Genomic DNA, 175442 nt, shown 5'->3' on the forward strand with positions numbered 1-175442 from the left:
TCGTCTACCGTTCCCCTCAAACTTGCCTTTAAAGCATATAAAAACGCAATGTGCCTGCAAATCATCCGTTTTACGCTTTTCTCATCCTCATCAACATAATTAATCAATGCCCTTGCAAAAGAGCGGGAATCGTTTACCAAAGCACCCCATATTTTTCGGGCTTCCCACCACCTATCGTAAGCCTGGTTGTTGTTAAAACCGATAAAAAAGGCGATAGCAGTACCTAAAACCGTTGGAATAATGGATGGAATGGAAAAATGATGCGCAATTAAATACTCGCGTACAAAGTAAGCCGCAGTGCAGGAGGCAATCATGATCAGATCAACGTGCCACGTATTTCTTAAAATTCTACTTAACCTGATGTTTTGTATTAAAAGCATATAATCTGAATGGGAAATAAATTCGTTACGGATGAAAATACAAAACTAAAGCCAAAATGTTTGGCAATGTAACAAATTAAATGACAGACAGTACAGGTTGCCGATTGTCATGCAAATGTTTATCTTGGGAAACCAAATATTCTTATTTCTTATGAGCGACACTTTACCCAAGAACAATATTTTTAAAGTAATCGGCGCATCTTCTTTAGGTACGCTGATTGAATGGTACGATTTTTACATTTTTGGTAGCCTTGCAGTTATCATTGGCCATCAATTGTTTCCAGAAGATGCAGGGGCATCTGCCCTGATCAACACTTTGGCAATTTTCGCGGCAGGCTTTATCGTTCGTCCCTTTGGCGCATTGGTTTTTGGCAGGCTTGGCGATTTAATCGGCAGAAAATATACTTTTTTGCTCACGTTGGTGCTGATGGGTGGGTCGACATTTTTTATCGGCTTAATCCCATCCTACAAAAGCATTGGTTATGCCGCACCAATTTTGGTTTTAATACTAAGGCTGATTCAGGGATTAGCCCTTGGCGGAGAGTATGGTGGAGCTGCAACTTACGTTGCAGAACACGCACCTAAAGATAAACGGGGCTTTTTTACCAGCTGGATTCAAACTACAGCAACCTTAGGACTGTTCCTTTCATTAGGGATTATCGTAATCACGAAAAACATTTTAGGTGCCGAAACTTTTGGCGATTGGGGCTGGAGAATTCCTTTCCTGCTATCCATTGTGCTTGTTGTGGTGTCGATTTATATTCGCATGAAAATGCACGAATCGCCAATGTTTTCTAAATTGAAAGCTGAAGGAAATATTTCAAAAAACCCTTTAAAAGAAAGTTTTAACAACAAAGCGAATTTTAAAATGGTACTGCTGGCTTTATTTGGTGCTACCATGGGACAAGGGGTAATCTGGTATACAGGTCAATTTTATGCACAATCATTTTTAGAGAATACCTGTAGATTAGATTTTAACGACTCGAGGTATATTTTACTTTGGGGAATCGCTTTTGCCACGCCATTCTTTGTGGTTTTTGGTGCCTGGAGTGATAAGGTTGGCCGGAAATGGATTATGCTAAGCGGTATGCTTTTGGGTATTCTTTTCTATCGCCCAATCTATCAAATGTTTTTAGATGATACCGACTATACAAAAATTGAACAGACTGATATTTTATCTGCTAGCCCAGCTCCTGTAACATCTGTTTTAATTGCGAATTCAACTGATAGCTTGCGAACGGTTTCTACTAAAATAATGCTTAAAAATGGTGCATCCTTTAATAAGGTGCAAGCCGATACGGTTTCTGCAACCAAAGGGATTCTCTTAGGTAAAGAAGTAATAAAAGATAAAGTTTTGCCTACGCCAATATTCTGGAAATTTGTCGGTTTAATCTTCTTCCAGATTTTGCTGGTAACGATGGTTTATGGGCCAATTGCAGCATTCCTTGTCGAACTATTCCCTACTAAAATCAGGTACACCTCTATGTCGCTGCCTTATCATATCGGCAACGGTGTTTTTGGTGGGCTCGTACCATTTATTGCAACGCTGATTGCAAGCTTTTCTGGTTCTACACCATTATCAGGTCTGTGGTATCCGATAGGTATAGCGGCATTGAGCCTAGTTATTGGCACAATTTATTTATCGAATAAAAGAGACGAAAATATTAACGACTAGATACGAAGAAGATGAATACGTTAAAGAAATTTTTAGGTTTGGTTTGGATGGTTTTAGGGCCATTAACAATGACATTTTTGTTTATCCAGGCAATAGACAAAGTGGGCTTGACCCATTCGGATATCGAACGTACCAATACCATTCTGCAATGGGCAATTATCCTGTTTATTTTCCTCCCGATCAGTTTGGGATTGATGATATTTGGCTTTTATGCCTGGAAGGGAGAGTATGATCGCTTGCCGGAAAGTTCGGAGGAATTGTAATTTATATACGCTGTTCGTTAATATCTTTTCCTTAATTGGTCTTGCGGTTGATGTTTTTTAATTCATTATAAACCAACTGCGCAACTGCTTTGGCTCCTTCTGGCTGGAAGTGCGTATTATCTTTTTGTCCTTTTGGATAAGCCTCATATTTGGCTGAGTCTAAATTCATAAAGTAATGTTTGCTTACAAATTCATTGCCTTTTGTTGTGAAAAAACTCGCTGAAAGTGAGGTTAGATCTATAACGGGTGTATTTAACTCTTTGGCCACATCTTTCACTGCTTGTGGATATTCGCCATGTGCACTACCCAGTTTACCATCTTTCCAGGGGTAATTGCGGGTAACCGGTGTGATCAGGATCGGTAAAGCACCTTTTGCTCTTGTTTCTTTCACGTACATCCTTAAAAAATCTTTATAGCCCGGAATATCAACATAACGTTCAGGTTTATCTTTAGCGGCATCATTATGCCCAAACTGGATCAACACCAGGTCGTTCTTTTCCAGGGTTGATAAAACTTCTTTCCACCTTCCCTCTTCAAAAAAACTTCTGGTACTTCTTCCCCCTTTTGCTTTATCAATAACCAAAGCGCTGTCGCTTTTAATTAGTCTGTTTAATTTTTTTAAACTGTCTTTTTTTAAGAATTGCTGAAAAACCTGCCCCCAGCCTGTAATGGGATACTTTTTCTGCAGATAACCTTCATCTAGGGTATAATCTGCCACGGTAGAATCGCCGATTAAATAAACCTTAACAGGTTTGGGTTTTACAATGAAAGACATTAAGAAAACGGTGCCAAGAGCTGCGATAAGGTATTTATGTTTTTTCATCTTGTTATTTTAATGCTTGTACACGGAACCAATCGTATTCGGCAATTCCTGAATCATTGGTTTGGGTATCTCTGGCGGCAAATATTCCCATTTTTGCGCCGATCCATTGGCCCGCCGTGGCCTGGAACTCATCTCCTACATCCGTAAAACGGGTTCCATCTTCACTGTAACTAAACCGGCATTTTGCACCATTAGTAACTTTAACCCTGAAATATACCAAGCCCGATTTTAGTTTGGTAATTTCCTTTTCATTTTCGGCTTTTCCCTTGTCGGCACTTTGACAAACACCGTATATAAGATATAATCCGTCTTTTTTGCTTTTAATGCTAATCTGCGCATAACTTCTCCCCATTACTACCAAACCTGTTTTTTCGTTTTCCAATTTTGGGTTAGGTTTAAATAAGAGTTTTGTTGTTGCCATAAATTCATCAGCAGGAAATTTCTGCATCAACAGGTTCGGAACATCCCAAAGGTTTTTGGCATCATCAGGAATTTTCGAAGTATATAACTTTAATAAACCACTGCCTGCATCAGTAAATAACCAGGTTGGTTGCGGATTGGCCTGCCATTGCCATTGTAGGCCTAGTTTTGGTGTGGTAAATTCATCACTTTCTTCAGGTGTTTCAACCGGATAAACCTTGCCCACATTTGGTTTTTTATAGGTGATAACCGGTTCGCCTTTGCCGTCGCCATCTGCGTCAAGCCCGATAACAGGCCAGTTATTGATCCATTTCATAGGCTGCAGGTGAACAACGCGACCATAAGCATCTTTATCCTGAAAATGAAGAAACCAATCTTCTCCTGTTTGCGTATTTACCCAGGCGCCCTGATGAGGACCATTTACCGAAGATTTCCCTTGATCTATGGCTACTTTCCTTTCATATGGGCCGAAGATGTTTTTACTTCTCAAAATTAATTGCCAGCCTGTAGAAACGCCCCCTGCTGGTGCGAACAAATAATAATAGCCGTTGCGTTTATAAACTTTTGGACCCTCAATGGTAGGATCGAGTTCGTGGCCATCGTATACAATTCTGCCGGTTTCTGTAGCTGCTGATCCGTCGCTGCTTAATGGCATAATGGCCAAAACACTTTTTATGCCCGCACGGCTGCCTGCGTAGGCGTAAGCGAGGTAGGCCTTGCCATCTTCATCCCAAAACGGACAGGGATCAATCAATCCTTTACCTGCGGCGACCAATTTTGGCACAGACCAGGCGCCGGTTATGGTTTTAGCTTTGGTTAAATAAATCCCAAAGTCAGGATCAGGATAATAAATATAAAATTCGCCATTGCGGTAGCGGATGGAAGGTGCCCAAACACCATTGCCATGCTGTGTTTTTTCGAAATGCTCAAATGGAGGCTGGCGTTTTAAGGCATGGCCGATTATTTTCCAATTCACCAAATCTCTCGAGTGCAGGATCGGCAAGCCCGGGATGGCGTCAAAACTGGAGGCGATCATATAAAAGTCATCTCCCACCCGGATAGCATCGGGATCAGAATAATCGGCGTTGATAACCGGATTTTTATAGGTTCCGTTACCTAGATCAGAAACCCAAACTTTAGATATGTACCCACTTTTTGGAGCAGGTTGGGCAAAGGTATTTATGCTAAAGCTCAAAACAAGGATTAAACTAAATAGATGTTTCATTATACAATGATGTTTTTAATATTTGGTCAGTTATTTATCTAGCGTTACGTCATTCCCGCACAGGCGGGGATCTTAATGCGGCTTGTGATTGGCATTAAGATTCCCAATCAAGTTGGGAATGACGACGAGTCTATTTTATCAAATTAGCCTACTAACAAGGTTAAGTCTTTTTTTATTTTTAGGCAAGTTGTTATTGTGCAATCGTTCCCGACATCGTTTGCAGTGTTTAATCTTGAAAAAACTTCTTTCTGATGAATATTAATGTTTAAAATTGTTCATCATATATTTTAAAAACACGGCTGCGTTACAAAGTTTATACTTTTACGTGGCCGATTTTAATTTAAGTCTAACCAAATTGATATGAAAGCAATCATCCTATTTTTTCTGATAACCGTTTCATCAGTAGTTTATGCTCTAGACATTAAGCCAGATTTTGTGGTAGCTGCCGATGGAAGCGGAAACTTTAAAACGGTACAGGAAGCGATACACGCTGTGCCCGATTTCAGGAACAAAACAACCATAATTTTTATCAAAAAAGGTATTTACAAAGAAAAGCTAATCTTGGCGGCCTCTAAAAAGAATGTGAAATTTATTGGGGAAAGTCTTAACGAAACCATTTTAACGTATGATGATTATGCGCAAAAGAAGAATGCTTTTGGAGAAGAAAAAGGCACTTCAGGTTCTTCCAGCTTTTATATTTATGGCGAAGGCTTTTCTGCAGAAAACATCACCTTCGAAAATTCATCAGGTCCGGTGGGGCAAGCCGTTGCGGTTTGGGCAGGCGGTGATAAATTAATTTTTACCAACTGTAGGTTTTTAGGCTTTCAGGATACACTTTATACTTACGGAGGCAACAACCGCCAGTATTATAAAAACTGTTACATCGAAGGGACGGTCGATTTTATTTTCGGCGCTTCTACAGCGTGGTTTGAAAGCTGCACCATTTTCTGCAAAAAGGCGGGTTATATCACCGCGGCATCAACTGCTGATACTACAAAATTTGGTTATGTAATTAATAAATGCAAAATCAAGGGAGATGCACCGGCCAATAGCTTTTATTTGGGTCGCCCATGGAGGCCTTACGCAAAGGTTGCCTACCTCAACTGCGAACTGCCAGATTTTATCCGCCCTGAGGGTTGGAACAACTGGGGCAAGGAAAGCAACGAGAAAACAGCCTATTACGCTGAATATAAAAGCACTGGAAAAGGAGCCGATCCAAAAAGCCGGGTAAATTGGTCGCATCAATTAACAGACGAAGCGTATAAAAGTTACATTTTGGAAAACGTTTTCCGTGGTTGGAATCCGGAGGCAAAATAAGTTGTTAAATAATTGATATACAGATGTTAATAAGCTGTTTGAAAACTATTTTTTGTGTCGTTTTCCGGTAACGATTGCATAGATTTCTCTTCTATTTTAAGTGCAAACAACGTACACTTGTTATTACAATAACCAAGTATAATTTAACAGCACAAATAATGAAACATATTTCTGGTCGTTTATGCCGTATTAAAATAGCGCTGGCATGCTTAATTTTATCTTCTGCAAGTGCTGCCATAGCGCAACAACAGCAAAGCCTACCCGTTATTCAGCAGGTTAAATTTAAAAAAGATACCACAAGTATTATCAGTTTTGGCGCAAAGGGCGATGGGATTACCTTAAATACGCAAAGCATCAATAAAACCATAGCCAGTGTAAGCCAAAAAGGTGGTGGTGTGGTTTTAATTCCATCAGGCTTGTGGTTAACTGGTCCTATTGAGTTAAAAAGTAATGTAAACCTACACCTTAAACGCGATGCAATTCTTCAGTTTACCGACGACTTTAACCAATACAGATTGGTACAGGGAAATTGGGAAGGCCAGCCAGCGTGGAGAAACCAGAGTCCGATTTCTGGTGTCAACCTCGAAAATATAGCCATTACCGGAACCGGGATTATCGACGGGAACGGTGGAGCCTGGCGTATGGTTAAAAAAGATAAACTGACCGAAACACAGTGGAAAACCTTGGTGGCATCTGGCGGCGTAGTGAGGGCCGATGGAAAAATGTGGTACCCATCTGAGAAAACCGTTAAAGGTTCGAATACCAAAAATGCCGGCGTAATTGAGGCTGGTAAAACAGCAGCCGATTATGAAGATATCAAAGATTTCCTTCGCCCGAATCTGCTGGTGTTAACGGGTTGTAAAAAAATTCTTTTAGAAGGTGTTACCTTTCAAAATTCACCGGCATGGAATTTACACCCTTTGCTTTGCGAGGATTTAACCCTAAGAAACCTACAGGTAAAAAACCCCTGGTTTGCACAAAATGGTGATGGAGTTGACGTAGAATCGTGCAAAAACGTATTGATTGAAGGCAGCACTTTTGATGTGGGTGATGATGGGATCTGTATTAAATCGGGAAGAGACGAAGCGGGCCGCAAACGTGGCGTACCTACAGAAAATGTAATTGTTCGGAATAATGTGGTTTACCATGCCCATGGCGGTTTTGTAATCGGGAGCGAGATGAGTGGTGGTGCGAAAAATATCTGGGTATACGACTGTTCTTTTATTGGCACCGATATTGGCCTGCGTTTTAAAACTACCCGTGGCCGAGGCGGCGTTGTAGAAAATATTTATATCAACAACATCAACATGATCGATATTCCGGGTGAAGCGATTCTGTTCGATATGTATTATGCTGCGGTTGATCCGGTTCCTTTGGCAGGCGAAAAACGCGAAGCCATTAAAACGGTAACGGTTCCGGTAACCGAAGCTACCCCTCAGTTCAGAAACTTTTACATTAAAGATGTGGTAGCCAATGGCGCTGAGAAAGCCATATTTTTCAGGGGATTGCCAGAAATGAACATCAAAGATATCCACCTGGAAAACGTAACCATAAAAGCGAAAAAAGGCATTGAAATTATTGAAGCTTCTGGAATTTTTCTGAAAAACATAAACGTAATTACCAAAGACACCAGTCCGGTTGTAATGATCCAGAACAGTTCGAACATCAATATCAGTAACTTAAAATACCCTGATAACAGCAAGGTTTTGTTTGACGTGTCGGGAGAAAAAACAAAAGGTGTAAAAATTAGCGGAACAGATGTTTCTAAAGCAAAAATGGCTTCACTTTTAGGTATAGAGGTAGATAAAAAAGCACTGGAAATTTCAAAATAACAAACATGAAGAGATCAATTCTATATACAGCAGCTGCGCTCATCGGTTTTTCTATTTTAACACAAAGTGGATTTGCCCAAAAGAAATTGTCAGAACAGTTAACCCTAACAGCGATGGAAAAACTGTTTCAGGATACTACACTGTTAAAAGGTGCCAAAGGCCCTAAATGGACCTACGACATGGGTGTGGTACTGGAAGGTGCTGCAGCGGTTTGGCGGAATACCGGCGATGGGAAATATTTCAAGTACATCCAAAGCTCAATGGATGCCTATTTGGATAAGGAAGGAAATATCAATACGTATAAACCTGATGATTTTAATATCGACAACATTAAAAATGGACGTTCGTTATTATTGTTATACAAAGTTACCGGACAACAGAAATACCTGTTAGCGGCAACCAAATTATACGATCAGCTACAAAAACAGCCGCGTACCCAAGAAGGTGGCTTTTGGCACAAGAAAATTTATCCCAATCAAATGTGGTTGGATGGTTTATACATGGGCGAACCGTTTTACGCGGAGTATGCCAAGCTGATGAAAAAAGATGCCGCTTTCGACGACATTGCAAAGCAGTTTATCCTGATGGAGAAAAATGCCCGAGATGCTAAAACAGGATTACTTTATCACGGATATGATGAGAGCAGAGCAGAGCAATGGGCCGATAAAAAAACAGGTCGCTCAGCAAATTTCTGGGGAAGGGCAATGGGTTGGTACATTATGGCATTGGTAGATGTGCTGGATAATTTTCCGGCCAATCATCCACAACGGAAAGAATTAATCGCCATTTTAAACCGTACAGCAACTGCTACCGTAAAATACCAGGATGCGAAATCGGGTGTTTGGTTCGATATTTTAGATATGCCAACCAGAAAAGGAAATTACCTGGAAAGCTCGGCATCGAGCATGTTTGTATATGGCTTGGCCAAAGGGGTGCGCAAAGGTTGGTTGGCACCATCATTTATGGCTGCTGCAAATAAAGGTTACGCAGGCTTAAAGAAAGAATTTGTTGAACAAGCAGGAGCAGAAAGAATTAATCTGACCAAAACCGTTTCGGTATCGGGATTGGGCGGAAAACCAAAATACCGCGATGGAAGTTTCGACTATTACATTAGCGAAAAAGTAATCACCAACGATCCGAAAGGTGTAGGGGCGTTTATCTGCGCCGCTTCAGAAATGGAAATTGCTGCACTCCCTAAAACAGGTAAAGGTTTAACCGTTACAGTTGATAGTTTTTTCAATAACGAGTATATGACCGGCCCAACCGGAGATAAAATCCCTTTCCATTACATATGGGAAGAAGATGATAATAACGGTTTTTCATTATTTGGTAAAGTATTTAATGATGCAGGCGTTAAAACCGCTACCCTTAAAACTGCACCAACAACAGCAAACTTGAAAGGAAGTAACATTTACATTATTGTAGATCCTGATACGGAAAAAGAAACTGCAAACCCAAATTTTATGAATACCGCACATGCCAAGCAGGTTAGCGAATGGGTTAAAGCGGGTGGCGTATTGGTATTGCTATTAAACGATGCTGGCAATTGTGAAATTTCGAAATTTAACGTATTACCAGAAACATTTGGTATTCATTTTAACGAGGATAGCCGCAACAAGGTTCAAGGTTCGAACTTTGAACAGGGCGCAGTGAAAATCCCCGACGGAAATTCAATTTTTAAAACAGCTAAGAAAGTTTATATCAAAGAGATTTCCACTATTGTGGCAAAAAGCCCTGCCGTTTCGGCTTTAAAAGATAATGGTGATGTGCTTATTGCAACAGCAAAATATGGTAAGGGAACCGTTTTCGCGGTAGGTGATCCGTGGTTTTATAATGAATATATCGATGGCAGAAAATTGCCCGCAGATTTTGAAAACTTTAAGGCAACGAACGATCTAGTAAACTGGTTGATTAAACAGGTGCCGGGTAAAAAGTAGGCATACATAAATTAATGTTAGCCACAGCACGGAAAAGAATTTAACCACAGATAAGCAGGATTAGCACAGATAAATAATATTGGTCACAAAACACAGAGACACAGAAATAGCTAATGGTCTGTGGGGACACAGACCATGGATAAAAGAGAGAAAAATACTTCGTGTTAGTCCGTGCTTCCGTGGCAAAAAATAAGATAATCAGTGTTTGCACTTGCAAAAAACTAACAAACAAAATGATGAAAATAAAAATATTGTTAACCCTGATCTGTACAAGCTTAATACTATCGTGTTATGCGCAGCAGCCTACCGATTCTACCGCAGAAAAAATGCTTGTATATCAACTCGGCAATGGTGGTTGGCCAAAGCAGTTGGAGGATAAAAGTGTGGTTAACTATGGTGCAACCTTAACACCTGAGCTTTTGGCCAGGATAAAAGCCACAAAAGATCTGCATGCTACATTCGATAATAGGGCCACCAGCAGAGAAGTGGTATACCTCGTTCAAGCCTATAAAAAAACGCAGAATAAGGCTTATTTAACTGCAGCTGAAAAAGGATTGGATTATATTTTAGCTGCCCAATATGCAAATGGCGGCTGGCCTCAGTATTATCCGGATAAAACTTTGTACCGTTCGGAAATTACGTATAATGATGATGCAATGATCAATGTGTTAAATATCCTACAAGATATTGTTACACAGAAAAATGATTTTGAGGTCGTGAATCCAGCTTACATCAAAAAAGCCGAAAAAGCCATTATAAAAGGTATCGATTGCATTATTAAAACACAAGTAAAGCAGAACGGAGTGCTAACCATTTGGGCTGCGCAATACGATAAAGACTCGATGTTACCTGCAAAAGCAAGAGCATTTGAGCCGGCTTCGTTAAGCACAAGTGAATCGGCAGGCATTGTCCGTTTCCTGATGAGGCTTAAAAACCCTTCACCAGAAGTGAAAAATGCAGTTGCAGCAGCGGTGAAATGGTTCGATACCTATAAAATTGCCGGCTACCGTTTTGATCGGAACAAAAATATTTCGGCTTTGGTTGCCGATAACACCAGCATGGCTTGGGCCCGTTTTTACGATATAGAGAAAAACACCCCAATTTTCGGCGACCGCGACAATACGATTAAAACAAAATTGGAAGAGTTAAGTCCTGAGCGGCGAAACGGTTATGCCTGGTATGGCAACTGGGGGCAAAAATTAATTGAAAAGGAATACCCGAAGTGGTTAAGCACGAATGGGAAATAAATAAAATATAAATCGTGATTGCTAGGAATAAAGCAATGACGGAAATCGCAAGGATATGATTTTAAACAAAGAAAATTTAGCAAACATTAACGGCGACAAGGTTACTAAACCAAGCGCCGAAATTTTGGCTTTACCGGAAAAAGTAATTCAGTTTGGAACAGGCGTTTTATTACGTGGTCTGCCTGATTATTTTATTGATAAGGCCAACCAGAAAGGTATTTTTAACGGACGTATTTTAGTGGTTAAATCTACTTCAAAAGGCGGGGCAGATGCATTTTCGAAACAGGATAATTTATACACGCTTTGTGTAAAGGGTATCGAAGATGGTGTTAATGTTGAAGAAAATTCAATCAACTCTTCTATTAGCCGAGTGCTGTCGGCTTCGCAAGATTGGGCCGAAATTTTAAAAGCGGCCCACCAGCCAGAAATGCAGGTTGTAATTTCGAATACAACTGAAGTTGGGATTGTTAAAAGCGAAGATAAAATAACTGATAATCCACCACAATCTTATCCAGGAAAATTACTTGCATTCCTGCACGAGAGATACACTGCTTTTAATGGTTCGGCCGAAAGTGGAATGGTGATTGTTCCAACGGAATTAATCAGTGATAATGCTGATAAATTGAAAGAAATTTTATTAGATCTGGCCATCCAGAATAAATTGGGATGGGATTTCGAAAACTGGTTAAAAACGGCCAATCATTTCTGCAAAACTTTGGTTGATCGGATTGTTCCGGGAAAACTTCCAGAGGCCGAACAAAAAGCGATTGAACGTGAACTGGGTTATGAAGATGAACTCATGATTATGGCCGAACCTTTCAGGCTTTGGGCTATCGAATCGTCAAGCGAAAAAGTGAAGGAGGTTTTATCCTTCGAAAAGGCTGATAAAGGGGTTTTTATTGTTCCATCGATCGATAAATTTAAAGAACTGAAACTCCGTTTACTTAACGGTACGCACACCATTAGCTGTGGATTAGCCATTTTAGCAGGCTTTAATACTGTAAAAGAGGCTATGGCGAATGAAGATTTCTCAGCCAATGTGTTAAAACTGATGAAAGATGAAATTGCCCCTGTTGTAGTAAATGAAGATATTACCTATGACGAAGCGATTGCCTTTGCAGAAAGCGTAATCGACCGTTTTAGCAATCCGTCCTTAGAACACCAGTGGCAAGCCATAACGCTAAACTTCACCTCAAAAATGCAGATGCGTAACATGCCGTTAATCAGAAGGTATTACGCTTTAAAAAATGAAGTACCTCAACTTACCGCTTTAGGTGTGGCAGCATATATCCTTTTTATGAATGTGAATAAAGATGGTGATACTTACACGGCCAGCGCAAACGGAAAAACCTTTCCGATACAGGATGAATTTGCAGAAATTTTATACGAATACTGGAAAAACCCTGAAACGGTTGTAGATAATACCCTTGGCGACAGACGTCTTTGGGATAAAAACTTGAATAACTATCCTGGCTTTAACGCGGCCGTAAAATCTTACGTTGATTTATTACAGAACAAGGGTGCAAAAGAAACTTTAAGTAACTTGCATTCAGAAAGAACAATTTAAAATGGTTACTAGAATTTTAAAAATCCATCCCAACGATAACGTACTTGTTGCCCTGCAAAACCTGGCAAAAGGCGAAACCGTTATTTACGATGGACAGGAATATATTTTACAGGATGATATCCAGGCAAAGCATAAGTTTTTTATGCAGGATATGAATGCAGGTGATCACATTATTATGTATGGCGTACTGGTGGGGAAAGCGCAGCATTTCATCCTAAAAGGCGGCTTAATGGATACTGAAAACACTAAACACGCATCAGATCCTTACGAGTTTCGCCCGTATCATTACGAATGGCATGCACCTGATGTTTCTAAATTTGAAGGCAGAACCTTTAATGGTTATATTCGTAGTGATGGCCGCGTGGGAACTGCAAATTATTGGTTGTTTATTCCGACCGTTTTCTGCGAAAACCGCAACCTGGATGTGATCCGTGAAGCCTTGCACAATGAATTGGGTTATGCCGTAACCGATAAATACAAATCTTATGCCCATGAACTGGTTGAGGCTTATAAAAACGGCGAAATCCTGGAAGAAGCTGATCCAAGTTCAATTGGAATTGCAAATCCATCAGCCAACCGTGTTTTTAAAAATGTTGATGGCATTAAATTCTTAAATCACCAGGGTGGTTGCGGTGGTACCCGTCAGGATGCTGCTGTATTAAGTAAATTATTGGCTGCTTATGCCGATCATCCTAACGTTGCGGGCGTTACCGTATTGAGCTTAGGGTGCCAGAACCTACAGGTTAAAGATTTTATGGACGATTTAAAACACCGTAGTCCAAATTTCGATAAACCTTTATTCATTTTTGAACAACAGCAATCGCAAAGCGAAGAACAACTGGTTAAAGAAGCCATTAGAAAAACTTTTATTGGTTTAACTGAAATTAATAAAATCGAACGTCAGCCAGCGCCTTTAAGCAAACTGGTTTTAGGTGTTAAATGTGGCGGTAGCGACGGTTTTAGCGGAATTAGCGCTAATCCGGCAGTAGGTTATACGTCTGATTTGCTGGTGGCTTTAGGTGGCACTGTACTTCTTGCCGAGTTCCCTGAACTTTGCGGCGCAGAACAACAGTTAATCGACCGTACAAAAGATGAAACCGCAGCACGTAAATTCATCCAATTGATGACTGCTTACAATCAATCTGCAGAAAATGTAGGCTCAGGATTTTTCATGAATCCATCGCCTGGAAATATAAAAGATGGTTTGATTACCGATGCGATTAAGAGTACCGGTGCAGCCAAAAAAGGCGGAACATCGCCAGTGGAAGATGTTTTAGATTATACTGAGCCTGCTACAAAACCAGGATTAAATTTAGTTTGTACTCCTGGAAATGATGTGGAGGCTACTACTGGAAAAGCAGCATCTGGAGCAACATTAATCTTGTTTACTACAGGTTTGGGCACACCAACCGGAAACCCGGTTTGTCCAACCATTAAGGTTTCAACCAATAATGCATTAACCAAACGTATGGGCGATATTATCGATATCAACTGCGGCCCGGTAATCGAAGGCGAAAAAACCATCGAACAAATGGGAGAAGATATACTGGAGTATTGCATTAAAGCAGCCAGCGGCGAAGTAATTCCTAAAGCGGTATTGCTTAATCAGGATGATTTTATTCCATGGAAACGGGGAGTTAGTCTTTAGTGAGTCTGGAGTCATAAGTCCCAAGTCGTGAGTCTTGGAACCATATTCCGTGGTCTGTGTCCTCACAGACCACCAAGGGAATAAAACATAAATTGAGTTCTGATCTGTGAGGACACAGACCGGGGATAAATAAAAAATGAATAGATAAGCGGTTTGATCATCTCAAATCTCTTATCTCAAATCACATAGCATGAAACCTTTTTTAGACGAAAATTTTCTTTTGCAAAGCAAAACTGCTGAAAAGCTTTATCACAATTTTGCAAAATCATTGCCGATTATCGACTACCATAATCACCTTATTCCAGAGCAGATTGCCAATAACACTCAGTTTGCCAACATCAGTCAGGTTTGGCTTGCCGGCGATCATTACAAATGGAGAGCCATGCGTGCCAACGGTGTTGATGAAAAATACATTACAGGTGTAGGATCAGATTATGAAAAATTTGAGAAATGGGCAGAAACCGTTCCCTATACTTTACGCAATCCTTTATACCACTGGACACATCTGGAACTTCAACGCTATTTTGGTATAACTGATTTACTTTCTGGTAAAACGGCACAGAAAATTTTCGACGAATGTTCTGCAAAATTACAAACACCTGAATATTCTGTACGCGGTTTGCTGGCCAAAATGAATGTAGAAGCCGTTTGTACTACCGATGATCCTTTGGATAGTTTAAACTACCACCAGCAATTGGCAAGAGAAGGCGCAAACCTTAAAATGTTGCCGGCCTTCCGCCCGGATAAAGCGATGAACAGCGACGATATTGAAGGTTTAAATGAATATATTGACAAACTGGAAAGTGTTGTAGATAAAACAATCAGTAGCTTTCAGGATTATATCGATGCGTTGAAAAGCCGTCACGATTACTTTGCGGCAAATGGCTGTTCAGTTTCTGACCATGGTTTAGAGCAGATTTATGCTGAAGATTATACAGAAGCAGAAATTTCAGCAATCTTTGATAAAATCCGCAGTAAACAACATATTTCTTACGAGGAGAACCTGAAATTTAAATCGGCCATGCTGATTTATTTTGCAGAATGGGATCACGAAAAAGGCTGGGTGCAACAATATCACCTGGGTGCATTGCGAAACAATAATGCCCGGATGTTAAGGCAATTAGGACCTGATACCGGCTGGGATTCTATTGGCGATTTTAGTCAGGCCCGAATGCTTTCTAAATTCTTAAACCGTTTAGATAACCAGGATAAACTGGCAAAAACCATTATTTATAATCTTAATCCAGCTGATAATGAATTAATTGCAACGATGATCGGAAACTTTAACGATGGTTCGGTTGCGGGTAAAGTGCAATTTGGTTCGGCATGGTGGTTTTTGGATCAGAAAGATGGCATGATCAAACAATTAAATGCATTATCAAACATGGGTCTGCTAAGCCGTTTGGTGGGTATGCTTACCGATTCGCGCAGTTTCCTCTCTTTTCCCCGTCACGAATATTTCAGAAGGATCGTTTGTAACCTCTTTGGAGAAGACATTGAGAACGGCGAATTACCTAACGACTTGGAGTGGGTTGGCAAAATTGTTCAGGATATTTCGTACTTTAACGCAAAAAATTACTTTAAATTTTAACCAAAATAGGGCTTTAAAGAGGTATTTCGTTGGAATCAAATCATTTCAATCGTTTTCCTTCCATTTTCATAGCGTTGCAGAAAACAGCATGAAATACGCCGATTAGATACAAAAATGAGCACCCAAATATTCGCTTCATCAAAAAAAGGAGAAAAAGTTTTAAGCTTTGGTGAAATACTTTTGCGCATCTGTCCCGATATGGACGGCCAGTGGTTAAAAGAAAATAAACTACCATTTTATGTGGGCGGTGCGGAGCTCAATGTAGCAACAGCGCTGGCACTTTGGAATGTTCCTTCAACTTACTTATCGGCTGTGCCTGATAATTCGGTAACCAGAGAGATTGTAGATTATCTGGATGCACGGGACATTGATACCACACCAATGGTTTACCATGGCGAACGTTTGGGCTTATACTATCTTCCAAAAGGGAAAGACCTTAAAAATGCAGGTGTAATTTACGACAGGGCAAATTCTGCCTATGCAGATTTAAAAGTTGGCCAGATTAACTGGGATGAAGTTTTTGAAGGTGTTAGCTGGTTTCATTTCAGCGCAATATGTCCGGCGATAAATCAATCTATTGCTGATGTTTGCTTAGAAGCTTTAAAAGCGGCCAGTGGGAAAAATATTACCATTTCACTCGATTTAAACTATCGCGCCAAGCTTTGGAAATATGGTAAAGATCCGATTGATGTGTTACCCGAACTGGCTCAATATTGCACCCTGATTATGGGTAATGTGTGGGCCGCCAATAAAATGTTGGGCACTGCACTTCACGAAGATTTAACAGCAACTGAGGGTTATGCAAAGGAAACGTTACTGCAACAGGCAACAGATACTTCTAAAGAAATATTAAGTTTGTTTCCGGCATGTAAAGCGGTGGCCAATACCTTTAGGTTCGATCATGGCAAAGGCATCAGGTATTATACAGCCATTTATACTGCCAATGAATTAACAGTTTCTGAAGAATATGTTTCTGAAGAAATTTTAGATAAGGTGGGTAGTGGCGATTGTTTTATGGCTGGCCTGATTTATGGCTTTTACAACCAGTTGTCGGCCAAAGAAACCTTGAATTTTGCCACCGCAGCAGCATACGATAAATTATACATTCCAAGCGATGCTACAACCAGTACTGTAGCCGATATAGAAAAAAGAATAATACGCAATGATTAGCAACAAGCACAAAATTTTAGATGCCATTTTAGAGCAGGGCATGTTACCCCTTTTTTACCAGGATAGCGAATCGGGTAGCGTAGAAATATTACGCACTTTGTATAAAGCCGGCGTTCGTGTTTTCGAATATACCAACCGGGGTAAATCCGCCCTGCCGAACTTTAAAAAGTTAAAAGAAATCCGTGATGCCGAAATGCCAGATCTTTATTTGGGTATTGGAACGATTAAAACGCCTGCTGATGCAAATGCATTTATCGAAGCCGGAACAGATTTTATTGTGGCACCAATCGTAAATCCGGCAGTTGCCGAAATTGCAAACAAAATTGGTATGCTTTGGATCCCTGGTTGTATGACACCGACTGAAATCAGTGTCGCTCAAGAGCACAAAGCCATGCTGATCAAAATTTTCCCTGCCAATATTTTAGGCCCTGAATTTATTTCATCGATTAAAGATCTTTTCGCCGGACAGCTGTTTATGCCAACCGGTGGCGTAGAAATTAATGCCGACAACCTAAAAACCTGGTTTAAATCAGGCGTTTGTGCCGTAGGTATGGGCAGCAAATTAATCAGTAAAGATGTGATGAGCAAAGGTCTTTATGAGGAGTTATTCGACAATACAAAATTAGCGCTTGACTTAATTCAGCAGAGTAAATAAATTTAACACACCCTAACCAAATGAACCAATCCAAAACAAGCAAATACAGATGGACCATATGTTTGCTGTTATTTCTAGCTACAACCATAAATTATTTAGACAGGCAGGTACTTTCGTTAACCTGGACAGATTTTATTAAACCAGAATTTCATTGGGATAATAATGATTATGGAAATATAACTGCACTGTTCTCTATTTTCTATGCAATATCGATGCTTTTTGCAGGTCGTTTGGTTGATAAACTGGATACCAAAAAAGGCTTTTTATGGGCAATAGGCGTTTGGTCTGTTGGAGCCTGTTTACATGCCTTCTGTGGCATTGCAACTGCCGGGATCATCAATGGAAACTGGTTTGTAGGATTTGAGGGTGCTAAAGAAGTTATTGCACGTGTTAACGATACCGGATTAATTGTTTCGGTAAGTGTTACCCTGTTTATTTTTGCCCGTTTTGTATTGGCTGTTGGAGAGGCAGGAAATTTTCCTGCTGCGATTAAAGCTACTGCAGAGTACTTTCCTAAAAAAGACAGGGCGTTTGCTACCAGTATTTTTAATGCAGGAGCTACGGTAGGTGCGTTAGCTGCACCGATTACCATCCCTTTTATTGCAAAAGCTTACGGATGGGAAATGTCGTTCATTATTATCGGTGCACTTGGTTTTGTATGGATGGGGCTATGGGTGTTTGTATATAACAAACCAGAGTTGCATAAAAGAGTTAGTCCTGAAGAGTTGGCTTATATTCAGCAGGATGTGATCAATGATCGTAAAATGGCTGATTATGTAGAAGAGACTAAAGAAAAAGTTTCGTTTATCGACTGTTTTAAATATAAACAAACCTGGGCTTTTGCTTTTGGTAAATTTATGACAGATGGGGTGTGGTGGTTCTTTTTATTCTGGACACCTGCCTATTTAAAATCTGTTTATGGAATGGATTCTACGCAAAGTGCACTTCCTTTATTTGTACTTTATATGATTACCTTACTGTCTATTATCGGCGGATGGTTACCAACCTATTTCGTTGATAAAAAAGGCATGAACCCGTATGAAGGTAGAATGAGAGCAATGCTGATTTTTGCATTTTTCCCGCTTTTAGCCTTAGCGGCACAACCTCTTGGGCACATTACCTATTGGATTCCGGTAATCATTATTGGCATTGCAGGTGCGGCTCACCAGGCATGGTCGGCAAATATATTTTCAACCGTAGGCGATATGTTCCCTAAAAAGGCAATTGCCACCATTACGGGTATTGGCGGTATGGCAGGCGGATTAGGCTCTTTCATTATCAATAAAGGCTCTGGTTTATTGTTTGATTATACAGGCAAAAATCAGATTGTTTTTATGGGTTTTAAAGGTGAGGAAGCAGGTTATTTTATTATTTTCTCTATCTGTGCGGTATGTTATCTTATCGGTTGGACTGTAATGAAAACCTTAGTCCCAAAATATAAAGTAATCGAACTAAAATAATTTAAAGGCTGGGGCTTAAGGAGCATAAAGAATCCTGATACCCGGCCTTTTTACAACAATAAATCTATACTTAAACTATAGACTTAACATTAATTTAACCCTAACAGCAACCCAAATTGAGTACATCGCTAAACCTCGAAAGTATTTTCGTTGAAGAGAGCCAGATTCCAGATGAATTTAGGCTCAAGGAAGAAATCAATCAAAAAGAGTTTCTTTCAAATGGAGAGATGAAACCATGGAATGGACCATTTAATGAAGTGTTTTCTCCGGTATGCGTAAAAACCCCCGAAGGCTTAAAACGAAAGCGTATTGGTAGTTTCCCTGTTTGTACAGAAAAAGAGTCGACAGAAGCTTTAGATGCAGCTGTAGCCGCTTATGATAACGGCCGCGGACAATGGCCAACCATGAGCGTTGCCGATCGGATTACTTGCGTAGAAAACTTCACTCATAAGATGATTGAGCAAAAAGAAATTGTTGCGAAATTGATTATGTGGGAGATCGGTAAATCGTATGCCGATTCGGTTAAAGAATTCGACCGCACGGTTGAGTACATCTATGCCACCATTGATGCACTGAAAGATATCGACAGGCAATCGTCACGTTTCGAAATAGAGCAGGGAATTGTGGCACAGGTTCGTCGTTCTCCACTGGGTGTGGTGCTTTGTATGGGGCCGTTCAACTATCCGTTAAACGAGACTTTTACGACGCTTATTCCAGCTTTGATTATGGGCAATACGCTTTTATTCAAACCACCTAAGCATGGGACCTTATTGCACTATCCTTTATTAGAGGCTTTCCGTTCCAGCTTCCCTAAAGGTGTTGTAAATACCATTTATGGCCGTGGCAATACCATTGTGCCAGGACTAATGAAATCTGGAAAAATTAATGTACTTACCTTAATCGGATCGAGTAAAGTAGCCAACGAACTGAAAAAACTGCATCCTAAAGTAAACCGTTTAAGGGCAATTTTAGGTTTGGATGCTAAAAACGCTGCAATCATTACTAAAGATGCCAATCTGGATTTAGCGGTTTCTGAAACGGTTCTGGGTTCGCTTTCTTTTAACGGACAGCGTTGTACCGCGATTAAAATCGTTTATGTTCACCGCAGTTTAGCACAGGAGTTTTTAAAACGTTTATCTGCAGAAGTAGAGAAACTGAAATTTGGTATGCCATGGGAGAAAGGCGTAAACCTCACACCGCTGCCCGAGCTGAACAAACCTGAATACTTAAAAGAATGTATTGATGATGCAGTTTCGCACGGCGCTAAAGTGATCAATAAAAATGGCGGACAAACTTTAGAAACTTTCGTTTATCCAGCTATTATGTATCCGGTAAACAGCAATATGAAACTATACCGCGAAGAGCAGTTTGGTCCGATCGTTCCAGTTGTTCCGTTTGATGATCTGGAAGAACCTATCGAATATTTAATTGGTTCGCCACATGGCCAGCAGGTGAGTATTTTTAGCAACAACGCTGCGGTAATTTCTTCGTTGATCGATCCTTTGGTTAACCAGGTAAGTCGTGTAAATATCAACTGCCAATGTCAACGCGGACCAGATGCTTTCCCTTTTACCGGTCGTAAAGACAGTGCTGAAGGAACGCTTTCTGTAGTGGATGCATTGCGTTCGTTCTCGATCCGTTCTTTGGTAGCAACCAAATTTACAGACGATAATAAAAAGTTGTTGAACGAAATTGTTAAAGGAGATGATTCGAACTTTTTAAGTACGAAGTATATTTTTTAAAGGATAATCGTCATTGCGAAGAGGAACGACTAAGCAATCTTAACACGAAGAATTAATTGTCGATTCTAGAAGATTGCTTCCCCGAAAGGTCTGGTCAGGCTCTCGGCTGAAAAGCCTTTTCGCAATGACATTTTAAATAGTTTTATATAGTCCTCGTTTGTAACGAGGATTTGCGAGATCCGCATTTGTAATGCGGGTAATGCGCTATTTATCGGCGATACAATCGCCTTTCTCATGCATCCTCGTTACAAACGAGGACGATTTTTAAAACACCCAATTCCGTGTGTTCTGTGTTTCCGTGGCAAAAAGCGTGTACAATAAAACATCTGTGTTTATCAGTGTGCATCTGTGGTAAAATTCATTTGAAAACGATTATTTACTTCAAGCTCTTTACCAAACTTAGCTTTAACTCTTTAATCCCTTTCACCACTAAACCGGCAATTTGTTTAGCCCCCTCAGGACTTAAATGTGTATTGTCTTTCTTGCCATTGGGGTAGTTCACATTGCCCGAATCAACATAGTTAAATAATTTAATGGATGGCTCTTCACCTAGGCGGTTTAGTAAACTTTCGGTCTTAACCAGCATATCAATTAAAGGAACACCTAAAGAATCGGCAACCTGGCGGGTTATGCGAGGGTAATCTCCATGAGAATCTAGTAAAACCCCATTCTTGAAACTTCTGCGGGAGATTGGCGTCAATAAAACAGGGAAAGCTTTTTTACTTCTGGTTTCTTTTACATAATTAACCAGATTGATCTTGAAATCTGCTAAGGATACACCGACAGCTGGTTTATCAACTTTCTCATCGTTATGCCCGAATTCGATAAAAACATAATCGCCTGGGTTTAACTCGGCCAATATCGGGTCCCAGCGTTTCTCTGCCCTGAAAGATTTTGTACTCCTTCCGTTTAAAGCCCGGTTATCAACGGTAACATCAGCCTTAAAATAAGACTGTAATGCCATGCCCCAGCCTGTTTCCGGATACGCTTTTTCTTCTTTATTTGCTGCGGTAGAGTCGCCAATGATATAGAGTTTTGTTTTCTTTGGGATGAATGTAAAAGAAAATAAAACGGCTATTGTTCCTGCCGCCAAAATTTTAAAGAAATTCTTGTTCATGTTTTTATCAGTTATTTTATTTAGCTGGATTCCACTGATCCGTTCCACCTAGTATATTTTTTAAAGTGTAGTTTTTTGCCTCTTTATCTGTTAACTGTTTTGTCCAGGCCAACCTCGTTTTAGGTGACGCACCATCGCCCTTACTTTTATATTCTGCATAAAAAACGGTCAATTCCTTGTTAGGGAACATCAGATCACCTTTCCATGGATTCCAACCTTCGGGTAAAATATGTTTCCCCAGATCGCAGCTGATGAATACTGTTTTTGCATAAGGCCTCCATGGTCTGCCGAGATAAGCTTTCGTTACAGTATCATCTGCAATAAGCATACAATTTATAAAAACAAATCCAAACTTTTGCGTCGCTGAAGTTGAAGCTGCGGTAATATAAGAATCGCTTAGATTTTTGATTGTACAATTTTGAAAGACTGCCGTAGCCTTGCCGAAAATAAAATCGGTTGTGCCTTCAATATAACACTCCTGATAGTATTGCCGGCTATTTTCGATCGCGGCATACAGCGTATCCTGATTGCCCAAAAATCTGCAGTTTTTTGCTTTAAAACGATCGCCTTCTACATGTAAGGCTACCGCCTGTCCAACTCTTCCAGATGAATTGATAATGGTTAAATTTTCCAGCTGGGTATCATTTCCCTGAACCAGTACAGTGAATGAGGTATAAGTGCTGAATTTAGCATTGCCAAAAACATCCTTACCTGATGCATTGGATTTCCCTGAATAATCATCAAAGGTGATGATGGTATTTTCAATATCCTCTCCAATTATAGAGATTTTGATCTTCCAGGACGGAATAATCAGCTTCTCCTTATAGGTTCCGTTTTTAACATGAATTTTAACTGCTTTCTCGCCTAAATCCCTCACCGAATTAACAGCCTCCTGAATGGTTTTGTAATTTCCACTGCCGTCCTGCGCAACAATTATTTCTGAAGGATATTTGGGATCCTGGGCATGGAGATAAAGAAAGGGAGCGGTAATTAAAACAAGTATTGCAATAAATTTCTGATAGGCTATTCTTGTCATTCTCTTCGATTAAATCTACAGGATAAAGTTCATTAAAAAAGGGCAGATTAAAACCTGCCCTATAATTTTTATTAGTATGTCCACCTCGGATCGCCGATCGGACCTCCGTTGCTTCCAGCACTTCTTAAAGGCGAACCAACAGCTATAGTAAAATCAGTTGTTGTGGCTGTCCAGCCGGTATTGATAGATTGATTACTTGCTAAAGTTGCTGTTCCAAAGGTTAGTGATGTTCCGCCGGTTAGGGCGCTGAACAGGTTGAAGTAATTACTGTTCGAAATCTTCAATGTACTTCCTGCACCTGTGCCCCTAATGGCAGCAGCGTTAACCGTACCCGATTTTGGTGTATTTGCAAAAATGCTGTTCAAAATGGTAAAATTGATCGGGTTTGCATTTGCATCTAACAGGGCGTACTTGGCATTGCCACCAAAACCATTAAAGGTCGAATTGGTGATCGCAACTGTCGGGATAACATCCCCTGTATAAGTGGTGCTTGCTGTAACCAGGCCAGGGCCTGCATTGTAAAAAGTAGATTTAGATATCGTAAGGGTATTGAACTGCATTTTATTTAGGTGAAAAGTATAATATGCGGATGCACCATTTAAGCCCATGTCGTAAACAATCGAGTTATTAACCGTAATGCCTGTGATTTTAAAATCGCGGGCGGCCGTGCCTCTATCACCTCTTAAAAACGACGTTACAGAGCCATGTGCAATACAGTTATCTACCACTACATTGGTAAAAGTTGCTGCTGCGCCATTGGCTGCCTGTGTACCAATAAAATTAAGGAAATAAAGCGATGCACTTGCTGTTCCATCAAATTCAATACCCGAAAGCGTTACACCTGCCCCAGTACCCTCTAAATCAATTTCCCTATAATTTATCTTTGTATCGGTTGGGTTGCCCGATGTTGATTTTATGGTAATGGTTTTTTGGGTGATGAAAGTGGTTGCCGACAAGGTATAAGTGCCTGGGTTTAAACCAATAATTGCACCATTTGTCGCACTGGCAATCGCAGCAGCCAGGTCATCACCAGGATTTAATTTTACCGTATATGTAGTTGGCGCAAGGGTAGTAAAAGTGGCAATTCCTTTGCTTTTCGTTCCTGCAAATAGTTCGGCGGTATATTTTGTCCCTGCTGTTAATCCTGTTATGGCTTTTAATCCTGCCGAGGCATCAGTGGTACTCAGGGTGATCGTGGTTGCCGTTCCGCTTTCAGGGGTTAAAACGATGGATGTTAAACCAACAGTTGGGGTATAACGCAGTGTAATGTTATTTTCTTTAATTTCATTATCTCTGATGGCTGCAAAAAGTTGAATCCCGGTTAACTGAAAAGCACTGCTACGTATATATTTCGATTCTGGCTGGCTTTCAGTTGCGTTGGCTTTAACCCTTGCATAATACTTGGTTCTTACCGCTAAATTCTCTTCAGTTACCGTTACACCGGCTGTATCAGCTGTCGTGGTGTAATTTACTGTAGCAAATAGCGAATCCGTAGAGAAATCGATACTGTATTTAAAGGTTTTTCCAGTCGACATTAAAGGAACTGTCCAGGTTAATTTAGCCGAGGTTTCGCCAGCGGTAATTTTTACATCGCTTGGCTTGAATATCCGTGCTGGGTCTGTCGGAACATCGTCTTCCTTTTTACAAGAAGAAATTGCCGCAACCATCAATAATAAAATGGCGAATTTAAACCGTAATTGATTTATAAATGTTTTCATAATTAATATCTAATTAATAACCAAAGTTTTGAGCCATACTCGGATTTTCGATCAATGTTGTTTTAGGATATGGGAAAAGTTCCTTTTTATTTGCTTCGAAGTAAAAAGCAATTCCCGTAGAAGTGCTGGTTATGGCGTTTTCTTCTGTAACAGCCTTTCTCCAGTTTTTAGTGGTATATCCGCTCGGGGCTGTTGAAGTGTTTAATCCTGGTGAGGCAAACACATTATTTGGTACACCACCATAGAGATCGAGTGTAGCTACTTCGTTTACGCTTGTTCCCAACAGGTAATTCCCCTCTTTGGCATAAACATAATTCGGTACACTGGTATAATCGCCTGTTCCTGCAATCAAAGCACGTATTTTAGTGCGTGTTTCATCAAATTTACTGCCTAATAAATTCCAACGGATTAAATCATATTTACGGATGCCCTCCCCTCCAAATTCCAACAACCTTTCTTTCACGATAGCAGTAAAAAAGCCGTTTTTATCCATTGGTGTTACCGGGATCTGGCCTTCAAAACCAGCATAGGCACGTTTTTGTACTTCCTGCAAGGCATTAACTGCTGTGGCTGATGGTGCTCCGTTAATTTCATTATCAGCCTCTGCATACATTAACAGTATATCGGCAAAACGTAACATTGGCCAGTTTACCCCGAAAGTTTGAGCAGCAGAAGAGTTGTTAAAAGTTGTCCATGATTTGCGGAATTTTCCATCGGTCATGTTAGACAGGGTATTGATGATTTTTTTTGATGTTGCGGTAATTTCGAAAACGCCGATGGTTACATCCCTGCGGCAGTCTTTTGTTACATCAAATTCGTAAAAGTAAGTAGGGATAGCATTCATCCCGCCGCCGCCTGAACCAAAAGTAGATGCAGAGTTAAAGCGGATACCGTTATAATAACCTAATTTGCTATCGGTAGAAGCATTGCCACCAAAAGCAGCCACTTCAAACATCAGCTCGTGGGCATCATCGTAGCGGGTTGTGGTATGCAAGGTCTTAAACACATTTTCATAAACAGGATTCAGGTTATGCTCCGAACGGTGGTTCATAATGTCCAAACACTCATCAAAAGCAATTTTATAATAAGTTAAATAATCAGCACTGCGTTCCATAGTATGGTTGGCCGATCTTAAAGAATAACCACCTCTGGCTAAGGCGATACGGGCCCTTAAACCTTTAATTGCCCCTTTTGTATAACGGAAACTGCCATATTCGGTAATTCCACTTCTCCATGGCACCAGGTCCTCAGCCATTTTTAAATCCGCGATGATCCGATCATAGGTTTTATTGCGGTCTACATTAGGACCGTACAATGTTTCGGCATCTGCAGAAGGCACGAAAGACGCAGGAACATCACCCCAGTTACGGATCAATTCATAAAGAAACTGTGCTCTTAATGTTAAAGCTTCACCATAATAGCGCTTCATAATCGTTTTGTCGGCCTCAGAACCATTGGTATAAAGACTAGAGGCCGGGATAAATTTGATGCAGATGTTTGCCCGCTCTACGCCTGCATATAATTGTAAAAATGGGTTGATCAGATCGGTATTGTCTGAACTCGCACCATACATGCTAATCCCCCTGCGATCGGAAGAACTGTAACTTCCCGAGGTTTTAAAATCATCGGCGGTTAAACCGAATAGTGTAGATATGCGGCTTCCGTAACCATTATCACCGCAAAGGCGGTTGTAAACCGCAATAATTGCCGCATTGGTGTTTGCTGTACTTTCAAAAACAACATCCGGACTGGAAGTAGATGGCGATTGTACATCTAAATATTTTTTACAGGAAGTAGTTATGCTCAATGCTCCAACAGCAATTACCATTAAAGCCGATTTTATAAATTTATTGTTCATTTTCTTTAATGTTGAGGTTAAAATACCATGTTAATACCAGCAAGGATATATCTGCTGCGCGGATAAGCAGCATAATCTATACCTGGCGTAAGTGGATTCGATCGGCGGGTGTTTGCTTCAGGATCATAACCTGTATAGCCCGTTATCGTATATAAGTTATTAACTGTTCCATATACCCTTAATTTTGAAATGAAACCTGTTTTTCTGATCAAAGCCTGTGGTAAGGAATAACCTAATGTCAGGTTGCTGATTCTTAAAAATGAGCCACTTTCAATAGCGTAAGAGGTTAAGGCATAGTTCCCTCCTGTTGGTGTCCATAAGGAAGTATTGGCATTCATGGCAGTCAATAATGCCGGATCTGTTACCTTTACACCATTGGCATCAAAATTCTGCCAGCGATCGTTCATCACCGCAAGTAAATTGTTGTCTTTTACGTTGTATTGCGAGGTAAACTCTATTTTGTTGGCGTTGTACACCTTGCTTCCGTAGCTAAAGTTTACAAATACGGTCAAATCGAAGTTTTTATAGGCAAACTGGTTGTTAAAACCACCGGTGAATTTCGGCTGCGCTGTACCTAAAACCGTTCTGTCGTCATCCCCGATCATCATACTTGATGAAGACGATAGCTTTTGAACCTTCATGTCGCCTGGCTGAGGATCACGGTTGCCCAATAATACCCTGCTATTTGCAACTGTTGGCTTAAGTGTATAGGTATAGGCACCAGTAGTTGCGTTTTGGACATAGGTGAAATCATCAACAGTATATCGCCCATCCGAAACGAAACCGTAAAACTGGCCAACCGGTTGGCCTACTTCAACTTTAAAATCGCCTAAGCTGTTTACCCAGCCTGATTGTGTGATGTATGAATTTACGCCATTTTGCAATTCGACAATTTTGTTCTTGTTGAATGAAATGTTGAAACTGGTATTGTAGCTGAAGTTTTTGGTTTTAACGGCCTGATAGTTTAATTGCAGTTCGAAACCTCTATTTTGCGTTTTACCCACGTTTTGCTGTTGTGTAGCATACCCCGTAGTTTGTGGCACATTTGCATTTAAAAGTAGGTTTTTTGTTCTATTATCGTAATAATCTAAATTAAGCGATAACTTGTTTTTAAATAAATCGATATCAATACCCAGGTTTTTAGAGATATTGGTTTCCCAGGTGATGTTAGGGTTAGATAAAATATTTCCTGTAGCAGTACCTGAAATTAAACCAGTTGATACTGAGCCATCTGTATCGGCATAACCACCGGTGGTAGAACTTAGGTAAAACAATGTTCTAAATAAATCCTGACCGATGCGGTTGTTCCCTGCTGCACCATAACTAAACCTAACTTTAAAGTTATCTAACCAATCGAGGTTCAGATCTTTTACAAATTTCTCTTCCGTTACCCTCCAGGCTACTTGCGCAGATGGGAAATAACCCCATTGTTTCCCTGCCGCAAATAACGAAGAAGCATCTGTTCTAAAATTTACAGTGGCCAGGTATTTATTTTTAAAACCGTAAGAGGCCCTGCTAAACACCGAAAACTGCCTGGTGCCAGAAATTAGTGAAGTTGGCCTGTCCTGAATGGTATTTGCCGGAGCGCTGCTCACAAAAGCATCATCGGGAGAGATATTTACGGGTAAAAATTTAAGTACCGTTGTTCTCGAATCTATATCGACCATGTTGATTTCCTGGCCAACCAATAAATCTAAACTATGGTCTTTACCCAGATTTGGTTTATAGTTAATGGTGTTGGTATTGATAAAAGATTTTTGGGCTACCGTGTCCAGTTGGATGGCAGGTAAACCCGCATTGTTCCTGGCTACGTTACTTACCGAGCCATTAAAGGTATTAACATGTCTGTTGGTTCGGTTGTAACCAACTGTACTCTTTATCGTTAAGTTTTTAAGAATCGAATATTGTACATAACCGCTCGAAATTAAATCGTTGCGATAATCATATTTCAATTCCTGGTTGGCCAAAGTAATTGGATTGGTTAATCCGGTAGTTAAATAGTCTGCGTCGAATAAATCGCCAGAATCGCCACCACCCGAATAAGGCTGGTAACGTACAGAATTTCTTAAACGGTTCGTACCTTGCGAACCTGTAGAGGTTGTTCCAACCCCATCAATACGCTGACCGCTGTAACGGGCATTTAGGCCAACCCTGAATTTATCAGAAAATTTATGGTCTAAACGCATCGAAGCAAAAGTTCTTCTATAGCCAGAGTTAAGCATAATACCGTCTTCCTTGGTATTGTTTACCGAAACATTGTAAGTGGTTTTAGAAGTACCGCCTGACAGATTTAAAACTTCGGTATTGCTCCATGCCTGACGGCCGAAAACTTTGTCCTGCCAATCGATATTTGGAATATTTTTGTAAATGTCAAGATCTTCGAACGTGCCATACTTTTTGGTAAAAGTATCTTTTACCTCCTGGTTGGTGTTGTTGTTATAGAGTTCATATTGATATTTGATAAACTCATAAGGATTCATTACATCCAGCTCGTTTACAATCTGCCGCGCACCCGCATAAGCATCAAACGAGACAATCGGCCTTCCTTTCTTTCCACTTTTTGTGGTAATGATCACTACTCCATTAGCGCCTCTACTACCATAAATTGATGTTGATGCCACATCTTTTAAAACATCGATAGACTGGATTTCGTTCGGCGATAAAATGGATAATGCATTTTCAACCTGGATTCCATCTACAATGTACAATGGAGAATTATCACCCGTAAGTGAACTGCCACCACGTACTTTAATTACAATTTCGGCGCCCGGGCTTCCTTCTGTTGTGGTAACCGATACACCTGCCAGTTTACCCGCTAAAGCCTGGGCTGCGGTGCTTACCGGGAACTGATCAATATCTTTTCCGGTAATGGAAGATACTGAGCCCGTTAAGGCTTCTTTACGCACAGATCCGTAACCGATGTTTACGGTAACCTCTTGTAAAGTGTTGGCATCTTCTTCAAGTGTTACGTCTATCTTGTTTTGCTCGCCTACAGCAACACTTTTTGTTTTATAACCTACATAGGTAAAAATTAGGGTAGTGCCTTTGGCCGGAATGGAAATTTTGTAAACTCCATTCGCATCAGTACTGGCTCCAATTTTCGAATCCTTTATCGATACACTCACGCCTATTAGTGGCTGCCCATCAGATTTATCCTTTACAGTTCCTGTTAATTGTCTGTTTTGTGCTTGAGCGACAGATAATCCAAAAAAAGAGAGAAGTGCTAAAAAGAGTAAAACTCTGCTCATAGTTATTTATTTATTTATTTGAAGTAATTTGGTTTTTTATGATGCTGCAATCGCTTGCAGATAGAATATAATTCTATTTCGGGATGTTATAGTTAGTTTATATTTGGTTACGTTGATGTAACAATTTTACAAACTAAAAAGCAATTGAAACCAGATTTAACTAAAAAACTGTGCAAACGTTCCCAAAAACGTAGATATGACGTTTATTAATGTTGCTTATCCAATCCCCTTAAAGAGATATTTTTTGTAACTTGTACGCATTACGAAAATGAGATTTGAAACATCTACCATAAAGGATATTGCTAAAGCGTTGGGATTGTCAACTTCAACAGTCTCCAGGGCTTTAAGAGACCGTTACGAAATTAGTGAGGAAACTAAAAAACTGGTTTTGGCTTATGCTGAAAAGGTTAATTACCGCGCTAATCCTATCGCCAGAAGTTTAAAGGAGCGCCGTAGCTATTCTATCGGCATTATTGTGAGCGAAATTGCCAACAACTTTTTTTCTCAGGTGATAAATGGTATTGAATCCATCGCTTATGATAAAGATTATCACGTTATCATCTCTCAAAGTCACGAATCTTATAAGCAGGAGAAACTGAATGTTGAGCACCTTGCGTCACGTTCTATTGATGGCTTGTTGATCGCGCTATCCTCTGAAACGCAGGATATCGATTACCTGCGGAGTTTATATGCCAAGGGCTTACCAATTGTTTTTTTCGACCGTGTGCCTAAAGATTTTGAAACCCATAAGGTAATCGCGAATAATTTTAAAGGTTCTTTTGATGCCACAGAACATCTTATTTTATCTGGAAAAAGAACCATTGCCCATTTAACCAATTCCGAAAACCTTTCGATAACTAAAGAAAGACTCGAAGGTTACAAGGCAGCCTTGGTTAAATACCATATCGAATTTAGACCTGAGCTGGTTAAATATTGCCAGCATGGCGGTATGCACAGTGCAGAGCTGGAACAGGCGGTTAAAGAACTTTTGCCGTTACAGCCAGATGGGATTTTTATTTCGAGCGACCGCTTAACTACCGGCTGCATTATGGCGCTGAAGAAAACCAATCCTGAAGTGGCACATAAAATTGCGATTGCAGGTTTTACTAATTCTAACCTGGTCGAATTATTTTCACCATCTCTAACCTCGGTTAAACAGCCCGCATTCGAAATGGGGCAGGTAGCTACCGAACTGTTAATCTCGATGATCGAAGCCAAAAGGCCCGTAACTGAATTCGAAACAAAGGTTTTGGATACCGAATTGGTGAAGAAGCGGTGAGCGCCAGGCGGTTGGCCAATGTCATTAAGTTGAGCCATTCGACGCAAGCAAAAATAATTTAACCACAGATAGGAAGGATGCACACAGATATAAAAATCTGTATTTATCTGTGCTCATCTGTGGTTAAAAATGCTTAGCTTAATGCCATTGGGCCGTTACCTATTTGTGCAAGGTGTTTAGCGGTATACGGCTGATGCACGGCACGCTAAACTTCCAACCCTCAACTCCAAACTTATCATCCATCGTTAGCGCCAAACGCGCTACACCAAACTCCCTACAAATTATTACCTTTGCAGCATGGTAGAAATCACATTAAAAAAGGGCAAAGAAAAAGCGGCATTACAAAGACATCCATGGGTATTTTCCGGAGCATTGGAAAAAGTTAAGGGAAAACCTGAAGATGGTGATGTAGTAAAAGTTTTTGCTTTCGACAATGAATTTCTAGCTTATGGTTATTACAACAGCAATTCGCGTGTTGCCGTTCGTCTTTTGGAATGGGATGAAACGCAAACCATTGATAACAGCTGGTACCAGAACCGCTTAAGGCAGGCTATTGCTTCACGTCAGTTTATGTTAGGCGAACAGACCAATACCTGCCGACTGGTTTTTAGCGAAGCTGATTTCCTTCCAGGTTTAATTGTTGATCAATATGCTGATTTTCTTTCTCTTCAGATTTTAAGTTCTGGAATCGAAAAAGTGAAAGCAGAAATCGTAGAAATTTTAAAAACTGAATTAAATCCAAAAGGGATCTTTGATAAAAGTGATGCTACTGCCCGTACCCATGAAGGTTTACCTATCGAAAACGGATTGCTCTGGGGTGAAAACCCACCGGAATTTTTGGAGGTAAAAGAAAATGGAATTATTTACCATATCAATATCGCAGAAGGACAAAAATCAGGATTTTATTGTGATCAGCGCGATAACAGAAACATTTTGGCCAGTTATGCCAAAGGCAAAAAAGTTTTAGACTGTTTTAGTTACAGCGGTGGATTTAGCTTAAATAGTTTGGCTAATGGTGCTGCAAGCATTACCAGTGTTGATAGTTCGGCTTTGGCTATAGAAACATTAAAACAAAACGTAGCCTTAAACCAATTCGATACAGATAAAGTAACAGCCATACAATCAGATGTAAATAAACAACTCCGGGCTTTCAAAGAATCGGGAGAATTATTTGATGTAATTGTGCTCGATCCACCTAAATACGCGCCATCGCGTTCGGCATTAGACCGTGCGGCAAGAGCCTATAAAGATTTAAACCGTTTAGGCATGTTGTTGCTTGAAAAAGGGGGCTTATTGGCTACTTTCTCTTGCTCGGGAGCGGTTGATATCGAAACCTTTAAACAGATTATTGCCTGGGCGGCACTTGATGCTGGCAAAGAAGTTCAGGTTATTAAACAATTCTGCCAGCCAGAAGATCATCCGGTCCGGATTTCTTTTCCGGAAGGAGAATACTTAAAGGGATTGTTGTTAAGGGTGTTATAAATTTATTCCTAATCGATCTGCATTAAAGCACAAAGACACAAAAAGCAACGGGTATTTTGAAAATTAACCAAGTGTTATTGTGTCCTTGTGCTAGGCTGAAATCAGCATCTGGTTAGCCAACCATCACTTTAGCGGTAATAGCCAGTCTGTTCCAGGCATTAATGGTAACTATAGCCATAATAATCTGTGCTAATTCCTGCTCATTAAAAAAGCTTGCAGCTTTCTGATAGGTTGCATCAGATACATGGTGGCTAATTAAGGTTACTTCTTCTGTTAAAGCCAAAACAGCTTCTTCTTGTGCCGTAAATAAGGTTGTTTCCCTCCAGGCATTTAATAAATACAAACGTTGTTCGGTTTCTCCTATTTTGCGGGCATCGGTTGAGTGCATATTTAAGCAAAATGCACAGCCGTTAACTTGCGATGCACGCATTTTAATCAGTTCTAAAAGAATTGGATCTAGTTTGCTGGTTGATAAATATTTCTCTAAACCGTACATGGCTTGGTAAGCTGCGGGTTCTACTTTTGGGATATCAATTCTACTTTCCATTTTATTTGTTTTTTGATTACGATGTAAAGTTCTGCAACTTATCGAGCAAAAAACTTAATGTAGTTTAAGAAATGATTAGCTAACGTAAGGGACACATTTTTTTGCCACGGAAGCACGGATTAACACGGAGTGTTTCCAGGGTCTTTGTCCTCACAGATCATATGTTTTCTTTTTCGATACCCGTACTACATTTATCTGTCTTTTCTGTGTCTCCGTGGCCCATGTTAAATGAGGTTAACGCTGTGTGTTCTGCAATTAATAAACGATTATTTCTTAGCCCTGATTTTACTCAAAAATTCGGGGGTAAAGCCGAGGTAAGAAGCCAGCATATATTGAGGTACACGCTGTACAAATTCGGGGAATAATTGATTGAAATGACGGTATCTTTCCTCTGCTGTTTGGCTGTACAGGAATTTTATTCTCCGCTGTGAAGCCTGATGGTTTTTTTGCAAGATCAATCTAAAGTACCTTTCCAGCTTGGGGAGTTTATGGAACATTTCATCATAATGGTGATGTTCGATGGCTATCACCTCGGTGGTTTCTGCTGCCTGGATATAAAATTCAGATTGCTCATGAAATAGAAAGCTGGTTAGATCGGTAATCCACCAGTTTTCGATGGCAAACTGTGTGGTTTGCTCAGCACCCTTTATATCAATGAAATAAAGCCTCAGGCAGCCTTTTACTACGAAATAATTCGCCCTGCAGGTTTGCCCTTCTTCTAGTAAAAAAGCTTTCTTTTTAACGGAAAAAGATTTGAGTAGCGATGCAAGGGTTTCTTGTTCATCGCTATTCAAATCTATAAATCTCTTGATGTGGTTATAAAGTGCACTATACATAGCTATACTAATGATTAGCTAAAATAGGTATAATTATAAAAATGAAATCAATAGCTTAAAGCGAAAAGGCTTTTAGTTCTGACAGCGCTTCAGTACCGTAGTTTTTTAGTGCTGAAGTTATTTTATCCGTTAATCCTTTATTATCGGTTGGTTTTCCTTTGGTTGGTGGGGTTAAGTCTTTTTCAGGAACGTTTACTTCTGTTACTTTAGTGGCAAACCAGGTTATATTTTCGTGGGGTAGGGCTAAACCTAAAATCATTCCAGGCAATCCTGTAAAAGATTCCGGGCCACCCGAAACGGCAATCTGGTTTGAATAATAAGCCACTACGTAAATCGAATCCATAATGATGGCGTTGGCTCTACGGCATTCGTAACCCGCAATTTCCCTTGTTTCGTCGGTAATTTTCCAATTGATCTTACGCAGCGTATCCTTAACAAGATAAGTATCTTCGTAAACCGACTTCTGAGAAATACTTGCCTGGCTATTATAATCAGTAGCTATCGTATTTTTTAGATCAACAAGGGCATCCCTTGCGGCCCAGTTTGAATTTGCCGTTTCTTCTACCGCTGGCCATTTATATAAGCTTTTATCCTTAGTAAAGCTTAAGGTACTTTTAGCAACCTTAAATTGAGGATTGTTCTTTTTATACTGTTCAAAAGCAGGAGTCATATAGCTTTCATTATCCTTATTGATTTTCTTTTTAATCAAAGCATACATATTAGATCTTTTCTCAAATTCGATCATGCCATTTTGTACGAAGTGTATGTTCTGGGCAAAAAGACCATTGCTGATGAAAATAACAGCAAATAGGATGATATATTGTAGTTGAGTTTTCATGATTATTATTTTTGTGTTTTAATACCGCCGCCCATTTTATTGAAATCCCACGATACAGAGAACATTAAATATCTTCTAATGGTTGTATAACTGCTCTGGCTAATCGTGGTATTAGATGCCGAACGATTAAAACCTATATTCTGATTTAGAATATCATTTACAGTTGCTGAGAATCTTAAGTTTTCTGCTTTAAAGAATTTTTTGCTTACCGATGCATTCCAGATCAGACGTTCAAAGCTTTCGGTTAACACCTGGGTTTTTCCATTATACTGGTATTCTGCATCAGTTGATATTTCAAATTTTCCTGGTAATTGCACATTGCCAGATGCATAACCAGTCCATCCCCACCCATCACTATTCCTGCCAATACTTGCCCTTGCCATATTATAGGAGGGACCAAATCGGGTATAAAAACTATAACTTTTATCCTTGTATTTCGAGATATTAATACCACCGCCGTAGCTATAGTTTTTAGTATTATTTAAGGTCCTGCCTAAATCAGTGGTAATAAAATTATAAGAAGAATTTCCATCTGCGTCTACATTTAAACCTACGTTTATTTCGCCAAGAGCATTTATTTTTCTGCTTATCTGCCCGTATAAATAAAAATTGGTCTGCATTTTATCATTGTAATTAATGTAGCGGTAGGTGCTTTTACCAACACTATTGGTGGTTACATCACTAATAATTGGATTTGCCGTAAAGCTGTAGGAACCACTTAACCAAACCGATTGGTTGGTTAAAACTTTGTAAGAATTATAACTAGCGCTGACATTGCTCCTAAACGACGGTCTTAAATCTTGATTTCCCTCCACAACATTAAATGGATCATTATTTATCCTAACTGGCTGGAGTTGATCGAGTGAGGGCTGGTTGGTATTACCATTATAGTTGATCCGTAATGATTTTTGCTGAGAAAAACGATATTGATAAGATGCTTGTGGCATGTAATTAATAAAGTTTCTTACATAGGTTTTATTGTGATAAATATCATCCTGCTTAAAATTTACACCACTAAACTTCGATCCAAAATTGATAACGGTTTTACCTTTTTTATAGTTGAAAATTGCACCAGCCTGATTAATGGTCTGGTTCAGTTCAAAGTTGTTACTGTAAAGGGTATCCAAAATATCATATCTGCCACTTCCGGATTGATTAAAGGATAACCGATCCGATTTTCCATTCATTAAAGTCAGTCCATAGTTAATAATTACGGTCAATGTTTTTGAAAGAGGCTCGGTATATGCGGCATTTAACTTAAAGGCACTATTAGTAATATTGTTGGTCTTTAATTGGTTGGTAAGACTATCTATTGTTCCTGTTCCAGCCTCATTTGACCGCTTGTTAAGCGAGTTTAAGTACCCTTCACTATTGCTTTTGTTGATCGATTGATTTAAGTTTAATGATAATGTACGACCTTTCTTTTTTAATTTTTTAGTGAATAAAACGTTCATGTTAAAACTTTGATCATCAACCTCGTTAGTTAACAATCTGTCGGATGAATTTAGGAATTTATCATTTTCACCATAAGTTGAGGTAATAAAATGGTTTGAGGTATTGCTTTTTTTCAATGCCCCATCAACATTAACTTTCATGGTCAGGGTGGTGTCGATTTTAAGCTCATACATGGCATCCAGTTTTTGTCTGAACATGTCATTATCGAAAGATTCATCAGAGGTGTTATTCTGTACTCCCGATTCTAAATTGTTTTGATTTATTGAATTTTTATCACCCTGAACCCTGATTGATCCAATTTTATAATTTGTGTTTAACGATTCTTTATCTTTATTCCATTTGTTATCGAAATGCAAACCGCCAGTTCTCGCTACGGGTAAACCCTGGCCATTATATCGCCCGTCATAACTATCAAAATCATCGCCCCCACTACTAAAATACATTCCACCGTCATCAGTCATCGTCAGCCCACCTGAAGCGCCGTATTTATCCCGGTCATCCCAGCCTAAACCTACCGTTCCGTTGTTGCCTAAAATGCCATAGGCAGAAAATTTCTTTTTGCCCCAGAATTTATTAAACATTCCCTGCCCCTGATAAAAATCTTTTGTTCCATAACCACCCTGCACTTTGCCAAAGTAGCCGTTCTTTTTATCTTCTTTAAGTTTAATGTTAAGTGTTTTGGTTTTTTCGCCATCATCAATACCTGTAAAGCTAGCCTGATCGCTGGCTTTATCATAAAGTTGAACAGACTCTACCATATCTGCCCTCAGGTTTTTGGTTACCAGTGTTGGGTCGTCGCCAAAAAATTCTTCACCATCTACCAACACCTTCGGTACTGTTTTGCCCTGGGCCGTAATTTTTCCATCTTTATCTACCTGAAAGCCGGGAAACTGTTTAATCAGGTCCTCAACCTTTGAGTTCGGTTCGATATTATATGCTTTGGGATCAAACTCTGTAGTATCGCCTTTAATTTTTATGGCTGTTCTGTTTCCTTTAATAATTACATCGGCAAGAATTTTGGCCATCCCTGTAAGATTAATTTTTCCATAATCCTTAACCTGAGTGGTAGAATCGAGCGTAAAATGATCTACAAAATCTGCATACTTAGGGTAAGAAACCAATAAGATAAACTTCCCGTTTTTAATTCCGCTAAGCTCGAATGAGCCATTTTCTGCTGCACGGGTAAATTTTACCAATGTAGAATCTTTTGCATTTAAAACTGCGATGGAGGTTCCAGATAAAAGCGTTGTCGATGCAGTATCAATCGTTCGGCCTTTAATGGTATGGAGGCTTTGTGCTTTCGAATAAGTGGAGATAAAAACGAAAAGGCACAACGAGAGTAATAGGCGTTTCATAGATAAGATTTGGTTTTGTTTGCCGAATATAAACTAATATGTTAGTTGTGCATAATGCTTTAACCTTTTTTAACATTATTGCCTCATATTCAATTCATTTTAATCTTTCAGGTTTTACAACAAATCGTTTTTCATATAGGTTAATTAGCCGTTCGTCTATAAATACAAGCTCATGGTATAATAGCCGGTAACTCGCTGAAACGTTTTTGATAAACCACAGTCTTAATTACAAAACCACCTGATAGTTAGGTGTTTAAAACCAAAGTATTTATCACAACATAAAAATATTAAAGTCATGAGAACTTCTATTAAAAATTTATTCGCAGCTGCATTAGTAATGGTTACTTTAAGTAGCGCAACAGTAGTAGCAAACGCTACAGAAAACAACGCAAATTATACCGCTATAACTCAGGTTAAAAATATCGGTAAAATTGTAGTATCCGGAAATGTTAAATTGATCCTTGTTCAGGATGCCAAAGAAAGCGTTGAAGTTTATGATCAATATTATACCAAAAATGCTTTGGTACAACAGCAGGGAGATGAACTTAGAATCACCTCTTTTGATAAAAAGACCTTAATTGTAATTGCCCACGTAAATAATTTAACTGTTATTGAAGCATCGAACACAGCAACAGTAAATACAGCAGGGAATTTTAACCTGATAAACTTAAATGTTGTTTTAAACGACAAAGCATCAGCAGATATAACAGCCAATATTGTTAACCTATCTACTACGGTTAAAGATACTGCATCATTAAAGTTAACAGGTTCTTCTGAAATACATTCAGCATTAATTGGATTGGGTTCTGAAATTAAAATGGACGATTTTACTGCCCAGGAAAGCACAATTAAAGTAGCAGATAAACCAATTTTAGCAAACAACAATAAATCACGCTATGATGATCTTCAGGTAGATTTACTAGAAAGACTATTCTAATCCCCATCATATATTTTACCAAAAAGGCGCTGAACTTAAATTCAGCGCCTTTTTTATTTTAAAAGATGGTCTCTACGAGGTCTGCATTTGTAATGCAGGTAAGAAATCTGATTGCGATAAAATCGCTTTTCTCCTGCATCCTCGTTATAAACGGGGACGATTTTACAAATCAAATTTTATCCCCTGCGCTAAAGGCAGCGTGTTCGAATAATTGATGGTATTGGTTTGTCTGCGCATGTAAGCTCTCCAGGCATCAGACCCGCTTTCTCTGCCACCACCTGTTTCTTTTTCGCCGCCAAAAGCACCGCCAATTTCTGCGCCCGAAGTACCAATATTTACATTGGCTATACCACAGTCAGAGCCATTAGCCGATAAGAATTGCTCTGCCTCTCTTAAGTTCAAAGTCATAATGGCCGATGATAATCCTTGCGGAACGGCATTTTGCAAAGCAATGGCCTTATCTAATGTTTTGTATTTAATCAGATATAAAATCGGCGCAAATGTTTCGTGCTGAACAATCTTAAAATCATTCTGAACTTCGGCAATACATGGTTTTACGTAACAGCCGCTTGTATAGGCATCGCCCGATAAAACGCCGCCCTCTACCACAAAATTGCCGCCCTCTTCCTTACATTTTGCAATCGAATCTAGGTATGCTGCAACCGCATCAGTATCAATCAGTGGTCCCACATGGTTATTTTGATCTAAGGGATCTCCAATACGCAACTGTCCGTAAGCTTTAACCAGTTTAGCGGTAAAAGCATCATATACACTTTCGTGGATAATTAGCCTCCTGGTAGAAGTGCAACGCTGGCCCGCGGTACCAACAGCACCGAATACCGCACCGATTAAACTCATATCTAAATCAGCATGTTCTGAAATGATGATGGCATTATTGCCACCAAGTTCAAGCAAGCTTTTTCCTAACCTTGCGCCTACTGCCGCGCCAACCGCTTTGCCCATACGTGTCGATCCGGTGGCAGAAATTAAAGGGATGCGGCCATCATTTGTCATGAGTTCGCCAACTTCCCTGTCACCTAAAACCAGGTTGCAAACCCCTTCGGCTATATCGTTATCTTTAAAAACCTTTGCAATAATATGTTGACAGGCGATTGCGGTTAGCGGTGTTTTTTCTGATGGTTTCCAGATGCAAACATTACCACAAACTAGTGCCAAAGCGGTATTCCAGCTCCAAACCGCTACAGGGAAATTAAATGCAGAAATAATACCTACAATCCCTAACGGATGCCATTGTTCGTACATGCGGTGGTTTGGACGTTCGCTGTGCATGGTTAAACCGTAAAGCTGCCTGGATAAACCTACTGCAAAATCGCAGATATCGATCATTTCCTGCACTTCACCAAAACCCTCCTGCAAACTTTTCCCCATCTCGTAAGAAACCAGGGTGCCTAACGCATCTTTGTTTTCACGTAAGGCATCACCAAACTGGCGCACAATTTCTCCTCTTTTTGGAGCCGGAACCGTACGCCATGCTGTAAATGCTTCCTGCGCTTGATGTACAACAGCATCATAATCAGCAGCACTTGCAACTTTTGCCGAAGCAATCAGTTTGCCATCAACGGGAGAAAAACTTTCTAATGTATTTGTATTAAGTTCACCGCCCCAATTGCTGCCCGTACTATAAGCGGCATTACTTGCATTAATGCCCAGTTTATTTAAAATGGATTGAATATCTGTAGTCATATATCTAACGATTTACACAAAAAAACAAAAAATTAACAGAACGGAGGTCAAATTCTGGTCTTTAAATTATTTCCATAATCAATATCTCCCTTTAAGCATAATCAGGTGTAAATAAGGCTATAAATTGTGCTTTTTGCTTTGCAATATAAATAGCGTAGTTTGCCAAAAGAATAATGATATCAAATTAGACTTCAGTCGTTATAAATAGAAAAATGAAAATAAAATTATTGCTCATTGCTTTTTTAGGGTTCAGTATTTCCCTTTCGGCACAAACAAAAAAGGCAACTAACTCGCTGTTGTGGGAAATTTCTGGTAATGGATTAAAAAAGCCTTCCTATCTATTTGGCACCCATCATTTAATAGGGGCTAAATTTGTAGATACGATGAAGGTTCTGCAGGAAAAGTTTAAATCTACCGATGCAGTAGTGGGCGAGATTGCAATGGACAGTACTACGCAAACTAAAATGGCCCCGTTTTTAGTAATGAAAAATAATACGCTGGATAGTTTATTAACAAAATCAGAATACAAGGAAGTAGAAGATTATTTTAAAAGCAAACAACCAGGTTTTGAATTAAAGCAACTGAACAATTTCAAGCCCGCAATGGTAGCAATAATGATGATGCTTTTTGAAAGCCCAGATATGTTAAAAGATATAGGTGAAGGTATGGATGATAGCTTTCAGAAGTATGCCAAAAAAAATGGAAAATCATTATATGGTTTGGAAACAGCCGAATATCAGGGTGCACTTTTATTTGACAGTGATCTGCAAAAACAAAAGAATGCATTGCTAAAATCGATCCGGGAAGTGGATAAAAGCAAACAAAAAATGGAAGAACTGAAAACTTATTACATCACTCAGGATATGGATAAATTAACTGAACTCTTTAAAAATCAGGACGAAGAATCAAAAGAATTTATGACTGAGCTCTTAAAAAACCGAAATAAAAGATGGTTAGATCAGCTGCCGGCTCTAATGCAGAAGCAATCGTTATTTATTGCGGTTGGAGCGGGGCATTTACTGGGTGCCGAAGGCTTGATAAAAGGGTTGCAGGTAAAAGGATACATTTTAAAGCCCGTAGCAACTAATTAATATTTCAATGTGTTTGTGAAAAACAAAAGAAAGGGAGCTACATTTGCGTTTTTACTTTAGCACTAATAGCTGTGTTTAAAGTAAAACTAATTTGTAAAAACATAAAAATGAATAAAAAAATTATTGCCTGTGGTGTGATGCTGGTTTCTGCTTTTTTGGCTAATCCACTTTTTGCACAGGAACAGCCTGTAGAAAAATCGAACAACTTAAATGTTTACCGTGTAACTGCAACTAAAGTTAACGATCTGGTGCATACCAAACTTGATGTATCTTTTGATTATGCAAAGCGATACCTATACGGTAAAGAATGGGTTACTTTAAAGCCTCATTTTTATCCTACCGATTCTTTAACCCTTGATGCGCAGGGAATGGATATTAAAACCATTGCATTGGTTGGCGCAAAAGGAAATACCCCGCTTAAATATGTTTATAAAGATAATAAGCTTTATATCACCCTGAATAAAAAGTACACCAATAGCGAAAAGTACACGGTGTATATTGCTTACACCGCTAAACCCGATGAATTGAAAGTAAAGGGAAGTGCGGCCATAACCGATGCTAAAGGTTTATATTTTATTAACCCAGATGGTGCCGATAAAAATAAACCAACACAGATCTGGACCCAGGGTGAAACAGAATCGTCTTCGGCATGGTTTCCAACTATCGATAAACCTGATCAGAAAACTACCGAAGAGATTTCGATGACGGTAAAATCGAAATACACAACACTTTCTAACGGAAAATTGATGAGCCAGAAAGCCAATGCAGATGGAACAAGGACCGATACCTGGAAGATGGATCTGCCACATTCGCCATATTTATTTATGATGGCGGTGGGCGAATTCAAAATCACAAAAGATACCTATAAAGGGAAGGAAGTAAGTTATTACCTCGAACCGAAATTTGCGCCCTATGCCAAGCAGATTTTTGGTAAAACACCTAATATGATCCAGTTTTACAGCAATTTGTTAGGGGTAGATTATCCATGGAACAAATATGCGCAGGTGGTAGCCAGAGATTACGTTTCGGGCGCAATGGAAAATACTACGGCTACTTTACATGGCGAGCAGGTACAAAAAACAGATCGTGAGTTATTGGATGAAAATGAAGAAGGAACCATTGCACATGAACTTTTTCACCAATGGTTTGGCGATTATGTAACCGCAGAGTCGTGGTCCAACTTAACCATGAACGAATCTTTTGCCACCTTTGGCGAAGTGATCTGGCATGGACACGATGCCGGGCAGGATGCTGAAGACAAATCACGTTACGATAAATTACAATCTTACTTAGGATCGACCAAAAAAGGAGAAAGCCCTGTTTTAGCCCGCTTTTATTATGGCGACAAAGAAGATATGTTCGATAACATCAGCTATGCTAAAGGATCGATTATTTTATATGCCCTAAAAAATCAAATGGGCGATGCCGCTTTTTACAAATCACTTAACCGTTACCTCACCACCAATGCCTTTAAAAATGGCGAAACACATCAATTGCGTTTGGCTATGGAAGAGATTACCGGAAAAGACTGGAGCCCTTATTTTAATCAGTGGTATTACAATGGTGGCCATCCGGTTTTAAGTATCGATTATGGTTACGAAAACGGCAAGGCAACAATTAAAGTTAAACAAACGCAAGATGCAAGCGTGCAGACCTTTACATTGCCGATCAAGATTGACATTTATGCAGGAGGTAAAAAAATCAGAAAAGAAATCCTGATCAATAGCCGTGAGCAGAACTTTAGTTTCGACGTAAGTACTAAACCCGATTTAATCGATTTTGATGTAGATAAAATTTTAGTTGGAGAAACCAACGACAATAAAACCGCTGAAAACTATTATTTCCAATACAAAAATGCGCCTAGTTATGCCAATAGAATCGAAGCCCTGCAATTTATTATGCAGAGCAAAGCCAAAAGCGGCCAGCTGGTGTTGCTAGAAGGTTTAAAGGATAAATCTGCAGATTTACGCGCTTTAAGCATTGATGGGATTAACTTAGAAGATGCTCAGATTAAAGCAGCAGTTTTACCGGTTTTACTTCAGATTGCCAAAACAGATAAAAATACCGAAGCAAGATCAGCTGCAATTGTGAAATTAGCTGAAACTGGCGATCAGGCTTATAAAACTTTAGTGTTAGAAAGCTTAAAGGATAGGTCGTACAAGGTAATTGCTGCCGGTATTGATGGTTTGGCCAAACTGGCTCCACAAGAAAGTATCACAGCTTTAGCATCGTTAGATGAAGATACGAAAGCACATATAGCACCTTCTATTGCAACATTATATATCAATGAACCAAAAGATGAGTATCAGGCATTTTATGATAACATTATGCTTACAGGCGACAGGAATAGTGTTTTTGCAGTAGTTGGCCAGTATTTTCAGTACCTGAGGGCCAACAATAATCCTGTAGTTACCGAAAAAGGTATTGCGAACATTGGTGGCGCCATTGAAAGATTAAAATTACAGACCTATTTAAACAAGCAACTTGCGGGTGCTTATACTGCAGCTGCGCAGGCTAAAACACAACAGGCTGCCGCAATAAGCGGAGAGGCTAAAACAAAGCTGAGCAAACAGGCCGAATTATTTAAAAAAGGCGCAGCTGATCTGGAAAAAGAATAATAATTAACATAGTTAGGTGTCGATGCGTCATTCCCAATCAAGTTGGGAATGACGATCGTTCTTTTCACAATCTGCCAAAGCTGGCTATTTGTCCTTTAAGGATTACATCCCTCTTTTCTCCTTGTATCGATAATATAAACAATTTGCCAGCCCTTATCTCCTTTTACCAACTGAAAGGAATTAACCCCACAATGACTAAATTTTTCGCCCAGGTAAAATTTATAGTCTGTCCAAACAGAAGCCAAAGGACCATCGATTAATATTTTGGTAAACACAATACGCTCATCATATTTTTCCTGGTGTGGAGTGCCGATAAATTTGATAAAGTCGTTAACAGATTCTGTACGTATACCCGTTTTACCTTCTTTGTTCGTAATGGTTTGCATAATTGCTGCTGGTGCAAACGCAGTTCGGGTTAAAGTGCTGTCTCCAGTCTTCATACCGGTAAAAAGGTTATTTATAGTTTTTTTGATATCACTTTCTTCATCGCTTTGCGCAAAGGTATTTGTAGCAAAACCTAGTAAAAACAGGGCAAAAATGACTAATCCTTTCATGACTTCTTAATTACGTATATGCCATAAATTTATAGTATTTTTGTCAAAGAAGGGAAAAGGAACCGCGATGTTGCAAAAAATCTATCGATTATCCACACATCTTAATCACAGTCAATACGCTTTGTAGTCAGCTATTTACGCTGTTTTAACCGATTGATGTTAATAATTATTTTAAAAACGGATAATTAAAACTTGTAAACTTATAATGTGTTTTTCTGCTAATTGGCACGGTTCTTTAATAGTATAATATATGGAAGAAGAATTCTTTTTTGAATCCAACGAAGATGCACAACGCTCGGTAGAACGTTACGAAGAAATGCTCCGCAACCAGGATCAGTATTTCTTCGATGCAGGGGCATTCGAATACATTGTAGATTTCTACATTGAGAAAAATGATCCGGTCAAAGCTTTGCAGGTTGTTGATTTTGCAATCAGTCAGCACCCTTATGCAACAGTGTTTTTAATCAAACAAGCCCATCTTTACATTTTAACCAACAACAACGAAAAGGCTTTTATTGCCTTGCAAAAAGCCGAGCTTTTAGAACCGTCAGAACCAGATATTTATTTGCTCCGCGGTAATATTTTTCAAAATACCGAACGTTTTGACGAGGCTTTGGAAAATTATGAAAAAGCTTTAGGGTTGGCCGAGAGTACTGATGAGATTTTATTACAAATGGCTTATGTTTATCAGAGCATGAGTGATTATGAAAGCGCCATTACCTATATTAAGCTTAGTTTAGAGCAGAATATGGAGAACCAGGATGGTTTATATGAGCTGGCTTTCTGTTACGATGTGTTAGATAAACAAGAAGAAAGTATCAAGTTTTATCAACAATACATCGATACCGATCCGTATTCTTATGCGGCATGGTATAATTTGGGCAACAGTTTCCATAAGTTGAATCTTTTCGAAAAAGCGATCGATGCTTACGATTACGCGATCCTGATCAAAGAAGATTTTAGCTCTGCCTATTTCAATAAAGGTAATGCGCTGGTTCAGCTCGATAAATATGACGAGGCGATAGATGTTTATAAACAGACTTTCGAATACGAGCAGCCTAATGCCGATACTTATTGTGCCATTGGCGAATGTTACGAGAAACTGGAGAAAATGGACGAAGCCCGTTCTTACTACAAAAAATCGGTAAAAATGGATCCCAAAATGGCAGATGCCTGGTTCGGGATCGGTGTTACGCTGAATTTTGAAGAACGTTATTTCGAATCGCTTCACTTTTACAAAAAAGCAATCGATTTAGAGGCCGAAAACCCTGATTTCTGGTTTGCCATGGCCGATGCTTATTATAAATTAGGCCAGATTGACGAATCAATCGAAGCTTACGAAAAGGTATTGGAGTTTAATCCTTTGGATATCGAAGCCTGGTTAGATTTTAGTACTGTGCTTTACGAGCAGGGGAAATTGCTGGAAGCATCGGAAACGATGGCAGAGGCGATTAAAAATAATCCGGAAGCAGCAGAACTGTATTACCGGATGGTAGCCTATCTTTTTGCCCAGGGGAATTATAGCGATGCACTGGGATATTTGGAAACGGCTTTAACAACTGACCCCGATAAACACTATATTTTATTTGAATATTTGCCACAATTGCAGGATAATAGTGCCATTTTGAACGTTATAAACAGATATATTAGGTAACGACCTTGTGAGAAAAATTTAACAAATAAATCTCAAAATTTTTTTCACTTTTGTACGCATATGAATTATCCATTATTAAACGTTCCCGAACGTCCAGCTAAACCACGCCAAAAAGGCTTAACAATGGTTATGGATAAGGGATTGAGCCTACGCCAGGTTGAAGATTTTATTGAAGTTGCCGGCGTACATACAGATATCGTAAAATTAGGTTGGGCAACATCACACGTAACACCAAACCTTAAAGAAAAATTAGCTTTATATAAAAGTGCAGGCATTCCTACCTATTTCGGAGGAACGTTATTTGAGGCCTTTATCATCCGCGACCAGTTTTCAGATTATCAACGTGTTCTAGATCAGTACGGGATGGAATTTGCAGAAGTTTCTGATGGTTCTATTGAAATTGAGCACGATAAAAAATGTGAGTTTATCCGCGAACTTTCTAAACAGGTAACCGTAATTTCGGAGGTTGGAAGTAAAGATGCCGCTAAAATATTTGCCCCATATAAGTGGATTAAATTAATGCAAGCCGAAATCGAGGCGGGATCGTGGAAGGTAATTGCCGAAGCCCGCGAAGGTGGTAATGTAGGTATTTACCGTGGAAGCGGTGAAGTACGCGAAGGATTGGTTGATGAAATTTTAACCCAGATTCCTGAAGAAACCATTATTTGGGAAGCACCTCAAAAAGAACAGCAAGTTTGGTTTATTAAATTAATTGGTAGCAATGTAAACCTTGGTAATATTGCCCCGGCAGAAGTTATTCCTTTAGAAACCATTCGTTTAGGTTTACGTGGAGATACTTTTGATTATTTCCTGAACCAAACTAAATAACTCAACCCGCTGTTGCGGAGTGCATAGTTAAATAAACCTTGCAGGTTTCAAAAACCTGTAAGGTTTGCTTTTTTATATAAATAATGAAAACATACGGCTTAATCGGATACCCACTTTCTCATTCTTTCTCGAAAAAATATTTCACAGAAAAATTTCAAAATGAGGGCATAGCCGATCATCAATATGAGCTTTTTCCTATTGCCGATATTAAATCACTGCCCGATCTGCTGACTGAAAATCCATCACTTTGTGGGCTTAATGTTACGATTCCGCATAAAGTTAACGTGCTTTGCTATTTAAACGAAGTAGATGAAGCTGCGGAAAAAATTGGGGCCGTAAATTGTATTTCGATCAAAAGTTTTGAAGGTGCGACCTATTTAAAAGGCTATAACACCGATGCATATGGCTTTGAAGAATCGCTAAAACCCTTGTTGGGGCCGCAACACACCAAAGCACTGGTTTTTGGCGATGGTGGGGCGGCGAAAGCGGTAAAGTACGTGTTAGAGAAATTAAATATCCAATATCAGGTTGTGGTGCGAACGGCTGTTCCCGGTGCTGTTCTATATTCGGAAGTTACGCCAGAGATTTTAGCCTCACACCAGTTATTGATCAATACTACACCCCTGGGGATGTCGCCAAATGTGGATACCTTTCCCGAAATTGATTACAGTTTAGTTGGGCCAGGGTATTTAGCTTACGATTTAGTATACAATCCGCTGGAGACAGCATTTTTGGCTAAAGCTGCAGCGCGCGGTGCAGTGATTAAAAACGGTTTGGAAATGCTGTATAAACAAGCAGAAAAGGCTTGGGCAATTTGGAATAAATAATTAATTTATCGTCATAGCAAGGAGGAACGACGACGCAATCTTTGATAAAATGTTATGAAACTAAAACAACTGATCTGCCTTCCCTTTGTACTGCTTTTGTTTCTAACAGCTTGTCAGAACCACGATTATAGCCCAAAGCCGAAAGCTTACTATAGGATCGTATTCCCTAAAAAAGATTATACTGTATTTACCAAGCCTGTACCTTTTACTTTTAAATACCCAACTTATGCTGCGGTAGAACAAGATCAAAGCCGCGATGCCCAAAAAAACTGGTACAATTTACACTTTAAGCAGTTTAACGGCTTTTTGCATTTAACGTATTACGATATTTCGGGTAAAGGCGAGTATGATGAAATGGTAGAAGATGCCCGAAAACTGGCTTTTAAACATACCATAAAAGCCAGTGCGATTGATCAAAAACTCATCAATTATCCCGATCATAAAGTTTACGGTATTTATTACGCCATAGAGGGAAATACCGCATCATCAGTTCAGTTTTTTTTAACCGATAGTGCCAAACATTATTTCAGAGGAGCTTTATATTTTAATGAACGCCCACAATACGACTCTATTGAACCCGTTGTTAAATTTATTAAAAAGGATATCGATACCTTGATTTCTACCTTTAGGTGGAAAAATTGATTTATTATTTTGTCATCCTGCTTTTGGAAACAGGATTTTTTTAAAATTTTTATGATTACAATAAAAACCTTCGCATTTAATGCCTACAGCGAAAATACCTATGTACTTTTTGATGAAACCAAAGAATGTGTCATTATCGATCCGGGCATGTACGAAGGTTTTGAGCAAAATGAATTGGCGGCTTTCATTAAAAATGAAGGGTTAAAACCGGTCTTATTACTCAATACACATTGTCATCTCGATCATGTTTTCGGCAATAAATTTGTGTTCGAAACCTACGGCTTAAAACCGCAGTTTCATGCAGGCGAACTGCCAATTTTAAATGCAGTTCCTAGTTATGCACCATCAATGGGTTTTACCCGTTATGATGTATCTCCTCTGCCCGATACCTTTTTGCCCGAAACAGGGACTATTTCTTTTGGTAACAGTACACTGACCTTAATTTTTGCTCCGGGGCATTCGCCGGCACACCTGTGTTTTTACAGTGCACCCGATCATATTTTAATAGGTGGTGATGTACTTTTTTATGGGAGTATTGGCCGTACCGACCTGCCTGGAGGTAATCATCAGCAATTAATCCAAAACATTTCCGATAAACTTTTTGTCTTACCTGATGAAACCAAAGTTTATCCTGGTCATGGACCAGCCACAAACATTGGTTTTGAAAAACAACATAACCCATTTTTTTAGCAGGATTAAAGGTTCATAATTGTTAAAGGCTTTATAACCTGAAGCCTTTTACCTTAAAACCCTCAACCTTTTATTTATCTTTGCCGCTGTGAATACATCGTTTTATATTGCCAAAAGGTATCTTTTTGCTAAAAAATCTACCAATGCCATTAACCTGATATCGGGTATATCGATGGTTGGTGTAATGGTGGGTAGCGCTGCATTGATTATTATCCTTTCGGTATTTAACGGTTTAGAAACAGTAGTATTGAATATGTTCGATACCATTACCCCACAAATTGCCATTACACCGGCTAAGGGGAAAACTTTTGATCCGAACACAGGCTATTTCAATCAGCTCAGAAAAAATAAAGATGTTGCCGCTTTTACCGAGGTGCTACAAGAAAATGCTTTATTAAAATACAACAACAAACAAGCTGTTGGAATGGTTAAAGGTGTAAGTTTAGATTATTTGAAGAACACTAAATTAGATAGTACCATAAAAGAAGGCCATTTTATACTGCACAACAGAAGCGGTGATAATGCGGTAATTGGTTCTGCCCTGCAGAGTTATTTGGCCGTAAATACTGTCGATCCCTTTACAGAACTGGAAATCTATTCGCCAAAGAAAGATATCGCTGCAAATAGCTTAAACCCTGCCGACGATTTTGTGGTAAAGAACATTCGGGTAAGTGGTGTTTTTGAAGTACAACAAGATTTCGACAATGGCATTATTGTACCATTAAATTTTGCCCGCGAACTTTTAGGCGAAGAGAAAAATGTGTCTGCAATAGAGATCAATCTCCAGCCCGGTGTTGATGTAGACGATTTTCAAAAAGAGGTAATCGAAAAAGCTGGGAAGGATTATGAAGTCAGAAATCAGGCCGAGCAAAATAAATCACTCTACCACATTTTAAATACCGAAAAATGGGCGGTATATATTATTCTTACTTTTATCCTGATTATTGCTATATTTAATATCATAGGGTCGTTAACCATGTTAGTAATCGATAAAGTGAAGGATGTAGCCATTCTGAGCAGTTTAGGCGCAGGCAAGAAATTAATCAAACGTATATTTTTATTTGAAGGAATGATGATCACCATGTCTGGCTGTGTGCTGGGTTTAATTATCGGCCTCATATTTTATTATTTTCAGCACACTTATGGCTTTATCAAAATGGGTGATGAAGTAAATAAAACGCTGGTAAGTTCTTATCCAATCGGATTAAAATGGAAGGATTTTGTTTTAGTTTTTGTTACAGTAGGCATCTTCTCATTTTTGGCATCTGCTTTGTCATCCAATTTAAGTGTTAAAAAGATAGATCAAATTAATCAAACTATATAAAATGAAGTTATTTAAACAAGCAATTGTATTTGTTGTGCTCCTTGGCGTAGCCGCTACAGCTTGTAGAAACGATAAAGCCGAGGGAGAAAAAAGTAACCTGAAAACGGTTAAAGGTTTGTATAGTTTTGGCCCTGAAATGAAGTCTTTTACCTTATGTGAGGATGGGCGTGAGTATTGGGTTAAAGACAGTGTAAAAAATTTAGAGCTCTCTTATAGTAACCTGGGGTTCGAAAAGCCTTACGAGCCAGTATATGTAGAATTAGAAGGTTATTTCGCGAAGTCTGATACCGCTACGGTTTCACCTGATTTCGATTCTACCCTGGTGGTGATGAAAGTGCTTAAAATCAGTAAAGAAATCCCTGACGGGCCTTGTTCACAGTAATTCATCGAAAACCAACAGAGATCGTCATGCTGATCCGGATCTTCGGGATCAAACGCCTTGGTTCGTGTCTCCACGAACTAAACCAATGGTATAGATAAATAGCTTAGACAATTGTTAGATTGAAAGCCTAGCGTTTTAAGATAGTTTTTTTCTTGAAGCGCAATTGCAATGCTAATCGGTTACGGCATTCCTGCTTTCCGTTACAAGTCCTCACCCGATGAAGGATCGGGTTCCGGGCTTTACACTTCAATCAGGGCTAATTTTAAGCGCTTTTACTTGCTATTAACGGTTTAGTAGGATAGGCGCAATTCGCTACGCCCTGCAACCGTAAATAGTTGCACCTTTTCTGTCACCTAAACCTGATCGAAGTGGTTCCGGTTTTTCTCCGGAAGTAACGGAGAGCAGGACTGTCATTAATTGATGCTGCTGCACCTGCTTTCCAGAAAGCTAACAATTTTCCATTTTATGCACACGCTAACCAAACTTGCCTAAACAAAAAAGCTTTCCTGTTTCCAGAAAAGCTTTAGAAATTATAATAAAAGAATATCTCCTACCAGTAGATACTGTAAAGGGCTACCAATAAACCGATAATAATTAGTGAACCAACAGCGAAACCTGTTGTGGTTTTGAACATTTTCGAATCAATTTCCAGTCCTTTTGGATTAACACCGTTTTTGTTCTCAAACAAGCTGATAATTACCATACCGATAATACAGAATACGAATACAATACCCATTCTATCTAAGAAAGGGATTTCATAAATACCTGTTGCATTTTTAACCGAGAAGCCTACTCCCGATAACCAGGAAAGATCGGTCCATGTAGGAAGAACCTTTAACAATAACGATAATCCGAAACCACCAATCGTTGCAAAAAGTGCTGCATTTGAAGTGGCTCTTTTCCAGAAGAAACCGAGAATGAACATGGCAAATATACCTGGCGAAACAAAGCCTGTATACTCCTGGATATATTGGAATCCACCTTTTTTATCGATACCCAAGTGTGGTGCAATAATAACGCCCAATGCCATGGCTACAACTACCGCAATTTTGCCTGTAAAAACAAGGTTTTTTTCAGAAGCATCGGTTTTTAATACTTTTTTGTAAATATCTAATGTGAAAATGGTTGCAATACTGTTTGCTTTACCTGCTAATGAGGCTACAACGGCTGCAGTTAATGCTGCAAACGATAAACCTTTTAATCCCGCAGGTAATAAGTTTAACAATACCGGATAAGCACGGTCTGGATTAACAGTTCCGTCCTGCAGCATTTCCGATTGAAAAGCCCCGTCTTTATACAGTACGTAAGCCGCAATACCTGGCAATACCACAATAATTGGCATTAATAACTTTAAGAATGCAGCAAATAAAATACCTCCACGCGCAGTTTTTAAATCTGCACCTAAAGCACGTTGTGTGATGTATTGATTACAGCCCCAATAGTTAAGGTTTACAATCCACATACCACCTACCAATACGCTTAATCCCGGTAAATCAATGTAATTCTCATTGTCAGGTTTTAAGATCATGTGGAAGTGTTCTGATGCTTTTGAGGTCATAAGGCTATAACCTTCAAAAATGCCTGAGGTTCCGTAATGGGTAGAAACCAGGTTTAATGCCAGGTATGTTGTGGCCAAACCACCCAGAATTAAGAAAAATACCTGGATAACATCGGTATAACCGATTACTTTCATTCCGCCAAGTGTAATTACGATGGCAAAAGCCGCAATGGCGTACATACAGAAAGTTAAATCGAATCCAGAGATACTGCTAACAGCTAAAGCACCTAAATAAAGAATTGATGTTAAGTTTACCACTACGTACAACAATAACCAGAACACAGCCATAATCATGGCAACGGTTCCGTTGTAGCGTTGGTGTAAAAACTGCGGCATTGTGGCGATCTTGTTTTTCAGGTAAACCGGAATAAAAAAAACAGCAACAATAACCAGGGTAAGGGCAGCCATCCACTCGTAAGTTGCAATTGCCAATCCCATCTTAAAGCCCGATCCGCTCATGCCGATAAATTGTTCCGCAGAAATATTCGATGCAATTAATGATGCACCGATTGCCCACCATGTAAGTGAACCTTCAGCTAAGAAATAATCTTTTGAGCCTGTGGATGCGGATTTTTTCTTATTGTAGATGTACAGACCGTAAGCAGCCACAATAACGAAGTACACCGCAAATACAATGTAATCCTTCGTGTCCAATAAATTGTTTTTCATTAATATAATAGTGGTTATTTGGTTTAGAAATCTAAATGTAGTAAAATCATAAATTAATCTCTGCTTTTTTTTGAATTAAAAAGTGTTAAAGTAACGTTTATTAATTTGGGCTGCTAAAAATCAACAGCTATTCTACTTTCCACACGCTACTGGGATGGGTAAATTAATGGAGGTCGTCCCGCTTCTCATCCATGGTCTGTGTCTCCGTAGACCATGCTAATTAAATCAAATGCCCGTGGTCTGTGAAGACACAGACCACGGAGATTATATTTTATATAAAATAAATTAAATATACCTGTTGATTAAGTTTTCCAGGTATTCTTGCTTTCCGCTGCGTACCTCTGGTTCGCCGTTTTCTGCAGCATAATTTCTCAAATCTTCTAAACTTAGCTTACCTTGTTCAAATTCGGCACCCTTTCCACTATCAAATGAAGCGTAGCGGTCGGTTCTTATTTTTTTGTAATCAGATTTTTGAAGAATGGCATCTGCAGTGATTAATGCCCTTGCAAAGATATCCATGCCACCAACGTGTGCATAGAACAGGTCTTTTGGATCTGTAGAGTTACGGCGGATTTTCGCATCGAAGTTTACACCTCCACCCTGCAAGCCACCACCTTCTAAGATGATCAACATGGTTTCCGTTAGTTCATTAATATCGTTCGGGAACTGATCGGTATCCCAGCCATTTTGATAATCTCCACGGTTTGCATCGATAGAACCTAATAAGCCATTATCTACTGCAACTTGTAATTCGTGCTGGAAAGTATGGCCGGCCAAGGTAGCGTGGTTAACTTCTAAATTTAATTTGAAATCGGCCAATAGATCGTATTGTTGTAAAAAGCCTTTTACTGTAGCCGCATCGTAATCATATTGATGTTTAGAAGGCTCACATGGTTTCGGTTCGATGAAGAATGTTCCTTTAAAACCCTGTTTGCGTGCATAATCTTTAGCGGTATGTAAGAATTTTGCCAAGTGTTCCTGCTCACGTTTCATGTTGGTATTCAATAAACTCATATAGCCTTCTCTTCCTCCCCAGAACACATAATTTTCGCCACCAAGCGCAATGGTAGCATCTAAAGCTGCTTTAACCTGTGCAGCTCCGTGTGCCAGCACATGGAAATCGGGATTGGTAGATGCGCCATTCATGTAGCGCTTATGGCTGAATAAATTCGCTGTTCCCCAAAGTAATTTTACCCCGCTATCTGCTTGTTTTTGCTTGGCATACTCAACAAGGGCCTGTAATCTGCGCTCGTTTTCGGCAACATCGTCGCTATAATCTACCACATCCACATCATGGAAACAGTAATAAGGAATCTGCATTTTAGTGATAAATTCAAATGCCGCATCCATTTTATCTTTTGCCCTTTCTACTGCATCTTTTTTTTCATCCCAGGGGAAAATGTGCGTTGCGCCACCAAACGGATCTGCACCATTGCCGTTAAATGAATGCCAATAGGCGCAGGCAAATTTAAAATGCTCGTTCATGGTTTTGCCCGCTACAACTTTGTTGGCATCATACCATCTAAATGCTAATGGATTGTCACTGCCCAGGCCTTCAAACTTGATCTGCTCAATGCCCTTAAAAAATTCTTTTGCTCCTGTTACTACTTTTGTCATGTTATTTTGTTTTTTGGTTGTGGTCTGTTGGTCAATAGTTCATAGTCGGTCTCGCTATGGACTGTCAATCATTAACCAATTGCTAATTGTTTCTCTAATATTTTTTTCCAATCCTGATAAATGGGTTCGTATGTTGCCGAATGTTGTGGGATTAAAGTTTTAATTACTTCGTGGTTGTTAAAAGCTTCTTCTGCGCTTTTAAAAATCCCCGCACCTATCCCGGCACCTAAGGCTGCGCCAACACTACCGTCGTTTTCGTAAAGTTCTACCGGAATGCCTGTAACGTCAACAAAAGTTTGTGCAAATACGTCACTTAAAAAGAGGTTGGCCCTCCCGGCACGGATTACTTTAGGTTTCATGCCGTTTTCTCTCATAATATCCAGTCCATAGCGGAAAGAAAAGGCAATTCCTTCTTGTACTGCCCTAAAAATATCCGATTGATTGTGGAGATTTAAGTCGATACCTAACAGCTGGGCGCCAGTATATTTGTTGTTTAACATCCGCTCGGCACCGTTTCCAAAGGGAAGTACTTTTAAGCCATTGCTACCTATTGGTGCTTTTAACGCCAGGTTATTCAGTTCAGCATATGTAGACTGTGGTGCGAAATTGTATTTTGCCCAACGGTACATGCTGCCAGTGCCATTGATACAAAGTAAAACGCCGGTGTGTTTTTTCTCCTCCGAATAGGTTACGTGGGCAAAGGTATTTACCCTCGATTGTTTATCGTAGGTAAGATCGTTGCTTACCCCGTAAATTACACCTGATGTTCCTGCTGTTGCAGCAACTTCTCCAGGCTTCAATACATTTAAAGAAAGCGCGTTGTTAGGCTGATCGCCGGATTTATAAGCTACAGGGATACCGGCTGACAGGCCTAAAGACGCTGCAACATCAGCTTTTAAATAACCGTGTTCGGAAAATAAAGCTTTCACCTGCGGAATAACGTTGCCTGGGATTCCATAATAATCCATTACATCTTTGGAAATTTCATGATTTTCAAAATCCCAGAAAATGCCTTCAGATAATGCAGAAATACTTGTTGTAATTTCTCCTGTTAATTTCATTGAGATGAAATCGCCCGGCAGCATTATTTTATCGATGTGGTTATAGATCTCTGGCTCATTTGCTTTTACCCAGGCCAGCTTTGAAGCTGTAAAGTTTCCCGGAGAGTTTAGGAGGTGTTTTAACGACTTTTCCTCTCCAATGGCCTCAAAAGCACCATTGCCTAACTCAACTGCCCTGCTGTCGCACCAAATAATACTATCACGCAGTACGTTTTGGTCTTTATCTACTACAACCAGACCATGCATTTGGTACGCAATGCCAATTGCTTTAATTTCTTTAGGATTAAATAAGCCTGTCGAATTTAATTTGAGAATTGCTTGCTGAACATTTTGCCACCAATCATTAGGCGATTGCTCTGCCCAGCCCGATTGCAAAGATTTAATTGCTGTTTCCTCTTCCGGGTATTGTGCTGTCGCAATGTTTTTCTGTGAAGCTACATCAACAACTGCAACTTTTATAGATGAGGTTCCTAAATCAATCCCTAATAAATACATGGTTTTAAATTATTTTAATATTTGGCTATGCAAACGGTTGCATAAAGATAGTGCTTAAAATATAAAACGCAAATTTTTGTAACATTTATTCCATTTTGTGCAATCGGTTGAATTGAACATTCTTCCTAATTTAAACTGCAATCGAATTATTTTAATAATTTATATTTTTGCCGTTACATTAAAATTAAGTTATGGAAGAGATTACCTGGAATGATTTCGAAAAAGTAGAACTGAGGGTAGGCACCATTTTAGAGGCTTTCGAATTTCCTGAAGCCCGGCGGCCTGCCTATAAAGTTAAGGTAGACTTTGGCGAATTCGGCATTAAAATGAGTAGTGCGCAGATTACCAAACATTATTCTTTAGACGAATTACCAGGGAAACAGATTGTAGGGGTAATCAACTTCCCTAAAAAACAGATCGGAAAATTTATGTCCGAATTTTTGGTAACCGGTTTTGCCGACGAAAACGGTGATATCGTATTGACTGCAGTACAAAGTAAAGTTCCTAATGGGAGTAAACTGGTGTAACGCTTGTAGACTTCCGAAGTTTTTCTGGCCCTCTGCCCTTGGGAACTTCTGAAGTCTGCACTTTATTTGCTTACTATTAGCACAGGCTTTTGTTCAATAGCCCTGATTGGAGTGAAAAGACCGGAGTGAGGTACGAATGAGGACTTGTAACGAAAAGCAGGACTGAGGTAACGGATTAGCACTGTAACTGCGCTCCAAAAACCTAATCAGAAAAAGTTTACCTATAGACTTCCAAAGTTTCGCCTGACTGTTACCTTTGGAAACTTAGGAAGTCTTACCCTATATTTGTCACATGAGTTTTTACAACTTCGAAAATACCGACCCTGAAAAAGAGGATATCCATTACATGAAATTGGCTTTGGAAGAAGCAAAAAAAGCTTTAGCTGAAGATGAAATTCCAATCGGCGCAATAGTGGTTAGTAAAAACAGGATTATTGGCCGTGGCTACAATTTAACCGAACGCTTTAATGATGTTACTGCACATGCAGAAATGCAGGCGTTTACCTCTGCAGCGCAAACGATAGGCGGGAAATATTTAAGGGATTGTACCCTATATGTAACCATCGAGCCTTGTGTAATGTGTGCCGGTGCAAGTTATTGGACACAGATTGGCCGCATTGTATATGGTGCCAGAGAAGAAAAAAGAGGCTTTATCTCCAAAAACGCGAATCTGCTCCATCCAAAAACGGTGTTAAAAGGAGGGATAATGGCAGAGGAATGTGCAATATTGATGAGGGACTTTTTTGCAAAGAAAAGATGAGTTAATGGCTCATGGTTTGTAGTTCATAGGGAAACGGGCTATTTTGCTATCGACCATCAACTATCGACTAAAAAGTTAATTTTTCATTAAAACTGTTGGCTATTGTCCTGAAGCTTACAGCTTTTAAACCTTTCCAACTTTACAACAACAGCGCAGAAAACGATTTGATGATAATAACATGAACAAATCTTAACGTTCTAATGTTATATTTGCTACAAGAAACATTTTTAAATCTTTAAACATAAAACATTATGGCTTTTGAATTACCTGCGTTACATTACGCAACCGATGCATTAGAACCGCATATTGATAAAACTACCATGGAAATCCACCATGATAAACACCATCAGGCTTACGTTACCAACCTAAACAAAGCTTTAGAAGGTAAGCCAGAAGCGACTTCTAGTATCGAGGAAATTGTAAAAAACATTTCAAAATTCCCAGCTGCTGTGAGAAACAACGGTGGAGGTCACTATAATCACTCTTTGTTCTGGAACATTTTAGGTCCAAATAAAGGTGGTGAGCCAGCTGGCGATTTAGCTAAAGCAATTAACGAAACTTTTGGTTCGTTTGCTGATCTTAAAACTAAATTACAAGAAGCTGGTGCTACCCGCTTTGGTTCTGGCTGGGCTTGGTTATCAGTTGGTGCTGATAAAAAACTTCAGGTTTCTTCTACGCCAAACCAGGATAACCCTTTAATGGATGTTGCTGAAGTTAAAGGAACACCAATTTTAGGTATCGATGTTTGGGAGCATGCATACTATTTAAAATACCAGAACAAACGCCCTGATTATTTAGCGGCAATTTGGAATGTAATTAACTGGGATGCAGTTGCTGAGCTTTACAAAAAAGCTTTATAAGCTAAACATTCAATAAAATTTAAGAAAGTCCCGATGCAAATCGGGACTTTCTTGTTTTAAGATAATTAAGTAACTTCGCAGATATAAAATGTTCGAAATGAAAAGGCTTGTAATTTTATTTTTAGTTATTGTTGGTGTAAATGGATTGGTGCGTGCACAGCAAAATAAAGTACCTACTCCAGGGGAAATTGCACAGAAGAATGTGGAGGATCTGGATAAGCGATTAAAATTAAATGGAACCCAAAAAAGCGTAATTTACAGCTTTACCTATAACCAAGCGAAAGAACAGGCAGATTTAATCAAAAGGCAACAGGCAGGCAACTCACGTGAAGAGGATGTAGATAAATTTTATAAGCTACAGAACGAAACCTCAAAAAATATCCGCAATGTTTTAAGGCCAGAGCAACAAACGGAATATGATAAAATTATCGAAGAGCGTTTAAGCGGTAAAGGGCTTAAAGCAAAAAACAAGAAAAAGAAAAAAGGCGAAGAGGAAGAAGTGGAGAGCGATATTAAAGGATTGTTATCTGCACCTCCGGCACAAAAACAAGATCTTTAAGCAAGCTAGCACTTTTGCAATCGATTAATTCAATAACAAATGCCAGAGATAATCGTAGGCACTATTGTACTCGGACTACTATTGTCGCCACAGTTACTTGCAGGTTTTTTGGCTAAGCGCACAGGCCGGAATTTCTGGTTCTGGTTTTTTATTTCCTTTTTAATTCCTATCGTTTCATTAATTGTTTTGATCTTTTTGGAGGATAAAAACCCCGCTACATCAGGCTATAAGTTGGCCGATCATGTAGATAAAGACCGTGAGCTAATTCACGAAGTTTAAATGATTCTTCTTTTATTGATTTAGGGCTCTTAATGATTATCATTAAAATACAGCTCTAAAGCCGTCATTGCGAGATACGAAGATAACCGAACGATTGAGTTCATGAATACCTTTAAAAACAGCTGCAAAAATGAATAATCTTAGTGCACACGCTACTAGCGATCGTTGTAAGATTGCTTCGTCGGCTGAAAAAGCCTTCTCGCAATGACGATCACATTTAAAAGCTTTCGAAGCTTTTCCATCGCTTCGCCCTTTTAAACTTCGCAAGAAGAACTAAATCCCAACAATATCTTTTTTCTTCTTTTGCTTCATGGCTTTTGGGATAATTTCTAAAATCTCATCTTTTAAAGCATTAAGCATCCGTTTTTTAATAAAGTTTTTATGGGTTACCAGGCTGATCTCCCGCACAGGTTCGGGCGATTTAAAATGACGGATTTTACTAGTCTGTTTTGCATTTAATTCTGCTATGGCCAGCTCGGGCAATAATGTTGCGCCACCGTTTAAATCGACCATTCTAACCAGCGTTTCTACGCTGCCTGTATTGTATTCCAGTCCCTGTAATCTATTGTTTTTTGTAGAGCGACAAATGTTCAATACCTGATTGCGCATACAATGACCTTCGTTTAAAAGCCAGATGTTTTCATCATTCAAATCTTCGGCATCAACGGCCTTCTTTTTATAAAGCTTGCTATTTTTGCTGATATAGCTCACAAAGTTTTCGTAGTATAACGGGATTTCGGTAATGTTTGGATCGGTAAGTGGCGTGGCTAAAATACCACAATCCAGTACACCTGTTTTGAGGTGGTGAATAATATCTTCGGTGGTATATTCCCAGATTAAAAGTTTTAATTCAGGATATTTATCCAGCATGGCAGAAATTACTTCGGGAAGCAGGTACGGTGCAACAGTTGGGATAACACCTATTCTTAATTCCCCTAGAACATCCTGCTGCTGACTGCTGATCAGTTCTTTTATTTTTCCGCTTTCCTGTAAAATAATCCTGGCCTGGGCAATAATCTGGGCACCAATTTCGGTCGGACTTACTGGTTGTTTGCTCCTGTCGAAAATTTTAACGCTGATCAGTTCCTCCAGCTTTTGTACCTGCATACTTAAGGTAGGCTGCGTTACAAAACATTTATCCGCTGCAGTAACAAAACTTCTGTAAGTATCTACAGCAACAATATATTCTAGCTGAACTAAAGTCATATAGTTAAAATTTATTTATAATTCCAAATATATCAATTTTGACTATAATAAAAAATATTTGAGGCACTGATGGATGGGTAATTGAGTTGTGAATGATTTGGATGAATAAGATTCTCCGTTAAAATGAGACATTTAAACAAAAGGTTGAATAAAATATTTATGTAGGATTGATTTAATTAGCGATAATCCAAATCATCACCGGTTTTCGAGATTAATTAGGTATTTTAGTTTTATGAACAGAATTGCTTTACGCTTTGTCCTTCTTGTTATTTCTCTTCCGCTGGCCTTTGCGGCAAATGCCCAAAACCAATTTTCCGATTGGGCGTTAGGGCCATTTATACGCCCGGAAAATGTTAATCCCATTATTTCGCCAAAAGCTGAAAGTGTTTTCTTCGACCCGATGAGTAAACAAAAAATAGCGTGGGAAGCGGGCGATGTATTTAATCCTGCTGCTACTGTATACAAAAATAAGGTATATCTGCTCTATCGCGGAGAAGATAGGTCAGGTAATGGAATTGGCATGCGTACTTCCAGAATAGGTATTGCTGAAAGTACCAATGGCATTACAATGAAGCGCAATCCAGCGCCTGTGCTCTACCCTGATGAAGATAATCAAAAAGCGTACGAATGGCCGGGTGGCTGCGAAGATCCGCGAATTGCGGTTACCGCAGAGGGTATGTACGTAATGCTGTATACCCAATGGAACAGAAATATATTCCGTCTGGCTGTAGCCACTTCCAAAGATTTAAAACACTGGACCAAACACGGCCCTGCGTTTAGTAGGGCCTACAATGGAAAATTTCAAAATCTCAAATGCAAATCTGGTTCGATTGTAACCAAGGTGGAAAATGGAAAACAAGTGATCGCCAAAATAAATGGCAAATATACGATGTACTGGGGTGAACGTTTCATGAATATTGCTACCTCAGTCGATCTTATCAATTGGGAGCCAGCTTTAAATGCAAAAGGAGATTTAGATTTAATTGTGAAACCCAGGAAAAAATATTTCGATAGTGACCTGACCGAGTGCGGTCCGCCGGCAATTGTAACCGATAAGGGTATTTTAGTTTTATATAATGGTAAAAACAGGAGCGATACAGAAAGAGATACCAATTATGTAGCCAATACCTATTCGGCCGGGCAGGTGTTGTTCGACCTGAAGCATCCTTCAAAAGTGATCGCGCGGCTTGATCAACCTTTTTTCGTACCTACTGCGCCTTTCGAAAAAAGCGGGCAATACCCGTCAGGTACAGTTTTTATCGAGGGGCTGGTTTATTTCAAAGAGAAATGGTTTTTATATTATGGCTGTGCCGACAGCCGGGTAGCAGTAGCCATTTATGATCCTGCCGCTAAAAAATAAGCCATAAATAAAATTGCGCAGAATAACATCCTGCGCACCCTTGTAAAACTCATTTAGTAACGGCTTTCAAAATCCTGATAAGCCAGCGCAATACCTTCGCGAAGTTCTATTTGATGTTTCCAGCCTAAATTATGAAGTTTGCTTACGTCCATCAATTTACGCGGTGTTCCATCGGGTTTGCTTGCATCGAATACCAATTCGCCTTCAAAGCCCAATACGTCTTTGATTAATAAAGCCAGGTCTTTGATGGTTAAGTCGTGCCCGGTACCAACATTGATCAAATGCGGTTCGTTGTAGTTTTGCATCAGGAAATAACAGGCGTCTGCCAGATCATCTGCAAACAAAAATTCGCGCATCGGCGAACCGGATCCCCAAACCACAATCTCTTTTTCGTTATTTGCTTTTGCCTCGTGTACCTTACGGATCAAAGCAGGTAGAACATGTGAATTTTGAGGGTGATAGTTGTCATTAAAGCCATATAAATTTGTTGGCATTACAGAGATGAAATTACAGCCATATTGATCGCGGTAGGCATCGCACATTTTAATCCCTGCAATTTTTGCAATTGCATAAGGCTCATTGGTGTGCTCTAAAGTTCCGGTTAAAAGGTAATCTTCTTTTAAAGGCTGTGGGGCCATTTTAGGGTAGATACAGCTCGACCCCAAAAACATGAGTTTCTTAACGCCATTTACATAAGCATTATGGATCACATTATTTTGTATGGCTAAATTCTCATAGAGAAAATCGGCCCTGTATGTATTGTTAGCTACAATGCCACCTACCTTTGCTGCGGCAAGAAATACGTAATCTGGTTTTTCTGCTGCAAAGAAATCGGTAACCGCCTGTTGGTTGCGTAAATCTAGCTCGCTCGAAGTTTTGGTTATAATATTCTCGTAACCCTCTTTTTGCAGTTTGCGGTAAATGGCCGAACCCACCATACCACGATGACCTGCAACATATATTTTAGCGTTTTTTTCCACGGTATTTTTTATAGGTTACAAAAATACGATTCCTAAATAAGAATGACATTAATCTTTCTGGCAAAAGAAACTTCGATTATTGATTTAATTGTATTTTTGCAGAAAAAAAAACTTTTGGGTAAAGATAAACTTAGGCGTTTTGCAGAAATTGAAACATTTGCAAACGTATATCAATTAGAACAAGGAAAAACTTTAAAGGGAAACTGGGCTTCAGCACATTTTAAAAATACGAATCCCATTGTGCTCGAACTGGCATGTGGAAAAGGCGAATATTCGGTAAACTTAGCCAGGTTGTTTCCTGAAAAAAACTTTATAGGTGTTGATTATAAGGGTAACCGCATTTGGAGAGGCGCAAAAACAGCTATTGAAGATGGAATTAACAACGTTGCTTTTTTAAGAATCCAGATTGAAAATTTATTGGATTATTTCAACGAAGGAGAAATTGACGAGATCTGGATCACCTTTCCCGATCCGCAACTACAAGATAGCCGTGAAAAAAAACGTTTGACTTTCCCCGCATTCCTGAACCGCTATAAACTTGTTTTAAAACCAGGTGGCAATGTTAATTTGAAAACGGATAACGACCAATTGTATGCTTATACGTGCGAAAAGGTTGCAGAATTAGGATTGCCTGTACATAAAAATACCGATCATCTGTATACTTCTGAACTGGTTGATGAAGTATTGTCGATCAAAACCTATTACGAGAAAAAATACTTGTTACACGATAAAAATATTAATTATATTCAATTTTCTTTTGAATAATGGATACTAACTTTTACGAACAGGTTTATGAGATTGCCCGGTTAATTCCGAAAGGGAGGGTTACATCTTATGGAGCTATCGCGAAAAGTTTAGGTGCAGCAAAATCATCAAGAATGGTTGGACATGCCATGCTTTATGCCGGAACAGCCCATCCTGTTGTGCCTGCCCATAGGGTGGTAAACAGTAGTGGTTTGCTAACCGGAAAGTTTCATTTCAAACCGCCCGAACTAATGGAGGAACTGTTAAAGAAAGAAGGCGTTGAAGTGAAGGACGATAAGGTGGTAAACTTTAAAAAAGTATTCTGGAATCCGCTCGAAGAAATTACAGTATAACAGGCAAACTTCGTTTATAATCGGTAAGGGTAAAAATAATCAGAATCAATAAACCTAAGCAGGCATAGAAGATTTCGTCGGTTAAATTTCCTTTAAAAAGCGTAAATGCTAAAATTACTAGAACAATACTAACGAAAAACTCGATAAGGCCGTGGAGTTTAAGATTAATGATTTTAAAAATACCCCCGCTGAAATTGGTGGTTATCGTTAATAAAAAATGAATGACGCCCAATGTGTAAGCCAGTGTTGAAGCGGTTTTAGAAAGGCCAAAAATATCTGGCGAAGCCAACAAAAGCATTACCAATAGGTAATCTAAAACGGCATGAAATTTTGGAGATATCATTTTCATAATCAAATGTTTATATCCCTAACAAATAACAGTTAAAAAAGATTTTAAAATATGGGAAAGCTTGTAGAAGAATTTAATGGCTATCGTGAAAAAATGAACGATAGAATTATGGAGACGGCGAATACAAATATTAAACGATTTTTTGCACTCGATACCACCTCCTATGCTGATGGAGCCTTAGATGTTAAAACGAAAGAGATGTTAGGCCTTGTAGCCTCAATGGTTTTGCGTTGTGATGATTGCATTAAATACCATTTGGGCAAGTGTTTCGATGCTGGTGTAAACCATGATGAGATGAACGAAATTTTCATGATCGCCAATCTTGTGGGTGGCAGTATTGTAATTCCACATTACAGGAGAGCGGTGGAGTATTGGGATGAGCTAAGTTTGGAGTCAGGAGTTTAGAGTTGGGAGTTTCCTTGCATGTCCCAGACTGGGGCTGTTAGATTTTAGAGTAGAGTTCTTAAAAATGCACTAAATAATGCCATTGAATATTTTTATATTTAGTTTATGGGAACAATTAAGGATTTATTGGCTTATCAAAAAGGATTTAAACTTTCAATGGAAATATTCCATATCTCTAAACGGTTTCCATCAGAAGAAAAATATAGTCTAACAGATCAGATCAGAAGATGCTCAAGAAGTGTTTGCGCGAACTTGGCAGAGGCTTATAGAAAAAGAAAATACCCAAACCATTTTGTTAGTAAGCTTTCTGATGCTGATACTGAAAACGGTGAAACTCAAACCTGGCTGGAATTCGCTCTGGCCTGTAGCTACATTTTTGAGGATGAGTTTAATATGTTAAATAATCAAGCAGAAGAAGTTGCAAAGTTATTGGTATACATGATGAAAAACCCGGAAAAGTTCTTAATCAAATTGTTTTAATACGTTGCTTTGGATGACTCCAAGCTCCAATCTTAGCCCTATGCCGACTCAAAACTCCCAACCCCAAACTCCAAACTCAATAACCCGCTGTGCCTGGGCAGGCTCCGATCCACTCTATATCAAATATCACGATGAAGAATGGGGAAAGCCTGTTTATGATGATAAAATTTTATTCGAATTCCTGATCCTCGAAGGTGCGCAGGCTGGCTTAAGCTGGATTACTATTCTCAGAAGACGGGAGAACTACCGTAAAGCTTTCGCCGATTTTGAGGTGAACAAAGTAGCGGCTTTTACTGAAAAAGATGTAGAGCGGCTGATGAACGATGAAGGTATTATCCGCAATCGTTTAAAAGTTAAAGGAGCCATTACCAACGCTAAATTGTTCATCGAAATCCAGAAGGAATTTGGAAGCTTTTCTAAGTACATGTGGAGTTTTGTTCCTGATGGTAAACCGATCCAAAATCAGATCGAAAAAATGAGTGATGTTCCGCCAAGAACCGAACTTTCCGATCAGATTAGTAAAGACATGAAAAAACGTGGCTTCAAATTTTTCGGCACCAACATCTGTTATGCACATATGCAGGCAACCGGCATGGTTAATGACCATTTATTAAACTGTTGTGCAAGATAATGTTTACTTTTTTGCAGCGACCAGGAGCCAGTTTGTTTAAATATTTTATGCAAGAGGATCTTGCAATCCTATAATCAACCCGGAATCCTAGCGCTACTTCTTTGTGGCGTTATATTCCTTAACCCATTCAATTACATCTCTGCTATTAAAATCTGTCCCAGCTTCAACTTTAGCTTTTAAAGTAGGTTGGTCGCCTATTTTTTGCAATAAAATATTTTTAATTTCAGTTTTTTTAGTGTCTTCGGTTATCGCCTTCATAGGTACTTCCTGTAAAGGACCAGCACCTGGTTTTTCAATAAAGTAACGAACAACAGGCGCACCTGCTGGTCTCTCTGGTGCAGCATTACGGCCACTGCCGATGCTAATGCCTCCACCCATACCCATGCCACCATAACCACCGGTTCCTGTTCCAATACCAATTGACGGTCTGAATTTTACTTTTTTCTCTTTTACTGCGGGAACTAAGGTACCTCCGCCAAAAGAATAAAGATTAACTGTACCCATTTCGATTATCTTAACAAAACGGTATTCGAAATTGCGCCCATTTGCAAAACCCTTGCTCAAAAAGCTATCACCGTTCCAAAAGAAGTTCTTAACATCCTTTGCAGGCAAAATCACATCGGCTTCATCATTGGCGCTAATAAAAACCGAAAAATAATCAGTGCCCTTTATCGTTCCACGGATGACATCATCGTTGTTTTTAACAATAAAATCCTGGGCTGAAAGTTGATTTAGCGTAAGTAAGAAAAGAAAAACAGATAATAGAAATTTCATATGCTTAATTGCTTTTCACAAATAACGGAACTTAATTCCAAAACATACTAATTCAGATTAATTTTGATATTTCCAGTCGCTACATCAGGATGTTCTTTTTGAAAATTAATAAATGATTCTTTAGCTCTGGATCAGCTTGAGTATCAGTCATCACTTTACGCAGACTTTCCCGATCAATAAAATTAACCAGTCCGATATTAATGGCAATATAGTTGGCAATCTTATTAATGTTTTCCTGTTCATTGGCAAAAACATCTTTAGCGGCGTTAATATCCTCGATTGATTTTAGCTGTACGGCAATTTCTTTTGCCAAAACTTCTTTGTTAACAACAACCATTCCCTTTGGAATATAAAATGTAGAATCGGTTTTATAGGGATCAACAAAGAGAAATAGCGTATCTTTTGTAGTTGGATTTATCAAAGTATAACGATCTACAATACCTGTATTTGAATGTTGACTATTTCTTTTAGTAAAGTCGATTTTTGATCCATCAGGCCAGCGGTAAGAATTTTCGAGTTTGGCCATTCTTACTCTTAAATTATCCCGATCGGATATGTTTTTAAAGGCACCACTGCCTATTGGCCGATCGATTGACGCGCCATAACCATCATCGGGTCCTTTTAGGTTTTCGAAAGTGATATAGGTAATCAAGGTATCGGATGGGAACTGAGCCTTGGTTAAGCAGGCCGTCATGCAAAAAATTAAGGTAAAGAAAGTTTTCATAAAAGCGTTTTTTTATAAATGATGCTTAAAGTAAGAGATTTCAATAAATAATTTATTTTTTTTGTTGATAAAGCATTTTAGTGATATGACTAACTTTGGTTACTTTTATCATCCGATAAATCTGTTTGTCGGTATAATCATAAAATAGGTGTAATCACATGAATAAAAAACTCTTTCTCCTAGATGGTATGGCGCTGATGTACAGGGCGCATTTTGCATTAAGTAAAAACCCTCGTTTCACCTCAACAGGCATTAATACATCGGCAGTAATGGGCTTTACCAATACTTTGTTAGATGTTTTGAAGAAAGAAAAACCAACACACATTGCAGTTGTTTTCGATACCGAGGCGCCGACTGAAAGGCATACTTCTTTCGAAGCGTATAAAGCACATCGTCAGGCTATGCCGGAAGATCTGGCTGCGGCAATGCCTTATGTGATCAAATTAATTACGGGTTTTAATATTCCAGTAATCACCTCAGATGGTTACGAGGCCGATGATATTATTGGTACACTGGCTAAAAAGGCAGAACAAAAAGGCTATCAGGTTTACTGCATGACGCCAGATAAGGATTTTGCACAATTGGTTTCTGAAAATATTTTTATTTACAAACCTTCCCGTATGGGTAACGATATGGAAATATTGGGCGTAAAGGAAGTATTGGCCAAATGGGAGATCGAAAATGTATTACAGGTAATCGATATTTTAGGTTTATGGGGCGATGCGGTAGATAATATCCCGGGCATCCCAGGCATAGGCGAGAAAACAGCGAAAGCTTTGATCAAACAATATGGCTCTATGGAGAACATTATTGCAAATTCGCACGAACTAAAAGGTAAACAGCGCGAAAACGTAGAAAATTTTGCAGAGCAAGGTTTAATCTCAAAAAAACTGGCTACTATTTTATTGGATGTTCCTGTTGAATTGGATGAAGCAAGTTTGGAACTCTGCGATCCGAGCCGCGATTTATTAGAACCGCTATTTACCGAATTAGAGTTCAGAACTTTAGGTCGCAGGGTATTTGGCGATGAATTTTCCGTTACGACAGCACGCTTTCAGGAAGGTACGCAGACAGATTTATTTGGAAACCAAGCAGGTGAAGCCATTCAATATACCAATACACTTGAAGAGGAACCAGTAGAAAAGCTTCCGGCTAAAACCATAGAAAATACAGAACACGATTACCAGTTGGTTGACACTGCTGAGCAACGTGCAGATCTAATTAAGTCATTGCTTGCCGAAAAACGCATCTCATTTGATACGGAAACTACCGGTACCGATGCAAACATGGCCGATTTAGTTGGTTTATCTTTCTCCATAAAACCAGGCACAGGTTATTACATTCCGGTTCCGGCAGTGAGAGAAGAAGCTCAGGTTATCGTCGACGAATTTAGAGTCGTATTGGAAAATGAAGAAATTGAAAAAATTGGTCAGAATACCAAATACGATATTTTAGTGTTGAAATGGTATGGTGTTCAGGTGAAAGGTAAACTTTTTGATACCATGCTTGCCCACTATTTAATCGACCCTGATACCCGCCATGGTATGGATGTATTATCAGAAAACTACCTTGGTTATTCACCAATTTCTATTACCAAATTGATTGGTGCAAAAGGCAAAAACCAAGGCACCATGCGTGATGTGCCAGTAATAGATGTGGTAGATTACGCTGCCGAAGATGCCGATGTGACCTTACAATTAGCGCACATCTTCGAACCAAAATTAAAAGAACTAAATGCGGCCAAACTAGCCGAAGAAATTGAGAACCCTTTAGTTTATGTTTTGGCAGACATAGAGAAAGAAGGTGTTCGCATTGATATCGAAACCTTAAAAGCTTATTCCAAAGAGCTCGAAACTGAAATTATCAAGTTCGAACAGAATGTTTACGACAAAGCAGGAATTAAATTTAATCTTGCTTCGCCAAAGCAATTGGGAGAGGTTTTATTTGATAAACTTCAGTTAGATCCGAAAGCTAAAAAAACGAAAACCGGTCAGTACCAAACCGGAGAAGACGTTTTAATGGCCTTAGCCAGCAAAAGTGATATTGTACAGGATATTTTAGACTTCCGCCAGTTACAGAAACTTAAATCTACCTATGTTGATGCACTGCCTTTAATGGTTAACCCTAAAACAGGTAGAGTGCATACATCCTACAATCAGGCTGTTGCGGCAACAGGAAGATTAAGCTCCAATAACCCGAATTTACAGAATATTCCGATCCGTACCGAGCGTGGCAGAGAGGTGCGCAAAGCCTTTATTGCAAGGGATGAAAACCACATTTTGTTATCGGCCGATTATTCGCAGATAGAATTGCGCATTATAGCCGAAATCAGCAAGGAAGAGAATATGCTCGATGCGTTTAACAAGGGGATCGATATCCACACGGCAACAGCAGCTAAAGTGTATGGCGTAAGCATCGAAGAAGTAGATGGAACACAGCGCAGAAATGCCAAAGCCGTTAACTTCGGAATTATTTATGGTCAGTCTGCTTTTGGTTTATCACAAAATTTAGGTATTCCACGCAAAGAAGCAGCAGAAATTATAGAACAATATTTTGCGCAATACCCAGGTATTAAACGTTACATGAGCGATACCATGAACTTTGCACGCGAGAACGGATTTGTAGAAACGATAATGGGCAGAAGACGTTATTTAAGAGATATTAACTCTGCCAACCAAACCGTAAGAGGTTTTGCAGAACGAAATGCCATTAATGCACCCATTCAAGGTTCTGCAGCCGATATGATTAAGATTGCCATGATCAATATCCATAAAGAAATGAAAGCACAGAATTTACAGTCAACCATGACCATGCAGGTACATGATGAGTTGGTGTTTGATGTACTGAGATCAGAAAAAGAAACGATGAAAGCAATTATTCAGGATAAAATGGCCAATGCCATTAAACTCACGGTACCCATTGTGGTAGAAATTGGTGAGGGAGATAATTGGCTGGCTGCGCATTAAGGGATAATGAAATACATGTGATGAAAAGAACCTTAATCATCGTTTTCAGTTTTATTTCGCTTAATGTATTTGCACAGAAAAGCGACACCTTAATAACCTATAGCTTTGGTGATTATGCTAAAACGGTAGCCAAAACAGGTGAAACTTATAAAGTTTACAGAAAGGATAGTGTTTGGATCAAAACAACCTTTAATGCCAAACACACTATTGTTAAAACGGAAACTTTCACCGATAAAAAACTTAAAACGCTAAACGGCGAATATGAAGAGTACAACAATGAAAAAGTTTCATTGAAGGGTTTTTATCTCGACAATAAAAAAACAGGTTTGTGGACGAGCTTTGACCTTGATGGTAAGCCAAAAGAATCGAAAGTATATCAAGAAGATAAGCTCAATGGAGCATATACCACCTATTGGAAAAATGGTGCTACAAAAATAAGCGGCAATTATAGCAATGGAAAGAAATTGGGCGAATGGAAGATTCTTTACGAGAACGGCAACCTGGCACTTAAAGAAGCGTACGATAGTAAAAATAAAGTAACCGATAGTGCATATCTAGCTATCGACGGTAAACCTGTAGCCAAAGCCGATGTTAGCACGGAGCCGTTTTTTCCGGGAGGCATGAAGCAATTTTATGTATATCTGAGCAGAAATATCAGGTATCCTGTAGAAGATCATCGGGTTAAAACCCAAGGGAAAGTTTATTTATCATTCACAGTAAATAAAACTGGCACAATAGAAGATATTAAAATTATTTCGTCACCTAGTGCAAGTTTAAGTGAAGAGGCAATCAGGGTTACGCAGCAATCACCAAATTGGATTCCAGGTACATTATTTGGTAATCCCATAGCTGTATCGTACAACATCAATATTAATTTTACTTTAAGGTAGTTGTATTACAAAAAATAAAAATATTCGTTATCTTCATTAAAACTTCATCCCGATTAATCAATTTTATATCAATAAATAAACGAGTAAAACAAAAATCGAAAATTATGAAAAAGTTATTGAGTTTAATCGCAATCGCAGCATTTGGTTTAACAACAGCATTTGCTCAAACGCCGGCTACGGCTCCTGCAGCTAAAGCTAAAACAGTTGCTAAAAAAGAAGTAAAAACAACGACAACACCTGTTAAAGCAGGCGTAAAACAAGAGGCTAAAAAAGTAGAAACTAAAACAACTACTACAGCTGCTAAAGTAAAAGCAGATGGTACGCCAGACATGCGTTTTAAAGAAAATAAAGCAAAAGCGGTAACTAAAGTTGCTGGTCCAACTAAAAAAGACGGAACAGCTGATATGCGTTACAAAGCAAATAAAGCTGCTGCTGCTAAAAAGAATTAGGTTCAGGTTTATAATTTGAAGGGTCTCCAATGAAAATCGGAGGCCCTTTTTTGTTTTATGCGCTCAGTCGTCATCTCGACCGAAGCAAAGCGAAGTGGAGAGATCTTTGAACTGTGTTACCTAAAAGTTTAAAGATTTCTCCATTACGCTACCGATGAAGAATCGGTAAGCTTCAGTCGAAATGACGGTATATTCTCTTAAATTCCCCTGTCATTCATATTGATCTTGTGAAATAAATTATCTCTCGAAATGACGGTTCGCTGAAACTATAAGTTTATCGTCTCACCAATTTCTGGCAACAATAAAGTTTTGTTTTCGCGTTTAAATTTATCTAACGCAGCCTGAGTATCAATTTCGATTACCGGAAAGGTATTGTAGTGTACGCCGATTACATTGTCACAGTCGAAATATTTAGTCGCAACCAAAGCATCATCAACATCCATGGTATAATTTCCGCCGATAGGTAAAATGGCATAATCCAGGTTGTAAATATCAGCCAAAACTTTCATCTCAATGGTTAAACCTGTATCTCCTGCAAAGTAAATCTGTTTGCCATCTACTTCAAGTACAAAGCCTGCCGGGTTTCCTCCATAACTTCCATCTGGCAAACCCGATGAGTGGGTTGCAGGCACCATGCGTACAGTTCCCCAATCGAAATTGAATTTGCCAAAATTCATTCCGTGTACTTTTTCTACGCCTTGTTTACTTGCCCAATCTACTACTTCTGGCATGGCAATAACGGTCGCTTGCGTTTGCTTTGCTAGTGTTATCAGATCAGCCACGTGATCGCTATGCCCATGACTTACCAGGATATAATCAGCCTCAATAGCTTTAATATCTATATTTTTAGCTAACGGATTATGTGATATAAACGGATCGAATAGTAATTTTTTGCCGGCTGCCTCTAATAGGAAGCAAGATTGGCCGTAATAAGTGTATTTCATAATAATAGGATCAAGATTTGAGTCTCAAGTAGCAAGATCGATTCTTCTTAGGATAAACAGTTAAGTTAACTAATGGTTTTATTGCCCAAACATACCGCCTAAGCCCCCAAGCATATCTTGCGCTGACGCCTGCATTTCGGCTGCACTAACCTGTTCAGCACTTGTCATAGCTTTATTAATAGCTGTTAATAGAAGTTCTTCTAATTCTTCCTTATCGGCATTTTTCAAAAACGCCTCATCAATGGAAATTCCGGTGATGGCCTTGTTTGCTGTAGCGGTGATTTTTATGGCACCATTTTCAACTTCGCCAAATACTGAGATCGTATCAAGGCGTTTTTTAATTTCCTCGGCTTTTTGTTGAGCCGCAAATAATTTATCGAACATAACTTGTTGTTTTTATTATAAAATTAAATCCGGCCTAAAATCGTATTGGCTTCATCAAGAAAGCGCTCAATCTTTTTAGTGCCTATAAAGCTTTTAAGGATTAAAGTGGTTGTTTTGTTTTTGGCAGGCAATAAAATCTCTGCCCTAACTTCGGTACCAGAATAAATAAGATTGGTTGTTTTGCGGATAATCTGGAAACGGATCAGGTCATCAAATGGATATTCTTTTAACACACGGCCAGCAAAAGTGGAGCGGATAATTTTCCGTTGGCTTTTATCAAAACGGATGTTGGAGGTTGCTGCAAAAAGAAGTGCTAAACCAATAATCGCTGGAAAATAGGTGAGTAATATTTTTTGAAAAGAACCTTCGTTTGTTAAAAAATCTGGGTTAAGCAATATCGAAACGGTAACTCCTATCAAAATCAATCCAATGATTAAGCTGCCTATCTTATTATCGCGCAATAGGTACACGCCACCCTCTTCTTTAAAAAACTGAAAGTCGTAAATAGTTTGTTTAGGAATTACTGGTGCATTTGCAAAAACAAGTTCATCGATTTTTGGAAGAACTTCCTGTTGAAATTGAATCAGATTCGGATTGGTGGCTTTGCTATAACCGCTGGAGACGATTATACCCTTGCCATGCCGGTTACTTTTTTTAAACAGCCTGTAATTATATCCACTACCCATGATTTCGTAAGCCTGTACCGAAGCAATATCGTCAAAGGGGATTGAACCTGTTGGCAAAAAACCAATCTTCTTATATAGAACCCTGCTGTTGCCATCAAAAATTACTTTTGTTTCAGCAATAAAAATCAGTAGTAACGGAATTAATAACAGGACGCCATAATATCCAAGCGTGAGGCCGGTAGAATAGTCCTTTTCCGATCTCGATAAAAAGAAAATAATGGCCGCAATTAATACAAAAAATATAAGCCCAACTATCCTTAAATTTCTTTTCGGATAGATAATCAACTTGCTTGGCTCAATAATCCATTTAGTTTTTGCCATAAAAATTAATCTTCGTCAGAACCCGGCAAACTTCCGTTGCCATGGTAAGCCCCTTTACGGATAACCGGCATATTGAAGTGTTTATAAAGTTCGTCAAGATGCATCAAACTTCCGTTAGTAAGATTGCCTAAAAATATAATTACAATGTTTTTGTCTAAATCTCGCACATAAATATGACGGAAACCATGCCACCAACCCGTATGATAAACTACTTTGTCCATCTTCTCGCCATCGAATATTCTCCAGCCATAACCATAGTTAAAATGGCCGTTAATAGGTTTATTGCGACCTACATACGCCGAATCCAGGCTCTTTTTGGTTAGTAATCTTCCGTTTTTTAAGTATTTATCAAATAATACCAAATCGTGTACCGTGCTATAAATGCCTTTATCTCCAACAGGACCGTCTAAAAAATTCTGCGCAACAGAATATCTGAAACTATTTCGATCATGACCAACCACATCTACCGGAATTTTTTCATATTCAGTGGTGCTGTACACATGCGTGTGCTTTAATCCTGCTGGTTTAAACACATGTTCCATCATATACTGCGAGTAACGTTGTCCGGTAACCTTTTCTATAATGGCACCCAAAACCATAAAGTTTGAGTTGTTGTAGTGAAAACGGTTATCGGGTTTAGTATAAGGGTTTGGTTTCCGCTCGGCAATAACATTCATTACTTCCTGATTGGTTACGCCTTTTTTCATGTTGCGTTTTTCCTTGCGCCAGATATCGTCAATGAAATAAACATAGTTCATCATGCCGCTGCGGTGAGAAAGCAATAATTTCACCGTTATGCCCTCGTATGGGAAATTAGGATAGAATTTTTTTACATTATCGTTCAATGAAAGTTTTCCAGCTTCTACCAATTGCATGATGGCTGTGCCGGTAAAGGTTTTGGTAATTGAAGCCAGCTCAAACTCTGAGTTGATGGTTAAGCTATCGCGGTGCAGATAGTCGGCCCATCCAACGGCTTTTTCGTAAAGAATTTTTCCATCTTTGGCTACCAGCATATTTCCGTTAAAATTGAATTTCCGGTGTAGGTTATCTACAAAATCAGCTACCCATTTATCACCTTTTTGTGGATTATAAACCAATAGAAGGCTATCAGCTTTGTCGTCGTCTTTGGTGCGGATTTTTTTTTCAGCGGCCTTTTTCTCTTCAGATTTTTTGCTTGAACATGCAGTTAGTAAAGTTACAGAGAGGGCTAATGCTGAACATATATATCGAAAATTCATTTATAATAGGGATAGTGTATTTAAAACCCGAAAATTAAAGAATTTTAGACGGTTAAAACGAAAGAGTTTTACACATTTTCGCAATTTTGATTGTACCAGCATTCAAATAAGTGACCTTTACTTCCATAAACGGGGTCGCTGTCTGGATTTTTCACTTTGGCGATGGTTTCATCTGCCTCGGGCCGTTCTTCGGCTTTGCCATATTTAATATCGTAGTCTGAGCCATTCGGGTATGCACCAACAACAGTGAAGTCGTCGGTTGAGTTCAGTTTTTTATGTGCTACACCTGCAGGAATAATAATTACATCACCTTTATCCAGTTCTATACAAACACCATGATCGCCTCCAAACTGTACATCGGCCTTGCCACAAAATACACCCATTACTTCGTGCGTATTGCTATGGTAGTGGTGGTAATCAAAAATACCATCAACCCAGGCATTGGTATACCCGTTCTGCGCGAAAACTTTCTTGATTACTTCTTCGGTATCATCAGGATGCAACCTGAACGTACCTTTGTAAATCATTAACGGTAAAGTGGGATTGTTCGGGAAATTGCCATTTTCCTCTATTTTATGTGCAACCAGGTAGGCTTCTTGTATCAATTTTTCTTTGTCCATGATTTGGGGGTGTTTTAATAGTTAACAAAGTAATGGGCAAAGGGTTTACAGATCGCGATCTTTTCTCCCGCAGATTTATATAAATGGTCGTCATTGCGAGAAGGCTTTTTTCGTTCCTCCCTGCAATGACAGACTGTTCTACTTCTGGCTTTCTGCCCAGCTATCCATCTTCGCTTCAAAAACAGATAAAGGGAACGATCCATCTTTTAAAACTGCAGTATGGAAAGCTGCCAGTTTAAATTTCGGACCTAATTCTTTTTCATATTTGGTTCTCAACTCTCTTATTTTCATTGCTCCGGTTTTATAGCCTAAAGCTTGTGCAGGTATGCCCATATAACGTTCAATTTCTGCTGTTGCACCTTCAGTGCTGATGGCCTCATTGTCTGTCATGTATTTTATAGCTTCTTCTCTGCTCATGTTTTTGGTATGGATGGCCACATCAACCACTAAACGGATTGCCCTATGCATTTCATCGCCCAAAGCGCCCATATGCTGGTAAGGATCTTGATACAAGCCTAGTTCTTTACCCAACGATTCGCAATACAATGCCCAACCCTCTACATAAGCATTATGTCCACCAAAACGGCGGAAATTAGGAAGTGATTTATTTTCTTGTGTTAAAGAAATCTGGTAATGGTGACCTGGAATTGCCTCGTGAAGAAAAAGAGATTCCATGCCCGAAGTGGTGTTAAATGTTTTAGCGTCCAAAATTGGTACATAAAAGATCCCTGGACGAGACCCGTCAGCCGAACCTGGATTATACTCTGCACTGGCCGATGCTGCTCTGAAAGCCTCTGTTTGGCGGATTTCGAAAGGTGTTTTAGGTTCAACATCAAACATTTTTTTCAGATTGGGTTTCATGCGCTGGTGGATGTTTTCAAAAGCAGCTAAAACTTCTTTTGGTGTTTTATAAGGCATGAATTTTTTGTCTGTTTTCATGTACTCGAAAAAAGCTTTCAAATCGCCCTTAAAGCCAACAAAGTTTTTGATGCTATCCATTTGGCCTTTAATCCTGGCAACTTCTTTTAAGCCCGTTTGATAGATCTCCTCGGGCGTTTTATTGGTGGTAGTTTGTTGTTTAACCAGGTAAGTGTACCAGGCCAAACCACCCGGCATGGCAGAATAGCCTGAGGTAGTTCTTGTTTTTGGTAGATATTCGTTCTGCAGGTAATCGCCCAGTTTTTTATAGGTAGGGATAATTACTTTAGTGATCGAATTGCGGTAAGCTTCTGTTAACTTTTGTTTATCTGCCGCAGAAAAACTTGCAGGCATTAATTTGATTGGCCCGTAAAACAGACTTTCTTCCGGTGTGGCTACAACCATACTCTGCATTTGAGGGATCATTTTAATCACCAATGCTTTTGGCAATACAATGCCGGCGGCAGCACCTTTTTTAAAATTGCCAATGGCAGTATCGGCCCATACCGAAAATGCACCAATACGTTTTAACCAATCTTCATAATTTTTTACTGTTTTAAAAGGCTGGATACCCGTACCAGCGCCAAACTGACCAATGGTTAAAGGCAAAGCAAACATCTGGTTAAACGGCAGGTATTCGAAGTGATATTTAAGTCCTTCGATATTGATATCCAACTGATCTTTTAAATAATCGAAAGATAATTTGTCGTTTGCACTTAGGCTTTCTCTATCGTATTTGCCAAGGCTATCTAAATAGCGTTCGCTATAGCTTTTAAATTCTTTTATATAGGCTTGTGACCCATCGTTGGCTAAAAGGTCGTTATAACGCTCGTCGCCAATATAGGTGGCGTTAATGGGGTTCAGTTTTAATCCTTCCTGGTAGTATTGTTCGCACAGGGCTGCAAAAGCTTTGTTTTCGGTAGTATTGTCTGAACTGCTTTTTTGTTTACAGGCAGTAAACACTGTAATACAGGCAGCAAAAAGAAATATCTTTTTCATCTATTTTGGGTTAAGGTTCTAATCAAAAATAGCAAATTATTAGCCATTTACGAGTGGCTCCCCTTAACGCAAAAAAGCCATCCCTTTTTAAGGATGGCTTTAATATATAATCAGTACTAAACTGAAAACTGCGAATTGCTAATTGATTAGGCTAATAACCTGATTGGCTCTTCTAATAAACCTTTTAATGTTTGTAAGAACTGTGCTCCGGTTGCGCCATCCACCACACGGTGATCGCAACCTAAAGTCAATTTCATTACGTTACCAGGAACAACAGCGCCGTTTTTAACAACAGGAACCTGTTGTATAGCACCTACTGATAAAATTGCACCATCAGGAGAATTGATGATTGAAGTAAACTCATCAATACCAAACATACCTAAGTTAGATACGGTGAAAGTAGAGCCTTCCCAATCTGCTGGTTGTAATTTTTTAGCTTTTGCTTTACCACCAAAATCTTTTACTTCTGCAGAGATGTGTGATAAAGATTTGCCATCAGCAAAACGCACTACTGGCACCAATAAACCATCTTCAACAGCCATCGCTACACCAATGTTGGTATGTTCGTTAAATCTGATTTTATCGCCACCCCATGATGAGTTAACAGCCGGGTGTTTTTTCAATGCAACAGCAACCGCTTTAATTACGATATCGTTGAAAGAAACCTTAACCGGAGCAACAGCGTTGATTGCCGTACGGGCAGCCATTGCATTGTCCATATCAATGCTGATGGTTAAGTAGAAGTGTGGAGCAGTAAATAAACTTTCTGCCAAACGCTTTGCAATTACTTTACGCATCTGCGAAACCGGAGCTTCTGTAAATTTAACTTCACCAACAAATTGAGGAATAACTGGTGCTGGTGCAGCAGCTTTCTCTGCAGCCGGAGCTGATGCAGATTCTGATTTTGCTGGCGCTGCACTTGGTTTAAAGTTTTCGATATCTTTTTTAATGATACGTCCACCTTCTGCACTACCCGCAACCTGTGCTAAATCGATCCCTTTATCTTTAGCAATTTTCTTAGCTAAAGGAGATGCTTTAACGCGGCTATCGGCGTTGTCTGCAGTTGTACCACATGATGAGGTTCTTGGTGTTTCAATTTCTGCAACATTTGCAGATTTTTCTTCTTTAGGTGCTTCAGCACTTTCGGCTTTTGGAGCCGGAGCTGAGCCGCCCGCTAAAATTCCACTCACATCAGTTCCTTCAGGACCAACGATAGCGATAATTCCGTTCACTTTTGCAGCAGCACCTTTCTCTACACCAATGTGTAATAAAGTTCCGGTTGCATAGCCCATTACTTCCATAGTTGCCTTATCGGTTTCTACATCAGCAAGAACATCATCATCTTTTACTTTATCGCCAACTTTTTTATGCCATTCAGCAATAACGCCTTCAGTCATGGTATCGCTTAATAAAGGCATGCGGATAACCGTAACACCTTTTGCGGCTAATTCTTCTTCGCTTAAGCCGCCACCCTGAGCTGGTGCTGCCTCTTCTTTTTTCTCTTCAGCTTTTGGGGCTTCAGTGCTTTCTACTTTTGGGGCTTCTGCACCTTTTTCTGCCTCTAATGCTGCTTTATAATCTTCGCCTTCTTTACCAATAACGGCCATGATTGCATCAACGGGAACAGCTGTTCCTTCTTCTACACCTACGTATAAAAGAGTCCCATCCCAATAAGATTCCATATCCATTGTTGCTTTGTCAGTTTCTACTTCTGCTAAAACATCGCCGCTTTTCACTTTATCGCCCACTTTTTTATGCCACTTCGCCAAAACCCCTTCGGTCATGGTGTCGCTCATTTTGGGCATTTTAATTACATCAGCCATTATATCTAATTAATTGAAATCTTATTAATATTAGTCCATTACGTAAGGGTAGTCCTGTTGCATATATACATCTTTGTATAATTCAGATGCATCAGGCCAAGGAGATTCTTCGGCAAATTTTACTGCCTGATCTACAATTGCCTTTACTTTAGCTTCTACTTCTTCAATCCAGGCTTGGTCTGCATACTTTTCTTTAAGAATCGTTTCTCTTGCATGCTCAACTGGATCTTTTGCTTTATAATCTTCTAATTCTTCTTTGGTACGGTATTTTGCCGGATCTGACATCGAGTGACCACGGTAACGATAAGTTCTCATTTCCAAGAAAGTAGGTCCTTCACCTTTACGTGCACGTTGGATCGCTTCGTCCATTGCATTGTGAACAGCAACCGGATCCATACCATCAACTGGCGCACATGGCATATCAAAACCTAAACCTATTTTATAAATATCGGTCATGTTAGTGGTACGTTGTACTGAGGTACCCATTGCATAACCGTTGTTTTCGCAAACAAAAATAACAGGCAATTTCCAAAGCATGGCCATGTTAAAAGTTTCGTTTAATGCACCCTGGCGCACAGCACCATCGCCCATATAACAAATGTTAACATTGTCAGTTCCTTTGTATTTTTCTGCAAAAGCAACGCCAGCACCTAACGGAATCTGACCGCCAACAATTGCATGACCACCGTAGAAGTTATGCTCTTTACTGAACATGTGCATTGAACCACCTTTACCTTTAGAGCAACCTGTAGCTTTACCGTACATTTCTGCCATAATACTATCAGCACTAACTCCTAAAGCTAAGGCATGAGCATGATCACGGTATGTTGTAATCATTGAATCACCTTTTTGCATTGCAGATATTGCACCTGCAACTACAGCTTCTTGTCCAATGTATAAATGACAAAAGCCACGTATTTTTTGTTGTCCGTATAACTGGCCAGTTTTTTCTTCGAATTTGCGCATAAGCAACATCGACTCAAACCACTTTAACCAGGTATCTTTATTTATTTCTACTGCACTCATTTTAGGGTATTTGTTTTTTGCGACAGCAAATCTAATTTTTTTATTGTAATTTTTGGCACTTTTTAGTGTAAAAACATCATAGTATTAGGGTTGTAATCAGATTTAACAGTTGTTTTACAATTAAATATAAAGCCCGGCCGCCGATATCGATTTAACAGCGATTTCTTATAATTAAATCAACACCCTTTATCATAATATGGAATCAATTTATTCTGAAATTTAATTCTGTATATACGCTTATTCTCGTAATTTAAAATAAAATCGAATTATTCCTGTTTAGCGTACTGATGTAAATCGTTTTTTGAGAAAAGATGAATTTTTTAGGAGGCGTTTATCACAAAAAATGATGAATGGAAAACAAAAATGTTAATAACTTTCGTTTTTTAACGTCTAACATTTGGATAACATTTGTATAATTAATACTTTTGGTAACCAACAATAAGCCCATGTGGTGTACGTTAATGTGTAAGTGAATACCCAAACATAACTGTATAACATGATTAAAAAAATTTTGTTTTCTACTCTAATTGCTATTTGTACGCTCTCAGCCGCATTTGCGCAAACAAAAACAAAAGAATCTGGTAAAGAATTAAATGATCCCGACAACCTTGCATCACAATATTTTTCGCAGGTTATGGGTGTTGCGGTAGATGCAACTTCGAACTTAAAACTGTACAAGTTTATTTACGAATGGATCGGAACACCTTATAGTTATGGTGGAAACACCAAAAGAGGGATCGATTGTTCGGCTTTCACTAAAGCGATTTACGATAAAGTTTTCAACACTACCATCAGAAGAAATTCGCGCGATATTTTTAGTATGGTGGATCCACTGTCTAAAGAAGATTTAAAAGAGGGCGATTTAGTTTTCTTTAAGATTAAAAGCAGAAGTATTTCACATGTTGGTATTTACCTGGGCGATAACAGATTTGCACATGCATCAAGTTCTCGTGGTGTAGTAATCAGCAACCTGAATGAGCCTTATTACAGCCGCTATTTTTACAAAGGCGGTCGCGTTTTAGAATCTTTTAAGAAAGAATTTACAGTAGAATAGTTCAGTTAACAGTTAGCCATTTTCGGTTGACAGTAAAAAGATATACAATCCTCCTAAAGAAATTTTGGAGGATTTTTTTATACCATAAAATCAAGAATGAAGTTTTTCAATACCTTAATCCTTTCTTTCGTAGCAATAGTTATTTTAATTAGCTGCACGAGCAACAATGCACAGATTACAACGCCTGTAGCCAGGCAAGATACGTTAATCAGAAAAATAAAGGATACCATCTCCATTATTGCTGTAGGCGATATTATGCTCGGCTCCGCTTTTCCATCTAAAACCAACCTCCCTCCCGATGATGCTGTAAACAGTTTCCAGGCGGTTGATAGTTTATTAAAAGGAGATATTGTTTTTGGGAACTTGGAGGGCTGTTTTCTCAACTCAGGCAATTCGAACAAATGTAACGGCATTAACCCGAATAACTGCTATGCTTTTAGAATGCCAGAGCGCTATGCCGGGATATACAAGGATGCAGGATTTAATGTTTTAAGCATCGCCAATAACCATGTTGGTGATTTTGATGCCAGGGGAAGAAAAAATACGGCAAGGATTTTAGATTCACTGCAGATCCATTATGCCGGGCAGGTAAACAAACCTTTTGAAGTTTTTGAAAAAGATAGTGTAAAGTATGCATTTTGTGCCTTTGCGCCAAACGAGAATACGGTATCGATTAATAAAATCGACAGTGCCAAGGCTTTGGTTGCCCGTTTAAAATTGATGGCCGATATTGTGATTGTTTCTTTTCATGGTGGCGGTGAAGGCGCAAGGTTTGAACATGTTCCCCGTAAAAACGAAATTTTTTATAAAGAGAACAGAGGTAATGTTTATGCCTTTGCACATGCTGTTATTGATGCCGGTGCCGATGTAGTGCTGGGGCATGGCCCGCATGTAACCCGGGCTGTTGAAGTTTATAAAAATAAATTCATCGCTTACAGTTTAGGTAATTTTTGTACTTATGGTATGTTTAGCTTAAAAGGCAATAATGGTATTTCGCCCTTGCTTCAGCTAAAAATAAATGCGAAGGGCGATTTTCTATATGCAGATATTGTATCAGTTAAACAGGATAAGATTAACCGTTTGACCCTAGATGATAATCATGGTGCCTTTAAACGGATTAAAGAATTGACAGATATTGATTTTATTGGCCATCAGCTAAAATTCGCTGATAACAGGATCAGTTTAAAAGATTAATCTTCTGCGACATCAATCTCAATTTATTTCAGAATATTTGTTGCATTAAACCGCCTTCAGTTTTCAAACCATATGGAAACTATGAGCAATAAATAATAATTATACGATGAAAAAAGGATTAATACTTCACTATATCATAGGTATTGCAGCTGCAATTTTAGTATTGGCGGCAGCCTACTACATCAATCAAAATCCTGATAACCTGTTGTCTGCTGGAATAATTATCCTGGCGGGTTGCCTGGTTGCTTTTAGCCAGTACCAGATCATTAAACACAAAAAGAAGCAATAGCATGGTTGCTGTTATGCAAAACATGCTATTAGGACTAAATGCTGTTAAGACCGAATCTACCTTGGTTAGCCATCTGCGTAACGGTCGTACTATTGTTAAAGTTTAGGATAAAAGCCTGGTTTAGCTTTCGTCCTTTGTATTCTTTACCAGGCCAATTCCCGATACAAAGAATATAAGTCCGATAATGCCATAAACCATTAATCCCCTTGTATTTTCACTGTGGCTTACAAAGCCATAGCCAGCGTATATCAATCCAATTATGCCCAGTACGGTCAATATGGTTCCAAAAGTGCGTTTTACATTCATATGGTTATCTATTAATATGATTAAGACAAAATATTGCAGTTTTTGTTTTAAACAAATAAAGAAGCCCATCTCATGAACTGAAATGGGCTTCTTTTATTAGCTGAAAGGATCGTTTACCACACGCCTAACCGGTTTGTTGGAGCGATATACATTTTTGCTGTTGCAGGAATATTGAATGCCTTGTAAAATGCTTCCATATTATAAACGGGGCCGTTTACACGGAACATCTCCGGGCTATGCGGATCTGTTTTTAACCTTACACGCATACTTTCATCGCGGGTTTTGATTCTCCACACCTGGGCAAAGCTTAAAAAGAAACGTTGATCAGGAGTAAAACCATCAACCTTTTTATCGCCTTTTCCTTGTTCCGTTAATTTAAAGGCATCGTAAGCAATGTTTAAGCCACCAATATCGGCCAGGTTTTCGCCCAGTGTTAAAGAACCGTTTACATGCTGATTATCCAACAGCGAGAAGTTGTTGTAAAATGTTTCTACTTTACCCGCCTTGGCTTTAAATTGATCGGCATCGGCTTTTGTCCACCATTCTTTTAAATTGCCTACTGCATCGTACTGGCGACCTTGATCGTCAAAACCATGCGTCATTTCGTGACCAATTACAGCACCTATTGCACCATAGTTAATGGCATCATCTGCAGCAAAATCAAAGAACGGGAACTGTAAAATTCCGGCAGGGAAAACAATTTCGTTGAAAGACGGATTGTAATAGGCATTAACCGTCGGTGGAGTCATTCCCCACTCAGTTTTATCAACATTTTTGCCGAGTTTATCGATCATTTCTTTGTAGGCATGTTTACTTGCCGATTGAAGGTTTGCATAATAAGTGTTTTTCGAAACCTCAACATCATCGTACTTTTTCCATTTATCAGGGTAGCCGATTTTTTTGATAAATGCGTTTAGTTTTTCTAAAGCTTTCTTTTTGGTTTCAGGTGTCATCCAATCTACCTTCTGAATTCTTTCTGCATATACTTTCTGTAAATTGTTTACCAGGGTTAACATACGCTCTTTAGCCTCAGGCTTAAAATACTTTTCGGCATATAACTGACCTAAAAGCTCGCCTAAATTACGATCGGTAGCATTTACAATGGCTTTCCATCTTTCTGTTGGTGCCTGTTGACCATATAGCGTTTTCGAGAAAAAATCGAATTTAGCATCTCTGAATTTTTTGGTAAAGGCGTTAGCTGATCTGTTTAAAGCATCAAATTTTAATTTCTCTTTCCAGATTTCGATAGGCTGGCTTTTTACCAGGGCAGATAAGGTTTGATAATATTTTGGCTGCCTCACAATAACGGTATCCGTACTTGCCCCCAATTTACTTAAAACAGATTTCCACTCAATGTTTGGCGTCTGTTTTTGAAAGTCGGCCACGGTCATTTTGTTATAATTTTTCTGTGGATCGCGCAGTTGAACAGGAGTAGAATGCGACTGCGCAATCGCCGTTTCCAGTTTTAAAATATTGTCGGCATATTTAGCTGCATTAGCAGAATCGCCTGCCAGGCTAAAAATTTTTGTGATGTATTTGATGTACTCGGCTCTGATTTTTTTTGCCTTATCATCCTGTTCTAAATAATAACTGCGATCAGGCAGGGTAAGGCCGGCCTGCGAAAATGATAAAGCATTTTTAGTGCTTAATTTATCATCTGGTTCTACACCAAAGCCCAATAAATCTCCCTCACCATCTTTATAGCCGTCGGCAACAAAATTGATTAAATCCTTATCATTTTTAATCCCATCTATTTTACTTAAGAGCGGCTTTATTGGTTCGATGCCCAACTTTTCGATGGTAAGGGTATCCATTCCACTGGTATAGAAATCGCCAACTTTTTGTTCGGTGCTTCCTTTGGCTGCATTAGCTTTGGCAGCATTTTCAAGAATACTGTTCAGATTTTTCAGGTTATCGTTATATAGCGTATAAAAAGAACCCCAGCCTGTTTCGGTTTTTGGAATTTCGGTGTTTTTCATCCATTTCCCATTGGCATACAGGAAAAAGTTATCACCAGGTTTTACAGTGGTATCCATGCCGGCTTTATCGAAAAATTCGGTGCGTGCATTCGCCACATCGGCATCTTGATGGCTTTTATTCTGGCAGGCAGCAAAAAGCAATACGCCGGCCGCCGGAAGAATTAATTTAATTTTCATCGTATATAAGTTAGTTAGAAAACTTAAAGCTACAAAATGCCTCATGTAGTTTGTATGAATTTTTTATAACTTCATAAAAAAATCTAATTATGCAATACACCATTTACATTGTAGCCGTCGTAGCATTCATTATCCTACTCAGCTCGTTTGTTACCGTTAAACAGGGAACCATTGCGGTGGTAACCGTTTTCGGCAAGTACCGTCGCCAGTTAAGGCCGGGCTTAAATTTTAAAATTCCATTAATAGAGCAGATTTATTCTCGTATTTCCATTCAAAACCGCTCTGTAGAGCTGTCGTTTCAAGCGGTAACACAAGATCAGGCCAATGTATATTTTAAGGCGATGCTATTGTATTCTGTGGTAAACCAGGATGAAGAAACGATCAAAAATGTAGCTTTTAAGTTTGTAGATGCAACCAACTTAATGCAGGCGCTAATCAGGACCATTGAAGGTTCGATCAGGGCTTACGTGGCTACGCAAAAGCAGGCAAACGTATTGGCCCAACGCAATGAAATTGTGCTTCATGTTAAAGAACAGATCGATCAGGTTTTAGATGGATGGGGTTATCATCTTCAGGATCTTCAATTGAACGATATTACCTTTGATGAGGAAATTATGCGGTCAATGAGTCGGGTAGTAGCGTCAAACAACTTAAAAGCAGCGGCTGAGAATGAGGGGCAGGCATTATTAATTACCAAAACCAAAGCTGCTGAAGCCGATGGTAATGCAATTAAAATTGCAGCTACAGCCGAGCGTGAGGCTGCACAGTTACGCGGGCAGGGTATCGCTTTATTCCGTGCAGAAGTGGCCCATGGTATGAGTAAAGCCGCTCAGGAAATGGAGCAGGCCAATCTGGATATTTCTGTAATCTTATTTACCATGTGGACTGAATCGATTAAACATTTTGCAGAAAACGGAGACGGAAACGTTATTTTCCTTGATGGCAGTGCCGATGGCATGAATAAAACTATGAAAGAGATGATGGCGATGCAGTTGAATAAACAAACTGAGCCAACAGCGAAGAAAGGGTAGCGATTTATAGTGCTGTCAGATGTTACCGTCTGACAGTTAATAGATTAAAGATAAATATTGTTTAGTGTCGGATAGGAATATCCGACACCATAAATTCCAAATCTCTATTATACCTTTAGAGTTGTCAACTTTCTTGCGAATTGGTTATTAAAGTTGACAACTCTGAAATCCAATTACAAAAAAGGCCACTTTAGCAAAACTAAAGTGGCCTTTTCCATTGAAATATATTTCTTGTTAGTTATTCTTTGGCATCACGCCTAAGTTCATCACGTAGTTGCCAGATTGTTGCATAAAATCGCCCATTACTTTTAACGATTCATCTTCAATAAAATCGAAAGCATCTTGCTTGGTAATTTTATCTCCTTTTTTAATGGCAGGTAATCCTCTTAATGCCCTTAATTCATTCTGTCTGGCAAGTGTTTTAGCTTCTTGTGCATCGCGCTCAGCTTTAAGTTTAGCCTCATTTAAGGTTACAGAAACTTCATTGTCGCGTTTTTTAAGATCGGCAATATCTTGTTTCAGGTATTTAAAATCCAATGAGTTTGCGATACGCTGCTCGCTGTTTTTAACCAACTGTGCTTTTACAGGGGTCAGATTCGCAACTGCTTTAAAGCTAGAGCTTGGAATAACGTCCCATGGTAAGGCAGATGATTCAGTATCTTCTCCAATTTTATCCATCGGATAAACTGAAGGGAAAACAACATCAGGTGTTACGCCTTTATGCTGCGTGCTGCTTCCTGCTACACGGTAAAATTTAGCCATGGTTAGGTTAATCTGACCTAAGTTAATATCAGCCGGGCTTGCTCCGCTTGGCGATGTGCCAACGGTTTTATCTTTAGAAATTAATCCCGCTACCCTTTGCAACATACTTGGGTTTACCAATTTGTTTAAATCGATAGAAGATTGAACGGTACCTTTACCATAAGTTTGGCTACCCATAATAATACCACGGCCGTAATCCTGTATTGCACCAGCGAAAATTTCTGATGCAGATGCGCTTAAACGGTCTACGATTACACCAAAAGGCCCATCCCAGGTTACACCGCTATTTTCATCCTCATCCACTTCAATTTTACCGCGTAAATCTTTCACCTGAACTACAGGGCCTCTATCTATAAATAAACCGGTTAATGAGATGGCTTCAACTAATGAGCCTCCACCGTTTCCACGTAAATCCATTACGATTGCATTTACCTTATCATATGTTTTTAACGAATCGATTAGTTTTCTAACATCGCGGGTAGTACTTTTGTAGTTTTTATCACCTGCATTTGCTGCTTTAAAATCAGCATAGAACGCTGGTAGGGTAATAATCCCGATTTTATAATCTTTACCATTACTGTTAATGGTTTTAACTTTTTTCTTGGCAGATGTTTCTTCCAAAACAATTTTATCGCGAACCAATTCGATAATAACCGGTTTAGAAGACATTTCTTTTCCAACAGGTATAACTTTTAAACGCACCTTGGTTCCTTTCGGACCTTTAATTTTCGATACGGTGTTGTCCAATCTCCAACCCACTACGTCAACAAATTCTCCATCACCCTGTGCTACAGCAATAATACGATCGCCAGCACTTAGTTGTTTCCCTTTAAATGCAGGTCCGCCAGCAATAATTTCGGAGATTTTAACTACCTCGTTTTCTAATTGTAAACGGGCGCCAATACCTTCGAAAGAACGGGACATATCTTCGTTAAATGCTGCTGCGTTGGTTGGATTAAAATAATTGGTATGTGGATCAATAGATTCGGTAAAAGCATCCATCAAAATCTGGAATACATCCTGGTTATTGGTTTTTGAAGTCTGAGACTGTAGGTTCTGATAACGTTTAGTTAATGTTTCTACATTTTTTGCTTCAGCTGTTCCAGCTAAATTTAAATTGATCAGTTCGTATTTAACACGTTTTTTCCAGGTATCGTTTAATGCTGCAGAAGAAGTTGCCCAAGGTTGCTTCTCCCTGTCGTATACATAACTGTCGGTTTGGTTAAAATCGTATTTGGTTTTAATCTGTGCTAAAGAATAGGTAAAATATTCGTTCAACCTTTTGGCATAAACGTTATAGATGAAAAATGGGCCGCTTAGATCGCCATTTTTGAAATCATCATCCAAAGTATATCTGTATTTTTCAAATTCCTTAATATCCGAAGCCAAAAAGTAATTTTTGCCCTGATCTAAAGACTTGATATACTTATCTAAAATGATTGAAGATATAGAATCGTTGATCTGAATTTTTTTATAATTATAACTCTCAATCAAATTTACAACCTCTTTTATAACAAGTTGTTGCTGCTCATCAGGTTTTACATTGGTAACACCCTCAACCATTGGCTGAGTTTTAGGTGCAGCATGACAAGCAAGTACTGCCGCAGTAAAAATTACAAAAAATATTCTCTTTAACATCTCTTTAAATGATTTAAAATCCATTTCCAATTCTATATAGCCAATATGATACCATTTTAGCAAAAAAACAAAAAAGAGACAGCATTATTACCGTCTCTTGTTAAAACTTTATCAAATCTAACTAAAAGCTTTTTATTTAACAATTTCTTATGTAGAACGTTGAGCGTTATTTTTTGTTTTGATCGATACTCAAATTTGACCAATTACAGACCTTTAAGGGCTATATTGTTTGTGATGTAGGAAGATTTAAAGAAAAATAAGTATCCAAACTAGCTTGGGTTTACCTTTTTACTGGTGGTTTTGCTGGCGATCATTTCCCTGGCATCTTTGATTTGCGTTTTGTACTGGGTGGTTTTGATCGAGTTGGCAAGCCATTCGGCCGATTTCAGATCTCTCAGTGCAAGCGTAAAATCTTTCTTTTTGATTTTAACCTGAACAATGCCTAAAATAGATTCGATATATGAATTGTTGCTTTTTAGCTGTTTTGCCAATATACCCTGTTGGGTGTAAAACCACATTGATTGGGTATACTTGGTATTTGCCAGATAAACTTTGCCTAAAAGGTTATAGGTGTTCATTACTCCTGCTCTGTTTCCGGTTTTAGAATAATTTTTTAACGCCACATTTAAAAGAATCTGCTCAGCATCAGTGAAACGGCCAAGTTGATAATGCATACTGCTCATCTTGATAACGGCCTGTCCGTACCTGTTGAAGTTTTTTACGGCATTATATTCGAAAGCGGCTTTGCCAAATAAGGTGAGGGCTTCGTTGTAATCGCCTTTTCGCTCTAAATCTTCTGCTTCCTCAAAAAAAGAATTGCCGTCTTCCAGGTCAAATTTAGATACTGCTATATTTATAGCACTACCGTTAGGTTCTTGGATCTCAGATTTATCTATATTTTGAGCTTGTAGTTGTAATGATGCAAAAAGGCCTAATAAAGCCAATACAATCTTGGTCATGCAACAAAAATAATACTTTAAATCTAATTTCAGCTAAATACCTGTAAATTAACATCAAAAGATGCCCAAACCATATATGGATGCGAGTCGCAATGGTACACTTCACCCGCTGCAGAAATGCCTACAACGCCCGCAAAGCCATCAAAAGCTTTAAGTTCGGCAAAAGATTTATCTGATGCTTCCTTTAAAGAAAAACCATCGGTAACACGGGTTACAATTTTTGCGGCTAAGGCACCGCTTACAATATCTTCACCTACTCCGGTACAAGAAATACCTGCATATTGATTGGCATAGTTGCCTGCCACGGTTGCAGAGTCACTCACACGGCAAGGAATTTCGAATCCTTTTCCCCCAGTGGAGGTTGCTGCTGCTAAATTTCCATCTGCATCGAGTGCTACACAGCCTACCGTTCCTTTATTTTCTTTTTGGTTTAGCTTAGCCTCGTATTCTGATTGGCGCTGTGGGGTAATCGGATTGAAATATTCAAATCCATTTGTTCTGGCAAATTGCCGGGCACCATCACCACTAAGTACCCGGTCATCATATGTTAATAGGTTGTGCGCAATCTGTATAGGATTTTTAACATCTTCTACATTAATTACACCACTAAATTTTTCTGTTTTACCATCCATTAGGGCTGCGCTCAACCTCACTTTTCCATCGCTTTGAATCTGCGAACCGATACCAGCGTTAAACAGCTCGTTATCTTCTAATAGTGCAACAGTATAAGCCACGGTTTCTAAAGCAGTATGTGTTTTTAGATATTCGTATCCGAGCGTAACAATCGAGGCCAAAGCATCTTGTTTAGCCTTTTTCGTTTCCTGATTGGTAGACGATTCGCTGAAGAAGCCGCCATGTATGATTAATTTCATTTTTTTGGAGTATTGGAGTATTGAGTAGCAAGTATCAAGATTGGGCAAGTCCTAACTGAAAATCGCCTACTGTTTATTGCCAGCTGAATTACCCTATAGGAACAACCTTTGGATGATGGATCACCAAGCTATGGTCTGTTAAATCATAAACGTCGCCATCGCACATTACATGTACCACCATGTTTTTAATTGAAACCGGCTGGCCCATCTCTACATCTGTTAAATTGGTATCGGCCATATTGCGGCCATCTACTAAAATTACCATGCCAGAGCCGATTGCTTCCATCGTATGACCATCAGAGATGAAAAGCCCCGTATCTTCACCAAGACCAATCCCTAATATACCAGGATTGCTGGCAGCAGCATATAACAAGCGGCCGATTCTTCCGCGTTGAACAAAATGTGTATCAACAATAACATCATCAATAAAGCCTAATCCGCCGGTAATTTTAACCTCTCCCTTAAGTAAAGCATCTTTGCTGCTACCCTGATAAATCATATTTTTAGAGCTTGCGGCCGCCCCTGCAGAAGTACCGGCAATTACTACAGGTTCATTTCTGTATTTCTCCAGTAAGATTTGATGGATTTTTGTTCCACCAAAAATAGATGAAAGACGGAGCTGATCGCCACCGGTAAAAATAATTACCTCCGCTGCTTTGATACGCTCATAATTTTCATCAGAATTGGCTTCTTCACGGTTGGTAATATTAAGCACACCAACATTGTGCACATCTAATTGTGCATAAGCCTTGATATATTCTTCACCAACCTTTTCGGGCATTAATGATGCTGTAGTGATAATCTCGAAGCGAGATTGAGTATCTCTTAATGATTCTGTAGTAATCCGTTTTAAAATTCCACGCTCAAAAAAATTCATATTCTCAGGCAGTCCAAATTGCGTTTCTGCGAAGCTACCTGTGTTTATTGCGCCACCAATGATGATGAGTTTACCTTTCGGAACCATTCTTTGTGTATTATAATTGTATCAAAAAACCCAAATATATAGGCTTATGATAAAAAACACGACTTTTTTTGTCAAGAATATTCAATTTATTAACAAACGTTAAAATATTATAACCTAAAATTAACAGGATTGTGCTTGAAAATAAAACAAATACGCCTTAAAATTGATTTAGCTAATGGAACGTCTAATTTCAAAATAAATGCATAATTTACCATCATCAATTTTATTCTAAAAATTGAGTTAAAAAGGCTGTCCCAAACGCTTGTTTAAATAAAAAACGAACAAAATATTACATGAAGATATCAAACATACAAGTATTAAGAGGGCCGAACATATGGTCAATTAGCCGAAAAAAATTGATCCAGATGCGTTTAGATCTGGAAGATTTAGAGCAAAAACCAACCAACGTAATAGAAGGATTTAGCGAAAGGATTGAGAAACTCTTGCCTAGCATGTTTACACACCGGTGTTCTAAGGGAGTTGAAGGTGGCTTTTTCACCCGGGTAAAAGAAGGGACATGGATGGGGCATGTAATTGAACATATTGCCTTGGAAATTCAAACTTTGGCAGGCATGGAAACCGGTTTCGGCAGAACCCGCCAAACTAAAACTGAAGGCATTTATAATGTGGTATTCAGTTATCTGGAAGAAAAGGTTGGTGTTTACGCGGCTGAAGCTGCAGTTAAAATTGCCGAAGCCCTGATTAATAACGAAGAGTACGATTTGGAGCACGACATCCGTAGGATGAAGGAAATCCGTGAGCTGGAAGCATTAGGACCAAGTACAGGTTCTATTGTAGAAGAGGCGGTGAGCAGAAGTATTCCTTGGATCAGGCTGAATAAAAGTTCGTTGGTGCAGTTGGGCTATGGTAAAAATCAGGTTCGTTTTAGGGCAACCATGACCGAAAAAACCAGTAGCATCGCTGTAGATATTGCCAGCAACAAGGAAGAGACAAAACGTTTGCTTACCGAAGCTGCCATTCCAGTGGCATCGGGGGTAACCATTTCAAATCCTGATGATCTGGAAGCATCTGTTAAAAAGGTTGGGTTTCCACTCGTTTTTAAACCACTTGATGGCAACCATGGCAAGGGCGCAACCATTAATGTGAAAACGATGGAAGATGCGGTTGCCGCTTTCGAATACGCCAAAACGTATTCGCGAAAGGTAATTATAGAGAAATTTATTACTGGTTTCGATTTTAGGGTACTGGTAATCGATCACAAAGTTATTGCTGCCGCACAACGTGATCCGGCACATGTTAAGGGCAATGGAATTCATACGATCCAAGAATTGATCGATAAGGAGAATGAAGATCCACGCCGTGGTTATGGTCACGAAAATGTGCTAACTGAAATTGCTGTTGACCGGGATACTTTGGATCTGCTGGCAAAAAAAGAATATACCTTAGAAACTATTCCCGAAAAGGGAGAAGTGGTTTATTTAAAATCTACTGCAAATTTAAGTACAGGCGGGACATCTATCGATGTAACTGACATTGTACATCCACAGAATATTTTTATATGTGAAAGGATTTCGAGGGTAATCGGATTGGATATCTGCGGTATCGATATTATGGCGCAAGACCTTACCCGGCCATTAAACGAAAACGGAGGTGTGGTTTTGGAAGTTAATGCAGCACCAGGATTCAGGATGCACCTTGCACCAAGTGAAGGCTTGCCTAGAAATGTGGCTGCATCGGTTATTGACATGCTGTATCCACAGGGAAAATTGTCACAGATTCCGATTATTGCTGTAACCGGAACAAACGGAAAAACCACTACTACACGATTAATTGCGCACATTATCAGAAGTAATGGTAAACGTGTAGGTTTTACCACCAGTGACGGTGTGTATGTGCACAACACGATGCTAATGAAAGGTGATACCACCGGACCGGTAAGTGCTGAGTTCATTTTAAAAGATCCAACAGTTGAATTTGCGGTACTAGAAACCGCCCGTGGGGGAATTTTAAGAGCTGGACTGGGATTTAATGCATGTGATATTGGCGTAGTAACCAATATCCAGGAAGATCACCTTGGTATTTCTGATATCCATAATCTTGACGATCTGACACGTGTCAAAGCGGTTGTGATCGGGGCAGTGCGTCGCAAAGGTTGGGCAGTATTAAATGCAGATAATGGTTATTGCGTTCGCATTGGCAAGGATGCGCGCTGTAATGTTGCTTATTTTAGCATGGATGAAAATAATCCGGTGATTAAAGAACATTGTAGAAAAGGTGGAATTGCCGCCATTTATGAAAACGGATACATTACCATTAAAACAGGCGACTGGAAATTAAGGGTAGATAAAGCCACGCACATTCCATTAACTTTTGGTGGTTCCGTGAATTTTATGATCCAGAATGTGCTTGCAGCAACACTGGCAACCTATTTATGGGGCTATAAACCTGAAGATATCCGTTTATCGCTGGAAACATTTATTCCTTCTGCGGCGCATACCCCAGGAAGGATGAATATTTTCAGGTTCAAAGAATTTAAAGTACTGGTCGATTTTGCGCATAATCCTGACGGATTTAACGGCATAAAAGGTTTCTTGCAGGGTGTAGAGGCTACCGAACATGTAGGTATTATTTCGGCAACAGGTGATAGAAGAGATGAGGATATTATCGAAACTGCCCGCATTTCGGCTCAGATGTTTGATAAAATTTATGTTTGTCAGGAGAAATATCTCCGTGGCAGACAACAACAAGAACTGGTTGACCTGCTGGTAAAAGGCATCAAGGAAGTTGATCCAGATAAAGAGATCATCATTAACAATAAAAGCACAGAATGTTTGCAGATCGCGATCGAAACTGCTAAAAAAGGTTCTTATTTAACGATTCTAAGTAACACGATCGACAATACAATCCAACGCGTTACCGAACATTTAGATCGGGAATTAGAGTCGTAATTCTTAACTGATTTAGTTCCTAAAAGATCGTCGCCCTGAATTTATTTCAGGGTCTTTAAAAAAAGGTGCTGACCACGTAGTAGCTACAAGACAATTAAAAATGCTAATCTATTTGTAAAACAAGTTCAGCATGACGGAAAGTTAAAAAAAAACCTCCTCCGATAATAAATCGAAGGAGGTTTTTCTATTTTATCTCTGTCACTTATGCCTGAGCATCACGTAATCTTTTAATTTCATCATGCGATACTCTTAACGATGCTTTTTGGTCAGAGATTAAATCTCTGATATTTGATGGAAGATCTTCTTCTTCTAATGCCATTTTATATGCATTTTGTGCTGCATCCTCTCCAAACTCACAATTGTTTAAAACAGTTTTACGGTCGTGGCCGGTAAATAATGCCTTAACATCCATCCATGCCCTGTAAATTTTTCCTGAGTTTGTTGTTCCGGTTTCGATATCCTCACCCAATGCAGCTACTTCTGCAGCCAAAGCCATTTTATATTTTTGACTTTCGGCAATCATATTTAAAAATAGCGTTTTCAGATCGGCATCTCCATCCTTTAATTCCTGACGTGCTTTTTCATAGCCTTCAATACGATCGTTATTAATTTGAACCAGATCGTTTAATACCTCTGCTGTTGCTGTTGTCGTTTTCATATCTTTTATTTTTATAGTTTCGATGTATAAAAGCAACATGAACAATTAAAAAAAGGTTTGTCATTTTTTTTAATTGTCTACAACAGTGAGCTATATCAGTTTAATTATTTCTTTGAAAAGTATTGTGCCAGCTTTTCTTTAACAAAACGCCTAACACGAGTTACCATATTGCCTTTCCGTTTAATCAAAAAGCTTTTGATGGCTTTGTATGCGATGGGGTCTTCGGCTATTGTGGTCGGAAACTCAACAATGGGCTTAGGGTTGATAATAACGTTATAAATATCGTTTATTCCTGAGTGCACGCCAGTGCCATCATGGCCAATATTGTTAACAAGTGATTGCGATGGGTTAAGTGTGATGCCTCCTTTTAAAAAGATTGAAGCATACCATCTAATGGCCCAGCTGTTGTTTTTTCCTTTTTTAAACTCCAACATCTGTTTCCAGAAGTTCATTTTATTGTCGATGGAAAATGCAGCTCTTTTCTTTTTATCAAACTGTTTTATAAGGATGTTAATATCTGGTTCGAAGTTTTTCCATGCCCTTCCCCATGTGGCCCAACCCCAACTTGTGGCCGCCCTGTAGAAAAACGATTGCGAAAGTTGATCTGATTTTAAGGGATACATATAGGCTCCTATATGCATTACTCTTTCCTCTTCGCGGTAATGGTTTAAAGCATTGTTGAAATAGGCTAAAGTATGGGGAGAGGTAACCAGGTCATCTTCAAAAACAATTACCTGATCGTATTCTACTATTAATTGAGTTACACCTGCAATTACCGAATTGGCTAAACCTGCATTTACCTTGCTTTCGATTACTTTAACCGATTTAAAACCTTCTGCTTTTTTGATGATTTTTCTTACTTCAGCAACTTTTTCTTTATCCTGATCTGTTTTGGCACCATCGGAAAAGATATACAAATGGCTTTGTGCTGCCAATTCATTTTGTTGCAGGAATTGTAACGTACGCTCGGTGTGCTGCGGGCGATTGTATACGAAAAGCGCTATTGGGGCAAGGTTTTGCATTTTTGTTTTTTATCAATTACCGATTTTCAATTGAAGGGTCCGTCATCTCGACTGAAACGCAGTGGAATGGAGAGATCTATCGAAATAGATTTCTCGGCTTCGTTGCACTTCGCTCGAATGACGATCGCCCGACCCCTAAAATATATGTAGATTATTGTCAGACTTTTTGGTTAACACTGTATAGGCATTGGCAAACTGTTCTTGCTTTTTCTTCCCGAACAAGTTACCTAATGTTTTTTTGATTCGGTATTCTAACTCGATTTTTAAGTTTTTAGAAAAAGTTTTAGGTGCTTTTCTATTGATAAACTCATTAAACTTTACCGTTTCTGGTGCAGTCATAGAAACTTTATCTTCTAGAATTTCTAAACCTTCGCTCTGCAGCAAGAACCTCAAGGAAGTTGGGGTGTACATGTTAATGTGCCCATAATCCAGAAAATGTTTCATTCTTTGGTCTACACCAAAGCGATAATCTTTAGGTACTTCAACTACAATATATTTTGCTACCCTTTTCAATTCACGGATCAGGATCCTTTCGTGTTCTACGTGTTCTAAAACGTGCGCAAGAATAATCAGATCAAATGCATCATCTTCGTAAGGGATTTTATACCCATCAAAAGTTTGTGCTTCTTTTAAACTAGCGAGGTTACGGTCTTTTATAATGTCGACACCACTTTGTGCAATTTCTAAAGCATACAGTTCTGGTGCGAAGTTCCATTCATTTAAAAAATGTAAAATACTACCATCTCCGGCGCCAACTTCGAGCACTTTTTTAGGCTTTAACCCTTTGCAAACATCAACAATGTTCTGTGCTTTATATTTTGCGCCAAGCATTCTCCATGCTACATCGCTATTGGTATAAAAATTATCGTAGGCCGTTTTTACTTCTTCGCTTAACATGATGCTTACTGCTTTAAATACCTAAACAATTATCCTGTTTATAAAAAACTGAGGTTGCTTTTTCGTAAAAAAGGCCTGGTGAAATCCCACTGAAGCTGATTTCTTTGAACCCCCAGGCCTTTAAAAGCACACGGGCAGGATGATATACTTCACGTTCACTGTCATCCAAAACTAATACTCCGCTTTCTGATAGTGCATCAACGCTATACTTACAACAGTTTACACGGTCGCGACCATCAACTATAATAATGTCGAATTTTTTATCGAGCAAGGTTGCTTTTTTGGCATACTCCCCGTCTTTTTCCAAATGGCAGAATATCATCTCAGCATTGGCCGGACTTGTATTTTTTACTTTATCAAACCAGCCTTTATCATGCTCCACAGAAGTTACCGAGCCAGCTCTTTCGGCATAAAAAATAGTAGAGCTGCCAGAGCCATATTCGAAAATATGCTGTGTTTTGTTTATGCGTTCTTTAATAAAATCGATAAACGAATAGGTTACCCATGGCAATGCTTTTCCTTGCCCGTCTACGGCCTGTTTTTTATCAAAAGCCGTAAACCAGCCAATGCTATTCAGGTAGCCTTTATGTCCGTATGATAATAATGCCTTAAGCCTGCTTGGCTTTGCAATTAATGTGGTTAATGCTTTAAGAGTACTCAACGTTTAAATATTTTTTGAAATGCGGTGACCAAAAATAATGATTTTAACATCATTATACCTTGTTGACGAAGTTTAGGGATAAATAGTATAAAAAAGGCTGAAACAAAGTATGCTATTACTGTAGCTATTGCTGTACCCATCATTCCCATTCTTGGGATAAGGATAATGTTTAAAATGATGTTTACAACCGCCCCTATTCCTGTTCGGATAAAAGTTAGGCGGCCAAAATTTTCTGCTATTAAATACTGTCCGCTTGCTACACCAAGAAATATGAAAGCAGAACCCCAAACATGGACAGACAAAACAGGTGCGGCATCTGCAAATTCTGGGTTAAAATAACTATAAATGAGCGGGGAGGCAAAAGTTATAAAAATGGCAAAACTTAAGCTTAACCAAACCATTAAATCATATAAATTCTGAAGTCTCTTCTGATAACGTTCCTTATCATCTCTCCTCGCATTTAAAATTGCAGGAAAGAGTGATGAAACGATAGCAACAGGGACGAAGTTTAAGGCCTCGCTAAAGTTGACCACGGTTGCATAAGCACCTGCTTCGGCTGTCCCTTTGGTGCCTAAAATCTGTTTAAGCATAATCTGATCAATTTTCATATAAACTGAAACCATTATGCCGGAAATGATCAGTGGCCATGAAAGCGAGAAGAGTTTTTTAGCCAATGTTTTTTCAAATCTCCACTTCAGGATACTTCTATTTTTTCTGCTATAAGTAATAATATAGCCAATGGAAAGTAAAATGGTATCAAAAAGAAAAGCAAAAAAGAAATAGCTGATTGGCGAATGAGTATAGATTAAAATAATTTTTATTGCAGCAGAAACTAGATTCCCAATAATCTGCACCTGCATAATGTATTTGGATTTTACTTCTGATTGGAAATAAGAATCAATTACAGTAAAAGACTGAAATACACCGACAAACGAAAGCAATAATATGAATTGATATTGGATGTCCTCAAGTGGATAAATGAGCCATGCAAGTGAAATTAAAGGAATGCACATAAAACCTGCAAAAGCTTTCAACCCAAATGCTGTGCCTAAGATCTGATCCCTTTTCTGCGGAAACTGGTGAAGTTCTTTTACAATAAACTGATCTAAGCCGAGGCCCGCCAATGCTGCGAATAAAAAAACATAAGCGATTGATGTAGTGAGAATACCATTACCATACGACAGCAAATAGTTTGCAACCGCGATATTTGTTAGCATTTTTATTCCTAAACTGCCAACTTTCCCGATCAAAAGCATTCCTGTATTTTTAAAATACTTTATTAGTGCTTCTTGGTCAAAACCTTTTATGGCGGGTAATTTCATTAACGCAAAGATGTAAAAAAATGTGCGTTAAGTTAGGTGCTGAAAATTCAAAATATTAAGTACACCATATATCTACTATTATTTCCCTTCACTTTTTGTCTCCAGCGCCTTTGTTTCGGTTGTTTTGGTTTCAGGTGTTGATACAGGAACACTATTTGCCACCGGGGCAGGTTTGCTGTTTAAAGGTGCACCTACAGCAATATCGCAGCGATGGTTGGGCTGGCCGTGAGGTGGGTTCAAACCCTTTCCTGTTTTTATTGCTACAGTTTGTTTCACTACAGCAGGCTGTGTGGTGACTACTTGTGTTGGTTTACTATCCAGCGGTGCCCCAATAGCTATGTCACATCTATGACCAGGCTCTCCGTGTTTAGGATTAAGTTTTTTACCTGATGTATTTACTATAGGTGGCACCGGAACAGTTACCGGTTGTGGAGTAGCGCTTTTTTGTGGTTGAACGGCGGCTGTTTGGTGTAATGGTGCGCCAACTGCTAAAGCACAGGTATGGCCGGCATCGCCATGTGGCGGATTGAAAATTAGGTTAGTTTTGGCACTTTGCGCTGCGGGCTGCGCAGTATTGCTTTTTTGAAGTCCTTGTATTCCCGTAGGTGTTGGGATAACTGCTTGAGTAGTTTCTTTCTTTTCGCTATTGCATGCACAAAGAACAGCAATGGCTAACAGGTAAAAAGCGTTTTTCATGGGACTGAGATTAATTTACTCAAATATGGCGAAATTAATTTACGTCTAAAAGCTCTTTTCTATTCTTTCTAGCTGCTTGAGGTGATGTTTTAAATGAATTTCGATAAACCTTAGCCATTGTTTGGCATTTAGATAACCTAATCGTGGGTGTTTTGTTTTACAATTGGCTTTTGCATGGGCAATTACAGGATAATTATCATCAAGACCTTTTTCAAACTCTAAAATAAAATCGAGGGCTTCTGTTTTGCTGATTTTTTTAACACGCTCGGCCAGTCTTTTCGGAACTTTATACTGCTTTGCCGGTGGTAAAGTGCCTAAAACCAAAATCAGTTTTACAATAAAATGTGTGGGTTTGTTTTCGCCTTTACCACTTGCTGCACGTTCGAGCGCAATTAACGAGAGCAGGCTTGAATCGAAAATATGCGAATATACTTCGCTGTAACTCCATCCGGAAATGGGTGGCGTGGTTTGAAAAATATCCTCAGAATAGTGAGATAATTTCGATTTATAGGCATCGACAATTTTATTTATCGATGCCTTTATTTTTGCAGCCGTCATTTAATAAAGATAAGCTGAATTACTGTTTCTCCAAATATTTTAAGAAGTCGTCCTTGTTAGATGGGAAAACAAAAATATCGGATAAGGTAAAATAGTTCTGCGGATCGGCAACGTTTTTGTAAAGGTTCCGGGCTACCTTCAAACGCTCATCATCAAAGGAGAAAGATTTTAAGAGTACCCTTACCTGAGCACTCAGTAAGGACGAATTTTTGCTCACCACATTTATCATCCTCAACCTGCCATCATCAAAACTTTCCCTTCTATATTGTGTTAAAAAAGCCTGAAAAGCTTCATCAGATAACAATCTATAGTTCAACTCGGGCAATGCCGGTGGAGGTGGAATAATGCCAGTATCGTAATCTCTCGTATAACCATCAAAATCGTTTAGCGCGTACTGGCTATTCCGATAGATCGTTAGCTGTTTTAAGGTAATTAGTCGCTTATCCTCCAAACTTAAAACAAGCCGTTGTTGTGGGATAACCCTTATTCTCTGTTTCAGGATTACAGTATTGCCCTGAATAATGGATAGCATTGGTGTGGTATTGTATACATCGTAAAAACGGAACCTGCCATTGGCCGATCCAACTAGTTCTTCATCTAAATATACATTATACTTGCCTGGGCTAACGATTTGTAAGAATACTTCGGCTGCACTGTGGTAGTTTTGAGCGAAACTTAGGGTAGCAAAAAGCATTGCCAATCCTAAAAAGATGGTTCTCTTCATTTAAATTAAGGTTTTCATTTGTGTGTGTTTAAGCTAATGCCAAACGAATGCCAAAACCAAACAAAAAAGAGGTAAAACTAAAAAAGTTTCAATAATTCTTCGAGATGCGCAATTTCTTTCTGCACATCACCAGGTTTTTCTTTCTGTAAAGGGTTGAAAAATATAGCCTCCATACCAAAATTCAAAGCCCCATAAATATCAGCTTCCAGACTATCGCCAATCATGATACTTTCTTCTTTTAAAGCCTTTGCTTTATCCAATGCATATTCGAAAATAATAGGGTTAGGTTTGTTTACGCCCACATCTTCTGAGATAATTACGTTTTCGAAATAAGGATTAAGATTAGAGAGGTTCATTTTGGTTAAGGTTGTTTCCTTAAAGCCATTAGAAATAATATGTAGGGTATATTTTTGCTGTAGGTAGCCCAAAACATTTTCTGCCCCATCGAACAAATTGGTTTTGGTGGGTGAGATACTTACATAATCGTCCTCAAATTGATGAGGTACCGCATCAGGGTGAATACCTAATTGAATGAATGTTTTGTTAAACCTTTCCGATCTTAAAAAATCTTTGGTAATTTTTCCCAAATGGTAATCGGCCCAGAGCTGATGGTTGTTTTCGGTATATGTTGTAATAAAGTCGGCACACGATTTTAAGCCAAGCTCCTCTAGTTTATAGGTTTGGAAGAGCTCATTTAATGTTTCTTCGGCATTACGGTCAAAATCCCAAATGGTGTGGTCAAGGTCGAAGAAAATGTGCTTTTTCATGAGTATATATATTAGCTGCAACGGTGATGAAGCTATCAGATTTTTCTAATCCCTACGTGATTTGAAAAATCATGATGGTTTCATGAGTAATGATTTTCACAAAGGTAGCCTAATGATTTTTGATTTATAAATAATCCGCAACTTTTGCATCTAGCTCTTCAATAAGTTCTTCATCCATATACTGATAATCATCTGGGATATGAAGCGTAATAATTTCCTTATCGTAGGTTTCTTCAGGGAAACGTTCAGTAATTCTTTGCTTATGCTTTTTCTCCATCACAAAGATGAGATCGGCCCAGATGATTAGTTTTTCATTAACTTTAATCCTGGCGGATGGCGCTGTTCCTGCTGATCTTACCTGATGATCGGGATGGCTTTTATAGATATTTTCGGCAGTGGCACTACGCCATTTATTTCTGCTACATATAAAAAGGATGTTCACTGGCTCTGGACTTAAGACTAAGGACTTTGGACTAAAAACTAAACCTTCTCTCCGTAGGCCAGATCGCCTGCATCCCCAAGTCCGGGAACGATATAAGATTTACTGGTCATTTCTTCGTCGATTGCCCCCAGCCAAAGTTTTGCTTTGGGCAGATTAGCGCGTACATGTGCAATACCTTCTGTACTGGCAATTGCGGCAACGATATGGAGTTCTGCAATTTTGTAGCGGTTAATCAGTTCTTTACAGCACATCACCATGCTTTGTCCGGTTGCCAACATCGGATCGGCCATAATCAAAACTTTTCCTTCTAAATCCGGGGTAGAAATATAATCCATCTGGATTACAAAATCGCCGCTCTTCTTTACTTTTCGGTAAGCAGAAATAAAACAGCATTCGGCTTTGTCGAAGATGTTGAGCAAACCTTGTTGAAGTGGCAACCCGGCTCGGAGTATAGTAGCTAAAACGGGCTGTTGAGTTAAAACCTCACAGGACGATACACCCAAAGGAGTTACGATTTCTTGAATGGTATATGCTAATGATTTGCTGATTTCGTAGGCAAAAAACTCACCAAGCCTTTCCATGTTTTTGCGGAAACGCATCGAATCTTTCTGAATGTTCTCATCCCGAAGTTCGGCAATAAAGGTATTGGCGATAGATTTTGTCTTGCTTACATCAAAAATCATGGTAATGTTTCCGGTATCTTATAGGTTTATTCCTTGGGACGTTTAATTACTAAAATTAGCAATTTTAAGCCGGATAAGTTAAATTAAAATCAATTTCCGGCATAATCGAGCATTTCTTTAAAGAGCGATTTTAGTTTTTTGTATTTTGCATTTGAAGACAGACTTTTTAGGCTCCAACTGCTATAAAAGGTGCCGTTTACCACCTTTACTGCACCTATATATTGGTGTATTGTTTTAGTGGCTGCCTCATGTGTTAAAAACTGAAGAATATAATCGGTGAGGCAGTAAGAATTAACGATTAAAGGAGTTACTTTTTCGAGTTGAAGATCATACCAGTTAAATGGCGTACAGGTTCCGGCCCTAAAGCCTGGTACATTACTATAACCCATAGAATAATCTGACGTAATACCGGAAGTAAGAATATTTAGATAACAAATAGGGAATTTTAATACTTCTAACTGCTGACTACTTACAGGTGAAGGGTTTGGGTTGATTTTTTTGAGCTTAACAAGTCCTTCTTTAATCTCGAGCATTTTTTGCTTGTCGCTGGCACAAGGTCTTAATAGTCCAACTGATTGATTGCTAAGTATTTTTGAAACGCCATTTATCCTAATGTAATTTATCGGCACGTCAGGAAAATCGACAAAATAAAGAGGATTACTTTTTTTTGAAGAAAATAGCTGGTTTACCTCATCTAAAACCTGCTCATTATTAATCCCTACCCCTGTTAACCTATCAAATTTCGAGCTCAGGTAATTGTTATCTTTTTTAAAGATGGCACTGAAAATAAATTTGGTCCTATTTAATAATCCCTCGGGTAGGTTGGGCAAAATATTGAGGTGAACGGTTGGCTGGTGCTGAAAATTCTTTTCGTGGAACTTAAAATGTGGATGCTTTTTTTTGATCAGACTTTTAATGATCAATGCCCATTCATCAATAATCGGTTTATCTAAAATCTTCCATTTATGCTGATGGCTTTTTGATGGCCTAAATTCTTCTTCATTTTTTTTGGGATAAAAATATTCCTCATACCGGCTTAATATAAAAAATGAGGCAGCAAAAACATCAAATGGCAAGGCAGATTGTGCAACCGGAAAAGGGGCCTGATATTCGCCAAAAGGAATAGTTTTTGGCTTAAATTCTTCTAATTTATTGGAGAAGAGTAAAGTGGTACGCTTAAAAAAAAGTTCCTCACCCAATGGCTCTTCGCCATAACTGATTTTGACATGCTCGCTCTGTAGAAAATATTGGCTATTGCCTGTAAATTCCAATTCTGTTTTAAGAATATCTTTAAAAATAAAGTTAAAGATATATTTTATCCGAGGCGTTAATATATTGGAGAAGATGATTAGATGCATAACTTATTTTAACAACACGGTATTTAAAAAAAGATTACAAGAAATATTTCTCAGCAGATATTAACTTAAATAATACTGCCTTCTAAAATTAACGGTAATTTAACATTGAGCCGTAATTTAATACAAAAATTACAATTAAAAGTTTGCTGTGAACTTTTTTTCAGGGTAAAGGATTTTTGTGCTTTTACGGTTAGGGCCTTTTACAATATGTACAATGCTCATCTGATCATCAAACATATCATATAAAATTGTGTTGCTCACCTCAACCGATTTTACGGACGGAATTTTCTCTACCTCAAGATAAATATTAGTAGCTTCATGATCGATCTCAAATCCGATGTAGTTCATTGAAGCCGCTTTGCCATTGGCTTTTAGCTGTAAATGAGAAAGCAGATATTTTTTCACCAACTCATCCATTGCTTTCTTCATATTCGGATTGCTCAGATCGGTTTTCTGTTTGTATAATCTGGCTAAAATTGCCTCAAAGTCGTCAGAAAAGATTTTACAGCTTACTTCTAAGGTTTTGTCCTTGGCATTAAAGTTTACTTCAGTTGTGCTTACATGCAAAGGGTGTTTTATTCCTGCTCCAACAGAAAAAAAAGCAAAAAATAAAAGCAAAAAACTATATTTTAATTTATGCATCAACATATTAAATCCTTTCTTAGAGGGGCAAAGTTAACACATAATCTTCTACTTGTTAAATGTAATTAAGGTGTTATGCCCACATTGTTCTAAATGTAAGTTCCTGAAATTTAAGCGGGCAAATATTTTACTTAGTTTCTTATGGGATGGATGAACATGTGTAAGCTTAATATTAAAATTTTCATTGAGCCAATAGCTCATTTTAATGGCCAATTTTCTAAAACCCGATTCTTTTGCAAGTTCCTGCTGAAGAAATTTCTCATTGTTAACCACAATAAAACCGTAGCCGTTTTCTCCAATCAAGTTGTAGATACATTTTGCAAAACGGTAATCGTTAATGCAATAATACCAGCATATGCGGTTAAAAATAATATCGAACTTACCATGGGCTTCTTCTAAATAGCCCAATGAAAAATTTACTGTTATGTTTTGGTCGCTAGCTTTTGTTCTTGCTATTGTTAAATAATTCTGGCTGATATCGTGCCAGGTAACTTTCGCGCCCCTTTTGGCAAATTCGATACTATATTGTCCCGGACCGGCCCCCAGATCAAGTAAAGTTTTGTTTTCGAAACTGCCTAAGTGACTTTTTATAATATCTATAATTTTACTGTCTATTTTTTTGTATTCGTTTGCAGCATATTGTTCTGCAAAAGCTTTTGGAACAGGATCGAAACCTTTTCCTGGTTTTTGTAAGTGATATTTAAGCCAAAGCATAATGTTGAATAGAAGACTAATAGTTATAAGTACCAAGGTACCGTATTGGCTATGTATATTAAACAACAGTTTTGTTTACAACTGTAAACCCAGTTGTTTGCGATAAAACTTCGAAAAAAAGCACTAAATCACTTAAAGAATAGTAACAAATTTGGTATTTAGGCTTTTGTTTACAAGATATTTGGGGTTTTTGTAATTAAAAATATAATTTTAGCTATTGTAAACTATTTCATTCTCAATAGTTAGCTTATTATTCATGCCGTTACAAGATTTTATCTTTTATTTTAAATTGGGTTGGGCGCATATCATCAGTGCCGATGCTTTAGACCACCAGCTGTTTATTTTGGCACTGGTTGCTATTTACAGTTATATCAATTTAAAACAGGTGCTCATATTGGTTACGGCTTTTACCATTGGCCATTCCTTTACCTTACTTTTAAGCGTATTGGATATTATCCGGTTTGATAGCAAGTGGGTAGAATTTTTAATTCCCTGTACCATTGTAATTACCGCAATCAGCAATTTGTTTAGAAAGAATTTCTCCTTAAAATCGATTAAGATCAATTATTTTTTGGCACTTGGTTTTGGTCTTATTCATGGAATGGGCTTTGCAAACTCCATCCGGATAATGCTGGCCAAAGATCAGAATATTGGCTGGGGCCTATTTGGTTTTAATGTAGGCTTGGAAGCCGGACAGGTTTTTATGGTGATCATCATTCTTTTAATTACCTTTTTAATTTTTAATTATACCCGCATAAAGCGTATGAACTGGGTTTTATTTATATCAGCAGCCGTATTTAGCCTGGCTTTAAAAATGGCTTTAGAACGAATTCCTTTTTAATAAACCATATCATGAATAAACTATTTACTTTAACCGGCCTGTTATTCTTTTCTGGTAGCCTGGCTATGGCCCAAAATACGCAGAATAACCCAGGGAGTAACCATGGGAATAAGTTTGAGCAGTTGGGCACCATTTTACCAACACCTAATGAACAACGTACAGCCAGCGGAGCGCCTGGTGTTAAATACTGGCAGCAACGTGCCGATTATAACATCAAATGCGAGCTGGATGAAAAAAATCTGTTGTTAACCGGATCTGAAACGATCACTTACACCAATAATTCTCCTGATCCACTAACTTATATCTGGTTGCAGCTTGATGAAAATGAGCATAGCACGGATCGCAATGCGAATTACCAGGATGCGACTAAAATGCCTGCAACAGGAAATACTAAAAATTTAGATCAGTTAAGCGCAACAGGAAACAACGGTTATGGAATAAATATTACCAAATTAACCGATGCAACCGGTAAAAACTTGCCCTATACGGTTAATAAAACCATGATGAGGATAGATTTGCCTGTAGCGTTGAGAAGTGGACAAAAACTTATCTTCAATATTGATTGGAACTATAAAATTTCTGACCGGATGAGTGTTGGCGGCCGTGGAGGGTATGAGTTTTTCCCAACCGATGGAAACTACCTGTTTACCATGACCCAGTGGTACCCACGCTTATGTGTATATAGCGATTTTCAGGGATGGCAGAACCATCAGTTTACAGGCAGAGGTGAGTTTGCCTTAACCTTTGGCGATTTTAAAGTTCAGATGACTGTGCCGGCTGATCACCTGGTAGGTTCAACGGGAGAGTGTATCAATTATAGCGCTGTTTTAAATCCAACTCAATTAAGTAGGTATAATGCTGCTAAAACTGCTGCTGCGCCTGTAGAAATACAAACTTTGGCTGAAGCTAAACTGGCAGAAACCAAAAAATCTACAGCAAAAAAAACTTGGGTTTTTAATGCGAACAATGTCCGCGATTTTGCCTGGACATCTTCACGTAAGTTTATCTGGGATGCCATGCCTCAAAAAATTCAGGCCAATAACAATACCGTAATGTGTATGAGTTTTTATGGGAAAGAAGCATATAACCTATACAGTAAGTTTTCTACCCGTGCAGTAGCACATACCATTAAAACCTATTCAGATTTTACTATCCCTTATCCTTACCCTGTTGCACAAAGTATCGAAGCTGCAAATGGAATGGAATATCCAATGATCTGTTTTAACTATGGCCGTACAGATACTGACGGAACATACAGCGAAAGCACTAAAAATGGGATGTTAGGTGTAATTATTCACGAGGTTGGACACAACTTCTTCCCAATGATTGTAAATAGTGATGAACGCCAATGGACCTGGATGGATGAAGGACTAAATTCTTTTGTTGAATATTTAACAGAAGAGCTTTGGGACAACAAATTTCCAAGTAAAAAAGGACCGGCATATACCATTGTTGATTACATGAAACTACCAAAGGATGAACTGGAGCCAATTATGACCAACTCTGAAAACATTACCCGTTTCGGTCCGAATGCGTATTCGAAACCTGCTACCGGTTTAAATATCCTTCGCGAAACCATCATGGGACGGGAACTTTTCGATTATGCATTTAAAGAATATTCGAGAAGATGGGCTTTTAAACATCCTGAACCTGCAGATCTTTTCCGTACCATGGAAGATGCCAGCGGCGAAGATTTAGATTGGTTTTGGAGAGGTTGGTTTTATGGAACCGATCCATGCGATATATCTTTAGATAGCGTGAAATTTGCAAAAGCCGATTTCCCTAAAGATTTACCAGAAGCCAAATCGAAAATGGTTAAAATTGATAAGCCTGCCGTTAATGCTTTTGAAGATATTTCGAAAACCAGAAACCGTGAGGATAAGAAAATTAATTTTTATATAGATAAAACTCCTGCAGCACAAGATTTCTACTATAAATACGATAGAGGAATGGTTACTATTGATACCACTGTTGCTACTAAAACAGAAACCGCCGCAGCACTAGAAGCTGTTCCTTCAGCAGAGCAGGACAAATATGGTAACAAATTTCTTTACGAACTGAGCTTTAGCAATAAAGGAGGCTTGGTAATGCCTATCATTGTTGAGTTTACTTATAAAGATGGAACAAAAGAAATAGACCGTATTCCAGCTCAGATCTGGAGGCATAATGAATTGAAAACAGCTAAATTTTATGTTAAAAATAAAGAAGTAGCCTCTATTTTAGTGGATCCATTACGCGAAACTGCAGATATTGATACCTCAAACAATACCTGGGGCGGCAGAGCAAAAGAAAGCAAATTTAAAGTATATAAAACCAAAGCTGGCGGAGCAGTAAGAGGCCAATCGGTTGGTAAAAACCCAATGCAGGCCGCAGCGGGTAAATAGTAATACTAACCTTCATGCCGGAAGATCGTCATTCCCAACTTGATTGGGAACCACATAGTGCTCATGAATGCCTTTGAAGAGAAGAAAGCTTATGAATAATCGTACTGCCTTGGTGGGGTTTGTAGGTTGCATTAGATTCCCGCCTGCGCGAGAATGACGACCGCTCTTGGAATCTGTCAATCGTAGCTTTTCGAAAGGATTGTGCACGCGAGAAATCCCTGTTGAATTTTTTCAACAGGGATTTTATTTTCCTGACTTTCGCCTGTTTTACTCTTTAGTCCCGAAATCGTATATTTGATATACTCATGAAATTTAAAATCACCTCAGAATATCAACCCACCGGAGACCAACCGAATGCGATAAAACAATTGGTAGATGGCGTAAATGCCAATGAACATTATCAAACTTTACTAGGCGTTACGGGATCGGGAAAAACATTTACGGTAGCCAATGTGATCGAGCAGACGCAAAAACCTACACTGATTTTGAGTCACAATAAAACTTTGGCAGCGCAGCTTTACGGCGAGTTCAAAAATTTCTTCCCTGAAAACTCGGTGAATTATTTTGTCTCTTACTACGATTACTATCAGCCAGAAGCTTTTATCGCATCAAGCAATACTTATATCGAAAAAGATCTGAGTATAAACGAAGAGATTGAAAAACTCCGGTTACGCACTACCTCTTCGTTAATGAGCGGCAGACGAGATATTATCGTGGTATCATCCATCTCCTGTATTTATGGTATGGGTAATCCCGAAGATTTTTCCCGAATGGTTTTCCGTTTTGGCGTGGGCTTAAGGATTTCGAGGAATGCATTTTTACATAGCTTGGTTGAGATTTTATATTCCAGAACTACAACAGACTTTAAACGCGGAACCTTTAGGGTTAAAGGTGATACCGTTGATATTTTTCCAGCTTATCTTGATCATGCTTACCGCATCTCTTTTTTCGGTGATGATATTGAAGAACTTTCTGCAATTGATCCGGTTTCCGGGAAAACTATAGAGAAATTAGAAGACATGGCCATTTATCCGGCCAATCTTTTCGTTACTCCGAAAGATAGATTCAATTCTTCGATCTGGGGAATTCAGGAGGAGCTCGAAATCCGTAAGAACCAGTTAATTGCAGATCGACATTTGCTGGAAGCAAAACGGTTGGAAGAACGTACCAATTTCGATATCGAAATGATGAAAGAATTGGGTTATTGTTCCGGTATCGAAAACTACTCTCGTTTCTTCGATGGAAGGCAGCCCGGTATGCGTCCTTTCTGTCTGTTGGATTATTTTCCTGAAGATTATTTAATGGTAATTGATGAAAGCCATGTTACCGTTCCGCAGATCAGAGCCATGTACGGTGGCGATAGATCGAGGAAATTATCTTTAGTTGAATATGGTTTCCGTTTGCCAGCTGCACTGGATAACAGACCTTTAAACTTTAACGAATTCGAAGCGCTTGCCCCGCAAACCATTTATGTAAGTGCAACTCCGGCTGAATATGAATTGGAAAAATCAGAAGGTGTGGTAGTAGAGCAGGTAATTCGACCTACAGGTTTGTTAGATCCTGTTATTGAGATTAGACCTGCCATTAACCAGGTCGACGATCTTCTTGATGAAATAGATATTACCATAAAAGAAGGGGGACGTATTTTGGTTACCACATTAACCAAACGTATGGCTGAAGAATTAACTAAATATCTTGATCGCTTAAATATCAAGACCAGGTACATTCATTCTGAAATTAAAACCCTCGAACGTGTAGAGATTCTTCGTGGTTTACGTTTAGGAGAATTTGATGTGTTGGTTGGAATTAACCTTTTGCGTGAAGGTTTGGATTTGCCAGAGGTTACTTTGGTTGCTATTTTAGATGCGGATAAAGAAGGTTTCTTAAGGTCTGAAAAATCACTGATCCAAACCATAGGCCGTGCGGCCCGTAACGATAAGGGCCGTGTAATTATGTATGCTGATAACATTACGGATAGCATGGAGAAAACCATCTCAGAAACGAACAGACGTAGGGATATACAGATTGCTTATAACCTTGAACATGGCATTACGCCTAAAACTGTTGGTAAATCAAGGGAAGCAATTTTAGAGCAAACATCTGTCCTTGATTTCTCTCAGAAAGCAAGCGATAACAAAGCCAGGGCTTATGTAGAAAATGCCGAAATCAGCATTGCCGCCGATCCCATTGTACAATATATGGGTAAAGCAGAACTGCAAAGAGCAATTGATACTACGCGTAAAGATATGCAGAAAGCAGCAAAAGATATGGACTTTTTGCAGGCGGCAAAGCTGCGTGACGAAATGTTTGCCCTAGAAAAAATGTTTAACGAAAAATTCGGTAAGTAACGATTTGGTTTTATAGCATGATTTTTAGATAATTTAGCCTACAATTGCTTTAAACAAGTTATCTAAAAATCATTCAATGAAATCTTTTAAACTAATAACACTGATCGTACTCGGTGTCATGGGGCTAAAAAGTTATGCCCAAAATGCTACAGCAATTTCCCTTCCACTTGGAGGTAATGCCTACAGTTCTTTACACCAGGATTCAGAAAGAACATTATCCAACAGGGGAATCGTAAACTGGTCTAACCCAAAAGAATATTTTACAGCTTATTTTCGGGTTTCTAAACCTGGTACCATAACGGTATCATTAAGCGATAAACCTACTGTAGATGGGCAATCAGTTCTGGAATTCGCCATCAACAATCAATCTAAAAAGGTAGGTTTCGATGAAACCAAATCATTTGACGGCAAGATTGGCGAGTGGACCATTAAAGATACGGGCTACGTTGCCTTAACCATTAAAGGAATAAGCAAAACTGGAACGAAATTTCCTTCAATACAAGCCTTATCCATTAGTGGAACAGCAACTGAAGGCAAAACGGCTTATGTTAAAAACAACGAAGGCAACTTTTTTCATTGGGGCAGACGTGGGCCATCGGTTCACCTCAACTATCAACAACCTGAAAATGTAAATGCAGCGTGGTATTATAACGAAGTAACTGTGCCAAAGGGTGAAGATATTTTAGGCTCTTATTTTATGGCGAACGGATTTGGTGAAGGTTATTTTGGGATGCAGGTAAATAGTCCAACCGAACGGCATATCTTATTTTCAGTATGGAGTCCTTTCAATACCGACGATCCTAAAAGTATCCCGGAATCGCACAAAATAAAAATGCTAAAGAAAGGAGAAAACGTACATACGGGAGAATTTGGTAATGAAGGTGCTGGCGGTCAGAGCTACCTAAACTACATGTGGAAAGCAGGAAATACCTATAAATTTTTGTTGCATGGTGTGCCTGGAAAAGATAGCCTAACTACTTACACTGCTTATTTCTTTGCTCCCGAAATCAATAAATGGCAATTGATAGCCAGTTTTACCAGGCCGCAGACTAAAACCTATTTAAAACGCTTCCATTCCTTTTTAGAAAACTTTTCACCTGTACAGGGCGACTTATCGCGGAAGGTTTTGTTTGATAACCAATGGATCTGCGATGATAAAGGAACATGGACTGAATTAAAATCTGCCCGCTTTACGACTGACAACACAGGAGCAAAAGGATATCGGATGGATTATCAGGGAGGAGTAGATAATGGTGCCTTTTATTTAAAGAACGGGGGCTTTTTTAACGATTACACCACACCAAGAAAAATATTTACCAGAAGCACTACAGGTAAAAAACCTGAAATAGATTTCAGTAAATTACCGTAACACTCAAAATAATTATGGAATTTTGAGGCTTTAATCATGATTATATACAGCACAAATGGACGGGCAAAACAGAAAAGACATTTATCCGGGATTAGAAGTCGGAATTATCTTGAAAAAAGATCAGCGGTCGGGAAATATCACTTACGGCGTGGTGAAAGATCTGCTCACGTCATCGGCATTTCATTCCAGAGGGATAAAAGTGAGGCTCGAAGATGGTCAGGTAGGCCGCGTAGCTGAAATTATTGAAGATTAATGCGGATATTAAAACCTTTATAGGCTTATTTACGTATTATATTTGTAATCAAAATGCAATTAAAGGCACCATAAGTAACAAAATAAATTTTATGACGTCTATATTTGTAACAACAGTAATTTAAAAAATGGCATTAGTAAAATTCATTTTCATCACAATATTGGTACTTTGGCTGATCAGAATGTTGATTAGGTTAATTCTGCCAATGCTGTTTAATAACCTGGCCAGCAAAATGCAGAGTCAGGCTACTGGACAGCAACAACAAAGACGGTCAAAGCCCGAAGGCGCTATTTCGATAGATTATATGCCTCCAAAGCCTGATCAAAGTAAAACAGATAAACTCGGCGACTTCGTAGACTACGAAGAAGTGAAATAAAACTAAACCCTGAACTTGTTTCAGGGTTTTTTGTTTAAAAAGACTGTATTATATTGTAATTCAATCGAATTTGTCATGTTGGCCCAAGGTACTTCTGCGGAGAACCTGTCGAAACGCCTTGTAAAACATTTAAAACGTGCCCTTCGACAAGCTGCCATCGACATTATTCTGCAATTATTATTAGTGAGTGACTTGTGATATTTGTGCATTTCCGCACAGCTAGGCCATAGCACCGTATCTCCGTTCTACTTAAATCCGGCCTAACAAATTTTTCGGGTTTCACTGGCCTAGCCATCACGCTGGCTTCAAAAGAAAAATTTTCAGCCGGCATTTTTTGTTTCTTTTTGATGGCAAAAAGAAAGAGCCCTTCGGCGGCGGCGAGCCGAGGCAAGAACGTGCCGTTGGCCAAGAGAAAACAATTGTACGTCACTCATATTGGTTTTAAACAATTAATTACCGCTCAGGATGACAATTCTATATTTAGGATACAGACTCTTTTTTGTTTCAATTCAAAAAGCAATAATTTAAAGTATATAGTTTAAGTTTATACTTTTAAACCTCAACCCGAAAACCAAAACTATACCAACAACTATGAAATATTTTATTGTTTTTATCTCCTTGTGGATAATAAGTGCGAAATGCTTTAGCCAAACAAAACAGGATAGCTTAGCAATCAAACGTGCAGTCCTTGATTATATAGAATCGCAGCATACCCCAAACCCTAAACAAATGGAGCAGGCTTTACACCCAAGGCTGGTTAAACGCACATTTTGGACGGATAAGGGAACAAATAAGGATTATGTTCGTGAAACCTCTGCAGAATCAATGGTTATCTTAGCTGAAAGTTACAACCGCAAAAAAGATAAATTCCCCGCTGTTCCTAAAAAGGAAGTTAAAATGCTTGATGTTTCAGAGAAAACTGCCTCAGTTAAACTAATTGCAGATGAATGGATCGATTATATGCACCTTGTTAAATTGAATGGGGTCTGGAAGATTATTAATGTGCTCTGGCAATTTAATGATAGTGCGAGGCACAAATAGCGCATATTACCATTCAGCTTGAAATTTAATTACCTCATTTCTTTTCTCAATTAGTTTCAACATATAATTTTTAAGAAATATTTTTTCTACAAGCCGGCCTAATAAGCCAAATGGTGTCTGAAACTCAAAAACATCAGTCATCTCTGTCTGAGAACCCATTATTTTAAACAGGTGTTGGTGGTGGAGTTTTTTAAAGGGGCCTTTAACCATCTCATCGACAAAGAATGTTGGATATTCCATTGTACTAATCTTATTTGTCATTTCGAACGAAATGCCAAAATGCCTGGCTTGCCAGGTAATCGATTCATGTAAACCGATCAATCCACTTTTCTTCCCAGCGATGGCTTTCTCACCAGAACTTTGCATCGACTGTACATGAAGGTCGATACTTATAGCCAGATCGAAACAGCGTTCAATCGGCGCATTAATCAAGGTTTTTAAGATAATTGTGAGCATATACTTAACTTTGGTCGTTTTTTCTATGCTTTCTGCTTAAATCTGTTCGATTAACCCTATTGTTCTTAGTAAAAAATGAAAGTTTTGGATGGGAAATAAGCCGAACTTAAGGGTAAGGCTTTTTAGGGGTTAGGGTTTAGCGCTTGGTGGTTAGCGTTTAGGGTGAATATGTCTTGCTACTCAATACTTACTACTTGATACTTCTCTCATATCTCAAATCTCCTCTTCATATCTATTTAAAAACTTTCAATACCGAGCCCCAGAACCAACTTTCTTCTGCTTTAAGCATTGTTTCTAGAGTTTTATCTACATTGAGGGCAAGTTTGTTAATATCGTTTACCGATTTTTTAAAGGTTTTAAACTCAGGATCTTTTTCATCGCCCACTACCGTTGACAGTTCATTTAAAACTTTTAAAACAGGTTCTAGCTCTCTTTTTTTACGCTCTTTAGCTACCTGACGAGAAATATTCCAAACATCCTTATCGGCAAAAAAGTATTCTTTGCGCTCGCCTGCTTTGTGCTGTTTTTCAATTAAACCCCATCCAATTAAATCGCGCAGGGTCATGTTGGCGTTTCCCCTGGAGATACTCAACGCCTCCATAATTTCTTCAGTGGTAAGCGCTTCAGGAGAAATGAGTAATAGCGCATGTACCTGGGCCATGGTCCGGTTAATTCCCCATTCGGAGCCTAATTTGCCCCAAGCTTCTATAAATTTTAATTTTGCTGCTGCTAATTCCATGCACAAATATAAATTTATTTGTTTTGGAAGCTATTTGCTTTCCCGTTGTAGTTTATCCAATACCATCTGCCAGCTGGTATCGTTGTTATTTACTTTTTTTAACAGATCAGCCTGTGCCCTATCGAAATAAACAGATAGTTTTAATACCGGTAAAGCCAGATCTGGTTTAAACATCGTCCCGGGAGCAAATCCAGGTTCATTGTTCTTTGCACGGTCACGGTCGAATTTAACGGTTGTATTCACATATTCTTCGTGCTGTTTTTCACCATTAATGTATGGGATCATCCATTCTACAGATTTTTTGATCGAAGATCCTTTAGGCGACTCATAAGTATAAAAATTGGTGCCTTTCGCTCTGTCGATCATAATGGCCAACTTTAACATCGGTTCCAGGTCGTAAATGTGGTAATGCATGGCATCGCGCTCTTTAAAATCCAAACTTGTTCCGTCAGCATATAGATTGATATTGATGTGGCTTTTTAAATTGTCGATGGTCCATTTAATAAAATGCTGATTGCTTAGGGTGTAACCGATTTCGCCAACTTCTTTTAGTCGATGAGCATTCCAGTTATTAATGGCGGTAGCTCTGCCCGCTTTCATCCGTTTACTGTTAATTTCTGCTAAAGCCGTTTCAGTAAGCCATTGTTCAATCTGTTTTTTATCAGCTGTTGGGATATTTTTTTTAATCAGGTCGTAAGCTTCAATTGCTTTATCCAGATTGGTATCATCAATAGGATCGCCATTTGGTTTATTGATTTTGGCCCATGCGCCAAGAAATTCTACACATTTGTTTAAATATTTTTGATCACCTGTAATCCGGTATTGGAGAGCTAGTGCAAATATTTTGTTCATATCTGCCAGGGCTAATCTGGTTTTCTCTTTTTTTGGATTTCCCTTTAATAATCCTTCAGTCCTGATGGTATCTATTGGATTCGGGTTTTCGCTTAGATAATTTAATGCCGATTTTTCAAAGCCCAGGTATAGTTTTTTGGTTTCCTCATCATTTTTGATCTGGGTTTTCAGCTTTTTAATTTCATTGTTATTTAAACTTACAATTTGCGAAAACGAAGAAAAAGATAATAAAGCAAGAGCGATTGTAACGGCAAACTTTCTCATAATAAATAGGTTGAATTTTTATTCTTTCCTACAAATCTAATTTTTTATTCTGCATGCATTTAATTTATTACTTTTTTATACCGCCCAATTTTTTATTTTTGACGTTCGTTTAAACTTAAACAAACCTTAATGAATAACTGGTTTAATAAAAATGGCATTCACTTAGCCATTATTGCATTCTTTGTAGTCATCACTTTTGCCTACTTCAGCCCTGTTTTGCAGGGTAAAGCACCACAACAGGGAGATGTTTTGCAGGCTAAGGCCATGCAAAAAGAAATTATGGATATTAAGGCGAAAGATGGTAAAGGCCCACTTTGGACCAACCAGATGTTCGGTGGTATGCCAGCTTACCAAATTTGGGTACAGTATCCCCTCAATATTACAACGTATGGTATTGATGTAATAAAAGGTATTTTCCCAGATCCTGTTGGAACAGTTTTGTTATACCTTTTAGGCGCATACCTATTATTTTGTGTATTAAAAATAAACCCATGGCTTGCTGCTGCCGGGGCAATCGCTTTTGCATTTACCTCGTATAATTTTATCATTATTGCTGCGGGGCATAGCAATAAGGCATTAGCAATTGGCTTTTTTGCTCCTATTTTGGCTGCCATTATTCTCATTCTAAGGGGCAGGTATCTGGTAGGAGGCAGTTTGCTGGCGTTGTTTATGGCGCTAGAGATCCGCTCGAACCACATCCAAATGACCTACTATTTATTTATAGCGTTATTTATTCTAGGCTGTATAGAACTTTACCATGCCTTTAAAGCAAAACAGCTTCCGGCATTTGGTAAAGCTGTTGCTTATATAGCTGCGGGTATTTTCCTGTCGGTTCTGGTAAATGCAGGTACCCTGTGGACAACCTACGAGTATGGCAAAGAAACCATCCGTGGTAAATCGAATTTAACTACCGATAAAGCCGAGCCTGCAAATGGTTTGGATAAAGAATATGCCTACCAATGGAGCCAGGGTGTTGGAGAGAGTTTCTCATTTCTGATTCCGAATATTTATGGTGGTGCAAGCAGTATTGACGAAATTATTAAGCCTGAAAGCAATACTTATAAAGCAGTTGAAAAAAATCTTCAGGGCGTTGATCCAAAGCAGGCCATTGGTTATGTGGCGCAAAATTTGGGCACCAACCAGTATTGGGGCAATAAACCGGGTACTTCCGGGCCGTATTATTTTGGAGCCATTATCTGTTTCTTATTTGTTTTCGGACTGTTTATAGTAAAACACCGCTGGAAATGGTGGATCTTAGGATCAAGTATCTTATTGCTGTTCCTTTCCTTTGGAAATAACTTACCGTTTATTTCAGATATATTCTTCGATTACTTGCCGGGCTATAATAAATTCAGGGCGGTAGAATCGATATTGGCCGTTGTAGGTTTATTGGTACCCTTGCTGGCTATACTGGCCATTAAAGAAGCACAAGAAGGAAAATACGATCAAAAATATTTAGTGCAGAGATTAACCTGGTCAGCAGGTATTACCGGTGGTTTTGCTTTAATTATTGCCGTGATCCCTACGGTGTTCTTCAGCTTTACGCAGGCCAACCAGGCACAGGTTTTAGATGCTTTAACACAAACCTTGCAGAATAACCGAGGTGCTGCAATGGAAATTTTAAATGGCATTGTTGCCGACCGTGTGGCTTTAGCACGTGCTGATGCTTTACGTTCTTTATTGTTCGTAGCCATCGGTTTTGGAATTACCTGGGCCTTCATTACCAAAAAACTGAACATGCAATTGGCTTTTGGTTTATTGGTATTATTTGTTTTAATTGATTTGTGGCAGGTAGACCGCCGTTATTTAAACAACCAGAATTTTGTAAGTAAATCCGATTTAGATAACCATTATCAACCCAGGGATGTAGATAATTTTATAGCGGCTGATAAAGATCCAAACTTTAGGGTTTTCGATTTATCGTTGGGCGATCCGTTTAAAAGTGCCGAAACTTCTTATTTCCATAAAACCGTTGGTGGTTTCCACTCCGCGAGGTTAAAACGTTTTCAGGAGTTGGTGGATAACCAATTAACAAAAAGCGTTAACCAGGATGTGTTGGATATGTTAAATACCAAGTACATTATTACACAAGATCCTCAGAATGGATCGTATAAAATGCAGCGTAACGCAACGGCAGCGGGTAATGCCTGGTTTGTACAAAGTGTTCAGTTTGCCAAAAACGCTGATGAAGAAATGAAGGCCATTAGCAGTTTTGATGCTAAAAAAGAAGCCATTGTTGATGAAAGTTTCAAAAATTCGATTGATACCAAACGTTTAGGAACTGGTCAGGAAGGTTTTATTAAATTAACCAACTATAACCCTGATCATTTAACTTATGAGTACTCAACCGCTAAAGATGTAATTGCAGTGTTTTCAGAGATTTATTATGATAAGGGCTGGAAGATGTATATCGATGGTGTTGAAAAGCCATACTTCAGGGCTGATTATGTTTTACGTGCGGCACAATTAGAAGCAGGCAACCATAAACTTGAGTTTATTTTCCACCCAACATCGTATTATACCGGAGAGAAAATCTCTTTAGCTGGATCTATCTTATTGTTGGCCGGATTAGGTTTTGGGTTTTATTCAGAAGAAAAGAAGAAAAAGAAAGCAGTTAAAGCTTAATATATCTTTAAATACATTTATGCCCCGTAAGATTAAAATCTTGCGGGGTTTTTTGTTGCCAGAATTTTTGCAACGATTTCTTGCCACGGAAACACAGGATACCTCCCTCGGTTTGTCAACGTGAGCATAGTCGAAGGGCATTTAAAATGAATTCATTGCACACCTTGAGATTCTGAGTATTCACACTTGCGATCGTCCTCCTGAACTTAGGATCTATAAAATGCAATCAGCCTTGAGTCTTTATTCAATAATCCAAAGTCGATTTCACACCACGTGTCATCCTGAGCGTATTCGAAGGATCTTTTAATTAGAGAAAATGTAAAATAGGTGATGGTGGATTTTGCTTAACCGCTAGCCGCGGGGCCTTCTTTCTTTTGATAGCAAAAGAAACAAAACTACCAGCTCGCAATTTTTTTATTAAAGCCAGTGAGTAGGCCTGAACTGTGCCTGCCAAAAAATTGACCATGCCGGTTTAAAAGCGAAACGGAAAACAGTGCTTTGGCCTTACGGGATGGCTATGAAGAATGGAAATAGCAACTGTGCTTAAGAAATACCATTTTAGGCCTTTTGCTAACATACACTAATATCTTAATGTATTCCGCTTTGCGGATCATCCCAGCGATGATGACGGTGGGTAATGAACCAACGACTAATGAAATATTGAACCAAACAGCCCCTTCCGATGTCATTTTAACAATCTTTATCAAGTAGAATAATAATTTAACAATGTCGTAACATTTGTTTGATATACAGAGTCTTACCTTTGTAATGTAAATCAGATGATATGTTAGAATCATTCTTTGCCGTATGTTTATTAATTGTTGTACTTTATTTCTTTAGCCCCTTTGAGGTAAAACTCGATGAGGAAGAAGAGTGGTAACACAGCTAATTTATCTCTGAACTGCTTTAATCGAGCGGTAATAACACTCTTCCCCCTAAAATTTCCCGTTTATGGATAAAAGAAATGTCGATGTAGTCGTAATATCCGATGTACATTTAGGTACCTATGGTTGCCATGCAAAAGAACTTCTAAAATATCTTAAGAGCATAAAACCCAAAACACTGATCTTAAATGGCGATATCATCGATATCTGGCAGTTTAGCAAAAGTTATTGGCCCGAATCGCACATGAAGGTAATCCGTAAACTGATGAAATTCGTATCGGAGGGTGTTCAGGTTCACTATCTGACGGGAAATCATGATGAGATGCTCCGCAAATTTGATGGCATGGAAATGGGCACTTTCCATCTCCAGAATAAATTAATTTTAGAGCTGGACGGTAAAAAGGCATGGTTTTTTCATGGTGATGTTTTTGATGTTACCATGCAGCACTCTAAATGGCTGGCTAAACTTGGTGCGGTTGGCTACGATACACTGATCCTCATTAATAGTTTTGTAAACTGGGTACTTACCGCATTTGGGCGGGAGAAGATGAGCTTTTCGAAAAAGATCAAAGCTAAATTTAAAGATGCCGTTAAGTTCATCAATAGTTTTGAGCAAACTGCGGCAGAACTGGCTATCGAAAAAGGTTATCAATATGTAGTTTGTGGTCATATCCACCAGGCCGAGCAACGCGAAATCGCCACAGAAGATGGAAAAGTGCTTTACCTGAACAGTGGCGATTGGGTAGAAAGTTTAACCGCTTTAGAGTATGAAAATAAAAACTGGACGGTTTTTAAGTACGAACATCAACATTTTACGAAGGACGAATTGGATGAAGGAATCCTTTCTGATGCCGAAGATTTAAAAAGTAAACTGGACATAAATATTCTTTTACAGAATATAAAATATGAAATTGCCCAATAATTTTAGATATTCGGGGCATAAATGAAGATACTTTACGCAATACAGGGAACAGGTAACGGTCATATCAGCAGGGCACGGGAAATTATTCCTTTGCTTCAGCAGTATGGCGAATTGGATATTTTAGTAAGTGGAACACAGGCGGATGTAAAACTCAGTCAGCCTGTAAAATATCAATTGCATGGCTTCAGTTTTATCTTTGGGAAAAAAGGTGGTGTAGACCATTTTAAAACATGGCTGAACATGAATCTCTTCCGTTTTAGAAAAGATATGAAGCAGCTGCCACTGAAAGAGTACAACTTAATTGTTAACGATTTTGAACCTGTAAGCGCCTGGGCCTGTAAACTGCAGGGCATAGAATGTGTATCATTGAGCCATCAGGCTGCATTTAAATCTAAAAAAGTACCACGTCCTAGAACTTTAGATTGGGGGAAACTGATTTTGAGCCGTTATGCACCCACCAAATACCACATTGGCTTTCATTTCGACCGTTACGATACTTTTATCCATACCCCTGTAATCAGGGCAGAGATCCGAAATCTGAAAAGTGAAAATTTAGGACATTACACGGTATATCTTCCAGCCATTGACGATAAACGTTTGGTAAAGCTTTTTACACAGCTTCCTGAGGTTACATGGCAGGTTTTTTCTAAACACAGTAAAGTTGCCTATCAGGAAGGGAATGTTTTTGTAGAACCTGTTAACAATGAAAAATTTAATAAAAGCCTGGCCACCTGCGAAGGCTTGTTTACCGGTGGCGGTTTCGAAGGACCTGCTGAAGCACTTTACCTAAAGAAAAAACTGCTGGTGGCGCCTATGCGTTTCCAGTTTGAACAACAATGTAATGCCTACGCCTTAAAACAGTTTGGTTTGCCTGTAATTTGGGGAAGTACCAGAAACTGGTTGCCGATTATCAAAAACTGGATAGAAAACCCTCAACAGCATGAGTTTAATTTCCCAGATGAAACGGCCCAGATCATTGACGATATGGTGAAGAAATACGCGAGGGTTTAATCATAGGATAATTAGCTAAAAATAGAAAGTTATATTAAAGTACCGTAAACTCATACATGTCTGATTCCGAAGTATAACCGTATGAATCCCTAGATACAATTTTCCAATAGTATTTAACCCCAGAACTTACTGTTGCAGGGTAGGTGTTTGATCCGGATTTAGATAGTATAAGCGCTGGGGTAGTCGTAGTGCCCAGATATATATCGTAATTCACTACGTTTCCATCAGGGTCGTCCGTTCTCCAGGATAGCGTAATTTTGCCAGCTGATGAAGCAATAGATTGTTTTTTTGTTGGAGATATTAGTTCTGCAGGATAAGGGGCATACCTTGTTATTCCTTCGCCCGCATTGTAGAATTTCCATACTTCACTCTCGAATACCTCGCCATTATTGTTCTTTGATTTGGTTTGTACAAACCAGGAGTAAGGCGTATTTCTCTCAAGCGACATTTCGGTTTGGTTAGTGATTAATGGTGTTTGAATAAATGAATTGCCGGTGTTTAAATTTTTAACTGTGATTGTATAACTTTCCACGCTCTGTCCTTCAGTCCATTTAAAGGTTACCTTACTGGCAGTAGACGATTGCACAACGCCAGCATAACAAACCTCGTTTTTGGTGGGAAGCAGCAAGGTTGCCTTGGTAGTTGTTCCGTTTGCAGGAGGAGGCACAACAGGAGGAGCAGGTGGTGTTGGTTCTGGAGCAGGGGGGCTCTTCTTTCCGCAGGCCAAAGCCAAAGTCAACAAAGCTATTCCCAATATTATTTTTATTTTCATTATTTCTTTATAATCTTGGTTTTTAAAATATTCTGTCCGTTTAGTGTTCTCAAAACAAATATTCCGGGAGGAAGCGAAGCCAGATTAAGGCGTAAGTAGCTACCTGAATTCGTTACTACTTTTTCGTACACCTTTTTTCCAGCCTGATCGTACACCTGTATCGTAATGTTTGGCACTTTGGGATCTATTGGTAACTCTATGTTTAATTCGGTTTCGAAAGGGTTAGGGTACGCCTTGATGTTTCCTTCGAGTATGATCTTTTTTTCAATTATACCCTGACAAGCAGTTGCCGTTGATATCTTCAGATCATTGCTTCCTGCCGAAAGCGGTAGTGTAATCTCACCAGTGTTGCTTTGATAAGACTTTCCGTTTAACGAAATGAAATATAAATCCGCCCCTGCCATCATAAGGGTTACGCTTTGGTCGGGATTGATAGTAGAAGAGGTAAGCACTACGTCTTTCGGTTCGGTAATGGCAACAGTAAAACATTTGTTGTAGTTGGCATCATCTTCATGGGTTACGCATACAGTATAACTGCCAGAACCAAGGTTATTAAAGTTTGTACTTTGGGTGAATGTAGTTGTTTTAATCAGGTCGCCATTGGAATAAAGCCTAGCCGTATATTTTAGAGCCTGTACTGCGATTACCTCTATCAAGCCGTCATCATTCTTTTTACACGATTCGTTTACTACTTTTATTTTTAGGTTGGTATTGGGTAAGCTGGCAAGGGCAGTGATCATGATCGGATCAGACCAAATGCCAAAATTATTATAGGTGCTGGATACGGTATAATTGCCGCTTTCGCCAGCCTGGATAGTACCACTGGTTGCCCCGGTTATTAAGATCCCATTACGGTACCATTGGTATTTAACATCATTAATGGTATTTATATTTAACATTACACTAGCTCCCGGCGAAAGTGTAGTAGAGCCACCGGGCACAATAACTACTTTTGGTACGTAAAAGTACCCCTCTTTTTTAGCCGTGCCAATTGGTGTGGTTACTTCAACAAGTCCGGAAGCGGCTTTTCCGATGATGCCGTAAATCTCGTTAGCACTCGTAACACTAAATGATTTCGCTGGTACACCTCCAAACTTTACAGCAGTAGTTCCCGTAAAATCACCTCCCCTAATGGTGAAGGAATAGTTTTCTGACGATATCATTGGCTCTACATAACTGATAAGTGGTTGAGGGATATACTCAAAGTCTTCTGCCGAGCCAATTCCACTCGGGGTAGTAACTGCAATTCTTCCTGATCCTCCATCTCCCAAAGTTGCCGTAATGCTGCTAGAAGAGTTAATTACGAATGATTTAGCTTGGAAATCACCGATTTGTACATGTGTGGCTCTCGTAAAATTACTTCCAGAGATCGTGATGGTCTGATCCAAAGTCGCTTTTTTAGGTGTAAATGAGGTGATCTGTGGGATGGGTTTTCCAATCTGATTGGTGTAAATCCGCATTGGATAACCAGAAAGCAAGATGTCGGGCCTATCATCCCCGTCCAGATCACCGATCGTTGATGAACCTGCTTCGGTATTCTGATAAGCTGCTTCTGGTTGAAAGGAAATGGTTCCACTACTACTCGAATTCTTGAAAATACCTACTCCCTCGCCAAGAATATCCATTTTGCCATCACCATCCAGATCTGCAATGGTGAAATCGTACCAACGTTCTGCAGTGTTAAAGCTTAAAGTTGGTGATGTAGCAAGCAATCCACCCGTATTCTTAAAAATATCGAACGTATTTAAAACATGATCCCTGGTAACCAAATCTATATTTCCATCGCCATCCAAATCTTCCGCTCGTAGCTGATGGGTAGTTGATGATATTGCAATTTCCGCTACTTTGGTAAAAGAGATATTGCCCGGAAGTGAAGTATTACGCATCTGGGTCATAAAACCACCACCCGAAGAGATCATCACAAGGTCCATTCTGCCGTCATTATCAAGATCGGTTGTAATAAAGCCTGATGGAGAACCCGGACCATAATAATAAAAGGCTTTTTCAAATTTAATCTCTCCGGGTTTACTGATGTTCCTAAGTACTGCGACCTGCTCGGTACCCCTGATCACGATATCTGGTCTTCCATCAAGGTCTATGTCCGAAGTTAAGAAGTAAATACCGCTGGCATTCACTTCTATTTTATCGGCCAGCGAAACCTGTCCGGTGATACTTGTGTTTCTAAAAATCGTTAAACTATTGCTGGTATTGCTATAAAGGGAGTTGTTTAATAAAAAGTCCGGCTTTCCATCCCCATCAAAATCTGCTATAGCTATTTTCTGCGATGCTTGATCGTGTTTAAATGTCTTTACCTGATCAAAGCTAACCGAACCCTTAACCCCTGCATTTCTTAAAATACTGAAGCTAGCATCCTGCTCGGTTACCACATCGAGTATCCCATCCCCGTCAACATCAGTCAGCGAAGCAATGTTAGCATACTGTGTAAATTTCTGTAACTCTGCATAAGCATTTTTATCGAAGCTTGCAGCGGCTCCGGGGTAGGTATTAATGTAGGGCATAGCCGTATAAGCAGTAAGGTTATTTGATGTAACCGAGATATTGGTCTGTTTGCTACCCTTTGGTGCTTCAACAACCAGGCTCAGTGCAGTAGCACTGATTACCTTTGCAGGCACATCGCCAAAGTAAACGACGTTATTTTCGGCAACCGGGTCAAAGTTAAGCCCTGCGATGCTAACCACAGTGCCCGATGGGCCGCTTTTAGGGTTAAAAGAAGTGATTTTCGGGGCAATGCCAAATGAAAAACCAGGTTTGGAGCCCGTACCGATGGATGTGGTTACACTAATGGTACCCGAAGATCCCTTGGCAACCTTGGCCACTATTTCGGTAGGGCTTTTAAGAGTGAAAGATTGTGCATCAATATCTCCAAAACGAACAGTAGCTACACCGCTGAAATTATAGCCAGTAATGGTTACTTCGGTGCCTTCTACAGCTACTGTTGGCGAGAATGAATTTATAAAAGGAGAGGGTGAAATTAGGTTGCGGAGCGTTTTGTATTTGGTTTGAGCCGATGCTCCTCCAATAATATCACTTTTACCATCGCCATCCAGATCTGCGATGCTCAACCCAATGATATCTGTTGATAACACCTGATCTATCCGGTCAGCCAGGCTAATAGATCCGGCATTAGAAGTATTCTTAAAAACACTGATCGTTTTTTCTCTCGAGTTGACGACAATATCGATTTTCCCATCCCCATCAAGATCGGTAATGCCTATTTCTGTAGGAAAGGAACGAGTAGAGTAATCCCTGGCCTCCCTGTTAAAATTGATCTGTCCGGCAATGGAGTTGTTTTTGTAAAAGATAAGCGCGTTATTATCGGCCAATACCGAGATGATATCTAACTTGCCATCATTATCAATATCCCCGCAGTTCATGGTTCTTATATTTTTTTCTAAAAATTCCTTTTTTGCTTCAAAAGCAATCGTTCCTACTGTACTAATATTGCGTAAAATGGCGAACTTACCAGTAAAGAAACTCACGAAACAAAGATCCATTTTACCATCATTATCAAGATCCGCAACCTTAGTACAGCTGCCCTCTGCTGAAACATTTGTTTTATCAAAAAACGAAATGGCACCCACTGATGATGAATTCTTAATTATGGTATTACCGCTGATAATATCTGGCTTGCCATCACTATCGAGGTCGCTGATGATCAAGGATAATACGCTGATGCCGGATATTTTGATTGGAGCATCAAAGCTTACCCCACCAACGTTCGAAGTATTTCTAAAAACGGATATCTCGCTGTTATCCTGTGCGCCTGCAATCACATCTAGCTTTCCGTCTCCATCCATATCAGCACTCGCCATGTAATGATAAAATCTGCCAATCCCGAAAATTTCGCTGTCCTGAAAATTGATCTGTCCCTGGGTACCATTACCTTTAAGGATGCTAAAGCCCGATTTGCCTAAATTGGTGATATTGGGTATAGCGCAGTCGAGTTTTCCATCGCTGTCAAAATCCCCAATGGCAACGCCATAATTCAGATAAGTTCCATACTCGGTATCGCTTTCTTTAAAGGGAGTGTTTGCAATAACGTTATTTCCTGAAAGTAGAGGAGAAAAGGGTTTAGCCGAATAGGCCGTGAGTTGATGGTAGCTTACTGAAATACTTCCATACCCAGCTCCTACTGGTACGGTTACGCTAAGCTGTGTTGAAGTACTTGAATTAACCACCGCCTTTACCCCTCCAAAGTAGACTATGTTCTCTGCAGGAACCAAACTGAAGTTGTTTCCGTTGATTTTAATCTCTCCTCCAACGGAGGCTAGTTGAGGAGAAAAAGAGGTAATAACGGGTGTAAAATAAAAGGTAAAGCTACCCATTGAAGAAGAACCACCTGCTTTGGATACCATAAGGTTTCCGTTCGCTGATGCTCCGATTACCGCAGTGATTAATGTTGGGGATTTGATTTGAAAGGACTTTACTGGTGTACCGCCTATCGAAACGGCTGTTATTCCCTCAAAGCCGGCACCATTAATGGTAAGCACTTCGTTAATGGTGCCACTCTTTGGAAAGAAAGATGATATTACCGGCTGAAGAATAAACCCCACTAATTCTCCGCTACCACCGGCTGCGGTTACTGATACTTTTCCTGAGGTTCCGGCACCCACTGTTGCAGTAATGCTTGTGGGAGAGTCTACCCTGAAAGCGCTGGCCAATGTACCACCAAACCGAACCTCCTTTACATTCTCAAAATTACTCCCTGTAATAATGATTTCGCTATTTGGAAGAGCTGTAAGTGGATTAAAGGAGGTTATCACTGGTGGGGGTATGAATGTAAAACCGCTTGCCCTGGCTATGCCATCAGCGGTGAATAGCGAGATGTCGCCGGAGGCCCCATTGGATATGGTTATAACTAACTTGGCTGCTGAGCTAATGACAAAGGAGGAACTGACTCCACCTACGGTTACCTTTGTTACGCCAGAAAAGTTTGTTCCTTCTAAGGTGACCTTTTCTCCAATACTAGCAGATTGAGGCAAAAACGAGCTAATATTTGGAAGAGGCGAAAGGGTAATCTCCTGAGTAATACTCTCGCTCCGGTTGCCATTATTAACTTCTAATCTAATGATGTCTTTTGTATTCGATGTTCTTGGATAAGAAGCGTTATAAGTAGTAGCAAAGAGGACATCGTTTTTAAACCATTTATAACTGTAGTCTGTTCTGGAGTAGTTTGTAAGGTTTATCGTGCCAGCGGTTGGCAATTTCGATTTATCTACACTAAAGACTGCTTTAGGTATTGGTGTTCCGCCACCATTAGTGGTAGATTCAAGGAGACCATAGCCGCCACCTACTAAAAATTCGTTGCTGTTCCAAAAGTTAAAGGTATAGTGCTGATAGCCTAGGTAAGTAAAAGCCGTCTCTCTTGGTAGCGCTTCCCAAATTTTCCCTCCATTGGTCGTTTTGTATACGTTGTAGGCGCCTCCCAGTCCAAATCCAATATTATCATCCAAGAATTCCATTTTGCTGAAATTAGTCGGATCATATTGAGGATTGTTCTTGAGGGTCCAATTATTACCCGCATCGCTGGTCGAGAAAATGCTTCCGGCGAAATTTACCCAACACTTTGTTGGACTTAGAAAACTCGAACTCTGAATAGAGTTATTGGCCAGGCCATTAGGCATGTTCATTCGGTCCCAAGTATTGCCCAGATTGGTAGATCTGAGGATTCCGTTCTGTCCTGTAACTGCCAAAAAAGAGGTGCCAGAAGACTGTATCCGCTTAAAATAGCTATCTATTGCTGTATAAACAGTAGTCCAGGTTTGTCCCTTATTTGTTGTCTTTAATATGCGGTCCTTGTCAATGGCATAGCCGGTTGAACCGTTTTCAGGAAAAATCATATCCACGATATAGGAAAACTTGGTATCGGATACTTGAGCATGATAAACAAGTTTAAAGGTTGTTCCCCCATCGCTGGAAGATAATATTGAGGGGACCAATCCGTAGTCGCCATAAACGATCAGGTTGTTTTTATCAAATGCAATGGTGCCAGTAAGTGCGAATCCAAATGTCAGATTAGCCTGAAAACCATTAAAATTTACATTGGATGGACTTATTTCTCTTTTTTGGTAACTGGCCCCGCCATCAGTGGTATAGCCAATCCAGTTCTTGAAGGTAATGTATCCTTCGGATTTACTGTACAGGGAGATTTTACGAAGTTCATTTTCCTCATCAGTATCCTTATATACCTGTTTTAATTGGGAATATGAATTGAATGATAATACTGAAAAAAAAAGAGATAGGATAAAAAGTAATTTGATATTCACGGAGCAATAATTTTAATAAAAATATAAAAAATAATGGATTATTGATATCCATTACCAAGCTGAAGCTGGATTTGGATATAAACCAACATTTTGTTAGACAGTAGAAGTTTTCCCTTTAACCTTTCGTCTCTCCCCTTTTATCTTTCTTCCCCTACTCTTAAATTATTTTCTTTACTTTGCCTACTCTTAAAAAAGGTATGATTAATCAGTTTAGAAAGCTAAATCCTATTAACCTCGTATTCTTGCTGGCATACACATTCTTTTTGCGTATTGCCATTTTTCATGAAACACACGATAAGCTGAATTTTGATTTTTTGGAACCATTTGCCAGGTTATTGATCAATATAGATTTAGACAATGCCTTTACGCCATATACCAATATTTTTATCGCGGCACTTTTGGTTTATGTACAGGCTTTAATTTTCAATCGAGTTGTAAACAATCATAATTTATTGGCCAAACCCAGTTTCCTGCCAGGGCTGATGTTTATAACAGGAACAAGTTTGTTTATGCCTTTTATGATCCTAAGTCCGGCATTGTTATGTAACTTTCTGTTGATTTGGATTATCGATAAGTTTTTAAAACTGGGTAAAAGTGCGAACTCTATTACCACTGTTTTCGATATCGGGATGATTATTGGGGTAGGAACATTGATCTATTTTCCGTTTATGGCCATGTTACTTATGATCTTTTTAGCACTATTGCTTTTTAGATCATTTAATTGGCGCGAATGGGTAGCCGGCTTGATTGGCTTTATTACAGTTTTCTTTTTTCTGGCCGTATTTTATTATTGGAATGATAATTTAAGCTCGTTTTATCAGATCTGGAAACCATTAGGCAATAAGTTTCCTTCGGTTTTTAAAATCAACTATAACGATTACCTGGTGCTAATCCCGGTAACGGTAATTATCATACTGGCATCACTACAGCTCCGGGAAAATTTCTTCAGGAGTTTTATCAGTACACGGAAAAGTTTTCAGCTGTTGTTTTTCATGTTTATTATTTCAGCAGCAAGTTTTTACCTCAAACCGGATTTCAGGACCTGGCATTTTTTGCTTTGTGTACCGCCAGGATCGGTACTGTTGGCGTATTATTTCAGCAATGCTAAAAAACGTTGGTTTTACGAAACATTGTTCGTTTTATTTGTGCTTTCGATACAGTATTTTCTGTTTGTTTAACCTTTTTTAACAAATAACTAGAGCGAAACTTGACAAAGATTAATAGCTTTGTGCATGATTTTAGAATTAAAGCTTTTTAAGTTTTAATCAAGATGGATAAAAAATGGAGTCATTGGAATTTCTAAGAACATGTTATTTGCCGTGGGAGATTTTAAATGCGTAGACTAAGCATTGATATTGGAAATTCTGCAGTTAAGGTTGCTGTTTTTGCAGAGAAGGAAATTATTCACCATCAGCGTTTCAATAAAATTGGGATACTTGACCTGGCTCAATTGATTGAGAAGTTTTCGCCATCGAAATCCATCATCAGTAGTGTTAACCAGGAAGTTGGACCATTAGAAGTATTTTTAAAAAAGCATACCGAGTATATCCGTTTTTCAACCATGTTGACGAACGGCGTGCAAAATAGATATAAAACGCCAGTTACTTTAGGATTAGATAGATGGGCTGCTATTTTGGGTGCAAATGGCTTACATCCAACAAATGCAAGTTTAGTGGTTGATGCGGGTACCTGTATTACTTATGATGTTTTAAGTAGCACGAAGGAATATTTTGGCGGAAGTATAAGCCCAGGTATTAAAATGCGTTTTAAGGCTGTACACGAATTTACTGGCCGTTTGCCTTTGGTGGAGTGGGATGCAAATGAGGCTATTGTGGAAGGTACGGATACACAGTCGGCAATCAAAAATGGCGTTTTACAAGGAATAATAAACGAAATTGAAGGCTTTATTGCCCTAAATAATAAAAAAGAAAGTGCTCTGAAGGTAATTATAACGGGGGGTGATGCTAATTTTTTGTATAAACAATTACAAAACAGCATCTTTGCGCCTCAAATTATAAAAGATCCTTACTTAGTATTAAAAGGATTAAATGAAGCTATTGCAGATTAAAATGTACAAAAGAATAAATTATATTGCAGCCATACTCGTTCTAGTTTGTGGTTTAAGTGCTCAGGCACAGGTTACCACTTCATCACCATATTCAAGATATGGACTTGGAAATATAAAGGGCTCTTTGTTGCCCCAGCTTAGGGCAATGGGTGGGATTTCTACCGCAGTAGGTAAAGTAACAGGGTTCAATTATATTAATATGCAAAACCCTGCATCTTATGCCGGAATAACTTTAACCACCATTGATGTGGGCATGAGTGCTGGTTTAACCAATCTTTCGCGAAACAATTTAAGCGAAACGAGTTTCAATTCTACTTTTAGCCATTTGGCATTTGCTGCTCCGGTTACCAAAAGATCGGCCTTGAGTTTTGGTATTTTGCCTTACTCAGATTTGGGTTATTCTTACAGAAACACAACCAAAGTTGATACAACCACTTTAGACCAGCTTTATGAAGGCGAAGGCGGCTTATCAAAGGCCTATATAGGTTATGGTTATCGTTTTGGCGATCATTTAAGAATTGGTGGTAACTTAGAATATATTTTTGGCAACCTCCAAACTACCAGGGCTACCGAATTCCAATCAGTAGGGGCTTATAATGCTAAACTTCAAAATAAAAATAGTGTTGGTGGTATAAATTACTCTTATGGCATCCAGTACGATTTTAATATCGGTAAGAAAACAATTATGACCCTGGGTTATTCTGGAAGTACTTCTGGAAAAATAAATTCAACGCAAACTTCTTTTGCTACATTCTACACAAGAGATCAAAGTGGTAATGAAAACCCTGCAGCCGATACGTTAAATATCGCAAATAACGGAAAATCTAATCTTACCTTGCCATTAACGCACAATTTTGGGATCTCTATCCAGCAGAATGATAAGTGGATGATCGGTGCCGATTTTAGAATGAGTAAATGGTCTGCAACAAGTATCAATAATGTAAATCAAGGTTTGCAAGATAGCTGGGGTGCTTCTTTGGGTGGCCAGTGGACCCCAGACGCATTTTCTTACAATAGTTATATGAAACGTGTAGATTACCGTCTTGGTTTTAATTACGATAAAACATATATCAAAATCGGTAATCAGGATATCAAACAAATGGGTGCATCGTTGGGTTTTGGCTTCCCGTTGCCTACTGCTAACGGTGGTTCAGCATTTTATAAAATCAACTTTACAACCGAGTTCGGACAAAGGGGAACGTTAAGCGATAATCTTGTTAAAGAGAAGTTTATTAATTTCCACTTAGGCTTTACCTTGAACGATACCTGGTTCCGTAAGTACCGTGTAGACTAATGAATTTAAGGACATTTTTATATGGTCTGTTTCTGGTGTTGCCTTTTTTTCTGGCTTCCTGTGGAGACGACGATCTAAAAAATGCCAATTCAGTCTCACCAAATAAAGTAATCCTGTCCAGGGATCGGACCATTGGTGTCGATATCACTTACAGCGATTCGGCCAGAATTAAGGCTAAAGGTTATGCCCCAATAATGGATAAGGTTACGCCTTCGAACGGAAGCGCTTATCAGGAAATGATTAAGGGTGTAAATATCGATTTTTATAACCCTAACGGAACCATTGATGGAAACCTGGTTTGCGATTACGCCATTAGGAAGGATAATGAGCTTAAAACCGAGTTTAGGAAAAATGTAGTCGTAAAAAACAGTAAGGGCGATACTTTCTCTTCACAGGAACTGATCTGGGATGAGTCGAAAAAGATTTTTTATTCCAATCAACGGGTATATGTGAAAGGAGTAGATGGAAGCATAGGCGAAGGCATCAACTTCAAAGCTCCGCAGGATTTTAGTACCTATGAAATGGATAGTGGAAACGGCGAGCTGAACATGAAGGAAGGCGTAGCGCCTTAGTTGCAATGTACAAATGATAGAATGAGTGAATTATTGAATGTTAATGGATTTATTCAAATTATCCTTCAATAGCTCCATCATTCAATCACTCAAAATTCTGTCATTCAATCATTAAAACAGGGCCTGTATTTGCTTAAAAATTAAACACTTGATAAATAAAATTTTGTGTTTTCTTTTTTGAGGCAAATTTGTATCTTGCGCCCTCTTAAAAAAGAACTAAATAAATTTATAATTACAATATGGGATTAATGACATTTTTGCGTAACCGTGCAGGCTATATTCTAGTTTTTGCCATCGGTTTTGCAATTGTTGCATTTTTAGTAGGTGATGCAATTAACGTGGGTAAACCTTTTTGGGCAGCAGATCAAAAAGTTGTAGGATCAATTGATGGTAAGGATATCAGTATTGATGAATTCGGACCAAAGGTTGATCAGGGTGTAAACCAGATGAAACAACAATATGGCGGCAGTGCAAATGCACAGATGACTGCTATGGCTGTAGATCAGGCATGGAATGCAGAGTTGGCAAAAGTTTTGTTAACTAAAGAGTACGATCGTTTAGGTTTAACAGTTTCTGAAGATGAACTGGTAGATCTATTACAAGGTCAAAACCCTAGCCCCCTAATTAAACAATATTTCTCTAATCCTCAGACAGGACAGTTAGACCGTGCTACCTTGATGAACTTTCTAAAATCGAAAGAACCTCAGGCTTTGCAGCAATCTAATATGTTACAGGAAGAAATTAAAAACCAGGCCCTGCAGACAAAATATTCTAACCTGATCCGTAATTCGGTTTATGTAACTTCTTTAGAAGCTACTGATGAATATACTAACCGCAATAAACTGGCTAATTTTAAATATGTAAGTTTAGATTATACTTCTATTCCCGATGCTGCTGTTAAATTAACAGACAACGACTACTCAGAATATTATGAGCAGAACAAAGCACGTTTCAACAATCCACAAGAAACACGTGCTTTTGAGTACGTCAGTTTCAGTATCAGTCCAACCAAAGCAGATTCATTGGCAATCAAAGCTCAGGTAGACAAAATTGCTGCTGATTTCCAGGTGGCTAAAAACGATTCACTTTTCGCTGCAATCAATTCAGACGTAAAAGTTCCGTTTACTTATATCACAAAAGGTAAATTGGATCCTGCGGTTGATTCAGCAGTATTCGCTTTACCAGCAGGTAGTTTTTACGGCCCAAAATTAACAGGTAACTCATACAAAATTGTAAAGGTAGTATCTACCCGTATTTCTCCTGATTCAGTAAAAGCAAGCCACATCTTAATCGATCCGGCTAAAGTTGGTGGCGAAGATAAAGCACTTAAGTTAGCTGATTCATTAAAAGCATTAATTTTAAAAGGCGCTAATTTTGCAGAACTGGCTAAAAACTATAGTGTAGACGGTTCGAAAGATAAAGGTGGTGAAATGCCAGCTTTTGCCCGTGGCGCTATGGTTCCTGAGTTTGAGAATGCAGCCTTTGATGGAAAGACAGGAGATCTTAAAGTAGTAAAGTCTCAATTTGGCTACCATGTGCTTAAAATCGAAAAACAGATCGGGTCATCTAAAGTAGCTAAATTAGCTTACGTAGAAAAAGCATTAAATGCAAGTAGCAAAACCCAGGCGGCTGCCTACAAAGCAGCAAGCAATTTCTTAACTGAGGTGAAAGGTAACGACTTTAGCAAATTTGCTGCACAAAAAGGATTAAAAGTTACTGTTGCTGATAAGGTTGCATCAACACAAGGATTTGCAGCTGGATTGGATAACCCACGTAAATTAATTCAGGATGCTTACGCAGCAGACAAAGGTGATGTATTACCAGAAATTTATACCATGAGCAATGCTTATGTTGTGGCCCGTTTAACTACAATCAGCCCTAAAGGTATTTTATCATTAGCTGATGTGAAGAAAGAAATTGAGCCAATGGTAATTAATGCAGTCAAAGCAAAACAATTAAAAGAAAAATTGGCCAACGCAGGTAAAGGAAGTATCGACCAGGTTGCAGCTAAAGTTGCACGTCCGGTTAATCCAGTACAGAACGTGGTATTTGCCAATCCGGTAATCCCGGGTGTAGCACAGGAAAATGCTTTAGTAGGAAGCGTTTTTGGTTCACAGCCAGGTAAAGTATCTGCTCCTGTTCAGGGTGAACGTGGTGTTTATGTATTTTCAGTTGATGGATTTACAAATCCTGCACCAATTGCAAATATGTTTAAACAAAAAGAAAGCATGATGTTAAGTTTAGGACAGCGTTCATTAGGATCGGCTTTCCAGGCTTTACAGGAAAATGCCAAGATAAAAGACAATCGTGTGAAATTCTATTAAATAGAAAATACGTAATTTTGTAACCGTTCCGATGATTAGTCGGAACGGTTTTTTTTATTTAAGGCCATGGAAATTCAGGAAAACATTATTAATAAAGTAGCCAATAGCGGTTTAATAACTTTAAATCTCGAAGATTTTTATCATAAAGGTGAAAGAGTGGTTTATGATATTGTAGACAATCTTTTTTCTGGTTTAATACTAAGAGAAAAGGATTTTAGAGAATTTATCAAAAATCACGACTGGGCGCAATATCAGGATAAGAATGTAGCCATTATCTGCTCGGCCGATGCAATTGTACCTACCTGGGCTTATATGCTGCTGGCGAATAGATTAAAACCTTATGCCAATGAAGTAGTATTTGGCGATTTAAATACATTGGAAGCTGTTTTATTTACCAAGGCACTGGCTAAAATTAATCCCCAAGATTATGCCAACGAGCGTGTGGTGGTAAAAGGATGTGGCGATATCGATGTTCCGGTTTCAGCCTATGTTGAGGTAACCAACCTGCTTACGCCAGTAGTTAAAAGCATTATGTTTGGCGAACCCTGCTCTACAGTTCCTGTATATAAAAGAAAAGATTAAATTTTGGTTTGCTTTTTGTATATCTTCATGGGAGAAAGAATTTAACCGCATTTTTTTTAGGAAACAGTTCTTTCCCAACAACACACAAATGAGTACAAAAGCAATGAAGAAATTATTTATAACCGTCACGGCTGGCTTATGCAGTCTTTTGGCAACGGCGCAGCAACTTCCCCTGAAGAAAGAGGCCGTATTTCAGGAAGGTGAAGTTTTGCAATATAAATTAAGGTACGGATTTATAACGGCGGCAGAAGCTACGATTAAGGTAGCCAATTCTGATTTAAAGTTTGATAACAGGCCTACCTATAAACTTACGGTTGATGCGCAGACTTCCGGAACTTTTGATGTGTTTTATAAGATAAGAGATCATTACGATTCGTATATCGATAAAACTGACCTTTTACCTTACTTCTATCAGGAGAATATCCGTGAGGCCAGTTATAGACGCCAGGATAAGGCACGTTTTACGCAGGATGCAAAGAAAGTAGTTTCGAACAGAGGAACTTTTACAACGCCAACTACTCAGACTTTTGATCTGGTTTCGGCTTATTATTTTGCCCGGAGCCTGGATATCAGTAAAATCAAAATTGGTGATAAGTTTAAACTGAACTATTTCTTGGGTGATGAAATCTCAGCCTTAGAGGTTGAATATATAGGAAAAGAAACGATTAAAAGTAAATTGGGGAACATCCGCTGTTTAAAATTTAGCCCATCCATTAAACCGGGAAGGATCTTTAAAAAAGATAGCCGGTTATACCTTTGGGTAACCGATGATGGAAACCGCGTGCCGGTAAAAGCCCAGGTAGAGATATTGGTGGGTGCGGTTACTATGGAATTAAAATCAGCCAGTGGGTTGAAATATGCTTTAGCAAAAGAATAATGATGATAGAAGTTGAACAGGTGCTGGTACACGAGGATGTATTGAAGGAAAATTTTGTTTGTAATTTAAGCAAATGTAAAGGGATCTGCTGTGTGGAAGGTGATTCGGGTGCACCATTGGATAATGACGAAAAAGCCATTTTGGAAGAGATATATCCGAAAATTAAACACCTGTTGAATGAAAAGGGCATTAAAGCCATTGAGGAACAAGGCGTTTATGTAGTTGATGAAGATGGCGATTTAACCACCCCTTGTGTAGATAAAAATAAAGAATGTGCTTACGTGCTTTTTGAGGGTGGTATTACGAAGTGTGCCATTGAAAAAGCGTATGAGCAAGGTATTGTAGATTGGCAGAAGCCGATTTCTTGTCACCTTTACCCTATCCGGATAACGAAATATCCAGAATTCGAAGTGCTAAATTACGATCGCTGGCACATTTGTCATGATGCTTGTACCTTTGGCCGTGAATTAAAGGTTCCAGTTTATAGCTTTTTAAAAGGACCGCTTATCCGTAAATATGGAGAAGAGTGGTATAAAGAATTGGAAAGTTCTGTGGCGGCGATGTAATTCGTCTTCCTTAAATTTTTATGTTTACTGGCGCAACAGTAAAGTCAAATATAAGCGTGATCTATACTTTTCTTGCGCATGTCTATTGCAACTGCAAGCTTATCTATTTATGCAGAAGATGTTCATAGAAATTAAGTAATTGCTTCTGAATTATTTCGTTCGGTTTTCAGCTTATGTCAAAATTAAGTTGTTTTTTGCCGAAATCTATCTTACTTTAGCAGAATTGAAAATCATATAATAACTGTGAAAAAAATCTTAATCACTGGTGGTGCGGGCTTTATTGGCTCTCATGTAGTTCGCCGTTTTGTTAACAACTATCCTCAATACGAGATCGTAAATTTAGATAAACTTACCTATGCAGGTAATCTGGCTAATTTAACCGATATTGAAAATAAGCCAAATTATAGATTTATAAAGGAAGATATTACCGATGCTAACGCGATGTTCGATCTGTTTAAAACAGAAAACTTCGATGCAGTTATTCACTTAGCCGCAGAGAGCCATGTAGATCGTTCTATTTCTGATCCAACAGCTTTCGTCATTACCAATGTAATTGGCACCGTAAATTTATTAAATGCAGCCCGCGAATATTGGAAAGGTGATTATGACAAAAAACGTTTCTATCATGTAAGTACCGATGAGGTTTATGGCGCCTTAGGTGAAACAGGTATGTTTACCGAAACTACGGCATACGACCCTCATAGTCCTTATTCGGCATCAAAAGCGAGTTCAGATCACTTTGTAAGGGCCTATCACGATACTTATGGCATGGACTGTGTAATTTCTAATTGCTCTAACAACTATGGTTCTCATCATTTCCCTGAGAAATTGATCCCACTGGCCATTAATAATATCAAAAATAACAAACCTGTACCGGTATATGGTAAAGGTGAAAATGTACGCGATTGGTTATGGGTAGAAGACCATGCGAGAGCAATTGATGTAATTTTCCACAATTCGAAAACAGGAGATACGTACAACATTGGTGGACATAATGAGTGGAAAAATATTGATCTGATCAATTTGCTTTGTACAATTATGGATCAAAAATTAGGTCGCGAAGCAGGAGAATCGGCTAAACTGATTACCTATGTAACCGACCGCGCAGGGCACGATTTACGTTATGCCATTGATTCGAGTAAATTACAAAATCAATTAGATTGGGTACCAAGCTTACAATTTGAAGAAGGTTTAGCCAAAACGGTAGACTGGTATTTACAAAACGAAGAATGGTTAAACAACGTAACCTCAGGCAATTATCAGTCTTACTACGAACAACAGTACAGCAGTAAATAATGGAAATTGAACAAACGGGATTAAAAGACTGTCTGATTATTAAGCCAAGGGTGTTCGAAGATCCCAGAGGATATTTTTTTGAAAGTTTTAACCAAAATACATTCGAAGAAAAAACGGGTTTATCAGGCAGGTTTGTTCAGGATAACGAATCTTATTCTTCTTACGGTGTAGTTAGAGGTTTACATGCCCAAACCGGAGAATTTGCGCAAGCCAAATTAGTGCGTGTAACCAAGGGAGAAGTATTGGATGTTGCGGTAGATGTACGTCCAAGCTCACCAACCTATGGTAAACATTTTGCCATACGCTTAAGTGCAGAGAATAAATTACAGCTTTATATACCAAGAGGTTTTATACATGGCTTTTCGGTATTGAGCGAAACGGCAGAATTTTTATATAAATGTGATAATTTTTTTAATAAAGCTTCAGAAACTGGGGTAATTTATAATGATGCGGACCTGAATATTGATTGGTTAATTCCGGAGAAAGATCTGGCGGTATCTGATAAAGATCTACTTTTAAAACCATTTTCAGCTTTAAAGCACATATGAGTAAAATACTAGTAATTGGTGCCGGCGGACAGTTAGGCCAGTGTTTGAAGGTGGTTGCGGAGCGAAGAGCAATTACAGAAATTGTTTTTCCAGCCGAGCAGGATGCAAATATCCTGAATGAGTTTGGTTTGAATGATCTGCTAGCTGCAGAGAAACCTGCTTTTGTGATTAATTGTGCCGCTTATACTGCTGTAGATAAAGCAGAGGATGAAGTTGAGCTGGCTAAAGCCATTAATGAAACAGGTGCAGGATACTTAGCCTCAGCTTGTTTTGTAAATGGGGCAACACTAATACATGTTTCTACCGATTTCGTTTTCGAAGGGAATGAAGTAAAATTACTAAAGGAAGACGACGAGGCTAAACCGATCAATGTTTATGGTGTAACCAAATTAGATGGAGAAAAAGCAGTTGTTTCAACACTGCCTGCTCACTTCATTATCCGCACCAGCTGGTTGTATTCTGAGTATGCCAACAACTTTGCAAAAACCATGCTTAAACTCGGTGCCGAGCGTGATGAACTGAATATCATTGCCGATCAGGTGGGTACACCAACCTATGCCATTGATCTGGCAAATGCCATTTTTGATATTATAAGTTCTTCATCCGCCACTTATGGCGTTTACCATTATAGCAATGAGGGCGTAACCTCATGGTTCGATTTTGCAAATGCGATTTTTGATATCAGCCAAACTAAGGTAAAAGTAAATCCTATTCCAGGTTCTGCTTACCCAACTAAAGCAATCCGGCCAGCATTTTCGGTGATGGATAAATCTAAAATCAAAGAAACATTTAATATTGAAATTCCTTACTGGAGAGATAGTTTGGTAGCGTGTATAAAACAAATTAATAAATAGAAGTAATACAGATGTTGAGATAGAGCCATTCGTCTCAAATCTAATGTCTCAAATCTCAAATCTAATCCTAATATGAAAGGTATAATCTTAGCTGGTGGCAGCGGAACCCGTTTGCACCCTTTAACTTTGGCTTGTAGTAAACAGATGATGCCGGTTTACGATAAGCCGATGATCTATTATCCACTATCGACCTTAATGTTGGCTGGTATAAAAGAAATTCTAATTATTTCTACGCCACACGATCTGCCAAATTTTGAGAAATTATTGGGCGATGGTGCTTCTTTGGGCTGTAAGTTTAGCTATGCTGTACAGGCCGAGCCGAATGGTTTAGCACAGGCTTTTGTGATTGGTGAAGACTTTATAGGTAAAGATAAAGTGGCCTTAGTATTGGGCGACAATATCTTCCATGGTGATGGTATGGCCAAACTCTTACAGGCCAGTGCTGATCCCGATGGCGGTGTGGTATTTGCTTATCAGGTTTCAGATCCTGAACGTTACGGTGTGGTAGAATTTGATGAAAATAAAAAGGCTATTTCGATTGAAGAGAAGCCTGTTAGCCCAAAATCTGATTATGCAGTGCCAGGATTGTATTTTTATGATAATGAGGTTGTCGAGATTGCCAAAAATATTAAACCTTCTCCCCGAGGTGAATATGAGATTACCGATGTAAACCGAATCTATCTGGAACGGGGTAAATTAAAAGTAGGCGTATTGAGCCGCGGTACAGCCTGGTTAGATACAGGAACATTCACCTCATTAATGCAGGCCGGACAATTTGTTCAGATCATAGAAGAAAGACAAGGCTTAAAGATAGGCTGCATTGAAGAAATCGCTTACCGTATGAGCTTTATCGATGCAGGACAGCTTAAGGCTATTGCTACGCCATTGGTTAAAAGTGGCTATGGCAGTTACCTGTTGAAGCAAATTAAATAATTTAATTCCTATGTGAGATTATTGTGGTCTATTGATCCAAAAATGAGCTAAACGTACATATTTTTAAGTTTCAAATTTTATTCGATGCTTTTTAATTCCCTGAGCTTTGCAATATTTTTGCCTGTAGTTTTTATTCTACATTGGTTTTTCTGTAAGAAGAAGCAATCCCAAAATATCCTTCTTTTAGTAGCAAGTTATTTTTTTTATGCTTGTTGGGATTGGAGGTTTTTGTTCTTGCTAGTTTTCTCAACATTATTGGATTACTACACAGGAATCAAGATGGCTGAAACAGATAACAAGGTTAGAAAATTCTGGTTTTGGCTTAGTATAGGTATTAACCTAGGGTTTTTAGCTGTATTTAAATACTTTAATTTTTTTGCTGATTCTTTTGCCGAATCAGTATCCCATTTGGGATACCATGTTAATCCATGGGTACTAACTATTATCCTACCCGTTGGAATTTCCTTTTATACTTTTCATGGTCTTTCCTACGTAATAGACATCTATAAAAAAAGAATTCCCGCTGAGCGAAATTTTGTAGACTATTCTCTTTTCGTTAGTTTTTTCCCCTTACTTGTTGCAGGGCCTATTGAAAGAGCAACTCACCTTTTACCGCAGATAAAGAAAAAAAGGGAATTTGACTATGCAAATGCCATAGATGGTTTAAGGCAGATTTTATGGGGACTATTTAAGAAGGTTGTTATTGCAGACCAATGCGCTAATTATGCTAATTTAATATTTAATAATTCTGAAAATTATTCCGGTAGCACCTTATTGCTTGGAGCTTTATTCTTTACCTTTCAAATATATGGTGATTTTTCAGGCTACTCAGATATAGCACTTGGTACTGCAAGATTATTCGGCGTTGATTTGCTCAAAAACTTTAACTTTCCATATTTCTCCAGAGATATAGCTGAATTTTGGAGACGTTGGCATATCTCTTTATCCTCATGGTTTAAGGATTATTTATATATTCCTTTGGGAGGTAGCAAAGGTGGAACGCTTGTTAAAGTAAGAAATACGTTCATAATATTTTTAGTAAGTGGATTTTGGCATGGAGCTAATTGGACATTCATTGCTTGGGGATTTTTAAATGCACTCTATATAATGCCATCAATTGTTTTCAATAAAAATAGAGTGAACATGGATATTGTTGCACATGGCAAGCGTTACCCAACCCTTAAGGAAGTTTTATCTATAAGCCTCACTTTTTTTCTAACCGTTATCGCTTGGATTTTCTTTAGGTCGCCCAGTATACATTCTGCTTTTGAGTATCTTGTAAAGATATTTTCTAGTTCGCTTTTTACTTTGCCCAAATTTGTCGGGATATCATCGGCATTGGGAGTGCTTTTTGTAACCATGTGTTTTTTTATCATAGAATGGATTGGCAGAGAGCAAAATTATGCTATTGAAAAAATTGGATTAAGTTGGTCTAGGCCTTTAAGGTGGAGTGCTTATTATATTTTAGTATTTGCAATTTTATATTCATCTGGTGGCGAACAGCAGTTTATTTACTTTCAATTCTAACAATGAAATCTTTCTTAAAACAATTATTTATTTTTGCACTTTGTGGATTTGGAGTTATGCTAATATTTATACTAAGCTACTGTATAAATGATCCATTCAAAGTTCTTAAAAAGTATAGCGATTATTCTTATCCTTTTGTCATACCTAACAGAGACTTTATCTCGACAGAAATGCTTGTGAAGAATTATCCTAAGTATCACTATAATTCATTTATTTTTGGCAGCTCAAGAACTTTGGCTTATAGACCAAATTCTTGGGTGAAGAAATTAGATGAAAAGGATAAGGTCTTTATGTTTGATGCATCTGCAGAATCTATATATGGCATATACACTAAGTTAAAGTTTCTTGATTCTAGAAATATCAATATAAAAAATGCCTTAATTATTCTGTGTAGAGATGTTTCTTTTTTAAATAAGACTAATCATCAGGGTCATTTATTTATCAAAGATCCTTTAACTTCTGGAGAGAGTGAATTTGATTTTCAGGCAACTTTTTTTAAAGCCTACCTCAATCCAAAATTTCTTTTTAGTTACTATGTTTATTTGAATACAAAAAAATATAAGCCATTTATGGCAGGCTATATAGAAAATAGAAGGATAAGGTTTGATCCTGTTAATAATGCAATAACAATAATTGATCAAGAAGAGGAAATTACAAATCAGACTAAAAGATACTACGAGGTTAGAAATAAACTATTTTATAAAAGGGACAAAGAACAAGTAGACAGCGTTGTTGAAATTAACAAAGAATTCGATTACATGCTAAATGAAATTAAAAGGATTTTGGTTAAACATAAAACTAATTACAAAATAGTATTGAGCCCCCTTTATGAGCAGATTAAGTTTAATCCAAAAGATTTGAAAAAATTACATAATTTATTTGGAGAAAATGTGTATGATTTTTCTGGGAAAAGTATTTTCTCAGAAAAAGTCACAAATTATTATGAAATAAGTCATTATAGGCCAATAGTGGGCGATAGTATCTTAAATATTATTTATAAATAATTTATTTTAATTTGGGATGGGAGCGATAGCTTATTTTAAATTATTAGCTAGGAGATTATCATTTGGAAAGCAAGCTTTTTACTTGAAATAGCGCTTTTGATAATTATATCTTTGCAAAACCACCAGAAAAAATGAATACAGAAAAGCAAATTGCCATTATTGGTTTAGGTTATGTTGGACTACCACTTGCTATCGAATTTGCTAAGAAATATAAAGTAATTGGTTTTGACACGAATGAGGAACGGGTAGCTGAGTTAAATCAATTAAAGGATCGAACAAATGAAGCAAATTTGGAAGATCTGAAAACTGTAATTGCTGCGTCGGAGATGGGATTAACCCTCAGCGCCAATTTAGCCGACCTGGCCACATGCACCGTCTATATCGTTACGGTACCTACTCCTATCGACCAACTCAAACGGCCAGATCTGCAACCTTTACTTGCAGCCAGCAAAATGTTAGGTATCGTATTAAAAGCAGGTGATATCGTCATTTATGAATCGACTGTTTACCCTGGCTGTACCGAAGAAGATTGCGTACCTGTTCTAGAAAAAATTTCAGGGTTAAAATACAATATTGATTTTTTCTGTGGCTATTCTCCAGAACGGATTAATCCTGGAGATAAAATTAATACCCTTACCAAAATTAAAAAGGTAACCTCTGGCTCTACGCCTGCGATTGCTGCTGAAATTGATGAACTTTATGCTTCTATTATTACTGCCGGTACGCATTTGGCACCCAGCATTAAAGTAGCAGAAGCTTCAAAAGCCATAGAAAATGCACAACGTGATGTGAATATTTCTTTTGTAAACGAACTGGCATTAATTTTCGATCGCATGGGAATCGACACAGCTGATGTGCTGGCGGCTGCTGCAACCAAATGGAATTTTCTAAACTATAAACCCGGCCTGGTTGGCGGCCATTGTATTGGCGTAGATCCATATTACCTGGCGCATAAATCGGAGGCTTTGGGCTATAAACCTGAAGTAATCCTCTCCGGCAGAAGGGTAAATGATAATATGGGGATGTTTGTGGCCAATAAAGTGATCAAAATGCTGGTGGCCAAAGAAAAAGTAATTAATGGCGCTAAAGCCCTAATCTTAGGTTTCGCTTTTAAAGAAAATTGCCCTGATATCAGGAATACAAGGGTAATTGATATTTACAAGGAACTGAAAGCTTTTAGTATGGATGTTGATATATATGATCCATGGGCTAATAGGGATGAAGTGAAAGCGGAGTATGGCATCGAAATGATTAATGATGGTCAGTTTAAACATTACGATGCTGTTATCCTTGCTGTGGCGCACCAGCAGTTTTTAGACATTGATTATCGCAGTATTAAAGAAAAAGGGGCACTCATTTTTGATACCAAATCTTTTATCGACAGAAATTTGGTGGATGCCAGGTTATAGGCACTTCGCTTCCAACATGCTGATTAGCATGAGTAGGACCATTAACACCGTGCGTCATTCTCTCGCAGGCGGGAATCTTAATGGCAATAATCCGATGGTTATTGGATGGAAGCCGGAATTGAGCGAGCTAGCCTGTACCCATTTTGTCGGTAAAGTAATCTTCATAGAGAGGTTCATTGATGTTTTTACCACCAAGTCACAAAGATGCGAAGATTGCTTGTGTTAGCCGGTATTTTTAGTGTTATCAAGGGTTTGGAAAGCAGGTTTTGTGTGCATCGGTTCTGCTAGTTCCGCTTTCCTTTTGCCCCGATAGAAAAAATCACGAGCATTCATTCAGGTTTAGTTTCTTAAAGAAGCGCTTAATAAATATTAATAGCTTTGTGTTCTTGTTGCCTTTGTGATTAATGCTGTTTTTTAGGCTATTATTTATACAGTCTTCATTCTCGCGCAGGTGGGAACTAAACGCATGAGCGGCTAATATATTCGGGCTTTTTGTATTTTGCTTTTCCCGCGTTGTCTATCCCCAATACCGACACAGCTGTGACCCAAAATAATCCTAGCTAAGTTTCCCTTCACCTTTTATTTAGCTATTGTTAACCAGCTAACCTAAAGCGACGCAAATCTTTGATATCGCTGATCTTCAACATGGTTCTGTTTCAACCAAAGCAAGTCCGAAGCAGAAGGCAAGTAGGTGTACAGCAAGGCATAGGCAAGCCTGGCCGGAAGTCGGAGTAAACGTGCCGTAAAGGTGGGATTCGGGATATTTTTTTTGGATTTTAATCAGATTTATTGAATTGGGTGATCATCCCTTTTGTTTAACCTAATATACTAAATTATAGTGATCCGGAATGAAATAATCAAAATTAACGGGCAACTTGGCCGCCTTTTTTTACAAATGCGGTAATCAGGATATGGTAAGAAAAAAGCCGCCCACTAATAGGAACCTGTAGGGAAAGTAGTCCGTATTTGGTACAGTCAGTAGAAATGCGGCTTACATCAGAAAAGCATTTGTCATGCCGGTAAACTTTATGCTTATGGCTATTTCCCAATCGTCTAAATAAGCTTGTTATTCGCATCTTTAAAATCGTCCAGCCAGAACATGCAGGTGATAAAAAATTGATTGATAAGGCTATTTTGCTTAAAGGTTTTGAATTTAACACCAGCATACCCTACAGCAGTTATAGCCTGATGTAACGGATTTATGTATCGAGACCAATGGATTAGTAAAACTCCAGTGGAACATTCAAGGTATAGGTCGTTTGTCAACTTCATTTCGAATATGATCGTTGGTTTGATTGCTTATTCATTCTTTCCTAAAAACCGACTATTAATTACCAAAAGCATCCGTAAATCAAATTTTGCATGCTGATTAACGAATCCCGGTTAAAAAGTAAACAAGGTACATTATCATTGCAAGTAAAAGACATAAAATTCGATGAGCGCAAGCTTCAAAAGTACGAACATAAGCAGTCATTTGATCGTGTTTGATAGGGAAATAAGATTAAATTACCATTTAAAAACACTCATCAATCAAATAAATTATTCTGTATGTTTGTAGCCTACAAATTATTGATTGATATGAAAGTTGCTTTAATTACAGGTGTTACAGGACAGGATGGTGCTTATTTAGCAGAATTTTTACTGAAAAAGGATTACTTTGTTCATGGATTAAAGCGACGTTCGTCATCATTTAATACCGATCGTATTGATCACCTTTATCAGGACCAACATGAGCAGAATGTACATTTTAAATTGCATTACGGCGATTTAACTGATTCGACCAACCTGATCCGTATTATTCAGGAAATACAACCTGATGAAATTTATAATCTCGCGGCAATGAGCCATGTGCATGTAAGTTTTGAGATGCCTGAGTATACTGCCAATGCAGATGGTATTGGGACCCTGAGACTTTTAGAGGCCGTACGTATTTTGGGTTTAACGAAGAAAACTAGAGTCTACCAAGCCAGTACTTCAGAGTTATATGGTTTAGTTCAAGCTGTTCCACAAAGTGAAACTACACCCTTTTACCCGCGGTCACCATATGCAGTAGCCAAGATGTATGCCTATTGGATCACCGTAAATTACAGAGAGGCTTATAGTATGTTTGCCTGTAACGGCATTTTGTTTAATCATGAGAGCCCTTTAAGGGGCGAAACTTTCGTTACGCGTAAAATTACCCGTGCTGCAGCTAAAATTGCATTAGGCTTGCAGAAATGCCTTTATTTAGGTAATCTTTCTGCCCAAAGAGATTGGGGCCATGCCAAAGATTACATCGAGGCCATGTGGTTAATTTTGCAGCAAGAAAAACCAGAAGATTTCGTGATTGCTACCGGTATTACGACAACAGTTCGCGATTTTGTACGCATGAGTTTTGCCGAATTGGGCATAGATATCGAGTTTTCGGGGAAAGACGAAAATGAAAAAGGTGTAATTATAGGGTTAGATGTTGAGGTGGTTAGCCGTTTAGGCCTAGATCCTGAAAAACTGTTTTTAGGTAGCACAGTAGTAAAAGTAGATCCTAAATATTTCAGGCCAACGGAAGTAGATTTATTATTGGGAGATCCAACAAAATCTAAAACGCAATTGGGCTGGGAACCTAAATATGACTTAGCGGCTTTAGTTAAAGATATGGTCATTTCTGACCTTCATTTAATGAAAAAGGATGAATACTTAAAATCGGGCGGATTTAAGACACTTAACTATTTTGAATAATGACTCTGTCTTAATTTTGACAGATTTGATGTTTATGTGTTAACTATTTGTTATGAGCACGTTAAAAAATAAAAAAAACATTGCTAATTTATGCCTATCAGGCTTATGAAATTGTTTTTTTGTTAAAAGTTTGCAAAAGTATCTACTTTTTGTCTCATTTCCTCTACTTTTGATCTGTATCTTACGATCTTTATTTGTGATGTAGATAGATTATTGCATATTGCGCAATAAAAACATTAGTTTACGGTTATACTGTAAATTAAATTTGTTGCGCTTAATGGTTTAGCCTTGTTTAAGGGCTGTCAGTTTAAGTTTTTATTTTAACATTTAGTATTATATAAGTTTGTATGTTAAGCTTTTTTAATAGGAAAAATAAAGTTACGGATATCTCTTGGCTCGGAGTGGACATGCATTCGCATATATTACCAGGGATTGATGATGGATCACCTGATGTAGCTACTTCATTGCGCTTTGTAAAAAGTCTTCAAGAATTAGGTTTTGATCAATTAATTTGCACCCCTCATATTTATAGGGAACTTTATCCGAATACCGTTGAAACAATCTCTGCTGCTAAAGCAGCTCTTCAGGAAGCGTTGGACAAGGAAAATATATTATTTAAATTGGGTGCTGGTGCAGAGTACATGATTGATCAGGATTTTAGTTTACAAAATGAGTTATGTCCTTTAGATCAGAAGCATCTATTGATTGAAATGTCTTACTTGAATGAAAGCCCGAGTATAAGCCAAACAATATTTGACATCGAAATAAAAGGATATAAGCCAATTTTAGCTCACCCTGAACGTTATACATTTTATTTCAGAGACATAACCAGGTTAAAGAGATTTAAAGAAAAAGGATGTTTATTACAGTTAAATTTATTATCAGTTTTGGGGTACTATGGAAAAGATGTCAAACAATTAGCCGAAGTTCTATTGAAGGAAAAAATGTATGACCTAGCAGGCACAGATCTTCACCATGATAAGCACTTAAATGTTTTAAAAGAATCTATTCTTTCTGGAAAGCTTTATGATATTATTGGTAGTTATAGTTTCAAAAATCAAGAATTATTCAGCTCAATTTTGGTTTAGTACTTAATCAACTAATCTTTCCCATAAACTAATGTTCAATTTTCCATCAAAATCTGAAATGTTTAAATCTGAAATTAAAGATTTTCAGATATTACAATTAAATGTTTAAGTTTGCAAACTGTTTAAAATGGTCAAATTTCATTTTAAATGGGATCTATACTATGAATAAAAAAATAAATGTGTATAAACGGCTACAAATTACTAGCCTAATATTCGTAATCGCCTTAAGTTCTTCCTGTGTTAGCAATAAGAAAATCGCTTACTTTCAAGACATTCAAACTGTTAATCAGGCCAAATTAGAAAATTCAATTGCCTTTATTGAGCCAATTATACAAACAGATGATATTTTGAGTATCAATATATTTACTTTAAATCCACAAAGTGGTGCTATAGTTAATCAAGCTGCAGCTAATACTGTTTTGGGAGGAGGGGCTAATACGGCACTTGCTTCCCAACAAGTAAATGGCTTTTTGGTAGATCGTAACGGTGAGGTAGAATTGTCACTCATAGGAAAAGTAAAAGTTAGTGGTTTAACAACATACAATGCACGTGAGTTAATTCGCGAAAAGGCTGCTGTAGTATATAAAGAACCAAATGTTCAACTAAGATTTGCTAACTTCAAAGTTAGTGTGCTAGGTGAAGTAAATGCCCCTTCTGCATATACCTTACCAAATGAGAAGGTATCTGTTTTAGATGCTTTAAGTTTGGCTGGAGATTTGACCATTTATGGCAAAAGAGAAAATGTTTTGGTAATTAGAGAGACAAATGGGAAAAAAGAATTCGGCCGTTTAGATCTCAATTCATCGGATATTTTTAATAGTCCATACTACTATTTAAAGCAAAATGATGTAGTATATGTTGAACCAAATAAACGTAAAGTTTCAGCCTCAAATTCAGCTCAAATTCAAACGATTGGTGTAATTGCTTCTGTTATATCTGTTATAGTTTTAGCTATAAGCAATTTTAAATAAACCAAAATATACTAGCGAAATTATAAATGAATACCTATTCTGAGAAAAAAAACCTTCAAAATTTAGAAGGTGATAGCATTGATATAAAACAAATTTTTCTAAAAATCAAAGACAAATGGTCTTGGTTCTTTATCAGTGTCATTTTTTGTTTATTTATATCTTTTTTATACATAAGGTATACTCCCCCAATTTATCAAATTAATGCCAGAGTATTAGTAAACGATGATGAAAAAGGAGGAGGTATTGGCAAACAAGCTGGTGCACTTATGGATTTGGGAGGTATTCTTGGTGGAAAAAATTCTGTTGATAATGAAGCCGAAATTTTAAAAACAAGATCTTTAATGGATCAGGTTGTTAGGCAAATGAAATTGAATATTGTCTACACTAAGAAAGGAAGTTTAACTAATCGGGAGGTATATGAATCACCATTCAAGATTAATTTAATTCAAGAGGTTGATACAATTAGTTTTACGAAATTAAAGATTGATTTAGAAAAAAACAATAAAATAAGTATTTCCGGTAAGGATATTGATTTAGAAGTAAATTGGGGGCAAATCTTTGAAATAAAAGGGATTGGAAAGCTTTCGATATCAAAAGAAGATTTAGTGGGACCAAATAAAGGAATTTACTATGTGTCGATTAGTTCTATTGATGAAAGAGTTGCTACGTTAATGAAGCAACTTAGTGTAGGCGTTTATAATAAACAAGTTACTATTATTGATTTAGGCTTTTCATATCCTGTGCCTAAAAAAGGAGAAGATATCCTGAATGCATTGATAAAACAGTATACTCAATCTAACCTGAATGATAAAAACGTAATTGCTGATAGTACAACTAAATTTATTCAAAAAAGATTGAGTTTAATTGCTAGTGAATTAGGTGATGTTGAGAATAAAGTTCAAAGTTTTAAAACTAATAATAAGCTTGCTGATATGAGCGAGCAGGGAAGATTATTGGTTCAGAGCTCTGGTGAAATTACTTCTGAACTCGCTAAAGCAGAAACACAAGTTTCAATATTAAATGACCTTGAAAAGTATTTGAAAGATACTGGTAAAAATCAAAGGGTTTTCCCTACATCTTTATTGCCACAAGATATGGTTTTTTCTGGCCTAATGAATCAGTATAACACTTTGCTTATCGAAAGAGACAAACAATTATTAAGTGTTACCGAAGAAAGCCCATTTATTAAAAATTTGGACACTCAAATTTCTGAAATGAGGAAAGGGATTTTATCAAATATTCAAAGCACGAAGAATACATTTGTTGTAACGAGAGATAAATTAATGTCTCAATTGAATCAATCGGAAGGTAAGATAAGTAATGTGCCTCAAATTGAAAAAGACTACTTAAAACTTGCTAGAAATCAACAGATAAAGCAAGAATTGTACATATTTTTAATGCAAAAGGCAGAAGAAACAGCAATTTCTAAAACTTCAAATATTTCTATTGCTAAAACAATCGACCCACCCAAAGCTGCCGTCCTGCCGGTTAGTCCCAAAAAAAATATAGTTTACTTAATAGGCTTATTTATCGGTTTAATCGTTCCTATAACAGTTGTTTTTGTTGTTGATATAATGAATACTGGTATTGGAACTAAGGATGATGTAACTAACCGTACTTCTGTGCCAGTTATTGGGGAGATAAGTCATAATGAGTCGGATGATAATTTAATAGTCGCGAATAAGGGAAGATCTGCCATTTCAGAACAGTTCAGAGCTTTGCGAACTAATTTATCGTTTTATTTGAAAAACGAGAACGACAAAGTTATTTTGCTCACTTCAAGCATGAGTGGTGAAGGGAAATCTTTTACTGCAATAAATTTGGGTAATATTTTAGCCTTAGCTGGTAAGAAAGTTTTATTAATGGAATTAGATTTAAGAAAGCCTGGTCTTTCTGTAAAACTAGGTGTCTCCAATGATATAGGTTTTAGTAATTTTACCATTGATTCTTCTTTAAAGCCTGCCAATATTGTTAAGCAACTCACAATTAACAAAAATATGTATATCGTTTCTTCAGGCCCATTACCTCCTAATCCTGCCGAAACAATAATGAGTGAATATACCCCTGGCTTAATTGCTGAACTAAAGAAAGAGTTCGATTATATTATTATGGATGCACCACCAATAGGCATTATTGCAGACGCACAACTTTTAGCGAAATATGCAGATGTTACATTATATCTTGTGAGGCAGAAATTTACCAAAAAGGATCAATTAAATATTGTTGAGGAACTTTACAGCTCTGGCAAAATGAAGAACATGGGGATTGTGGTTAATGATATTAGTAGCAAATATTACGGTTATGGTTACGGTTACGGTAACTATGGTCAGAGTGAAAATCAAAAGTGGTACTCTAGTATTTTTAAAAGAATGAAATAAAATGGGAATTGATAAAGTTAAAATTATACAGCTACCTAAAATACTTGATGAGCGTGGAAATCTTTCTTTTCTTGAAGAAGGAAACCAGTTGCCCTTTGATATTAAGCGTACTTATTGGATTTACGATGTACCTGGAGGTGAAATTCGTGGGGGGCATAGTTATTATAGAAATGAAGAGCTTATAATCGCTTTATCTGGAAGCTTTGATGTTGTAATTAATGATGGAATTGAGGGCAAAACGTTTTCACTAAATCGCTCGTACTATGGGATGTATGTGCCAAGTGGTATATGGCGGCATATGGAAAATTTTTCTACAAACTCTGTAGCGCTGATAGTTTCTTCCACCGATTATGATGAAACTGATTATGAAAGAGATCTTGATAAATTTAAACTGTCCAAAAACAATGCGTAAAATTACAACCTATGACTGTTCTGTTTTTGAACTTCCAAAAATAAAAGATAGGGCTGGCAATATAACGCCTGTTCATAATGATATAGAAATACCCTTTTCTATAAGAAGAATATTTTATTTATATGATATACCAGGTGGCGAATCACGAGGCGCTCACGCCCACAGGGAATGTCATCAATTTTTAGTTGCTGCAAGTGGTAGCTTTGAAGTTTTCTTGGATGATGGAAAGACAAAAAGAATTGTTCAATTAAATAGGCCTAATGTTGGTTTACATATTCCACCAGGAATCTGGGCTTCTGAAATCAATTTCTCATCAGGATCTATATGCTTGGTTTTTGCATCAAGCCATTATAATGAATCGGATTATATTAGAGACTATAATGACTTCTTAATTTATTCAAATGGGAATTAGTGTACATCATTTAGCTGATGTTCAAACCGACTCTATTGGGGAACTGACCTTTATTTGGCAGTTTACCGTAGTATTAGCGGGTGCAGTGATAGGAAAAAATTGTAACATCAATGCGAATTGTTTTATAGAAAATGATGTTGTTATAGGTGATAATGTAACTGTAAAGTCTGGAGTACAAATCTGGGATGGTATTAAAATTGAAAATGACGTTTTTATTGGACCTAATGTAACTTTTACTAATGATTTGTTACCACGCTCAAAACAATATCCAACAGAATTTAAAAAAACAATTCTAAAAAAAGGTTGTTCAATTGGAGCAAATTCTACAATAGTTGCCGGAATCGAAATTGGCGAGTACAGCTTAATTGGCGCTGGAAGTGTGTTAACAAAGAATGTACCACCTCATACTCTTTGGTATGGAAATCCGGCAAAATTAAGGGGATATTTAACAGAAGATCTGAAGATATTGGATCTTCAGTTACAGGATAAAGAAACAGGAGAGCAGTTTGTGCTTGATGGGTTTAAACCAATTAAATTATGATAAAATTTTTAGACTTATATAAGATTAATCAGCTTCATAAAAAGAATCTTCAAGACGCATTTGAACGCGTATTAGAATCAGGATGGTATATTATGGGATCTGAGTTAAGAAATTTTGAACAAAAATTCAGTAAGTATACGGGCGCGAAACACACAATCGGTGTGGCAAATGGATTAGATGCTTTAATCTTAATTATTAGAGCTTATAAAGAATTGGGTATTTTTAAAGATGGTGATGAAATTATTGTTCCATCAAATACTTACATAGCCAGTATATTGGCTATATCCGCTAATAATTTAAAGCCTATTCTTGTTGAACCTATTTTAGAAACATATAATCTTGACTATGGTTTAATAGAATCAAAAATTACGGAAAATACTGTTGCAATCTTACCAGTTCATTTATATGGCCAATTATGCGATATGGACAAGATTTGTGCTATAGGTGCTAAGTACGGACTCAAGGTAATTGAAGATTGTGCTCAATCTCATGGGGCAAAGTCGCCAAATGGGCGTTCTGCAGGAAATTTTGGTGATGCCGCTGGCTTTAGTTTTTACCCAGGAAAAAATTTAGGAGCATTGGGAGATGCTGGCGCTATTACTACGAATGATGACAATTTAGCAGAAACTATTCGCGCATTACTGAATTATGGCTCTCAGGTAAAATATGAGAATATATATAAAGGTGTAAACAGCAGGCTTGATGAACTCCAAGCAAGTTTACTTGAGGTAAAACTGGCAAGCCTTGATGATGAAACAGAATTAAGAAGAAAAGTGGCAAATCGGTATTTAACAGAAATTAAGAATCCGAAGATTAATCTTCCTGTTGTTGATTTTCAAGAAAGCCATGTTTGGCACTTATTTGTAATAAGAACGGAAAATCGCACCGAATTGCAACAATATCTGACTAGCCAAGGTATACAAACAGTGATACATTATCCTATTCCTCCTCACAAACAGAAGGCGTACGAAGAGCTTAATGATGTATCTTTACCTATTTCGGAAAAAATTCACCGGGAGGTGCTAAGCTTGCCAATAAGTCAGGTTATGTTAGATGAGGAAATTAGCCGTGTTATTGAGGTTGTAAATAACTACTAATATCTTGAAGCTATTAAAAACAACAATTTTTTCAGGAATTATAACTTTTGTCAAGATTGCTTCAACCTTTGTTGCAAGTAAAATCGTGGCAATAAGTGCTGGACCTGCTGGGGTTGCTGTTGTAGGAGCCTTTACGAATTTTATAACAATATCGCAGACTTTTGCGAATGGGGCAATAAATAATGGGGTTATAAAGTATGCATCAGAGTACAACAATGATTCAATAAAATTAAAGAGCCTAATTAGTACCTCCCTTAAGATAACAATTTATAGCTCAATAATAAGTGGAATATTTCTGATCCTTTTTAGTGGATTTATATCTTCCATAGTATTTATGAATGAGTTGTATGTAAATCCAATCAGATTATTAGGGCTAACTATAGTTTTAACTTCGATTAATACATTAATTCTTTCTGTATTAAATGGCTTAGGCGAAATTAAACTATATACTTTTGTGAATGCATCAGGAAGTATAATAAGTCTGATTTTTACTATTATTCTTGTGTTTTTTTATAATGTGATTGGAGCATTATATGCTTTGGTTTTTTCACAATCACTTATACTACTTGTTACTGTATTCCTTCTTAGAAAGAAAAATATTTTTAGGCTTTTTTTTAATATCGAGCCCATAGATAAACAGATTGCAGTTAACTTGAGTAAATTTAGCTTTATGGCAATAATTAGTGCTTTAACAATGCCATTAGCTCAGATTATAATAAGGAATTTTTTAATTTCTAAATTGGGAATTAATGACTCTGGATATTGGCAAGGCATGATGAGAATATCAGATGGATATTTGATGCTAATAACAACATCTTTAAGTACATATTATTTGCCCAAACTTTCTTCACTAAAAACAAATAGAGAGCTCAAGACTGAAATTTATAACGGTTATAAAGTAATAATACCGGCTGTAATAACTAGCTGTTTGTTAATTTTTTTGTTGCGATTTTTTATTATAAATATTCTTTATACATCCGATTTCATTTCAATGGAAAAATTGTTCATTTGGCAATTATTGGGTGATATATTTAAAATCTTAGCTTGGGTTTTAGCTTATTTGATGTTAGCAAAAGCAATGACTAAGTTATTCGTAATTACAGAAATTATTTTTGGGTTATCTTATATTATAATAACCTATTTTTGTGTTATTAAATGGGGGATATTGGGTACGAGTATCGCATTTGCAATAAATTATTTTTTATACCTATTAGCTATGGTAATCATTTTCAGAAAAAAACTCTCGAAAAATGAATAATGTAGGTGTATTTTGCTTTTACTTTCCTAGCCGTGGAGTTAGTGGTGTACCAGTTCTTTTCTCAAGAATAGCTTTAGCTTTATCCAGAAGGGCATCAGTTAAAAAAGTATATGTAGTTGATTTTGTTGATGGGTACATTGCCGAAAGTATTAAGGGGCAAAGTAAAATAGAATTGATCCCATTTAATTTCGGAAAATCAGTGTATATACCCGATGATGTGACCTTCATTACTCAGGCTATGCTTCCTTACAGATTCCCATCTGAATTGGTAATTCCGGCAACGTCTAAAATTGTGTTTTGGAATCTTCATCCCGATAATCTGGTGCCCGTATTAATTCCATTTCCAGGTTTAAGGAATATCCAATTTTCATCATTCAATTTATATGAAAAAATTGGGAAGATGTTCTTTAAAAGAACCATTGGGCAAGTGAAAACCTTTGCTTCAATTTGTTTGCAAAAAAATGCGCTATTATTTATGGACAGCGTTAATAGGAATAAAACAGCTCAATATCTTTTTTTGGATATTTTAAATAACGATTTTTTACCTGTACCTGCTTTAAATTCGGATAAAAGAATTAATCATAAAGATAATAGCGACCTTACATTTTGCTGGGTTGGTAGACTTTGTGATTTTAAAATCCACATATTATTATACACAATTGATAAGCTCACAATAATATCCAAAGAGTTAAAAATCAAAATCAAGTATAAGATAATTGGCGATGGTCCTTTCCGATTTGAAATAGATAAATTGGATTTGAATAACGAGTTTTTTGAATTGGAGATGCTTGGAGCTGTCAGTAGTGAAAAATTAGATGATATTTTGATAAATGAAGTGGATATTCTAACTGCGATGGGGACATCAGCTTTAGAAGGAGCTAAATTCGCACTACCTACTATTGTTTTAGACTTTTCATATGCTAAAATCGTTGATAATTATAAATATCGGTGGCTTTATAATACAGAAGATTTTGATCTAGGACATAATATATCATCGAAAGACTTTGATCGTGATGGGAATAGCCTAAAACAGATTATTTTAGAATCGTTTCATAATTATAGTGATATTTCCAACAAAACATTAGATTATTTTCTAGATAACCACTCTATTGATGGGGTTGTCGAGAAATTGATTCTTGCAACAGAGGAATCAAATTTGAAGATCACAGACTTCCCAAAGTCAATTTTTAAAAAAAGTTTAATAAGGAACTTATATGAGGTTTTCAAGAAAAAATAATTCTCGTTAATATGAACACAAAAATAATTACATTATTCAAGCCAATATTAATTTTTATAGTGGTTTGGTTATTAGTGTTTTTCCTATATAGCATGAGATTGAGCGAGCTGATTTGGTTTGAAGCCTCTGCTGGATTTAAGTTCTTTTTTATAGCAACTTTTTCATTTTGTTTAGGTTATTTCTTTGTCTTTTTATTAAGAGGGCGTGTCGTGGAAAAACCATTTGTTTATACAGATTCAACTATTAAAAATATAGAAAAACGGATTATTCCGTTTTTTAAGTTTTGGATTTTTTTTACAATTATTGAGGTTATTTTCTCGAAAGGGGTTCCTTTACTTTGGATTATTCAAGGAAGTGAAAAGACGTACTTCGACTTTGGTTTACCGTCATTACACGGGTTGTTAAATGCCTTGCAGACTTCGCTTGGGATTATTAGTTTTTTTTTATACATCAAAACTGGTAAAAAGAAATATTTATATATATGTTTATTTACGTTTATATGGCAGATTGTTGTAATCTCCAGACAGCTAATCGTTACACAAATCATAGAGATATTCTATATTTACTTTATTTTTAGTAAATCTCAGTTAAAGTTAGTTCGAAATCTTTCTTTTTTTGGTTTGTTCTTTATTATACTTTTCGGTGTGGTTGGCGATTTAAGGACAGGTCAGGATAAATTTTACGAATTGGCTATGCCATCGCAAAATTGGATATCTTGGTTGCCATCAGGGTTTTTATGGGTGTATATTTATCTTGCTACTCCATTTAACAATTTACTATTTAATTTTAGTGTTCCAATTACAAATTACGACCCATCATTTCCTAATACTACAAGTCTTTTACTTCCTAGTTTAATTAGGAATTTTTTCTATGGAGATAATACAGTTTCTAATACCTCTGGAGCATTAATTAGCGAAGCTTTTAATGTGAGTTCTGCATTTACCTCACCTTATTTAGATATGGGATACTATGGTATTGCTATATTCTCATTCACTATTGGTATTATTAGTTTTTTAGCATGGTGGTCAAAAGGAAATAAACGAGTACTCTTTCGTGCTGTAATTGCGCAATGTTTAATATTGAGCATATTTTATAATCACTTTTTCTACCTGCCTATAATTTTTCAGTTATTTTGGATATCGCTAATAGTTAAAGATGAAAAATTATAGAACGCTTTTGAAGCTAAGGTCGCAATCAGGGCTGAGCAGAGATGAACGGATCGCAGTGTGTGTGCGGGTAAAAAATGAAGCTAGTGAACTTCCTCGATTTATTGATTCATTAAAAAAACAGAAAATGTTTGAATCTATTCATTTAATATTCTTGGATAGCGGAAGTAGCGATGACACTGTATCAATACTACAAAATTTAAACTGCGATTTATATTCTATACATTCAAGCGAGTTTTCATTCGGTGATTCTTGCAACCTTATGATGAGTCTGTCTGATTCAGAGTTAAATGTTTTTTTTTCAGGACATGTTATACTAGAAGAGGATTGCTTTTTTCAAAGGATTTTTAAATTATTTGAACAAATCGGCGAATTTTCTGGCTACTTCAGACAAATTGTTAATGAATATTTAGGATATTCAATCTATGACAGTACATTTTTAAAGTATTATTTTCCGAGGTATAATGGACAGTCTCCTGTTTTGCTAAAGAAAGGATTTCATTTTTCCAATGCAGGGTCTGTAATTTCTAGAAAACAATGGAAAGAAATTGGTTTTGAAGATGTTGTGGCTAGTGAAGATCAAATATTTGCGGAAGAAGTAAGTGCAAAGTTTGATGGAATTTATTATTTCCCTGATTTAAATGTTAAACATAGTCATAATGAAAGCCCTGAAAGTATAACAAAGAGGGTAAAAATTAATGTTTTAGCCAAAAATCCTAATGGCGTTCCCGCTTATAAGTATTATTTCTCTTTTTTGAAATTGTTTTTAAGCCTCTTTATCAATTCTTTTGAATTTAAGGATTCTCTTAAATTTGCTAAAGCACATTCAGAGGGCTATATTATTAAATAAATATGTTTAGAACATCATTATTAATTCCAACTTACAACGCTGGACCTGAGTTTGAAAATGTTTTGAAAAGTATATCTATTCAGAGCTTAACTGTAGATCGAAAAATTATAATGGATTCAGAATCATCTGATGAGACAGTGTGCCTTGCTAAAAAATATGGTTTTGAAACATTAACCATAAAGCAAGTTGATTTTGATCATGGCTATGTTAGACAATTGCTTTCAGAAGCAGCTAGTGACTGTGATATTTTTATTTATCTTACTCAAGATTGTATTCTCAAGAATGAAGCTTCGATTAAGCATCTAGTTGATGCTTTTGCACAACAGAAAGTCGGTATTGCTTATGGCAGACAATTGCCTCATATAGGCGCTAAAACACTTGAATCTCATGCGCGCTTGTTTAATTATCCATCTACTTCTGTCGTTAAAAAACTTTCAGATAAAGATAAATTTGGAATAAAAACAGCATCATGTTCAAACTCTTTTGCCGCATATAGAAATACAGCATTACGTGATGTTGGCGGATTCCCAAGCCATACAATTTTCGCTGAAGATGTAATTGTTGGTGGGCAAATTTTAATTAAAGGCTGGCAAATTGCATATGTAGCAGATTCTGAGGCTTATCACTCACATGACTATACTATAAAAGAGGAGTTTAAAAGGTATTTCGATATCGGAGTTTTTCATTCAACAAACATTTGGTTGTTAAATGAATTTGGATCCGCAGGTGGAGAGGGTTTTAAATATTTAAAATCAGAACTAAAGTACGTAATTAAAAATAATCCTCTAGTTTTGCCTAAAATGGCTATGTCTATAGCAGCTAAATTTTTAGGTTATAAATTAGGTATGCTACACGAAAAATTGTCGCTAAAGCAAAAGAAAATATTCTCAATGCATAGTAAATACTGGGATAAATTAGAAAAAAATAAATGAATCATTTAATATTCGGAGGTTCTGGGTTTATAGGGACCCATCTAAAAGATTATATTTCCAAAACGCTATCTCTTGCTGATCCTGTCTACAGCTATGATATTAAGAAAAAGGTTAGCGAAGATTTTACAATACTAGATATTAGACAACGTATAAATTTGAAATTAGATGGTGTTAATAATAGTGTAATTTACAATCTAGCTGCCGTGCATACCACGCCAGGTCATCCTGACCATGAATATTTTGAGACCAATATATTTGGAGCACAGAATGTATGTGATTTCGCTAGAAAGAATAATATTAATACCATTGTTTTTACCAGTTCAATTGCTCCCTATGGCGCTTCTGAAGATTATAAGACAGAAGAAACTTTACCAATGCCCAATACGCCATATGGCATCTCTAAACTAACGGCAGAATATATTCATAAACTTTGGCAATCAGAAGACCCTGAAAACCGAAAACTTATAATCGTTAGACCTGGAGTGGTTTTCGGTAAGGAAGAAGGTGGTAATTTTACCAGATTATATAATTCACTTAAGAAGGGCTTTTTCTTTTACCCGGGGAGAAAGGATACGATCAAAGCATGTGTTTATGTAAAGGATGTTGCAAGGATATTATATGAAGCAGGACAAAAGGAAAAACCGGGGCACATTACTTTTAATTTAACATATTTTCCTGCGCCTACAATTGAGGAAATCTGTATCACCATGGCAAAGGCTACTCATATTAAAGCACCGAAAATATTGGTGCCAGGCTGGGCATTAAAGACCGCGGCAGGCTCGGCTTATTTTGGCGCCAGGGTATTAGGTAAAAATATTAGTGGTATTCATCCTGATCGAGTAAAGAAGTTAATGATATCGACAAATATTTCAGGAGAAAAGCTTAGTCAATCACCCTATAAATTGCAATTTTCATTAATGGCAGCATTAACTGATTGGTACAATGATTGTGAAAGTGTAGGATTGTACTAGCAGAGTATTTTTATTTCTTTAGATACAAAAAAAGCTTACAGCTGTTGTAGGCTTTTTTTGTATCTACCTAATTAAGGCATTTATCTACTATTTTAGGTTTCATAGATACTCGTTTTCATAGAAAGTTATATTACCTATATATTGCGTCATTATTATCGATTTTTATTTTGATAATGATTTTTTAACTTTGAATTCAGAATTTGGGCATCAATTTTGTTCATTATGATTCATTCAAAACAAAAACAAGAAATAAATGTTTAAGTTTTCCCTTTAAGCCTATGCAAACACGTTACTTATTTATACTTAAATACATACTACCCATAACTGACCTAATCATGGTCAATATTGTGTACTTTTTTGCATACGAATTTACCGCTTATATGGGTAAGGCGGTGAGTTCTGAATTGCAGTGGCATTACATTGTAGTTTGTAATCTGATCTGGATTGTGAGCACTACAAGCTTTGGACTTTATAGTGAATATGGGTCGCGTAGGATTGAGCGAATCTATCGTGGGACCTGGAAAAGTGTGGTTTTACATGCTGTGTTGTTTTCAATTTACCTTTTCTTCTCTAAACAAAATGATTTCTCCAGATCTTTTCTGGTGATTTTTTATGGCATGTTGGCCATTTTGTTTTTGGTGAACCGCTTTATTGGTACCTCTTTTCAGTTTTTATTATTTAATCATTTACGAGGCGTTAAATCAGTTGCTATTATGGGTAACAACGCAACTGGTTTACAATTGGCCAGTTATTTTGAAAAGCAGCGTTATATTGAATTTCATGGTTTTATAGGCGATGTACCTGAGGATTATTTGGATCGCAATGGTCAGATTTCCGATATGGTTGGCCGCCAGTTTAAAATGGCTGTTGACAAAGGGATTAAAGATATTTATGTTACCATTGCACCAGAGCGGATGGCAGATATGACCTTGCTTACAGAAGAGGCAGAACGTCAATGTGTGCGTTTGAAATTTATCCCCGATATTAGCGGGGCCTTATTGTCCCCTTATACAGTGAGTTATCTGGGAAACGAATTCCCTGTGATTTCTTTACGTTCTGAACCACTGGAGAAGATACATAATCGCTTTAAAAAACGCGCTATTGACGTTGTATTTAGTGGTTTAGTAATTCTTTTCGTATTAAGCTGGTTGTATCCAATTATTGCGCTATTAATAAAAATGCAGAGTAAAGGTCCTGTCCTGTTCAAGCAATTAAGGAGTGGACGTGATGACGAAGCTTTCTGGTGTTTTAAATTTAGAAGCATGCGCATGAATGCCGATAGTGATAAAAGACAAGCGAGCAAAAATGATGACCGGGTTACACCGATAGGTAAATTTCTTAGAAGGTCAAGCTTAGATGAGTTGCCTCAGTTTTTTAATGTGTTCATGGGGCACATGAGTGTAGTCGGTCCCCGTCCGCATATGTTAAGCCATACCGAACAATATAAAGGTATCGTAGATCAGTTTATGGTTCGCCATTTTTTAAAACCGGGAATAACTGGCTGGGCACAGGTAAACGGCTACCGTGGCGAAACTAAAGAAGATTATAAAATGGTAAAACGAGTGGAACACGATATCTGGTATTTAGAGAATTGGAGTGCCATGCTGGATGTGAAGATTATCTTTATGACCGTAATTAATATGGCTAAAGGTGAGGAGAATGCTTTTTAATTTGGTAATTAATGAATAACAATAAGAAACCTACCTTAATTATCCTTGCGGCTGGAATGGCCAGCCGATATGGGGGGAACAAACAAACAGAATCGTTCGGTCCTAGTGGTGAAACCATCATGGAGTACTCTATTTTTGATGCCCTCAGAGCAGGATTTGGTAAGGTGATTTTTATTATCCGTGAAGAATTTGCTGAAGCATTTGCTGCGCAAATTGAACCTAAATTAAGCGGTAAAATTGAAATTGACTATGCTTATCAATCGCTGGAAAGTTTTAGCAAGGATATTGAATTTTCGAAAGAAAGAACAAAACCTTTTGGTACTGCACATGCACTACTTTGTTGCAAAGGTAAGGTGGGTGAGCCTTTTGCTGTAATTAATGCCGATGACTTTTATGGTTTAGATGCCTTTAATAAAGCCTATACATTTTTAACCCAGGATATTCAGGATGATTTATTCGCCTGCCTAGGATATGAATTAAAGAATACGGTAAGTGAGTTTGGCGCAGTTACCAGGGGAGAAATCAAAACCAATGCAGCAGATGAAATTGTTTCGATTAATGAACGAAGAGAGATTATTTTAAAAGATGGGCAAATTGTTAGCTTTGAAAAAGACCAACAGCAGATCTTGGCTGTGGATACGCAGGTGAGCATGAACTTTTTTTGTTTTACACCTGCTTTTATTGATTGGATGGAGGATAAGTATTATGCATTCTTATCTGCAAATAAGGGCGAGCTTAAGGCGGAGTTTCTTATACCGGAAGTTGCCGATCAATTGATCAAAAGTGGTGAAGCCCGTATCAAAGTTATTGCTACGGATGCCAAGTGGTTTGGGGTTACCTTTAAGGAAGATGCAGCCATGGTAAAAGAAGAACTTTTAAAACTTTCTAACGCACAAACCTATCCTGTTGATATTTGGGATGTAAGTACTCCGATAACACAATTATAGTTTTTGGAGCCCGTAAGGGCTTTTCTTTTATTGAACTTTGGTGAAGGCGTTAAATTGATAATTAATAACGTTCTTTGCCGTTTGAATTAAAATTTATCAGATGAAGAAAATCTTAGTCCTCCTATTTTTAGTCGTTTCCATTTACGAGGTTAAAGCCCAGGCTGTTTATCAACCTTACTCTTATCAATTTTACCAGAAACTGAGTAGTGAGATTTATAATCCAAATACACGGATTCACAGCTCTTTAAAGCCTTTTTTTATTGATGATAGTTTGCTGCGCGATAAGAGTAGCATATTGTTAAGTATTGGCGCAGATTCAACGAGAAAATCATGGGCGGCCAGAAAGTTGTTTCAAGAGCATTTATTTGATATTCAAAAAGAAGATTTTACGGTTTATGCCGATTTTTTGCCTGACTTCCAGATCGGGAGAGATTTTTCAGGAAAAAAAAATACTTATTTAAATACCCGTGGTTACCAGGTTGGCGGTACAATAGGAAAGAAATTTTCTTTTTATACCAGTGGGTTCGAAAATCAGGGCCGCTTTGCAGATTATTATAGAAATTATATCGATCAAACTGGAGTTGTTCCTGGCCAATCTTATAACCGTGTTGGTGGTAAATACGGTCAGGGTTATAATCCCGACATTAATCCTTTAACTGCAGATTGGTCTTATGTAACCGCTACCGTATCATATACGCCCATAAAATATTTGAATGTTACTGCTGGGTATGATAAAAACTTTGTGGGAGATGGTTACCGGTCCTTATTATTATCTGATTATGCATCTCCTTATCCATTCTTAAAATTAACAGGGAACTTAGGTAATGTACAATATATGGTGATGTGGGCAGCGATGCAGGATCCAAGTGCACCACGGTTGTCTTATGAAGCTGGTTTTAGAAAAAAGGGTGGGATATTCCACTATTTAGATTGGAACGTGAATAATAGGTTGTCGATCGGATTCTTTGATTCAATTGTATGGGCGCAAACAGATGACGCAGGGAACAGAAGAGGTTTTGACTGGGGTTATGCGAATCCAATTATTTTCTTAAGACCAATTGAAGCTTCAAGCGGCTCTCCAGACAACGCCTTAATAGGGTTTACAGGAAAATATAAATTTGCAAAGGAACTGGTTGCATACGGCCAGTTTTCTTTAGATGAATTTCAGGCAAAGGAGTTTTTCTCTTCAGAAGGTAGTTCAAGAAATAAATATGCATGGCAACTGGGATTTAGAGGTGCGGATGTTTTTAAAGTTGAAGGCCTAAATTATTTATTAGAATACAACACGGCTAAACCTTATACTTTTTCTTCGCGTAAACCTATACTAAATTATGCGCAATATGGGGAGCCTTTGGCACATCCGCTGGGTGCAAACTTTAGAGAGTTGATTGGTTTGTTAAACTATTCTTATAAACGTTTTGATTTTAGCGGCGAACTGATGTATGCTAAGTACGGCCTTGATATCTCTGGACAGAACTATGGTAAGAACATTTTCGAGCCTTATACTGATGCGGTGCAAACTACAGGGAATTATACTACACAAGGGATCCGTACCAATCTTTTTTACGCTGAAGGAAAAGTTGCATACGTGGTTAACCCGAAATACAACCTGCGCTTAGAACTAGGCGGTGTGGTTAGGAGAGAAAGTAACAATTTAGGTAAAAATACAACCGGATTAATTACTTTCGGCTTACGGAGTTCGTTTAGAAATTTATACTCTGATTTTTAGTTAAGCTTATGATATGATAAAGCCTCAGTTATTTATATAGCTGAGGCTTTATGTTTTATTAATTATCCGTCATCCTGACGATAGGAAGGATCTTTACTTGCAAAATTGAGACTCTTCGCTGCGCTTAGAATGACAATCATTACAAGAATGATGGTAGCCTACCCTGCCATGCTATTTGTTGTTCTTTTTACAGCCACTTTTCTTACTGCCGCTATAATTGCATTTTTATCATAACCGCATTCGGCCCAAAGCTCGGCCTGTTCTCCATGTTCGATAAACTGATCTGGAATACCTAAACGGATCACATTGGCACTATAACCATGATCGGCCATAAACTCCAGTACTGCTGAACCCACTCCACCTGGCAAAGAGCCATCTTCTACGGTGATTACATATTTATATTTAGCAAATACTTCATGTAGTAGCTGCTCATCCAATGGCTTCACAAAACGTAAATCGTAATGTGCTGGATAAAAACCTTCGCTGTTTAATTCGGCTCGTGCCTCAACGGCAAAGTTACCTACGTGGCCAATAGTTAATAAGGCTACATCCTCTCCATCACAGATCTTACGTCCTTTGCCAATTTCTAATGCTTTGAATGGTCGCTTCCAATCGGGCATAACACCATTACCACGTGGGTAACGGATTACAAATGGCCCCACATTTTCTTGTTGAGCAGTAAACATCAGGTTACGCAATTCTTCTTCGTTCATTGGCGAAGAGATCACTAAATTCGGGATACAGCGCATGTAAGCAATATCATATGCACCATGGTGTGTTGCACCATCAGCACCTGCTAAGCCCGCCCTATCCAAACAAAACACTACGTTTAGCTTTTGAATGGCTACATCATGGATCACCTGATCGTATGCCCTTTGCATAAAGCTTGAATAGATGTTACAAAAGGGAACTAATCCTTGTGTCGCTAAACCAGCCGAGAAAGTCACGGCATGTTGCTCTGCAATACCCACATCGAATGCACGTTTTGGCATCGCTTTCATCATAATATTCAACGATGATCCTGATGGCATAGCAGGTGTAATACCTACAATTTTATCATTCGCCTCTGCCAGCTCAACCATGGTATGCCCGAAAACATCCTGGTATTTTGGCGGTTGCGGCTTATCGGGAGTGCTTTTTTTGATTTCACCGGTAATCTTATCGAAAAGACCTGGTGCATGCCACTTGGTCTGATCTTTTTCTGCCAATGCAAAACCTTTACCTTTTACAGTAACGCAGTGTAAAAGTTTAGGACCGGGAATAGCAGATAAATCTTTTATGGTCTGTGCTAAACGTTTTACATCGTGCCCGTCAACGGGGCCGAAGTATCTAAAATTTAAGGCTTCGAATAAATTACTTTGTTTAAGTAAGGTTCCTTTAATGCTTTTCTCAATTTTCTTAACATACTTATGTGCATTAGGGCCTAGTTTAGAAAGCCCTGTGAGTACATGAGAAATATCATCACGGAAACGGTTGTACGATTTTGAAATGGTGATGCTGGTTAAATATTCCTTAAGTGCACCCACATTCGGATCGATAGACATGCAGTTATCGTTCAGGATCACAAGTACATTACTGTTTTCGATCCCGGCATGGTTTAATCCCTCAAATGCTAAACCAGCTGTCATGGCGCCATCGCCGATAACGGCAACGTGTTGCCGATCGGTTTCACCTTTTAACTGCGAAGCCACCGCCATCCCTAAAGCGGCCGAAATTGAAGTAGAAGAATGGCCTACACCAAAGGTATCATATTCACTTTCTGAAATCTTCGGGAAACCGCTAATACCACCGTATACACGGTTGGTATGGAATAAATCCCTACGCCCGGTTAATATTTTATGTCCGTATGCCTGATGGCCTACGTCCCAAACCAACTTGTCGTAAGGGGTACTTAATGCATAGTGTAAGGCCACTGTTAATTCAACAACACCTAAACTGGCTCCAAAATGGCCACCGTTAACACTAACTACATCAATGATATACTGTCGTAATTCCTGGCTTATTTGTTCTAAGTCAGATTCGCTATATTGCTTTAAATCAGCGGGATAGTTGATTTTAGATAATAGGGGGCCAGCTTTTACTTGCATTCGAAATTTATGGTAAAAAACAAGATACAAAGTAAGGCAAATTTGTTTTAATATAGAAGAGAAAAATAGTGGTTTATTATTGAGCGTTAAGCGGTTGGCGTTGAGGGCTTAGCGGGTGCAGATTAAGGGTTTAGGTTTAAGTCAAAAGGAATATTAACCACAGATAAAATGGATACACACAGATAAACCTCAGTTCTATTTGTATTTGTGGTAAAATGGCTTTAGTTATTGACAATTGGGTTATGGGCGTTTAGTTGTGTTTATGAGATAGCGGATAAGGTTAAGGAAAACCGTTTTGGGTTTAAAAACAAAATTAACCGTAGATAAACACAGCTATAAATATAGATCTGTGTTTATCTGTGGTAAAAATCTAAAATTAATGACATTAACTTTAGGGTTTAGTGGTTAATAGGCTAGGGTTTATATTATTAAGGGCTAAAATTTTTCGTTATGTTTGTCTCTTCACATGCAGGCAGAGAATTTTGAAATAAAACTTCCGGTATTCGAAGGCCCCTTCGATTTGTTGCTGTTCTTTATAGAGCGGGATGAACTCAATATCCAGGATGTGGAGATTGCCAAAATCACCAACGACTTTTTGGCCTACATCCATCAGCTCCTTGCTTTAAATGTAGAAGTTGCCAGCGAATTTATCTTAGTGGCCGCAACCTTGATGCGCATTAAATCTAAAATGCTTTTGCCAAGGATTGAGGTTGATGAAGCCGGAAATGAAATTAATGCTGAACAAGACCTGATCGCAAGGCTTATCGCCTATAAGCAGTTTAAATCTGCAGCAGAAGAAATGAAAGTTTTTGAAGAGGAACGGCTTAAACAAGATCAACGGGGTAATATTGCATATGATTTAACCCTGGCCGCCGCATCTTCCAGTCACCAGGATGAACTTTTATCATTGGATCTCTATAAACTTTTAACCGTTTACCACCGAACGATGCAGAAGTATGAGCTGCGCAGCGAAGAGGTTAAACACACCGTGGTACAATATCCTTACACTATCGAGCAACAAAAACACTTTATTGCGAATCTGCTCGATATCAATAAACAGATCGATTTTGCCTTAGTGCTTAAAAATTCGGAGAATAAAGTGCATTTCGTTTATAATTTCCTGGCTATTTTAGAAATGTTGCAGCAACAAATCGTAGAGATAACCATTGGGAGCGGCTTTAACAACTTTAATGTGAAAGCATTATCCTAATACGGCCTAAATTAAATTTGAATTTCTTACTTTTGCCAAAAAAATACAAACCTCATATAATGATGACACGCGACAACCAAATTTTTGAACTTATTGATAAGGAGTTAAACCGCCAAGAGCATGGTTTAGAGCTTATTGCATCAGAAAACTTTGTAAGCAAGCAAGTGATGGAAGCTGCCGGATCGGTACTAACCAACAAATATGCTGAAGGCTTACCAGGAAAACGTTACTATGGCGGTTGCCAGGTAGTGGATGTAGTAGAGCAGATTGCTATCGATAGGGCAAAAGAGTTGTTCGGCGCAGCATGGGTAAACGTTCAGCCACACTCTGGCGCACAAGCTAACGCAGCAGTAATGCTTGCCGTTTTGCAGCCAGGCGATAAAATATTAGGATTTGATCTTTCTCATGGAGGCCACTTAACCCATGGCTCGCCTGTTAACTTTTCGGGTAAACTATACCAGCCTTTATTTTATGGCGTTGTAAAAGAAACAGGATTAATTGACTATAAAAAATTAGAAGAAGTTGCTTTAGCCGAAAAACCTAAATTAATTATCTGCGGTGCATCTGCTTATTCCCGCGAGTGGGATTACGCTTTTATCCGTGCAGTAGCTGATAAAATCGGTGCTTTGGTTTTAGCTGATATTTCTCACCCTGCAGGTTTAATCGCAAAAGGATTATTGGCCAATCCGCTTCCACATTGCCATATTGTAACCACTACCACCCACAAAACTTTACGTGGTCCACGTGGAGGTATGATTATGATGGGGCAGGATTTCGAAAATCCATGGGGATTAAAAACACCTAAAGGCGAAATCCGTTTAATGAGTAACCTGCTCGATATGGCGGTTTTCCCTGGTACACAAGGTGGTCCGTTAGAGCATATTATTGCAGCTAAAGCAATTGCTTTTGGCGAAGCTTTAAGCGAGGAGTACGGAACATATATTAAACAAGTTGCCGCTAATGCACAGGCAATGGCCAAAGCATTTGTAGCTAAAGGATATGGCATTATTTCTGGAGGTACAGATAACCACTTGATGCTGATCGATCTTCGAAATAAAAATATTACTGGTAAAGTAGCTGAAAATGCTTTAGAGAAAGCTGAAATTACAGTGAACAAAAACATGGTTCCTTTCGATGATAAATCGCCGTTTGTAACTTCAGGTATCCGTGTAGGTACTGCCGCAATTACTACACGCGGTTTAAAAGAGACTGAAATGCAGAAGATTGTAGATTTAATCGACCAGGTTTTAACCAATCCGGAAGATGAAGCTAACCTGAATAGTGTAAAAGCTGAGGTGATTAAGTTGGTAAGTGCCTTCCCACTATATAAATAAGATTATACACTCACTCGGCTAGAGTGACAATGACACAAGCAGTTACATTAATTTGTAACTGCTTTTTTTTTGTGAAGTAAGTTTTTCGCCTTAATGATGTAAAACAAACGTTTGTTTTATATATTTGACCAATAAAATGATGTAACTTATGTGTGGAATAGTAGGCTATATTGGCTACAGAGAAGCCTGGCCGATTGTATTGAAAGGTCTTAAAAGATTAGAATACCGGGGTTATGATAGTGCTGGTATTGCACTGATGAACGATAGTGGTCAGCATATTTATAAAAAGGCTGGAAAAGTAGCTGTTTTAGAAGAATATGCCGAAGACAAAGATAAGTCTGGTACAATTGGTATGGGACATACGCGATGGGCAACTCATGGCGTGCCTTCCGATAGAAACTCTCATCCCCACACATCAAATGGCGGTAAGCTGTCTATTATCCATAATGGAATTATCGAAAACTACGCCACCTTAAAAGAAGAATTGACTAGTCGTGGCCACGAGTTTAAAAGCGACACCGATACAGAGGTATTGATCCACCTGATTGAAGAAATCCAGGAAATTGAAAATATTGATCTTTTAGAAGCAGTTCGTTTGGCTTTGCAGGAAGTGAACGGTGCCTACGCCATCGTGATTATGGATAAAGAACACCCTGATCGTTTAATTGTGGCGAGGAAAGGAAGTCCGATGGTAATTGGTGTTGGAGCAGGAGAATATTTTATTGCCTCTGATGCGACCCCGATTATTGAGTATACTAAAACCGTAATTTATTTAAAGGATGGCGAAATCGCCCTGATTACCAAAAATGACCTTTTAGTTAAACAATTGGATAACGTAGTGCAAACCCCCTTAATTCAAGAGTTACAGTTAAAACTTGAGATGCTGGAGAAAGGTGGCTTTGATCACTTTATGCTTAAAGAAATTTATGAGCAGCCACGTTCAATTAAAGATTGTATGCGTGGACGGATTTATCCTGAAGAAGGAAAAGTTCAGCTTGGCGGGATCAAAGAATTCGCAGAGAAATTAAAAAATATAGACCGGATCATTATTGTGGCCTGCGGAACATCGTGGCATGCAGGTTTGGTTGGCGAATACCTGATCGAAGAATATGCCCGTATACCTGTAGAGGTAGAGTATGCTTCAGAGTTCAGATACAGAAATCCGATAATTACCGAAAAAGATGTAGTAATTGCCATTTCACAATCCGGCGAAACTGCCGATACCATGGCGGCCATCGAGATGGCTAAAGAACGTGGAGCAACTATTTTTGGGATCTGTAATGTTGCTGGGGCTTCCATCCCGCGTTTAACCCATGCCGGGGTTTACACCCATGCGGGTCCAGAAATTGGCGTAGCCTCAACAAAAGCATTTACTGCCCAGGTAACGGTTCTAACCTTGATGGCCTTTTATATGGCGCAACAAAAAGGGACCATTACCACCTCAAAATTAATCGAGCTTTTAACCGAACTGGATCATATCCCAGAAAAGATCCAGGTTGCTTTAGAATCGAACGATCTGATCAAAGAAGTTGCAGAAAAGATCAAAGATTCTACCAACTGTTTGTTCTTGGGAAGAGGTAGTGGTTTTCCTGTGGCCTTAGAAGGTGCCTTAAAACTTAAGGAAATTTCTTATATCCACGCAGAGGGTTATCCTGCAGCGGAAATGAAACATGGGCCTATCGCTTTAATTGATGAAGAAATGCCGGTGGTTTTTATTGCTACGCAGAATTCATCATACGAAAAAGTAATCAGCAATATACAAGAAGTAAAAGCAAGAAAAGGTAAAGTGATTGCGATTGTAACCCAGGGAGACTCGGAGGTGAAGAAAATGGCCGATTACTGTATCGAAATTCCTGATGCCAATGAAGCCTTTTTACCACTTATAGCAACTATTCCGCTTCAGTTATTGTCGTATCATATTGCAGTGATGCGTGGTTGTAATGTAGATCAGCCTAGAAACTTAGCTAAATCTGTAACAGTAGAATAATTTTATAACAAAACAAATAAATAGGACTTTGCATTAATTTGTAGCTGCTTTTTTGTTAGGGGAGTATTTAAATACTGACTTTGTTAACTAAGCCAGATTGAACGGATGCCGTTTTAATCTATATATTTTGATATTGATGAATTAAAACGGCAGGAGGAAAAGCGGGCTGCCATAGGCACAAATGCTAAATTCTAAAGAAATAAATCTTGTTGGAGATTGAAGCGGTATTAAAAAATAGCCTGAAAATGGAGTGGCAATCCTAATCTTAATCTTGTAAAAAGTAAAGGGCCGATATTCTTTAGAAGAAATATCGACCCTTACCATCTAAATTAACGCTCTCGAATATATAAACGGAAATTATCGCCATTTTGTTTTGAGAAAATGAAAAAAATAAGTTATTTCTCGTAACTACCTAAGGTTGAGGGAGAAATTCTTGCATTTCCTTTAGCATCCTGATTAAGGTAATTAAAGAAATACGGATCAGTATTTAAATCAGTTCCCTTTTTTCTGACGATGCTACCGGGAGATACCCGAAAATCTCCTAGATCTTGATTAATGAAAAGAGGATCGGTATTTAAAATGTTGCCATTGTTACTGTAAGCGCTGTTGGTAGATCGGATTAAATTGCTCCATAAATTGAACTGCACTATTGCAGACGTTTTCTTTTGGATATCCAGTTCATTCGTTAAATTCCCCCATATGATATTATTGGTTAAATCTACCTGAAGTTTGTTATAAGCATTTGCCGATAAATAATCCGAAAAACTCAGAGCGGCAGTTTTACGTGGGAAATTTGAGTTGTAACCAGCAAAAGTATTCTGTTTTAAGTTGTAATTCCCTCCCCCTACTGCATATATTAAGTAATTGCCGCAGTTATACATTACATTATTAAATGCAAGCAGTTCCGAGTGGTAGCCAATGTAAGCCGCCACCTGCATATTTTTAATAGTACTATTGCTTAAAATTAATTTGGGGTTGTTGTTCACGGACAAAGAATCGGAGGTAATGCCAACAGATGCATTTTTAATAATCGCATTTTTAATAAGCCCACATCCGGTTCGTTTTAAGAAAATCCCTTTCCATTGTCCGGGCTCATCGCTATATATGTATTCCAGCCTGTCGCTACAAAATAGTACAGGTTCAGTAAGGCTGCCATTAACCACTAGATTCCCTTCTATATTTAAATTTGCATCCTTGTGAAAATAAATTTTAGTTCCAGGCTGGATGGTTAGTGACCCTCCGTTCTTAACGGTTAACGATCCATTAATAATGTAGGGTAAAGCTTTTGTCCAGATGGTATTGGCATTAATCGTCGATTCGTTAACAAATACAGCATTCTGCCCATAAGCTAAAAGCTGAATCACCTGTTTATTCCCATTTGTATTTAATATGATAGAATCTTGAACAAGAAAGGGCAGGTTAGTTGAATTTGGGTTGATCGAAACTTTGACAAAAAGGTTTATAGAATCCCTGCCGTTTATAATGAGATCATTTTTGCTCTGCGTTTGCTCCCCGTTAATGTTAATGCTAAAAGCCGAAGTATTGCCACCTGATAATCTGATTTCGGAAACTTTAACCGCATCATTGTTCCAGTTAACGATCTTTATTCTTTTGGTTATTGATCCTACTGAAGTAAAAATGGTATCAAATAATACTTCTTTATTAGAGATGTTTAGTTTGGCGTTCGGATCTGTGGTTATACGCTCCCCTTTCCGGCAAGCTGAACCAAAGAATAAAATTAAAAGCACTAAACCAATATTTAAACGCATAAATCAAACTTAGAAAAATGTTTGGCCACTTACAATAGCGCTTAAACCGTGTAACCGTAATTATTCTGCAAAGGCAAGGGCTGCAATGCTCACTTTTGCCGCCCCAATAGTTAAGAGTGTATTGGCACAGGCTTCAAGTGTTGCCCCGGTGGTTATTACATCGTCAACCAGTAAAATATGTTTACCGATGATTTCTTCAGCAGAATTTACCTGAAAAACATCTTTCATGTTTTCATACCGGTTATACCTGCTTTTTTTAGTTTGACTCTCCGTTGAAGTAGTCCGGATAAGGTGATCTTCACTAATATCTATTCCCATTTGTGATGCAATTCCTTCTGCAATAAAGCTACTTTGGTTATAACCCCTAATCTTATATTTTTTACGATGCAAAGGAACTGGGATAACCATGTTGATATCTTGGTAAAGAATTCCGCTTTTTAGCCGCTCGCCTAGCATATTGCCTAATAATACCCCAACATCGGTTCTGCCATTATATTTTAAGTTGTGGATTAAGTTTTGAACCTTCGCTCCTTTTCTAAAATACAACATGGCCATTGCAGCATTAAGTGGTAAGCGGCCCCATAACTGCTTGGCAACCCTATTATCTGCATGTTGGTGATAATCGGTAAAAGGGAGATCGTATAAGCATTTTAAACAAATCAACTGTTCGTGGCGAAACAAAGAATTGCCGCATGCATTGCATAAATTTGGGAATAGCAATCCAAATAAGTCCGAAGTCCATTGTTTTACCAGATGCATTTAACTAATTTATAAAATATTTTTGACTTCCGAAGTTTAAAAGGCAGAGAGGTTGGAAAACTTCGGAAGTTTGCCTAGTGATATATTCTTTATGATTTTTAGGAAAGCTGGTTCAGTGTTACTATGTAGGTGTTGTCCCGCCATCCGTTACAAAGCCTTGGTTCGTTCCTCACCATCGGGTTTTCCACTTCTGTCGGGTTTATTCTGCAGGGTCTTCCTAAGTTTTAAACGGCTGTGTGCAGGGGAAAACTTCGGAAGTCTCTTCAGGCCACGCTGGGTTTAATGCTACACTATATATTAAGAGTGCCTTTGTTTTTTTAGCAAAGCAGGTTCTGTGCTACTATACAGGTATGTTCCCGCCATACGCTGTAGCCCTGGTAGAAAAACCGGGGGCTGCCGCTGCTGTCGGGTTTAGCTGGCAGGGTCTTCCGGAGTTTTAAACGGCCGGGCGGAGGAGAAAACCCGGTAAGTCTGAAGAGACTAGACAGCTACAAACAGCTGTTCCCCTAAAAAGTTTTGCCCTGCGGTGTATTTTTTCTGTCTGAAAACCATGTTGTTATCCCAAACCTTCAGATAATCGGGGTAAAAGCTTTGCAGAAGCGTTAATTTTTTCTACTTTTGCATCCCGCTTCGGAGGAAGGGTTTGATTGAAAAGATGGCAGAGCGAGATGGAGGGCATGATTTATTTTAAAATAAATATTGCGGGAGCGGAAAAGATTGCTACCTTTGCAGCCCGGAT

At 38.3% G+C, this 175442-nt stretch carries 147 protein-coding genes (1 of these 147 only partly in view); 89 read left to right on the forward strand and 58 right to left on the reverse strand.

Annotated elements, in window-relative coordinates:
• Nucleotides 1-380, reverse strand: the start of a protein-coding gene (locus LQ227_RS22140; RefSeq protein ID WP_230143261.1) for a bestrophin family protein. Its footprint begins 511 nt before the window's first position; only the first 380 of its 891 coding nucleotides appear in the window; its start codon is at nucleotides 378-380; the stop codon falls past the left edge of the window.
• A gap of 151 nt (nucleotides 381-531) precedes the next feature.
• Between LQ227_RS22140 and LQ227_RS22145 the strand changes: the two genes are divergently transcribed.
• Together LQ227_RS22145 and LQ227_RS22150 are read left to right on the forward strand one after the other, a co-directional pair.
• Nucleotides 532-2055, forward strand: a complete 1524-nt coding sequence (locus LQ227_RS22145) for an MFS transporter (RefSeq protein WP_230151148.1) — start codon at nucleotides 532-534, stop codon at nucleotides 2053-2055.
• 11 nt (nucleotides 2056-2066) lie between these two features.
• Nucleotides 2067-2318: a DUF6814 family protein gene (locus LQ227_RS22150; RefSeq protein WP_215165650.1), complete on the forward strand. Its 252-nt coding sequence runs from the start codon at nucleotides 2067-2069 to the stop codon at nucleotides 2316-2318.
• A 31-nt stretch (nucleotides 2319-2349) separates the two neighbouring features.
• On the opposite strand, the gene LQ227_RS22155 is transcribed toward LQ227_RS22150, so the two are convergent.
• Both LQ227_RS22155 and LQ227_RS22160 read right to left on the reverse strand, forming a co-directional pair.
• Nucleotides 2350-3141 (reverse strand): rhamnogalacturonan acetylesterase, encoded by a 792-nt coding sequence (locus tag LQ227_RS22155; RefSeq protein WP_230151150.1) that lies wholly within the window; start codon nucleotides 3139-3141, stop codon nucleotides 2350-2352.
• Between the two features lie 4 nt (nucleotides 3142-3145).
• Nucleotides 3146-4786 carry a glycoside hydrolase 43 family protein gene (locus LQ227_RS22160; protein ID WP_230143267.1) on the reverse strand — a complete coding sequence of 547 codons (1641 nt, stop codon included), beginning with the start codon at nucleotides 4784-4786 and terminating at the stop codon, nucleotides 3146-3148.
• Nucleotides 4787-5146: 360 nt separating this feature from the next.
• On the opposite strand from LQ227_RS22160, the gene LQ227_RS22165 reads away from it, so the two are divergent.
• The 11 genes from LQ227_RS22165 (at nucleotide 5147) to LQ227_RS22215 (ending at nucleotide 20952) form a co-directional block, all read left to right on the forward strand.
• A complete protein-coding gene (locus LQ227_RS22165; RefSeq protein ID WP_230143268.1) occupies nucleotides 5147-6103 on the forward strand; it encodes a pectinesterase family protein in 957 nt (318 codons plus the stop codon).
• Nucleotides 6104-6261: 158 nt separating this feature from the next.
• Nucleotides 6262-7935: a glycoside hydrolase family 28 protein gene (locus tag LQ227_RS22170; protein WP_230143271.1), complete on the forward strand. Its 1674-nt coding sequence runs from the start codon at nucleotides 6262-6264 to the stop codon at nucleotides 7933-7935.
• 5 nt (nucleotides 7936-7940) lie between these two features.
• Entirely contained in the window at nucleotides 7941-9872 is a 1932-nt protein-coding gene (locus tag LQ227_RS22175) for a glycoside hydrolase family 88 protein (protein ID WP_230151161.1), read from the forward strand.
• 233 nt (nucleotides 9873-10105) lie between these two features.
• Nucleotides 10106-11119, forward strand: a complete 1014-nt coding sequence (gene pelA / locus LQ227_RS22180; protein ID WP_230143273.1) for a pectate lyase — start codon at nucleotides 10106-10108, stop codon at nucleotides 11117-11119.
• Nucleotides 11120-11174: 55 nt separating this feature from the next.
• Nucleotides 11175-12686, forward strand: coding sequence for a tagaturonate reductase (locus LQ227_RS22185; RefSeq protein ID WP_230151163.1), 1512 nt, complete (start codon nucleotides 11175-11177; stop codon nucleotides 12684-12686).
• 1 nt (nucleotide 12687) lies between these two features.
• On the forward strand, nucleotides 12688-14334 hold the full coding sequence (locus LQ227_RS22190) for a UxaA family hydrolase (RefSeq protein ID WP_230143275.1): 1647 nt from the start codon (nucleotides 12688-12690) through the stop codon (nucleotides 14332-14334).
• 190 nt (nucleotides 14335-14524) lie between these two features.
• Nucleotides 14525-15925, forward strand: coding sequence for a glucuronate isomerase (uxaC, locus tag LQ227_RS22195; protein WP_230143276.1), 1401 nt, complete (start codon nucleotides 14525-14527; stop codon nucleotides 15923-15925).
• Between the two features lie 114 nt (nucleotides 15926-16039).
• A complete protein-coding gene (locus LQ227_RS22200) occupies nucleotides 16040-17095 on the forward strand; it encodes a sugar kinase (RefSeq protein WP_230151165.1) in 1056 nt (351 codons plus the stop codon).
• Nucleotides 17088-17750 (forward strand): bifunctional 4-hydroxy-2-oxoglutarate aldolase/2-dehydro-3-deoxy-phosphogluconate aldolase, encoded by a 663-nt coding sequence (locus LQ227_RS22205; RefSeq protein WP_193419254.1) that lies wholly within the window; start codon nucleotides 17088-17090, stop codon nucleotides 17748-17750. The genes LQ227_RS22200 and LQ227_RS22205 overlap by 8 nt, the downstream gene beginning before the upstream one ends.
• A gap of 20 nt (nucleotides 17751-17770) precedes the next feature.
• A complete protein-coding gene (locus tag LQ227_RS22210; protein ID WP_230143280.1) occupies nucleotides 17771-19210 on the forward strand; it encodes an MFS transporter in 1440 nt (479 codons plus the stop codon).
• A 116-nt stretch (nucleotides 19211-19326) separates the two neighbouring features.
• Nucleotides 19327-20952: an NADP-dependent glyceraldehyde-3-phosphate dehydrogenase gene (locus LQ227_RS22215; RefSeq protein WP_230151167.1), complete on the forward strand. Its 1626-nt coding sequence runs from the start codon at nucleotides 19327-19329 to the stop codon at nucleotides 20950-20952.
• Between the two features lie 376 nt (nucleotides 20953-21328).
• Here LQ227_RS22215 and LQ227_RS22220 read toward each other — a convergent pair whose 3' ends face one another.
• The 5 genes from LQ227_RS22220 to LQ227_RS22240 all read right to left on the reverse strand — a co-directional run bounded on the left by LQ227_RS22220 (nucleotide 21329) and on the right by LQ227_RS22240 (nucleotide 29929).
• Nucleotides 21329-22069 carry a rhamnogalacturonan acetylesterase gene (locus tag LQ227_RS22220; protein ID WP_230143282.1) on the reverse strand — a complete coding sequence of 247 codons (741 nt, stop codon included), beginning with the start codon at nucleotides 22067-22069 and terminating at the stop codon, nucleotides 21329-21331.
• 16 nt (nucleotides 22070-22085) lie between these two features.
• The gene (locus tag LQ227_RS22225) at nucleotides 22086-23105 is read right to left on the reverse strand and encodes a pectinesterase family protein (protein ID WP_230143284.1); all 1020 of its coding nucleotides are present in this window, start codon (nucleotides 23103-23105) and stop codon (nucleotides 22086-22088) included.
• A 71-nt stretch (nucleotides 23106-23176) separates the two neighbouring features.
• Nucleotides 23177-24823 (reverse strand): DUF4957 domain-containing protein, encoded by a 1647-nt coding sequence (locus LQ227_RS22230; RefSeq protein ID WP_230143285.1) that lies wholly within the window; start codon nucleotides 24821-24823, stop codon nucleotides 23177-23179.
• A gap of 13 nt (nucleotides 24824-24836) precedes the next feature.
• The gene (locus tag LQ227_RS22235) at nucleotides 24837-26681 is read right to left on the reverse strand and encodes a RagB/SusD family nutrient uptake outer membrane protein (RefSeq protein ID WP_230143286.1); all 1845 of its coding nucleotides are present in this window, start codon (nucleotides 26679-26681) and stop codon (nucleotides 24837-24839) included.
• A 17-nt stretch (nucleotides 26682-26698) separates the two neighbouring features.
• The gene (locus tag LQ227_RS22240) at nucleotides 26699-29929 is read right to left on the reverse strand and encodes a TonB-dependent receptor (RefSeq protein WP_230151169.1); all 3231 of its coding nucleotides are present in this window, start codon (nucleotides 29927-29929) and stop codon (nucleotides 26699-26701) included.
• Nucleotides 29930-30197: 268 nt separating this feature from the next.
• Between LQ227_RS22240 and LQ227_RS22245 the strand changes: the two genes are divergently transcribed.
• Together LQ227_RS22245 and LQ227_RS22250 are read left to right on the forward strand one after the other, a co-directional pair.
• A complete protein-coding gene (locus LQ227_RS22245; protein ID WP_230143288.1) occupies nucleotides 30198-31208 on the forward strand; it encodes a LacI family DNA-binding transcriptional regulator in 1011 nt (336 codons plus the stop codon).
• Between the two features lie 297 nt (nucleotides 31209-31505).
• Nucleotides 31506-32690 carry a class I SAM-dependent rRNA methyltransferase gene (locus tag LQ227_RS22250; protein WP_230151173.1) on the forward strand — a complete coding sequence of 395 codons (1185 nt, stop codon included), beginning with the start codon at nucleotides 31506-31508 and terminating at the stop codon, nucleotides 32688-32690.
• 112 nt (nucleotides 32691-32802) lie between these two features.
• Here the strand turns inward: LQ227_RS22250 and LQ227_RS22255 are convergent, their stop codons facing one another.
• From LQ227_RS22255 to LQ227_RS22270, 4 genes are all read right to left on the reverse strand, one after another.
• On the reverse strand, nucleotides 32803-33237 hold the full coding sequence (locus tag LQ227_RS22255) for a carboxymuconolactone decarboxylase family protein (RefSeq protein ID WP_230151175.1): 435 nt from the start codon (nucleotides 33235-33237) through the stop codon (nucleotides 32803-32805).
• Nucleotides 33238-33503: 266 nt separating this feature from the next.
• Nucleotides 33504-34073: a Crp/Fnr family transcriptional regulator gene (locus LQ227_RS22260; protein ID WP_230151177.1), complete on the reverse strand. Its 570-nt coding sequence runs from the start codon at nucleotides 34071-34073 to the stop codon at nucleotides 33504-33506.
• Between the two features lie 55 nt (nucleotides 34074-34128).
• Nucleotides 34129-34911, reverse strand: coding sequence for a GLPGLI family protein (locus tag LQ227_RS22265; protein WP_230143291.1), 783 nt, complete (start codon nucleotides 34909-34911; stop codon nucleotides 34129-34131).
• Nucleotides 34912-34916: 5 nt separating this feature from the next.
• Nucleotides 34917-37721 (reverse strand): outer membrane beta-barrel family protein, encoded by a 2805-nt coding sequence (locus tag LQ227_RS22270; protein ID WP_230151179.1) that lies wholly within the window; start codon nucleotides 37719-37721, stop codon nucleotides 34917-34919.
• Nucleotides 37722-38016: 295 nt separating this feature from the next.
• Between LQ227_RS22270 and LQ227_RS22275 the strand changes: the two genes are divergently transcribed.
• Complete coding sequence (locus LQ227_RS22275; RefSeq protein WP_230151181.1) at nucleotides 38017-38658, forward strand: GIN domain-containing protein; 642 nt, start codon at nucleotides 38017-38019, stop codon at nucleotides 38656-38658.
• Between the two features lie 162 nt (nucleotides 38659-38820).
• Here LQ227_RS22275 and LQ227_RS22280 read toward each other — a convergent pair whose 3' ends face one another.
• On the reverse strand, nucleotides 38821-40362 hold the full coding sequence (locus LQ227_RS22280; protein WP_230151183.1) for an aldehyde dehydrogenase family protein: 1542 nt from the start codon (nucleotides 40360-40362) through the stop codon (nucleotides 38821-38823).
• Between the two features lie 212 nt (nucleotides 40363-40574).
• Between LQ227_RS22280 and LQ227_RS22285 the strand changes: the two genes are divergently transcribed.
• Together LQ227_RS22285 and LQ227_RS22290 are read left to right on the forward strand one after the other, a co-directional pair.
• On the forward strand, nucleotides 40575-41453 hold the full coding sequence (locus LQ227_RS22285) for a TraB/GumN family protein (RefSeq protein WP_230151186.1): 879 nt from the start codon (nucleotides 40575-40577) through the stop codon (nucleotides 41451-41453).
• Nucleotides 41454-41560: 107 nt separating this feature from the next.
• Nucleotides 41561-44071, forward strand: a complete 2511-nt coding sequence (locus LQ227_RS22290) for a M1 family metallopeptidase (protein WP_230143296.1) — start codon at nucleotides 41561-41563, stop codon at nucleotides 44069-44071.
• A 95-nt stretch (nucleotides 44072-44166) separates the two neighbouring features.
• Here LQ227_RS22290 and LQ227_RS22295 read toward each other — a convergent pair whose 3' ends face one another.
• Nucleotides 44167-44625: a nuclear transport factor 2 family protein gene (locus tag LQ227_RS22295; RefSeq protein ID WP_230143297.1), complete on the reverse strand. Its 459-nt coding sequence runs from the start codon at nucleotides 44623-44625 to the stop codon at nucleotides 44167-44169.
• A gap of 250 nt (nucleotides 44626-44875) precedes the next feature.
• On the opposite strand from LQ227_RS22295, the gene LQ227_RS22300 reads away from it, so the two are divergent.
• The 7 genes from LQ227_RS22300 (at nucleotide 44876) to LQ227_RS22330 (ending at nucleotide 50972) form a co-directional block, all read left to right on the forward strand.
• Nucleotides 44876-46279: a tetratricopeptide repeat protein gene (locus LQ227_RS22300; RefSeq protein WP_116252178.1), complete on the forward strand. Its 1404-nt coding sequence runs from the start codon at nucleotides 44876-44878 to the stop codon at nucleotides 46277-46279.
• Between the two features lie 60 nt (nucleotides 46280-46339).
• Nucleotides 46340-47107 carry a phosphosulfolactate synthase gene (locus LQ227_RS22305; RefSeq protein WP_230143298.1) on the forward strand — a complete coding sequence of 256 codons (768 nt, stop codon included), beginning with the start codon at nucleotides 46340-46342 and terminating at the stop codon, nucleotides 47105-47107.
• Nucleotides 47108-47190: 83 nt separating this feature from the next.
• Nucleotides 47191-47934: a shikimate dehydrogenase gene (locus tag LQ227_RS22310; RefSeq protein WP_230151188.1), complete on the forward strand. Its 744-nt coding sequence runs from the start codon at nucleotides 47191-47193 to the stop codon at nucleotides 47932-47934.
• Between the two features lie 54 nt (nucleotides 47935-47988).
• Complete coding sequence (locus tag LQ227_RS22315) at nucleotides 47989-48576, forward strand: gliding motility lipoprotein GldD (RefSeq protein WP_230143300.1); 588 nt, start codon at nucleotides 47989-47991, stop codon at nucleotides 48574-48576.
• Nucleotides 48577-48627: 51 nt separating this feature from the next.
• Nucleotides 48628-49266, forward strand: a complete 639-nt coding sequence (locus tag LQ227_RS22320) for an MBL fold metallo-hydrolase (RefSeq protein ID WP_230143301.1) — start codon at nucleotides 48628-48630, stop codon at nucleotides 49264-49266.
• 88 nt (nucleotides 49267-49354) lie between these two features.
• The gene (locus LQ227_RS22325; protein WP_230143302.1) at nucleotides 49355-50590 is read left to right on the forward strand and encodes an ABC transporter permease; all 1236 of its coding nucleotides are present in this window, start codon (nucleotides 49355-49357) and stop codon (nucleotides 50588-50590) included.
• A 1-nt stretch (nucleotide 50591) separates the two neighbouring features.
• A complete protein-coding gene (locus LQ227_RS22330; protein ID WP_131029427.1) occupies nucleotides 50592-50972 on the forward strand; it encodes a hypothetical protein in 381 nt (126 codons plus the stop codon).
• A 550-nt stretch (nucleotides 50973-51522) separates the two neighbouring features.
• Here LQ227_RS22330 and LQ227_RS22335 read toward each other — a convergent pair.
• The 3 genes from LQ227_RS22335 to LQ227_RS22345 all read right to left on the reverse strand — a co-directional run bounded on the left by LQ227_RS22335 (nucleotide 51523) and on the right by LQ227_RS22345 (nucleotide 56372).
• On the reverse strand, nucleotides 51523-53199 hold the full coding sequence (locus LQ227_RS22335; protein WP_230143303.1) for a sodium/sugar symporter: 1677 nt from the start codon (nucleotides 53197-53199) through the stop codon (nucleotides 51523-51525).
• 285 nt (nucleotides 53200-53484) lie between these two features.
• Entirely contained in the window at nucleotides 53485-54816 is a 1332-nt protein-coding gene (gene xylA, locus LQ227_RS22340) for a xylose isomerase (RefSeq protein ID WP_230143305.1), read from the reverse strand.
• A 71-nt stretch (nucleotides 54817-54887) separates the two neighbouring features.
• Entirely contained in the window at nucleotides 54888-56372 is a 1485-nt protein-coding gene (locus tag LQ227_RS22345) for a xylulokinase (RefSeq protein ID WP_230143307.1), read from the reverse strand.
• 191 nt (nucleotides 56373-56563) lie between these two features.
• Between LQ227_RS22345 and LQ227_RS22350 the strand changes: the two genes are divergently transcribed.
• The 5 genes from LQ227_RS22350 to LQ227_RS22370 all read left to right on the forward strand — a co-directional run bounded on the left by LQ227_RS22350 (nucleotide 56564) and on the right by LQ227_RS22370 (nucleotide 59357).
• Nucleotides 56564-56899, forward strand: a complete 336-nt coding sequence (locus LQ227_RS22350; RefSeq protein WP_057930747.1) for a tRNA-binding protein — start codon at nucleotides 56564-56566, stop codon at nucleotides 56897-56899.
• 292 nt (nucleotides 56900-57191) lie between these two features.
• A complete protein-coding gene (locus LQ227_RS22355; protein ID WP_230143308.1) occupies nucleotides 57192-57659 on the forward strand; it encodes a nucleoside deaminase in 468 nt (155 codons plus the stop codon).
• 251 nt (nucleotides 57660-57910) lie between these two features.
• Entirely contained in the window at nucleotides 57911-58519 is a 609-nt protein-coding gene (locus LQ227_RS22360) for a superoxide dismutase (protein ID WP_230151191.1), read from the forward strand.
• A gap of 97 nt (nucleotides 58520-58616) precedes the next feature.
• Complete coding sequence (locus LQ227_RS22365; protein ID WP_230143310.1) at nucleotides 58617-59078, forward strand: hypothetical protein; 462 nt, start codon at nucleotides 58617-58619, stop codon at nucleotides 59076-59078.
• 39 nt (nucleotides 59079-59117) lie between these two features.
• A complete protein-coding gene (locus LQ227_RS22370; protein ID WP_230143312.1) occupies nucleotides 59118-59357 on the forward strand; it encodes a hypothetical protein in 240 nt (79 codons plus the stop codon).
• Nucleotides 59358-59630: 273 nt separating this feature from the next.
• Here LQ227_RS22370 and LQ227_RS22375 read toward each other — a convergent pair whose 3' ends face one another.
• Complete coding sequence (locus tag LQ227_RS22375; protein WP_230143314.1) at nucleotides 59631-60563, reverse strand: hydrogen peroxide-inducible genes activator; 933 nt, start codon at nucleotides 60561-60563, stop codon at nucleotides 59631-59633.
• A gap of 232 nt (nucleotides 60564-60795) precedes the next feature.
• Here LQ227_RS22375 and LQ227_RS22380 point away from each other — a divergent pair, with 232 nt between their 5' ends.
• Nucleotides 60796-61923 carry a glycoside hydrolase family 130 protein gene (locus LQ227_RS22380; RefSeq protein ID WP_230143316.1) on the forward strand — a complete coding sequence of 376 codons (1128 nt, stop codon included), beginning with the start codon at nucleotides 60796-60798 and terminating at the stop codon, nucleotides 61921-61923.
• 53 nt (nucleotides 61924-61976) lie between these two features.
• On the opposite strand, the gene LQ227_RS22385 is transcribed toward LQ227_RS22380, so the two are convergent.
• Nucleotides 61977-62903 (reverse strand): GDP-L-fucose synthase, encoded by a 927-nt coding sequence (locus LQ227_RS22385; protein WP_256449200.1) that lies wholly within the window; start codon nucleotides 62901-62903, stop codon nucleotides 61977-61979.
• Nucleotides 62904-63017: 114 nt separating this feature from the next.
• Here LQ227_RS22385 and trmB point away from each other — a divergent pair, with 114 nt between their 5' ends.
• Both trmB and LQ227_RS22395 read left to right on the forward strand, forming a co-directional pair.
• Entirely contained in the window at nucleotides 63018-63668 is a 651-nt protein-coding gene (gene trmB, locus LQ227_RS22390) for a tRNA (guanosine(46)-N7)-methyltransferase TrmB (RefSeq protein ID WP_230143459.1), read from the forward strand.
• Nucleotides 63668-64000, forward strand: a complete 333-nt coding sequence (locus LQ227_RS22395) for an MGMT family protein (protein WP_230143318.1) — start codon at nucleotides 63668-63670, stop codon at nucleotides 63998-64000. Before trmB ends, LQ227_RS22395 begins: the two co-directional genes overlap by 1 nt.
• Here the strand turns inward: LQ227_RS22395 and LQ227_RS22400 are convergent.
• The gene (locus LQ227_RS22400) at nucleotides 63990-64349 is read right to left on the reverse strand and encodes a hypothetical protein (RefSeq protein ID WP_230143319.1); all 360 of its coding nucleotides are present in this window, start codon (nucleotides 64347-64349) and stop codon (nucleotides 63990-63992) included. The genes LQ227_RS22395 and LQ227_RS22400 overlap by 11 nt on opposite strands.
• A gap of 51 nt (nucleotides 64350-64400) precedes the next feature.
• On the opposite strand from LQ227_RS22400, the gene LQ227_RS22405 reads away from it, so the two are divergent.
• From LQ227_RS22405 to LQ227_RS22415, 3 genes are all read left to right on the forward strand, one after another.
• Entirely contained in the window at nucleotides 64401-64754 is a 354-nt protein-coding gene (locus LQ227_RS22405) for a carboxymuconolactone decarboxylase family protein (protein WP_230143321.1), read from the forward strand.
• 105 nt (nucleotides 64755-64859) lie between these two features.
• On the forward strand, nucleotides 64860-65234 hold the full coding sequence (locus tag LQ227_RS22410) for a four helix bundle protein (RefSeq protein WP_230143324.1): 375 nt from the start codon (nucleotides 64860-64862) through the stop codon (nucleotides 65232-65234).
• 40 nt (nucleotides 65235-65274) lie between these two features.
• Complete coding sequence (locus tag LQ227_RS22415; protein ID WP_230143325.1) at nucleotides 65275-65865, forward strand: DNA-3-methyladenine glycosylase I; 591 nt, start codon at nucleotides 65275-65277, stop codon at nucleotides 65863-65865.
• A 93-nt stretch (nucleotides 65866-65958) separates the two neighbouring features.
• Here LQ227_RS22415 and LQ227_RS22420 read toward each other — a convergent pair whose 3' ends face one another.
• Nucleotides 65959-66639 carry a hypothetical protein gene (locus LQ227_RS22420; protein ID WP_230151194.1) on the reverse strand — a complete coding sequence of 227 codons (681 nt, stop codon included), beginning with the start codon at nucleotides 66637-66639 and terminating at the stop codon, nucleotides 65959-65961.
• 79 nt (nucleotides 66640-66718) lie between these two features.
• Nucleotides 66719-67363 carry a hypothetical protein gene (locus LQ227_RS22425; protein ID WP_230151196.1) on the reverse strand — a complete coding sequence of 215 codons (645 nt, stop codon included), beginning with the start codon at nucleotides 67361-67363 and terminating at the stop codon, nucleotides 66719-66721.
• Between the two features lie 158 nt (nucleotides 67364-67521).
• On the opposite strand from LQ227_RS22425, the gene polA reads away from it, so the two are divergent.
• The 3 genes from polA (at nucleotide 67522) to LQ227_RS22440 (ending at nucleotide 71668) form a co-directional block, all read left to right on the forward strand.
• Complete coding sequence (polA, locus tag LQ227_RS22430; protein ID WP_230143330.1) at nucleotides 67522-70329, forward strand: DNA polymerase I; 2808 nt, start codon at nucleotides 67522-67524, stop codon at nucleotides 70327-70329.
• 20 nt (nucleotides 70330-70349) lie between these two features.
• Nucleotides 70350-71219, forward strand: coding sequence for an energy transducer TonB (locus LQ227_RS22435; protein ID WP_230143332.1), 870 nt, complete (start codon nucleotides 70350-70352; stop codon nucleotides 71217-71219).
• A gap of 104 nt (nucleotides 71220-71323) precedes the next feature.
• Complete coding sequence (locus LQ227_RS22440) at nucleotides 71324-71668, forward strand: hypothetical protein (protein ID WP_230151198.1); 345 nt, start codon at nucleotides 71324-71326, stop codon at nucleotides 71666-71668.
• Nucleotides 71669-71934: 266 nt separating this feature from the next.
• On the opposite strand, the gene LQ227_RS22445 is transcribed toward LQ227_RS22440, so the two are convergent.
• From LQ227_RS22445 to pdhA, 8 genes are all read right to left on the reverse strand, one after another.
• Entirely contained in the window at nucleotides 71935-72612 is a 678-nt protein-coding gene (locus tag LQ227_RS22445) for a metal-dependent hydrolase (RefSeq protein ID WP_230151200.1), read from the reverse strand.
• A gap of 78 nt (nucleotides 72613-72690) precedes the next feature.
• Entirely contained in the window at nucleotides 72691-72996 is a 306-nt protein-coding gene (locus tag LQ227_RS22450; protein ID WP_230151202.1) for a YbaB/EbfC family nucleoid-associated protein, read from the reverse strand.
• 23 nt (nucleotides 72997-73019) lie between these two features.
• A complete protein-coding gene (locus LQ227_RS22455; RefSeq protein WP_230151204.1) occupies nucleotides 73020-74003 on the reverse strand; it encodes a hypothetical protein in 984 nt (327 codons plus the stop codon).
• Between the two features lie 5 nt (nucleotides 74004-74008).
• Nucleotides 74009-75241, reverse strand: coding sequence for a serine hydrolase (locus LQ227_RS22460; protein WP_230143341.1), 1233 nt, complete (start codon nucleotides 75239-75241; stop codon nucleotides 74009-74011).
• Nucleotides 75242-75309: 68 nt separating this feature from the next.
• On the reverse strand, nucleotides 75310-75861 hold the full coding sequence (locus tag LQ227_RS22465; RefSeq protein ID WP_029274968.1) for a cupin domain-containing protein: 552 nt from the start codon (nucleotides 75859-75861) through the stop codon (nucleotides 75310-75312).
• A 138-nt stretch (nucleotides 75862-75999) separates the two neighbouring features.
• Nucleotides 76000-77778, reverse strand: coding sequence for a DUF885 family protein (locus LQ227_RS22470; protein WP_230143343.1), 1779 nt, complete (start codon nucleotides 77776-77778; stop codon nucleotides 76000-76002).
• Nucleotides 77779-77924: 146 nt separating this feature from the next.
• A complete protein-coding gene (locus LQ227_RS22475; protein WP_230143344.1) occupies nucleotides 77925-79601 on the reverse strand; it encodes a dihydrolipoamide acetyltransferase family protein in 1677 nt (558 codons plus the stop codon).
• A gap of 30 nt (nucleotides 79602-79631) precedes the next feature.
• Nucleotides 79632-80627 carry a pyruvate dehydrogenase (acetyl-transferring) E1 component subunit alpha gene (gene pdhA / locus LQ227_RS22480; protein WP_029274973.1) on the reverse strand — a complete coding sequence of 332 codons (996 nt, stop codon included), beginning with the start codon at nucleotides 80625-80627 and terminating at the stop codon, nucleotides 79632-79634.
• 496 nt (nucleotides 80628-81123) lie between these two features.
• Between pdhA and LQ227_RS22485 the strand changes: the two genes are divergently transcribed.
• From LQ227_RS22485 to LQ227_RS22495, 3 genes are all read left to right on the forward strand, one after another.
• Nucleotides 81124-81681, forward strand: a complete 558-nt coding sequence (locus LQ227_RS22485; protein WP_131029491.1) for a C40 family peptidase — start codon at nucleotides 81124-81126, stop codon at nucleotides 81679-81681.
• Between the two features lie 96 nt (nucleotides 81682-81777).
• Nucleotides 81778-82875, forward strand: coding sequence for a CapA family protein (locus LQ227_RS22490; RefSeq protein ID WP_230143345.1), 1098 nt, complete (start codon nucleotides 81778-81780; stop codon nucleotides 82873-82875).
• 106 nt (nucleotides 82876-82981) lie between these two features.
• Entirely contained in the window at nucleotides 82982-83164 is a 183-nt protein-coding gene (locus LQ227_RS22495; protein WP_086548182.1) for a hypothetical protein, read from the forward strand.
• Nucleotides 83165-83284: 120 nt separating this feature from the next.
• Here LQ227_RS22495 and LQ227_RS22500 read toward each other — a convergent pair whose 3' ends face one another.
• Nucleotides 83285-83470, reverse strand: coding sequence for a hypothetical protein (locus LQ227_RS22500; RefSeq protein WP_029274977.1), 186 nt, complete (start codon nucleotides 83468-83470; stop codon nucleotides 83285-83287).
• A gap of 113 nt (nucleotides 83471-83583) precedes the next feature.
• Nucleotides 83584-85626, reverse strand: coding sequence for a M13 family metallopeptidase (locus tag LQ227_RS22505; RefSeq protein ID WP_230151207.1), 2043 nt, complete (start codon nucleotides 85624-85626; stop codon nucleotides 83584-83586).
• Between the two features lie 89 nt (nucleotides 85627-85715).
• Here LQ227_RS22505 and LQ227_RS22510 point away from each other — a divergent pair, with 89 nt between their 5' ends.
• Complete coding sequence (locus LQ227_RS22510) at nucleotides 85716-86657, forward strand: SPFH domain-containing protein (RefSeq protein WP_116252141.1); 942 nt, start codon at nucleotides 85716-85718, stop codon at nucleotides 86655-86657.
• A gap of 234 nt (nucleotides 86658-86891) precedes the next feature.
• On the opposite strand, the gene LQ227_RS22515 is transcribed toward LQ227_RS22510, so the two are convergent.
• The 4 genes from LQ227_RS22515 to LQ227_RS22530 form a co-directional block, all read right to left on the reverse strand.
• Nucleotides 86892-89057 carry a carboxy terminal-processing peptidase gene (locus LQ227_RS22515; protein WP_230143347.1) on the reverse strand — a complete coding sequence of 722 codons (2166 nt, stop codon included), beginning with the start codon at nucleotides 89055-89057 and terminating at the stop codon, nucleotides 86892-86894.
• Nucleotides 89058-89326: 269 nt separating this feature from the next.
• The gene (locus LQ227_RS22520) at nucleotides 89327-90016 is read right to left on the reverse strand and encodes a hypothetical protein (RefSeq protein ID WP_230143348.1); all 690 of its coding nucleotides are present in this window, start codon (nucleotides 90014-90016) and stop codon (nucleotides 89327-89329) included.
• A 29-nt stretch (nucleotides 90017-90045) separates the two neighbouring features.
• On the reverse strand, nucleotides 90046-90888 hold the full coding sequence (locus LQ227_RS22525; protein WP_230143349.1) for an isoaspartyl peptidase/L-asparaginase: 843 nt from the start codon (nucleotides 90886-90888) through the stop codon (nucleotides 90046-90048).
• An 88-nt stretch (nucleotides 90889-90976) separates the two neighbouring features.
• Nucleotides 90977-91852 (reverse strand): cyanophycinase, encoded by an 876-nt coding sequence (locus tag LQ227_RS22530; protein WP_131029499.1) that lies wholly within the window; start codon nucleotides 91850-91852, stop codon nucleotides 90977-90979.
• A gap of 293 nt (nucleotides 91853-92145) precedes the next feature.
• Here LQ227_RS22530 and cphA point away from each other — a divergent pair, with 293 nt between their 5' ends.
• On the forward strand, nucleotides 92146-94761 hold the full coding sequence (cphA, locus tag LQ227_RS22535; protein ID WP_230143350.1) for a cyanophycin synthetase: 2616 nt from the start codon (nucleotides 92146-92148) through the stop codon (nucleotides 94759-94761).
• 202 nt (nucleotides 94762-94963) lie between these two features.
• Here the strand turns inward: cphA and LQ227_RS22540 are convergent, their stop codons facing one another.
• The 14 genes from LQ227_RS22540 to LQ227_RS22605 all read right to left on the reverse strand — a co-directional run bounded on the left by LQ227_RS22540 (nucleotide 94964) and on the right by LQ227_RS22605 (nucleotide 105905).
• Nucleotides 94964-95419: a PA2169 family four-helix-bundle protein gene (locus LQ227_RS22540; RefSeq protein ID WP_131029501.1), complete on the reverse strand. Its 456-nt coding sequence runs from the start codon at nucleotides 95417-95419 to the stop codon at nucleotides 94964-94966.
• Nucleotides 95420-95523: 104 nt separating this feature from the next.
• Nucleotides 95524-96441, reverse strand: a complete 918-nt coding sequence (locus LQ227_RS22545; protein WP_230143351.1) for a glycosyltransferase — start codon at nucleotides 96439-96441, stop codon at nucleotides 95524-95526.
• Between the two features lie 135 nt (nucleotides 96442-96576).
• Nucleotides 96577-97338, reverse strand: coding sequence for a class I SAM-dependent methyltransferase (locus tag LQ227_RS22550; RefSeq protein WP_230151211.1), 762 nt, complete (start codon nucleotides 97336-97338; stop codon nucleotides 96577-96579).
• Nucleotides 97339-97351: 13 nt separating this feature from the next.
• The gene (locus LQ227_RS22555) at nucleotides 97352-97999 is read right to left on the reverse strand and encodes a class I SAM-dependent methyltransferase (RefSeq protein ID WP_230143355.1); all 648 of its coding nucleotides are present in this window, start codon (nucleotides 97997-97999) and stop codon (nucleotides 97352-97354) included.
• Nucleotides 97996-99321 (reverse strand): flippase, encoded by a 1326-nt coding sequence (locus LQ227_RS22560; protein WP_230143356.1) that lies wholly within the window; start codon nucleotides 99319-99321, stop codon nucleotides 97996-97998. Before LQ227_RS22560 ends, LQ227_RS22555 begins: the two co-directional genes overlap by 4 nt.
• Nucleotides 99322-99399: 78 nt before the next feature.
• Nucleotides 99400-100017, reverse strand: coding sequence for a hypothetical protein (locus tag LQ227_RS22565; RefSeq protein WP_230143357.1), 618 nt, complete (start codon nucleotides 100015-100017; stop codon nucleotides 99400-99402).
• Between the two features lie 45 nt (nucleotides 100018-100062).
• A complete protein-coding gene (locus LQ227_RS22570) occupies nucleotides 100063-100575 on the reverse strand; it encodes a DUF1569 domain-containing protein (RefSeq protein WP_230143359.1) in 513 nt (170 codons plus the stop codon).
• Between the two features lie 19 nt (nucleotides 100576-100594).
• Nucleotides 100595-101299 carry a DUF4476 domain-containing protein gene (locus tag LQ227_RS22575; RefSeq protein ID WP_230143361.1) on the reverse strand — a complete coding sequence of 235 codons (705 nt, stop codon included), beginning with the start codon at nucleotides 101297-101299 and terminating at the stop codon, nucleotides 100595-100597.
• Between the two features lie 77 nt (nucleotides 101300-101376).
• A complete protein-coding gene (locus LQ227_RS22580) occupies nucleotides 101377-102066 on the reverse strand; it encodes a YjjG family noncanonical pyrimidine nucleotidase (RefSeq protein ID WP_230143363.1) in 690 nt (229 codons plus the stop codon).
• Nucleotides 102067-102190: 124 nt separating this feature from the next.
• Complete coding sequence (locus tag LQ227_RS22585; RefSeq protein ID WP_230151212.1) at nucleotides 102191-102508, reverse strand: low molecular weight protein tyrosine phosphatase family protein; 318 nt, start codon at nucleotides 102506-102508, stop codon at nucleotides 102191-102193.
• Nucleotides 102509-102546: 38 nt separating this feature from the next.
• The gene (gene upp / locus LQ227_RS22590; protein ID WP_230151214.1) at nucleotides 102547-103191 is read right to left on the reverse strand and encodes a uracil phosphoribosyltransferase; all 645 of its coding nucleotides are present in this window, start codon (nucleotides 103189-103191) and stop codon (nucleotides 102547-102549) included.
• 89 nt (nucleotides 103192-103280) lie between these two features.
• Nucleotides 103281-104549 carry a hypothetical protein gene (locus tag LQ227_RS22595; protein ID WP_230151217.1) on the reverse strand — a complete coding sequence of 423 codons (1269 nt, stop codon included), beginning with the start codon at nucleotides 104547-104549 and terminating at the stop codon, nucleotides 103281-103283.
• Between the two features lie 135 nt (nucleotides 104550-104684).
• Nucleotides 104685-105167 carry a DUF6702 family protein gene (locus LQ227_RS22600; RefSeq protein WP_230146646.1) on the reverse strand — a complete coding sequence of 161 codons (483 nt, stop codon included), beginning with the start codon at nucleotides 105165-105167 and terminating at the stop codon, nucleotides 104685-104687.
• A 72-nt stretch (nucleotides 105168-105239) separates the two neighbouring features.
• On the reverse strand, nucleotides 105240-105905 hold the full coding sequence (locus LQ227_RS22605; RefSeq protein WP_230143371.1) for a class I SAM-dependent methyltransferase: 666 nt from the start codon (nucleotides 105903-105905) through the stop codon (nucleotides 105240-105242).
• A gap of 256 nt (nucleotides 105906-106161) precedes the next feature.
• Here LQ227_RS22605 and LQ227_RS22610 point away from each other — a divergent pair, with 256 nt between their 5' ends.
• From LQ227_RS22610 to LQ227_RS22640, 7 genes are all read left to right on the forward strand, one after another.
• Nucleotides 106162-106746 (forward strand): HupE/UreJ family protein, encoded by a 585-nt coding sequence (locus tag LQ227_RS22610; RefSeq protein ID WP_230143373.1) that lies wholly within the window; start codon nucleotides 106162-106164, stop codon nucleotides 106744-106746.
• Between the two features lie 11 nt (nucleotides 106747-106757).
• The gene (locus LQ227_RS22615) at nucleotides 106758-109130 is read left to right on the forward strand and encodes a M1 family metallopeptidase (protein WP_230143375.1); all 2373 of its coding nucleotides are present in this window, start codon (nucleotides 106758-106760) and stop codon (nucleotides 109128-109130) included.
• A 305-nt stretch (nucleotides 109131-109435) separates the two neighbouring features.
• Nucleotides 109436-111478 carry an excinuclease ABC subunit UvrB gene (gene uvrB, locus LQ227_RS22620; protein WP_305800048.1) on the forward strand — a complete coding sequence of 681 codons (2043 nt, stop codon included), beginning with the start codon at nucleotides 109436-109438 and terminating at the stop codon, nucleotides 111476-111478.
• A gap of 76 nt (nucleotides 111479-111554) precedes the next feature.
• Nucleotides 111555-112847, forward strand: a complete 1293-nt coding sequence (locus LQ227_RS22625) for a DUF3472 domain-containing protein (protein WP_230151219.1) — start codon at nucleotides 111555-111557, stop codon at nucleotides 112845-112847.
• Nucleotides 112848-112902: 55 nt separating this feature from the next.
• Nucleotides 112903-113100 carry a YwbE family protein gene (locus LQ227_RS22630; protein WP_086548157.1) on the forward strand — a complete coding sequence of 66 codons (198 nt, stop codon included), beginning with the start codon at nucleotides 112903-112905 and terminating at the stop codon, nucleotides 113098-113100.
• Between the two features lie 127 nt (nucleotides 113101-113227).
• The gene (locus tag LQ227_RS22635; RefSeq protein WP_230151222.1) at nucleotides 113228-113476 is read left to right on the forward strand and encodes a DUF4834 family protein; all 249 of its coding nucleotides are present in this window, start codon (nucleotides 113228-113230) and stop codon (nucleotides 113474-113476) included.
• Between the two features lie 591 nt (nucleotides 113477-114067).
• Nucleotides 114068-114517, forward strand: a complete 450-nt coding sequence (locus LQ227_RS22640; protein WP_230151225.1) for a nuclear transport factor 2 family protein — start codon at nucleotides 114068-114070, stop codon at nucleotides 114515-114517.
• Nucleotides 114518-114523: 6 nt separating this feature from the next.
• Here LQ227_RS22640 and LQ227_RS22645 read toward each other — a convergent pair whose 3' ends face one another.
• From LQ227_RS22645 to LQ227_RS22655, 3 genes are all read right to left on the reverse strand, one after another.
• Nucleotides 114524-114973, reverse strand: a complete 450-nt coding sequence (locus LQ227_RS22645) for an SRPBCC family protein (RefSeq protein ID WP_230151227.1) — start codon at nucleotides 114971-114973, stop codon at nucleotides 114524-114526.
• Nucleotides 114974-115205: 232 nt separating this feature from the next.
• The gene (locus LQ227_RS22650) at nucleotides 115206-115712 is read right to left on the reverse strand and encodes a GbsR/MarR family transcriptional regulator (RefSeq protein WP_230143381.1); all 507 of its coding nucleotides are present in this window, start codon (nucleotides 115710-115712) and stop codon (nucleotides 115206-115208) included.
• A gap of 30 nt (nucleotides 115713-115742) precedes the next feature.
• Nucleotides 115743-116828, reverse strand: coding sequence for an alginate lyase family protein (locus tag LQ227_RS22655; RefSeq protein ID WP_230151229.1), 1086 nt, complete (start codon nucleotides 116826-116828; stop codon nucleotides 115743-115745).
• Between the two features lie 129 nt (nucleotides 116829-116957).
• Here LQ227_RS22655 and LQ227_RS22660 point away from each other — a divergent pair, with 129 nt between their 5' ends.
• From LQ227_RS22660 to LQ227_RS22670, 3 genes are all read left to right on the forward strand, one after another.
• Entirely contained in the window at nucleotides 116958-119453 is a 2496-nt protein-coding gene (locus LQ227_RS22660; protein ID WP_230151232.1) for a YfhO family protein, read from the forward strand.
• A 951-nt stretch (nucleotides 119454-120404) separates the two neighbouring features.
• Nucleotides 120405-121259 (forward strand): UDP-2,3-diacylglucosamine diphosphatase, encoded by an 855-nt coding sequence (locus LQ227_RS22665; RefSeq protein WP_230143385.1) that lies wholly within the window; start codon nucleotides 120405-120407, stop codon nucleotides 121257-121259.
• 21 nt (nucleotides 121260-121280) lie between these two features.
• Nucleotides 121281-122270 (forward strand): glycosyltransferase family protein, encoded by a 990-nt coding sequence (locus tag LQ227_RS22670; protein ID WP_230143386.1) that lies wholly within the window; start codon nucleotides 121281-121283, stop codon nucleotides 122268-122270.
• A gap of 34 nt (nucleotides 122271-122304) precedes the next feature.
• Here LQ227_RS22670 and LQ227_RS22675 read toward each other — a convergent pair whose 3' ends face one another.
• Entirely contained in the window at nucleotides 122305-123042 is a 738-nt protein-coding gene (locus LQ227_RS22675; RefSeq protein WP_230143387.1) for a hypothetical protein, read from the reverse strand.
• Nucleotides 123042-129329, reverse strand: coding sequence for an IPT/TIG domain-containing protein (locus LQ227_RS22680; protein ID WP_230151240.1), 6288 nt, complete (start codon nucleotides 129327-129329; stop codon nucleotides 123042-123044). The genes LQ227_RS22675 and LQ227_RS22680 overlap by 1 nt, the downstream gene beginning before the upstream one ends.
• 197 nt (nucleotides 129330-129526) lie before the next feature.
• On the opposite strand from LQ227_RS22680, the gene LQ227_RS22685 reads away from it, so the two are divergent.
• The 32 genes from LQ227_RS22685 (at nucleotide 129527) to LQ227_RS22840 (ending at nucleotide 165557) form a co-directional block, all read left to right on the forward strand.
• The gene (locus LQ227_RS22685; RefSeq protein ID WP_230143389.1) at nucleotides 129527-130507 is read left to right on the forward strand and encodes a DUF6427 family protein; all 981 of its coding nucleotides are present in this window, start codon (nucleotides 129527-129529) and stop codon (nucleotides 130505-130507) included.
• Nucleotides 130508-130662: 155 nt separating this feature from the next.
• Nucleotides 130663-131397: a type III pantothenate kinase gene (locus tag LQ227_RS22690; RefSeq protein WP_230151242.1), complete on the forward strand. Its 735-nt coding sequence runs from the start codon at nucleotides 130663-130665 to the stop codon at nucleotides 131395-131397.
• Between the two features lies 1 nt (nucleotide 131398).
• Complete coding sequence (locus tag LQ227_RS22695; RefSeq protein ID WP_230151245.1) at nucleotides 131399-132691, forward strand: OmpP1/FadL family transporter; 1293 nt, start codon at nucleotides 131399-131401, stop codon at nucleotides 132689-132691.
• Nucleotides 132691-133263, forward strand: a complete 573-nt coding sequence (locus tag LQ227_RS22700) for a hypothetical protein (protein WP_230151247.1) — start codon at nucleotides 132691-132693, stop codon at nucleotides 133261-133263. The genes LQ227_RS22695 and LQ227_RS22700 overlap by 1 nt, the downstream gene beginning before the upstream one ends.
• A gap of 239 nt (nucleotides 133264-133502) precedes the next feature.
• The gene (locus LQ227_RS22705; protein WP_230151249.1) at nucleotides 133503-135587 is read left to right on the forward strand and encodes a SurA N-terminal domain-containing protein; all 2085 of its coding nucleotides are present in this window, start codon (nucleotides 133503-133505) and stop codon (nucleotides 135585-135587) included.
• Nucleotides 135588-135653: 66 nt separating this feature from the next.
• Nucleotides 135654-136169, forward strand: a complete 516-nt coding sequence (locus LQ227_RS22710; RefSeq protein WP_230143396.1) for a DUF2480 family protein — start codon at nucleotides 135654-135656, stop codon at nucleotides 136167-136169.
• Between the two features lie 103 nt (nucleotides 136170-136272).
• On the forward strand, nucleotides 136273-137046 hold the full coding sequence (locus LQ227_RS22715) for a DUF3108 domain-containing protein (protein WP_230143465.1): 774 nt from the start codon (nucleotides 136273-136275) through the stop codon (nucleotides 137044-137046).
• Between the two features lie 2 nt (nucleotides 137047-137048).
• Nucleotides 137049-137612, forward strand: coding sequence for a DUF3109 family protein (locus tag LQ227_RS22720; protein WP_131029599.1), 564 nt, complete (start codon nucleotides 137049-137051; stop codon nucleotides 137610-137612).
• A 243-nt stretch (nucleotides 137613-137855) separates the two neighbouring features.
• Nucleotides 137856-138908: a dTDP-glucose 4,6-dehydratase gene (gene rfbB / locus LQ227_RS22725; protein WP_230143397.1), complete on the forward strand. Its 1053-nt coding sequence runs from the start codon at nucleotides 137856-137858 to the stop codon at nucleotides 138906-138908.
• Nucleotides 138908-139456: a dTDP-4-dehydrorhamnose 3,5-epimerase gene (rfbC, locus tag LQ227_RS22730; RefSeq protein WP_230143398.1), complete on the forward strand. Its 549-nt coding sequence runs from the start codon at nucleotides 138908-138910 to the stop codon at nucleotides 139454-139456. The genes rfbB and rfbC overlap by 1 nt, the downstream gene beginning before the upstream one ends.
• Nucleotides 139453-140310 carry a dTDP-4-dehydrorhamnose reductase gene (gene rfbD / locus LQ227_RS22735; protein WP_230143399.1) on the forward strand — a complete coding sequence of 286 codons (858 nt, stop codon included), beginning with the start codon at nucleotides 139453-139455 and terminating at the stop codon, nucleotides 140308-140310. The genes rfbC and rfbD overlap by 4 nt, the downstream gene beginning before the upstream one ends.
• Before the next feature lie 72 nt (nucleotides 140311-140382).
• Nucleotides 140383-141243, forward strand: a complete 861-nt coding sequence (gene rfbA / locus LQ227_RS22740) for a glucose-1-phosphate thymidylyltransferase RfbA (RefSeq protein ID WP_230143400.1) — start codon at nucleotides 140383-140385, stop codon at nucleotides 141241-141243.
• Nucleotides 141244-141327: 84 nt separating this feature from the next.
• A complete protein-coding gene (locus LQ227_RS22745) occupies nucleotides 141328-142770 on the forward strand; it encodes an MBOAT family protein (RefSeq protein WP_230146649.1) in 1443 nt (480 codons plus the stop codon).
• A 2-nt stretch (nucleotides 142771-142772) separates the two neighbouring features.
• Complete coding sequence (locus LQ227_RS22750) at nucleotides 142773-143774, forward strand: hypothetical protein (protein WP_230143402.1); 1002 nt, start codon at nucleotides 142773-142775, stop codon at nucleotides 143772-143774.
• A 131-nt stretch (nucleotides 143775-143905) separates the two neighbouring features.
• Nucleotides 143906-145183, forward strand: a complete 1278-nt coding sequence (locus LQ227_RS22755) for a nucleotide sugar dehydrogenase (RefSeq protein WP_230143403.1) — start codon at nucleotides 143906-143908, stop codon at nucleotides 145181-145183.
• A 1578-nt stretch (nucleotides 145184-146761) separates the two neighbouring features.
• Nucleotides 146762-147898, forward strand: a complete 1137-nt coding sequence (gene gmd / locus LQ227_RS22760) for a GDP-mannose 4,6-dehydratase (RefSeq protein ID WP_230143404.1) — start codon at nucleotides 146762-146764, stop codon at nucleotides 147896-147898.
• A gap of 347 nt (nucleotides 147899-148245) precedes the next feature.
• Nucleotides 148246-148986, forward strand: a complete 741-nt coding sequence (locus LQ227_RS22765; RefSeq protein ID WP_230143406.1) for a tyrosine-protein phosphatase — start codon at nucleotides 148246-148248, stop codon at nucleotides 148984-148986.
• Nucleotides 148987-149147: 161 nt separating this feature from the next.
• Nucleotides 149148-149957, forward strand: coding sequence for a polysaccharide biosynthesis/export family protein (locus LQ227_RS22770; RefSeq protein ID WP_230143408.1), 810 nt, complete (start codon nucleotides 149148-149150; stop codon nucleotides 149955-149957).
• A 26-nt stretch (nucleotides 149958-149983) separates the two neighbouring features.
• A complete protein-coding gene (locus tag LQ227_RS22775) occupies nucleotides 149984-152335 on the forward strand; it encodes a tyrosine-protein kinase (protein WP_230143409.1) in 2352 nt (783 codons plus the stop codon).
• Nucleotide 152336: 1 nt separating this feature from the next.
• On the forward strand, nucleotides 152337-152747 hold the full coding sequence (locus tag LQ227_RS22780; RefSeq protein WP_230143411.1) for an FdtA/QdtA family cupin domain-containing protein: 411 nt from the start codon (nucleotides 152337-152339) through the stop codon (nucleotides 152745-152747).
• On the forward strand, nucleotides 152740-153159 hold the full coding sequence (locus tag LQ227_RS22785) for an FdtA/QdtA family cupin domain-containing protein (protein WP_230143413.1): 420 nt from the start codon (nucleotides 152740-152742) through the stop codon (nucleotides 153157-153159). Before LQ227_RS22780 ends, LQ227_RS22785 begins: the two co-directional genes overlap by 8 nt.
• The gene (locus LQ227_RS22790) at nucleotides 153149-153700 is read left to right on the forward strand and encodes an acyltransferase (RefSeq protein ID WP_230143415.1); all 552 of its coding nucleotides are present in this window, start codon (nucleotides 153149-153151) and stop codon (nucleotides 153698-153700) included. The genes LQ227_RS22785 and LQ227_RS22790 overlap by 11 nt, the downstream gene beginning before the upstream one ends.
• Nucleotides 153697-154797 carry a DegT/DnrJ/EryC1/StrS aminotransferase family protein gene (locus LQ227_RS22795; protein ID WP_230143416.1) on the forward strand — a complete coding sequence of 367 codons (1101 nt, stop codon included), beginning with the start codon at nucleotides 153697-153699 and terminating at the stop codon, nucleotides 154795-154797. Before LQ227_RS22790 ends, LQ227_RS22795 begins: the two co-directional genes overlap by 4 nt.
• A 4-nt stretch (nucleotides 154798-154801) precedes the next feature.
• On the forward strand, nucleotides 154802-156055 hold the full coding sequence (locus LQ227_RS22800; protein WP_230151251.1) for an O-antigen translocase: 1254 nt from the start codon (nucleotides 154802-154804) through the stop codon (nucleotides 156053-156055).
• Nucleotides 156048-157292 carry a hypothetical protein gene (locus LQ227_RS22805; protein ID WP_230151254.1) on the forward strand — a complete coding sequence of 415 codons (1245 nt, stop codon included), beginning with the start codon at nucleotides 156048-156050 and terminating at the stop codon, nucleotides 157290-157292. The genes LQ227_RS22800 and LQ227_RS22805 overlap by 8 nt, the downstream gene beginning before the upstream one ends.
• 11 nt (nucleotides 157293-157303) lie before the next feature.
• Nucleotides 157304-158461 carry an O-antigen polymerase gene (locus LQ227_RS22810; RefSeq protein ID WP_230143422.1) on the forward strand — a complete coding sequence of 386 codons (1158 nt, stop codon included), beginning with the start codon at nucleotides 157304-157306 and terminating at the stop codon, nucleotides 158459-158461.
• Complete coding sequence (locus tag LQ227_RS22815) at nucleotides 158448-159308, forward strand: glycosyltransferase (RefSeq protein WP_230143423.1); 861 nt, start codon at nucleotides 158448-158450, stop codon at nucleotides 159306-159308. The genes LQ227_RS22810 and LQ227_RS22815 overlap by 14 nt, the downstream gene beginning before the upstream one ends.
• A gap of 2 nt (nucleotides 159309-159310) precedes the next feature.
• Nucleotides 159311-160240 (forward strand): glycosyltransferase family 2 protein, encoded by a 930-nt coding sequence (locus LQ227_RS22820; protein WP_230143425.1) that lies wholly within the window; start codon nucleotides 159311-159313, stop codon nucleotides 160238-160240.
• Nucleotides 160237-161211: an NAD(P)-dependent oxidoreductase gene (locus tag LQ227_RS22825; protein ID WP_230143427.1), complete on the forward strand. Its 975-nt coding sequence runs from the start codon at nucleotides 160237-160239 to the stop codon at nucleotides 161209-161211. The genes LQ227_RS22820 and LQ227_RS22825 overlap by 4 nt, the downstream gene beginning before the upstream one ends.
• A gap of 335 nt (nucleotides 161212-161546) precedes the next feature.
• On the forward strand, nucleotides 161547-162881 hold the full coding sequence (locus tag LQ227_RS22830; RefSeq protein WP_230151256.1) for an undecaprenyl-phosphate glucose phosphotransferase: 1335 nt from the start codon (nucleotides 161547-161549) through the stop codon (nucleotides 162879-162881).
• 11 nt (nucleotides 162882-162892) lie between these two features.
• Entirely contained in the window at nucleotides 162893-163828 is a 936-nt protein-coding gene (locus tag LQ227_RS22835) for a sugar phosphate nucleotidyltransferase (protein ID WP_230151258.1), read from the forward strand.
• 100 nt (nucleotides 163829-163928) lie between these two features.
• Complete coding sequence (locus tag LQ227_RS22840) at nucleotides 163929-165557, forward strand: gliding motility protein RemB (protein ID WP_230143431.1); 1629 nt, start codon at nucleotides 163929-163931, stop codon at nucleotides 165555-165557.
• Between the two features lie 158 nt (nucleotides 165558-165715).
• Here LQ227_RS22840 and dxs read toward each other — a convergent pair whose 3' ends face one another.
• The gene (dxs, locus tag LQ227_RS22845; RefSeq protein ID WP_230151260.1) at nucleotides 165716-167644 is read right to left on the reverse strand and encodes a 1-deoxy-D-xylulose-5-phosphate synthase; all 1929 of its coding nucleotides are present in this window, start codon (nucleotides 167642-167644) and stop codon (nucleotides 165716-165718) included.
• A gap of 466 nt (nucleotides 167645-168110) precedes the next feature.
• Between dxs and LQ227_RS22850 the strand changes: the two genes are divergently transcribed.
• The 3 genes from LQ227_RS22850 (at nucleotide 168111) to glmS (ending at nucleotide 172175) form a co-directional block, all read left to right on the forward strand.
• Nucleotides 168111-168854, forward strand: a complete 744-nt coding sequence (locus LQ227_RS22850; RefSeq protein WP_230143435.1) for a ScpA family protein — start codon at nucleotides 168111-168113, stop codon at nucleotides 168852-168854.
• 62 nt (nucleotides 168855-168916) lie between these two features.
• On the forward strand, nucleotides 168917-170188 hold the full coding sequence (gene glyA, locus LQ227_RS22855; RefSeq protein WP_230143467.1) for a serine hydroxymethyltransferase: 1272 nt from the start codon (nucleotides 168917-168919) through the stop codon (nucleotides 170186-170188).
• A gap of 148 nt (nucleotides 170189-170336) precedes the next feature.
• Complete coding sequence (glmS, locus tag LQ227_RS22860) at nucleotides 170337-172175, forward strand: glutamine--fructose-6-phosphate transaminase (isomerizing) (protein ID WP_230143437.1); 1839 nt, start codon at nucleotides 170337-170339, stop codon at nucleotides 172173-172175.
• Nucleotides 172176-172570: 395 nt separating this feature from the next.
• Here the strand turns inward: glmS and LQ227_RS22865 are convergent, their stop codons facing one another.
• Together LQ227_RS22865 and LQ227_RS22870 are read right to left on the reverse strand one after the other, a co-directional pair.
• Nucleotides 172571-173944, reverse strand: coding sequence for a hypothetical protein (locus LQ227_RS22865; protein ID WP_230151262.1), 1374 nt, complete (start codon nucleotides 173942-173944; stop codon nucleotides 172571-172573).
• A 60-nt stretch (nucleotides 173945-174004) separates the two neighbouring features.
• Entirely contained in the window at nucleotides 174005-174703 is a 699-nt protein-coding gene (locus LQ227_RS22870; protein WP_230143441.1) for a ComF family protein, read from the reverse strand.
• Nucleotides 174704-175442 lie beyond the last annotated feature (739 nt).

Origin of the sequence: Pedobacter sp. Bi27, assembly GCF_918698255.1 — a bacterium.
Taxonomy (GTDB): Bacteria; Bacteroidota; Bacteroidia; order Sphingobacteriales; family Sphingobacteriaceae; genus Pedobacter.

Coding starts and splice junctions, on each gene's coding strand:
- LQ227_RS22145 (WP_230151148.1), top strand. CDS start 532: ATGAGCGACACTTTACCCAAGAACAATATTTTTAAAGTAATCGGCGCA.
- LQ227_RS22150 (WP_215165650.1), top strand. CDS start 2,067: ATGAATACGTTAAAGAAATTTTTAGGTTTGGTTTGGATGGTTTTAGGG.
- LQ227_RS22155 (WP_230151150.1), bottom strand. CDS start 3,141: ATGAAAAAACATAAATACCTTATCGCAGCTCTTGGCACCGTTTTCTTA.
- LQ227_RS22160 (WP_230143267.1), bottom strand. CDS start 4,786: ATGAAACATCTATTTAGTTTAATCCTTGTTTTGAGCTTTAGCATAAAT.
- LQ227_RS22165 (WP_230143268.1), top strand. CDS start 5,147: ATGAAAGCAATCATCCTATTTTTTCTGATAACCGTTTCATCAGTAGTT.
- LQ227_RS22170 (WP_230143271.1), top strand. CDS start 6,262: ATGAAACATATTTCTGGTCGTTTATGCCGTATTAAAATAGCGCTGGCA.
- LQ227_RS22175 (WP_230151161.1), top strand. CDS start 7,941: ATGAAGAGATCAATTCTATATACAGCAGCTGCGCTCATCGGTTTTTCT.
- pelA (WP_230143273.1), top strand. CDS start 10,106: ATGATGAAAATAAAAATATTGTTAACCCTGATCTGTACAAGCTTAATA.
- LQ227_RS22185 (WP_230151163.1), top strand. CDS start 11,175: ATGATTTTAAACAAAGAAAATTTAGCAAACATTAACGGCGACAAGGTT.
- LQ227_RS22190 (WP_230143275.1), top strand. CDS start 12,688: ATGGTTACTAGAATTTTAAAAATCCATCCCAACGATAACGTACTTGTT.
- uxaC (WP_230143276.1), top strand. CDS start 14,525: ATGAAACCTTTTTTAGACGAAAATTTTCTTTTGCAAAGCAAAACTGCT.
- LQ227_RS22200 (WP_230151165.1), top strand. CDS start 16,040: ATGAGCACCCAAATATTCGCTTCATCAAAAAAAGGAGAAAAAGTTTTA.
- LQ227_RS22205 (WP_193419254.1), top strand. CDS start 17,088: ATGATTAGCAACAAGCACAAAATTTTAGATGCCATTTTAGAGCAGGGC.
- LQ227_RS22210 (WP_230143280.1), top strand. CDS start 17,771: ATGAACCAATCCAAAACAAGCAAATACAGATGGACCATATGTTTGCTG.
- LQ227_RS22220 (WP_230143282.1), bottom strand. CDS start 22,069: ATGAACAAGAATTTCTTTAAAATTTTGGCGGCAGGAACAATAGCCGTT.
- LQ227_RS22225 (WP_230143284.1), bottom strand. CDS start 23,105: ATGACAAGAATAGCCTATCAGAAATTTATTGCAATACTTGTTTTAATT.
- LQ227_RS22230 (WP_230143285.1), bottom strand. CDS start 24,823: ATGAAAACATTTATAAATCAATTACGGTTTAAATTCGCCATTTTATTA.
- LQ227_RS22235 (WP_230143286.1), bottom strand. CDS start 26,681: ATGAACAATAAATTTATAAAATCGGCTTTAATGGTAATTGCTGTTGGA.
- LQ227_RS22240 (WP_230151169.1), bottom strand. CDS start 29,929: ATGAGCAGAGTTTTACTCTTTTTAGCACTTCTCTCTTTTTTTGGATTA.
- LQ227_RS22245 (WP_230143288.1), top strand. CDS start 30,198: ATGAGATTTGAAACATCTACCATAAAGGATATTGCTAAAGCGTTGGGA.
- LQ227_RS22250 (WP_230151173.1), top strand. CDS start 31,506: ATGGTAGAAATCACATTAAAAAAGGGCAAAGAAAAAGCGGCATTACAA.
- LQ227_RS22255 (WP_230151175.1), bottom strand. CDS start 33,237: ATGGAAAGTAGAATTGATATCCCAAAAGTAGAACCCGCAGCTTACCAA.
- LQ227_RS22260 (WP_230151177.1), bottom strand. CDS start 34,073: ATGTATAGTGCACTTTATAACCACATCAAGAGATTTATAGATTTGAAT.
- LQ227_RS22265 (WP_230143291.1), bottom strand. CDS start 34,911: ATGAAAACTCAACTACAATATATCATCCTATTTGCTGTTATTTTCATC.
- LQ227_RS22270 (WP_230151179.1), bottom strand. CDS start 37,721: ATGAAACGCCTATTACTCTCGTTGTGCCTTTTCGTTTTTATCTCCACT.
- LQ227_RS22275 (WP_230151181.1), top strand. CDS start 38,017: ATGAGAACTTCTATTAAAAATTTATTCGCAGCTGCATTAGTAATGGTT.
- LQ227_RS22280 (WP_230151183.1), bottom strand. CDS start 40,362: ATGACTACAGATATTCAATCCATTTTAAATAAACTGGGCATTAATGCA.
- LQ227_RS22285 (WP_230151186.1), top strand. CDS start 40,575: ATGAAAATAAAATTATTGCTCATTGCTTTTTTAGGGTTCAGTATTTCC.
- LQ227_RS22290 (WP_230143296.1), top strand. CDS start 41,561: ATGAATAAAAAAATTATTGCCTGTGGTGTGATGCTGGTTTCTGCTTTT.
- LQ227_RS22295 (WP_230143297.1), bottom strand. CDS start 44,625: ATGAAAGGATTAGTCATTTTTGCCCTGTTTTTACTAGGTTTTGCTACA.
- LQ227_RS22300 (WP_116252178.1), top strand. CDS start 44,876: ATGGAAGAAGAATTCTTTTTTGAATCCAACGAAGATGCACAACGCTCG.
- LQ227_RS22305 (WP_230143298.1), top strand. CDS start 46,340: ATGAATTATCCATTATTAAACGTTCCCGAACGTCCAGCTAAACCACGC.
- LQ227_RS22310 (WP_230151188.1), top strand. CDS start 47,191: ATGAAAACATACGGCTTAATCGGATACCCACTTTCTCATTCTTTCTCG.
- LQ227_RS22315 (WP_230143300.1), top strand. CDS start 47,989: ATGAAACTAAAACAACTGATCTGCCTTCCCTTTGTACTGCTTTTGTTT.
- LQ227_RS22320 (WP_230143301.1), top strand. CDS start 48,628: ATGATTACAATAAAAACCTTCGCATTTAATGCCTACAGCGAAAATACC.
- LQ227_RS22330 (WP_131029427.1), top strand. CDS start 50,592: ATGAAGTTATTTAAACAAGCAATTGTATTTGTTGTGCTCCTTGGCGTA.
- LQ227_RS22335 (WP_230143303.1), bottom strand. CDS start 53,199: ATGAAAAACAATTTATTGGACACGAAGGATTACATTGTATTTGCGGTG.
- xylA (WP_230143305.1), bottom strand. CDS start 54,816: ATGACAAAAGTAGTAACAGGAGCAAAAGAATTTTTTAAGGGCATTGAG.
- LQ227_RS22345 (WP_230143307.1), bottom strand. CDS start 56,372: ATGTATTTATTAGGGATTGATTTAGGAACCTCATCTATAAAAGTTGCA.
- LQ227_RS22350 (WP_057930747.1), top strand. CDS start 56,564: ATGGAAGAGATTACCTGGAATGATTTCGAAAAAGTAGAACTGAGGGTA.
- LQ227_RS22355 (WP_230143308.1), top strand. CDS start 57,192: ATGAGTTTTTACAACTTCGAAAATACCGACCCTGAAAAAGAGGATATC.
- LQ227_RS22360 (WP_230151191.1), top strand. CDS start 57,911: ATGGCTTTTGAATTACCTGCGTTACATTACGCAACCGATGCATTAGAA.
- LQ227_RS22365 (WP_230143310.1), top strand. CDS start 58,617: ATGAAAAGGCTTGTAATTTTATTTTTAGTTATTGTTGGTGTAAATGGA.
- LQ227_RS22370 (WP_230143312.1), top strand. CDS start 59,118: ATGCCAGAGATAATCGTAGGCACTATTGTACTCGGACTACTATTGTCG.
- LQ227_RS22375 (WP_230143314.1), bottom strand. CDS start 60,563: ATGACTTTAGTTCAGCTAGAATATATTGTTGCTGTAGATACTTACAGA.
- LQ227_RS22380 (WP_230143316.1), top strand. CDS start 60,796: ATGAACAGAATTGCTTTACGCTTTGTCCTTCTTGTTATTTCTCTTCCG.
- LQ227_RS22395 (WP_230143318.1), top strand. CDS start 63,668: ATGGATACTAACTTTTACGAACAGGTTTATGAGATTGCCCGGTTAATT.
- LQ227_RS22400 (WP_230143319.1), bottom strand. CDS start 64,349: ATGAAAATGATATCTCCAAAATTTCATGCCGTTTTAGATTACCTATTG.
- LQ227_RS22405 (WP_230143321.1), top strand. CDS start 64,401: ATGGGAAAGCTTGTAGAAGAATTTAATGGCTATCGTGAAAAAATGAAC.
- LQ227_RS22410 (WP_230143324.1), top strand. CDS start 64,860: ATGGGAACAATTAAGGATTTATTGGCTTATCAAAAAGGATTTAAACTT.
- LQ227_RS22415 (WP_230143325.1), top strand. CDS start 65,275: ATGCCGACTCAAAACTCCCAACCCCAAACTCCAAACTCAATAACCCGC.
- LQ227_RS22420 (WP_230151194.1), bottom strand. CDS start 66,639: ATGAAATTTCTATTATCTGTTTTTCTTTTCTTACTTACGCTAAATCAA.
- LQ227_RS22425 (WP_230151196.1), bottom strand. CDS start 67,363: ATGAAAACTTTCTTTACCTTAATTTTTTGCATGACGGCCTGCTTAACC.
- polA (WP_230143330.1), top strand. CDS start 67,522: ATGAATAAAAAACTCTTTCTCCTAGATGGTATGGCGCTGATGTACAGG.
- LQ227_RS22435 (WP_230143332.1), top strand. CDS start 70,350: ATGAAAAGAACCTTAATCATCGTTTTCAGTTTTATTTCGCTTAATGTA.
- LQ227_RS22440 (WP_230151198.1), top strand. CDS start 71,324: ATGAAAAAGTTATTGAGTTTAATCGCAATCGCAGCATTTGGTTTAACA.
- LQ227_RS22445 (WP_230151200.1), bottom strand. CDS start 72,612: ATGAAATACACTTATTACGGCCAATCTTGCTTCCTATTAGAGGCAGCC.
- LQ227_RS22450 (WP_230151202.1), bottom strand. CDS start 72,996: ATGTTCGATAAATTATTTGCGGCTCAACAAAAAGCCGAGGAAATTAAA.
- LQ227_RS22455 (WP_230151204.1), bottom strand. CDS start 74,003: ATGGCAAAAACTAAATGGATTATTGAGCCAAGCAAGTTGATTATCTAT.
- LQ227_RS22460 (WP_230143341.1), bottom strand. CDS start 75,241: ATGAATTTTCGATATATATGTTCAGCATTAGCCCTCTCTGTAACTTTA.
- LQ227_RS22465 (WP_029274968.1), bottom strand. CDS start 75,861: ATGGACAAAGAAAAATTGATACAAGAAGCCTACCTGGTTGCACATAAA.
- LQ227_RS22470 (WP_230143343.1), bottom strand. CDS start 77,778: ATGAAAAAGATATTTCTTTTTGCTGCCTGTATTACAGTGTTTACTGCC.
- LQ227_RS22475 (WP_230143344.1), bottom strand. CDS start 79,601: ATGGCTGATGTAATTAAAATGCCCAAAATGAGCGACACCATGACCGAA.
- pdhA (WP_029274973.1), bottom strand. CDS start 80,627: ATGAGTGCAGTAGAAATAAATAAAGATACCTGGTTAAAGTGGTTTGAG.
- LQ227_RS22485 (WP_131029491.1), top strand. CDS start 81,124: ATGATTAAAAAAATTTTGTTTTCTACTCTAATTGCTATTTGTACGCTC.
- LQ227_RS22490 (WP_230143345.1), top strand. CDS start 81,778: ATGAAGTTTTTCAATACCTTAATCCTTTCTTTCGTAGCAATAGTTATT.
- LQ227_RS22495 (WP_086548182.1), top strand. CDS start 82,982: ATGAAAAAAGGATTAATACTTCACTATATCATAGGTATTGCAGCTGCA.
- LQ227_RS22500 (WP_029274977.1), bottom strand. CDS start 83,470: ATGAATGTAAAACGCACTTTTGGAACCATATTGACCGTACTGGGCATA.
- LQ227_RS22505 (WP_230151207.1), bottom strand. CDS start 85,626: ATGAAAATTAAATTAATTCTTCCGGCGGCCGGCGTATTGCTTTTTGCT.
- LQ227_RS22510 (WP_116252141.1), top strand. CDS start 85,716: ATGCAATACACCATTTACATTGTAGCCGTCGTAGCATTCATTATCCTA.
- LQ227_RS22515 (WP_230143347.1), bottom strand. CDS start 89,057: ATGTTAAAGAGAATATTTTTTGTAATTTTTACTGCGGCAGTACTTGCT.
- LQ227_RS22520 (WP_230143348.1), bottom strand. CDS start 90,016: ATGACCAAGATTGTATTGGCTTTATTAGGCCTTTTTGCATCATTACAA.
- LQ227_RS22525 (WP_230143349.1), bottom strand. CDS start 90,888: ATGAAATTAATCATACATGGCGGCTTCTTCAGCGAATCGTCTACCAAT.
- LQ227_RS22530 (WP_131029499.1), bottom strand. CDS start 91,852: ATGGTTCCGAAAGGTAAACTCATCATCATTGGTGGCGCAATAAACACA.
- cphA (WP_230143350.1), top strand. CDS start 92,146: ATGAAGATATCAAACATACAAGTATTAAGAGGGCCGAACATATGGTCA.
- LQ227_RS22540 (WP_131029501.1), bottom strand. CDS start 95,419: ATGAAAACGACAACAGCAACAGCAGAGGTATTAAACGATCTGGTTCAA.
- LQ227_RS22545 (WP_230143351.1), bottom strand. CDS start 96,441: ATGCAAAACCTTGCCCCAATAGCGCTTTTCGTATACAATCGCCCGCAG.
- LQ227_RS22550 (WP_230151211.1), bottom strand. CDS start 97,338: ATGTTAAGCGAAGAAGTAAAAACGGCCTACGATAATTTTTATACCAAT.
- LQ227_RS22560 (WP_230143356.1), bottom strand. CDS start 99,321: ATGAAATTACCCGCCATAAAAGGTTTTGACCAAGAAGCACTAATAAAG.
- LQ227_RS22565 (WP_230143357.1), bottom strand. CDS start 100,017: ATGAAAAACGCTTTTTACCTGTTAGCCATTGCTGTTCTTTGTGCATGC.
- LQ227_RS22570 (WP_230143359.1), bottom strand. CDS start 100,575: ATGACGGCTGCAAAAATAAAGGCATCGATAAATAAAATTGTCGATGCC.
- LQ227_RS22575 (WP_230143361.1), bottom strand. CDS start 101,299: ATGAAGAGAACCATCTTTTTAGGATTGGCAATGCTTTTTGCTACCCTA.
- LQ227_RS22580 (WP_230143363.1), bottom strand. CDS start 102,066: ATGAAAAAGCACATTTTCTTCGACCTTGACCACACCATTTGGGATTTT.
- upp (WP_230151214.1), bottom strand. CDS start 103,191: ATGATTTTTGATGTAAGCAAGACAAAATCTATCGCCAATACCTTTATT.
- LQ227_RS22595 (WP_230151217.1), bottom strand. CDS start 104,549: ATGCATCTAATCATCTTCTCCAATATATTAACGCCTCGGATAAAATAT.
- LQ227_RS22605 (WP_230143371.1), bottom strand. CDS start 105,905: ATGCTTTGGCTTAAATATCACTTACAAAAACCAGGAAAAGGTTTCGAT.
- LQ227_RS22610 (WP_230143373.1), top strand. CDS start 106,162: ATGCCGTTACAAGATTTTATCTTTTATTTTAAATTGGGTTGGGCGCAT.
- LQ227_RS22615 (WP_230143375.1), top strand. CDS start 106,758: ATGAATAAACTATTTACTTTAACCGGCCTGTTATTCTTTTCTGGTAGC.
- uvrB (WP_305800048.1), top strand. CDS start 109,436: ATGAAATTTAAAATCACCTCAGAATATCAACCCACCGGAGACCAACCG.
- LQ227_RS22625 (WP_230151219.1), top strand. CDS start 111,555: ATGAAATCTTTTAAACTAATAACACTGATCGTACTCGGTGTCATGGGG.
- LQ227_RS22630 (WP_086548157.1), top strand. CDS start 112,903: ATGGACGGGCAAAACAGAAAAGACATTTATCCGGGATTAGAAGTCGGA.
- LQ227_RS22635 (WP_230151222.1), top strand. CDS start 113,228: ATGGCATTAGTAAAATTCATTTTCATCACAATATTGGTACTTTGGCTG.
- LQ227_RS22640 (WP_230151225.1), top strand. CDS start 114,068: ATGAAATATTTTATTGTTTTTATCTCCTTGTGGATAATAAGTGCGAAA.
- LQ227_RS22645 (WP_230151227.1), bottom strand. CDS start 114,973: ATGCTCACAATTATCTTAAAAACCTTGATTAATGCGCCGATTGAACGC.
- LQ227_RS22650 (WP_230143381.1), bottom strand. CDS start 115,712: ATGGAATTAGCAGCAGCAAAATTAAAATTTATAGAAGCTTGGGGCAAA.
- LQ227_RS22655 (WP_230151229.1), bottom strand. CDS start 116,828: ATGAGAAAGTTTGCCGTTACAATCGCTCTTGCTTTATTATCTTTTTCT.
- LQ227_RS22660 (WP_230151232.1), top strand. CDS start 116,958: ATGAATAACTGGTTTAATAAAAATGGCATTCACTTAGCCATTATTGCA.
- LQ227_RS22665 (WP_230143385.1), top strand. CDS start 120,405: ATGGATAAAAGAAATGTCGATGTAGTCGTAATATCCGATGTACATTTA.
- LQ227_RS22670 (WP_230143386.1), top strand. CDS start 121,281: ATGAAGATACTTTACGCAATACAGGGAACAGGTAACGGTCATATCAGC.
- LQ227_RS22675 (WP_230143387.1), bottom strand. CDS start 123,042: ATGAAAATAAAAATAATATTGGGAATAGCTTTGTTGACTTTGGCTTTG.
- LQ227_RS22685 (WP_230143389.1), top strand. CDS start 129,527: ATGATTAATCAGTTTAGAAAGCTAAATCCTATTAACCTCGTATTCTTG.
- LQ227_RS22690 (WP_230151242.1), top strand. CDS start 130,663: ATGCGTAGACTAAGCATTGATATTGGAAATTCTGCAGTTAAGGTTGCT.
- LQ227_RS22695 (WP_230151245.1), top strand. CDS start 131,399: ATGTACAAAAGAATAAATTATATTGCAGCCATACTCGTTCTAGTTTGT.
- LQ227_RS22700 (WP_230151247.1), top strand. CDS start 132,691: ATGAATTTAAGGACATTTTTATATGGTCTGTTTCTGGTGTTGCCTTTT.
- LQ227_RS22705 (WP_230151249.1), top strand. CDS start 133,503: ATGGGATTAATGACATTTTTGCGTAACCGTGCAGGCTATATTCTAGTT.
- LQ227_RS22710 (WP_230143396.1), top strand. CDS start 135,654: ATGGAAATTCAGGAAAACATTATTAATAAAGTAGCCAATAGCGGTTTA.
- LQ227_RS22715 (WP_230143465.1), top strand. CDS start 136,273: ATGAAGAAATTATTTATAACCGTCACGGCTGGCTTATGCAGTCTTTTG.
- LQ227_RS22720 (WP_131029599.1), top strand. CDS start 137,049: ATGATAGAAGTTGAACAGGTGCTGGTACACGAGGATGTATTGAAGGAA.
- rfbC (WP_230143398.1), top strand. CDS start 138,908: ATGGAAATTGAACAAACGGGATTAAAAGACTGTCTGATTATTAAGCCA.
- rfbD (WP_230143399.1), top strand. CDS start 139,453: ATGAGTAAAATACTAGTAATTGGTGCCGGCGGACAGTTAGGCCAGTGT.
- rfbA (WP_230143400.1), top strand. CDS start 140,383: ATGAAAGGTATAATCTTAGCTGGTGGCAGCGGAACCCGTTTGCACCCT.
- LQ227_RS22745 (WP_230146649.1), top strand. CDS start 141,328: ATGCTTTTTAATTCCCTGAGCTTTGCAATATTTTTGCCTGTAGTTTTT.
- LQ227_RS22750 (WP_230143402.1), top strand. CDS start 142,773: ATGAAATCTTTCTTAAAACAATTATTTATTTTTGCACTTTGTGGATTT.
- LQ227_RS22755 (WP_230143403.1), top strand. CDS start 143,906: ATGAATACAGAAAAGCAAATTGCCATTATTGGTTTAGGTTATGTTGGA.
- gmd (WP_230143404.1), top strand. CDS start 146,762: ATGAAAGTTGCTTTAATTACAGGTGTTACAGGACAGGATGGTGCTTAT.
- LQ227_RS22765 (WP_230143406.1), top strand. CDS start 148,246: ATGTTAAGCTTTTTTAATAGGAAAAATAAAGTTACGGATATCTCTTGG.
- LQ227_RS22770 (WP_230143408.1), top strand. CDS start 149,148: ATGAATAAAAAAATAAATGTGTATAAACGGCTACAAATTACTAGCCTA.
- LQ227_RS22775 (WP_230143409.1), top strand. CDS start 149,984: ATGAATACCTATTCTGAGAAAAAAAACCTTCAAAATTTAGAAGGTGAT.
- LQ227_RS22780 (WP_230143411.1), top strand. CDS start 152,337: ATGGGAATTGATAAAGTTAAAATTATACAGCTACCTAAAATACTTGAT.
- LQ227_RS22785 (WP_230143413.1), top strand. CDS start 152,740: ATGCGTAAAATTACAACCTATGACTGTTCTGTTTTTGAACTTCCAAAA.
- LQ227_RS22790 (WP_230143415.1), top strand. CDS start 153,149: ATGGGAATTAGTGTACATCATTTAGCTGATGTTCAAACCGACTCTATT.
- LQ227_RS22795 (WP_230143416.1), top strand. CDS start 153,697: ATGATAAAATTTTTAGACTTATATAAGATTAATCAGCTTCATAAAAAG.
- LQ227_RS22805 (WP_230151254.1), top strand. CDS start 156,048: ATGAATAATGTAGGTGTATTTTGCTTTTACTTTCCTAGCCGTGGAGTT.
- LQ227_RS22810 (WP_230143422.1), top strand. CDS start 157,304: ATGAACACAAAAATAATTACATTATTCAAGCCAATATTAATTTTTATA.
- LQ227_RS22815 (WP_230143423.1), top strand. CDS start 158,448: ATGAAAAATTATAGAACGCTTTTGAAGCTAAGGTCGCAATCAGGGCTG.
- LQ227_RS22820 (WP_230143425.1), top strand. CDS start 159,311: ATGTTTAGAACATCATTATTAATTCCAACTTACAACGCTGGACCTGAG.
- LQ227_RS22825 (WP_230143427.1), top strand. CDS start 160,237: ATGAATCATTTAATATTCGGAGGTTCTGGGTTTATAGGGACCCATCTA.
- LQ227_RS22830 (WP_230151256.1), top strand. CDS start 161,547: ATGGTCAATATTGTGTACTTTTTTGCATACGAATTTACCGCTTATATG.
- LQ227_RS22835 (WP_230151258.1), top strand. CDS start 162,893: ATGAATAACAATAAGAAACCTACCTTAATTATCCTTGCGGCTGGAATG.
- LQ227_RS22840 (WP_230143431.1), top strand. CDS start 163,929: ATGAAGAAAATCTTAGTCCTCCTATTTTTAGTCGTTTCCATTTACGAG.
- dxs (WP_230151260.1), bottom strand. CDS start 167,644: ATGCAAGTAAAAGCTGGCCCCCTATTATCTAAAATCAACTATCCCGCT.
- LQ227_RS22850 (WP_230143435.1), top strand. CDS start 168,111: ATGCAGGCAGAGAATTTTGAAATAAAACTTCCGGTATTCGAAGGCCCC.
- glyA (WP_230143467.1), top strand. CDS start 168,917: ATGACACGCGACAACCAAATTTTTGAACTTATTGATAAGGAGTTAAAC.
- glmS (WP_230143437.1), top strand. CDS start 170,337: ATGTGTGGAATAGTAGGCTATATTGGCTACAGAGAAGCCTGGCCGATT.
- LQ227_RS22865 (WP_230151262.1), bottom strand. CDS start 173,944: ATGCGTTTAAATATTGGTTTAGTGCTTTTAATTTTATTCTTTGGTTCA.
- LQ227_RS22870 (WP_230143441.1), bottom strand. CDS start 174,703: ATGCATCTGGTAAAACAATGGACTTCGGACTTATTTGGATTGCTATTC.